Genomic DNA, 230,686 nt, shown 5'->3' with positions numbered 1-230,686 from the left:
CACATTACTATTGATATTTACTGACGAAACTGAAAGTTTAGCAAGTGACAATTTTGAGCTATACAGGTTAACAACTGGTAAAACAGCTAAATCTCTTTCAGGTCAGCAAATTGACAAAATGAAGGGAAGCTATGTTGGTAAAAAACTGACTTTAATGGCTTATGAAACCGGACACTTTATTGGTATGCCCGGAGATTATTTTAAATACAGACCAATTAAAGCAGATACCGCTTTTCACTTTGAACATTATTTAATAATTGTTTCTAACATAACAAAGTAGACAGGCACCCCGTTGGCATTTTCACCTTTTCAATTGCCGACAGATTTGACAAAACAGGCAACTTTGTAAGGCATAAGGAAGAATTTCGAAGTGTGATCTCCCGGCTAAGGAAGGAACTAAAAGAACAACAGTGAAGATCGTAAAATTGTTCGCGATGCGGAAGGAAAAGCATTGAATAAGATGGCAGATTAGAAAAATCTCTATTGCAACCATTATACAAACTACATGGATAACGTACCTGCCTATAGTAAAGTTGTCTAAAAAAAATATAGCTATAAAAAAGATTTTGAGCCGCCACCGGTAGATACATTTGGTGTTTCACCGACTTAAAATCAATCATCATGACACCGGAAAATAAGATTGCCGCTGTGCTTGGTTTTCAGGACATTGACAAAACAAAACTCAAGGTTGTTGGGGGTAAAGGTGCGAACCTGGGGGAACTTACAAGGATTGAAGGAATCAACGTACCGGATGGCTTTTGTATTTCTACAGAAGCTTTTAAAAGGAGCATTGAGGAAACGCCGTCGATTAACGAATTATTGGAGAAGTTATCGCATTTAACGGTGAATGACCGGGATAAAATTGGTGAGCTTAGCGGTGAAATTCGCAGGGGCATTGAAGGGATAGCCATTCCTCAGGACATTATCGATGCCATCACCCGCCAGCTCTCCATGCTTGATGATAAAAATGCCTGGGCTGTACGTTCCAGCGCAACTGCAGAGGATTTACCAACGGCCTCTTTTGCAGGCCAGCACGATACGTATTTGAATGTTATCGGAAAGGAGGCAATCCTAAAGCATATCCGCAAGTGCTGGGCATCGCTATTTACTGAAAGGGCAGTAATTTACCGTCTTCAAAACGGCTTCGACCACCGTAAAGTTTACCTGGCTGTGGTTATTCAGAAGATGATCTTCCCGCAGGCGACAGGAATTTTGTTTACTGCCGATCCCGTCACCTCTAACAGGAAAGTGTTATCCATTGATGCCGGCTTCGGATTGGGTGAGGCCATGGTTGCCGGCCTTGTGAATGCTGATAACTATAAAGTTTGTAACGGCAGGGTTATCGATAAGAAGATATCCGCCAAGAAACTGGCTATTTATGCTTTAAAAGATGGCGGCACGAAAGAACAGGAGATTGAGACTGATAAGCAAACCAGGCAAGCGCTGACAGATGAGCAGATCTTACAGCTTGAGCGCATAGGCAGAAAGATCGAAGAACATTTCGGCCATCCCCAGGACATCGAATGGTGTTTGGCTGATGATACATTTTATATTGTCCAGAGCCGGCCAATCACTACTTTATACCCGATCCCCGTCCGGCCGATCCCGATAGCTATCGGGACGGGCGGGCCTGAGACGAATGATCCCGAAAATCACGTCTATGTATCTGTCGGTCATAACCAAATGATGACCGATGCCATGAAACCATTAGGGTTGTCTTTTTTCCTGTTAACGACCCGAGCGCCCATGCGAACAGCCGGTGGAAGGCTGTTTGTTGATGTTACACCTATGCTGGCTTCACCTGTCAGCAGAAAAACAATAATAGAAACCACCCTGGGAAAATCCGATCCGCTTATAAAAGACGCACTCATGAACATCGTAGAGCGGGACGGTTTTATAAAGTTGGCGCCAGTGGGTGCTGATAGCAGCAATAAAGGCGGATCGCTTCCGGATTATCAAACACAGATCGAATACGATCCGGCAATCGTACCTGATTTGATTAAAAATAGTGAAACATCGTTAAGCCAGCTAAAACATACCATTCAAACAAAATCAGGATCTGCGCTATTTGATTTCATTCTGGAAGATATTCAGCAATTAAAGAAGATTACCGGTGATCCAAAAAGTTTTAGCGTGTTCATGACTGCTATGAATGCGGCGTCATGGATCAATGAAAAAATGAACGAGTGGTTAGGTGAAAAAAACGTAGCAGACACGCTTTCTCAATCTGTGCCAAACAATATCACTTCTGAAATGGGGCTGGCGTTATTGGATGTAGCAGATGTGATCCGTCCATATCCGGAAGTAATTGATTATTTACAACATATAAAAAATGATAACTTTTTGGATGAGCTGGTTCAATTTGATGGCGGGCAAAAAATCCGGGACGCTATCTATGCTTATCTTAATAAATACGGAATGCGATGTGCCGGAGAGATCGATATCACCAAAACCCGTTGGAGTGAAAAACCAACTATACTCGTTCCCCTCATTCTCAGTAACATCAAAAACTTTGAACCTGGTGCCGGCAAGCGCAAATTCGAGCAGGGGCTACAGGATGCTTTGAAAAAAGAACAGGAGGTATTAGATCGATTGGCGGCCTTACCGGATGGCGAACAAAAGATCAGGGAAACAAAACGAATGATCGACCTGATCAGGCATTACGCTGGTTATCGTGAATATCCAAAATACTGCATTGTTAATCGCTACTTCGTTTATAAGCAGGCTTTACTGAAAGAAGCCGAACGACTTGTACAAGCAGGCGTTATTCATGAAAAAGAAGATATTTATTACCTCACTTTTGAAGAAATTCGCGAAGCCGTGCCGCGCGGGCGCGGCACAAATAAACTGGATTACCAGATCATCAACAAACGAAAAGACGAGTACAAATTATATGAAAAACTAACTCCGCCACGTGTTATCACGTCTGATGGTGAAATCGTCTCGGGTAAATACAAACGGGAAAATCTCCCGGCCGAAGCTATTGTTGGCCTGGCTGTTTCTTCCGGTGTTATCGAGGGACGGGCACGTGTTATCTTAAACATGGAAGAAGCTGATCTGGAAGATGGAGATATATTGGTCACCTCCTTTACTGATCCCAGCTGGACACCATTGTTTGTATCCATAAAAGGTCTGGTCACCGAAGTTGGTGGACTGATGACCCATGGAGCCGTTATCGCACGTGAATATGGCTTACCGGCAGTTGTAGGAGTAGAAAATGCTACCAAACTGATAAAAGATGGGCAACGAATTCGCGTGCATGGAACAGAAGGCTATGTAGAAATCCTATAACGTTAGCAAACGTTGCATTTCAAACAATAAAAATATTTGAGACAGCTTTTCCTCATCTTAACAATTATTATTCCGAGAGCCTTGTGGGGACAGGACAATAATACAAAAGACACGGTTAAACACTACACCCGTTCCTGGCATGCATTATCTTTACGAACAGGTGTAGGAATACAAAAATCTTTTTATGCTGAAATAGGTCCATCATTGGTTTTTAATGAAATGGATTCCCGGGAAGGTTTCGGAAATTGCGCTTTATACGCCACTTTTGAGTGGGTGCCTTCGACAAATATCTATGGTGCAAAAATTGGCGGTGAAATCGGTCAAAACCTTTTTATGGGAGGTCTTGAATTGAAAATTCAAACCGACAATAAAAATAATGATGTCGTCATTACTCCCAAAATAGGATTAGGTTTAGGATTTGTAAATCTATATTACGGCTACAATATTTCCACAAATAAATATCCATTTTCAGGTATAGGCAGAGATCAGTTTTCTATAGTGTTTAACATTACAAAGAAATATTTTAAATAAGAAAAAAGCCTTGCAAATCTTCCGACTTACAAGACTTTCCTTACGCTGAAATAAATTATTCGCTTTGCATAATACTGATGGCCGTACCCCCGCCGGGCGCCAGGGAAAGATTTAGCCGGGTGTTGCTGTCAACCGTCATCGATTTGATGGAATAGGCTTCGGGATTGGTTTTCCAGTCGGCGTTAGGCGCATCTTCATAAATGATTGCTTTGTATTTTTTTCCTTTTTGCAGGAAGTTAAGCAGGAGGGTTGTTGTACGGGCATTTTCATCGGTAATGGCGCCGATGAACCAATTGTTCGTTCCTTTTTCCTTACGGGCAATGGTGATAAAATCGCCGGGTTCGGCTTCCAGTATTTTGGTGTCATCCCAGTCAACCGGCACATCCCTGATAAACTGAAAAGCATCGGGTTTGGCTTCATAGTTTTCAGGCAGGTCTGCTACCATTTCAACCGGACTATACAAGGTAACATACAACGCCAGTTGTTTGGCCAAAGTTGAATGTACCGATCGATCCGGCGCTCCGGGCGCATAACCCTTCAGTTTAAAAATGCCCGGCGTGTAATCCATGGGTCCGCCCATGAGCCGGGTAAAGGGTAAAATCGTTTCATGATCGGGAGCATTGCCGTTGCTGAATGCATGGTACTCATTGCCCCTTGCCGCTTCGCAGGCCATAAAATTGGGATAGGTGCGTTGCAGTCCTGTAGGTCGCGCCGGTTCGTGTGCATCAACCATAATGTGATACCGCATGCCCTGTTGCAACACCCTTTCGTAATGGCATACCATCCACTGTCCATCGTGATGTTCACCACGGGGAATGATGCGCCCCACATAACCGGTTTTTACCGCCGGGTAACCGAATTTTTGCATGAACCGGAAAGCCGTGTCGAGCTGCCGTTCGTAACTGGTAGCCGAACCCGAAGTTTCATTGTGCATGATCAGGCTCACGCCTTTTGAACGGGCGTAACCGGTAATTTCGGTTACATCAAAATCAGGGTAGGGTGTAACAAAATCAAAAACATTTTCTTTCCAGTTGCCAAACCAGTCTTCCCAGCCTCTGTTCCATCCTTCCACCAGCACACCACCGATCTTGTTTTTTTTCGCAAAATCAATATAACGTTTCACATTAGCCGTATTGGCGCCGTGTTTGCCATTGGGAATCAATTGCCCGTTTGGGCCGGTGCTGTCGGGATGATCGGAGTAGTTCCAGGTGCTTTTCCCGGTTTGCATTTCCCACCACACCCCCACGAATTTCATCGGTTTGATCCACGATAGATTTTGATCGGCCGGAGGGTCATTGAGGTTCAGGATCGTTTTCGATGCCAGTATGTCGGCTGCCTTATCACTAATGAGCACTGTACGCCATGGCGTAAGCGCCGGGGCGTGCAGGTAGGCTTTATTATTGTATGCATCGGGCACCAGGTGAGCCGAGAGGAGGAAACCGTTCCTGTCAACATGCAATTGCATCGCCGGGTAATTCAACAGCGCTGCCTCGTGAATATTGATATACAGTCCATCGGCCGTTTTCATCATCAATGGGGTTTGTACAGCCAGCGTATCGGTTACCGTACGAACGGCAATATCAGTAGCGGCGCGAACAACGGGCGCATTATTCACCTCGCTGAGCAATGATGTGGTATAAGCGTATTCATTGCTATCAAAATCGCCGGGTATCCAGAATGTTTTGTGGTTACCGGTTAAATGAAATTGCGTGCATTCATCTTTTACAATAAAATACGCAACGCCGTTTTGGTGAGGAAATTCATAACGGAAACCTACACCATCGGCAAATACACGAAAAATAATATCCAGTAATTTTCCCGAACGATGCTTCAGATGAACAGTGAGTTGTTCATAGTTGTTGCGAATGGTACTGCACTCGCCCCAAACCGGTTTCCATGTTTCATCCACTGCCTTCCGGTCTTCCCCAATCAGGGTAAAGTTTTTATAGAAAAGAGAATCGATGTCGAGCGAAAAACCCAGTGAAGATGGTTTTACCACTTCTTTGCCATTGAACAAAATGGCATATACAGGCTTTCCTTCTTCATCAATAGAGAATTGCAGCTTCACTTTTTCCCTGCTTATTTCCAGGGGAGGCGCGCCACTGGCTGTAAGAGCAAGCAATAATAACAGGACAAATGTTTTAATAATTCTCATCGTGTGATTGGGATTTGGGGATTTCGGGATTTAGAGATTTTGAGATTTGTCGAACTGCGGAAATCAAAAGAAATCGCAAAATCTCTAAATCCAAAAATCAGCAATTAATATCCGGCATTCTGTTGCCCGGCCATCTTTGGGTTTGAATTGAATTCTGCCTGCGGAATGGGCCAGCTATAGGCTTTATCGTTCCATACAAGGTTTCCATTTACATTAAGGGCTGTTTGATAATAAGCTGCTTCAGAAGCCCCGATGCGCCAGCGGCAAACATCAAACCACCACCCGCCTTCATTGAACAATTCGGCAAAACGCTCATAATACAGCGGATTATTTCCCAGCACCGGGTCGCCGATGGCAACCGTAGTGGCTGTTAAACTGGTATAGTCAACCGGCGATGGTGCATTTGCCGGATAACCATAGGCCCGGCGTTTTGTTTTGTTCAGGTATTCAATGGCGGTAGTATTATCGTTCAAACCCTTTGCTGCCTCTGCATATAACAAATACACTTCTGCCAGCCTGATCAGGTAATAATTCCATGCATCGGCAGGGCCTGTGTTGTTGATATTATTGAAAAGGGGTGCATACTTTCTAAAGCTCCATCCATACCTGCCCGCCTGACCGGCCCAGAAATTAGGCATGGATACAGGGAACCAATGTTGGCCATCAAATTTTACCGAATCGATCCAGGGTTGCAATGCATTCACGAACAAACGTGGATCGCAGGTTTGATTGGTCCTTGCCTGCAATGACTGCTGTTTGTAAACCGGGTCCATTACTTTCTGCGGGTTGGTATAGGTGGGCGGTTTACTGCCATCGAATGCAGGATTGTTCACCAGCGTATAGGCGCCCAGGTTGAACCCGAAACGCAATACGTTTTTGTCGTGAAAGATCTCATTGCCATATCCCAACGGATTTGAACCGCCTTCTGTTCCATCCATACCCAGGGCCCAGGGGCACCAGATCAAACCATTGATGGTAGTGGCATTGGGCGTATTGCCATATACACCGTAGTTACCTTTTGAATCCTGGTCAATATTCAATTCAAAAATGGATTCTTCATTGAATTCATTGGCGCTGATACCGATAAATGCATCGCGGTATTTTGCATAGGGCATTAATGACTGACCGCCGTTATCGATCACGTCTTTCAATACGGTTTTGGCATCGTTCCAGTTCTGCATAAACACATAGGCTTTGCCCAGTAACGATTTGGCGGCCCACTCGCTGATCCTTCCTTTATCATTGCCCGACCATGATTTTCCTTTCAGTAACTGCGCTGCGTTTTTCAAATCATTGACGATCAGGTCCCACACTTCTTTTACCGTACTACGTGCTTTTTGTGTTCCTTCCAAACCGGTGGGCAGTTCACTGAAAACAGGTACTCCTTTTTTGTCGCCGCCACCCGATGTAGTGATATAGCTTTCACCAAACAAACATTCCAGATTAAAATAATAGTAAGCCCGTAAAAAATACGCCTGTCCTTTTACCAGGTCAACATATGATTGATCCTGGGGTTTACCAAAATGCGCGATATAAAAATCGGCTCCCTGCAATGCCACATTGCAATTTTTAACGCCGGTATAAAAACTGGTCCAGGCTTCCTGCACGTATTGATTGGTAATACTTAAATTGGTTGCCGCCATTTCGTTCCACGAAGGGTCGCCATTATAAACGCTGTTGGCAGTATGGGTTGCATTCGACAATGCCTTTGGCCACAAATGAAAGCCAAATAAATTCGCATCCCGCAAATTTGAATAACAGGGCGCCAGCACACTGTTCAAATCGTTTAAGGTAGCGGGATAGTTGGTAGTGGAATAGCTGTCGGTAGGACCAGTCAACCCGGGATCTTTTTTGCATCCTGCTCCTATAACAAGCCCCAGTATGATGATATATTTTTTTCTGAACATGGTAATACATTTTAAATGATGGCTAAAAATTGATATCGATCCCTGCTGAATATAGTTTTACCTGCGGGTATTGCGACACCGCATTCAAACCGCGGGTGGTAACGCCTATCGCATTGCCCACAAAACCTGATTGAGCGGCTGAAGAGTAAGCACTGCCCAGTTCAGGATCGAGTCCTGAATACCTCGTAATGGTAAAAAGGTTATTGGCCATTACAAATACACGGGCGGTTTTAATACCTGCTTTTTGCAGCAGCGCTACATTGAATGTATAACCCACCTGCAGGTTTTTCAGTTTCAGGTAACTGCCATTCTCAACAAAATAGCTGTTCACCGAGGTGTAGTTTTTATTGGGATCGAGCGTGAAAGAACCATCGGCATTCTTTACGCCCAGTCTGGGTTGTCCGGTAAGCTGGTTATCGCCGAGGAAGGAGGCGCCAAATACTTTGGTAGTAGTATTGCCATCAGCAAACGGATACATTTCATAGGCTTTCACTCCGTTGAAAATATCAACGCCGGCCACGCCGTTAAATAATAACGAAGCATCGAATCCTTTATAATTAAGTCGTATGGCGGCGCCATATACAAATTTAGGGTTGGGGTTACCAATCACCTGACGGTCGTCGGGCGATAGGGTAGTGCCATTTTTTACATCATGCGCAAAGATCAGGTCGCCTGCATGTGCATTGGGTTGTGCGCTGGCAGCCGCCTCGGCATCTGTTTTAAATATACCGGTGACCTTGTATCCATAAAAAGAACCGAAGGGCAAACCGGCTTTGGTAATGGTTATGTTCTGGTTCGACATCACACTGAAACCGGCATCGCCATTGGAATAATAATTATAGCCATCGAACAACTTATCATTGGCAATACCGCTCAGGTCGATCACTTTGTTTTTATTGAACCCGCCGTTTACACTAACGTCGAAGTGTAGGTCTGAAACCTTGCCCCGGTAGCCCAGCAACAGGTCAACCCCTTTGCTGTTCACTTTGCCGATATTGGTAAAATATGGAGCCGTGTAGCCCGAGCTCAATGCAACCGGCAGGGCATACAACATATCTTTCGTATCGCGATGATAGTATTCGGCCGTGAAATAGATTTTCCCGTTCAGGGCCTCTCCATCGAGCCCGAGGTTGGTTTCATAAATGGTTTCCCAATGCAGGTTGGGGTTGGGAATGGCATTGATGGTAACGCCGATATCAAGCGGACCGCCGGGCGTAAAATTCGCGCCACTCAGCGAACCTAATCCATTGGGGCCTGCAAAGGAACTATAAGACGATACATAGGTATAGGGAGGAATATTGCTGTTACCCAGCGTACCATAACTACCGCGGAGCTTTAACCGATTCAGGGTGTTTCTTAATGAACCAAAGAAATTCTCCTCACTGATATTCCATCCGGCCGAAAAAGCGCCAAACACACCCCGTTGTTTATTGGGACCGAATACCGTGAAATTGGCATCCTGCCGTACTGAACCCGTGAGGTAATAACGGCTTTTGTAATTATAATTGATCCTGCCAAAAAATGATTTGATCAAACCATTGTCATCATTTTTACCGCTCACCGTAGCGGTGGATTGAGAAGTTTGAACAAATGAAAAACCGGGCAGTCCTACATAACTCTGATAAGCGCCGATATTGCGGTATTTTGAAGTAATCTGTTCAAAACCGGCAATCGCATTGATGGAGTGGGGGCCGAAGGCCTGATCGTATGTAAGCACATAGTTCGTCAATACCTGACTGCTTTTGATGGAAGTGCGGGTAAGCGAATTGACGTTGTTTACCACCGGGCCAAAATCAAATGCCGACTGGTAATAGTCCTGTGACTCTTCATAATAAGAGTAGCTCACATTGGTTCTGAAAGTCAGGTGCAATGGCAGCTTAACTTCTGCATATACGTTGCCCTGCAAATTATTTTTGAAATTGATAGCATCGGCCGATTCGGCTGCACCTGCGGGGTTGGGGCCACCAAACTGTAAACCGCCGTAACCGGGCGGCACTACTCCCCAACTGCCGTTGGGGTTTTTAATGGGTATGATGGGCAATGTTCTGAAAGGGGCATTATGCAACTGGGCCTCACTACCCACCGGCGGCGCTGTTTTACGTTGTGAAAAAGACAGTTGCTCCCCGATCTTTAAAAAGGGCGCCAGTTTATAATCGGTATTGATCCTTGCCCCGCCGATATTGGAATAGTTCTTTATATAAATACCGGTTTGTTTATTGTAAAATGCTGATAAAAGATAATTCACCACAGGTGAAGAACCGGCAATGGAAAGATTATAGTTCGTTTCCGACGCATTCCGGTAAAGAACATCCGACCAGTCGGTATCCGCCAGCGTATCGGTATGTTGGGCGCCGGTGAAATATTGCGGGTGAAGGGTATTCTGCAGTTTGATATATTGATCTTTATTCAGCAGTGAAATGAGCTTCGGTTTGGTAATGCCATATCGTGCATTGAAATTAATAACAGGTTTTGCAGAAGCCCCTTTTTTGGTGGTGATCACGATTACCCCGCCGGCGGCAGCAGAACCATAAATGGCGGCGGCGCTGGCGTCTTTGAGAATATCGATCGTGGCAATATCCTGCACGTTGAGATTGTCGCCGGATGTGCGAACGCCGTCAACAATATACAGGGGCGTTGGCTGGTGTAAGGAGGAAAGTCCGCGGATGATGATCGTTGAACCGGCATCGGGGCTGCCTGATGATTTGATGACCTCTACTCCGGCAACTCTTCCCTGCAGGGCTTCGGTAACATTGGTAACCGGCATGTTCTTAATGGCGTCTCCTTTTACCGAACCCACTGCACCCGTTACATCCTGTCTTTTTTGGGTGCCATATCCCACCACTACAACCGATTCAAGATTGGCGTCGGCAGGTTTCAGTACAATGTTTACCTGGTCAAGTGCAGAAATGGATACTTCCTTTGTTTCGTATCCAACATAAGAAACCACAAGGGCGTTCACCCCGGCGGGAATCACCACTTCAAATTTTCCTGAAGCATTGGTGGTCGCGTTGTTCTTTGAACCCTTTGCCATAACTGTTGCGCCCGTTAAAGGAGCGCCTTTTTCATCTGTTACGGTACCGGTAACAGGCCTGGATTGGGCATAACTGATTTGAAAAACCAGTAGTAATACAAAGCTGCACAACAGGAGGGGAAGCAATCGCCTTCTTTGCATAAACTGTTAATTTTTGATTGGTCCAAAAAAAACGCATGTTAAGAGCGACAGCAAATTATATAGGTAAAGTATAGGAAATATTAGCCGAAACGCGTTTATGCAATATTGTAAGTGATTTACGGGCAACAGGTTGTGAACATATATTTTTTGCAGGAATATATTGACAAATAAGTAGAATATAAACAATATGAGACGGCGTTGAATGATGGTTCGGGTTGCAGGTTACAAGTTTCAGGTTACAGGGCTTGAACATAAAGAAAATTAGCAACTGTTTTTCCTTGCAACCTGGAACCTGAAACCTGTAACGGACTTCAATCAATGGTTTTTATTTGCATGATCCTTTTTTCAAACTCTTCATTAGGCACGATCGATTTGTTCCTGATCCGGGTCTTGTAGGTATTGATGGTGTTGACGGAATACTGCAGAATATGCGCGATCTTTTCATTTTCATGAATGCCCATCCGGGCAAGGGCAAAGATCCGCAGGTCGGTATTGAGCAACTCATTATCTTCCGGTTCAATCCGGTCTTCTTCTCTGAACAGTTCATTGAATTCGGCTACAAAATTGGGAAACAGTTTCAGGAAGGCACGATCGAAATGTTTCAGGAGGTCTTCCTTTTCTCTTTTCAGGTTAATGTTGTTTACGAGGAACCGGATCTCGTCGAACTTGCGGTCGGTTAATTTCTGGTCTATCGACTTTTTGAGCCGCTCGATCTTGTCGAAGAATTCTGAGTTAACATTAAAGAAATAACCTATATACTCTTCTTTGATCTTATTGGCATCATTTAATTTTTCGTTGGTTTCCGAAAGCCGCCTGTTCACCTCCTGCGTATTGCGATGCGCTTCAAGGATCACTTTCTGTGCACGTTTCCCTTCTTTCAATTGTTTTAATACAATGATCGTAAGGGCTATTACCAGCAGCAGCAAAAAGGTAACGAGCCCCGCATACCAAAGCAATTTTGTTTTTTGTTGTTCTACGATGGCATATTTCTGCGCTTCGATCAGGGGCAGCACATCGCCCACCTGCACTTTTCGTTGCCGGGCGCCAAAAAACACCGCGTCTGAAAATGCCTGGTTGATGCATACCGACGCATTTTTGATATCGGCTTTTTTATATAATAAGGTCGACAGAATAAAGGCTGCAGAAGTTTCCTTGGTGCTTGATTGCACATCGGCGATCATGGCTTTGATAAGCAAAAGAATAGCGGAGTCGTTATCGCCGTTTTGAATATAAAGGTCACTTAATGTAGAAGCTGTTATAGCCACCTGGTGCGGAGTGAGCCCGGTACGTGAAAGCAACTGATCAAAATTACGTTTGGCATCGACCCGGTTGCCCGATCTTAATTCTTTCAATCCTTCATAATAAAGATAGTCGTAAGAATTTTTATCATAAAGCGCCAGGGCAGAATCGATGTACTGTGCACCCTTTTCATTGTACCGGGGTGTATGGTACTGGTCATTATCATAATCGCCCAGGTCGTAATAATATCTTCCCATCAGGGCATAATATTCAGCCCTGCCGCTATCGGGCACGGCGCTGACCTGTATAGCCGACAGGGAATCGAGTGTTTCTTTATACATACCCGACGACAACAGTGAAAAACCCATTCTGATACGGGCATAATTGATCAGGGAAGGATCGTTGAGGCGAAGCGCAACCGCCAGCAACTTTTTGGCATAGTTGTACGAAGAGTCGTATTGAAATACCTTATAAGCACTATACAGGTTTTCGTATCCTTTGAACAAGGCAGGCAAATTGTTATTATTGGCAGCGGCCATCAATTGTTTTAATGAATCGATTCTGGCTTGTTTTTGCTGGTCGAAATCGTGCGCATGCTGTAAAACTTCGTTCAATTGCTTCAGGGAACGGGTCAGGGTATCCGTTTGGGCATACTGGTTACGGCATATGAACAGGCAAGCGAACAACAGCAAGAACTTTTTCATATTATCGTTTTGAAAATGGGACGGCAATATCACCTGTTAGTTAGTACTCTTTACTGTAAACGACTCCATCATTTTGACCTGTTACACTATTAAAAAAAATGTTATAAGGTATGGCAGCAGGGTAAATTTCATAATATCTGTATTCTATTATTACGTATCGATGGATACGACCGTTATATATAAAAAAACAAATTACAACATTAAATCGCTGATTTACAAAACGCTGCTTTAAAAAAAACATTGTTTTTTCCCCAATCGTATATATTTCTGTTATACTAATTGGTTGTGGACTGTAACCTGATTTACTTTACGAAATACGCTTAATGCATAACGTGCAACGCCTAATGCCTAACGCATAACGCTTAATACGTATTCAGCGTTCGGCGTTTAGCGTTTAGCATTTTGCGTTTGGCGTTTTATAAAACCACATCCCATCAATTATGAAAAAAAATGTATTTCAGTTTGCTTTATTGTTCGCCTGTTATGCGCCTTTGTACCTGCAGGCGCAAAGCGATGGTTTGCCAAGGGGCGCGAGCAATATGCCATACACTCGTTATGAATCGGAAAACGGCAGTTATGGCGGAGGCGCTTCATTACAATCCTCGGTGCAGTTTATTCAATCAGACATTGCCTCCGAAGCCTCCAATCAAAGATATGTAAGCCTGTCCTCCGCCGGATCATACGTACAATGGAAAACCACTTCAGCAGCCAGGGGGGTAAACCTGCGGTTTACCATGCCCGATAACAGCTCGGGCACAGGGCTTAGCGGATCATTAAACCTGTACGTAAATAATATATTGGCAAAAACCATTAACCTGAGCTCATATTGGGCCTACCAGTATTTTGATGTGGGCGGAGAAGGGGACCCTTATCAAACCCCCCGTGTAAAAACATTCATGCGTTTTGATGAAGTACATTTTACCGTTGACAATACAATCAATGCAGGCGATACCATTAAGATCCAGAAAGTAAACAACGATGGTATTACCTATGGGGTCGATTTTGTTGAGCTGGAGCCCGTGCCGGTTGCCATTGCCCAACCTGCAGGCTATCTTTCTGTAACAGATTATGGCGCGGTAGCCAATGATGCAACCGACGATTATGCCGCCTTTAATGCCTGTATTGCGGCAGCAGCTTCGCAGGGAAAAAATGTTTATATACCGGCAGGCCGTTTTTTAATAAGCGATAAAATGTTGCTGAACGTGACCAATATGAAAATAACCGGCGCCGGCATCTGGTACACGCAGGTTTATTTTTCAACAGATAAACAGTTTTACGGAGGGTTCATGGCCCGCAGCAGTGGGGTAGAGATATCCAACTTCACTTTGGGAACCGCCAATAACGACCGGTTGAAGTACGATGAAGTAAACCCGCGCGACGGACAGAAATACAAAATTTATAAAGGCTTCATGGGCACTTACGGTAATGGATCGTATATCCATGATGTTTGGGTAGAACATTTTGAATGCGGTTTCTGGATTGGCGGCTACGATGCGCCTTACCCCGTTGATGTAACCAGAAACCTGACCATTGCCAATTGCCGTATACGTAATAACTATGCCGATGGCGTTAATTTTTGCGTTGGCACCTCAGGTTCTGCAGTAACCCAATGCAGTTTGCGCAACAACGGCGATGATGCGCTGGCCATGTGGCCCGCCAGTGATGTACAGGGGTCGGTGCAGGAGCGCAACAACACCTTCAGTAATAATACCATCGAAAACAACTGGCGGGCCGGCAGTATTGCCATCTTTGGCGGTACCGGTCACCAGGTGCATCATAATTATATTAAAGATGGGGTAGCAGGGTCGGGTATACGATTTACCAACGACTTTGCCGGCTTCGGTTTTGAATATCCCGGCGATGTTATTCATTTTTATGAAAACACCATCGAAAACTGCGGAACAAGTTACGACCTGTGGAACGAGCGTAGGGGAGCCATTGAATTTTTTGCAGGCACCGGCATCTTTAATATGCAGTTCGATAATACCACCATCATCAATTCACAGCGCGATGCCATTCGTTTAAACGGCAACAACCTGCACCATATTGTATTTACCAATACGGCCATCAACGGCACGGGTAAAGATACGGTTACCCGCAATGTGCCCGCAGATATCTACGGGGGCTTTGGTATTTACTGTGAGGCCAATTCACAAACCACCACATTTAATAATCTCTCGGTTACCGATGCCGAATCGGGTACCTACATCAACCGCAACGCTGCTTTTCAGCTTATTTTTCAAAATGTGAACGTACCGGTTACAGGTGTAAGCATCAGTCCGGCGGGCGATACCACCCTGGCATTGAATCAATCTGTTCAGTTAACGCCGGTAATTATACCTGCCGACGCAACCAATAAAACAGTAAGCTACAGCAGCAGCAACACATCGGTAGTTACCGTTGATGCTTCGGGCAAAGTTACTGCCGTGGGCACAGGTACAGCCACCATTACGGTAACCACCGGCGACGGCGGTAAAACAGCCACCAAAAAAATTACAGTGAATGCCGCAGTAAATGTAAAGGCTACAGATGATGCCGCAGGGGAAGGTGGTAATACCGGAGCCTTTACCATCAGCACAGCAGGCATAACACAATCTGTTACCATACCCTACACTGTTAGTGGTACGGCAACAACGGCCGATTATACTGCCAGCCCTGCGCTGAGCGGTACTGTTACGCTTACCCCATCGCAGCTTTCGCAAACCATTACCATAACCCCGGTTGACGACAACCAGTTTGAAGGCGCCGAAACAATAAAGCTTACCCTGTTGCCCGGCACCGGCTATAACCTGGGGCCCGATACTGTGGCGGTAATCACTATTGCCGATAACGACAACCCGCCCTGTGCAGCGCCGGTAATTGCGCTGGTAAACGGTACGCCGCCTGTTATTGATGCCAACATAGAAGCCGCATGGGGCTCAGCGCCGGTTAAAACCATCGACCAGGTAGTTTTAGGCACCCGCCCTGCCGACTACAGTGGAAAATGGCGTGCCCTTTATGATAACAATTACCTGTATCTGCTGGTAGAAGTAGGCGATGCCACCCGCATCAACGACTCAGGGGCCAGTTGGTGGGAAGACGATGTAGTGGAAGTATTCATTGATGGTAATAACAGCAAGGGGACCAGCTACGACGGCGTGAATGATTTTCAGTTTGGCTTCCGCTGGAACGACAATACCGTTTACACCGGCAGCAATTCAGTTGCCAATACCACCGGCATAAATTTCAAAATGGTGGCAACTGCTTCGGGGTATAATGCAGAAATTGCCATACCCTGGACAACCATCGGCACCATACCGGCTATCGGGAAAGCCATTGGCATCGACGTACAGGTAGATGATGACGATAACGGCGGCACGCGCGATGCACAGCTAACCAGTTTTGCCACCAATACTACCGCTTTTCAAAACCCTTCGGTTTTTGGTACCGTGTATATGACCACCTGTAGCGGCAGTACCAACCAGCCACCTGTTGCCAATGCGGGCGCCGATACCACTTTGAATGCAGGTGCAACAGGTATTACGCTGCATGGAACGGGCACTGACCCCGAAGGCAATACCATAACCTATAGCTGGACGCAGGTGAGCGGTACTTCCGTTACCATTACCGGCGCCGCTACTGCTACACCGGTAATATCGGGTTTGGCAGATGGCAATACGTATGTATTCCGGTTAACTATAAGCGATGGAATGTTAACCGCAGCAGACGATGTAACTGTAACTGTGCTTTCGGCATCGGGTATAGTACATGGTTACCCGGCCGGCGGTACCATAACCATTGATGGGGTTGTAAACGAAGCTAACTGGAAACTGAATAATAATGTTAGCAAAAATGTTATCGGCACGTTGAATAATACCGTCACATTTGGTGCATTATGGGATAATAATAACCTGTACATAGCCGCCAAAGTGCTCGATAATACGCTCAACAACGACTCGCCCGATCCCTGGAATAACGATGGCGTTGAAGTGTTTATAGATGCCAATAACAACAAACTGGCTACTTATGATGGGTACGATAACCAGTTTATAAAAGGCTGGAACAACAGCACCCTCTTCAGTAAAGTGGCTGTTAACGGTGTACAGCACGCATGGGCAGCCATCAATGGCGGATATACGGTGGAAATAAGCATACCCTGGTCGCAGTTGGGCATTACGCCGGCAACGGGGGTGAAATTAGGGTTCGATATAGCGAATGATGATGACGATGATGGAGGTGATCGCGATGCCCAGGGGGTATGGCAGGGTACCATTAACAATTACCAGAGCACTACTGCTTTCGGTACCCTGATACTTGAAAATACGGCAACGGCCCTGGTGAATAACCTGGTTGAGCAGAATTTACGTTTGGCTACCACGGGCGAAACGGGCATACAGGTACTGCCTAACCCCGTTAGCAATGGAAGTGCAACCGTACTGGTATGGGGTGCTTCCGAAACAGGTACCATTAAAGTATTTGATATAGCTGGTCACATGGTATATACCACCAAAGGCGGGTTGCGGATACCATTGCACCTGCAGGGATTATCTAAAGGAATGTATATGGTACAGTATGAAAGCGGTACCAGGCTGATCAATAAAAAACTTTTGATCCAATAAGCAAAACAACGCATTGATCATTGTATGGGGGCTGACCTTTTTGGTCAGCCCCTTTTGCATTAAATTGCCCTGATTTTAACTACGCTCACTGCATGCAAACACCTTCTTCGAACATACCGTTTATCAATGCCACCCTCGAAGTGCATTGTCTTTCCTTTAAAAGAATGGGCCTGGAGCTGCTGATACCTGTGCCGGATGAATTAAAAGCAAATTACGAACAACTGTTGCAGCAGGGTTACCACGTTCCTTTTCCATACTGGGCACAGATTTGGCCGGCGGCCATCGCACTCAGTATCTTCCTCGACAACCACAACGATTATGTTTTTGATAAAGAAGTGCTGGAACTGGCGGCAGGCCTCGGTTTGCCTTCGCTGGTAGCAGCGGGATTGCAGGCAAAAAAAGTTTGTGTCAGCGACCAGTCTGAAGAAGCCGTACAGGTATTGCAGAAGACAATCGACCACAATCGCTTTAACAATATGGGAAGCCGTTGGCTCAACTGGCATCAACTGCCCCACAACCTGCACCCGGATGTATTATTGCTGAGCGATATCAATTATGATCCGGCTGAATTTGATACCCTCTTCGATGTGCTTGAAGACTTCATACGAAAAGGAACCCTCATTATCCTCAGCACGCCACAGCGATTGATGGCCAAACCTTTCATCAGCCGGCTCATGCCCTGGTGCCTACAGCAGGAAAACATGCAGGTAGAAGACATCGGCGTCAGTATTTATGTGCTGAAAAAATCCTAATTCGTTTTCGGCGTAATACTCATCCTGTTCTTTTCATCCTGACCTCCGAACTGTACATTGCTTTCGTTGAACTTCTTACCACTTCTGAAATTGTAAGTGAGTGTTATGCCTGCCCGTCGCGTATCACGCACAGTTCGAAACGCAATATCCTGGTTCAGTGTAGTGGTAGTGGCACGCACTTTATCGGTGAAAAAAAGATCGTTAACACGTAGCGCCACCGTGAGGCTTTTTTTAAAGAAAGACCGCTTCAAACCCAGCGAGAACCGTCCCCTGCCTTTAAATACACTTACGCCATACACATTCGGACCATAATAGATAATGGTGGCCTGAGCAGTATACAGCTTTGCGATAGAAAAAGTATGGTTATTGGTGACGGAGATTGCCGTGCGCTTATTAGAAAAGACGCCGTAGGCTGCATTGCCTGTGATCGAAGTGTAAGTTACATTCACGTCTGTGCCGGTGCTCCACCAGGGGGCGATCTTCCATGGCATATATACTTCCAGATACAGGTCCCTGCTACTGTTGATGTTTTCGTTTTTGTAAATCACTGTTTTTGTGGTATCGTTCTGTATAGTGATCTGGTTGAGGAGGTTGTTGGTGATGGAATAACCCAGGTTAAGGTTATACTCATTCTTATAGGTATAAGTGAGCTCGTTGTTGAACGTATATTGGGGTAGCAGGTAAGGGTTGCCTGTTGAATAAGAAAAAGGGTCATAGTAAAAAGCAAAAGGGTTCAGGGCTGCAAAATCCGGTCTCTTTATCCGCCGTCCGGAAGTATAGTTCAGTTTATGGTTGTCATTGATCCTGTATTCGAGGAATAAGTTGGGGAAAAGACCTTGTAAATGACGGCGGATGACGAGGGTGTCGGTGATAAGGTTAAGCTTCAAACGGGTTTCTTCATACCGGAGCCCCAGCTGAACATCCAGCTTTTTAAAGTTCTTCCGGGCCGAGATATACGCAGCCGCGATGTTCTCGGTATATATAAAATGGTTGGTGCGGCTGGTATCTGTCTTATACACTCCGTTTTGAAGGGTATAGAAAGCTATGTCGTTGTCGGTGACAGAGGAGGTGTACTTCAGGCCTGTCTCGAGCAGGATCTTCGCCGGCAAATTTCGTTTGTAATCCAACTTATAAGCGTCTACGTGGATAGACGCCTTGTTATAGGATCCATCCATTTGCGCGGGGCGCGGATTTGCGCCATTGCTGTCGAAGAAAAGCGAATGATAGCTGTTGGTGTCATTGGCATAGAATTGCAAATGGCTATAGTTGGCTGTCAGGGCCTGTCCTAAAGTGTCGATACGTAGTGTATAGTCGGCATTCAGGTTGGTGTTGGAATAATGCGACTTCGTGAAATTGTTGATGGTAAATGAGCTATCGATGGCATGCGGGTCATGATACACCTGCAGGGTGGCCCCGTAAGGCTTGCTCATTTCCGACACAGATCCATCGAAGGAAACAGCGATATGCTGATTATGTGCCATGCTCCAGTCAACACCTGCTTTATAATATTGGTTCGTGGAGGTAGTAGGACGGTGCGTTGTCTGGTGAAAGGTAATGACCGGAGAATAAGACAGAAACTTCCGGGTTTCGTCATCATTAAAGAAAAACGTGCCATGGGTAAGATCATAGGAGCCTGTGAGCAGCAGGCGCTTATTTTTGAAATTCACCAATCCCCCGGCTGTAGCCCTATTGTTTACACCCTGGGCATAGCTGGAATAAATATTGCCTGATACACCGGGCGTTTCTTTTGTTTTGGTAATTAGGTTGATAATACCTCCCGCTCCTTCAGCCGCATACCTGGCAGGCGGGTTGGAAATGATCTCTATCTTTTGGATATTATTGGCCGGCATGCCCGCCAGCAGGTTCTTCAACTGATCATCCTTCATGTAGGTTTCTCTGCCGTCGATCATTACCCGTATATCCGACTTTCCTTTTATATAAACATTGTTAGCGCCATCGACGACGATACCCGGTAAGGTCCTGAGCAACTCCATAACAGATTCTCCACTGGCGACGATATTATTGTCGACGCGAACGACTATCCTGTCGAGCTTTCGCTCGATCACCGGCAGCTGAGTTACTTCCACCGCTTTTAGCTGAGTTGCATTTTGGCGAAGGCTGATGGAAAAATGCAGCGTGCCTTCTTTCGCCGTATCCGGATTGAAAACGGGTGACCAGGCCGTTTGGAAACCCACATGGCTAACCGCCAGCAAACAGGCATCCCCGGTATTGACTTTCAGATAGAATTTGCCCGATGAATCGGTGACCGTACGGGTCACCTCGGATGAATCCCGGGCACGCAGCAATGCCACCGTTGAAAAGGATACCGGTGCATCGCAGGTAACAGTTCCCTGAATCACCACCGGCCGGCCCGATGGGTTTTGTTGCACCATCTGTCCGGAGCAAACAGCGAATATCATCACCAGGAGAAGGCCTAACGCGTATTTCATGCAGGGGGAATTATATACAATGATTGTTAATTCGTTTTCGGCGTAATACTCATTCTGCTCTTTTCCTCCTGTGCCCCGAACTGCACCTTCCGCTCGTTGAACTTCGCACCACTTTTGAAATTGTAAGTGAGCGTTATTCCTACCCGTCGCGTATCACGCACCTGGCGTAAATAGATGTCCTGGTTCAGCACATTGGTAGTGCCACGCCATTTATCGGTGAAAAAAATATCGTTAAGGCGCAGTGCCGCCGTCAGGCTTTTTTTAAAGAAAGATCTCCTTAGGCCCAGCGACAGCCGTCCCCTGCTTTTATATATGTTTACTCCATCTGCAAAGGGACCGAAATAGAGTGCGCTGAGCTGGGCGGTATAAAGCTTCGCGAAAGTAAAGGTATTGTTATAGCTGAGGGTGACACTTGTGCGCTTATTGGAGAAAATGCCGTAGGCAGCATTGCCTGTGATCGAAGTGTAGGTTACATTCACGTCTGTGCTGGTGCTCCACCAGGAGGTAAACTTCCATGGCACGTATGCTTCTACGTAAAGATTCCTGCTACTATTGATGTTTTCGTACTGGTAAGCCACCGTTTTGGAGGTATCGTTTTGTATAGTGATCTCGTTGAGCAGGTTGTTGGTGACCGAATAACCCACACTAAGACTATTCTCATCCTTATAAGTATAGGTGAGCTCGTTGTTGAACGTATATTGCGGCAGCAGGTAAGGGTTGCCTACTGAATAAGCAAAGGGATCAAAATAAAAAGCAAAAGGATTCAGGATAGCATAATCCGGTCTTTTTATTCGCCGTCCGGATGTATAGTTCAGTTTATGGTTGTCATTGATCCTGTATTCGAGGAATAAAGTGGGGAAAAGACCTTGTAAATGACGACGGATGACAAGGGAATTGGTGATCAGGTCGATCTTCGCACGGGTGTCTTCATAACGAAGCCCCATCTGAACATCCAGTTTTTTAAAGTTCTTCCGGGCTGAGATATACGCTGCCGCGATGTTCTCGGTGTAAATAAAATGGTTGGTGCGGCCGGTATCTGTCTTGAACGCTCCGTTTTGAAAAGTATAGAAAGCGATGTCGTTGTCGGTGACAGAGGAGGTGTACTTTCCGCCTGTCTCAAGCAGGATGTTCCCCGGTAAATTTCGTTTGTAATCTAACTTATAAGCATCTACGCGGATATCCGCCTTATTATAGGAACCATCCAATTGCGCAGGGCGGGGATTTTCGCCCAGGCTGTTGAAGAAAAGCGAATGATAGCTGTTGGTGTCATTATTATAGAATTGCAAATGGCTGTAGTTGACCGCCAGTGTTTGGCCCAACGTGTCGATGCGCAGCGTATAGTCGACATTCAGGTTGGCATTGGAATAATGGGTATTCGTGAAATTGTCAATTGAAAATGAGCTGTCAACAGCATGCGGGTCCTTGTAAGCATTTAACGTTGAGTTATAGTGCTTGCCCGTTTCTGACACAGATCCATCGAAGGAAACAGCAATATCCTGGTTATGCGCAATGCTCCAGTCAACGCCTGCTTTATAATAGTGGTTCGTTGCGGTAGCGGGTTGATGCGACTCCTGATGGAAGGTAATGACCGGAGAATAAGACAGGAACTTCCGGGTTTCGTATCCATCAGTAAAACTCGAGGTACGGGTGATATCATAGGAGCCTGTGAACAGCAGGCGCTTACTTTTGAAATTCACCAATGCTCCGGAAGCGGCCCTTGCGTATATACCCTGAGCATAGGTGGAATAAATATTGCCGGATATACCGGGCGTTTCTCTCGTTTTGGTAATAATGTTGATCATACCACCTGCCCCTTCAGCCGCATATCTGGCAGGCGGGTTGGAAATAATTTCTATCTTTTGCACATTACCGGCAGGCATACCCGCCAGTAAGCTCTTCAACTGATCGCCTTTCAAATAAGTTTCGCGGCCATCGATCATTACCCGTATATCTGATTTCCCTTTTATATACACATTGTTTGAGCCATCGATGACAATCCCCGGCAAAGTCCTGAGCAGCTCCATAACAGATTCTCCACTGGCAACGATATTATTGTCGACACGAACGACTATCCTGTCGAGCTTCCGCTCTATCACCGGCGTTTTCGTTACCTTCACTTCTTTTAACTCAGTTGCATTCCGGCTCAGGCTGATGGAAAAATGAAGCAAGCCGGCTGCCGCCGTATCGGGCCTGAAAACGGGTGAGGAGGCCTTTTGGAAACCCACATGGCTAACCGTCAGGAAGCAGGCATCTTCGGTATTCACTGTCAGATCGAACCGGCCCGATGAATCGGTGACTGTACGGGTCAATTCGGAAGAATCACGGGCACGCAGTAACGCTACCGTAGAAAAAGACACCGGTGCATCAGAAACAACTTTCCCTTGTATCACAACCGACTTTTGTTGCCCCATCAGCCGGGGACAAACAGCGAATATCATCACAAGGATAAGGCCTGAAAAGTATTTCATGCAGGGGGAATTATATACAATGATAAAGAAATTGTGTGTGAATATTATCCCCCTCCCTTGCGGGAAAGGGATAATATTGACTGCTTTTAATCAATGATGCTTGCGCAACATTTGCAGCTGCAATCCGAACCCTTGCTGCCTGTGTCGCTGGCGGATGTTCCATCGCCATCGCCAGTATCACCATCTGGAACGTTGCCACCTTTAATCTTTTTCATCGACTTTGGGTCGAGCTTTGCAATGGTTTGCTTGTTCAGTTCAAGCTTTACTTCGATTTTTTTCTTCATTTTCGTAAAAGTTTAATTGATTAACATTAAAAAAACCATCTTTATATTTTCTGTCGCCTAACGCAACAGCAATATTCTTTCCCATGGAAGCTGATCTTCGTTCAGCAGTGACAGATAAAACAGACCTACTCCTCCCGATCCTTCCAGCACATAGGGGTTCTTTTTCCATATATCCTTGTTGTCAGAAGAAGGAAATATATAACCACCGATGCCCTTGCCCACACTTGTTTTAATGGAAAGGGTAGTATCCGTCCAGTAATCCCTTGCGGTTCGCAAACTGTCTATCCCTGTCTTTTTATAAAAGCTATTGAAGAGTAACGCGATGCCTGCAGTGCCGTGGCATAGTCCCCTGTCGTACATGTTATACCGGGGATGTTTGAAAACCCGCGCAGAACCTAAATCACGGCCGGCTTCTTTATCAAGCAGCATGATCGCTTTTTCCCTGAGCGCCGGCAATGACAATACTTCGGCTGCTTCGAGCAACGCTGCCGCAACCCCCATGTCGCCATAGCACCAGGCCAGCCTGCCGGCAAACTCCCGGCCTACAATATGCGGGAAATATCCCACCCCGAGGCGCTGCTCTTTCGCCAATACCCAGCGCACGGCGCCATCGATCAGTTCAAGAACAAGATCGCGCTGAATATTGGCGCTGACGGCCCTGCATAAGAAAAGGATGATCCCCGGTATGCCATGCGGTATCCCAAGATCATAATAGAGCTCGTCGCCACTCCAGCTTTTTGTCGTCCAGGCGATACCGCCGTTTTCGGGTATCGCTCCGGATTGAAGGATGGTCAGGATCTGTTCTATTCCTTCCTGCCCTGCTGCCGTCATCGGCCCCTCCAGGAAATAAAGTCCCTTCCCGGCTATTCCCTTAAAAATTTCAAACCTTTTAGTTGCTCCATCCCTCGAAAGTGACTGCAGGATATACTTTTCAATGATCTCCAGCGAGTCGAGGGACGACTCTTCCAATATTCCAATGTGTACCAGGTGCCGTACCAGCCAGCCAATGCCGGTGATGCCCCCGACAAGGCTTGAACCCATCGTGGCATCTCCCATTTCTGCGAAACACTCATCAAGCAGTGCGGAGAACCGATCAAAATGATCCTGTTTTCCCGACCAGCGGTAGAGGTAGGCATAGAATAACGCCATTCCCGCCTTACCGCTAAAAAGCCCGACACTTTTCTTTTTAGGTTTGAATGCCGCACAATCCTCCGCAATCCTTTCTAAAGATGTTCTCAGCAATTCGGCTCTCGCGAAAGTTTCCATATTCATTCATTATTTTATAATTATCGTATGATCTTGTCGAAAAGTCTGCCAAGCAGGGTTCTGTCGTTGATGACCACCTGTGCATTACCATCCCCATGGGGTATGCGCGGAAGCGCTTTGTTCAGGCTTGTGCCGTTTACAACAATGTGCAGAAGGGCTCCGCTGTCTGCTGCGGATGGAATTATTCGCTGAATGCTTCCCGCGAAAGTCCCGAATGTTTCCTGAGGATACGCTGCCAGCGAAATGATTACTGTTTCGTTCCGGGATATCCGGCCGGCCAGCACGGCCGGCACCCTGCCCTCGGCCACAAAACCTTCCCTGCCAAACGGGTGGGGGCCCATTACACGAACAGGGACATTTATAATGTCAGGAAAATGGATAAAGCCTGCGATAACCCAAAAGGCTGCAAACAGCCCGCAAAGCATAACGGTGCCCCATCGTACAATCCAGTTAGGCATCGCGGTTATGCCAGGGTCGATCCCGCCGTTGTTCAGCTGGTACACCGGGTGATCGTCGGGGAGCGGTTGTTTTATTTCGTAGTCGTTCATGTGATCTATTCTATTCTCCCAGCTCAAGCTGGTTTTTGACCAGTTCAAAATATTTTCCTTTTCGTTTCAGCAGGGATAAATGATCGCCTTCTTCCACGATCTTTCCATGCTCCAGCACAATGATCTTATCCGCATTCTTTACAGTGCTGAGCCGGTGTGCAACAATGACGACGGTGCGACTCCTGAAATACTCGTTGAGATTGCCCATGATCGTTCGCTCGTTGTTGGCGTCGAGGGCGCTGGTGGCCTCGTCGAAATAAACGAAGCGCGGGTTCCTGTACACTGACCTGGCAATGAGGAACCGTTGCTTTTGTCCGGTGCTGATGCCATTGCCCGAGTTGCCTATTTTGGTGGTATAGCCTAACGGTTGCTCATCAATGAATTCGCCGATATTCGATATCCTCACGGCCTCGCGCATCTTTTTGTCTTCGATCACATCCTGCCCGAAAGCGATATTATGTGCGATGCTGTCTGAAAAGACGACGCCCTCCTGCATCACTACGCCGAACTGATCGCGCCATTGCCCCGGTGAAAGGGCTGAAAGGTCAACAGGGCCTATTGATATCCGGCCTTCGTGAGGCTCGTAAAATTTAAGCAACATTTTCATCAATGTTGTTTTGCCGCTGCCGCTGGTGCCCACGATGGCTGTTACCTTCCCTTCTTCGATAGTAAAACTTACGTGCTTCAACACATAGGGACTATCGCTGCCGCCATACCGGAAAGAAACATTATCCAGCACAATGTCGCCCCGTTCCGGCACAGGTACATACGATGTCGCATGCCCGTTAGTTGTTCCGGGCCTCATTTTTTGCTCTTCCGTTTCCCAGGTGCTGATCTCGGCCAGCCTTTCCAGACTTACCCTCGCATCCTGCGCCGACCTGATAAATTCGAGCAATTGCTCGATGGGGCTGTTCATCTGACCTATGATATAGCTAACGCTCAGCATCATGCCCAGTGTCATATTCCCATTGAGCACCTCCCGGGCAGAGAGATAAGAGATAAGGATATTCTTCAGCTGGTTGAAAAACAGGTTGCCTGTTTGCTGGTATTGTCCCAGCGCAAGGCTCCTCGTGGTGACGTGAAAGAGTCCGGCCTGTATCTTTTCCCATTGTGATCTTTTATACCGCTCAGCGCTATTCAGTTTCACTTCCTGCATTCCTGTGATCAGCTCGTAAAGATGATTTTGGTTTTCAGACAACTTCCGGAAACGTTCATAGTCCAGTTGGATCCTCTTTTTCATGAACAGCCATATCCAGACTACGGAAAGAAGGGTGCCTGCCAGGAAAACAAGCAACAGCTTTACATTATATATATACAGCACTACGCTGAAGGCCAACAGGCTTATAAAAGAGAAAAGGGTATTCAGGGTATTGGTTGCGAGGAAACGCTCGATCCTGTCGTGGTCAGCAATACGCTGCGAAATATCCCCGATCGATTTGGAGTCGAAGAATCGTATCGGCAGCTTCATCAGCCGCATGAGGAAATCTGAGATGATCGACACACTGATCCTCGTGTTCATATGCAGCAGGATCCAGCTTCTGATAAGATTAAGCGCCATGCTGCCGGTGAAAAGCGCCAATTGCGACAAAAGAACAACGGTTATAAAATTGACGTTATGGTGCCCGATGCCGTAATCTACGAGGCTTTGAGTAAGGAAAGGCAGTGTGAGTGAAATGAGGCTGCCGAGCAGCATTCCCAGTATGAGCTGGAAAATAAACTTTTTATAAGGGCGCAGGTATTGCACCAGAAAACGAAAGCCCGGGTTTTTACTTACCTGGCCATCGGCGGCAAAGAACGAGGGAGTAGCCTCCAGTACCAGCGCAACGCCTTTATTTTCAGAAGTGCTGATCCAGCTATCGAGGAAAGTCTTTTTGCCAAGCTTACGGGTGCCATAGGCCGGGTCGATGACCGTGATCTTCTCACCCTTTTTTCCCGAATAATTTTGGGGCGGCACCACCACAAAATGTTGCTGGTCCCAGTGAAGAATGCAGGGTAGGGGTATTTCGTCGTTTAACTGATCGAAGGATGCCTTGACCCCTGTGGCCCTGAAGCCAATCTTTTCTGCCGCCTCGCTTATGCCATGCAGTGATACGCCGTCCATCCGAACGGCGCACAGCTGCCGCAGGTATTCGAGGGTATAATGCCTGCCATAATGTTGAGCGATCATTCTCAAACAGGTAGGCCCGCAGTCCATTCTATCCAATTGCCTGTATACCGGGAATCTCTTCATTAATTAAATTTTATAAACCCCAGCCGGGATTCATAGTACCTCGTCAGTAAATAATAAAGCACCATCTCCTGCTTCCGGTGATCCGAAACGAGCATTCTGTTCAAGGCCATATGCACATGACTATCCGCCAGGAAGAACAGGTTGATGTTGCTCTGTTCCCCGTTGTGCCCCGACAGCTTTTCAATGATGCTTTTATTCCTTTGGGACCTTTCGTGGAAAACCGACACCAATGGTCCAATTCCATTTGCATCGTCATTCCCGTCGTCAAGAAATCGCAGTATCCTTTTCGATTCCGCTCTATACATTTGGTCTAACTGCAAAAGGCCAGGCTTGCCGACATTGAATTCCCTGATAAAAGCATTTTTTAACAACTGCAACAGCTCGTGTTTTCGTTCTAACGGGAACCCAAAGTCGGAAAGCAGCATATCGATATTGCGCAGGGCCATCAACCATCTCAGTGTTTCGCTCTCAGCCACCTCATCCAATAATCCAATGAAATGAACAACCGCTTCGCTGTCGTGGTAAAACAGGGATTCGCTCAACGCTATTTTATCACGTTCATACCTCGCCAGTTCACGTTCGTATGTATCGTACTGCACCTTTTCTATGACGCCCGGGCCACTATAGCCGGCAATGGCCGAATTGATGTTATCGATGGTTTCTTTCCAGAAATTTTTATTTGAAGAATGGAAGAACCTGACCCTTAGATGGGGTTTGGGGTCGGTATAGCGAATAAAAAACCATTTTTCAATAAGCCCCTTTTCCTTAAGGGCTACCGCCAATGGAGCAATGCATTGCTTCAGGATATGCTCCCTCGCGCCTGTCCCTGCATAAAGCTTGCAATACAGCCATTCACTACCCAATGTAAATTCGCGCCGGGTATCCTCCGCGCCCGGTCGCGGAAAGAGGTTGTTTGTTCGCTGCGGCTTTTTTTCAACCTGTTTTTTTGTAAGAGGGATAATCACCTCATTAGCATATTTTCCTCCTTCGCCTGTAACAAAGCAATTTTCAGGCGTGAAAAGGAATTCCTGCAGTCTGAGCCGCCGGTGCTTCCTGAAATAATTATGGAATAGCCGCAAATAGCCTTCGTCTTCCATATCAATGAACAATTTCTGGTCATTGTCCGTAATGATCACTTTGGAAGGGATGTTTAATTGCTCCCGCATCTGTCCGTACATCCTCAAAAGATCCTCCTTCGTCATCTCCGTGGCCGCTGTGCCGGCACCATCTGCAAGGGCCAGCTCATCATAGTCGATGTTCCAGGTAGCGGGATGTAAGAGAATATTTTTATAAATGACCCTCGGTAAATAACTGTCTTCCCTGAAGATGTCCCAATCCCACACGATAGCCGTATTGGCATACTGAAGCTGCAGATCGCAAAGGAATTTGTACACCGGCAGGCTGGTCTTGTTAAAGTTGTGCGACGTGCTTAGCCGGGGAACTATTTCCTTGTTCAGCTTTTTTGACCGCAATACCACCTTATCGCCCCTGCAGCTCACCATCAGGTCGGTAACGGGGATCTGGTTTTCGGGATTTACGGATGGCTTTGCCAGATAAGCGATCTCGTATTGCCTGAAGGGCGGTCGGCATAATAAATTACCAGCCCTTGATTCAGGAAGATGAATGATCTCAGCGTATATTTTTTCAGGATGTTGTGCTTCTTCGCGTTCAACGCATTCTTTTAATTTGCCGGTAAGGAAAGGGTCGCCATTGCTGAAGCGCGATATGAGGTTGATGCTGCCGGGAGTAGAAAAGGTGTCGAGCGAAAAAATGTAATTGCCGCTATCTACATCCGCATTGCTGCCGGCCAGTATGCTGCCCATAACATAACGGCTTTCTGGCGCTTTTAGCTTAATGTCGAAGAAGCCATTTTTCAAAATATCTTCGTCTGTTATGACAAAGTCTTTTTTATAAAAGAGTGCTTCTTTCAGTTTTTTGTTCTTCCATTTAAGCTGTCTTGACCAGTTGATCTGCTGCGCTGATTGCTTGCCGTTAAGCGTGAGGTTTGCCAGCAGGGGCAGGTCGGTAAGAGTGTCTTCTTCATAATCATCATAACCTAAGCCCAGTTCCGGGTCCAGCACTTCGATCAGCGGTATTTCCCTGTCTTCATATTTCTCATTAAAAGACTGCTGCCACTTTTTAAGTTGTTCGTTGCCCCTGAGCAGGAATAAAGGCTGCAAAGCAGAAAAATGGGCCTGTATATCGCGAACCACCGCTTCATTGAGCATAGCGTCACCGCCTCTAAGCTCCAGGTCGGTGTGAGCGAGGTTCTTTACCGGTGTTTCGGGGTAGATGGATTTTAGCAAGCGTGCTATTTTTTCATACAGTCCGGTACCCGGCTCCCCGCTTTTCAAAAGCACCGCAACTTTCCGAAGGATCATAAGTACTTCGTTATCTTCCGGCAGGGAAGACAGTGCGGCCAGCATATTTCCAAAAACATCTCCACCTGATATGGCGGGTTCAAGCTCACTGACCAACAAATTGTTGCTGATCAAAAGATCGAGGAAGCCGCTTGCCTGGTCAACATCAATGTCTTCGCTGGTTATCGTGTTTATAAGCTGTTTCAGGCAGGCTCCCTGCTCAGCTTTGGCCAGAATGGCGTTGATGTACTCCGAACTGTCGACAGCAGAAATCCGGTAGCTCATGGCTGCCCCGACGCCTGAAGATTCAACATATCTGAGCCTGTCGCCTACCTTGTACAAGCTATTGTTTGGATAAAACCTGATATGCTCTTTTATGCCAGGCAATTCCTGAAGATGGCGGGCAAGGCCGGTAAGATAGTGCACATCCAGGTGAATATGCCGCCTGTGATTGTCCCGCTGTCCCAGGGAGATGGATGTTGTTGAGCCCAGCCGTCCGGCCTTATAGCCTGCAAACATACCATAAGGCGTACACCGGGAACACATGCGAATAAAATACCGCTCAATGCCATGGAGCAGCTTGCTGTTGACCCTGTCGGCAGCCCGGCGGCCATCGAGGTATTTCAGATATTGCGTGTACAACTCGTGAGAACCCAGGAATAACGCTTCCAGGAACAGCGGGTCGGAGAAAAGGTTATTTTCTTCCTTTCCCACTGCGGCCAGATCGGTCAGGCGCTCGAGGTAGTTTATCGGAAAACAGGGAGTTCTGAGGAGATAAAAATTATGATGGTCATATTCCTGCTCATGTGTTATGGATATGGTATTTTTTATCACTGGATAATGCAATTGAAGATGAAGCTAATGAATCAGTTGAAACTTCATCCCACCATTTAATAAGCGTGCGTTTTTGGAAATAGATGTGTCATTTTAGCCGATAAGTGTGCATGAAACATTTTAAAATGAGTATAAACGTGAAAATTGTAGGAATGCGGAGCTGTTAGCAGAATATGTTTTACACGCAACTATTCGAAAAAAGGATATTACATTCGCTTATCAATACCTGACAGCAACTAATGAAATTAAAATTAAATAATTGGGTAAAGGCGGTTTTGGTTTTTATTTGCCTGATTGCGTCTATCGTGGGATTCATGGTAAAACTTCCCTCAGGTTTCAGGCATTATGACAAGGAATTACACGCCACATTTTATTTTCTCGCAGCAGGCTTTCTGAATGTGCTCTTCACAAACGGAAAATTTACCATACACATTCTTATTTTTGTTATACTGTACCTCTTCAGTATTTCAATAGAGTATGCACAGGAATATTCAAACAAATTCTATCATGTTCGAATACACGGACGCTATGATCCTGAAGACGTAAAATATAACCTCAAAGGATTGATTGCTTATTCTGTGTTATGGATTTTTTATAGACTTGTCCTGAATGTTTATAATAGAATAACATTTAAAGCAGCAACAAACAATCGGGATTAAATTAAAAGAAAACACGATTCGATACAGCGATCGCTAAAAAGTCACTCCACTCTTTTTGTAAAATTCTTTACTGTCCCTGAAATTAAGCATATCCCGGATCGCCGCTTTCTTGTCGGAGCTTTGATCATAATAGGCCTTGCAGATTTGATAACCTACCCAATAGCCCAGGTCGGCGGGCTTGTCGGCGGTTTCCTGCCTGGCGTTGGCGATCCAGTTGCCGGCCCTGTCCAGATACATTTCTTTTTCAAAGTCTTCCCATATCTTTTTTCCCCGGCCCTTTGCCCAGGTATGCAGCCGCTCATTAGCAGTATGACCCGATATCAATTCTCCGAGAAAGTCAGCCATGCCTTCTACCAGAGCCGCGCACAGCAGCGTTGTGTCTCTTTTTATCCCGTTCTGGTTGAAGTGGATCAGTTCATGGGCAACCATGTTCGGTAGTCTGTCTAACTCCTGAAAATTATTGCGTTCCCACAAAGTCAGCTCACCCAGAGGAATATCTGATGAGCGTACAGCCTGGTCGAGGCCTATCAGCAGACCATTATCGCTGGCTGTACCCCCGGAAGTGAACGCCCCGATGACGAAGTAGATATCCGGGAAATAAGCTTCCGGATAATTTTCCTTTAGCTTCACAAAGCTGCTGATCATCACTGGTTTCAGACTTTCCACCTTAATTGTATTCTTCCTGATGGCTGCATAGAATTCCCGCTTCCTGTCATGTGATTCAACAAAGTATTTGATGCTGCCTATCTTGAGAGCAAAATAGTCCTGCAGGCCATCTGTGCCCTTATTCAGGTAGTATTGACGATAAATGTCGGCCCGGTGAGCCGTGTCTGCCTGAGCGATGTCGTAAGTTTTCCAGAAGTTAGCGACATCTTTTGTAATGAGCCTGGCCTGGGTTGGATCATGGGTGCCCAGGGATATCTTTTCCAGGCCTGCGACGATTTGCGCCCATTCAGGTAAGGCATGTAGTGAGCTAAGGTCCGTGTCCCCCTTCAGTTGCGCGCTATTCTTAAAGCCGGAAGCAATGGCTAAGCGAAGCAGTACCATGGCGCTATCGGTTTTTCCGGCCAGGGCATAGCAGCAAGCTGCGTTGTAGTAGGACCCCGATCGGAGCGCTTTGAATTCTGCATGCCGGGCCGATTCTATGTAATAATAGCCCGCCACCGGGTAATTTTTCGCCTGGTAAAGGCTGTCGGCCGTACTTTGTGCCAGGGATACTATTCCCTGTATCATCGATAAGAGGATTAAAAAAAAATATCTTCTCATGGTCAGGATTATTTGATTCCGAATAATTTTTGAGCATTTTCAGTCGTCACCCGTAGGGCTATTTGATATACCGGTAACGATCAGTTGCTTTTGCAAATGTAACTAAAAAGCTATGAGACTGCTTAAGTCAGGTGCCGGTTGATTTTAAAAGTTGATGCCTGATATAGCTTCCTGGTAAGCCTCCCAATGTGAGCGATGCTTCATATTTAATATTTCAGCAAGTCAACAGGAGAAATGCTGCCATGGCTGCTTTTACCTGGGATGATATATTAAGACATATGTTAACGAAATTTATAAAAAAGGAACCTTATCTTTATGGAAATGATACGGACAATCCTTTTTGCCGCGATTTTAATATCCGCTCTAGCTGTAAAGGCACAGTCACCTTTATCTTTTGGATCTATGAATGGCATGCAACCTGCCTTCAGACACTTTAACCAGGTGGCCGACACCAATAACCTTCGAAAGAAGTGGTTTGTCACGAAATATGCCGGCATTTCATCAGGCTTTGTTGCTTTTAATGGAGGAAGTGGCACCTTTTTATCGGCACCGGTGGGGGTACAGGTTAACCGGCAATTAACAAATAATGTATACGCCTTTGCGGGCGTTTCTGTGGCACCATCTTTTTTCCATTACAACAGTGCTTTTTATCAACCGGCGATTAACAAGAGCAATAGTTTTATGAACGCCAACAACTTTGGCGCTTATACAACTGCCCAAATGGGCCTGATGTATATCAACGACGAAAGAACATTTTCCATTTCCGGTAGCATTGGCGTAAGCAGAGGCAGCTACAATGGTTATTCACCTTTTTATGCTCCGGCTAATTCTCCTGTGTTTAGAAATAATAAGCGATACTGATAGGGAAGATGTTAAAAGATATCCCTTTTGTATGATTCTGCACCTGCTGTCTTTTATTGTTGCCCGGCTCTTTTTCGCCCCGGGTATCTTCAAGCCCTTTTTATTAAAATTCTTCCGCTCCTGAGTTTTCGGATTTTACCAAAATGAACACACCGGCAGAGGAATGTTGACCTTTGCCACGTCCCGGCGTGCCCCGCATTGGAGAATTAATTGATATTTTCCTCACAGCATATATTGAAAATTGTACGATACGATTATCTGTTTTTCGAAGGGGGAAAAGTGTGCATTACGATAGGAACCTTTCATTTTGAAAATGCACCCTACCAAAATGGAAAGGTTTTTCTTTTATCAATTTTCCGGATTTCAAATGCTAAAACTCCTGCAACGCTCTCCCGGCCTGCATTCTGCTTCATATTTCCGCAGTTCATCTCTTCCAGGCACACATTTGGTGCTTTGGGGTGGGGAACTTATGTTCAGGAAAAACCATATGCAAAAATGGAAATATAATATTAAAGACATTATAGTAATAGTCCTGGCATGGGTTCTGGCGCTTTCCCTGGCGTATATGGTATGGGTGAAATTCAAACTACTTTTTAAGTAAAATTTTATACTTTCTGCTTTGAGTAAACAAATAGATAAATTATCCGTAGCCGGCCTCTTAGTTACTTTAGGAATAATTTACGGAGATATAGGAACATCACCTCTTTATGTAGTAAAGTCTATAATAGGAACCCGACAAATTACAGAAGAATTAGTATATGGTGGAATATCCTGTGTTTTATGGACCCTTACACTGCAAACAACCTTTAAATATATACTTCTCACGCTGCAGGCAGATAACAGAGGCGAAGGTGGCATTTTTTCATTATTTGCATTGGTACGACGGTATCGTCGTTGGTTATATTTACCAGCCATTATAGGCGCCGGTACGTTATTGGCCGATGGAATAATTACACCACCTATTTCTGTTTCCTCAGCCATCGAAGGACTTAATGGGGTAAGCGGGTTAGAAAAAATTATTGTACCCGGAAATACTTTAGTAGTCAGTATTATCATTGGAATTATATCGATCCTGTTTTTCTTTCAGCAGTTTGGAACCAAAGTAATCGGTAGTTCATTTGGACCAATCATGATGATTTGGTTTACAATGATAGGCGTTTTAGGTTTGAACCAGGTAATTCATTATCCGCAGATATTAAAGGCCATTAATCCCATGTATGGGTATAATTTGCTTGTACATTATCCCAATGGGTTTTGGTTATTGGGGGCCATTTTTCTTTGTACTACCGGTGCAGAAGCGTTATACTCAGATTTAGGTCATTGCGGAAAAAAAAATATTCAGGTCAGTTGGATTTTTGTAAAAACCACATTGCTTCTCAGCTACTTTGGACAGGGAGCATGGGTTTTGCTTCGTGGAAAATCTTCCCTGGATGATTTGAATCCCTTTTATGAAATAATGCCTCATTCATTCCTTGTCATTGGCATTATTATTTCAACCGCTGCAACCATTATTGCCAGTCAGGCATTAATTAGTGGCTCGTTTACTTTAATAAATGAAGCCATGCGGTTGGTTTTCTGGCCAAAAATAAAAGTAAAATTTCCCACCGACATACGTGGCCAGATTTATATTCCAAGTATAAACTGGATTTTATGGGTAGGATGTGTTGCTGTAATGCTTTATTTCAGAGAGTCGAGTCATATGGAAGCTGCCTATGGTTTTTCCATAACCATTGCCATGCTGATGACCACTTTATTGATGTTTTATTACATGAAGTTTATAAAGAAGTGGTATATAATTATAATAAGTATTGTACTATTGATTTTTTTAACAGTCGAACTATCTTTCTTTATTGCCAATGTTGCTAAAATCAAACAAAGATGGATGTTTTTAATTTTTGAGATTGGCATTATCGGTGTAATGTATACATGGTATAGGGCAAAGAAAATCAAAAATCGTTATGTTGAACTGGTTCGTTTAGAAGACTATATCCCGATGATTCAATCGTTAAGCCGCGACAGGTCAATTCCAAAATATACCAATCATCTTGTTTACCTTACAGGCTCCGAAAATCGGAAGGAGATTGAGCATAAAATTGTGTATTCCATATTTAGCAAAAATCCAAAACGGGCGGATGTTTATTGGCTTGTACATATTCATACCACAGATGATCCTTACAGAATGGACTATAAGGTAACACATATAATACCTAATGGGATGATACGGGTTGAGTTCAGTTTAGGATTTCGAATAGATCCCGAGATAAATTTAATGTTTCGCCAGGTCGTAGCAGAATTGATAAAAAATAAAGAAATAAACATTCAAAGCAGTTATGATGCTACTGATAGAAGAAATGCAATCGGAGATTTTCATTTCATTGTAATGGAAAAATATTTGAGCAGTGACAATGAATTGCAGATTATTGAACGCCTGATTATGAAATTCTATTTCCGGCTTAAAAAAATGAGTTTATCAGAAGAAAGAGGATTTGGATTAGACCCCTCCAGCTTAACAGTTGAGCAATTTCCATTGATGGTTTCACCTATTCCGGAACTGGGGTTAAAAAGAATTTAATTCCGTTGTATTTTTACTAAATAAACTAAACGTTTATCAAAGACCGGATAAGGCTTTTATAACATATAAATGGAAAAATTAAGACAACATATTGAGCAGATAACTCCTTTAAATGATGAGGAATTTGAATATGTCAAAACTTTTTTTTCATTAAGAAAAGTGAGAAAAAACCAATACCTTATTCATGACGGAGATGAAGTAAAATATGAATACCTGGTTTTATCAGGAATATATAAGGTTTTTTTTGTTAACGAGCAAGGTAAAGAATACATTGTGCAGTTTGCCAGGGAAAACTGGTGGATGTCTGATTACTACGCATTTTTTAAGCAAACGAATGCAAGTATGTTTATTGAATGTATAGAAGATGGAGAGGTGCTATATTCAACACTTTCCGCAAGGGAAAAATTATCTGCAGACCTTCATAAAATGGAGCACTTTTTCAGTGTAAAACTCACCAATGGTTATCTGGCCCTGCAGCAAAGAATAAAATTGTTACTTTCAAGCACACCACAGCAGCGTTACGAAGAGTTTTCAAAATTGTATCCTGATTTATTACAGCGAATACCCAAAAAGTTGATTGCAGAATTCCTGGGAGTTAGCCGGGAAACGCTGAGCAGATTATATTCCAATAACAAATAAGAAAAGTTTTCTAAGGTCAAAAAAATGTGATTCAAATCACACTTTAATAGTGATTTCGTTCCTTCTCCAATCGTATCTCAGCCTGGTAATTTTGACTTATGAAAAAGAAAATTTTAATCATTGTTTCGAATGCCAATACGATTGGTCCAAACAAAAGAAGAACAGGAACATTTCTGCCTGAAGTAGCTCATCCTTATACCGAATTCAACAAAGCGGGTTACCAGATTGACTTTGCCAGTTTATCAGGCGATACCCCTTATTTAGATGGACTTAACCTGGCAGATGATCCTGACAGTCTGAAGTTTTTAACAGGAAAAGGATGGGCTGATATGCAAATCGCGGCAAAACTTTCAAACGTAGACGTAAGCGCATACGATGCCGTTTTTGTACCCGGGGGTCTTGCCCCGATGGTAGATATGCCGGAAGCCCCGCTGCTTAAAAAAGTCATTGCAGAAATCTATGAACGCAATGCCGTTGTGGGAGCCGTTTGTCATGGTCCGGTTTCATTGTTGAATGTAAAATTGAGTGACGGTTCTTATCTGGTGAACGGCAAGAACATCGCTTCTTTTACTACTGTCGAGGAGGATAATTATGCGCGAGCCGATGTGCCTTTTGATTTGCAAACAGCACTTACCAGTCAGGGTGCAATATTCCACGCTGCAGATCCATGGTCTGCTAATAGCATTGCAGATGGCAACATTGTAACCGGTCAAAACCCTGCTTCAGCAAAAGGAGTAGGCCAAAAGATAGTATCTGTTTTAGAATCTAAAGCATAATTCGCCCATTATATTGCTCCTTTCATTTTAGGAGGGCCAACGTAATCATTAATACAGACAAACATTAAAAAATGAGTCAGAAACCTGTTTACACATTTGCCAAATGGCAGGTTAAAGAAGGACAATTGGGTGCCGTGTTGAGCCTGCTTGCAGAAGTTACAAAGAAAAGCATCGAAGAGAAAGGGAATTTATTTTATACATCTTACCAAAGCAATTCGGATCCAAATACGCTGATATTGTTTGAGGGTTATACAAATGAATCTGCGGTTGAAGAACACCGCAATTCGGTTTATTTTCAAAACCTGGTTATTGGTCAAATTGTTCCCATGCTGCAGAACCGGGAAGTTAATCTGGCTTCGCAACTTAATGTTGATTAGGCTTCGCTTGCCGGCACCAGCACATCCGCCCAGCTGGCGGATGTGCTGCATTCAGGAATTTTGTTGGAAATAAACACTTTGTCAGCCGTTGATTTTGCAAGTGCTTCAATACAATTGACTGTATAGGACAAAATAGAGGGTTGTTTGTGACATCTGACTTTACCGTTATTCCGTAACCCCAACCTGTCTGAATGTATTTATTACTTTTTCCGCAATGATCGCATTTCCTTTATCTGATGGATGTAATCCATCATAAGTAATATTTATTGCTGTGGGTGGATATGGATATTCGTCGTTTTGGGGATCAAATGGTATTTTGGTGAATTGGGGGTAACGATAATTTACATATTTACCAGTTCGGGGATTTTTTAAACGCTTGAAGTTAACCATGTGCTTCAGGTCAAGCCGCGGATCGTGGTAAAGGTCGATAACTGGTATATTTTCAACTTTTCCAATAGCGATCACTGCGTTGGCAAATACTTCCAGTGATTGCCCGTTTTTAGTTTTGTACGACCCATGCGCGTTATTAGTGGCATTCAACAAATAAACAAAATCATTACGCTGCATAGGAGTAATGAGCACTATTTTCGCCTCCGGGTTTAACTGGCGTATCTTATCGATGATGATCCTGAATGAGCCGAATACAGAATTAGCACCTGTATTATTTTTATAATCATCGATGCTCCCTACAGGCCGGCCTCCCCACCAGTCGTTGGTGCCTAAGAATACGGTGTATACATCTGCTTTCACCAGCCCCAAACGCCCGATGTTATTTGCTATATCACTCGACTTCCAGCCGTTATGTCCCTGATTGATATAACGTAGGTTGGGCAATTCAGCAACTACGCGGCTTAAATACCCTTTGGAAACACGATTCCCGGTTTCATCCGCGTGATCGTTCAGGTAGGTGATAGAATCACCAATAGCTACCCAAACTATTTCCTTTTCAGTAAAGGAAGAAAGCAACCATATTCCAATTATAAATAAAAGGGAAACACGGTGTATGGTCATGAATGTTTTTATATGCATAGGGCGACTAAGATAAAAAAGAAAGGCCGCAGTTTCTGCGGCCTTTATAATATACTTACCTTAAAAAAAATACTAATTTGGGGGAAATCAAAATTAAAAGCAATCAAATGAGAAATGTAATCTACGCCATCAACATTACCATAGATGGTTGCTGTGACCACACCAAATTAAAAGGTGATGAAGAAATATATGAATATTTTACGCACCTCATGCGGGATGTTGACCTGCTCGTGTATGGACGTAAAACCTATCAATTGATGGTTCCTTTTTGGCCCGATGTCGCAAAAAACCTTTCCGGACAAACAAAAGAAATGAACGAATTTGCCCAAGCATTTGACTCCATCAATAAAATTGTTTTCTCGCAATCGTTAGATAAGGCTGAAGGAAAAAATACAAAAATTGTTCGTACGAACCTTAAAGACGAAATACTTGCATTGAAGCATGAACAAGGCAAAAATATTTTAACCGGTGGTGTAAGCCTTCCTTCACAACTTATAGAGCTTGGTTTGGTTGATGAATATCGTATTGTTGTTCAACCAATAGTTGTAGGAGAAGGGAGACGGTTGTTAGAAGGTATTAGCCTTCAGGAGGGATTGCCATTAAGACTTGTTGAGTCAAAGATTTTTAAATCAGGATGCGTTGCGCTTCGTTACCTGAAACAATGACAGAAAAATTTGCGACAGGAGCGATATTCCGCCCTCGTGCCCCGGATTGGAGAATTATCGAACCGGGAAATGGTGGATCTAAAAAACATTTTCAGGCTTAAACCAATGACTATCAACTTTTAAAACATTTAGATAACATTGAAGAATATACTCTCGTTTATTTTACCAATTTTTTGTAATCTCAAAACCGATCGGTAATTTTAGAGTGATACTTTTAAATTAGATAAATGGGGCATAAAGAAAGAAATTTCTCAAACAGAAAAATAGAAATAGCGAATCAATTTTTGTTTGAGCTTGACAAACATTTAACCGAATTGAAAACGGGACAAGTAGAAAAATCGATTGAACTCAATGAAATTGCAGAACGATTGTTTATTGCCCCTAATCATATGAGCGACACAGTAAGCGAAGTGTTAGGCAAATCGCCTTGCGAAATCTATGAGAACAAATTAGTAGCAATTGCCAAAGAAATGCTTGAAAATTCAAACAAGCCAGTCAACGAAATCGCAAGAACTTTAGATTACGACCCATCTAATTTTACCAAATTCTTTAAGAATTATACAGGATTAACGCCCTCTCAATACAGAAAATCAAAAACAGAACACCTCACCATTTAACCAGAATACCTCACCATTCATTTCCCTCAGGGCTTTCTAGTTTTGTCATCAATTAAATGATAAAATTATGACAACAAAAAAGACAGTCCTGATTACAGGCGCAAACCAGGGACTTGGATTTGAAACAGCCAAACAATTAGCCGAACTTGGTTATTACGTTTACATTGGAAGTCGTGATAAAGCCAAAGGAATTGCGGCAAAACAAAAATTAAATGAATCAGGACTTAATAATGTGGAATTTATTGAAATAGACGTAACCGACATCAATTCAATAAAATCGGCAAAGCAGGGATTAGAAGTGAAAACACAACAATTAGATGTGTTAATCAATAATGCAGGCATCTCAGGGGGACTAATACCTCAAAATATGTCCACATACGATATTGAAAATTTGCGGAAAGTGTTTGAAACTAATTTTTTCGGAGCGGTGCAAACAACACAACAGTTTATTGATTTACTAAAAAAATCTGCCGAACCACGCATTGTAAATGTTTCAAGCGGATTAGGTTCTCTCAATTTTAGTAATTCTCATGATTTTGAATTTTATGCTTACAGTTCTTCCAAAACAGCATTAAATGCCTTTACCGTAAGTTTAGCGAAGGAATTTCGGAATACAAATTTCAAAATAAACAGTGTTGAGCCGGGCTACACAGCAACAAACCTCAATCAATATCAGGGCACGCAAACCGTAGAAGAAGCTGTTGGTATAATTGTAAAATGTGCAACTGTAGGCAATGATGCCCCAACAGGGAAGTTTTTCTGGAAAGAAGGCGAATTTGCCTGGTAAAAAACTATCGCCAACAAGGGCATTTGCAATAACATGGCTGGATGTTTTTTGCTGTTAGTGCAAAATAAAAAGGCTTTAAGTTCAACGACTTAAAGCCTTTTCTTATGTGTGCCGGGACTGCCGTTTTTCTATTGTTATGGATTTTTCTCGATTATGCGTCTAGGTCATATGATTGTACAAACCTTAAAAATTATGAAAAATCTCTTTACGATACTTGCATTTTTGGGATTAATGGCCAATTCAGGCAGATGCGAAACTATTGATACCTTAATAGATGTTGGTGGATACCGGCTCTATTTTCACATCATAAAAGGAAAGGGGATGCCGATCTTGTTTGAAGGCGGAGCCGGAGCCGATGTATCTGTTTGGGATATTATTTTGAAGCCAATCGCTGACATTACGCACGCAACGCTCATTACTTATGACCGCGCCGGTTTTGGGAAAAGCGAACTGGATACCAGTAACCACGACCTGGGCAAACATGGAATTCTACAAGGTATTCAGGGGCTGGAAACAGGCCTGAAAAAATTGGGCTATGACGGAAACGTCATGCTGGTAGCACATTCCTTCGGTGGCTTTTGCGCAACGCTCTATGCTGCCAGACACCCTGAAAGGGTAAAAGCAGCCGTGTTGATCGATGCCAATCATGTTTGCTGGTTTCAGGATGCCTATGTTGATAGTGTCACCCAGGTAAGAAAAAAGGTTTATTCAAACATGAAAAATATTAACCTGGCAGAATATTACATGGGTTTGAATCTCCCCAATACAGTGGCGATGATGAGAAAAACGCCTTTCCCGGCAACCATCCCGGTCATTGATTTGGTTGCGGAAAATGTACCGCCGTTTCCTGATTCGGCCGGTGCTACCAGATGGAGAGCCTGTCACAGACAATTTGTAACTGCCCAGTCTAACCGTCAGGGCATTACTGCTTATGGATGCGCGCATTTTATTTTTAGAGATAACCCGCCCCTTGCCATTAGTGCCATCGTAAAAGCATATACCGGCACGCTGGGTAGAGAGCAAGGCGATGCAATAATGAATCGCTTTCTTTCCTACAGTATTGAAGCAATCAATGAGGAACGGAAGAAGGGAGTCCATCTTTCAGAAAATGATCTCAACAGAAGAGGATATCTTTTATTGCAGGAAGGAAAAATAAAAGAAGCCATTGAAGTATTTAAACTGAATATTACTTTTTTCCCAACCAGTGATAATTGCTACGATAGTCTTGCCGAAGCCTATGAAGCTGCAGGAGATAAAGCTAACGCCATTGTAAATTACAAACGTTCTCTTGAGCTGAATCCGAAAAGTCAACACGCTGTCGAAAGACTGAAGGTGTTGCAGGGACAATAAAGATGCCATGCAACACCTGCGCGCCCTGGGCCTTGGTATAATAAGCGCCCTGACAAAGATCGGGATGGTTGGGGTGGGGTTGTGCGAAGCTTGGGGCGGAGGACAGCAGTAGCAGCGCAGCGAGAAGAAAAACGAGGAATGGCGGTTTATTTATCTAAATATAAACCTTATATGCGGTGGTAAGTGTGTGCTACGACTCCTCCCGGGAAAGCCTTTACATCTACCAACTTCAGGTAAAGCGGTATTGCAAGACCGGTGAAAATTGGCAACCCCGAACCCAATGCGACGGGATGGATAAACAGGTGGTATTCATCGATGAGACCCGTTGCCATAAGGCTCCGCATAAATCCCGCGCCGCCATGTGCTAAGATCGGTTTCCCCGGCCCGGCTTTGAGTTCGATGATCCCTTCGGCAAGATCGCCGTCGAAGACCCGCGCCTCGGTCCAGGAAGCCGCAGCGGGCGATTGCTCCGCAGTTGTCGTATGCCCCGGATCGTTGCCCTTAAATCCTTTTTTGGTAAAGAGGGCCTTGGGGATCTCATTCATCGGCGCGGCAAAAGGCCCGGTCGCAGTTGGCCAGTAAGGGGCCATAACCTCAAACGACTTTCTGCCCATGATATGCAGTCCTGCCGTCTGGAATAACCCTACAACCGAGGCCTTTGACTCCTCGTCTCCGGTCTTGAAGATCCAATCGTTCTCGCCATTGGCGGTGCTTACGAAACCGTCGACCGAGATCGACATCTTCATCATCAACTTTCGCATAATTAAAGATTTGTTTCCCAAATGTACCGCGCCCTTTCCGAACTCACGGGGGGGTAAAACGACAATCCAGGGGGGAGATCATGCCAATCCGGGAATAGACAATTATTTCGTCAACCATTTGTTTGAAATAATTGACACAATGTAGTTTCCAGGGCTTAATATTTCAACCGTTAAAACACTTATTTAATAAAGGCAATTAAAGTAAGAAAGGCTTTAAATAAAAGGCCATGCTTGTGCGAGATAATTGAGATAACTTTGATAAACAAAAGCTCTTTACATCATCCATTTCGTTCAGGAAAAAACGGTTATGGGATATTCGTCTCCGTTTTATGGATCAAGGCAAATTTTTGAGGGATGAATAAAATCGCTTAACATGGTATTGCCAAAAGCAGGACGGACGCAATACTATGGAGCTGAAGAACAATCTGTAAACTATAAATCCATATTCAACTTCGGGTATGCCAGGTCCTTGCCTTCGGCAATACCTGAAACGTTGTGTACAATTAAAAAACTCTGCTGAATGAAAAAGACCTTAAAATTTATTTTAATATTTATAGGGATTGTATTTGGACTTTGGACAATTGGTAGATTAGCAAATGTTTTTCAATACTACAAAGCCCCAACTATCGCAAATGAACCTTCAATAAAATTAAATAGCAGTATGCTGGGCTCAAGGTTTATCACTCCAAAAAGATTAGATTTTATTTGGTTTATGGGTGAAATGCCACCATACGGTAGACAGCTTAATATTTATAGATTGTGTGGCTTGCCAGGTGACATTGTTGAAATAAAAAAAGGTATATTATTCATTAATGATAAAAACATTGATAACGATTTAAAATTGAGTCACACTTACATTGTTACACAAAATGAGCTTGAAAATATAAAATCCTTACTTAACGTGGATGGTTTTGTACTAACATTGTCTGCAGACTCTTTTTCCGTTCCCTTGCCAGATGATTTTGCAAAAGAAAATAACTTACAGGCAAAACGACAAATTCTTTTGCAATCATATAAGGATTCAACTATAAGTAAAGTATTTCATAAAGATTGGAATTCCGATAATTTTGGACCAGTTAAAGTCCCGGATAATGCATATTTTGTTTTAGGAGATAACAGACACAATGCATGGGACTCAAGGTATAAAGGATTTATAGATAAAAGGGATTTTTCCTCAACAGTTTTTTGGAGGCAGTAACAAGGGTATTTGCAATAGCATGCATGCTTATGACTTAAAGCCTGATTCATAGAAGAGGTTGCTTTGCCTTTAATAAATGATTTATTTTCCTTTAATTCGGGTGCAATCTATTTCAGTGTTTTTTATATATATCCCGTTTTGTTCATCATAATATGCTAACCTGTAGTGATCCTTACCCAGGATAATGAAGCGCTCCTGCGTTTTTATCTTCATTCCGGGGACAAGTTCTTCTTCCGAGTTAAAAGTTATCGTTTTTGTCGTTGAATCGTAATTGCCTTCCGATAAAGATATGTCGCTGCCAATGTGATTATTAATAATGGTGAGCACGAATTTCTTCTTCACATTGTCGTAGCCTTCGGTGGCAATGCTTTTGTAATTATCTTCTATCATTTTGCCATCCTGTATGGGGCTTTGTAATTTCTGTGATTTCCCGCTGGTTTGTTCTACAATAAAGAAACGACCGTTTGCAAATGATTTCCTTGCCAAAGTACCGGAAAATTTCACTACTACTTTGTTTGAATCGGGATTGGGATTTTCTGAAAACCGACTGCCTTTCCAGGTCCATGTGCCTACCAGATTGGCAAGTAACTGATGATATTTGCCCGGTCTGGAATAGTCAATCATTTGATTAAAGGTATCATCTCCGTTTGATGATGAGTCTTTTGTGTTTTGTGCAAATGTCGGGATTGTAATAAGTGTTGATAAAACAATAAATGTGATTAATTTTTTCATTTTCATTTTTACTTTTAATGGTAATTTCCCGCTTCGGTTTTCATCTTCCCCGTTTTTATTGCCTACTGATACAGCAGCTAAAGAAACATTTAAAAATTAACACTCAACTATCCATCCATCCTCTGGAAATATGATCCCGTCTTTAATCCATTCAATAATTGTTTCCGGGGACGCCTACCATTAGGCTACCAAAGTTCAACCTTGTTGCCCAACTTGAAAATATACGAAATTTTTTGGCAAAACAATTTTCCTTTTTATTCCTAAACAGACACGTATCCGTAAACGCGAAAAAGCGCTTTTGCGATTTTTCAATTGTTTAGTGTTATTGGAAGTTGAAGCGTTAATAACAGAATTAAGATAGCCGCAACTGCGATGGTGGGCTGCATCCATACAAAAAGAATAAGACCGGGAATGAAATAGTCAGGAAAGTGGCTGCCTTTCAACCATTCCACAGGAACAGTCTTTGCCCCTGCCATTCCATAAAGCCCAGCCCTGCTATCGCAAATACTCATGTGTGCATAACCTAACAAATGCCAAAATCGCCCTGGCAAATTCGGCAGGCGCCTCTTGAGGCAGATTATGTCCTATTCCTTTAGTAACTCTTCTTTCATAACCGCCTTCAAAATAACCGGCATCTTTACCCGTTCCCGAAAACGGTTCAACACCGTCGGCTTCTGCATCTAATATTATAGCGGGCACTTTTATTGTTGGCTGTTTTTGCAGCGACTGTTCTATCGTTTCAAATTTAGGGTCGCCATTTGCTAATCCATATCGATGCCTGTATGAATGCACTACTACTTCCACAAAATCGGGATTGTTGAATGAAACTGCTGTTGCTTCAAAAGTGTCGTCATCAAATTTCCAGGTTGGAGACCAGTTGCGCCATAATAGCCTGCACAGTTCTTTCCGGTATTTTGTTAATCCCAGACGTCCGCGTTCGCTATGGAAGTAGAATTGATACCAATTTAGCATTTCAATTTCCGGTGCAACTGGTTCTGAATATTTTGCTATGTTTTGAATGTTATATCCCGCCATCGATACAAGTCCAATAATACGTTCGGGAAAAAGTGCAGAAACAATGCAACAAGCCCGTCCGCCCCAATCATACCCACCCACAATTGCTTTTTGTATAGATAACGCATCCATTAATGCAATTAAGTCATTGGCTAATGCAGCTTGCTGACCAGAACGGATAGTATCAGGAGATAGGAATTTTGTCGGTCCGAACCCACGTAAGTATGGAACGATAATCCGACAGTTTTCAATCAGCAGATGTTTTGTTACTTCATCGTAAGCTCTTACGTCGTATGGAAATCCGTGCAGAAGTATAATGGTCGTTCCATCAACATTTCCACTTTGTTCATAAGCAATGCAAAGGTCTCCCGCATTAATATGTTTTAATGTCCCCATATCAACTCATTTATTTCAGAATATCGGTCTAAGATTGCACACAACGTTCAATGTTTGGCGATGGGCTGGATTTCATTGCCCGGAACAAAAGCTGAAAATTGTTACTGAAGTTGAAGGTAACGACTATAAACTAAATTTATAATGTCATGCTGGAACCATTGCTGATAATCACGCAAGAAATTTTCGTGTGTCATATCATGTTTCATTTATGTGTCATAAAAGGCGGGAAAAAGGGATCAGGTCAAATTGTTGGGGAATAGTTAGTCCTCTTTTATTACATGGCAGATCCTTTGGGATATCCAGGTTAGTGATACTTCCAACCGGATTAATGATATCGCCAACCAGTTTAATGATATTTCTAGCCGGATTAATGACACCTCCAACCAGGTTAATGACACTTCCAACCGGATTAATGATATCGCCAACCAGTTCAATGATACTTCCAACCGGATTAATGAGATCGCCAACCAGTTTAATGACATTTCCAGTCGGATTAATGACACCTCCAACCAGGTTAATGACACTTCCAACCGGATTAATGATATCGCCAACCAGTTCAATGATACTTCCAACCGGATTAATGATATCGCCAACCAGTTTAATGACATTTCCAGCCGGATTAATGACACCTCCAACCAGGTTAATGACACTTCCAACCGGATTAATGATATCGCCAGCCAGTTCAATGATACTTCCAACCGGATTAATGAGATCGCCAACCAGTTTAATGACATTTCCAGCCGAATTAATGACACATCCAACCAGGTTAATAACACTTCCAACCGGATTAATGCTACTGCCAGCCAGGTAAAGGGTATTACCAATCGGGATGAGGGTACCGCCAACCGGGTCAATGGCGCCACCTGCCGGGTAATAGCCATTGTATGGCATGTTGAAGGGTACAATTCATGTGTGGAATGAAAAAAACGACAGGCTAAGGCTATCACTCCACTGGTGGAATAAAAGCCTGGCAGGTTATTGATACAAAGCTGCCGGCAGCATGAAAAAAAACAGCAGGTGATGGGTGTAACTCAACCTGCAATGTGAAAAAACAGGCAGGAGAAGCCCCCAACTTTTCAACCTGATCCGGAAAAAGCGTGAAAAACCGACACGAAATGACGAGGGTATAAACGAAAACAGCCTCGCAGTCAATGACTACGAGGCTGTATAAGTGCCCCACTTAAGAGAATTATCGAACCAGGAGATGGAGGATTTGACTCTTATTTTTAAGCTTAAAACCTTAATAGTCAAAACGGAATGAATGTAACATTTCAGCTAAGGACTGTTAACCTTACTTCGATCTTCAAGGTATGAGCGGGGGCAACTCCACCTTTATCCGCCTTCCCTACCAACTCGCGGAGTGGCGGGACAAGAAAAAAGGGAAAATTTGGGGTTACCAATTCAGAAATGTTAATAAATATTTGAATATCAATATTATAAACGCTCCGTTATATAATTTTTCAGGCTGTTTCCAGGGATACTCAAATTCTTCAATTTCAGGTAACAACTAAAAAGGAAGAAAACATCTTCGGTTATTTCATCAAATTTTAGTAATCTCGGTGCCAGGAGATCGTTAGGGAAACATCTCTACTCTTGTAGTATTCCATAGGTTTTGATTAGCTGCCATGCTGTGACTGACGTGGCGAAGCTGTGTGCAAAACACGCATCTTCATCTCAAAAGCCCAAAACGATATTTTTAGGTTAAGGCCGGTTAACGGCATATGTTTAAATGTTGGCTGCTATATTTTGACGGACCATGCAAAAGACTGACGAATCAATAAGACGGATATGTATCGCATCAATCAAGCGACACACAATTAAACCTATCAACTATCCATTGACAAAAATATTTGAGTCACAGTCATTTTCTGATATTGACGAAAAAATATCTTCTACTTTTACTCATCAGGAAAATGAACTTCCAATTGCATTGACCCAAGTCGACCATAATAATTGGACATTACTAACAACAAAGAAAATCATTTCAAATATTAACGGTGACATAAAACAAGCTCTTGCAAACAATGTAGCTAAGTGGACGTGGAATGACTTCAAAGGCTATAAAGGAAAACCTATTACATTAGGGCTCCTTACGTTGGACGACAATTCGACTTTTGATGTATTAATTGAGACGGGGAAAGCTTCTATGATTATTATTTATGGCATCATGACATTGACAGGACAGGAAACATCAACGGAAGAGCAAATAAATAAGACACTAAGCAGATATCAAAACCGTGGTTTCTTTGACCAACCCGACTAATACAAATGACAATGGACGAGGCTCTAAAAAACAAAATATTGCAAGACATCAACCAAAACGGATACTTAACTGAACTCCGAATAGGAGAAATTTGTAAAAAATGCAAGTGGGACGTCAAATATAATCAGGCTTATCTGGACACAAAAACAAAAAAATCAAGAGAAGTTGACATAGTAGCCTCCTATCATGGCAAGTGTGACAATAATGAATTCGTTTCTGTTACAATCAATATAGTAATCGAGTCTAAAAAATCTGAAAAACCGTGGGTGGTTTTCTGTACACCAAAAGAAAAGTACAGCTTTGAAGATGTAAGCTATCGTCTTGTAAGAAGGGATAATTTTACTTTTCAGCTTTTGGATGAAGAGTTTGACGGCTATCTCCGAAAAAGAATTCCTTTCAGAGGAAGAAATTATTATGAAGCTTTTAAAAAATACAGTGAGGAATCTAAGATTTACGAAGCGATAATCAGCTGCTCAAAGGCGACATACTATTTAAAAGACTTAAAAGAAAATGATTCATACTACAACAAAAACGGTCTTGACTTTAAATTCAATGACAAAATCACATTAGAGTTTTACTTGCCAGTGATAATACTCGATGGTATTTTAGTGAAGGTTACTCTGGATAAGAATGGGGCAGCCATCCTCGAAGGAGAAAATTACATTCCATTAGTTGCATCTTATCATGATGAAGACGGCTCAGAAATTAAATTTTTGCCAGACCTGATTAGAGTAGAATACATTGAACAATATTTAGCTGCAATAGAATCTTGGATTAATAATGTGACAAAAAAGATTAGCCAAGGACGTGAAAAACTATGGAACGAATTCGTTCAAAAAGGAGATAATAACAGCCGCTAACATGGGTTTGTTACTTTGCTGGCTGACGAATAAATAAATCCCTATCTTTTTGTTCGCTATCAGCAGCAGTTCGGTCAGACCTTATTCTATTAGGCTTTAGTTCCTATCTTCATCATAAGTAATGTCTATTGGGCTTCTGTTCTGGGCTGGACGTTATAAAATAGCGGTACAGCAGCAAGCCCTGTGCGTTGGACGAATGTTTTTGGCCGCAATCAATATCATAATGCATTTTTTCTATTGCTACCTTATGTATAATATCACTTTGGTTTGCACACATCACTCTGAGTTTGGGAAATGTAATTCTGATGAATTATATATAATCATTGAATCACTTAGACCTGATGTGATATTTGAGGAATTAACGCAAGACCTATTCGATAAGTTTTACAAGGAAAATAAAATCCCACACGAACCTCCCGAAATAAAATCAGTCAAGAGGTACATAAAAGATCACACCACAAGCCACATTCCAGTTGACATTAATGTAAGTGACACTTTATCTATGAACGAAATTAATTACATGTTTGATACAGTAAGAAAGTATACTGCTTATTCAAAATTAGAAGAAGATCAAAAGAAATTGGCTTTTCAAGAAGGTTATTGTTTCCTAAATAGCAATAAAAACGAGGAATTGATCGAAAAAAAGAAGTCCTTAGAGAAAAGCCTAATAGAATTTCAAACAAATAAACATCAACTATCTCGAATACACCAATTGTTTTATGAAGAACAACATAACCGGGAGGATGAAATAATCAAGAAAATATACAATTACAGCGAAAAAATAGCATACAATCAAGCAGTGTTATTACTTGGCTCAGGGCATAGGAAAACAATCTTCGAAAAAATAAAAAAATATCAATCTGAAAACCATGTAAAATTGAATTGGGTATTATATGGCAATTAAAATAAACCTTCACCCCAACACGGGATTTGCTGCTATGCTGGCAGACCAACATATCCACATCTTTTTGTTCGCTATCAGCAGTGGTCCGGGCTGACCGAATTCTATTGGGCTTTAGTTTCGGGCTGGACGTTATAAAATACCAGGAACAGCAGCAAGCCCTGAACGTTGGCATCAAGCAAACCCTAAACGTTTACCGACAGCTAAATAATTTATGAACAAAAAAGATTTTATCAAAAAAGTACATCGGAGACTTGCACAAACTACTATCGGTTCATCAGCTTTACGAAATCAAGGAATTGGAGGATTAGTTAAAATCTCCAGAGAATATTTGGAAGACCAGATTGATCTAAAAACTTTCTTCAACACCTTCACAAATGAGACAAAGTTTCGTCAGTTTTTGAATGACCACACAGACATACTTTTGGGACGTTATCCCGAGGAAGGGAAAAGTTGGGGAGCTGCTCGAAAATCTTTGAACTTATTCTTTCGTGAACTCATTTACAATAAGTTTTTAGCAGACTATTTCAATCTTCCAACTGAATTTAATGAGCTTAATAAAGCCATTGAGTATTTAGAGGTTCCACTTGATAAAGACGTAGCAGAAGGAATTATTGAAAATTTTAAAGCCCCGTTTCTTAAGTGGAAAAGCATTAAAAGCTTAACTTTAACAATAAGCGACAACTACCAGACAAAAGCAAAAGATATTGCTGACAGAAAGCGAATTGCACGAGTTCATCTTGACCTTCTATTTTGGAGATCTAATACTACTGCTTAATAATATTTTTGGATTATACTATAACACTACAAATTTGAAATTATGAACGATGATATGAAAAAGATTTTATATATCTTAAAAAATTACGACGAAGAAAATCAAAAGAAACTATTGTTAGAAACGGCAGCAACACTTGGTTCGACAGAGTGGCAACAAGCAGTAAAAGATTTAATAGATAGAATCGACAATCTAAAAAGATAGGCGGAACTCAATTTCAACTTACCTGCTGCCAACAAAAGTATTTGCAAAATACCAGCCCTGCGGCAAGTCTCGACCGTTGTGCATCACCTTATAGGCTTTAAAACCCCGACTCAAGAATCGAACCACCTAAATTATTCGGAGCCAATGATTTGAATTTTTGATTGTCTAAACAGGAATATTTTTCTAACTAAAAAAGCCTCAAGTTCAACAACTTGAGGCTTTTTCTTTTTTCGTGCCCGGAACAGGAATCCTTAAGTCCTGGATATCAATTATTTAAACCCTGGTGTGTCAAAGGTGTGTCACAAAAATTTAAAGAGCCTATTTACGTGCCCGTTAGTGTGCCTGTTTCGCACACTTTTTAACAGTTTCTGCCTGTCTTTACAAATATATAAGATAATTGAGGTTGATACAAAAATTATGGCGCTAAGAATTCCTGGTTATGGTTGTATTGAAGTGGATTTGAGCGCTTTCTTATATTCTAACTTTTCTAACCCTATTTCGAGTTCTTCTCAGTCCTTTATTATTAAGTTAGTTTTCGCTCAATAAGAGGCTCGCATCCCTCACTGCTTGTTTCAACTCAATAAATAACTACATAAAAGAAAATTTAATTGATCAATCCAAATATGTACCACTTATGGCACTTACTTTTCCGTAAAGCGGCTTTTAATTAGGTTGAGGAAGGCGGCATTTCTGTTCTCCGCATCGCCGATTACAGCGTCCAAATCCCAAATAAAGATGCCAATAGGAATAGTGTTCTTGGGATTTAAGGACAGGGCTACAGTCGTTTCCTTGTAATACATTTTGCCAGAAGAATAGAGGGCGGTGTATTCTCCTGAAAGCGCCAGTTCCACTTCCTCTGTAAATTCAATAATCCCGTAGTACCAGATACGCTGGATGTGATTGTCGAAATACTGCATGAGCTTTCGGGCGCGCTTTTTCAGCTGCGTTTCGATGACCATATTTTCCTCCAATGAGACGCCCTTTTTCTTCAGCTCGACGATGACCACATCGAAGGGTTTCTTATCCTTAGGGTTGCTGGAAAAGACTAGGGCAATATCGGTCCGGTCGTCATCCCGGGGCGTCTCCTCGCTTGTAATGAACTGGATTAGTTCCCCCATCTCCCGGTTGCTGAGGACGGTCTCGTAAGTCATATATTTATCATCCAGCAGCCATGAGTTATTGCGATACAGGTCTTTGGCCGCATTTTTTTTCTCGAACTTCCCGTCTTTACCCATGGCAGCAAAAAGCTTGTGCAGCTCCGCTTCACTGTTGGCATCGGTAATGTTCTTCAGGCTCCGGATGGTCAGTTGCCGGAACAAGATGTATTCTGTCAGCGCCCGAGCAGAAATATCCAAAGACTTTTTAAAATCCTCCTCGGTGAGGTCTTGAGCGTCCAGCAGTTCCCGCTGCGCTTTGAAGAACTCGTCTTGGGCCTTTTTCAGGATGTCCCCCCTGGCGATATATCCGACATTGTCTGAATCGAAATACCCCGTCAGATGGGGGTAAGTTGTGAGGAGTTCGTCCCTCGTTTCTTTGTTTCGCTTTTTAATTTGGGGGATGTTCTCCTCGATGATCCGGGCCACCTCCTTCCTGAATAAGACTTGGATGTCCTTTAACTCGGCTTTAGTTAGCGTCAGATTTTGTCGGGCGATGTCAACCTTGCCAGTAAAATAATCGGAAAAGAGGAGGAAGACCATTTTGTAGCCCAAGGGAATATTTTCTTCGGCGATAAGGTCTACCTGCATGGTTCGGTTGTCTACTGAGATAGCTGCAATTAGGGCAGTCTCATTGGGTGGCACTTCTTGAATGGAGTAACGCAGGAAGAATTTCTCAAAAAGAGCAATGGAGCTGTCCACCTCTACGGTAGTAAACGGTGGAATATCTTTTTTGGTAAGGGACGCAGTTAAGGTACGTCCTTCAATTTTGGAGTTAAGATTGATCGCGAAGGGCTGATTTTCGTTTTTCAGCTGCAACAATCTGGAGTAGAATTCCTCCAGAATTCGGTTTTTCAGCTTCAAGGGCTGTAGGTATTCACTTTTCGCTATCTTTTGAGGCAGATAACCCGACATCTGGAAGGTTGTCCCGGAAGACGTTTTTGGAACGGTTGATACAGTGAATTTCTGCTCGTCAAATTGTTCAGAGAAGGCGAATTCCCGCTTTTTGGTACCATTGAAATGGCTGGAGACCCGAATATCGTCGAAATAGCAAAGATAAACTAGCCGCCCAAGGCCCTTATGGGAGCTTTCCTCGACATCGAACAAGTTAGAGAATTTTTTATAGCGATCATCTGTAAAGCCGACGCCATTATCGACAATGGTCACCAGAAGACTTTCCGGCTTGTTGAGCGCAGAAATATAGATAGAAATATCGATCTGGGTGGCTTCCGCATCAAGGGAGTTGGCAATGGCCTCAAAGAAGATCATTTCCAGGGACGAATTCCCGAAAAACATCTTAACAGCTTGTCCCAGTTTGACTTTCATTTCAGCTAAGATAGCTTTTTTAAAAAAATTATCAGGTCTAAGAGATAGCCAATAATTTTACTGCAATGGGACCCCCTTTACGACCCAAATCCTGGAAATGAGTTACTCATAGTAACTTTTCCGTTTTCGCTGCTACGTCACATTGTGTTTCGCAGTTTATTTTAATTTAAGGTATTTTTTAAAAGGTTTTGTGAACCAATCGTCAATAATACCGTGCTTAGCTTGCTCAGAAATTCTATGGTCAAGAATATTAAGAATATGTTTTGACACATCATCACCAAATAAAAAATCTGCTTCTTCTGCTAAATCAAAAAGATCTGTTGCACCTGTTAGTCTGCTTTCCTTGGCCAAAGTAAGATAAATATTACGTGCCTTATGATAGAACGCATATCGGAGATCAAACAGTTCTTGTTTTCTCCTTATTTCGTTTGTACGAGCTTGAGTTCTTGTATAATAAACTGCTATTAATGCAATACAGGGTGTTGCTATTGAGGCACATAGCTGTATGACATCTTTAAGAGCACTGTTCATATTTTCTTATCTGTTGTGTAAATAAGTCACAATCCAACGTTTATAACTTCTCTGGTATCAAATTAATACAAAAACTTGTTTTATGGAGAAGAATTTACCTTATTTATAAGGTTGGGATGTAGGAGCTAACGAATATTGGTTTATAGCTGAAATGTACTCGTTCAAGCAATTTTTTTGATAACTGGCCATGGTCCCAGTTATCAGCTAAAATCTCAAACCAGGACTAAATGCAAAAATATACCAGATATTCACAATTATCTCGCAACTAAACATCACTAGGGGGATAAACACAGAAAGGTAGCCTCGCTACCCCTGTCAGATTCCTTTGGACAAGATAACTGCCTAAATAGTCAGTTATTATAAAATAGGTGAATATGTAAAATATATCACCCATTGTCATATTTTTGACAAATTAGTCCAAAGCGTTTTGTCTATGAGTAACGAATCATTTGGTGACTACATTAGGAAAAGTAGAGAAGAAAAGAAGCTTCCACTTCGCAAGGTGGCTGCACATCTTGACATTGACCAATCGACACTCAGTAAGGTAGAGAGAGGCGAAAGGCCGGCTTCACCAGAATATTTAAAGCCACTCGCAGATATTCTGCAGCTCGACTTAAAAGAAGTCCAATCAAGGTTTATAGCAGATAAAATAGCCAAGGATTTTGGAAGTTTGGAACACTTGGACGAAGGGTTGAAAGCAGCAGGAAAACAAATTAAAAAAGGAAAGAAGTAGATGCCGAAAATATTTGACAATATAGAAAACCATTTAGTCGAAGGTTTAAATTATACATTGGATGTTTCCCATCGGGCTGACTTCTGCGTTGGCTACTTTAACCTTCGTGGTTGGAAACAGGTTGCTCATCATATAGAGAACTGGGAAGGTGGAGAAAGTAATTGCTGTCGTTTGTTGGTTGGAATGCAAAAACCACCTTATGAAACCCTAAAGGGTTATTTTTCTAAAGCAGAACAAGGAGCTATTGACATACAATCTGCCGCCGTTTTTAAAAAGAAACTGGCACAAGAATTTCAAGACCAGCTTACAATTGGAATTCCAACAGAGGATGATGAGAGAGGTTTGCAGAGGCTTTCAGCCCAAATAAAAGCAAAAAAAGTTGTCGTTAAATTGTTTCTCCGTCATCCACTTCACGCTAAGCTTTATTTGTGTTTCCGTGATGACAAAATAAACCCCATTATAGGTTACTTAGGTAGCAGTAATCTGACCCTTTCCGGTTTATCAATGCAAGGTGAATTAAATATTGATGTACTGGAACATGACCCTAATCTTAAACTATCCAAGTGGTTTAATGACAGGTGGGATGATAAATTTTGCTTTGATATTTCAGAAGAACTTGCCGAAATAATTGACAATAGCTGGGCAGCCGATAAGTTGCTTCATCCTTATCACATCTATTTGAAAATAGCTTTTCATCTAGCACGTGAAGCAAGAGCAGGATTATCTGAATTTAAAGTCTCAAAGATTTTTGAAAAGCAATTATTAGACTTTCAGCAGAAAGCTGTATTGGTAGCAGCACATCACTTAAACAAGAGGGGTGGTGTAATTATTGGTGATGTTGTTGGTTTGGGAAAAACAATTACTGCAACAGCATTAGCTAAAATGTTCGAGGATGATTTCCTTTTAGAGACTTTAATCATTTGTCCGAAGAACCTTGTGAAAATGTGGGAAGACTACAAACATAAGTACCAATTAAGGGCAAAAATCATCTCAGTAACACAGGTTCAAACTATTTTGCCTAATGAACGTCGTTATAGGGTTGTTATTATTGATGAAAGCCATAATCTTCGAAACAGAGAGGGCAAAAGATTTAAAGCAATTCAGGAGTATATTCAGCTAAATGATAGTAAAGTCATTTTGCTTTCAGCAACTCCATATAACAAAACATTTCTTGACCTGTCTAACCAGTTACGCCTGTTTATTCCCGATGAAAAAGACTTGGGGATAAGCCCTGAACATTTTATTGAAAGTATTGGCGGCAAAGTGCAGTTTATGGCAAAGTATCAAACGCCAATACGCAGCTTACCAGCTTTTGAAAAAAGCGAATTCCCTGACGATTGGAGAGAACTAATGAGATTATATTTAGTTCGCCGTACAAGGAGTTTTATAAAAGCTTACTATACGCAAACAGACGAAAGTAGTGGAAGAAAGTTTCTTACTTTTTCTGATGGAACTAAATCTTATTTCCCGGAAAGAAAGGCCCAAAAAGTTGAATATCATTTTGATACTAACGACCCTAAAGACCAATATGCAAAATTATATGCAGATGATGTAGTTCAAATTATCAATCAATTGAATCTCCCTCGATATGGGCTGGGTCAAGATCAATATATTAATAAAAAGCCTTTACTAAAACCAACAAAAGAAGAATCGGTGATCATGCAAAACCTTGGCCGTGCCGGGGCAAGATTAAAGGGTTTTGCAAGAACGAACCTTTTCAAACGTCTAGAAAGTAGTGGCTACTCTTTTCTGCATTCCATCAGTCGACATATTCTTAGAAATTTCATTTTTATTTATGCTATTGAAAACAAACTTCCGTTCCCAATCGGCAAACAAGATTCATATATGCTCGATGATTTTCTTGAAGACCAAGACATCGAAAATACAATTGATGAAATACAGAAAATAAATTTGTTGCTTAGCGAAGAAGCTTATTATGAGCAAGCTCATAAAGTATATGCATTGTTTTCATCAACCTATAAAAAACGCTTTGATTGGATTAGTAGTCAGCTTTTCTCTGATAACCTTAAAAAAATTCTTATTTATGATAGCAGAGACTTGCTTAAAATCTTGGAATTAGGTAAAGATTGGAGTGCAGAAGAAGATCGACAGTTAAACGCATTACATAAGCTCATAACAAAAAAGCATAGTAATGAGAAGGTTTTAATCTTCACTCAGTTTGCCGATACTGCGAAATATTTGAATGCCGAGTTGAAGAAGAGAGGTGTTAGGGAAATAGAATGCGTTACTGGCGATAACGAAGATCCAACTTCTTTTGCGTATCGGTTTAGTCCTGTAAGCAATGACAAAAGAAAGGAAATAAAAGAAGTAGATGAAATAAGAGTGCTGATAACAACTGATGTGTTAAGCGAAGGGCAAAATTTGCAGGATGCACACATCATTTTAAACTATGATTTACCTTGGGCTATTATTCGTTTGATTCAAAGAGCAGGTCGTGTGGACAGGATTGGACAGAAAGCAGAAAAGATATACTGTTATTCTTTTCTACCTGAAGATGGTATTGAAAGAATTATCCGCTTACGCAGCCGATTAAAATCCAGGCTAGAGCAAAGTGATGAAGTGCTTGGCTCTCCAGATGAAGTGTTTTTTGACAATCAAAGAGTACGTTCTCAATTGGAAGGTTTATACAGTGAGCAATCAGGCATATTGGATGAGGAGGAAGATGGAGAAGTGGATTTGGCCTCCTATGCTTATCAGATTTGGAAAAACGCAACTGATGCCGATCCAAAACTGATTAACTTGATTCAGGAAATGCCCAATGTAGTATATGCCACCAAACAAAACAACGATGATAAAGAACATGAAGGTGTAATTGTATATAGTCGTACTGCTGATGATAATGATGTATTGGTATGGGCAAACAGAAAAGGAGAGGTAATTACTCAATCGCAATTAACCATTCTCAGGGTTGCACAATGCAATGCTTATACAACTCCGCAATTCAAAATACCGGAACATCACAAACTTGTTGAAAAAGGACTCGAACATATTAAGGATATTGAAATTAGCACGGGCGGACAGTTAGGCAAGCAAAGTAGTGTACGCTATCGCATATATATGCACCTGATTCGCTATTATGAAGAATTCAAAAACACTCTGTTTGTTACAGATGCTTTGAAAAGAGCTATTGATGATATTTATAAATATCCATTAAAAGAAACGGCCAAAGAAATTATAAGCCGACAGCTAAAAGCGGGAGTTCCGGACGAAATATTATCGAATCTTGTATCTACTTTAAGAGAAGAAGATAAACTCTGTATAATTAGCGAAGAAGACAAGGAAGCCAGGGAGCCGCAAATAATTTGCTCGATGGGATTAATTAATTTATAAGAACAATGGCAAATCTAAATATTGAACGGACAAGAAAAGCATTACAGGCATTTGACTTCAAAACCCTTTTCATCGAAGAATTAGGTTGGAGCAATCCTGCATCTGGCAAACCTGTGACTGAAATAATAAAAGATACAACAATCACACGCAAACCCATTGCAGAATTAAGTGGCGCTATTGTTTTTGAAATAACCACACCAGGAGGCGAAGTGCCTGAACCCAAAAAGCGATTGGCAGTTGCCAAAGAAATTCAAAAGCAACATTATGAACATGTATTAATTTTTATCGATAAAGACCGCAAACAGAGCATCTGGCACTGGCTAAAGAATCAGGATAAGAAAATGGTAAGTCGGGAGCATTTCTTTTTCCGTCATCAACCCGGCGACGGATTTATAGCCAAGATTGCTTCATTAGTTGTTGACATTAGTGAATTTGACAAGGAAGGAAATATCGCCATTGCAGAAGTGGCTAGTCGTATAAAATCTGCACTGGATATTGAAAGGGTTGTAAAAAAGTTCTTCCGGGATTACCAGCAGGAATATGTTATTTTCCTAGAACTTATTGAAGGTATTGATAATGAGGCCGACCGTCGCTGGTATGCTTCTGTTATCCTGAATAGGTTAATGTTTATTTATTTTCTGCAAAAGAAAATGTTTTTAGATAATGGGGATGCTAATTATCTGAACAACAAACTGGAGTACTCCAGAACAAAAATCGGGAAGGATAAGTTCTATAGCGAGTTTCTCACCAAACTATTCTTTGAGGGGTTTGCAAAACATGAAAATCAAAGAGACAAGGAAACCAATAAGCTGATTGGAAAAATAAGATACCTGAATGGAGGCTTATTCCTACATCATAAAATTGAGATCAAGTACGAAGGGAAAATAAAAATCTCTGATACTGCATTTGATAATTTGTTTGGCTTATTTAACCGCTATAGCTGGACGCTTGACGATACACCCGGTGGTGCCGACAATGAAATGAACCCCGATGTACTCGGATATATTTTTGAAAAGTATATTAACCAGAAAGCGTTTGGTGCATACTATACCCGAACAGAAATTACAGAGTATCTCTGCGAACAAACCGTATATAAACTAATACTAGATGAAGTAAACGGAACAGCATTGCCCGACAACCTTCCTATCCCCGACAAGCTTAAGCAAAAGCTTACAACAAAACAATATGACAGCATAGCTGAACTGTTGTTGAATCTTGATCCGGAAACTTGTCGTAAATTGGTAGTAGGTGATAATGCTGTTTTATCTAACCTGAGTTTGCTTGACCCTGCATGTGGTTCCGGAGCTTTTCTGGTGGCTGCTATGAAGACCTTGATAAATGTATATGCTGCCGTATTGGGTAAGATTGAATTTTTGGGCGATAAGAAACTGAAGGAGTGGAAAAGAAAAATTGAAGAAAACCACCCCAGTATTAACTACTTTATTAAAAAGCAGATCATTACCAATAATCTCTATGGTGTGGACTTGATGGAGGAAGCAACGGAAATTGCCAAACTCCGTTTGTTTCTTGCTCTTGTTGCGAGTGCTGAAACTACAGAACAGTTAGAGCCATTACCCAATATTGATTTTAATATCATGTGCGGCAACTCATTAATTGGCCTCATGAGAGTTGATGAAAATGCATTTAATGTGCACCAAAGTGGCGACCTTTTCAAGAAAAGCTACCGTGAATTGGTGAATGAAAAAGAAGCAGCCATACGAGCCTTTAAATCCATGGAAAGCTTAGAAGGGAATATGGAGATAAAGAAAGAAAGCATTGACCGAATGGAAGAAGAAGCCAATGCTACACTAAACTTGATACTTGGTCAAGAGTTTAGCAGCCTAGGAATAAAATATGAACAGGCAACTTGGGATGAAAAGAAAAACAAAGAGGGCAAACCTATAAAACGGAATATAACAGTTAAAGACATTCAAGCACTTGAACCTTTTCATTGGGGGTATGAATTTTCTGAAATATTTAGGAAGAAAGGTGGTTTCGATGCTATAATTACTAACCCTCCATGGGAAACATTTCAACCAAACGCTAGGGAGTACCTAATGAATTTCAGCTCCACTATCACATTAAAGAAAATGGACATAAAAGATTTTGGTACGGAACTAGAAAATTTAATGAAGGATAAAGTTATTAAAGAAGAATACCTAAAGTATAATAGCTATTACAACCACACGAGACAGTACTTTAGATTTGCAAATCAATATAAAAATCAGGTTCCCATCATAAATGGAAAAAGACATGGTAAGGATATCAACCTTTACAAACTTTTCTTAGAACAATCTTATAACCTACTTAAAGAAGGTGGGTATTGTGGCATTGTAATTCCGAGCGGAATATATTCTGACTTAGGTTCAAAAAAACTTAGAGAATTACTGTTTGGAGAAACAAAAATTACTGGCTTATTCTCCTTTGAAAACAGGAAAGAAATATTTGAAAATGTACATCGGAGTTTCAAATTTTCAATATTGACTTTTGAGAAAAGCGGCAAGACACAAAGCTTCCCAGCAGCATTCATGCGGCATGATGTTGAAGAGTTAGATAATTTCCCTACTTATGGAGCTACTAGTATTAGTATAGACTTTATCAAGAAACAAAGCCCAGAAAGTTTGTCTGTTAGTGAATTGAAAAATGAAATTGATTTTGTTATCGCTGACAAGATTATTGCTTTTCCTTTCTTAAGTGATAAAGTTGAAGGAAAATGGAATGTAGAATATCAAAGAGAATTCAACATGACTGATGATGCATATTTGTTTAACAAGCAAAAAATTAAAAACTCACTGCCGTTGTATGAAGGAAAAATGATTTGGCAATTCTCACATACATATTCTGAACCAAAGTTTTGGGTTGATGCAAAAGAAGGACGAAAAGCAATTCTCGGTAAAGATACTGACATAAAGCAAAAATTAGGGTATCAAAAATACCGTTTGGCCTACAGAGATATTAGCTCTCCAACAAATGAGAGAACCATGATTAATACAATATTGCCGCCAAATGTATTTACTGGCAATACCTTATATGTTTCGAAGAATGATATTGCTTATTCAGATTTACTTAATATAGTAGCTTTTCTAAATAGTTTTATTAATGATTATGTAATGAGGCAAAAAATAACCTCACATTGTAATATGTTTTATGTCTATCAACTTTCAGTCCCAAGATTGTGCGAAAAGGACAAGTGGTATAATTCGATAGCTGAAAGAGCAGCCCGGCTGATTTGTACAACAGATGAATTCGCTGAATTATGGGAAGATGTAATTGGCAGTAAATGGAATGAAAAGAAGGCAGCCACCCAGGAATATGAACGTGGTAAACTAAGGGCAGAGCTTGATGGTATCATAGCTCATGTTTATGGTTTGACAGAAGAAGAATTTGCATATATTCTTAGCACTTTCCCAATTGTACCTCAAGCACAAAAAGTAGCTGCACAAAATGCATACAGGGATGTGGAAAGAGGATTGATAAAATCGAATTAAACTGGCAGATAATGATAAAGACGATAGAAATAAGAAATTTTAAAGCTATAGAAAAGGGCAAGGTAAAACTTACCCCCATTACAGCTTTTATTGGGTATAATGGAACTGGAAAAAGTTCGATGTTAGAAGCGTTGGAAACATTTCAATTATTCGTTACCGAAGGATTAGGCAAATCCATGAGCCGCTGGAGAAAATTTGAACATATCCATTATAAGGGCAAAAAGAAAAAAAGAACTTTTGAGCAAGACGGCATTAAGTATAAATATGCTCCGATGGAATTTATTTTCAAAACAACTATTGAAAAAAGGAAATCGGATTTTTCTTCTGCCATTGGTGAAGACTTGGCAGGTCATATATATTTCTTAGAAGAAAAAGTAAGTTATCCACAGTTTAATAGATTGAGAACCCCAGATCATAAATATATCACTCAAGACAGGGAAGCCATGTGGCTGCAACCAGAATATTCTATGCTAATAGCAGAAAGAGAAATCCGGAAATATGTAGAAGGCTGGCAGTTTCTTTCTATGAATACTTTTTTAATGGGCAATCCTTATCCCCAGAAAAAAACAGGCGGCAGTATTAAACTGAATGATGATGGCAGCAATATAGCTGAATATGTATTAGAGATAAGAAATAAAAACCCTGAAGTATTTCATGGTATTATTGAAACGATGCAGTATGTCTTGCCTTACGCTACAGACATTCAGCCTGTAATAACTCAGGAACTTGAAAATATGGTTTACATGCAACTGTCGGAACAAGATTTTAAAGTTCCCGGTTGGTTGCTATCAACAGGAACATTGAAAGTGCTTGCGTTGCTTGCTGTTTTTCGTAATCCAAATCCATCGCCCTTGATAGCCATTGAAGAGATGGAGAATGGGTTAGACCCACGGTCAATTCATTTGGCAGTAAGCGAAATGCGCCGCTATATAGAAAATAAAAAAGGCCAGGTGATAATTACCTCTCACTCGCCTTATCTGCTCGACCTATTAAACCTGAATGAAATAGTTGTCGTTGAAAAGACAGAAGGGCAACCAAAATTTTCAAGACCAGCCGACAATAATGAACTATTGGTTTGGGCAGAAAAATTCAACCCAGGCAGGCTTTATACAATGAGCCGTTTAAAAAGTAATGATTAAGCTATGAAGTATGGATTTGTATTCGAATGTTGGATAGACGGCCCTGATTATAATGTTTTAAAACATTTGGTAAACTGGATATTGCCCAATTGTGAATTTGAACCAGTAACACTGGGAGATAAAGGCGTTTTACTTGAAGAATGTGCGAACAGTACTAAACTGCTTTTAGATACAGGATGCGATAAGGTTTTTATTGTATGGGATTTAATGCCCAAGTATTCAAACTGCGATTGTATTGTGCAGGAAAGAGATTTAATCAGGCAACAGCTTATTGCTAAGGAAATCCCTCTAGATAACGTTGAATTTATAGGTATTGTACACGAATTGGAAAGCTGGCTTATTGCGGATGTTTCAGCCATTGAAAAAGTTTTATCAAGGCCGGCTCATCCAGTTAAGATTGACAACATTAAGCATCCTGATAGAGACAAAAACCCTAAAAAGAAATTGCGGAGGCTATTTACTCAAAATCGTGGCATTGACTATAACGACCTTGATTCAGCAATAAGAATCATAAAAAATGTTGAACGACCACGTGACCTTAAACAAAGTGTTTCATTCTGCCGGTTTTACTTGAAGCTTACTGGAAATCCATTATAGATTGTACCCATTAGGCCAGTATCTGCAAAACCTATCGGTTTCAAAAATCCAGGTTTTAAAAGAGTCTTTATACTCATTTAGAGGTGCACAGTTCACGATTCTGGGATTAATAATAATATAAGATAAAAAGCCATCCGGCTTACAGATGGCTAGTTCAGTATATCAATATTTTTTTGACTATTTCTTTGCGCTCAACATCTTTTCCAACAACGCAATCTTTTCACGTTCAGATTTAAGTAATGCCTCGTAAAGCTTTTCATTTTTATCTAATGTTTCGAGCCATTTTTCTATTGGGTTAAAAATTGGATTATATTGAATGGTAGCCGAATTATCATTATTAGTAAAAGTGTTACCTATAAAACTAATAGGGGCATTTTCATCAAAGCTCTTAATGGCCTCAACAGGTACCTTCAGCGTCTTAGCAATCTGCTCCAAAGTCTCCGGATCAATAATCTCTTTCGTTTCCAGTAGGGAAACACTTTGCTGACTAATGCCAAGTTCACTAGCCAGTGTTTCCTGTTTTACCTGTAATATTTCCCGTATGCGTTTTACGGCTCGTCCTTGATGTACTTTTTCAGGCATATTAGTGGTTATCATGTTTCAAATATATGGAATTTATGGTATTGGTGTTATACCGTTATATCCCTCGTAAAATACGGCAAAATACTGGTAGTCCACAGGCATAATTGGTTCGGTACGGCACAAGCAACAGGTAATTTGCTATTCATTGTAGATTAAATGCCGTCCCCCAACCAAAAGACATATGTTTTATCTTAATACCAAACCTTAAGCCTCCATGCAAACAACATTTGACACTCTATCCCCCAACCTGCTTAACCAGCTAGCCCAGCTTATTCAGAAAATTGCTACAACTATCCACCCCGAAAAAATCCTTTGCTACGGCTACCGAACTTCGATTTACCAGGATTGGAGCTGTTTTAAGGAAGATACGGGTTACCAGGAAACAATCAAAGCCACCTTTGACCTGCTGGTCATCACTGGTAATGATAACAACCAGGCCGACCATGAGATCTTACAGAAAATTGATCTATTGGCAACCTCCCTGGATTGTGAAGTTACTGCCGTTGTTCAACCCCTGGATGCAGTAAACGAATTAATAGCTAAAAACAGCCGTTTCCTTACTACACTTTATCATAAAGCCGTTCTGGTGTTTAATGCAGGCAGTAACGCTTTAATCACCCCACCGTCAGCACCCACATTTGAAGAAACAAGGCGCAAACTAGAAACTACCTGGAATAAATGCTTCTCGGTAGCGGAACGCTTTTATAAAACCGCCTGTTTTTGCCTGGACAATGGCTGGAATGAAAAAGCCTTGTTTGATTTACACCAGGCTACTCAGCACACTTGCATGGCTCTGCTACGGGTATATATTGGCTATCGGTCTACTACACACAATCTTTCCCGGTTACTAGCCCTTATTGAGAACTTCTCCTTTGTTCCTTCCACTATATTCCCCTGTAGCACGGAAGAAGAAACCTCCCTTTTTAATCTACTTAATAAAGCCTATTCGGATGCTCGTTATAAAGAAGATTATTCAGTGCCCACAGAAATAGCCAACCTGTTAAAGAAAAGAGTGCATCAATTATTGCTTGTTGCAGAAAAGCTGTATAACAAGAAAATGATGTCGATACAAAATAACCAAACCACCACATTCCCATTAACTCCAGCCGACACCCCAGCCTAAAACCTTAACTTTTATGAAATCAGCCAACGGCTATTTGCGAACTTCTCTATGGTACAAAGAGAAAATAACCGACCCTTACCAGGTAATTGCAGAATTTTTCTGCTCGGCCAGTCTTACGGCCTACCGAAAATGTATTAAAGATTCATTGAAAGCCGCTGCTGGTAAATATATCTGGCGAAAATATAACCCTGGTGATTTGTTGTATGAATTTAAAATGATAGAATCCATTATCAATGCGGCCTACTTAATAAATAAGGAAAACAAAACATCGCCGCTGACCATTCAAAAGGAAAGCTCATTTAACCCCAATCTTTTTTGCGGATGGCATGTGGATTCTACCCAATGGGATTATTTCCCACGCGTTTTATCGTTTAAGGAATATGTTAACCCTTATTTAACCTTCAAGCGTTTTTTTAAATACCTGTCTTTGCCAAAATGGAAACAAGAGTTGCAGGATCTATTGGAATTTGCTCTTGTGAAAACCAGTTTGGCAGAAGCGGGTATAGAGAAGGATATGCTTTCTATTTATTTTCATCTTACCAAATTGGTAGAAGCTGCCCACCTTATTGATGTCAGAGAAACCACCCATATAGGAGGGCATTTAAAAAACAGGGCGAAGGTAATTTAGTAATGTCCAAGACACCATGCTTTCGCAACCTGTTCCACTGATTTTAATACCGTTCCCGTAAATCACGAATAATCCTCAATAATTACAAGATCAATCGGTGCACCGCTGTTCCCAACCAGACAGGTACAATTACAAAAAACTAAAAAATTTTGATAGGCATTATGAAGTGGATTTCTGTTATACTTTGGGTTTTATGTTGCGCATCCAAGCCCTGTTTTTGCCAACCACTTTCCTGGTTTGCAGGCGCGGGCGTAGGTATTACCCAATTGCGAACGCACGGTGCAATCGGGAAACCATCTACCAATACCGGACGGATGGGAATCATAATGGCAGGAGTAGACATTCCCTTGCATGAAAATTTGCGGCCAATGGTTAGGGCAACTCTTTCCGGTTATAGAGCACTTTTTTATACAACAATGGACGGAAGGGGTTTGTCTGAATCTTACTCTATCCATCTTAACAGCATTACTCCGGAGCTTACAGAACCATTCTGGTTGCAAAAATATCACTTTAGAGCTCAAACGTCGAATAAAGGTGTATTCACGGTGCATCGATTTGTTTGATAGGATTTATCTTCGTGACAAAAGATATAATTTCCTCTTCATGAAAAAACCGACTTTAATAAATATTTCAATAGATAGCAATATTCTTAGGATCGATCGTGGATTGAATAAAAAGGATATGGCATATCTTAAAGAATTGGCCAAATTAAAGCTCGTTAAAGTACATATTCCATGGTTTGTATTCAAGGAATGCACATCCACAAATGTTGATGAAATCAGCAAAGAGATTGACTCGGCAATTAAACATCTTAAAGACCTTTCAAAAAAAGGCCTATACCGTCGTGAAGAACGTCACCTAAATAAAATTGTTGAGGAAATTGAAAAACAAAAGGAGAAAGTTGCTAATTCTGTCGAAGAAGTTTGGAAGCAATATATAGAAGAAACCGAATCGATATTGCACCCTTTCAATGAAAAGCACAGCCCGGCTGTTTTCGACTCATACTTTAAAGGTCATATTCCGTTTAGCGAATTAAAAGCTAGAAAAGATATACCTGATGCATTCATCTTTGAAACTCTAAAAGAAATAGTTTCGTTACATGAGCTCCATTTCATATGCGGGGATAATAATTTTCGCAATAGCATTCAGGATATTAAAGGGCTCAGTACATATAAGACATTTGAAGACTTCTTTAAATCGCCAGCTTTTGCATCTATTGATGATTTCTATAAGACCCATGGTGAGAATGAGTTACATAAGCTGACATTTGTTCAATTTATCCCAACAATTTCTACTAATCTTTCTAATCTAATTGAAAGATGGCCTACGTTTCAATATTATACATATTACCCTTACTGCAACGATGAATTCATTACCATTAATTCAATTTATAATATTAAGATAGAAGTCCCAGAAGATGCGATAAAACTCATCGATAGCATGTTCTATGTAGATCTTATTATCTCTGCAGATGCCTCAATTGACTATTTCATTGACCGGTCGGACGCATTGACAATGAATGTCCCAAAAGGGTTATCTCTTGAAAATTGGAACGAATATGTATTCTTAGCTGAAGAAGAAGAGGCGCCTATAACAATTCGGCATACATTAACTGTCCCTATTGAATACTTGGAAAAGGAGCTAGAGATCAGTTTGGTGCCTGATGATATTGAAGACGAAATTGAGTTTAACAATTATACCAAAAGACCTAAACGTAGGAAGACGGACATATAAAATACAGCAACTTAGATTTTAAATTTCAACTCATTTGCTTTTGAATTTCAGTTGGCTGTTTTTGCTGTACGGTAAAATCATAGATAATCCGTGCAAATTGGGTTAAAGACCAAATAACCTCTTCCGCTTGTTCATCTGATAATTTCAGGCCAGAGAGCTCCCTTAGCTTTTTTGGCGTAAGTGGTTCTCGTTTGGGCTTGATTAATCCATTTTTGTTTTTGGTAGACATCGGTTTATTTTTAAAAACGTAATGGATCGACGAGGGGATTCGAACCTTATTGATTGGAAACTACCTTATTAGCGAAGGACAAAAAAATTGATTGGAAAAGTTCGAACACAAAAACGCCTTCAAATTCAACAACTTGAAGGCGTTTTAATTTTTCAGCGGGCTGTTGGTTACAGGTTTCGAACCAGTTTGCGGCGGATATTAATAAGATTGTGGATTTTTTAAATAGGTATTTGATGTATTCTCAAACGAGAAAGTGAAAAATATTTATAATCCGGTGATGGGGATTGTGTTCGAACTAAAATCATCATGAACCTGTGTCGACTCCCCCGAAATTCGCCCATGAACAGTTAGAGAAAAATCTTTACGACAATACTAGCTCGAACAAATAATGGTAGAGAGGAATACTCGACCTTTCCATACTGGCTGTTTTCTTTAACCAGTAGCCTACCAACCTCTACCATTATGATTCTATAACGTAAAGCAACTACTTTCCCGATAACTTCATTTGAAGCAGTTGAGGAAATGAAACAAAAAGCACGGGAAATATTTTTCCAGCATTTTGAAAGAGCGGAAAATTTCTATTCCTGTGCTGAATATTTACAGCAACATAACCCAGGTAAAACAATACCCTTCTTATTTCATCAAGCTACAGAATTTGCCTATAGGGGAATTTTAATGAGCCTGAATGGATATGATAAACGCACGCATGACATACATTCCCTTAAAAAACATACCAGGCGTTGCGCTCCACAACTAACCACTATCTTTTCAAGTGATGCGGTAGAAGAAAAACGGTTAACTGAACTCCTGGAAAAAGCATATTTAGAATCTCGGTACGAATCCAACTATGAAGTAAACGAAAAAGACTTAACCATTTTCTTTGAAAAAGTTAAGTCTTTGCAGGAAACTTATAAAGAATTTGTGGAAGCAAAAACCGACCTGGATATTTCTTGATTTGTATTATTTTAACCGTTCTCTATGCTTAAAGCTCTGTACGGCCCCCTGTTTTACGCAGGGGGCTTTTTGATATACAAGAAATAAGGAAAGTTACCATTTACCTATTGCTGGAACGCAATTACCTTCAGTTTTTCATTAATTTTAGCTAAACTAATTAAATGCCGATTACTCACAGATACATAGACGAACTTACAAACATGGAGCAAAATCAGATTTTTTGTAATCAAAGAATACCAGATCATAGTAACATTCTTATAATTGGTACTTTTAATCCCAATGACGAAAGTTGCGAAAAGACAAATAGCGCAACCTGGTTCTATGGAAGAAAGCAAAGTAAATTTTGGAAGTATTTTCCTACTTGCCTTACTAATCAATCACTTCATCCTTCAGATGGTCATTTGGGGCATCCGCAAAGTTGGAAAAGTTATTGTGCAAATAATGGCGTTATAATAATAGATTTAGTTAAGAGAATTAATGTTAATGACACACTACCTGATTTTGGCGATAGGGAAATAGAATCCAAAATAAATTTCGACCTTACAAACGTTGAAATATTTAATATAAATACCGCATTTAATGGCGTTCAATTTAATAAAGTAATTTATTCATTATTGTGGACAGATTCAAAATTACATAGGTTAAAAGCGATTCGAAATATTATAAATAACGATTTGATTCAAAATGGATGCATACAAAATATTAATCAAATAAAGTACTGTTTAACCCCTTCAAGAAATGACGCAATGGATAGCTGGAATGCAGCTATTAATTTTTAAGTTAACCGCAATAAACTGACTGATTTGTCGTAAGCAATGGAAACAATAAAACAAAAACTTGAAAAGATAACTGAAGTATGGAATTATTATTTTTTGGAATACAAGTATTGTCAAAAAAAAATCAGATTCGATCATGAAGTTAAGACCAATTATTATGGTGATATATTTCATTTTTTAGACGATACATTAACGTGTTTTGACAATATCCAATACAATGATGACTTTCAGTTAAGTATTTTCCAGGCAGTAGGTATATTGCAGATAGCATATGCACATCAAGATTTAATAGATGAATTACTGTATATCTTTCAATTGCCCAAAAGTAAAACCGAAGACAAAAACCCTAATAGAAAAATCCGTAATGAATTAATAGGGCATCCAATCAGAAGGAAGCCAAAAGGTAACGAACTCATATCTTCTGTATTTTTTGGTAATGAATTTTCAAAAGGCAACATCCATTACATCCTTTATTCTGCGGATAAAAACTTTTTAGGAGAATCTGTTTTTCATCACCTTGATGATATTGTTTCAAGACATAAATTGTTTTTGAATAAATACCTTGATACAATTTGGGTTAAAGTCGAAAAGTTATTGAGGGAATTTCAAAAGGAATTAACAAGCTTAAAAGCCCTGATTAATTCTAAAATTCCGTTTGACAAATTAGTCACATTGGCTGAACAACGCTTTGAGTCAATATTCAATAGTAACTATTTGTATAAAAAGGAATATTTGATAAAATGCTTTGAAAAAAGAAACGAGCATACAAGATACCAGAATGCTGTTGACTTATTTACTCAAACGCTTGACAAATATCTAACAGAGAAAATCGAAAATACTTCCAACCTATTAATACCCCAAAAGCATGAAGTTAATAAGGCGAACATTAATGTAAAAGTGGAAATTATATATTCATCAAAGCAGAAACCCGAAATAGTAGAACAAAAATACTACAACTACGAATTTTCAAAGCTTCATGAAAAGCATCCAATTTTTGGCTTAAAATATTTTAAGAAGCATTTTCATGAAGACCCTGATATCATTGAAGAGATAACCAATATGGAGAACAACCTAACAAATGAAATGGAATACTATAGTTCTTACGAATACCTGCGTATCATACTAATCAAAAAGGGATTATTAAAATCATAGTTATTAAGAAAGTCTATAAAAACATGCCGCGCCAAAAAGCCAACTGATGTTAATTGCTTCTTTATTCAATTGAATTACAGTGTCTCAGTTTGAAATTTATGCTTTTGTACTTAACGGTTAGCGTTTATGTCAATCCAGTCAATTACAGTCCCGTCACATTCAGGAGCGTTAGGACAGCAGATATATACAAAGTCATCTCCTTTCTCTTTGAAAACTTTGTAATCGCCAACCGTAATTACTTCGCCACAATGAAGGCAACGGAACTTTTCAGTCAGTTCAGGAGCAACATCAAAGGGGTAGTTTTCATTTAGAAACTTCTGCTTATCTGTTATTAAGATTTCTTCCATAAACCGCTTTTACACTAAAATTAAAAAAGTTGATTACTCAGTATCATTCTTTTTGAAACCATTAATTCTTGCTAAGTTCATTCAATCGAGAGACACCACCTTCTACAAAATTCAAAGCTAACATCGCAATAGAACTTGCCACCTGGAAATGAACCGTTTCCCAGTCGGGATAGCTATTACTTTTAACACAATCAATATCCCCTTCAAGTAACGAGATGGCCCTTACTTTACTTTCTTGTTTATAACGACCATTAGCGAGCCTTTCATCTACATACGGCTGTACAGGTGTTGAAATTTTAATCACTTCTTGAATATAGAGCGTAATCGATTCTTTGTCCTGCGACTTAACGATTTTATTTTTCAAATCGCTAATTTTCTTAACCAGGGTTATCTGTTCATTTGTTTCCATGTAACGAATTTAATTTAATTTGTACTACTTTAAACAAAAAACTTGGCTTTTAGCCAGGTCTGTTAAACTATATCGCTTTTCTATTCAACGGTAAGACAGGTGTAGTAAATGCCGGTGCCTTTTTTCGTATCTGTGTTGCGTTCACTTCTTTAATAATCTTCGCATAATTTTCAGTCATATACTTAGAAGTATGCCCGTACATTTCACATAATGCATCCAGATCAATACCGGCTAATATTTTATCATCGCCGCCTGTATGCTTTAAAGCGTACATTTTCTTATCAATACTAGCATCGTCAATTATTAATTCTTTCCAGAGTTTTGTTACACTATCCCTTTTAACCTGGTTAAGTGACGGCATTAAATAGTCCGGGCGTTTGGCACCGCTAATGCCAGTCTTTGTAAAGCACCCGCTCATGCCAAGGGACAAGTTATCTTATCGACTACTTGTCCCTTTCTGCGGAAAGAGAGGGATTGCCTACGGCTATCCCTGAAATGGGGGCTAAAACATGGAAGAGAACAAACAAATGAAAATTTCAATATGGCTGGCTAGCTAAGCCATTAAATTATCAGCCTTATGTTTAAAGCATCCTTTTATAATATTCCGGCTTAATGCCATTTTGTTCATCTAACCACTGCGGTAACAGATAATAATAACCTCTTACGCCTTTCATTTTTTGTTGTATAATTCTGCCATATTTAACCGCATTACTCAAAAAAGCAGAAAAGTACTGCACCTTATTATAATGTTCCGCAAGCGCCGGTTCCCGTTTTTCAAGTAGGCTGATTAGTTCAGGAGATCGTAATGGCCGGTTTTCCTGTTGCAGGGTGAAAACAATCTTACTAATCCAGCTGGAGGTGCTGCCGTATCCATCGCTGTTTCGCTTATCGTTTAATTGTTCTTCTAATTGCCTCACCTTCTGTTGAAGCAATTCATTCTCCGTAAGCGTTTTTTTCAATAAGTCGTATTGCATGGCAACCGTTTTTTCTAGTTCCGCAATAGCTTGCTGCATTTTTTCCGGTGAATCTGGTTTTCTTTTTACAGTTTCATGGCATTTCAGGGCTGTATTGCTATTCATTTGTAATGGTTTTAATAAATGATATATATGTTTTCAATTGAACTCTTAGTGAACTCTAATTTTTGTCTGACCGGCATCTAATAGAAGTCTGGTAAATTCTAATTGGCATCTAATTGTATTCTGATCAAATTGAATTATTGCACACGTCTGAAAAGCATAAAGGCCAACTCGTAAAAAGCTGGCCTTATGCATTGTATTATTATTGGAATTAGCTTCATCTACCTGCTGCTTTCTGTAAATGACGATTTTAAAAAGAAGGGCATTTCTTTTGGCGTCGGCAATTTGCTTATGGCTTCCGTTTGATCTTTTGGCCGGTGGCGTTTATAGGTTCTTTCTACCTGCTTTGTGGTGGTATGCCCCAGGAGATAGGCAACTGTCGCCGAATCAACATTTGTATCCTGAAGCAGTATAGAATAACTTAATCTTGCGCATGACCAGGTGATGCTTTTTTCAATTCCAGCACGTTTTATCCATTCGCCCAAAACTTTATTAGCCCCGTTTGCCGTTGGCAGATCAAATACCAACTTTTTCCCATTAAAATCCGCAGGCAATAGAGCTTGTCTTTTTTCCAATATACTTTTGGCAATGGGGTGAAGGGTTAGGGTAACCGGTCTGCCGGTTTTCTTTTGAATAATTCGTGTTACCAAAGTATTTCCTTTTATATCATTCCAGTTAAGCAATTTAACATCCACCCATCGCAACCCGGTATAACAGCTAAAAATAAACGCCTGTGATACTTCCTCATTTGTCCAGGGCGTATTTAATAATGCCAGATATTCATCAACCTCAAGATGCTCTTTCAAGGCTACACTCGGATTAGATACCGCCGGAATGTTTGCTGTAGGATTCTTGACAAAGTAGCCATCTGAAGTAGCCGCATCAATAACCCATTTAAACCTGGCAAAATAATTCGCAGGCGTTTCGCCTGTTAGCTTATCTAATAAATATCGCCTGAATCGCTTGCAAAAGTTTTCAGTAATCTCGATAGGTGCAATGAATGATTTTTCAACGAATTCTTCGAACTTGGAAAAACAACAGGTGAGATGCCGGTTTCCCTCGCGCTTATTAAGTTTAATGTATTCTTTAAAATAATCTAAAAAATTCTCTTTGAACTTATGCGATGGAATATAGGCCGATCCTATGGCCTGTTGCTCAATAATAACCTGGCTTTTTTTAGTTTCCAGTAACTTCAGCGCTTCTTTGTTATGGTTCTTTTGGATTTGGTTGTTGGGTTTGGCATAAATAAAAATACCAGTTGATGGTCGCTGACCTGGGGCGCGACCGTAATCATAATAAAAGGTAATCTTATCTCCATTTTTGTTGGGGCGTTGAATGAAATTCATAAGAAAGGGGTTTAATTAGTAGAAGAATTAAGGCTCAAGGAGTGTGCCATGCCAATTGGCTCTGCCGTCTTATAAGCTGTCATTTGCCCGGCTTTTATCATACTGGGAGAAAGTGGCAAAAAGCGGATAGAATAATTTTTGTTAAATAACCCAGCCGTGTTTGCTATCACTGCCATTTCGGCTAACAAGCTGACGGAGGAGGAGTTATGTCCTAAATGGTGTGTCAAACCGTGTGTCATTTGGTGTGTCAAATGAAGGGAAATGAAGCCTTTTTTTGAGAGTTTTTGATGCCTGACTGGGCTGTTTATGCTCCGAAAAAGGAACATTTTTTGGTGTGTCATGCGGTGTGTCAATTTTGTGTCAATAAAAGCGGCAGAAAGGGGTAAAAAGCGTGGAAAAATGACACACCAAAAATAAAAAAACCCTGTAAATCAATGACTTACAGGGTTAATAAGTGCCCGGAACAGGAATCGAACCTGCACTCCCTTGCGAGAACCAGATTTTGAGTCTGACGCGTCTACCAGTTCCGCCATCCGGGCTTAAAGATCTCATTCAGGCCTGTCAAATATGTCAAATTAGTCATATCAGCGTTATTGATTTATTTGACTCTCTTCGACTTATGTAACTTTCCTGTTTTAAAAATTGGGAGGCAATATTACGCATTTGATTATTCCCGGCCAAAATGTATTGTAATTATTTTTTACGATTATAACAGGCCGTCACTTGCAACAACTCTTTTGGGAAACTTTTGAAAATTGACATTTTACGACAACAGATTTGACAAATAGAGACACTTCAGTTAAAAAAGAAAAAAAAATTTACTGACTAAGTTTTCAAACGATTATGGGATTAACGTCACCGTGACCGTTAATCCGGAACCATTGGGTAGCAAATAATCGCGGAACCCAAAAGTTCCTTTTCCGGAGCGCTAAACCCTGATTTTCCTCATTTTTGGCGATTCTATTAAAACCCGGTACTTTCCAAACAGTAGCTATACGAATGACTAATTTATCTGATTCGTATGGCGTAAAAGGTTGGGCTGAACCAGCCCATGCTTCTAAGGCTCCGCTAATTACGATGATAATCTCATTTATTTTCAGTACCTTTACTGACTTATTTTCCTCCCTTCACCTGTTTGGATTTTCATAACATTTAGTAAGGTAAGGCCATAAGCTGACCCTGACTAATTCATTCATCTTTAAATCATTAGCATGACCGTTGAACAAATTGATACGTTTCTTCGCAAGCATAAGTTTGACCAGCATCAGGTTAAAGTAAGTTTCAGAACAAGAGCTGCTTTCACAGGCATTTTTCTTAAAACAGAAGATTATGACGATTTGAAAGGAAAAAACTTCTGGCGCGTTATCAATGAATCGAATGTAAAACAATACCTGACTTCAAAGGATACGAAATTAGCCCGTATTTTCAATGGATCAGAGTTTGTTAGATTGTCCGTGGTTGAAACGGTTGGTTAGTAGTGTATTAAACAATAACTCCTGCCTGGCAGGAATCATCAAAATTTTATTATGGCAAGATCTCAGGACACCTTCTCAAAAAGAGAGCGCGAAAAGCAACAGAAAAAAAAGCAACAGGAAAAGCTGGAGAAAATGAAGGAAAGAAAAAGCAATAAAGAAAAAGGCAAAAGTCTGGAAGACATGATGGTCTATCTCGACGAAAATGGTAATCTTTCCGATACTCCTCCTGATCCAAGAAAAAAGAAAACCTTCCGTCAGCAGGATATGCAGGTGAGCGTTCCAAAACTTGAAGACAGGAAACCTGAAGAACCAAGGACAGGAATAGTTGCATTTTTCAATACGCAAAAAGGCTTCGGCTTTATCAATGATGCTGAAACCCGGGAAAGGGTATTCGTACACGCTAATGAATTATCCGGACCTATTCAGGAAAATGATAAAGTAACATTTATAATAGGGAATGGCCCGAAAGGACTGGTAGCCACAAACGTTATGCTCGTTAAGTAATATTCCCTCACGTTGTAACAAGCGGCATGGAAATGTCCATGCCGGCCCTCTGTTGGGCGACTCCAAATCCGTACACTTTACTGTCCGATTTCGTACACTTTATTAGCCGCCCTTTTCCGGAACACACTCCGGTAAGGGGTTTCAGGATTGGCACGGCCGTTGAACCCGCTCCGGGACGAGCCGAACATGTGTACCGGAAGTTCTTCACTGAAAATTACCTTCTTTTATGTTCCGCAACTACTTCAAAATCGCATGGCGTAATATCATGCGCACCATCGGGTACAGCACATTAAATGTGTTGGGGCTTGCCATTGGAATGGCGGTTGCATTGTTAATCGGGCTTTGGGTGTACGATCAATATTCCTTTGATAAGTTTTTGCCTGAGCACAAATCGGTTTACCGGGTGCAACGCAATTTCGACAGCAATGGCGATACGCTTACATTTCAAACAACCTCTTTAAAGTTAGCTGAGGTACTACGTACTCAAATTCCTGAAATACAATATGTGGCAGAAAGCGATTGGATGGGAAGCCATGGATTAAATGTTGGTGATAAAAAATTATATATAAAAGGGGCAATCGCCGGCACTGATTTTTTCAACATATTTCAATTTCCTTTTATCGAAGGCAATGCTAAAACCGCATTTAAAGATGCCTATTCGATTGTATTAACCCAGTCAACAGCAAAGGCGTTTTTCGGTAAAGAAAACGCTATGAACAAAAGAGTTCGTTTCGATAATGCAGGCGATCTTAATGTAACAGGTATCATAAAGGATGTTCCGGATAATTCTTCCCTTTCCTTTAAATACGTGGTGCCATCAACATACATCTATCAAACCCATCCTGAAGTAAAAACAGATGGACTGAGTACTTTCGGCTCCAATAACCAACAGATATTCGTAAAGCTAAAACCGGGTGTCGCTTATGCACAGGTTGCATCAAAGATCAGGAACATCGAGCATACTGAAAAGGGCAGCGTAAATGCAATGAGCTCATACATTACATTGCAACCAATTGAGCGTTGGCATTTGTATTCCAATTATGTGAACGGGACGGATACTGCGGGGTTTTTGCAATATGTAAAAATGTTTACGATCATCGGCGTTTTCGTACTGCTGATTGCATGTATCAATTTCATTAATCTTACAACTGCACGTTCCGAAAAAAGAGCAAGAGAAGTAGGTGTAAGAAAAGCAATCGGTTCACAAAGAAAAGACCTGATCATACAATTTCTTTCAGAAGCATTTTTATTGACCGCAATTGCTTTTGTTTTTTCGTTATTGTTTGTGCAGCTTGCATTGCCGGCGTTCAATACGCTTACGAAAACACAGATAAGCATTCCTTATTCAAATGGTTACTTCATTTTACTGATGATTGGCTGCATCGTGTTTACTGCTTTGGTAGCCGGCAGCAGACCTGCTTTTTATCTTTCATCATTCAACCCTGTAAAAGTTTTAAAAGGAACGCTCCAATCGGGCAGGCAGGCTTCACTTTCCAGAAAAATATTGGTGGTGTTGCAGTTCACCTGCTCTGTTGCCCTGATCATAAGCACCGTAATCGTGTATCAGCAAATACAATATGCGAAAGACAGACCAACAGGTTATAACATTAACCGGCTGCTGATAACCAATATGAATGATGAGCTTTATAAAAATTTCACTCCGTTAAAAAATGAATTGTTTGGAAAAGGAATAGTATCATCTGTTACAACAGCTACAAGTCCGGCAACAGATATCTCGTGGCATACGAATGTTAATCAATGGCCGGGAAAAAATGCAAACGAAACAGTAGAGATGGGATGCATTTTTGTTTCTGACGATTATTTCAAAACAGTTGGTATGCACATGGCGGCCGGGCGAAATTTTGCCGGCAGTTATGACAGTACCAGTGTAGTATTCAACGAAGCTGCGATTAAAAGATTAAGGATCAAAGATCCCATTAACCAAAAGATTTTGTGGGGTGGCAAACAATATACAATTGCCGGAGTTGTTAAAGATGCATTGATGCTTTCACCCTTTAAAGCTGCCGACCCTACAATGTTTTACTGTTTTCCGGAGCCACAGGGTGTTTTGATGTATCGCTTATCATCCGGAATAAAAACGCAGGACGCCATAGACCAGCTTACTGCTGTTTTCAATAAATACAATCCTTCTTTTCCCTACAATTACACGTTTGCAGATACTGATTATGCAGCAAAGTTTTCGCTCGAAGTGTTAATCGGCAGGCTTGCAGGTTTATTTGCGGCGCTGGCCATATTAATTTCCTGTCTTGGACTGTTTGGTCTTGCGGCTTATATGGCTGAACAACGAAGAAAAGAGATCGGCATACGCAAAGTATTGGGGGCAACGGTTCAACAGGTTTGGTTATTATTGTCAAAAGATTTTGTAGTGCTTATTATAATAAGCTGTTTGATTGCAGCACCTGTTTCATATTATTTTTTACATGACTGGTTGATGAATTACGATTACCGCATCAGCATTGGCGCCGGTGTTTTTGTAATAAGTGCACTTGTGGCTTTGATAATTACAATTGTTACCATCAGCTTTCAATCAATCAGGGCTGCGCTTGCCAATCCGGTGAAGAGCTTGAGAACGGAATAAAAGCGGTGAATAATTTTAAACACATATACCTAAAATCCTGCAATGCTTAAAAGCTATTTTAAAATTGCATGGCGCAACATGATGCGTCATAAAGCGTATTCGGCGATCAATGTTCTTGGCCTGGCAATCGGCATCGCTTCGTGTTTGCTCATTTTACAATACGTGTTTTTTGAAATGAGCTATGAAGATTTTCAGCTAAATAAAGACCGCATTTATCGTGTGCAGCAGGACCGTTATGATAACGGAAAATTGAGCACACAATGGGCCGCGGGCGCCTATGCCGTGGGTAATTCTTTTAAAGATGCAATTCCTGAAATAGAAGACTACGTAAAAGTGGTATCAAGCCGAAGAGTTACGGCAGAGGTGAATAACCAACCGGTAAAAATTGAAAAAATATATTATGCGGGCAATTCTTTCTTCAACATATTCAGTTATTCTTTAATCGCGGGTGATAAAAATACTTCGTTGAAAGCACCTTTCACGGCAGCGATTTCTGAAACTACGGCAAAAAAGATTTTTGGTACCACAAATGTTATTGGTAAACCGCTGATACTAAACCGCAACAGTAATTATTCCATCACTGCTGTTTATAAAGATGCACCGGTAAATACGCAACTTAAACCAGATCTGTTGTTGTCTTATGCCACTTTCATAAAAAAGAACACTGATTCAAGCGGGAACGGTCCTGAAACCGCATGGCAATGGGATGGATGCTTAACCTATTTATTGTTGCATAAAGGTGCAGATCCTGCCGTAGTGGAAAAGAAGTTTTTGCCTGTTGTAGAAAAGTTTACTGCAGCCGACATGAAGAGATACAATGCCGGTGTTATATATCACCTGCAGCCTTTGAAAAATATTCATTTATATTCTCACTACATGATGGAGCCGGGTCAAAACGGTGATGGAAAAACCGTTTACCTGTTATTGGGCATTGCATTTTTTATTGTGGTGATCGCCTGGGTTAATTATATCAATCTCGCAACAGCACGGGCTATAACAAGAGCAAGAGAAGTGGGCGTGCGCAAAGCAATTGGTTCGCAGCGCAGGCAACTGATCATGCAGTTTCTTTCAGAATCGGCATTGCTCAACGGCTTTGCATTGATACTTGCGATATTGATCGTATTGGCTGCTATTCCCGGATTTAATGTATTGTCGGGTCAGCATTTATCTTTTTCATTGTTTTGTCAGTCCGATTTTTGGTTGGGTTTGATTGCCCTGTTTTTAGTTGGCGTATTCTTCTCAGGCTTATATCCTGCTTTTGTATTATCCGGTTTCAAACCAATCGAGGTATTAAAGGGAAAAATGGGCGGCACAAAACAAAGTGCATTGCTGAGAAAGTCACTGGTGGTATTTCAATTTGCGGCTTCCTTGTTTTTATTGATCGGCACAGTAACTGTTTACCAGCAGATCCAATTCATGCGCAAACAATCACTCGGTATTAACATTGAGCAAACACTTGTAGTACCGCCGCCAATCGTAGGAATTGATTCCACTTTTCTTCGAAAGATGACAGCCTTCAAACAGGAATTGCAGCGTCAATCCTCCATCAATGAGATAGCCGTATCAACAAGCATTCCTGGCGAAGCCGTTGGCTGGAATGCCGGGGGCATAAAGCTCGTTGGGCAAGACGAGTCAAAATCAAAACAATACCGTGTCATCGGTGTGGATTATGACTATATAAAAACCTACAAACTAAAATTAATCGCAGGTCATCCTTTCTCAAAAGAATTTGGTTCATCCAAAAACTCGGTAATATTTAATCAAAAAGGTATTGAACAGCTTGGTTTTTCCAGGCCTGAAGATGCGATTGGTAAGAAAATTGATTTCTGGGGTGATCAGTATACCATAGAAGGGATAACGGAAAATTTTCACCAGCAATCTTTGCGCGAAGCTTTTGAGCCGCTGATCCTTCGTTTGATTCCTGATGTGAGTGGGAGTATCTCAATAAAAACAACCACGGCACAGGCCGGTCAAACGATTAACAACGTAAAAGCAGCATGGAGTAAATTTTTCCCGGGTAATACATTCGAATATTTTTTTCTTGATGATCATTTTGATGAGCAATACAAAGCCGATCAGCGTTTCGGGCAAGTGTTCAGTTTGTTTACCTCTCTTGCGATTTTGGTAGCATGCCTTGGCTTATTTGGCCTTGCATCATTTACCACGTTGCAGCGCACAAAGGAAATTGGTATAAGAAAAGTGCTGGGCGCCTCAGTATTGAACATTTTAAAATTATTGTTCAGCGAATTTGCACTGTTACTTATTATTGCTTTTGTAACAGCAGTACCCATTGCCTGGTTTACTACATCAAACTGGTTGCAGGGGTATGCATTTCGCATCAATCTGCATTGGACATATTTTGTACTGCCATTCATGGCAATTATTGCAATTGCATTTATAACAGTAAGTTTTCAATCAATAAAGGCGGCAATAGCAAATCCTGTGAAAAGTTTGAGAACGGAATGATGTAGTGAGTAGTAAACATAAACAGAAATTTATATCTATGGGTTACGACATTCACCAAAGGTTACCATGGATTATTTGATGGGTGGTGGTTAAGCTCAAAAGGCAAGGGTGGCGCCCTGTGCTTCAGCATCCTTTTTTGTATAGGACACACCATGTATTTTCAATCCATCTTTATTCAGTAAAGTAATGATGCCGCCATCGTTTGAAAGCTGAGCTCCTGTACCTGTGAGAGCCACCTTCGATATGTCGCCCGCTTTCAGAACGCCGTTATGGATTACCTCTTTCTTTTTGAGCTTGTCGGCTATTGCCCAGCCATTGATATCTACATCTTTGTTAGAGGTGTTGAGTAAATAAACAAATTCTTTTCCCTCATCGGCTGCTGTAGGGTTCACCCTCGCGGCGATGATCATAACAGGTGTCGCTACTTCGGGTAACTGAGGCGTAACAATCGGACCACCGGGTACTTCATGGCCAGGATCGGTCGTATGCACCACCTGCGATTGAAATTTCATGAACATGGCGAGCCACCTGTTTTCGCCGGGAAAATGTATAAATAGTCCGCCATCCTGGTAAATGCCATTGTCGCCTGCATGGCTGTCAACGTTTCCCTGATTCATATGTATATCATGGATGCCGTTACCGGGCAGAAAATCAAAGTACTCATCGCGTTTATTATTTTCGGGCCCCCACTTACTGCCAAATGCGTACACCAGGGCGCCCGGTGTATTGATCGCATGTTCAACATGCACATTGAAAATGTCGTTCAGGTCATTGTTGGGGCCACCCAGCAGGGTAGGCATGATCTTCATTTTTGTAAAATCAAAAAGGTTGCCGCGGATATAGTCAAGGGCAGCGGTATTGGGCTGTTTTGGCAATGAAGATAAACCAACGTTCAACTGTTTGATATGATCAATAATGGGATGTTGGTAATCATCGTCAAGATAAAACTGCAGATCTGAAGGTTGCTGGTCCGATTTCACATTTACCGCTATGCGGTATTGCACATTGTTTGCTTCAACAAGAATTTGAAAATGCGGTTTGCCGCCAGGATTTTTTTGCACGGCTGCGGGACTGTCGAGTTTGTCTTTGATGGTTCCAACCAGAACACCGTAATTTGGTAAAGGCATAATATGTTGTGTTTAATGGTTTTCAGGCGTGGGTAAAGCCTTCGGTTACACCAGAGGAGGCTTATACGCGCTTACGTTTGTATACATTCATTTTTGTGGAGAGAAGCTAATGGTAATCTGATTTTTCCGGGATGTAGGAGACAGTAATATTAGTGCAAATTTTACTCAGAACCAATAGCCAAAGTTTATTTTATCATTTCGTAATTTTAGCGTTGTAGTTAAACGCCGCAATCTCAGCAACAAATGAATCAGATGTTCAAAAAAATACGTGAAAAACACCCTGTTTTAATGTATTCGTTTAGGGTATAAGATCAGTTAAAAGTGAAGTGCTGAATAAAAGCCTGCACAAACCGATGTATTTTTATGCAATCTTTGTATTCTTACTCAGTGGACTTTTCGCTTTCGTACATATGAGTTGACAAAAGGGCGGCAAAGCACCACCTCTGTCATCGCAGTATCTCCTCTAATTTTTCATTAAGCAATTGCAACAACTGCCTGTCAATTTTCTCCAGTTTCTTTTCATCCTGTCCCGGCATTGCCACCACCCTGAAATTTCGTTCTTCATCGGGTTCAAAGCAAACTTCCTGGTCATCGATCAACACAATTAGTTTGTAGGTATAGCCTTGTTGCACCACTGTAACAGGGAATTCTTTTTCCTGATTTTTGTAAACTACGGAGAGTGAAAAATTGTCTTGCATTGTTTTGGTTGTCTAAAGGCTTGCAAATAACTGATTGCGAATCATATAAAAAAATTGTTTTGCCCCATACTTTCATATACTTTTATTTACCCGATATATCAGACGTATATGAAAAATACCTTACCGCAAGCTTCCATTGAGCCATTGCTTTCATATTTCGATCGCCTGATACCATTAAATGCTGAAGAAAAAGAACTGGTTCGAACAAAATTTCAACCACGTCTTTTTCGTAAACGGCAATACGTGTTACAGGAAGGCGACGTATGTACGCAAATATATTTTGTTGTTCGGGGTTGTTTGAGGATGTATAAAATTGATGAAAAGGGCAGCACGCACATTCTTCAGTTTGCGGCTGAGGATTACTGGATCAATGATCTGGGCAGTTTTCACGGCGTAAAACCCTCTGCATTAAATATAGATGCGCTGGAAGATACGGTGGTGTTGCAAATTAATCGTGATGATCTTATTTCATTATATCTTCAGGCGCCGAAATTTGATCGTATTTTCAGGGTGCTCATAGAAAACAGTTATATTCGCCTGCAGGAACGATTGCTGCAAAATATCAGCTCAACTGCTGAGGACCGTTATCAATCCTTTCTCAATGTGTACCCTCACCTCGTTAACCGCCTTGCGCAAGTACAAATAGCCGCTTTCCTGGGCCTCACTCCTGAGTTTCTGAGCCGCCTGCGAAATCGCCTGAGCAAGACCTCAAAATCCTCAAAATCTTAATCTACATCAATACTATTTCTTAAACCAGATCATTGGATAACTATGCCCTATGGTCGGAGATTTGCATACAAATCAAATCACTCATTAAAAATAGAAATAGTTATGACACCCGTAAAATCGAACAAAACAAAGGTGGCTGTTATCGGGCTTGGCAATATAGGTACTGCAGTAGCTGCAAACCTGGTAAAAGGTAATCGCCCCGTTATTATTGCCGACAGAAAAATTGAAAAAGCAAAAGAGCTTTCGAATCAATTCGGCAGCCTGGCTCAGCCAATGGGAATACCCGCTGCCATTAAAGAAGCTGATATTATTGTATTTGCTGTATGGTTCAATGCCATTCAGGAATTGCTGAAAAAATATGCTACGGAATTACAGGGTAAAATCATTGTCGATCCATCTAACCCCATTGCACCGGATGATAAAGGCGGTTTCAAAAAAATTATCGGTGAAAAGGAATCGGCCGGTGAAATAATTGCTGAGCTCCTTCCCAAAAATGCAAAGCTGGCAAAAGCGTTAGGCACATTAGGTGTTGCCTCATTGGCCGGCGCTGCTTTTCAAAAACCGGTACAGGCTGTTCTGTTCTATGCTACAGATGATACCGGTATCAATGCAGCCATTGAAGAACTGATACGCGACAACGGTTTTGAGCCTGTACGTGTGGGCGGTATCGATCAATCCATTCGTATTGAAGTGTTCGGTGATTTGCATGAATTTGGCGCATTGGGAAAAACTGTTACTCCTGATGAAGTAACAGAAAAAGTATAAGCGAATTACGAAGCAATAATGCTATTATTGCTGTGGTGAATAAGAAATAAGGCATAAGGTACAAGGCACAAGACGTTCTGATTTAGGCAATCTGATTAAACCGCAAGATCTTTAATGTACAAAGCATATTACGTTCAATTTCAGTGAACCTGACTGATCCGCAAGACCTTGTGCCTTGAGCCTTGTACCTTGTGTCTTTATTTACTGCTGCAGCCTTTCCTTTTCTTCCTCGGTTCCCAGCGAACGATTTCTTTTGCTCTTTACTTTGTCGCTGCCAAAGTTGTGCGAATAGGTAAGCCTGATATTGGGGCGCGTAAATATAAGCCGGGCCGAAGTGACCAGGTTTTTTTCGGGCAGGTTAATGGCGGGTTTAAAAATCATGGTGTTTAAAATATTGCTGAAATTCAATCGTAAAGACGACTTTATGGTTGTTAGCTTTTTCTGTATCCCAACATCCAGCGAACCAATGGCGTTAAATTTATAAACGCCAAACAAACTGGCAGAGCGGTAAAAACCCGAAAGGGAAAAGGTGAAATCTTTGGGCAGCATAAAATTCTGCATGGCAGAAACAACCAGGTTTTTATTTTCGATATTAATAGGTTCTTCATTATAAGCGCCATTTAATTCCTGGTAATTGCCACTTATATTTGTCTGTATGTTCCACCACTTTGTTACAGTAACCGGTAGCGACATACTGATGGTAATTGTTTTTCTGTTATGCTGGTTTTCGGCTGCCAGCGTTTCTTTATTGGTTTCGGGATCAACCTTTGGTGAAAAATTGGTAATGGGTTCGGCCTCATAACTATAAGCTACAGAAATTATTTTCTTTTTATAAGTATAGCTTAAGTTGATATTATCGGTTATTGAAGGTTGTAAGCCGGGGTTGCCCGAAAAATAGGTATTAGGGTCCATAAATATCACAAATGGCGCAAGGTTCCAGAATGTAGGACGCGTTACTCTTCGGCTATACGAAAAGTTGGCTGCATTGTTTTCATTGATAGTATATGATAAAAAGAAGCTGGGAAACAATTTTCCATAATGCCTGTCCACAATGTTTTTTTCTTTCGCTGTTCCCAGGTTTGAATTGGTGTATTCATACCGGAGACCCATCCTCGTATTTATTTTTTTACTTACTACCCAGTTTAAAGATGAATAGGCCGCTGAAATATTTTCGTTCAGGTCGTAGGTGGCGCTCAAGGCCTCATCCGAGGTCCATCCGCCTCCCTGTAGCCGGTCGATTTGAACTGTATTGGTAAAATGCGAGATGGTTGTTTTAGCGCCGGCTTCAAGGTTCAGTTTTTTACTTAATGATTTACTATAGTCAACAGCTGCAACCCAAAGATTAATAGGTGTGGTTTTATTGCTCTTTAATTGTTCATTAAACAGAAAAGTATTTTTATCGTCGTAGTAATTATTATTATAGTTGACCGGGTTTACATCGTTATAGTACATATAATCAAGATTGACAGCCAGCTTTTCGCCTTCTTTATAGGTGTGCTGAAGATTTAAATTAATATCAATGCTTGTGGTAGGATGAAATTCATGTACAAATAAGTTTATGGTTGTATCGGGTTGGCGGTTAGTAGTTATCTGCGAATTATTTTCGGCATCCATGATCCACCGTTTGGCGTAAACAGTTACAAGGCCCCCGATGATCGTTTTTTTACTGATATCATAATCGAAACCTATTTTTCCATTGTGATAAGCTTCGAGCCCGAGCCGAACCGATTCAGAATAGTTTTCCATTAATATACCATGGTTGGTTACGGCATGATAAAAAGATAATAATTGATTGAAACGATTATGGTCATAGGAATAATCACCATACAGGCTCGACCTTCCTTTTCTGTGATTAAAATTGATGCTGCCAAGAGCGTTCAATCCTCTGCTATAGCCCACGGTTGCTGAATATGAACCATTGGTGCCGTACTGTGTGTTTCGTTTTACAACCACATTGATATATCCTGCATTTCCTTCGGCATCGAGCGATGCAGGTGGTGTGGTGATCAGTTCAATTTTTTCAATATTGTCGGCAGGCATGCCCGACAGCATTTGTACCAATGCCGATATGGGCATGCGATTGATTTTGCCATTCATCATCACAACAACTCCATCTTTACCATTAATGGAAAGCGAGTTGTTCTGTCGATCGACCAATACGCCGGGCGAACGTTCCAGAATGTCGAGCGCAGTAGATCCGGCAGCGGTTATATTGTTCGCTACATTAATGATCAGCCGGTCAATTGTTTGCTCAATAAGCGGCTTGCGGGTAGTAACGGTAACTTTCGACAATTGCATTTCCTTATGCGCCAACTGAAGCGGAGGCAAGTCGATATTGTTATTGCCGGCGTTAAAAACCGATGAGTATGCCTGTTTATAACCGATAAAGGTTGAAGCCACGAGGTAACTGCCGGGAGCAACTTTTTCAAAACTGTACTTTCCCTCTCCGGCTGTCATAATTCCTTTAATAAGCGAGGAGTCTTTTGAGTTAAGCAACAGTACGCTTGCGTTGACCAATGGCTCGCCATGTATATCTATAATAATACCGCGTACTTTCGTTTGAGCAACAACGGCATAACTGAGCAGGAAACAAAAAAATGTTGCAGCGGCGCACACAAACAACCTGTGTTTCAAAGCAGTTAGCTGGTTAGCCATATAAAGGCAGTTTAAGGTGTTAAATACCGGCTGTTAACAGAGAGTATAACTGAACTTGCTTTGATAGAGGTGAGGAATATAATAGCGTTTGGAAAAGCAACTAAATATAATGAAAAATCAAAATATAGTTTTGCAGAATATTAAGGCCGGTAAATTTTGGTTATACCGAATTTATCATGAATTGTTTCTTCGAAGTATAGCCGGGTGATTTTACCGCATATGAAGCAGTTGTTTGCTGTCTGACTGCTGCTGCCGTAGGTTCAGTTGTATTTTGTATCGGCTCCAGGATGCGAAGGGTGTTACATGAATGGAGTCGTTGTCGTTGTATGTGCTTATAAAAGGCCGGCCCAGGTTGTTGAAGGCCATCCACATACCCCAGAGCGGTTTGTAAGGGGCTGCCAGCATTAGTTCAATGGGGTATTCGGGTTCGTCGGGCAGTACAACAGAAAATCCTTCTTCAAAAGCGTTGAGAAAACCATTCCAGAAGGCGAGGGTCAGCAGCCAGTGGTTATAATCTTCCCAAACAGTTTTTGTTAAGCCTTTGCTGGTTTTAACTGATTTACCGGGGATCTGGCTGTTGTAGATGCGCCGGTACCGTCGAAGTATCAGCTGGTTTGAGCTGATGAGGTTCCAGATCATAATGCCATCGGCATATTGGTACTGGTCGAGCACACGGCATACATCGCGCAGAGCGAACTCTACCGCCGATTCAAGATAATCTTTTATAACAGGATGAACGTTCTCTTTATTGTCAATACGCAGGTCGCGCAAAAAGCAGCTCAGGAAATGGATGTATTCAAGCTCAACCAAAAACGCAGGATCTTCAAATGGCGGTTTTTTCCAGGTTTGTTGTAACTGGTCAAGAGTTTGTAGCGCTTCAGCTTTGGTTAAAAAAAGTTCCATAAATCACGGAATAAACGGGTTCATGAAAAAGCGTTTTTATCAAAGTTAGTGGTTGAGTTATATTAAAGTTACCCAATTTATGGCAAACGGGGAAGGGGATTTTAAGCAGGGTGGGTGACCTTTTTAATAGTGACTCATCGTGCTTAATGGCAGGAGGCTCTAACCTGATGAAGGTTCAGCGCACAAAGCGGAGGAGATGTTAGTTGATGATTATTTTTAAAGTGTTTGGGGATAAATATATAGTGCGTTCATTTTGATTTCGTTTAAAATAGAAGTGGCAAAAATTTTTTGTGAGATGGAAGCGTTTGCGGGTTATTCTTACGTATAGGTTCAGGTGTTTTTTACCTTTTTTTACCGTGTTGTTTAGTCTAAACTTGCTGTTATTGAAGAGAAACGAGTGCTTATAGCCTTTTATAAGCGTCAAAAAAATACTTTCAATAACAGCGCTCCCTGGTTCTATCTTGTTCAGTTCGATTTGCTGGGTGCGTATGGGAGGGGTACTTCTAACCCCTGGTGGAGATGTGCGCGGTTATTTTCCCAAAGAGGCCCCGATTTTTTCTGCTTACCCGGGATCTTCATTATCTATAGTAAACCGGTGGGTAATGAAGACATGATGGGAAGGGGTAATTGCCTCATAGGATAGGGCTGGCGCGGGAATAACGTTTGAAAGTTGTTGACGGCTGGCACCGCCATTGGTCAAAAAATAATTTCTGTTAGCGTTGGTCATTATAAATTGAAAAAAACTGATTCAGGACGGGACAGTTCAGCCTGTTTAATTGTTTCTATTAAATATAGGCGTCTACTCAATTACCATTTCATACACTAATCAACGAGCCGCCAAAGCGGATAACAGGTTTAGGCAAAAAAAAATACGTTTATCGTTGGTCATTATAATTTGAAAAAAAACTGATTCAAACCGGGCCAATTAACGGGCTTAATTGTTTCTATATATTATACATGGGCATGCCTTTTATGCCTGCACTACTCAAAAACCACTAATCAGCGTACCGCTACAAAACTTGTATTAGGTTAAGCGACTTATTATCCTTCTTATCCATTCCTTTTACTTTAAATAAGCCATCCTATGGCTCAGGGTGGTTTGATTATTAATTGAGTTTCAAGACTCTGAAAAAGTAGTTTATCATGAAGTGTAATTTCCATGCGATTGCTAAGCTAATCGATGTATTCAGACGAAAACAAAAACCAGATCTGAAAAAGCTGGTATCCGATCTCTATAAACCGCTCTGTATGATCGTTCGGGATGAGGTCGGGGACTTTAACAAGGCCGAGGAAATTGTAACTACTGCCTTTCGAAGCCTGGAGGAAAATCTCCATTGCTTTACATCCGATGAATCGGCGCTTGCATTTCTGAAGCGGGAAATTGAATTACTGTGCGGGGAAATAGGTGACCAGTTGCCTTTTGAGGAGAATGTTTTGGAAGATATGTCAAGGGTAGTGGAAGAGGTTGAATTCAGTTTGGTAGAAGACCAGATTGAAGCACAATTTCGGGCGAAAGTCATTGAAAATGTAATAAACAAGCTGCCTCCCAGACAGTATCAGGTTATAATGCTTTTTCTTTCCGACTACACTACCGACATGGTAGCAAGAGAATTGGACATGAAAAAGAGGACCGCGATTAATACTAAAAACCTGGCAATCAAAAAAATTCGTAAAGCGCTGAAAGACCAGGGACTTCTGACAATTGCTTTATTAGTTAACTCAGCGCTTCTGCACTCCAGTTAAGTTAATTACTAAACTTTATTTCTCTCATTTTAAAAATTTCATTTGGAACCTCATCGTAAAATAGCCCGATTGATTGTTAAATACAATAAACAAACCTTGAACGAAGAGGAGCACCAGGAGCTTAATGCGTGGTTACAACAGTCGGGGGCCAACCGCCTTTTGTTTGAGAACCTGACAAATGAAAAATATTTCGCTGAATTGCAGTCTATCAATATGGAGGAAGTTTGGAAAAATATAACCTGGAATTCGGGTAGGATGGCCGCGCAGAAAATAAAAAGGCGAAAAATTTTTGTTGTTGCTGCCGTTCTGGTAATATTTTGTGCTGGTATATGGTGGCTTTTTATCAGGGATCATAAAGAAAAACCTGCTATTGTTGGTTCAACAGTGAGTAACCGGCTCGGTACCGTAAGCTTTCCCGTTAAAGATTCCGATGAGATTGTACCTGGTGATTATAATGCAATAATAGTGCTGACCAATGGGGTTAAGCTCAATCTCGGCAAAATGCCTGTAGGTACTGATACTACTGTTGATAATAACAATTTATTAAAGGTTGATTCGGGCCTGGTGACGGTAAGAAGTAACTCAAAAATTAATCCTGCACTGGCAAATAGCTTTAATACCATTATTATACCACGGGGTGGTCAGTTTAATATTAAGCTTCCCGACGGTTCGGTAGTAGCCCTGAATGCCGCTTCTATTTTGACGTTTCCATCCAGCTTTGCTGCAACACAACGAAGGGTAAAATTAAATGGTGAAGCCTATTTTAATGTGAAGGCAATGTCATCGCCGGAAAACCAAAATGAAAAAGTTCCTTTTATGGTAGATGCCAGCAATACGCAGGTGCGTGTTGTTGGAACTCAGTTCAATATAAATGCCTACACTGATGAAAAGGACGTTAGAATAACTTTGGTAAAGGGATTGGTGGAGGTAAATAAAAAGATGCTGTGGCCCAACCAAACAGCGTTGGTGGATGAGAAAGGTGAAACTGCCATACTGAATGAGAAGGACCTAAGTGAAGCTATTTCCTGGAAAAGTAACCGGTTTATTTTCAGGAACACTCCATTGGAGCAGGTAATGCGGCAATTAAGTCGGTGGTATAATAAGGAGGTGATTTATAAAACAAAAATGGACAAGTATATAACGTTGAATGTATCCAGAAATACTACGATTACAAAAATTCTTGAAAATCTAAATGATATAGGGGACATAGCCCTTCGCATTGAAGGTAATAAAATTATAGTAACTAATTAATCCCGTTTTCGTGAAAATTAAAAACCCTGCCATTTTAATTGTAATGGTAATCGTTTTACAGGCCTGGAATAGTCCGCCCAAAGAAAGAAAAAGGGTGACGCTATCTGTTCACAACGAATCGTTGGAGAAGGTATTGGCCAAAATCGGACAACAAACCGGCTATACAATCGGTTATTCGGGGAATATCTTTCTAAACACAAAAAATGTAAATATAAAGGTTACTAATGCCAAAATGGAAGATGTACTCGATTTGTGTCTGAACGATGAGGGTATTAGTTACTACATTGATGACGAAGTAGGGGTCATAAGACTAAAAAGAACAAATAAAATAAATCTTAATCGCCCGCTGATCAACGTAACTGGTGTAGTGAGAGACAAAAAAGGAGAACCGGTGTCTGGCGTTACAATTATGGCAAACGGTAATTGGTTGATTACTTTTTCTAATACAGATGGCCAGTTTGTTCTTCCTAACATTTTTCAAAATTGCGAGCTTACTTTTATTGCAAACGGCTTTAAAGTGCAAACATATAAGGTAACCGGTTCTAAACCTGTAAATATACAATTATTACCGGCCGTGGAGACGCTTGGTGAATTGGTGGTAATCGGTTATGGTAAAACCAGTCATCGTTTAAATACAGGTAATGTAAATACCATTTTAGAAACTCAAATTGAAAATAAACCGGTTACGAGTATACAGGACATTATGACGGGCAGAATACCAGGTTTATTGAATTTGCAGGCGAATGGCTTGCCCGGAGCTTTTGTTCAAACGAAAATTCATGGACAAAGTTCTATTGGTCCTTCACCCGGCAGTTTTCCTCCTAATGATCCGCTGTACGTTATTGATGGAGTGCCTTTTGCACCCAATAACAATTCTTTGCAGGTGATACCTTCCGGAACTGCGTTGGGTGTTCAGGGCTTAAGTCCTTTTGCTGCCTTAAATATGTTAGAGGTTGAACGGATTGATGTGTTAAAAGATGCAGATGCAACTGCTATATTTGGAAGTCGGGGGGCCAATGGCGTTGTATTGATCACAACAAAACAGCCGAAAAAAAATAACAGGAAACCGTTGGTTCGATTAAGTGTACAAACCGGTATGAGTATCCCCGAAACAGGATTTTCGATGCTGAATGCCCGGCAGTATAAACAAATGCGCCTCGAAGCTATGAAAAATGATAGTATCGCGCTTACACCTTCCAATTCAGCTGATCTGAGCGACACTTTGTCTAATATGAATGTTAAAAAAATGCTGACAGGTAATATAGCAAAGATTACCACTGCGCAGGCGGCTGTTTCAGGAGCCATAAAACATGTAAAATATTATATAGGAGCAGGTTATAGGTATGAAACCACTGTATTTCCTGGTAAACTCGGCGATGAACAGGGTTTGATGCAACTTCGTGTAGTGGATACTTCACGAAACAAACGTTTCACCGCAGATGTGTCGGGAAGTTATTCTATAGATAAAAATAAATTGTTAACAACTGATCTTACCGGCGGCATTATATTACCACCGAATACACGGATATATGATTCAGTTGGCGGGTTGAACTGGCAATCGGGCGGAATTCCATTTAGCAATCCCATTGCTTATTTATCACAACCCTATGTTGCCAAAACTCAAAACGGGCTGTTCAGTGCGCTGTTTACTTATAAAATAACAGACCATTTTACACTTAAGTCCAATTGGGGTTATAACCGTGTTACAACTGATGAAACGAGTATAATACCTATCAGTTCACTAAGTCCATTACTGTCATCACGGTACGGAGCGGCTTTTTTTGCCGGAAATACTTTTATAAGTCGGATAGCAGAACCACAGGCAGAGTATTGGTGCAGGTTGTTTAATGGAAAATTTAAAGCATTAGTCGGCGGAACCTGGCAGCAATTAGATCATAACATAACCAGCATTTCAGCTATTGGTTATACAAACGATGATAGTTTGTACAATCTCAATGCTGCCGACAGAATAATAACCGTAGAACAAAAAATCCCATACAACTATCAGGGCGTTTTTGGCAGGCTAACCTATAACTACAAAGAAAAATATGTTTTAAACTTTACTGGCCGGTATGACGGATCAAGTCGTTTTGGCCCCAAAAAACAATTTGGCAAATTTGGCGCTGTTGGAACTACATGGATATTTTCAGATGAGCCGTTCGTGAAAAACGCGCTGCCTTTTATCTGTTTCGGTAAGCTGAGGGCCAGTTATGGAGTTACGGGTAATGACCAGATCGGCGATTTTAAGTTTGTAAGCAGTTGGATGAGGTTACCAGCCAATACGGGTGTTGTTCCTGCACAGGCTGCGGATCCATCATTCAACTGGGAAGTTAACCATAAGTTGAATGTCGGTATAGAGCTTGAGTTCTTAAAGAATAAAATATCGGTAATGGTTGATTATTACCGAAACCGCACCGGCAATCAGATCATTTCATATGAATTGCCTTATACTACCGGTTTCAACAGCATTGCTGCCAAAAATTCGGGTGCTGTTGTACAGAATACGGGCTTTGAAATAATAGCAGGCAGCACAAATATTGGACAAGGAAATCTCAAATGGTCAGGTAAACTAATAGCTACCATTCCACGTAACAAACTGTTGTCTTTTCCCGGCATCGAAGGTTCCCGGTATGGAAAGTTTTTGGCAGTAGGCAAATCGCTTACTTCTTTACGTGGTTACAAGTATACCGGTGTTGACCCGCTTACAGGGGTATTTACTTTCCAGGACACTGATCATAACGGAGTTCTCAATAAGAACGATTATGTTGATATAGGTGATCTGGATCCAAAGTATTATGGCGGGTTTGAAAACAATTTCATTTATAAAAACTGGTCGCTGAATATTTTATTCGATTACAAAAAGCAAATGGGGTATAGTTATTTGTATGCAATTTACAATTCGGCTCAGCCTGGTACGCCTATGTGGAACCAGCCGGTTCAAGTACTCGATCGCTGGCAGCAACCGGGAGATCATGCTTCTTTTCAACGGTTTTCTGTTGGCAATCCTGCAGCTACTATTGCTGCCGGTAATTTGTTGCAGTCCGACGCCAGGGTTAGTGATGCTGCTTATGTAAGGTTGAAAAACCTGTCGCTTGCCTATGCGATGTCTAAAAATCTGGTTGAAAAATTACACGTCAAAAGCGCGACTGTTTTCTTACTTGGTCAAAACCTGTTTACTATAACACCTTATAAACTGTTGAATATTCAAACACAAAGTTTATATACGCTTCCGCCTATGCGAACAATTACTATGGGTATTAAATGTAGTTTTTGAAAATAAAATAAATCAAATGAAGCATTTTGCCAAACATATTATTGTTGTTTTGACCCTAATTGCCGGTTGCTGTAGCGGTTGTAAGAAATTTGTACAGCTTGCTCCTCCCGAAGACCTGCTTACTGCTGGCGCTGTGTTTGCCAACGATTCAACTGCCCGGGAGGCACTGAAAGGTCTTTACAGCAAAATAGGAAACAACACGCCTTCTGTTTTAAACGGCCTTACGATGTGTACAGGTTTATCGGCCGATGAACTAAAGCGGAATATCTTTAAAACCGATGATGATCAGTTTTTTAAAAACGCGGTTTTGCCGAATAATGCTGTCGTAACCAATTTATGGAAGAATGGGTATGCGAATATTTATATTACGAATGTATGTCTCGAAAACCTTGGCCAGGCCACAGGGGTAAGCGATGCAGGTAAAAAGCAGTTTTCGGCAGAAGTTAAACTGATCAGAGCCGTTAATTACTGGTACCTCGTTAATTTGTTTGGTGATGTACCGCTTGTTACTTCAACAGATATAGACGTAAACAGAAAATTGCCGCGATCACCACAATCGCAGGTGTATGATCTTATTATGACCGACTTGCGTGATGCGTGGCTATCGCTTGCCAATGTAGGTGCTGTTGCTACCAGTCCCAATCAATTTGCTGCGGCGGCATTACTGGCAAGAATGTATTGCTATTTACACAACTTACAGCAGGCCGAAGTATTCTGCGATGCAGTTATTAATTCAGGAAAATACCGGCTCGAAACAAATATAAACAAAGTGTTCCTGGCGTCGAGCCCTGAAACCATTTTTCAACTTCCGCCGGCCACAACGAATAACAGCACCGCCGAAGGAAATGCGTTTGTACCGGCTTCATCATCCGTTATTCCGCAATTTTCGCTTACTGATTCTTTGCTCGCTTCATTTGAACCTGGAGATATGCGCAGAGCAATGTGGCTCAAAAATAATACAGTTAATGGACAGTCCTATTGGTATCCTTATAAGTATAAAGTTGGTAGTGCCATTGGGTCACCGTCGGAGTATAACATCGTGTTACGCCTGGCCGAACTATACCTCATCCGTGCCGAAGCCCGGTTACAGCAAAACAATATTTCCGGAGCTATAGATGATCTGAATATCATTCGCCAACGCGCCGGTCTGCCTGCTCTTGCAAAAAATGTTACCGATGCTCAGGTTATGGTTGCTATCGAAAAGGAAAGGAAGACTGAGCTTTTTGCCGAATGGGGGCATCGCTGGTTCGACCTGAAAAGAATGAACAGGCTTGATTTGATTATGAGTAATCTTACACAAAAAGACTGGCAGTATACTGATCGGTTATATCCAATACCCTTACCGGAAATTGAAAAAAATCCGGCACTTACGCAAAACGAAGGTTATTAAATGAATTAAGCAGAAGCATACCAGCCGTTAGTATTCTACAATTTTACGGATGAGAGTACAAGCGCTTCGCAGGGTTATAAGGCTGGTTAGGAACAGGTGGATTTGTGCCGGATACAGTAGCGGGGGTATATCCCCGTTCCTGAATAGTATAAGGTGGATAGGCAAATTCATCATAACCCGTTTCATAAATTTCATTGTCGATATAATTCTGGTGTAAATAATTACCATAAGAATCAAACCAATAGTAATAGGTATAATCTGTTCGTACATTATTTCTATTATGGTTAAACGAAAAAGCGGTTAACCCAATGAGTGCAATGGCAACCAAAGTAATGAACGCATGGGTGGTTTTGAATTTTTTCATAATAATAAACATGCTTTTAACTCAAAAGCAATGGAAAATTCTAAGGTTTTAGAAAATAAATGAATGTTCTGAATGCCTCTGCTTAATTCGTGTATGGGCATACGAATGCTGTTCGGTGTGTCGGGAGCAGATACGAATTAGGAACCAGGTGTATTAGAGCTTACCCTGAGAGATTGGTTTCGGAGGGAGTTGGAAAAAAAGATATCTGTTTAGCTTGGTTATGCGCTGTAACTATAGCTTAAGTAAAGATATTATAAAAACCAGGTACCCTGCAATAGGCAGCATAAAAAGTTATCTAACCAAATAAGCATCAGTGTTGTACATATTAAACTAACTAATTTTACCAACCTGTACCACGCCTCAAAGCCCTGGTGCGGTTGGCCGCAGTAACCCAAACACAGTCTGCAGGCTGTCTGCCTTACAAAACCCACGGCGATCTTCCTCAACGGCACGTTCTTTCATGTAACACATTACAGTTGCTGTTAAAGGAGGCGCCGTTTTTTTTATGCATTGTTTCAAAAAAAATGCTGCCCTGCGTAATGCAGGGCAGCATTGAGTAGTAGCTTACCAGCCATGTTGTTTAAAAATGGCTGGTTAAGCCTGCCTGGTGGCCGGTTAGGTAACGGTTACCTCACCGGTATACACACTGGTGGCAATCAGCTTGCCAGTGGCCGATATAAAGCCGAGCCATGTATGCACCAACTTACCACTGAATTCACTTGCGTCGAATACAGCCGTTTCGGTGTCACGTTTCGCCCCAATGATAAACTCGGGTTCGCCGAGCTCGGGGCAATATGCGACCAGTATCGATTGATCGGTACTGTTCGCATTTGGCTTATCGGAATTATTCGTCCAGGTGAACTTAATAGTGCCAGGTGTTTCGCCAGTGAGTGCTGCGCCATTTTTGGCTTTGCGCAATTTTCCCTGACTAACAACAACCTTGCTGTAGTTAACCTCGAAATCGGGGAAGGTGCCTGTAATCGCTTCGTTTAAGATTCGCGAAACGGCATAATTCGTGGCAGTCATTTTAACTGCCTGATCCCTTAATCCGAGTGTTAGCAATTCGCTCATGCTTTGAGCAAATTTTGAGGCCACAGCAAATCTGGCCCGTTGTTCAAGCTGGTCTTTGCTTTTGGCATTTGTGCGTTTATGCGATTTACTGCGCATATAAGCTACTCCGCGCCAATTGCTGCCAACTACTTTTCCGATGGTTCCTGAAAAATCATCCAGAATACCATTTTGAATACGTCCCATGAGAAATGGTTTTAAAGGTGAACAAAATTGTTTACTAACGAAATCGTACCCTGTGTGTAACCGGTATATCCACTGGCCCGATTCCGACACAAACATACCCCTCTAAAAAAAGGGGCCGTTCGCTTTTACTCGCTTTCGCTCACTTTTACTCGTTCTTACTCGTTTTCACTCACATTTGTCCGCTTTTGGCGCATTTGTCGCCATCGTGTGCATTATTTTTATCGGTTATAGGCATAATATGGGCAATCCGCTGCAGGTAAAGCAAGAAGAAGTACAAGAAACACCCGTATTAGTAGAGGTAAAGGAAAATATAGTATGCTTATCGATTAATCCGGCAACTATAAATTGAAACGGAGTTTTGTCCGGGATTTATTCGGGATTGCATTGGGGCAACTATGGGACTTGTTCGCAAATTTGCGAACAAATCCCGGCTTTGTCCCGGCTTAGGCCTTGCTCCGACCTAACGCTGGCCCAAACAAAAGCTATATTAAAATGTGTGTGGTATAAAGGGCGAAAAGAAGTGTCATGCAGCACTTTTAAACCTTCGCTTCTTCCGCAGCGTTTTATGCCTTTTATGAGGTGATACTGCAACATTTGATTTCTTCTTTTTTGACCAGCTGAAAACAAGGGTCCTTTTTTTATAACCTCTGGTAGTGGTTCTTTTATTTTTAAATCTGCGCATGGTAAAAATGGTTTGTAGTTGATATAATTATTGTTGATTGTTTGCTTTTCTTTCAGCATTTCGTTTCATGATGGCATCTACATATTCATATTGATCTTTTACTCTGAAATATTGTTGTATCTCTTCTTCGTTTATACCTGTGTAGCGGCAAAAGTCTTTTACTTTTATAAATGGCAGTTTAGGCCTGTTATATTTTTTGCGTACCATACGCATAAACCGTTGGGCGCCTGCAGCATTTTTACATAGGAGGTCCATCAAGTCCTGTACATGCAGCACCTTTCGTAACCTAAAAGGTTCCTGGGGATAGAAATATTTAAAGATTTTCGGTTTTGGGGGGGCAAATACTCTTGATGGAACAGCGTTAATAGCAGTGCTTTTTTGGGAACGACGTTTTGGAGTTCGTTTATTTATAACACAACCGGGCATGCAATCGATTTTAAGCAGTTAAGCCAATAACGGTATTTCGCCACTAATCTGAGCTGCTACATAATGATAGGATCAAATCCGAAGGTGATGTTTATTCAAAAGGGTAGGAGTATTACGGAAATAAATACGATCTGAATATACAAATTTTATCAGAAATCAGTCAATTACATTTTCCCGCCCAATCTGTTGACGGAACAATGTTACAGCATACCAGCGGCTTACAAATTAGTTTATTGGTATATGCTGAAGTGAAGGTGTTCCATAAATATTGTTTGAAAAAACTTGAATTTAGTTTGGTTGCACCGTTGTACCAATACAATTTAATAATTTTTTTTGTCAAATCTATTATTACGTTGTTTAATATAATAAGGGGATTTTATTTTGAGTGGGGGTGAAAATATACGCTACAGTTAGAGCGACCTGCGTTCATGTATCAATTATATTGTACCAACAGGTGTGTAGCCTTGTTATGCACTTCCTTCTCTCTTTTATTTTTCCATACAGTATTGTCTTTTTGTAATTCGAATTACGGCAATGTAATCCTTCTTTGTATTGCCCTATCGTATGCTGCGCTGAAGCATACCCGTGTTTATTTTTTGTTTTTGGCAATGGCATATAATAAAATGCTGTAACAGAAGCGGTGTGCACACTGCAGATTGTTGCGGCGCGGGGATTTCTGTGTCTTTTATTTTTTTAACTCCATAAAACCATAATCAATTATGAAAAGGAATTTATTGCTTCTTGTTTGTGCATGTATAGTGGCTGTGTCAGCCGCCAACGCCAATGGTTTTACACCCGGCAGCATGCAGTTTGTTAAAGCTAATAACGCATATGCAAATATGTTTATAAATCCTTTTGTCAATGCCAAAACACTGCTGTATAATTATCTGTGGTTTACAGATATCGATCTCACGAACCCGACGGGTTCCTATTGTGATATAAATACTGAGTGCACACGCCTGCGCAATACGTTTGGTGGTTATACATTTACAGCCACCTGGTTTCCGGGATTGCACGGGTTCGAATGGGGCGTTTGTCTGCCATTGATGACGGCCGTTATTTACAGCGATATGAGTTATACATAAACCCTGCAACCCTTCAATCATCAGTAAGTGAAATCGCCCCTGATTGGGTTTCAACAGGGGCGATTCTTTCTTCAGATACTATCATTGATCAATATCCCGGATTTTGTGTGAGAAAGGGGTTGTGAGTGAGCTCAACAACGGGAATCGGCCAAAGGGCTGCTGAAGATTTCCAGGTAGCTGGCCGCAATTCATTCATTACTTCATCGAGTCTCGTTTTGTTGGTTGTATTAATAATGCGTGCCGGCCACCTTTTTAAATCGAACCATCGATGCCCCCATTCGGCAAACAATTCTATGCGCCGTTCCTGTTCAATCGCTGCCAGTACCTGCGATTGAGTTGATAATGCAGGCAGGTCAGATAGCAAGGCTCTTTGGCGAATACTGTTCAGATCAACTATTGCTTCAGGCAGTTTATTTTGCATAGCGAGTGCTTCGGCCCGAATGCAAAATTGCTCAGCCAGCCGAAGCACCATATTGTATTCAGTACGAGGTGTTCCGGTATTTAGTTTGTATTTGTAAGGCGAACAATAGGTTATGCCATTGTTGGTTACTTTGCGTATCCAGCCCGTTCGTGCATCGCCAGGTTCCATACTTGTCAGAAAAGAATCGATTAATATCATCTGGGGCTTTCCCACGGGCGACAAAGGAACAAACATGCCGCCTTCTGCTGTATTATATGCTTCACTTACAGGCATGAACTGCAGAATGGCTTCTTTGCTGGTGTTCAAAAAAACCTGTTGCAGGTTGGGCTCCAGTTCGTATAATCCTGATTGTATTACTTCTGTGGAAGCTGCTTCGGCATTAGCCCATTGCTCCCGATACAGGTACACCCTTGCCAGCAGGGCTGTGGCCGATAATTTATTAGCCCGTACCCGTTCATTGGGAAACTCAGGCGTGGTGACATATGCGTTTGATAATAAATTCTGCGCCTGTTTAAGATCGGCAATAATCTGGTCGTAAACGAGGTTAACCGAAGTTCGGGAAATAACAGCATTTTGGGTATAATCGGTTGTTAATACCAGTGGTACATCGCCATATAAATTAACCAGGTAAAAATAACACATCGCTCGTAAAAAAAAAGCTTCGCCGGTGAGCTGGTTACGCTTTGAGAGCGTTACATCAGCTGACTTTGGCAATGCATCTATTATATCATTGGTTGCAAATATGTAATTATATGCATTGCTCCACGACTGCTTTATAATTGCATTATCGGTGCCGGGGGAATTAAATATAAATTCCATATCCTGGTTCAACACTGTAGTACGGTTCAGTTCGTCGGCCGACAAACCCGGGTACCGGCTCATATAGCCGTTGCAGACACCGAAATTCAGCATCATGTTGGCATAAACGCCTTTTACTGCCGCTTCGGCCAGCGAATCGCTGCTATATACCTGCGAGCTGACTACTTTTTCGGGTGGTGTACCGGGATCAAGTAGTTTGTTGCAATAGCTGAAGGATATCATTATGAAAAGCAAACTCAACACAGTACCTGATCTGAATGCAATTTTATACTGGTTCATATGCATGTTTTAAAGTGTTAACTGAAACCCGATGGTGTAGGTTCTCAGCAATGGCAGGCTGAAAGGGTCCTGCGTTTCGGGATCTGCTCCTTTGTACGAAGTGATGGTAAAAACATTTTCGGCGGTGGCAAATACATTAGCTCCCTGTAAATGCCATTTTGTGATCAGTGATTTGGGAAAATTATATACAAACCGGGCAGTTTTCATACGTATATAAGATGCATTCACCAGCCGGGCATCGGTATTGATAAAATTATTAACAGCATTGGCAACAGGGCCAAACGAAAGCGTACTCACCTGTTGCAGCGGCACCTGTTCGCCTGCTTTTTGCCAGCGGTTGTTGATAGCATCTGGCTGGTTGGTATAAAATTCGGTATTTCTGTTGCCTGGCTGAAGATATTTGTATATGTCGGTGAGGTAGTTGGCTGCATTTTGTTTCCTGAATTCTATAAACAGGGTCAGTTCAAACTGTTTTACAGTAAACGAATTGCGAATGCCGCCAAAGAAAGCCGGGTCGGTGCTTACAACACGTTTATTTAATGTGTCGGCAGTGAATTTGCCGGTGATTTCATCAACACCAGTGAAATGCGGAACAAAGAAGCTGTTCAAAGGCTCATTGATTTTCAACTTATTGGCATAGGATGAATTTTTGAGATTATCAAATTTTACCAGTTTGTTTTTGGGTATGGCAAGCGTTAGTTTGCCCGCCCACGTAAAAACGTGTCCCGTTTTTTTCCAATCGGCTTCGGTTTCTATACCGGTGTTTTGTACTATGGCGGGAATGTTACTGGTTACGCTCGGGAAGCCCGACTGGGATGGTAAAGAATAAACAACGAGCTGATTATTGCTGCGGTTCCGGTATGCCATAACCGAAATATTCAGTCTTTTATCAAAGAAGCTTAGGTCAAGACCTGCTTCCAGTTTGCGGGTCACTTCCCACCGATAATAGGGATTGGGAAGGCCGGTGGGTGCAATAACCGGTGTGCCCTGATAATTGGCAATGGTACTCCACGCATTCAGGTATGCATAATCTCCGATCTGATCATTTCCGGTACTGCCGTAGCTGCCCCTTATTTTGGCTGTGTTCGGCAATCCTTTATTGGTACTGTCTGTCCAGAATATCCAGGCTGCGCCTACTGCCGCAAAGTTGGCATAGTGGTATTGTGAACCAAAACGCGACGATCCGTCGCGACGTGCCGTAAAGTTTAAAAAATACCGGTTGAGATAATTGAATTTGATACGTCCAAAGCAACTGAGGAACCTGTAACGGGCCAGTGCAGGTGATGAATTCCTGGAAGACGCCGCTTCTGCAATACCAAGCAGATCATCGTTGGTGTAATTCAGGTACGAGTCGATAAGCCGTTTATTGATTTGTGCCGTGTACGATATCCCAAAAGAACTTTCACTCTGCACTTTTCCCAGCCAGGTGCTATAATGAAGCTCCGGCTCAAAGTTGAATGTATTATAGCGATTATATGCTTTGTAAAAGGAACCGGTGGGATTAGTGAATGGGTTCTGACTGCTGATGGGAATACGGTTATGTTCAGTTATGTCAATAAAATGGTAACCTATCGCCGTTTCAAAGCGCAGCTTCGCGGATATTGTATGTTGCAGCCAGGTATTGAACGAGTTGTTACGGGCATGCATAAAGTTTACATTCCTGAAAAAGCTCAGTGGGTTATTGAACGAATTACTTTCATCGCCCCATGCCAGATAACCATTGTTATCGGTTAAAGGTGGTGCATCGGGTGCCGTGAATATGCTATACATCGGGTTCTCGGCTATCCATTTATTTTCGGTGTAGGTATTGATCGCCGTAAAACCGGCTGTTGTTTTTTTATTATTCGAAGTGAACGATATATCAGTTAACAAGGACCATCTTTTTGCATACAGATCACCCGGTAAAACGGTTGTTTGGTAATGATAGCCGCCGCTTAACAGGGATCGCCAGTTGTCATTTACCTCGGAATAAGAAATCTGCTGATCGAAGAATCTCGCAGTTCCGCCCAGCAACAATTTGGGGAAATCAGTATATCGGGTAGTGTCCCATAGCATAAGGTCGGGCGCATTGATGGCATTGGGTATAATGCCATCGTTCTTAAAAGCCTCTCTGCGCATGGCCAGGTACTCAGGTGTATTCATCAATTGTATGGTGTTGAGCGAACGCCCGATGCCAAACGAAGTGGCTGCGGTGAGGCGATTTTGATCGGTTGCTTTTTTGGTGGTAATAACAATAACTCCGTTGGCGCCGCGTGCCCCGTAAATAGCGGTGGCTTCGGCATCTTTTAAAACAGTAACCGATTCAATATCGAATGGGTTAATCGTAAAAAACGGATCAAAACCCGAAGCCGATATGCCTGGCGCAGCTGGATTGCCGGCTATTGAAGGCAACTGGTTTAACGGTGTTTGCGATGGTCCCCACGGTATGCCGTTTACAATAAACAGAGGCGAATTATAGTAACGGTCGTAGGTGCCGGTTTGTGTTCCAATGGAAGTAGGGCCACGAAACTGGATCCTTTGTGAAACTGCTCCAAGTCCGCTTGAAGGCAGGGCCAGAAACCCTGCCACGTTTTGCCGTATACTGGTGATTAAATCGGTTGTTTTTGGCTCGGGTGGCTTAAATTTCGAAACGCTGCCTGCCTGGTTTTTTGAAACCCGCCCTACTACCGAGGCTACACGAAGATTTGTGTCAAGTGCTTTCAACTGAACAATTGCCGGTTTTTCGTTGGGTTCCCAGGCTATGCGCTCAGATTTATATTGAACGTATGAAACTGTAATGGAGTCGCCGGGGCTGCCATATACTTCGGCATAGCCTCTGGCATTGGTAGTATAGATCCCTTTTTTTGAATCCGGCAAAAGGGATGCGCCTTCCAGCGGAATACCGCTGTCGTTATACACTTTTATATAACAAATTGAAACGAACTGTTTCCAGCTTATTTCAGCTTCCTGTGGCAGCTTTGGCTCAAGCGTAAGTGTTTTTTGTGCAAGCGTGTTTTTGATTTTGGGCTGAGCATTGAGAACTTTAATGAGCAATTCCCTTGTTGGGTTTGCCAATGAAATAGTAACCGGTACGGCCAAAGGAAGAACCAAACCTTCTTCGTAAATAGGAGCGTCGATGATTTTGCTCTTTTCAAATATTTCCAATGCCCTTAATAGTTTATAAGGAGGCGGTTCAATTTTTCGTTGCTGAGCCTGTGCCATAGTAACGCAGGCTGCCATAATTAATGGGCCTAAAAAATATTTCATTTTGGGTAAATTCTAATCAATTCAACTTACAGGGTATCGGTATCAGAGCGGTATGAATAGTTGTAAATAAATGAAATGAACCGGGGAAAGCAAGAGGTGGGATGGTAACTGTGTAATACAGGCAATAGTCGTTTGTATCCATGCGCGATGGATGTATAGCCATGCAGGCTCTGAAACAAACAGGTTTGTTATTGCTGTTCATCTAATGTCGGCTGTGAAATATCAATTACAATGAAATTGTATTCATCCGGTATTGGAGCCGGCAAGGATGCAGGTTTACGTAATGGATGCGCGGGCAACCATTACTGGTGGGAATCTCGTGTTGTGTTGGAGAGTTGCGATGCCGTTGCAGCAACCGCAGACTACAAATCTACGGAAGCTGCAGCATCTTTGTGAAGGCTTAATGGAATTAATGGCTTGATTTATTAATAGGATGCAGCCCGGGATAAGGTGTGTAGTGGTCGCGGTAAGTGGATTCCTTTATGATTTCAGTAGTATTAAACGCTTATTATTTTTCTTTTGCTGTTAATGTGTTTTTTTCTAATGTGAATTGGGTTTCTGACCCAAGGTTCAGTATCCTGAGCATTTCCTTTGTGGGGGTTTCTTTGGGGAACCTGCCTTTAAGCGATATTTTAGGGTTACCAATAATGTTGGTTTGTACATTGTACCAATGGCTTATCTGGTTTAGAATAGAAGTAACCGTTTCTCCTTCGAGGTAAATGTAACCGTCTTTCCATGCTAAAACACTTGCAAGGTTAACTTCTTTATTAAGTTTGATGTTGTCACCGTAAACCACGGCCTGCTGGTTTTTTTCTACCGATACTTTTTTATCGCCGTGTTGTAATTGCACTTCACCTTCTATCAGTGTAGTTTTGATGATATCCTGCGCATAGGCGTTGATATTAAACTTTGTTCCTTTTACCGTAATAGAGGTTTTCTTTACCGATATTTTGAATGGTTTGGTAACATCTTTTTTTACTTCAAAATAAGCCTCTCCGGTTAGTATAACCCGTCGTTCGTTACCGGTAAAGGCAGTTGGGTAATACAGTGAGGAACCGGCATTTAACCACACACTACTGCCATCGGGCAATGTAATTTTAAATTCACTGCTTGCCGGCGTGGTTAATGTGTTATACGGGTGTTCTTTAAACCTCTGATTGGTGTTTGTTACCTGATAAACGATCTGGCTGTCTGATTCTTTTCTAACAGCTGTTTCGTTTTGCCAGGCAATCAGGCCTTTGGCCTGCTTTGCAAGATTTCTTTGTGTATGGTCGGCAAGCGTAAGCATAGCCCTTGTGCTGCCGGGTTGCCCGGGCACCGGTTGTATTATTTCATTCGAAACAGATGTAGCAGCAACGATGGCGGCTGGTTTTTCTTTTGGTAACCAATAATGCACAGTAAGAACAAGCGCAAGCAAAATGCTGGCTGCGATTGCTGTTATAATATACCATTTTCGGTTGCCGTGTTTTGATGAAAACAGCGGTTGCTGTACTTCATCATTTAACCAGGCACCTTCAAACGATTTCCAGCTTGCCTGTTTGTTGTTTTCCCATTTATTATATAACCTGATAAGTTCAAATAGTTCCGGATCGTTTAAACTGATTTTCAGACTTTCCATTGTTCTGCCCGAAATCCATTCTTCCCAAAGGGCCTGCTCTTCATCATTCAACGGTTCGTCTTCGCTTTTTTCGAAAGCCAATACTTTTATATTATTGGGTATTTCTTTCATTGTATTGGTTTTAATGGGTTAACTATAAGGTTTTTTGTGAATCACTGTTTGCCCCTGACGTTTTTGTACCCCTTATACTATTACATACAATGCCAGCGGGAAGAATATTAATTTTTTTTACAACTTTTTTTTGCAGGTCAGTGAAAATATAACATGGCTAAAATGGCAAGGAGAATAAAAATTGCCGGGATGTCGAAATCAGCAGACTCCGGCAGTACGGCTCTGAGATGTTTCTTTGCCCTGCTGAGCTGTGCATTAACATGGTTTATCTCGATGTTAAGCACTTTTGCTACTTCACCTGATTCCATATTTCTGAATAAGATAAGCTCTGCTACCAAACGGCATTGCCTTGGAAGTGGTTTTAGATTTTTTCTTACGAGATTGATAAGATCCCGGTGATCTAAGCTGTTGTTAGCTGTGGGCTCCTGGGCATCTGTCTGTGCAGGAAGGGAAGCAGTTGTAAGCAGATTTTCCCTTCTTTGCTTCTTTTTCCAATAATTTTTGCAATGGTTTTTAACGGCCAGGAACAAATATCCTTTCAGCTCATCCATTGAATTGAATATCCTTGAGGTAGTAGCAAGTTTATGGAAAACCATCATGATTATATCTTCTGCTTCAGCTTCGTCTTTGGTCGACCGGTATGCCAGGCCTTTTAATGATGCGTAATATTGTTTGTAAGTTTCCCCTATCGCACCGCGTTCTTTACTATTCAGGCGTTCAAGGAGGTCTTGTTTGTGCCTCATAAAATGTTTGTGTTTATGTAATGATGTTAAAGGGCAATAAAACAATAACCTGGGAATTGTCCCTCGGTGTCGCCATGCAGATGGCTAATAAAGAAGTATATCAAAAACGTGCAGGGGAGATAAGGTTGCGGGCTACGCAATATAGAAATTTATTTTCAACATACAAACACTTGTATGTTTTATTGTGGAATTTGTGAATATTTCTCTCCTGTTATGGTTTTCGGCGTAGGTTTGGGCTCCATGTAAGTATTATGTGGTTTCAAATTATAAAAAAATCTTATTAGGTTTGTAATTGTTATTTATACACGAGTTAAGGCCAACCAATTCTGATTGTTGTATGAAAATTTTGAAGGGAAAGCATGTACCGATTGTTGTGTTATTTCAATTGCTGTGTATCAATCACTCACACGCTTTTACATTTCCTCCCATTACATATTTAGGCATTGAACAGGGGTTATCTAATAATTCGGTGCGCTGCATTTACCAGGACCATAAAGGATTTATGTGGTTTGGAACGGTCGACGGGCTAAACCGCTACGACGGTTATGGTTTTAAAGTATTTCGCAATAGCATCAACGATTCCAATTCACTGGTTCATAACCTGGTTTATAAACTCGCTGAGGATCATCGCAATAATTTGTGGATCGGGACCCGCCAGGGCGCCAGCATTTTTGACCCTTTAACCGGCCGCTTTTCCACGGCAAACTACCGCCCGTTCAAGCAACAGGGCGTTGTTAAAATTCGCGATGTGATCAAAGACCTGAAAACCGATGCGCAGGATAATATACTCATCGCCGCCGAAACATTGGGATTGCTGTTTTGTGATCATGCAAATACCGTAGCACAACAAATTCCCTTATACAACGGCACTACCGAAATCATGGTTTACGGTGCGCAGGCAATTGAAGTGGGGGCCGACAAAAAAGTTTGGGTATTTGTACAAAACCAGGGATTATGTTTGCTTGATTATTCGGCAATGCAATTGAAGCTGGTGTCCAGAACAGTATTGCTGGCCTCAACGCTCGAATCGGATGGGAATACCGTTTACATCGGCACGGGTGAAGGAGTATATGCTTTTAATGCAGCAACCGGTTTAACCGAAAAACTGCTTGATCAAACACGGGGCGGCATGTCTTCTGAAAACATCGCAGCCCTTACTGTAGATAAAAGTCACCACCTGTGGATAGGCACCAATGGCGGTGGTGTTAATATCTGGGACCCCGTCACGAAAAAAATGGATTACCTGCCGGCCGGAGATAATAAATATTCATTGACCGGCCAGTCGGTATTTGCGATTTATGAAGACAAAGAATCCCGAAAATGGATCGGCACGTTGCGTGGGGGAATAAATATAATCGATCCCCAACAGGGCCGTTTTCAAACGGTGGCGCACGAAAAAGGCAATGCGAACAGTATCGCAGGCAATGCCATTTCATCGTTTTGTGAAGCAGCCGATGGCAACCTATGGATTGCTACCGATGATGCAGGATTGAATGTATGGAACCGCAAAAACAACAGCTTTATCAATTACAGGAATAATCCGCATGATGCCGGTTCGCTGTGGGACAATACCATTTCGGCAGTTACCGAAGATGCACAACATAATATATGGGCAGTGGCTTTTTCAAAAGGCATTAACCGCTATAACAAAGCCGCCAATAGCTTTAAACGCTACCAGTGCATCAACACCGCCACCGGTATCGAAAACAAACCCGTTTACTGGATATACGCCGATAAAGACAGGGATTTATGGGTAACTACCCTGCGACAGGGAAACCGGTATGGTGCCTTATATAAGTTTAATTATAAGGCCGACCGGTTTGAAGTGTTTGATACCGTTTTAACCGACCTGTTTACGCTGAATGAAGACAGAGGCGGTACACTGTGGGGCGGCAATTTAAATCAGCTGATAAAAATCGATAAAGTAAACAAACACCATGCATTTTTTGCGGTAGGCCATGCCGTTAGAGCCGTATATGAAGATAATACAGGCCATTTGTGGGTAGGCACCGAGGGTGGGGGGCTGCTGTTATTTGACCGCAAAACAAATTCCATTGCAGCGAGGTATACTACGCAGAACGGTCTTAGTAATAACTCCATTTTAAGTATGCTCGATGATGGCCATGGCAACCTGTGGCTGAGCACTTATAATGGCCTGTGCAAATTCAATATCGCGCATAGAACCTGTAAAAATTATTATCAGAACGATGGCCTGCAAAGCAATCAGTTCAACTACAATGCTGCATTGCTGCTGCGTTCGGGCGAAATGGTGTTTGGCGGTATAAAAGGCTTTAGTTTGTTTAAAGCCGCCGATATTCGCGAAGCGAATACGATGCCCGATGTGTTTTTAACCGATATACGCATCAATAATATACCCATTGAGCAGGATTATTCTTTTATATCGAAAAAAAGCAATGATGCCATTCTTGAATTGAAGATCCCCTATAACAAGGCAGTGGTTTCGTTCGACTTTACTGCATTAGAGTATTCAGCCTCCAATAAAATTAAATATGCCTGGTATCTCGATGGATGGGACCGCAACTGGAACTACACAGGCAATATCAGAACCGCCAATTACACCCACATCAGCGAGGGCAGTTATGTGCTTCGAATAAAATGTACCAATGCCGAAGGCGTATGGAACACCAAAGAAGCTACGGTACGTGTTATCATTCTGCCTCCCTGGTACCGAAGCTGGTGGGCCTGGATATTATACATATGTGCAACAGCTGCCGCTGTATATTTTTACTGGCAATATAAAAAACGGCAAACACGCCTTGAGTATGAAATAAAGCTGGCAAACCTGAATGCCGAAAAAGAACGGGAAATGAATGAAAAAAAGCTTTCGTTCTTCACCAATGTCTCGCACGAGTTCAGGGCGCCGCTTACGCTCATCATCAATCCCGTTAAAGATATCTTACAAAAAAACAAAGAACACAAAACGCACGACGATCATGAATTGAATATTGTATACCGCAATGCAAGGCGTCTGCTGAGCCTGGTTGACCAGTTGCTGCTATTCAGAAAAGCCGACAGCGGGGCAGACACATTAAAGCCCGCCAGGCTGAATTTTTATACTTTATGTAAAGAAGTGTTTCTATGCTTTACACAACAGGCCCGGTTAAAAAATATTACCTATGAATTTGAATGTGCCAACGAAGCTATGGAACTGTATGCCGACCGGGAAAAGATGGAGATCATTTTATTCAACCTTTTATCCAATGCACTAAAATATACGCCCGACCATGGCAGGGTGTCGCTGGTCATTCGTGAAACAACCGCAAATATTGAAGTGGTTGTGAAGGACAATGGCAGCGGTATTCCCGAAGCCACCGGACAAAAGCTGTTCGAGAAATTTTATCAGGCTAACACAAAAGGCATCAATTCCAAAACAGGATTCGGCATCGGTCTTTATCTCGTAAAACAATTTGCCGATTTGCATAAAGGCGCTATTCGCTATGAAAGTGAAACCGGTAAAGGCACTGTTTTTACAGTAACCCTTCAAAAAGGTAAAGCCCATTTGACAGAATATTCTATTGCAGAAGAAAGCAATGAAACGCCCGCCCTGCTGCAGGAACTGGCGCCCGAAGAAACTGAAATGCCGGAAACAGAAACCGTTGCTGCCGCTTCAAAAAACAACCAGGAAACCATCGATGCCATTGTTACCGGAAAGCATTCGGTTTTGGTAATTGATGATGATGAGCAGATACGCAAATATGTAAAACAGGTATTTAAAGATAAATACAACCTGTATGAAGCGCAAAACGGAACACAGGGATTAAAGCTGGCGCAAAAATACCTGCCCGATATTATCATCAGCGATATCAAAATGCCCGGTATGAACGGCATTGAATTATGCAGAGCCATTAAGGAAGACAATGCCCTGAACCACATTCCGGTGATCTTACTTACAGGCAGCTATGCCAGCGAAACCCGTTTGCAGGGTGTTGAAGGCGGGGCCGACGATTATATAACCAAACCTTTTGAAAAGGAAATATTGATCGCCCGCGTAACCAACCTGTTAAAAACGCGCGACAACCTGCAGAAATATTTTTATAACGAAATCACCCTCAATCCCAATAACCTGCGCATCTCGACGGACTATAAGGAATTTCTGGAAAGATGTATATCGATTGTGGAAGCACATATCGAAGATGATGATTTCAGTGTAAAGACCTTGCTGCACGAGATCGGCATGAGTCACTCAACCTTATTCAGAAAGGTAAAAATGATCTCGGGGCAGTCGATCAGTGTTTTTATCAGGTTTATCAGACTTCGCAAAGCCGCAGCGCTTTTCATCAATACCAACTACAATGTAAATGAAACCGCCTTTCAGGTGGGAATGAAAGACATCAAACACTTCCGCGAACAATTCAATAAACTGTTCGGCATGAATCCTTCCGACTACATCAAAAAATACCGCAAACCCTTTGCCGGTCAGTACACGGTGAATAAGGAGTCGTTTAGTACTGATAAAGAGCAAGAATAAGGCCCTGTTTCATAAAAGCGATTTGTTGCGGGTTTTCAGACTGTAGTTACAAGTTACAGGTTTCAGGTTACTGGTACTCCGGCAATTGCAACTGGCGACCCGGCATTGGTGCCTTGTAACCTGAAACCTGTGACCTGTAACCTGCAAAATGACCGATTTCCCCCTCTTTTTTGAAATTCACACCCCCTAAGTGGCAGTATCCCGTCATTTAAGTTTACAATAATTAAAAAAAGACAAATACAATATCCATATTGTTCAAGTGCACATGGGGGAGGTTTCTACCTCTTCCTTATTTCTTTTAAACGATCATTGAACAAAGGGCCGGTTTTATTCATGGAAAGGCAGAAAAAAGGGTCAGCATATTAAAATCTAACAAAAGAATAAGAGATTAATCAGGTGGTATGAAAAAAACGATTGTAGTAGGGTGCATACTTTGTTGCCTGTTGAAAACGGCTGTTGCCCAAACCGAAGCAAATACCGCATTTCATCCCGGCGCCATCTGGAACGATAACCACGGCATGCCCATTAACGCACATGGCGGCGGCATGTTGTACCACAAAGGGGTATATTATTGGTTTGGTGAGCATAAGGTAGAAGGCAAGGCTGGTAATGTAGCGAATGTAGGTGTGCGTTGTTATTCATCGAGCGATCTGTATAACTGGAAAAACGAAGGGATAGTGCTTTCCGTTGTGAACGATACAGCCAGCGATATACAAAAAGGTTGTATACTCGAACGACCCAAAGTGATTTACAATGCCCGCACCCGCAAATTTGTAATGTGGTTTCATATTGAGCAAAAAGGCAAAGGTTATAGCTATGCAAGAAGCGGCGTGGCGGTTGCCTCAACACCTGCGGGCCCCTATATATACTTACACAGCATCAGAAGCAACCCCGGTCATTGGCCTGTGAATGTATTGCCGGTGCATAAAATGCCGGTAGCCGATTCGGTCATGAAAACCTATTACCCCGGCGGTGGTTTTCCGGGCAATATCGATTCGCTGAACCTGCTTGGCAAGTTTTATAAAGAAGGACAGATGGAAAGGGATATGACCCTGTTTGTTGATGATAATGGCAAAGCCTATCATATTTATGCTTCGGAATACAATGCCACCCTGCATATAGCGCAGCTGAATGATGACTTCACAGGTCATAATGGAAAATATGTACGGGCCTTTACCGGCCGTTTTATGGAAGCGCCCGCCATTTTTAAACGCAAGGGTTTGTATTACCTGATCATGAGCGGCACAACAGGGTGGGACCCTAACCCGGCGCGTGCAGCCGTGTCGCGTTCGATATGGGGCCCCTGGAAAGAAACCGGTAACCCTTGTGTAGGCGTTGATTCGGCTACTACTTTTCATTCGCAGGGAACTTATATTCTGCCTGTTAGCGGCAAAAAAGATGCATTTATATTTATGGCCGATCGCTGGAATGCCGATAATGCCATCGATGGCAGATACGTGTGGCTGCCGCTAACGTTTAAAAAAGATATGCTTATTCTGCATTATTACGATGAGTGGTCGCTGCATGTATTTGATAAATGATAAATGCCGGCACTGTGGAACAATAATTGCGGCTAATGCAGTAAAGCAAACTGTATATGAAAAACATGTATTTGATTGCTGCTGCCCTTGGAAGTTCTTTATTTTTAACTGATTGCAATAAAAATAAGGAAGATGCAGCAGCTGCAGGCACTTCCAGTATTACTTACCAGCTTACTACCTCAAATCAAACCAGCGAAACCGGCCGGGTGGCGGTTAGCGGTGGCGATAATGATGCCAGTCGCGGGGACCGCTTCTCTATACACTGGACGGGTGGTCATATTTTCGTTTCAGAAATAAAATTCTCGGGCAAATGCAAAAAGCACCATAAAGACCATGACGATGGTGACAATGATGATGATGATAAAAAAGTTGAGTGCAAATCAAAAATTACCCACAGCTTCGACCTCTCAAATTTGATCGCCACGCTTGGAACAATCAGCATTCCCACTGATACCTACAATAATATTGAGTTTACTATATCATTGGTGCCAATGGGAACTACTGCAGCTTTTACGCTCACCGGATCTTTTGAAAGAAATGGTATAACAATTCCCGTTGAAATACGCTTCGACGTGCCGGTAGAATTTACTTTTCAAATACCGGATAGCATTAATTTCAATGCAGATTTTACAGCATTGGGCACATTGAGTTTTGATCAGTTGCTATCGGGCATTACCTCGCAAATGATAAGCAGTGCAGTTATATCAAACGGTAATATTATAATTTCTTCAAACTCAAATGTTACCATGTTCAAAATCATTTTTGATGAAATACATGCCATGCTGAAAGTGCATGTGAACAGGCATTGAGTGGTTAACCTGTGTTACATGGTTAACACAACCGCCACATAATGGCAAATAGCCGCTGCCAGTACAAACAAATGCCATACTGCATGTGTATAATGGTATTTGTCCCACAAGTAAAAAAATACGCCTATGGTATATAATCCCCCGCCAAGGCAAATGAAAATTACTACCTGAACAGGTAAGTGGTCAAAGAATTTACGGCCGCCGGCTAACATAATCCATCCCATGAGCAAATAAATGATCGTGGATAGAACTTCGAGTCGTCCGGTAAAGCGCATTTTAAAAAAAATGCCCAGAACAGTAAGGCCCCATAATACCGCCAGGAGCGTAATACCAAAATTGTTATTCATATACACCAGTAAAAAGGGCGTATAGGTTCCGGCTATAAAAAAATAAATGCTGATGTGATCAAGCATTTTAAAAATCTGCCTGATCGCAGGTTCCTGAGCAAAATGAAATATGGTTGAGCTGGTAAACAGCAATAAAAAACAAAAGCTATAAATGCCGGCTCCTACAAGTCCCGGCATGTTGTCGTGGGCAGTTGCCAGTCCGGCTAAAACAGGAAGGCCACTAAGGCCGAACAATATCCCAACGGCAGCAATAAGGCCATTGACTATTTCCTGTTTACGGGTATACGTGTCCATTGAAAAATGATTTTCACACAGTACTGTAATTTAATCTGAAAAGTTCATTGATGCCCTCTTTTTTTTACAAATATCCATCTGGGTTAGTTAACTGCCTGATTTTACCCGATAAAGCCCGGCCGTTTTACCAGGCCGCGCTAAATGGTTCATTGTATCGATCCATTCTTTTTTTTATAAACCGGTTCATAATTCTGTGTAACCAGGGCGCCATCACCAGCCTGCGCGAAACGATATTTTTAGGGTTATCTTTTTTTATCCATGCTGTATGCTATATATTTGTAACATGTGTTAGCAACACCTAAAGAACCTGTTCCTGCCTAAGTATCATCGATGAATGAGCCATGAGAATGAATTTTTGCCTGCCAAAGCCTTACCTGACCAAATAAACAACAGTAACCAAAACCACGGCTCATATTATACGTGCCAGCAGAACCATTATATCACGAAAAGGCGCTCCTTGATCAGATTGCGCAGGGAGATGAAAATGCATTCCGTACCATTTTTGATCATTACCGCGATACCATTTACGCATTTGCCCTGAAAGTGCTGCGCCATGAAGCCCTGGCTGAAGAAACTGTACAGGATGTATTTTTAAAAATATGGATCAACCGCACCGGTCTTTCTGCTATTCGCAATTTTGCCGACTTTTTATTCATCGTTGCCCGTAATCATACTTTTAATTCTTTGCGCCGGCTGGCCCGCGAAAGAAAAATCAGCAGCGTTGCGCCCGAGGATCTGCAAATCGAAGGGGTGTCGGCCGAGGCAACTGTTTTACAACGCGATTACGACAGGGTATTGCAACAGGCTGTAGCCCTGCTGCCTCCCCAACAAAAACTGGTATACACGCTCAGCCGCCAACACGGATTGTCACGTGAAGAAATTGCCGAACAAATGAACATATCGGCCGGTACGGTGAAAGCACATATGGCGCAGGCCCTGCGCTCGATCAGGGCATACTTCAAAACCCACGAAAACAGCATTCTTTCCCTTATAGCAGCTGTATTGTTGATGGCTTGATTGTATTATTGTTTGATTGTTGGGAACCCTTGTTAAACGGCATCTTACCTGATTGTTAAGCTTTGAAATGCTACGGTAACAATCAAACAATTTAACAGTATAACCATTGATTGAGATTTTTTTTAGATAAACTAACCCTTTCCCGTTTCAGCTGGTGTCTTTAATTATAGCAGAATGCATTAACCATGTCAAAAACCCGCCTGGAATATTTATTTCAACGTTATCTCAACAATGTATTGACCATTGAAGAGAGTGAAGAGCTGATGCAGCTATTGCAGCAGTCGGCCAATGATACAACTATTAAAGAAATGCTCGACCAGGTATGGAATGGCCTGGTTGTTGAAAACAAACTGAGTACGTCAAAGGCGAATGCCATATTCAGTGCTATTCTTGCATCAGATGCTCCTTTTCACCAGACGCCTCTTGTTACATATGCACCGGAACCAAAAGTTCGAAAGCTGTTTACTTTTATACCGCGCGCGCGCGTTGCTGTAGCCGCCTGTTTGCTGTTGTTTGCCGGGGCTACGTATTATTTTCTTTTCTATCATAAACCTGAACAAGCCATTGTAAAAAACAAGGGTGAACAGCCATTTAAAAATGATATTCCGCCAGGAAAGATTGGTGCAGTGCTTACGTTGGCAGATGGTTCAACAATCAATCTCGATAGTTCGGTAAACGGAAATATTGCCCGGCAGGGTAATACAACCATCATTAAGCTCGATTCGCAGTTAACTTATAATGCATCGTCGCTGGTAAATGGTCAGTATTTATATAATACTATTACCACTGCCCGCGGCAATCAATACCAGCTCATATTGCCCGACGGCAGTAAGGTGTGGCTCAATGCGGGATCGTCGATTCGTTTTCCGATCGCATTTGCCGGAAACGAACGTAGGGTACAGGTTACAGGCGAATTGTATTTTGAAGTAAAGCATAACAGCAATATGCCTTTTACAGTGGTAGCCAATGGGGTAGAAGTGCATGACCTCGGAACCCAATTTAATATCAATGCGTATGACAATGAGGAAGGTGTTGTCACTACTTTAATAGAAGGAAAGGTGTCAATAGACAATAAGCAATCCGCAACAGGCAAAAAGCAATTGACATTGCTTGCTCCCGGACAACAGGGACATGTAAGTGAAAGTGGTGAAATAAAAGTGGTAAAAGATGCCGATGTGGAAGCGGCCATAGCATGGAAGAACGGACAATTTATGTTTGATGGCAATACCATTCAATCGGTAATGCGTCAGCTGGAAAGGTGGTATGATGTGCAGGTTGAATATTCGGGCAATGTTTCAAAAGAAGAGTTTGTAGGTACTATATCGCGTTTTGGTAACATCTCCGAAGTGTTGAGCATGTTGCAAAAAACAGGTACTGTAAGTTTTGAAATTAAGGGACGGAAAGTGATTGTGAAGTAAAATACCTGCTAACAATGTCATATTATCAGTTTCCTGTTACCAGTTTCCGGTAACCGGTAACTGGCAACCGGTAACTTAAATGCAACCGGTAACTTAAAATAAGTATTTCAGGAAATCATCAACTAAAAAACCGTTCCGCGTACCAGGCGAAACGGTTGGTAGTCCCGGGTGGTGCCGGGACAGGCAATGGTTTTCCTAATCAATATAAAAGTCAGGCATATTAATCAGTTTTAAACCAAAACCAAACAAATCTATGCATTTAATTGAAAAGGTTGGTTCTATTTTCTTTCTCTTTCCCGGGAGAAGGAAAGTGCTAAAATTCTTCCTGCTTATGAAATTGAGTTTCGTTTTTGTTCTTGCAGGCACTTTGTGTGTTTCGGCTAAGGGATTCACCCAGCAAAATGTAACATTACATTTGAAAAACGCTACGTTACAGCAAACGTTTCGCGAAATTCAACGGCAAACAGGTTTCACCTTTCTGTATACAAAACAGATGGTTGAAACTGCACCGAAGGTTGATATTGAAGTAACCAATGTTTCGCTGCAGGATGCGCTGAATGAATGTCTTAAAAAACAACTCCTCGATTTCAGCATTGAAAATAAAACGGTGATCATAAGAAGAAGGAGATCGCCTGCTTCAAATGAAAAAGTGCCCGAACCTGCAGATACGTTAATTGATGTAAAAGGTACCGTGCTTAGCGAAACCAGTTCGCCGTTGCAGGGTGCTACAATCAGAATTACATCGTTGGGCAAAATGGTAAATTCCAATGCGAAGGGCGAGTTTGTATTAACTAAGATGCCTAAAGGAAAATACAAATTCGAAGTATCGTATGTGGGCTTCGATGATTATGTGGGCACTATTGAAGTAAACAACAACACCGGCAATATTATCGCTGCATTGAAACAGGTGCTGAGCAACCTCGATGAAGTACAGGTAATAGCCTATGGCACCAGCACCAAACGATTCAATACCGGCGATCAGGGTTCTGTAAAAAGCCAGGATATTGAAAAGCAACCGGTAACCAATCCATTGCAGGCATTGCAGGGCCGAATGGCAGGTGTGCTGGTTACCAGCGCCAGCGGTGTTCCGGGTGCGGGTATCAGTATGCAGATACGCGGCAACTATTCGCTTTCTTCTACAGCGTATCCTTTATATATAATAGATGGGGTGCCTGTGCAGGCGGCCTCATTAACAGTTCCTACATCAGGTTCTGTTACAAATGCCACTGCCAGCGGACAACTGAGCCCTTTTAACAGTGTTAACCCAATGGATATTGAAAGTATCACTGTTTTAAAAGATGCTGATGCCACGGCTATTTATGGTTCGCGCGGTTCAAATGGCGTTGTAATAATTACAACCAAAAAAGGAAAAGCAGGCAAAACAAAATTTGATGTGAATGCCTATTCAGGATCAAGCAAGGCAACGCGCATCCCTGAATTTTTAAATACACAGCAATACCTCGATATCAGGAAAAAGGCGTTTGCGGCTGATGGTATTACACCCACCACCAGCAATGCTCAGGACCTGTTGGTTTGGGACCAGAACGCCTACACCAATTTCCCTAAAATGATATTGGGTAATACAGCGCCTTTCAGCAACGTGCAGGCTGCTGCCTCGGGCGGTAACGAAACCACCCGTTTTCTGCTCAGCTTAGGTTATCATAACGAAGGATCGATCATATATGGCAATAACTACGATAAAAGAGTATCAGGCCACATTAATATCGATCATTATTCTGCCAATAAAAAATTCAACATCAATACATCGATAACCTATACCAACGATAATATCAAAACACTGGCAAACGATCCGTTTGTGGCCATTTATGCATCACCGAATTTCCCGCATTACGATAGCACCGGCGCCTTGTACTGGATTCCAAAAGATGGTCAGGCCAATACCGCCAATCCCTGGTCGTACCCATATAGGGTGGGGCGCAACCTCACCGATAATCTTATTACCAGCACTTCATTAAGGTATACCATTTTACCCGGCTTAAACGCCAAAGTGAATATCGGGTTTACGAAAATGTTCCTCACACAGCAAACTACACAACCGGCAATTTCCTATAACCCTACCTCTACCTCATCTACCAAAAGCCTGGCCAGCTTTGGTAACAATAATGTACAATCGTATATTGTTGAGCCGCAGGTTGATTATACCCGTCAGATGGGTGAATTAACCATTAGTGCTTTGGCTGGTGGTACTGCCCAGTCAAAAACATCAAGAAGCAATATGATAACAGGTACTAACTTTTCGAGTGACGACCTGATTGAAACTATTAGTGCTGCAACAAATATTACCTATAAGAACAATACCAGCTCACAGTACAAATATATTTCGGGTTTTGGCCGGTTGAATTTCCGCTTCATGGATAAATATATTCTGAACGGTACCTTCAGAAGAGATGGTTCATCCCGTTTCGGCCCCGGTAAGAAATTCGGAAACTTCTGGTCGGTTGGCGCCGGCTGGATATTCTCGCAGGAAGAGCTGATTAGAAATGCTTTGCCTGTTTTAAGCTTCGGAAAATTCAGGGCAAGCTATGGTACAACAGGTAACGATCAGATTTTGGATTACAACTATCTGCCGTTGTATACAAGCAATTACAGTACGGCTTACAATGGAAATATCGGCATTTTTGCCAACCAGATAGGTAACCCCAATTATAGCTGGGAAGAGAATAAAAAACTGGAAGTAGCGATGGAGCTGGGCTTTTTGAAAGACAGAATTTTGTTTACTTCTGCGTGGTACCGCAACCGCTCGGCCAATCAGCTGGTACAAACGCCTCTGCCTACCCAAACGGGATTTCCTTATTATCAGGCAAACCTGCCGGCGCTGGTGCAAATGACCAGCTGGGAGTTTGAGCTGAGCAGCATAAACATCAACCATAAAGATTTTCGCTGGCAAACTGTTTTCAATATCACTTTCCCCCAAAGCAAGTTGTTAGATTTTCCCAACCTCGCTTCATCGGCCTATTATAATACCTATGAAATAGGAAAACCCGTACAACTGGCCCGTGGCTATCATTATACCGGTTTATCGGCAACCGGCGTTCCGCAAATTGAAGACGTGAACAAAGACGGCTATTTATCGAGCCTCTACGATTATGTCACCATCGGCTCGTTGGTTCCGCAGTATTACGGAGGTATGGGAAATACCTTCTCGTATAAAGGGTTCAGCCTCGACTTCTTTATACAATTCACCAAACAAAACGGATATAGTGCGCAAAGGGCATTTTACTTCCCTGCCGGTTATAAAGTGAACGTGCCCACCTTTATGGTGAAAGATAACTGGAGTACATCCAACCCCAATGGTACACAACCCGGGTTAACAACTTCTGCCTCATCGGCTATTGGTTCTATCATGTTAAACCGGTTATACATCTCGAATTATGCATATACCGATGCATCGTTTGCACGGTTGAAGAACCTTTCATTCTCTTATTCATTGCCCCGGAAGCTTGCTGATAAAATAAGTGCGCAGAACGTACGCCTTTATGTGCAGGGACAAAACCTGATCACCATAACAAAATATGAAGGGCTTGATCCGGAAACGCAAAACGCTACACCTGTATTAAAAACGATTACAGGTGGTATTCAGTTAACTTTTTAAAGAAAAATGAATATGAAAATGATCAATCAATATAATCGCTTTCTGTTTTATATAGCTGCTCTGGGCGTCATAAGCTCATTCAGCGCCTGCAAAAAGTACCTCGAAATTGATTTGCCAAAGGATAAGATGACAACACAGAGTACTTTTTCCACTGCCACTAATACACTGGCGGCCGTAAATGGCATGTATACGTTTGCGTTAAAGAACCCTAACTTTTTAAACTATCAGGGCGATTTTTTACTGGGAGCGGCGGCTGATGAATTTGTGTATGGCGGATCAACCTACTACGATGATTTCACCAATAATACCCTTCCCGGTTCCAATCAGGATCTGCAAAACACATGGACGTTGTTTTATTCGGTGATCTATCAGGCCAATAACATTATTGAAAATGTACCGGCCAGTCCCATTTCAGATAGTTTGAAGGCAGTATATACGGGCGAAGCAAAGGTTTTCAGGGCATTTTGCCATTTATATTTAACCATGTATTGGGGCAATGTGCCGCTGATACAAACAACCGATGTTACAAAAACAGCTACCATTGGCCGTACACCAAAGGCCGATGTGCTGAATGCCGTTGCAGATGATTTAAAATATGCCGAAGCTAAATTGCCGGCAGGTACGGTGCGCAACGGCCGGTTTAATAAATATATGGCCACCGCATTGCTTGCAAGGGTATACCTGTATCAGAAAAACTGGGCCAATGCCGAAGCAAAAGCAACCGAACTGATCAGTAATACTGCTAATTTTACGCTGCTTACCGATTTAACGAAAGTATTTTTAAGAGGCAGCAAGGAAGCTATCTGGCAGGTGAATACAGGCTCCGATTATAACTACACGTACTGGGCCGGCAATTGTGTTCCTCCTGCCGGTACTACTTCTTCGAATTACTTTTACATCGTACGGCCCGAATTGTACAATGCATTCGATGCAACCGATTTGCGTTTAGCGAACTGGATTGGCAATTTACCTCTTTCTTCAGGCACGTTTTATTATGATTATAAATACAGGCAAACCAGCACACCTGCCAGTTCATCAGCATATGAAGATTATATGTTACTGCGCCTGGCCGAGCAGTACCTCATCAGGGCCGAAGCAAGAGCTCAGCAAAATAACCTGAATGGCGCCATCGATGATATAAATGCCATCCGTACCCGCGCAGGACTTACTGCATTAAGTTATGGTATGACGCAGGCAAATGTGTTGCTGGCAATTGAAAGAGAACGTAAGCTCGAATTGTTTGGCGAAGGATACGGCCACCGTTGGATCGACCTGGTTCGCACAGGACGTGCTGATGCTGTGCTGGGTGCTGAAAAGTCAGCAACCTGGAAGTCGACAGCTGTAACATTCCCGATTCCTGATAAAGAAGTATTGAACAACCCGGCCCTTGGCCAGTAATAACCAATAAGCAACAGGCAATAGGCAATTAACAATTTTGCAAATTGCCTGTTGTATTAAAAGCCTATAATATGAAAAGAACAGCACTAATCGCAATTACATGGTTACCGTTAATCGCACTTGCACAGAAAAACAATTTTAGTATCCGTGGTAAAGTCGGAAAGCTGAATGCGCCGGCAACAGCTTATTTGTATTTTGATCCGGGCGAAAAGTATGTACTTGATTCAGCCGTTTTGAAAAATGGTGCATTTGAATTTAAAGGAAGTATATCCGCTCCGGTAAAGGGTATGTTTGTGCTCGACGAAAAAGGTGCGGGTATGCGTAATGCCGATAACAGGTTTAATATATATATCGAACCGGGAGTAATAAAAATTGGCAGTCCCGATTCGGCTGCGCATATTAAATTCAGTGGCACAAAACTGAACAATGAGCTGGAGCAATTAAAAGTATTGCTGAAACCGGTAAGCGATCAGCTGATGAAAGTAAAGAAAGCTGATACAGGTGTTGATGCAGGCGTTCGTCAGTCGTTGCTGCAAAAACGGCAGGAGCTTATGACGCAGTTCATTAAAGATCACCCCGGCAGTCTCGTAAGTTTTGATGCATTGAAAGACATGGGCGGTATAACACCCGATCCCGAAAAGATAGAACCTATATATGATTTATTATCCGACTCACTAAAGAATAATAAAGTAGTAAAAGATTATTACACCCGGGTACAGGACCTTAAAAAAACGGCCATTGGCAAAATAGCTCCCGATTTTACCCAGGCCGATACTGCCGGGGTCAATGTATCGCTACATGATTTTAAAGGAAAGTACGTATTGCTCGATTTTTGGGCAAGCTGGTGCAAACCCTGCCGTCATGAAAATCCTGCGGTAGTAAGCGCTTTTAATAAATACAAAGGCAAAGGGTTTACCATTCTCAGTGTTTCGCTCGATGCACCCAACGCAAAAGAAAAATGGTTAAAAGCCATTCATGATGATGGCCTCACGGGTTGGACGCACGTATCGGACCTGAATTTTTGGAGCAATGCCGTAGCACAGCTATACAGCATACAAAGCATTCCTATGAATTTTCTGTTAGACAAAGATGGAAAGATCATCGCCAAAAATTTACGCGGTGATGACCTCGCAGCCAAACTGCACGAAGTATTGGATGCGAATTAATAGTTACCAGTTACACAGTTAGTAAGCCGTGCCACGGTCCTGAGCGAAGTCGAATAACAACCCGTGGCACGGCTATTACTTCATGTACCTATGTGGTGCATTTGTCTATTGTCTATTGCCCACTGCTCGTTACACAATACCCACTTACCATTAAATTTTTACGGGTCTTATTTACAATTAAATAAAATCCCTATTCGTAAATTATTAGTTTCTCATTTACGCAAACGATATCGTAAGAATGTCTTGCCTGATTTTACTTTTTCCCTCGTTGCCAGTCTTATATTACCTCTCTGATGTGCAGAATAAAAAAATTGTGCAAACCGTTTAAAAATTGACATTTATCAATTACATTGAACACGCGAAATTTGATTATGTGATTATAAACCACAGTTTTATATTTTTATGCCGAAACCCCGCCATAAAGGGGCAAGGCCTTCGGGGAAAATCTATTTCTTTCAAAAAAATGCAATTTCCGGTTACAAAAGCAAGGCCGGCGTTTACTATTTAATAACGGAGCATGATAAAGGGCAAAAAGTATGCTGATGCAGATCTGATAACTGCTATCAGATTGGGGAATCAACTGAATGACGCCATCTTTTTCATTTACCAGGAGTATTCCAATACGATCAGTTCTTTCATACTAGCCAATAGCGGAACGCCACAGGATGCCGAAGATATTTTTCAGGAAACTGTGGTGACTTTTATTGATCTTATTAAAAAAGAGAAATTCCGGGGAGAAGCATCTGTAAAAACGTTCCTCGTAGCTATTGCGCGAAATACCTGGTTAAATGAGTTAAAGAAAAGAGAGCGTTCAGGCATTCGTGAGCAACTGTTCGAAAACAGTCGTGAAACCAATGAAATGGATGTGAGCCAGTATATTGCCGATCGCGAAATCAAACAACAGTTTCGCGAAGTGCTGAATAAACTGGGCGAGCCGTGTAAAAAAATTCTCACGCTGTTTTATTATGAAAATTGTTCGATGAAAGATATGTTGAACCACCTTCCATATGAAAATGAACAGGTGGTGCGAAATAAAAAATACAAATGCCTGCAGCATTTAACGGGTTTATTTAAAGACAATCCGGTTATAGCGCGGCTCGTTGATCAAACTTTAAGATAACGTAATTATATGGATAGCAGGAATGAACGTTTACTGGTGAATTACCTCGACAGAACCCTCGAAGAAAGTGAAATGAGGGAAATAGAGCAGGTAATTAATGCTGATACGGAAGTACGTAAGCAATGGCAGTATTTGCAACTGGCTGTTCAGGCTGTGGAATATGCCGCTTTGTTCGACCAGGTAGCGGCTGTAAAAGAACAATTTAAAGCCGTTCATCCTTCGGAAGTGATACCCATGCAAAAAACAGTACCGCGCTTGCGCGGTATGGTAACCATGCGAAGCATTTACCGCGTGGCAGCCTGTGTGCTTTTCCTGATAGTAGCAGCAGGTAGTTTTAAATATGTTACTACCAGCCCGAAAAGTTTGTATAAGGATGCATTCGTGCCTTATACATTAAATACAAGCCGCGGCAACACAGGAAGCATTGCCATTGAAGATGCTTATCGAAACAAAAACTGGAATGTAGTAATATCCTCGTTCAATAAAACAATACAAAAAGATAATAAAGCGTTTTTCCTGTGCGGTATGGCTAACATGCAGCTGCAAAAATTTTCGGCAGCGGCTGAACAATTTAAACAGGTGTTGGCAAACAATGCGCAAACCGGTGATGATTATTTTCACGACGAAGCGCAATATTATCTGGCTATGAGTTTACTGGCAAATAACCAGGCCAAAGAAGCCATTATTATAATTAATCAGATTCGGGCCGATAAAAATCATTTATATTATCAGCAGGCCGCCCGTATTTCATCGGCCAATTTGCGGATTTTGGAATTTAAATCTGGCAAGTAGTTGATAATCATATTTTTCGGTTTTTTTCAAAAAAATCTCATTTTCCGGTTACGTTCAGTTCCCCAGCTTTTACTATTTAATGTAAGCAGTTCTTTTACATAGTTCAGCAAAAAATACTGAGTGGCTTTTTTGATAAAGCGCTCACTACATAATCTTAGTTGTTTTTCCCGCTCAGGCGGGATTACAATAACTGAGCATTCGTGAGGACTTGAACCATGGCATGGAAGCCTGAGTGGCGACCAACACGACCACGGCAGAGAAACCAGAATGATCTTTCTTTACGGACGTAGCTTGACGTTCGTGAGGATCGAGTCATGACATGGAAGCCTGAGTGGCGGTTAACAGACCACGGCAGAGAAACCTGAATGGTTCTTCCTTACGAATAGTATTCGCGTACTGAACCGGGTCATGACATGGAAACCTGAGTGGCGACATATTACCGACCACGGCAGAGAAACCAGAATGATACCCTTCTCCCCGCGTATACAATTATTGTTTGTGAAGAAACGGATCATGACATGGAAGCCTGAGTGGCGGTTAACCGGCCACGACAGAGAAACCAGAATGGTTCCTTTCTTCACCGGCAAACTGAGAACGTTCATGAAGACCGATTATGACATGGAAACCTGAGTGGCGATATATTACCGACCACGGCAGAGAAACCAGAATAATTCTCATCTGAATGAACGGCCCAGGAAATGTTCATAAACCTTCAAAACCATTACATGGAAACCTGGGTGGCGATTACGACCACAGCAGAGAAACCGGAATGGTTTTTATGAACACACTCTTTACCACTGTTCGTGAAGACTTGGATCATGACATGGAAGCCTGAGTGGCGATTACGTCCACGGCAGAGAAACCAGAATGGTTCTTCTTTACGAACTACGTTTTCAACTTATTTACATATTGTTTTTGATTTTATTGTTTCGTGCGTTACAAAGGTTCTTTGAAATGTAAGCATTGAAATGTAGCCATTAAAAAAAATCCTGAAAGGGTGGACTTTCTTTTGAGAGCGAGCCATCCCTTTTCAGGAATTATTTTTCACCATTATTCATTACCGTTTTTATAAAATCCGATCCCTGAACCTTAAATCCAAACACCCTTGAAAACCGTGGTTTGATATGTTCTGATTTGGCCTGATTAGCTAAACAAATTTTTTCGTATTGAACCTCTTATTTTTGTTCCTGTGAAAGAGACCATGATCTCCCAACAAAAGTTTTAACCGGGACAACCAGCAATGGTTTCCCGGTTACTATTTACAATAAACACAACGTATCTATAATACCCAAACGAATTCATCTCTAAACGGGGATGTAAACTTAAAAGTCGACGTCAATTTAACCTCTAATGGATAACGCAGTTTACCCTGCCGTAGTCCGGAGTACACACATCAGAGCAATTTTAAAATCCGTATTACTATGAGACTACGTCGACTTTTTTCTTTTTTTACTTCTTACTTTCCAGCCAATAAATAATGCCGTTAGCAGTATGCTGATTGCAGGTATCCAAATTACATACGGAGAAGATTTCTTTACTACCGGTTCTGTATTTCCGATTAAAATTAAATGCGCCCAGTAATCGGGTGTTTTATGCAGGGCATTGCTGTGCAGGTAATCTAATTTGGCCAGCCGCAATGCTTTTGATTTGGTATAACCTTTCTGCAGGTATACATGAAATTGTTGTAAAATGGCGCTGGTAGCTTCGTCATCGGCCTTCCATAAACTATTTACCACACTGGCGCAACCGGCATATGCAAAACCGCGTGTAAGGCTCAATACGCCCTCGCTGTTTACCAGCTGGCCATTGCCCGTTTCGCAGGCGCTGATGATAATAAGCTGTGTGGCATCCATATTCAGGCTATATAATTCCCCGAGGTACAATCCATCTTCGGCCGGTATTTGTGTTTGCGGATAAAAAGCAATAAAAGAAGCCGAAGGGTTAGCCGTATCTGCAATGGCATGCGTAGCTAAGTGCACAACAGGATAATGATTGATCTCCTTCAGAAATTGTTGTTTGGTAGCCTGTGTATTGATAAAATATTTTCCCGGTAATCCGGCAATTTCGCTGCCTGATGCACTCAGCTGGTTCATGAATTTGAACTCGTGATGCGGAAAGGGCATTCCTTTCTGAACAAAGGGTGCAAATGCCAGCACTGAATAGGAGGCGGAAGTATTTTTTTGCCCGGGCGTCGCTACTAAAAAACGCGATGCGAACTGATAACTGATCTCTGTTGTTTCGAGTAATGTTTTTGTGCCATCGCCGGCCGGTAACGATTCAAACGGCAGATAATACAAAATGCCATCCGGAATAAGGATCCATTCTTCTTTATCGCCAGCCAAAGCCTGAACCGGTTTTACCAGTTGCGGATATAATGCGGCAGCCCATAGATCGCCTTTGAACCTTCTGCCGCTTCCGGTGCTTTTTAAAGCAGTAAGCCAGTTAACGATCGTTTGCTGCAGGGCAGGGAAGGAGTCGATAGCCGTAAAACCGAAAGCCGACCGGGTAATAACAAATGCATACAATTTATCGGGCGTTGTATAAAAACTGATAACCGCCTGTTGCCTGTTTATATGCTCTCTTATTTCCTGAATACGAGGATACGATTCGCTGTATTTGAGTTTGTAATAAGAACTGTTCTGTTCAATTTTATTCTGTATCTGCGACAATTGTATTTCAAATATGGCTTTTTCTTTGGCAATAGCTTCGAGTGAGATACTATCCTGCGTTTGATCGCTTTTTATGCTCAGGCGGGCAAGGTTGTATTTAATGTTTCTTTCCTGTTGTATCAATGCAGGATCAATACCGGGTATTTTTTGAAAAGCTTTTTCCCGTACCCCTGCGTACATTACCGAAGCTTTGTTTCTTTCGCCTGTTATAAATGCCTGTTCAAGATAGCCCGCATTTGGGTGCATACTATGCAGTTGCATGCATACCGAAAAAGCATGCTGGAAGGCCTGCTGGCTGTTATTCTTTAAAAACAGTTTGGCGTCGTCTGTTTCATAGCTTTTTTCGATATAACGTAACAGGCTGATGGCGCTGTTATAGGTCGATAAAGCCGCCTGCAGGTAAGATTCTTTTTTTCGAAGCTGGTACAGCTGCTCAAATGTTTGCCCCTTCGTAAATAAAGCTCTGTATAAGTGGAAGGATGTAAAAGTTCCGATAAAATTGTCAGGGTTCGTATGTGCATCGATGCTGTTAAAGTGACTGCTGAATGCAATAATTGCCTTTTGCAGGGTATTTAATGCTGCGTCCTGTTGGTGTTGTTCGATCAACAGGAGCGACCAGTATAAATCATTAATGCCGTTGTATATTCTGTTTGCTGCGAACTTATTTTGTTGGGCCCATTCGGTAAACCGGTTGAGGTAATATTGGGCAGAATCAAAGTGCTTCAGTTGCAGATGCACATAAGCGAGTTGGTTAAATACAGAGGGGAATTCTTTTGCGTTCACCCTTCTGTAACAGGCAAGGGCCTGCTGATAATTTCCCCCTGCACTCCAGGCGGTGCCCATATTGTTAAATATAAAGCTGCTATACACGCCATGCGATTGTATTTTTTGATAAAGCGATAGCGACTGGTTATACAAACCCAGTTTGTGATAATCGGCAGCAATGTTTTGTTCGATACTAATGATGAATGAAGAATCAACCTGGCGCCGGCCTGAAATTATATGCAGGGCATGCGTTAAATAATTGATGCTTTGCAGGTAATTGCCATTTTCATGATACAACACGCCCAGGTCGTTAAATAATCTTTCTTTTTCAGATACACCCGGAAATCGTTGCGACAATGCTTCTGCCTGTAACAGATAATAGTTGGCCGAATCGAAATTGTTGATGCGGTAATACACCGAACCGGCGTGAAGCGATACCTCATACAATAATGAATCACTCCATTGGGGATTGATTGTTTTCAGATGATGCGCGTGCAAATAGGCTTCTTTCGATTCGGTATAACTGTTTTTTACTTCGAGCAGAATGCCTTTTTTGAGATATGAGAAAAATAATACCGTATCGGTAGTATTTGCCTGCTTTTCCAATTGATTGATTACCTGCTGAAAAATAATCAGGGCAATGCTGTCGGTAGCGTCGGTAGGATCGGAAAGATTGAATAACCGGTTGGCTTTTGCATACAAAGCCTGTATCTCTTTTGGCGTACCTGTGTTACGGGTATTGTACGACAGGCATACAAGCCAGCACACCGGCAAAAGCAATACATTCCATAATATAAAACGGGTTGTTGTCTTCACCATGAAGTACACATCAGGATTTGGCGAAGATACCTTGTTTATAACAGAATTGATTAGTTATGCAATACAATCAGCAACAATGGCGGACGGGGTTTGCCATTTACTATCCGGTAATTAAGAAAGTTTTGCCGTTTAATGGTTACTTCGTTTTGTAATGATGTCGGAACATCTGACAAATGCTCATAATATACCAGTTGTACCTGAATATGCTGTGGGGCCCTGGCGCTGGCATCATTCAGACGATACACAATGGTAACTAATTTACTGTCGCCGTTTTGTGGATTTGAACCAAAAGCGCCGTCAGCTATTGTTTTTTTCATGTTGATAATACCACTCACAGTTCGAACCTTTACGCCTTTGCCATTAGCTGCACCTCCATCGTCAAAATAACATTTGGTATTACCCTGGCCAAATGGGGGATAATCATCGTCATTACTGTTATCGCACACCGGCGGTGTTGCCGGATTGGCATTATAAATGGGGGTGGCCAGTGTATCGTTTTTGTCGAGCACATAAACACTGTCAATATATGTTACACCGGCAAGGATCAATGGACTAACGCAGGTATCCTGTGTGCCGGTTTTTATAAAGCCGATGTTATACCTTTCGCCGGTTTCACTTTGTGTAACATTAATTACACCGGTAGCCGAATCGATCACCAGTCCCTGGGGCCAGGCAATATATCTGCCGCCGACAGTATCATTTTTAGGCTTTATAGTATAATCGTTATTGGGGCCTTTATATTTTGTGTATATGATGCTGTCGCCGTAGTCGGGAGCAGCCGTACAACCCGGAGTAGTTTTTATGCGTACATTGCCGGTGTCGTTGTTTGGATCTGAAGGGTCTGTTTGTGGTGTATTTTTTGCTTTGCTGCACGCAAAAAATACGATCAGCAATCCTAACGACAGTGATAGAAGACTAATGCACAATTTGCTTTTCATGTAAGTTGCGGTTTTGGGGCAGGTAACCTGCCTGTTTTCCCTAATTTCAACGGATACTGATAAACAAATATTCGTTTTTTGATTAATAATCCACGAATATTTATATTGTTGCTATTTAGTCATTTGGAAGTCAGATATTTAAAATCCTGCTAAAATTAATGATAATTCTCGGATTATTAAAGGAGGGAAAAATACCTGTGGATAACCGGGTAGCCCTTACTCCCGACCAGTGTAAATGGATATTGGCCCATATACCCGGGGTGCAAATAGTGGCTCAAAGCTCGGCCGACCGCTGTTTTGCCGATAGCGAGTACGAAATGGCCGGGGTTGCGGTAAAAGAAGATATCAGTAACTGTGATATTTTATTGGGCATAAAAGAAGTGCCGGCTCAATGGCTGATACCCGGAAAAGTTTATCTTTTCTTTTCACATACCCGTAAAAAACAGCCTTATAACCAGGCATTATTCCACACTATTATACATAAAAACATCACTCTCATTGACTACGAATGCCTTGAACACGAGGATGGCCAGCGTATTCTTGGTTTTGGCTTTTTTGCAGGGGTGGTAGGCGCTCACAACGGCATGATGGCCTATGGCAACCGAACCGGTTTATACCAGCTCGAAAGGGTGTATAAACAGGCCAGTTTTACCAAACTGATTCATACCTATTTCGGACTTCGGCTTCCCAACGTAAAAATTGCGGTTACCGGCAGCGGCAGGGTGGCGCATGGCATTCTGGAGATCATGAATTTGCTGGGTGTGGTTGAAGTAGAGCCTGATGAATATCTGCAAAGAAAATTTACCTATCCCGTTTATACACAGCTGAAAGGTCCCGATTTGTATAAAAACAAAACCACCGGCCTGTACAATCGCGAAGAATTTCATGCTAACCCCGAGGCTTATGCTTGTACATTTTTACCCTATGCCCTGCAAACAGATGTACTTATGAACGGCATATTCTGGACCGATGCCGTTCCGCGCCTGTTCGAAAAAAGCGATATAACCGGCGACTTTGGCATTCGAACCATTGCCGATATAACCGATGATGCCAACGGATCGGTACCCATTAACCTGGGCGATCAAACCATTGAAAACCCTGTTTATGGGGTTGACAGAATTACCTTTCAAAAAACAGCGCCTTATTTACCGGGCAGCATCGATATAATAGCTGTTGGCAATCTGCCCAACGAATTGCCACGCGACGCCAGCCGGTATTTTGGCGAACAGCTTATAAAATATGTATTGGAAGACCTTGTAAAAAACACACCCTCTGCCGTTATAGAACGGGCCACCATGGTAAAGCAGGGGCGTTTAACCGAACGGTATAGTTATATGAAGGATTACGCCTTTCTTTGAGCTAATTTCATTTGCTTTATATGAAACAATGGGAATAAGACAATATACTGGATGGCGATCACCATACCTATAAGCCACACTATAATAATATCAGGATTGGAAAAGGCCGGTACTTTATTGTACATCAGCATCAGATAACTGAGATAGCCCGCTACCGAAAGTGCCAGCGTTACATAATAGCCCGAAACAGCATTGGCATACCAAAGGAAAAGTATTGAACCGCCCACCCAAAAATACCATGATTCAGTTGAAGGAGGCCGCATACCCGGTTTAATCACCTGCGCCAGAAACCCGAACAACAAAATGACCCCAATGATCTTTTTACGACTCTGGTACATACTGTTATGATATTTGAACCAGGTATAATTTTCATCAACTTTATTATTTTCATCGGCCGCCAGCGCGAAAATCAGAAACACGACCAAACCAACTATAGGAATATTTATAATCCAGTATAACCAGGAGATCTTTTGCCGCACCAGCACAAAGTACTCAACCAAAAATTTCCGGTATAACAATATAACAAACAGCAGGCTTATGAGTCCGCAGGTTATCGTAAGAAAAATAGTAACCGGCGATTGATTGATAAAGTGCGTGATGTTATTATCATTATTAAATACGCTATACGGATATATAAACAGGCCGATAACCAGCATACTGATGATAAGTCTGTAAATATAAAACAATGAAAGGGCGTTTAGTTTTGTATACCGGAAAGATAAATCGAGCCTTAGGGTTTTTTTAGCCAGGCCCTGAATAGCCATGTTGTAACATTCGCCCAATAAAATAAATGCAAGAACAGAAATTGCTAATTTGAAACCATATAAAAAAACATTGAATTGCTGCGGAGGTATATCGGAATGGCTCACTCCGGAAAACTTTTCTGTTTGGTAATTCGACTGATACTGATTATGCGGAATATCCCCAACGTTTCCTCCGGCTATAAATATGGTGATTACATATACAAATATGAAAAAGAATAAAAAATAACGGATTTCACTAAATTTTTTAAAGCATAACGCCCCAAAACCCAAAGCCGGTAGAAAATAATAGTTTCGAAATGGCCGCAATAACTCAGTCAGCCACAGGGCTTGTTGATGAAATGGGGGGATGGATGTAAAATAGTCAAGTACAATCAATACCATTGCAAATCCAAATGCAATGGCGGCTTCTTTTCTTTTATTCAGCGCCCATCCGATGGCGAACCACAAAGTCACACACTCAAGCGTTTCCACAAGCCCGTTAAGCAGCAATGTGTTTTTAACCTCGCTGTTGTGGTTAAAGCTGTTTTCGAAAATGGTAGCATATACAAAGCCCAATACAATATTTACAGCCAGTACAATGGGAACAAATTTTACATAACGGTTCCGGATATCACTCATAGTGCAGGGTTTTCAATACAAAATAAGCATAACTCCTTAAACTTGGAACTCAGAATTTAAAACTTCTAACTCAACGGGTCTTTCATGCGCCACTTTCATTTTATATAAATGGAATACAGGAAACGAGATGGTATATTGTACTACAATAGCCATCCATAAAACGAGGTAATGCAAAAAACACAAACAATAATTTGCCAGCTCTGATGTACCCGTAAATAGAAAAATACACATATTGATGCCTGTGATAATAATGGCAGCGCTTATGACCAGCGGAATAGCCTGCAGATAGCGAGTAATAGGGTTAAAATATATTGGGAACTTATTCACCATTGACCATTGACCATTCACCATTCACCTCACAAATACAGATAATACTCCTTCATCAACTCAACAAAGTCTTCGGTATAGGAACCATCTTCTTTCTGTATCACCAGATCGAAGGAGGGGGCAAAATCTTCATGGCTCCGGCTGTAATGCAATATGGCCCTGAAATACGAATGCCGCTGACTTTGTTTGATGAATAGTTTTTCGGTAAGATAAAAATTTTGCATCGAAGCCAGCTTGTCGAAATACTCCCACCGGTGATAAGGTAGTAAAATACCAAAAGCACCATGCGGCTGCAGGTTGTTGCTGATTACAGTGATCAGTTCGTCGAGCGTTAATGATTTACTGTGTTTGGCTACCTGTTGTCGATCGTCTTCCGACAGCAGGTCATCTTCAAAAAAAGGCGGATTGGTAATTATAAAATCATACTTCAGTGGAAATACAAAGGTGCGGGCATCGCCGGGAAAAATCTTTAGTCGCTCTTTCCATTTATTCTGACTGATATTTTCTTTCCCTTGTTTGTACGAAGCAAGGTCAATTTCAATACCATGTATCTCTGCCTGCGAGCGTTGGGCCAGCATCAACATCTGTAATCCCGTTCCGCTGCCGATATCGAGCACAGTGGTATAGTCAGGTATCTTGGCCGAAAACCAGGCGCCCAATATACAGGCATCGGTACATACCTTCATGGCACACTGGTCCTGGTGAATGGTGAATTGCTTGAACTTAAAGTAAGGGTTTGGCATGCAGGAATTGTGAGATTGCAATATAACTTAAATGGTTTGAAGTTTGTGGTTTGTAGTTGCTGCCGCGATGTGGATTCCCTGAGTATATGCAACAGCCTGATTAAGCCGCGGGATGCCAAAAGAAAAAAGGAATGCCCGATTTAAAGAACCACAAACCAGAAACTTAACTGCTACCATTCTGCACGGGCCGTAGGGCTCACACTCATATCAGCAAATTCGCCCTGCTGGTATTTGTAATAACCGGTAATAGCAATCATGGCGGCATTATCGGTACAATATTGAAATGCGGGAATAAAAGTTTGCCAGTTGTATTGCTGCCCCATTTCGGTAAGGCCATTGCGCAAACCACTGTTGGCCGATACACCACCGGCAATGCAAATGTTTTTGATGCCCGTTTGAATCGAAGCTGTTTTGACCTTGTTAAGCAAAATTGAAACAATGCGGTGTTGAATAGAAGCGCAGATATCGGCGAGGTTATCTTCAATAAACCGGCTGTTACCGGCTGTATTTTCCTGCAGAAAATAAAGAATAGCAGTTTTTAAGCCGCTGAAACTAAAGTTCAATCCAGGTATTTGCGGCTCAGGGAATTTAAAGCGTTTGGGGTTTCCCTGTTTGGCATATTTATCAATGAGCGGACCGCCGGGATAGGGCAGGCCAAGCAATTTGGCCGATTTATCAAAGGCTTCACCTGCCGCATCGTCCATCGTTTCGCCGATCACTTTCAGCGAGTGAGGCGATTCGCATAAAACGATCTGCGTATGGCCGCCGCTTACCGTTAAGCATAAGAACGGAAAAGCTGGTTTGGGATCTTCGATGAGATTGGCCAGCACATGCGCCTGCATATGGTGCACAGCTATTAAAGGAACATTCAGGGCGAGTGATAATGATTTGGCAAATTGTGCGCCTACCAGCAGCGAACCGATTAATCCGGGCGCCTGGGTGAATGCAATCGCATTTACTGTTTTCAACAGGTCCTGAGCGTCCCGATCGCTATCGGGAGAAGGATTGGCTTTTTGCAGCGCGGCATGTACAACGGGTACAATATTTTGCATATGTGCCCTTGATGCCAGTTCCGGCACTACGCCGCCATATTGTTCGTGTATGGTTTGATTGGCGATATAGTTCGAAAGAATGATGCCATCGCGACAAACGGCTGCTGCAGTTTCATCGCACGAAGATTCAATTGCTAATATGGTTATGCTCACGCCGCAAATGTAATACAGTTTCCTGTTTCTAGTTACCAGTTACCGGATACAGGAAACTGGTAACCGGTAACAATTTACTTGCTTCTTATCGCTACCACCGGATCCATTTTCGCGGCAATCGATGCCGGAATGATGCCCGCCAATACACCAACGATTACGCAAATGGAAATGGCCAGCACCAATATTTTGGGTGCAACAAAAACGGTAAAACCAAAAATGGCAGATGAGGCAAAAGTTAATATGAATACAATGATCAAACCCAGTAAACCGCCCATAATGCACAGGAAGGTCGATTCGAGCAAAAATTCAGTAAGAATTACAGACCGTTTGGCGCCGATGGCTTTTTTCAATCCTATTTGCGATGTGCGTTCACGAACGGTAACAAACATAATATTGGCCACTCCAAACATACCAACAACAAGCGACAAGGAAGCAATAAACCAACCCCCTTTATTAATACCACCAAAAATTTCGCTTGCAAAACTGCTGAAGGCATCGATGTCGTTCAGTGCAAAATCATCTTCCTGGGTAGGTTTTAATTTGCGAATAGAACGCATGGCGCCGGCAAGTTCATCGCGCAGCTGCGCCATGGGCACCGATTCTTTACCCTGCACCATAATAATAGGGCTGCTGTTTTTTTCGCGCACCATCTCTTTCATAAAACCCAGCGGCATCAGTATGCTGTTGTCGTATTCCCAGCCACCTACAAAGCTTTTGCCCTGTTTTTTTATCAACCCTACTATCAGCGCCCGTTTGCCCGATTTAAGCACCACGTTTTTACCTATCGCTTTTTCGGCTTTGCCAAATAAGGTTTCGGCAATGGTATAACCCATTACTATTACGTTCGATGCATAATCGTAATCGGCCGGCTGCAGGTAACGGCCAACCTCAATATCTACCGGTTGAATATTTACAAAATCTTCCGTAATACCGTAGTAGTTTACGCTGTTTACCACATCTTCTTCAAAACCTACATAGCTGTTGGTATTAATATTGAAAGCTACATTGGCTGCTGCGGGAACTTTTTGTTTCAGCAACAACATTTCTTCGTAAGCGGGAGAAGGGCGTTTTACATATCGCCACCAGGGATAATCAGGACCACCGGCATACACCCATTTATCGATGTATACGGTATTTGTTCCAAGGGCTTTAATATCTTTTTGAACCTGGAATTCAAGACTGTCTACCGTTGCCAGTACACTGATAATGCAAAAAATACCGAATGCTACGCCCGAAAGCGAAAGCAGGGTGCGTATTTTGTGCGATTTAAATTCCTGCCAGGTTAAGTTAAGGCTGCTTCCCAGTATTTCAAGAACACGGCGCATATTTCAAAAGTAATATTATAAACAACCTGTTGAACCATTTGATGGTTAAATGGCTGAATAATTAGTTTGATGGTTGTTCCGGTTAACTATCGGAATGTTAGTCTGAAAGGCAGGTAAAATGTTACATCTTTTAGTGGCCGGATTTATTATGACCTAACATTATTTAAAATTCAAATCTTTCCACTTCCTGATCATTCAATACATGATTAATAAATGCACTATGGTTCTTTTTTGAACCCTCAGCTTCCCACATGCTGCAGATTGTGTTCTGGTTGCGGTATTGAGTGCCTCTTCTGAAAGTAAGATGATATTGTTTCAGGAGTGTTTCATAGTCTTCGAGAATATGATCGTGGTAGGGACGAACAATTTTATAGGTATGCACGCGGTTGAATTTGCCTATCCAATCTTCAATAGCCGTAAAGGCATATAAAATCCCCACCAATATGATACACCCGGCCAGCGCTAAATACTGATGACCTGCGCCCACACCCATGCCCAGGGCTGCTGTTAGCCAAATGGTAGCGGCGGTGGTAACGCCGTTGATGCCAGTTCCGCCCATGAAAATCACGCCGGCGCCAACAAAACCGATACCGGTTACAATATTCGAGGCAATACGGTCGGGCGAGGTGTGTTCGCCGATTTCCATTGAGAATATGGTAAACAATGTAGAACCGAGGCAAATGAGCATTAGAGTACGTAAGCCGGCCGATTTGTTGTGGTATTCCCTTTCGGCTCCAATAATACCGCCGATCAAAACCGAGATACACAGTTTAATGGCAATGTCCCATACCGGTGTCATAGTTTATATTTATCGTTCTGAGTTAATGTGTTTTATGTTCTAAGTTAATTATAAAGTTGGATGATAATTGAATTCATAACTAAGAACTTAAAACTCAGAACTTCTGTATCTTGGGGCCATGTTTACTATCGAGAACCAACAGATCAAAGCCGTTATCAACGCCAAAGGAGCCGAGCTTACTCAGCTATTTCACAAAGAGCACAACCTCGATTATATGTGGAATGGTGATCCGGCTTTTTGGGCAAAGCATTCACCGGTACTGTTTCCTATTGTAGGCACGCTGAAGGCGAATACCTATTTTTATAAGGGGAGTTCGTACCAGTTGCCACGACATGGTTTTGCACGCGATAAACAATTTGCGGTAGAAGAACAAACAGCCGATACCATTACTTTTTTGCTGCGCGATGATGCCGAAACAAAGCAGGTATATCCTTTTACATTTGAGTTTCGCATACGGTATACATTGTATGAAAATTCGCTGGCTGTTACCTACAAAGTTACGAACAACGGTAAAGACAATATGTTTTTTTCGGTAGGTGCTCATCCGGCCTTTGCCATACCCCTGGTAAAAGACACGGCCTATACCGATTATTACCTGCAGTTCGATCAATCTGAAACAGCACCCCGCTGGCCTATTTCGAATGATGGTTTAATTGAAACAACACCGCTTCCTTTATTGCAGCAGTCGAACAGGCTGCCTTTGTCGAAAGAGTTGTTTCAGAAAGATGCGCTGGTAATGAAGGGGCTTAGTTCATCCATAATTACTTTGAAGTCTGATAAAACCAAACATGGCTTCCGGTTCGACTTCCCCGGATTTCCTTTTCTGGGTATATGGGCGGCAAAGAATGCCGATTTTGTTTGTATCGAGCCCTGGTGTGGCATTGCCGATGGGGTAGAAGCCAGTCAGCAACTGGAAGATAAGGAAGGGATCAATAAGCTAACCTCCTGCGAGGCATTTACAAGAACGTGGACGGTTACGTTGTTTTGAGGTGTATATAATATATCCTTCGCCAGGAACAAGCAAACCCTAAAAAGTACCTGTGTATGAGCTCCTAATGAAAAATTTATTGATTAAAACAAGCGTTTTGCCTGATTTTTCAGCTATGAAATACACTAAATGACTTTATGTTCGTAGCTCAAAACACTTCCCCAATCCCTTCCTAAACCGTACCTTTGCGCGGCTAAAAGTCATAAAGAGGAGCAGCCTCCCTTTACGGAGCAGTTTATCCTTTACGACAGGCACATTGAACAATGAAGTACAATAACGAAATCAGTAAACGCCGAACGTTCGCTATCATTTCGCACCCCGATGCCGGTAAAACAACGCTTACCGAAAAATTCCTGCTGTTCGGGGGCGCCATTCAAACGGCCGGAGCGGTAAAAAGCAATAAGATCAAAAAGCACGCTACCAGCGACTTTATGGAAATTGAGCGGCAGAGAGGTATCTCGGTAGCTACGTCGGTAATGAGCTTTGAGTATAAAAATATTTTGATCAACCTGCTCGATACACCCGGTCACAAAGACTTTGCCGAAGACACCTATCGTACCCTTACGGCGGTCGACAGTGTAATTCTGGTGATCGACAGCGTAAACGGGGTAGAGGAACAAACCCGTCGCCTGATGGAAGTTTGCCGCATGCGCGATACCCCGGTGATCGTTTTCATCAATAAAATGGACCGCGACGGTAAGAACCGTTTCGATCTGCTCGAAGAAATAGAAAAAGAACTGAGTATATCCCTGCATCCCATGACCTTGCCCATCAACAGCGGTAAGGATTTTAAAGGGGTGTACAATCTGCACGATAAAAACCTGTTGCTGTTCACGGCCAATACCAAGGCAACCGATGAAGATGCGGTGCAGATATCTGACCTCGACAGTGCGCTGCTCGATGAAAAGCTGGGCGAAAAAGATGCCGCCATTCTGCGGGAAGATGTGGAACTGGTTGCCGGCGTATATGGCGATTTGCCTGTGCAGGATTATCTGAACGGAAAAGTAGCGCCGGTGTTTTTCGGCAGCGCCATCAACAACTTTGGAGTAAAGGAAATGCTCGATACATTTATCCGCATTGCCCCCATTCCGCGTCCGCGCCCAACCACCATCCGCGATATTTCGCCGCAGGATGATAAATTCTCGGGTTTTATTTTTAAGATACATGCCAACCTCGACCCCAAACACCGTGACCGGATTGCGTTTTTACGGGTTTGCTCGGGCCGTTTTGAACGAAATAAATATTTTCACCATGTGCGGCTCGATAAGGATGTGCGTTTCAGCAATCCATATACCTTTATGGCCCGCGATAAAGATGTTATTGAAGAAGCCTTTCCCGGCGATGTGGTAGGTTTATTCGATACAGGCAATTTTAAAATTGGCGATACCCTAACCGAGGGCGATAACTTTTATTTTACCGGCATTCCTTCGTTTTCACCTGAAATATTTAAAGAGGTGATCAATAAAGACCCAATGAAAACCAAGCAGTTGGAAAAAGGATTGTTGCAGCTTACCGACGAAGGTGTAGCCCAGTTGTTTACTCAGTTTGGCGGTAATAAAAAGATCATCGGCTGTGTGGGCGACCTGCAGTTTGAAGTAATTCAGTACCGTTTGCTGCAGGAATATGGCGCCAGTTGCGAATTCAGGGCAATGCCGTATTACAAGGCCTGCTGGATAACCAGTAACGATCCCAGAAAACTGGATGATTTTACGCGCTTTAAATCGAATAACATCGCTACCGATAAAGACGGCCACCTGGTTTACCTGGCGCAAAGCGAATGGTTCCTGAATACCGAGCGAACCAATAATCCTGAAATTGAGTTCCACTTTACGAGTGAGATACATAAAGAGGCAGTGTGAGATGAAGTAATAAGTAGTAAGTTGTAAGTAATAAGTAAGATATTGATAATGAGCTTTTAGTGGCTTAAGTTGTTAATAAAAAGGAAGATAGCTGTAAGGCTATCTTTTCTTTTTATATAGAAACTAACCAAAAACTCAGAACTTAGAACTGAAGAACAAAGAACTTAAGTTATGATCGTTTTTGAAACAGACCGGTTATATATTCGTCGATATACAAAGCAGGATGAAGAAAACTTTTTTCTGCTGAATGGCGACCCTGAAATCATGCGCTATATACGAGCGCCTAAAAGCCGGGCAGAGTGTGCCGTGTTCCTTGCCCGAAACCTTACTTTTTATGAACAATACCCTTTAATGGGCCGCTGGGCCACGCTGGATAAGAAAACCAACGAATTTGTCGGCTCTTTTGCCGTTATTCCGGTTGAGCCCTACGAAAACCAGCCACATCCCGAAATTCAGATAGGTTATGCCCTGTTAAAACAATACTGGGGCAAAGGATATGCCACTGAGTCAACCCTCGGAGGCCTTCGGTATGCATTTGATGTAATGAAGCTGCCCCGCGTAGTTGCCATAACCGAAATGGCAAACATGGCTTCGCAAAAGGTATTGTTGCGATGCGGGTTTAATCAACAACCTAACATCAGGCAGGCTAATGTTGAGCTGTGTTTTTTTTCGACCCAAAATCCAAATGCCATCGAAACAGAACGGCTGCTCCTGTTTCCGCTTACACACCAGCAATTGAATTTATATCTTCAAACCAATAATAAACTCGAAGATGTTTTAGGGCTTGCCCATACCGGCCGCACCATTGCCCCGCAGGTACAGGAAAGGGTGAGTAAGTTTACGGTGCCAAAAATGAAAACAGCTAACGGCAATGATTACATTTTTTATACTTTCTGGCTGGTAGTTGATAAGCAAAGCAAAACTATAGTAGCCGAAATGGGGTTTAAAGGTCCGCCGGCAAATGGGGGCAGTGTTGAAATCGGTTATGGCACCATGCCTGCCATGCAGGGCAAAGGTTATATGACCGAAGCGGTGAAAGGCTTGTTGCAATGGACAGCCCGCCGGCCCGATATAAAATTCGTACTGGCCGAAACCCATCAGTCAAATGCCGCGTCTATTCGCGTTGTGCAAAAGAACGGCTTTGATCAGTTTGATAAAAGGGGAGAGATGCTGTGGTGGAAATACCAAAAACCAATGTGATAATATGCTAATGACATAATTAGCTAATGAAAAACCTTGTATTCATTAGCTAATTAGCAAATTATCAAATTAGCTAATTGCTTAAAACTCCGGATTCACCCCCGTATAATTCTGCGGCGTGATGTTTTTCAATTCTTTCTTTATGTCGGCTGAAACTTTTAAACCATCGATGAACTGATGAATGGTTTGCTGGTTGATGCCATTTTTTCCGCGTGTTAATTCTTTCAAAGCCTCGTAAGGTTGCGGGTAATTTTCGCGGCGTAAAATGGTTTGGATGCCTTCGGTTACAACAGCCCAGTTATCTTCGAGGTCGGTGTTAATGGCAGCGGTGTTAAGCACCAGTTTACTCAGTCCTTTTTCGATTGATTTTAAGGCGAGAATAATATGTGCAAACGGAACGCCGATATTGCGCAATACGGTTGAATCGGTGAGGTCGCGTTGCAAACGGCTTACCGGTAATTTGGCGGCCAGGTGCTCGAGCAGGGCGCTGGCGATACCCAGATTACCCTCGGCATTTTCAAAATCAATGGGATTTACCTTGTGCGGCATGGCGCTGGAGCCTACTTCGTTCTTCAACGTGCGCTGCTTGAAATAATCCATCGAAATGTAGGTCCATATATCGCGACAAAGATCTATTAAGATATTATTGATGCGTTTCATGGCATCAAAATGGGCCGCCAGGTTATCGTAGTGCTCAATTTGGGTGGTGAATTGCTGGCGCGTTAAACCCAGTACCCCTTCCACAAACTCATTACCCAGTTGAACCCAGTCTTTTCCCGGAAATGCTACGGCATGGGCATTAAAGTTACCGGTAGCGCCGCCAAATTTGGCGGTCACGGATACCTGAATAATCTGTTCAACCTGATTGCCTATCCGCTCAACAAACACCATAATCTCTTTGCCCAGGCGGGTAGGACTGGCCGGTTGACCGTGTGTATGGGCCAGCATGGGAACATCTTTCCAGTCGGTAGCCAGTATTTCGAGCTGGCGGTTAAAGTTCAGTACGGCGGGCAGGTATTCAAATTCAATAGCATGCTTCCACGACAGCGGAATGGCGGTATTGTTGATGTCCTGCGAAGTGAGGCCGAAATGCACCCACTCCTGTATTTCACCGGCATTGGCAGCCGTTAATTTTTCTTTCAGAAAATATTCAACCGCTTTTACATCGTGGTTGGTGATCTTTTCGGTGTCTTTGATTTTTTGGGCGTCTTCAACCGAAAAGTTTTCTACAATATTCTGCAGGGCCGTTTTAACGTCGGCCGACAGGGTAAAAAACTTTTTGTCTGCCAGAAACCGCACATATTCCACCTCTACCAGAACGCGGTATTTAATAAGCGCAAATTCTGAAAAATAATCATCTAAATGCTGAACCTGGTGGCGGTAGCGTCCGTCAACAGGCGAAATGGCCGTAAGTGCGTTTAGTTCCATGAACAATTGTTGTTTATTAGGGCTCGTCGTGTACCTTTGTCGCCGCAAAATTAAATCAATTGGATAAGATTAAGGTTGGAATTGTTAATTATCTCAATACAAAGCCTTTAGTGTATGGTATTCAGCATTCGCCGGTAAGCGACCGCTTAATACTTATTGAAGATTATCCGTCGAATATTGCCCGTTTATTGCTCGACGGGTCGATTGATGTGGGCCTGGTACCTGTGGCGGTGATCCCTCATTTGCGCGAATATCATATTGTAACTGATTATTGCATTGGTTGTACCGGGCCGGTGGCCTCGGTAGCGCTGTTTAGCGAAGTGCCGGTGAACCAGGTTGAGCAGGTATTGCTCGATTACCAGAGTCGCACCTCGGTAGCGCTGGCAAAAATATTAATGCGTGAATACTGGCAAATTCAACCTACGGTTACAGATACAAAATCAGATTACCGTTCAAAAATAAAAGGCACCACCGCTGGTTTGGTTATCGGCGACCGGGCGCTGGAGCAACGAAAAGTGTCGCCTTATATATATGATCTTGGCGAAGCCTGGAAAGATTTCACCGGTTTGCCTTTTGTATTCGCTGCCTGGGTAAGCAATAAACCACTGCCTGCAAATTTTATAAGTGAATTTAATGCAGCCAATAAGCTGGGGCTTGAAAATATTGAAACGGTAGTGGCTGAAAATCCTTACCCCATTTTCGATTTGCACAGCTATTATACCGAACATATCAGTTATGAGCTCACTGCCGAAAAGAGGAAGGGGCTTGAGAAGTTTTTATCGTTATTAAATGCCCCGGTTAAGTTGTAAGTTTTAAGTTATAAGTCCTTGCTTCGCGCAAAGTCACGGTGATACAACGCACTATTTTATATTAAAACATAATTATGTACCCGGCTTTTGTGCTGCTATGAAACTTCTGTTACGTCGCACACTTCGGCTTTTAGTACACTAACCGGCCTGGCGCCTGTACTTATAACTTAATACTTATTACTTAAAACTCACTTTTCATCCTGTATACAATACAATCCCGCTTTACAGGCATTTTCACTGATCATCGCTGCTTTCTTTTTATCGGGATGGTAGTAGTCGTACGTTTGTGCGCGCATACTATAGCGTTCAAAACCGGCTTTTCCAAACTGGTAATTATCAGCATATGCTTTTAAAAGAATCAACGCCAGTACAATGATGGCCGGCAACTGCCATTTTTTGTTTTTGATTTTCATGTAAACAAAAAACGATATAGAAGCAATTACCAACTGGGGATACATCAGGTACCTGCTGGATTGAAACTGGGCATTGATAATATTACTTCTGAAAATGCTGATGGTGCTCATCGTGGCCAGCACAAAACCCAATATACATACTACTGCTGCAAAGGTTGGATCTACAAACACTTTTTTGTATGGAAAAGCAAGCGCTAATGCCGCCAGTACCAGTACTCCGAATATCATGGCATTGTCGAAACTGAAATAAGCGCCGGCCATTTTTATAAAATAGGGGATGGCTATATCGGCTACAAACGGCCCGGAATGATAAGGACTGGGAGCGGGTTTTATATAGTGCAAAAAATAAAGCGGCGTGCATACCAGCATGGTTGCTGCTGCAGTAATTATTTTGAGCTTGTCTTTATTCAATATCGCAAAAAGAATAATAAATACTGAGGCTACGTTTCCGTTACCGCTCGAAAAAATACACAGGAAATGAAAGAAAACAGCCGGTATTAAGAATTTTTTATTTTCAAGACTGTAAAAGAACAGCGATACAAAAAACAACATTATAACACCGTAGTTCTGCATGCCATACATGGCAATAACACCATTTTCGTAGGTGTTCAGATCAAATATGCACATGCCCCATATGAATGCCAGAATGCCCCAGTATTTTCCGCCGATGGTTTTGCGCATGAAATAAACCGATACAAGAAAAATGACCAGCAACTGCAGATCGGCAATAAAAATGATATTCTTAAAATTTACATTTCCAAACAGGGAATAATAGGTAACATATACAATGCGCGACAACAGCAACCGGTGTTCGGCATGCTGGCTGAACATCAGGCCGAGCTTTTGGCCAAAGGAGGCCGATTTAAAATCCATCAAAAACTGAAGAATGGCCTCGTAGTCGTCCATGATAGGAATATTCACCACGTGCTGGCTCATCACGCTGTAATACAGCAGCGCCGGAATAAATATCCAGGCATTGATCAGCCAGGATGAAAGGGCCGGACTTTTCGTCGCAGTCAGTGTTTCAAGGGGCTTTTTTTCTTCTGTTTTAACCGGTTTTTTCATGAAACGATTTTTGGTGTCGCTAAGATAGGCTAAGCGTATAAAAGAGTAAAAAGAGAAAACCCTTTATTGGACTATTATCTGATCAGCATCACAATCCCGCTTCTTTTTATGGTGCCGCAAATGGTTTTGGCCTTTATAACATATGCGTATCCACCGGGCTCCATTAAGTTGCCCTTGTAGCGGCCGTCCCAGCATTTGTATATATTATTGCTGGTAAATATTCTTTCGCCCCACCGGGTAAAAATTGAAAATTCTTCAATAACAGCACCGCCGAAACTTTTAACGCCGAAACAGTCGTTATGGCCGTCGCCATTGGGGGTAAATGCATTTGGTACCACAAAAGTTACTTTTCCTTCGGCCATTACATATACGGTTACACTGTCGGTGGCCGAACAGCCGAACTGGTTGGTGCCTTTTACATAATAGGTGGTGGTGGTATCAACACCTGCCACCGGGTTGGGCATGGTGGGATAATCAAGGCCGGTTACCGGGTTCCATGCATATGAAAGGGCCCCGCTGGCACTGAGCTTAGCGGTTGGCGACGTGCAATTGATATCATTGGTTTTATTGGCTGTTACCACCGGTGTTGGGTTCACCGTAACATACATATTAATAGTAGTGTCGTGCGAACAGGTGCTTTCGGCAATATAAACACTGTACAGGGTATTTACATCGGGGGTGGCAACAGGGTTTGATGCAGTGGCATCATCGAGTGATGCGGCTGGCGTCCATTGATATGTGTCGCCGCCTGTGGCATTCAATTTAACCGAGGAACCGTAGCAGATAGCCTGATCGCCCGATGCGGCAAACCGGATACTGCGTATACCCACAAATACCGAATCGCCATAGGTACAATTGTTGGCATCTTTTCCGGTAACGGTATACAGTGTACTTGCCGCAGGCGTTGCCACCGGATTAGCGATCGATGCATTGTTTAATGTGGCAGCCGGCGCCCATGTATAGGTGAGCATGCCGGTATTGGCAAATAACTGCACAGTACCATTTGGACAAATAAGAAAGCTATGATCTGTTAAAACAACCGGTGTTGGATACAAACCGATGTTAACTGTGTCTTTGGCGATGCATCCATTTGCAGTTTGTCCTGTTACAATGTATTGGGTGTTTGCATCCGGTTGCGCTACCGGATTACTGGTAGCGGTATTTGATAATCCGGTTGCGGGCGTCCACGACCAGGTATTGGCCCCGCTTGCCTGTAATTGCACAAGGGCATTTTTGCAAATGGTGGTATCGTTATTGGTTTTTACAATAGGTGTATCAACAGAAATAATCACGCTATCGCGCAGTATCGATACCGGTGCAAACGAAATATCATCAAGGGCATAATCATTACCGCTGGCAATAGTATTCTGATTTACGATGGAAATAGTAGCGGTGGTATTGCTGCCTGAATTCCAGTTGGTATAAAACCGGTCCCAATTACAAACGGTATAGCTTCCCTGAAAAATGTTACCTATCATATTTCCATTGATGGAAAATTGCAACCTGGGCGGGTTACTACCGGTATTGTTCACATTCACATTCTGTAACCATGCTGAAAAAGCATAGTTGGAATTAGGAATCACTGTAATGGTTTGTGTCCATACCGGTACATTAGCCTGAGTGGCGCCATTCACCAGCAACATATTTCCGGTACCTGAAGTATGATCGGTACAGTTTCCGAGTAAACCGTTCCAGGCCTGCGGATTGGCCGATACAAAGTATTGTCCTTCGGTGGTATTAGGATTAGCGTAAGTATACTGGGATATGAAACCGGTATTACCATTACTGAAGTCCCCATTTACAACGAGGTTATTGCCCAACACCTCAGCTGTATAGTAATAGGTCATTTTTTGGGGTGTAGCTGTTACCGGATTTTGGGTGTTCGGGTTATCGAGATAAGTGGCAGGCGACCAGCAAAAGCTTAGCCCTGGTTGTGCACGCAATTGTTTGGTGGTGTTGAAACAAATGGTTGTATCGGGTGTAAGAATAATATTGCTTTTGGTAACATTCACCGGAATGATCCTGGTAATGGTGTCTTTACAGATACTGTTTTGTACAGCGAGTTTAACGGTGTAATTGCCGAAAGAAGGGTAGGTGTTGGTTGCATTCAGATTGCCCGAAGTATTTCCGTCACCGAACGACCACCAGGGGTTTAACAGGTTATTGCCATCGGCAAAAAACTGAACCGATTGCGGATTGCATACATCCTGTTTATAATGAAAATCGGCCATTATAGCATCTACCGAAATAACAACTGTATCTTTTGCCACGCAGCCATTAATAGTTGTGCCTGCAACTATATATTGCGTGGTGGCGTTTGGTTTAGCTACCGGATTACTGATGGTGGTATTGGATAATCCTGCGGCCGGCGTCCACGACCAGGTATTGGCCCCGCTGGCCTGTAGCTGCACAAGACTGTTTTTACAAATAGTAGTATCGTTATTGGTTTTTACAACCGGTGTGTCAACCGAAATAATTACACTATCGCGTTGTATAAATACCGGTGCAAATGAAATATCGTCCAGCGCAAAATCATTACCCTGCACCTGTGTGTTTTTATTTACGATAGAAATAGTAGCCGTTGTTGTATTGCCCGAATTCCAGGTGGTATAAAACTGCGACCAGGTACAGGTTGGCAGGCTGGCCGTAATTAAATTGCCTATATCTTTTCCGTTAATGGAAAAACTCAGCTGCGCCGGATTGGCCGCATACAGGGCTTGTATCCAGGTCGAAAATGCATAATTGGTATTAGGCGTTACCGTTATTGTTGTGGTCCATACTTTTACATTTGGCACGGGTGAACCATTTACCATCATCATATAACTGCGACCAATATTTGTAGTATGGTCGTAGCAGGCACTCATTGCAGGGTTCCACGATTGCGGATTAACGCCAACGTAATATTGGCCTTCAGTAACATTGGGTGTAGCGTAATTATATTCAGAAGTAAACCCGGTATTACCGCTGCCGAAATCACCATTGGTGATCAGATTGGAACCGGCAACCTCGGCTGTATAATAATAAGTTATCTTACCTGGTGTAGATGTAACGGGAGTGGGCGATTGTGGATTATCGAGCCAGGTTGAAGGCGACCAGCAAAAGCTCAGCGCCGGTTGCGCACGCAATTGTTTGGTGGTATTGGCGCAAATGGTAGTATCCGGCGTAAGAATCAGATTGGCATACGTTACTTTAATAGGAATGGTTTTGGTAATGGTGTCTTTACAATTACCGTTTTGTATACCGAATTTAACGGTATAATCGCCAAAAGCAGGGTAGGTGTATACGGGATTTAAACTACCGGTGGTTGTGTTGCCATCGCCAAACGACCAGTAAGGATTGGTGAGGTTATTTCCGTTACTGAAAAACTGTACCGACAACGGATTGCAAATATCCTGCTTATAATAAAAATCGGCCGGCGTGGTGGTTGCCGGTGAAAGAACAATCGTATCGCTGTTTGTGCAACCTTTGGCATTGGTAACGCTTACATAATATTTTCCGTAAGTGGTGGCGGTAAATGTTTGTGTCGTTGATCCATCCTGCCAAAGGAATTTTGAACCGGCATTACCGGCATCGAGCACAAAATTATTTACTGAGCAAAGAGCGGTATCGTTACCGAGATTTACCGTTGGCGGGGCCAATACCACCACCTGTTTACAAAAAGCCGTTTGGGTAGCAAGGCCATCATCTACAGTTAGATTAATATTATAGGTGCCTGCTGTGTTGTAGGTTACAGGTGCAGGGTTTTGTGCCGTTGAATTTGGCGTGTTTGCGTTGGTGCAACCGGCAAAGCGTAACCGGCTGAGTGATTGATTGGCTACGTTTGGAACAAAAGCATAAAGGTCGGGCCCTGCTCTGAATATTTTCGACAGGCAATGCGGAAATCTTAAATTACCAATATTACCGAAATCTACCGCCGTTGGGGTACTTGTAATATTGTTGTTGAAATTAAGTTTTATGATAGTATTATACGATTGGTCGGCATTGATCACAAATCCTAACAGGTCGCCGCAAAACTTAATAATGGTAATATCCCAACTGGCATGAAAAAGCCCGCCAATATTCCCTAAATTTTGCCCTGTGGGCGTATTCAGTAAAGAGTTGCCAAAATCTAACCGTGTTAAGGTATTACCAACAGCATTTGTTACGAATGCATACCAGTTTCCATTATCATTAATGGCATGAAGGCCCGTAGGGCCATTGAGGGTCCCGATATTACCCAGATTAACTGCAGTGGGCGTATTTGAAAAACTGTTGGTAAAATTGAACTTTGTAATGGTGCTGTTATCAGAGTTAACCGTGAGTCCGTACCAGATTCCATTGTTATCACTAAAAACATACAGATCATGAGGATAACTTAAACCGCCAATATTACCCCAGGAGGTAGCTACCGGACTCGTATTGGTAATATTAGTCCCAAACTCAACCTTGATTATTTGCGGTGTGGTTCCTGCTGCAAGCGTTCCTCCTACAATTATCGCATACCATTTACCTTCATTTTTTATAATCTGTATTCCTTCCGCGCCTACAGGTATTACTCCTAAAGTGCCTAAGTTAACAAGCGAAGGCGTATTCAGCAGGCTGGCGCCAAAATCGAGCCTGAATAATTTGCCGGTATAATTATCTGTTACAAAACCATAATAATTGCCATTTTCCAATACATAATCAATGTAAACCGGCGATGACATGGCATTGTTGATATTTCCAAAATTGACGCCCTGCGGAGGTGCATTCAGGTTACCCGTACAAAAATTCCAGTAATACGTGGTAGCCCCCGATGAGGTGTTGGTGATATTTACCGGTGTGTTTACGCATACGGTATCGGGTGTGGTAAAACCGGCTGTTACAATTTTACAGGCCGAAAGGGTAATGGTATCTGTATTGGCGCATCCGTATTTATTTGTGACTTTTACATAGTACTTTCCAAAATTAGTGGCGGTAAATGTTTGCCCCGTCGATCCATCCTGCCACAGGAATGTTGAACCGGCATTGCCTGCATCGAGCACTAAATTATTTACCGCGCAAAGAGTAGTATCGTTTCCGAGATTTACCGTTGGCGGACCCAATACCACCACCTGTTTGCAATAGCTGGTTTGTGTGGGCAGCCCATCGTCGAGTGTAAGATTGATGTTATAGGTGCCGGGTGTATTATAGGTAACAGGCGCAGGATTCTGCACCACAGAGCTCGATACACTGGCATTGGTACATCCCTGAAAACGTAAGCGGGTAATGCTGTTGTTGCTTACGTTGGTAATGAACGTATATATATCGTCGTTTACCCTGAACAGTTTTGAGATGGAATGCGGAAAATTAAGGTTGCCGATATTGCCAACTGTAGTAATAGTTGGCGTTGCCGTTAGATCGTTGTTGAAATTGAGCCGAACGATATTGTTATAGGAAGGATTTCCGTTTACGGCAAAACCAATGATTTGTCCGCAGAATTTCATAATGGTAAAATCCCGCGGTTGTTGAAGTTCGTTGTTTGGATTGCCGAGGTTAACAGCTGTTGGTGTGTTCAGCAGAGATGAACCAAAGTCGAGCCTGGTTAATGAAGCGCTTGTGTTTCCGTTTGTAATAAACACTCTCCAGAAACCATTGTCGTTAATAGCATAAATTCCGGTGGGATAATTCAGATTGCCCAGGTTTCCTAAGTTTACGGCAGTGGGTGTATTGTCGAAGCTATTGGTAAAGTTAAAGCGGGTGATCGTGTTATTTTCAGCATTTACTGTAAACCCGTACCAGTTATTATTCTCCTTAAATATATGGAGGTCGATGGCCTGGCTCATGTTACCTAAATTACCCCAGTCGGTAGCGGTACCGGGATTGGTGATACTTGTTCCAAAATCTATTTTTACGATCTTTGGTTGTGTACCTGAAGGCTGGTAACCGGAAACTATAATAGCATACCATTTGCCCTCATTTTGTACGATTTGTATGCCTTCTACTGCGCTGATTGATTGTAGCACACCTCCGTAATTGCCCAGGTTCACTGCTGTGGGCGTATTTAATAAACTGTTTCCAAAATCAAGACGTATTAAATTTCCCGAATAATGATTTGTGACAAATGCATAATAATTATTGTTTGTATAAGCATAGTCCATAAATACGGGACCACTGAGGTATCCTCCGGGGTTGCCTAAATTAACGCCGGTGGGTGCCTGATTGATGTCGGCCACACAAAAGTTCCAGTAGTATGAGGTGGCGCCCGACGACAGGTTGGTAATATTTACCGGTGAGTTTACGCACACCGTATCGGGTGTAGTAAAATTGGCCACTACATTTGTTTGAGCAATTGAAAAGGTACAAATCAGTAAAAACTGACAAAGCAGCACTATTCTGGCTATCATGGGGTTTAGGGCCTTGGTGATTAGTAGGTTAAGGGGCCAATATATTCATATTTTGCTATAAAGCTGCCCGGAGTTAATAAGCGTGCATTTTTGGCAATAAGCGTGCTGTTTTGGGGTATAAGTGTGTTGCACCTCATCCCGGGCCCCTAGTAAAAGGGGATTGAAGGCCTTGCTGATAATCATATAAATAGCTGTATTTTTGCCATTTGAGGCATACCGCAAAACGGATTAAAAAAATTTAAAAAGCATGTTGAACGCATTAAAAAGAATTCTGAAATCCAGTTCAATTGAAACGAAACCGGCAGTAGCATTCGACGAAAAAGAAATGACCCCGCTGAAACAAATTAACCGCGCTTCGCTAAAAAGCGTGAGCAACTGGATCAATGAAGATGCCATGAAGGTTTCGTGCTTTAAATATGGTGTTCCTGATTTTATTAAAGATGATATTAATAAAGAGATCGGCGACGATCTAACTTATACCGACCTGATGCTTTATTTGTCAAAAAAGCATTTTTCGAAACTGAATTACCTCGAAATCGGCGTTTCGGTAGGCAAGAACTTTTATCAAATGATCAACGCCCACCAAAAAGGGCGGTTCACCGGTTACGATATTGAAGAAATTAACCCGGTACTGATGCAAAAACTGGAGCTTAAATCCAAGGCCGAATGGGACACACCGGCCAATTCCATAAAAAAAATAAAATCGTCGTTAACCGAATTTCAGTACCGCGGCATGGATGTTCGCTATTTAAGCGCCGATGTGTGGGACGAAAGCAGCTGGGCGAAACTGAAAGGCGAAAAATTCAACCTTATTTTCTCCGATGCCTTACATACTCCCCAGGCCATTTTGTTTGAATTTGAAATGCTGGTAAAATACGACCTGCTCGATGAGCAGTTTATCATCGTATGGGACGACCTAGTTGGAAAAATGAAAAAGTCGTTTTTCAGGATCATTGAAAAATACGACAAGGTGTACAAAATAGCCGACATCTATTTTATGAATATCAATGGCTGGATAGGAAAGAACGAGCAACCTCATCTGGTAGGCATGATTTCGAGCTTTAAGTTGTAATATGAAGGTTGTTCTTACAAATCTGTCGAATTCCGTTTTTCAGGAAAGCCGTTATCGTCTGAACAATTCTGCCAGGCGGTTTGGTATTGAGCAAATCAACAGTTATGATTTTGACGATATCAAACCCACGCAATTTTATGCCGGTAACAAAGAGATACTCGATATTCCTACCGGCGCCGGTTGCTGGCTGTGGAAGCCCTATATAATTCTCGAAACGCTGAACGTCCTGACCGATGGCGATATAGTGGTATATGCCGACAGCGGCCTTGAGTTTGTCGCATCCATCGACCCGCTGATCGAAATTTGTAAGCTGCAACAGCCGGTACTGCTTTTTGCCAACGGCAATCTGCCCAATTCGATGTGGACCAAACGGGATTGCTTTATTTTAATGGACTGCGATAACAAAAAGTTTTGGCGCAGTATACAGTGCGATGGCGCATTTGCCTTATTCAGAAAATGCCCCGAAACCGTGCAGTTTGTACAGGAATGGCTGCAAAATGGCACCGATAAAAGGATCATCACCGATATGCCCAATACCCTGGGCAAAAAAAATCTGCCCGATTTTATTGAGCACCGCCGCGACCAGTCGATATTGTCGTTGCTGGCCGCCCTGCACCAGGTACCGCTGTACAGAATGCCTACCCAATACGGCAATCACTATAAATTGCCCCAATACCGGGTGGCCAATGAATTTAACCAGGTGAATCAATATTATCAGAAGCAGGTTAGCTATTATGCTGCAAAACCGTTTGTTAATTCGCCATATGGCCAGTTGCTTGACCATCATCGCACCAAAAGTGCAGCCACTGTAAAAAAGGCAATCGAATCGAATCGGTTAAAAATTATGTGTGCACGCATAAAAAGAAAATTGTACCAGCTATGGTGCAGGATCGATGGGGGCTTATTTAACTGATAAAATGCATAATCAATATACATGACATCTCCTTTGTTTTCGGTAATTATTCCTACTTATAATGCTGAAAAAACACTTTCCGCAACACTCGATAGTTTACTGAAGCAACAGTTTACCGATTTTGAGGTAGTAGTGGCTGATGGTCAATCGAAAGACAATACGCTTCAAATACTACAGGAATATGCCGGCACCGATAAAAGGGTGCGTTTTTTTTCTGAAAAAGATAAAGGCATTTACGATGCTATGAATAAGGGAGTGAAGGCTGCGAAAGGAGAGTGGTTGTATTTTATGGGTTCAGACGATACGCTGCTGAGCAATGATGTTTTATTGAATGTTTCCTTATTTATACAAAAAAGCAGGTCGGTTTTTATATATGGCAATGTGCTGATGGGTAATAGCCACCATTGGTACGATGGGCCGTTTACCTATGAAAAACTGTTAATAAAGAATATTTCGCATCAGGCAATTTTTTATAACCGGAAGGTGTTTGACCTGGTTGGCAATTATGTTGTTGAATACAAAACGCATGCAGACTGGGCTTTTAATATCAGTTGTTTCAGGAATAAATCAATACAGCCCGAATACATGAATGTGCTTATTGCACGTTTTGGGGTAGAAGGAGTAAGTTCGCAGCATGATGTAATTTTTCTAAGGGAATTTTTAATACCGGAGCGGCTATTGTACCTGTCGCAAAACGGAACACATGCGCTGAAGAAAATTTCGTTTTACGATGACTGGTGGAGGCTGTTTCGCAATGCCGGTATCCGCAATAAAGACCAGTTAAAAGGATATACCAGCGATCTTCCTATACCGGTTGCCTTATTAAGTATGTTGAAAATGCAAAGCATCTTTTCGCCCCATTTGCTAAAAACAGGCGTGTTGTCAAAATGTTTTATGCTTATAAGTTATATCTTCAACCGGGTTTCAGGAACACTGGAAGATTGATAAAAAAGTAAAAAATGGCCGATCTGAGTATCATAATAGTGAATTATAAAACACCCGGGCTGCTCATCGATTGTTTACGCACAGTTTACCGTGATATGCAACCCGGTTTGGCCGAGATCATTGTGGTTGACAATGCCTCGGGCGACAACAGCGAGCAGCTGGTAACATCGGCCTTTCCGCAGATTCGCTGGATAAACATGCCGTACAATGCCGGTTTTGCCCGGGCCAATAACGAAGGCATCAAACAGGCAACTGGCCAGGTGATGTTGTTATTAAATTCAGATACCCTTATAGAAAATAATGCCATTGAACATTGTTACCGGCAGTTTATTGCATCGGATTATGTGGCCTGTGGCGTTCAGTTATTAAATGCAGATGGCACGCCGCAGATTTCGGGCAATTATTTTATGACCGGTGGGTTGAATTACCTGCTGCCCCTGCCATATGCAGGCAGCTTTATAAAATGGCTGGGTAAACAGGTGAAGGTCGAAAAACCGAATGTGCCCGATGCCAGCAGCCTTGTTGAGGTTGACTGGATCAATGGCGCTTTCCTGATGGTTAAACGATCGGCCATTGAAAAGGCAGGCCTGCTCGACGACGACTTTTTTTTGTATGCCGAAGAAGCCGAATGGTGCAGCCGGTTGCGTAAAACAGGTAAGCTATGTGTTTACGGGCAATACAAGGTTATTCATTTGCAGGGTGAAACCGCCAATGAAACCTTTGGCTCATCGGGCAAGGGATATTATAACCTGTTCGATAGAAAAGGATTGCAGATCATGCTTTCGAACATGGTACGCATACGCAAACAATTTGGCGCAGGCTGGTATTTGTTTCAGTTATTGTTTTACACGCTTACCATTCCCATTTTTTATATTTTCAGTTTTGTTGAAAATCTTGTCCGGTTCACCAATCCGTTTCGTGATTTTACAAGGGCAACGCGTTTTGCAAAGAACGTAGCGCGGTTATGGACTTTTATGCCCGTTACATTAAGGAATAAGCCCTATTTTTATAAGGTCTTATGAAACGAATTGTACCTGCCGTACTGGTATTTATGTTATTCCCGCTATACCTGTTTTGCCAGGAATATGGTTTTACGCGTTATGATGTTAAAGAAGGCTTAGCCAGCTCTACTGTTTACTGCATGATACAGGATAGAGCCGGTTTTTTATGGTTTGGCACCGAAGCCGGATTAAGCAGGTTCGATGGTACGCATTTTACCAATTTCACACTCGAAGATGGTTTACCCGATAATGAGGTATTACAATTGTTTGCCGACTCAAAAGGCCGGATATGGATATCGCCGTTTAAAAAATCGATCTGCTATTATTATAAAGGCCGCATTTATAACCAGGACAATGATTCCCTGTTAAAGAAAATTCACATCAATAATAATGTTGTCCGGTTTGCCGAAGACAGAAACGGTAATGTGCTGATGATGGAGCCGGGCCGGCTTCATTTAATTACAACAGGTAACGATGTGCAAACTATAGATGCGATAGATGGCGAACCCATAAAATACCTGAGCGGAATTGGACGAAGTAACAACGGTGGCTTTTGGGTATTGGAACAAAACAAGGTATATGAATTAAAAGATTACCGGTTTACGAAGTGGGATACGCTTGATTTTCCTATGCTGCATTATGCATATGCCGCCCTTTCAGATAAAACAATGGCATGGATTAGCGATAACGGCGTTTCGGTACAATCCTTTAGCCTGCATAAGCAAATGCATTTTCCGCATTTGTTCAGGCATATCAATTTTTCACTGATCGATGAAAACCAGGTAGGTGTAACCAGCTGGATGGGCGCCACTATTTATAATTTGAGCAATACCGATAGTGTTGTGCATTTTTTACAGGGCATACCGGTATCGGGCATTATGAAAGATACCGAAGGTAATTTGTGGTTCATAACGCTTGGTCAGGGCGTGCACCGGTTAAATTCGGCTTATGTATTGAATTTAAAGATCAATGATAATAATATTGTGCATCCCATATTTTCACTGGCCCGGTATAATAATTCGATACTGGTAGGAAGCGATATGAATTTGTTATATAAACTGAACATCATAACCGGTAAACCTGAAAAGAAAAATATTGATCTTTCCAAAAAATACGGTCAGATTGTTAAAGCACTGTATATCCATGATGGCAAAATAATTTATGCAAGCAATTTTGGGATTGTAAAGTTGGATGCCGGTTATAAAATGACCAAACAAATTGATAATATAACGGTAAAAGGCTTCTTTCCTTATAAAAATAAACTGCTGGTAACCACCGACCGGAATATTATTATAGTAGATCCGGCCACTTTAAATGTAACCGATACCATCTGGCACGAAAGGGCCACTACCGTATTTGCCAGTAATGATACTTTTTACATAGGCACTTTAAATGGCTTGTATTGCCGCCTGCCCGATAAATCGTTCATGTACATGGGTGAAAAATACGGGGCCTTTAAATACCGCATAGCCGCTATTACTAAAGATGCCAATGATGTAATATGGATTGCAACTTTTGGAACAGGTATCGTAGGCTGGAAAAACGGACAGGCAATCGCCCGCATCAATCAGCATAACGGACTGGCCAGTAATATTTGCCGCACTTTATTCCTGCACGGCAACTCATTGTGGGTAGGCACCGACAAAGGGCTGCATAAAATAACACTGCAAAAGGGATTTGCTGTAAAAAAATATACAACCGGCGACGGGTTACTCTCCGAAATCATTAATGTGTTATATGTTGAAGGGAGCAAAGTTTTTGTTGGCACGCCTGAAGGAGTTACCATTTTCGACGATCAGAAAATAACCAGTGAATCGCATTGCGATCTGCGGTTCACCAACATTACCATCAGCGGACAATCGATTTACCCCGATGATATGCCGGTGAATCTGCCGCATAGCAGTAATAACATCCGGTTTGATTTTGCAGGTATATCCTATAAATCGGCCGGGGATATACGCTACCGGTACCGGTTGCTGGGGTTAGACAGCTCCTGGAAAGAAACGCGTGAAACTTTTTTAAGCTATCCCACGCTGCCTTCGGGCGATTATCAGTTACAATTGCTGGCCATTAATAAATTCGATGTGTATAGCAGCCTGGTTACGGCCCGTTTTACTATTCAGAAATTGTTGTGGGAAGAAACCTGGATCAAACTGCTCATGGCATTTCTGTTTTTGGTGCTCACAGTAGTATTAGTGTTTTTGATCATATATCGTATACGCAAACGTGAACAGGAAAAAACTGCTATCAATAAACGCATCGGCGAACTGGAACAACTGGCCCGTAAAGCGCAAATGAATCCCCATTTTATCTTTAACAGCCTGAACTCGATTCAGCAATATGTAATGGATGCCGATATTGTGGGGGCCAATAAATTTATCTCAGGCTTTTCGCGGCTGATCAGGCAAACGCTCGATTTTTCGTCGAAACCTGAAATAAGTCTTGCCGAAGAGCTGGATTATCTGACCAATTACCTCGAACTTGAAAAAACACGGATTGAGGATGCGTTCAGCTGGTCGGTATCAGTAGCGCCCGATGTGAATACGGCAGAATACTTTATTCCGCCGATGATATTACAGCCTTTTGTTGAAAACAGCGTTCGGCACGGGTTGCGGTACCGAAAAGACAGAGAAGGAAAAGTTTCGGTAATCATAAAAAAAGAAAATGATTTTCTGATATGCATACTGGAAGATAACGGGGTGGGACGTAAGACCGCTTTGAAATACAAGAGCGCCAACCCCATAGAGTATCAGTCGAAAGGCATGTCGTTAACCGCCGAGCGTATAACCATGCTGAATAAAGATAATGCGCAAAAAATAACGATGACCATCGATGATCTTGAAGACGAAAAACAAAATCCGTTGGGAACACGGGTTACCCTAAGCTTTCCGCTTCTATGATACAAATAAACCGACTTGTTGTATTGATTGTATTTTTTTGTCTGGGACTGCTGCATGTTGCAGCCCAGGAGTTTGGTTATACCCGTTACGACAGCAAAGACGGGCTGGCCGGGTCAACCGTTTATTGCATCACGCAGGACAAAGATGGTTTTTTATGGTTTGGCACCGAAACCGGTTTAAGCCGTTTTGATGGCACGCATTTTAAAAACTTTAAAAAAGAAGATGGGCTGCCCAATAATGAAATAATACAAATATTAGCCGATTCAAAAGGGCGGGTATGGGGAGCGCCATTTAAAAAAGCTATTTGTTACTATTATAAAGGAAAGATCTATAACCAGGACAATGATCCGGTATTGAAGAAGATACATGTAAACGAAAATATCGTTCACATTGCCGAAGATGCACAGGGAAATATTTTACTGCAGGAAATCGACCGGCTGCATTTAATACAACCGGGCGGAAGCGTAGTAACTATCGATAAAATCGATAATAGTTCATTTCCTTATATAAGTACAGTTGGAAAAAGCGCCGAAGGCGGCTTTTGGATTGTGGAGCGTAACAGGTTGTATAATCTGAATAACAAGCGGCTCAGGTTGTGGGATACCCTGCGGTATGATTACCCTCATTTTATGTATTTTTCTATTACCGACAAAGCCATGATATGGCGTAGTTCAGGCAGCCAGATCACTGCCCGGTCGCTTGGTACTTCACAAACCATTCGCTTTCCTACTACCGAAGAATTTACCAATTTATGTGTTATCGATAACAATCAGGTTGGTTTATGTACTACAAAGGGAGCATGGATATATACTATCAGCAACCATGATAGTGTTCAGTATTTACCGGGCCTGCATGTATCGAATATATTCAGGGATAGTGAAGGAAATACCTGGTTCAGCACGCTTGGTAAAGGAATATACCGGTTGAACTCGCCCTTTATCAAGAACCTGCTATTTGATATCAACCGTAACAACCACCAGGTATTGTCGTTAGGCTGTTATAAAAATACTATATTGGTTGGGCAGGATATGAACTCGTTATACCTGCTGAATAAAGAAACCTCAAAACCTGAAAAGATCATTAACAGGATCAACGGGGCTCAAACAATACCTATTCATTCGCTATGGGTAAATGACCACAACAACGTTTTCTATGGCGCCAGTTCGGGCCTTTATAAAATGGCTCCCGACTTTACCCCTCAAAAAAGAATTAAATGTACCGTTAAAGGAATTTTTGCCTGGAAAAACAAACTGCTGATATCTACTAATAAAAGTGCGTTGGTCGTAGACCCTGACCGGTTTGTAGTAACCGATACCATCTGGCACGAAAGGGCTACCACGGTATTTGCTGCCGGGGACACTATTTTTATAGGAACGCTGGCAGGTTTGTATTGCAGGTATCCAAACAGAAAAGTAGAGTATTGGGGCGATAAAAACCCTGTTTTTCAAAACCGCATCACGGCCATTGCACGCGACAGTAACGATATATTGTGGATCGCCACCTACGACGAAGGTATTATCGGTTGGAAAAATGAACAGGTGGTTGCACGCATCAATCAGCAAAATGGATTAACCAGTAATACCTGTCGCACTATTTTTTTAAATAAACAATCGTTGTGGGTGGGCACCGACCAGGGTTTAAACAGGATTAACATTGGTACAGGCGATTACCGGGTAAAAAAATTTACCACAGGCGATGGAATGCCCTCGAATGTGATCAATGCCCTGTATGTTGAAGATAATAAGGTATTTGTAGCCACTACCGAAGGGGTTACTTTCTTTGACGAACAAAAAATAAACAGCGAGTCGCAGTGCAATCTGCATTTCACTAACATTACCATCAGCGGGCAATCGTATTATCCCGATGAAATGCCGGTTGAATTGCCCCATAAAAAAAATAACATCCGGTTCGATTTTGTAGGCATATCCTATAAATCGGCGGGGGATATACGCTACCGGTACCGGTTACTGGGGGTAGACAGCGCCTGGAAAGAAACGCGTGAAACTTTTTTAAGCTATCCAACATTGCCATCGGGCGAATATGAGCTGCAGTTACAGGCCACTAATAAGTTCGATGTAAATAGTAAGCTGATCGCGTCAAAATTCTCTATACAAAAATTGTTGTGGGAAGAAACCTGGTTTCAGTTGCTGGCCGGTTTTATATTTTTGGCCATAACAACTTTGCTGGTATTACTGATCATTAGCCGCATACGTAACCGCGAACGTGAAAAATCGATCATCAGCAAACGCATCTTCGATCTGGAACAACTGGCCCGCAAAGCGCAAATGAACCCTCACTTTATTTTTAACAGTCTTAATTCAATTCAGCAATATGTGATGGATACCGATATCGTGGGGGCTAATAAGTTTATTGCAGGCTTTTCGCGGCTCATCAGGCAAACGCTCGATTTTTCGTCGAAACCCGAAATAAGTCTTGCCGAAGAGCTGGACTATTTAACCAATTACCTCGAGCTGGAGAAAACGCGGCTTGAAAATGCATTTTCCTGGTCGGTAACAATAGATCCCAATGTACATCCGGCGGAATATTTTATTCCGCCAATGATATTGCAACCTTTTGTTGAAAACAGTGTGCGGCACGGATTGCGATACCGGAAAGATAAAGAAGGGAAGGTAACAGTGACCATCAAAAACGAACATGGTTTTTTGATTTGTGTGCTGGAAGATAATGGTGTAGGCCGTAAAGCCGCATTGAAATACAAAAGCGCCAATCCCATCGAATACCAGTCGAAGGGTATGTCGTTAACCGCCGAGCGTATAACCATGTTAAATAAAGATAACCCGCATAAAATAACCATGCAGATCGATGATCTGGAAGATGAGCATCAAAACCCGCTGGGAACGCGGGTTACACTAATTTTTCCGGTAGTATGAGTATGATAAAATGTATTTTGATCATTGTATTTTTTTGTGTGTGGCTGCCACCGGTGCATGCACAGGAGTATGCCTATGCCCGTTACGATAGCAAAGATGGCCTGGCGGGTAGTACCGTGCATTGCCTGACGCAGGACAAAGAGGGATTTATGTGGTTTGGTACCGAATCGGGTTTAACCCGTTTCGATGGCACCCATTTTAAAAACTTCACCCGTGAAGATGGGTTGCCCGACAATGAAGTGATAAAATTGTTTACCGATTCTAAAGGCAGGGTATGGATTGCTCCTTTCAGAAAAACGATCTGTTACTATTATAAGGGCCGCATTTATAACCAGTATAACGATTCTGCTCTAAAACGTATTCATATAGGTACGTATGTAGTGCATTTTGCTGAAGACGCGGACGGTAATCTGTTAATGCAGGAAGAAAACCGGCTTCATTTGATAAAAGCCAACGGCGAAGTGGTTACTATTCAAAAAATTAACAACGAAGCCATTAAATATGTTACATCGATTGGCCGTAATATAAACGGTGCATTTTGGGTAATGGAAAGAAACCGGATCTTTGAGTTCCGCAATAACCGTTTTTCGCTGTTTAAAACGATCTCTTTATATACCATACATTTTAATATGTCGGTGATTACGCCAAACCGCGTGGTCTATCGAAGCGATACGCTACATATAAGTGCCTTGTCGTTGGGTAACGGAAAACAGGTGCAATTTCTCTTGCCAAAGGGACCGGTAAATTATACCATGTTAGATGATACCACCTTTATGCTATGTACAAGAGTGGGGGCAACTATGTATAATTTAAACAACGTTGATAGTCCTCTTCATTTTTTAAAGGGCGTATCGGTTTCCAGTTCAATGAAAGATTCGGAAGGCAACATCTGGATAACTACGGTGGGCCGGGGTGTTTACCGGTTACATTCCGCCGCATTGATGAATATAAAGATCACTAAAAAAAATGGCGAGCAGCAACCGGTTTATTGCCTGGAAAAATATAAACAGTCGATTCTGGTAGGTTCCGATATCAACCTCATGTATCCCCTAAATGCTGTAACAGGCATGCCCGACAGGGAGCATATTGCCAACTTTAATTATGGTATTGATCCGGTTTTTGGTATCCGAACCCTTGGCAACGATATTATTGTGGGAACAAACTTTATGGTTGCGAGAATGGCTGCCGACTATAAATTGAAGAAGACAATCCCAAATCTGGGCGTTAAATCACTAGAGATCTATCATAATAAAATACTGGTGGCATGCAGCCAGGGCGTTTTTTTATATGACCCCGAAAGCCTGAACAGAACCATTATCAGGGACGATCGGGGTACAAGCGTGCATGTTGTAAACGATACCATTTATATTGGCACCTTGTACGGTTTATATAGTTATTTGCCTGATGGAACGACAAAATTCGAAGGCGACAAAGTTCCGCTGATGCGCAACCGTATTTCGACCATCGATCACGATGCCAGCAATGTGCTTTGGGTTGGTACATATGATGAAGGGCTGATAGGATATAAAAACGGACAGATAATTACACACATAACCCGGCAAAACGGATTAACGAGTAATATATGCCGCTCTGTTGTGTGCAACGGCAGCACCGTATGGGTGGGTAGCGATAAAGGGCTGAATGAAATTGAATTTACCGGCAACCGGTATACCATAAAAAGATTTACAACTACTGAAGGTTTGCCTTCTGATGTGATCAACGCATTGTGTGTTGCGGGCAACAAAGTATTTGCAGGCACCCCGGAGGGCGTTACGGTTTTTGACGAACGAAAGATGAATATGGAATCGCGCTGCGATCTGTTGTTTACCGATGTTACCGTGGCAGGCAAATTGTTTTATGGCAGTGAGTTCCCTGCTGCCATACCTCATGTAAAAAATAACCTGCGTTTTAACTATGTGGGGATATCCTATAAATCGGCCGGTGATATACGATACCGGTACCGTTTGCTGGGGTTAGACAGCAATTGGAAAGAAACCAGGGAGACTTTTTTAAGCTATCCTACCTTGCCATCGGGTGATTATGAATTACAGGTGCAGGCGATCAATAAGTTCGATGTGTATAGTAAAATAATCAGCGCCCGGTTCATGATTGAACAATTAACATGGGAAAAAACCTGGTTCCATATACTCGTTGTGTTGTTCTTTCTGGCTGGCACCGGTTCGCTGGTATGGCTTATCATTTCACGTATCCGGCGCAGAGAACAGGAAAAAACAGCCGTTAATAAACGAATTGGCGAACTGGAGCAACTTGCCCGGAAAGCGCAAATGAATCCCCACTTTATATTCAACAGCCTGAATTCGATTCAACAATATGTGATGGATGCCGATATTGCAGGGGCGAATAAATTTATAAGCGGCTTTTCGCGGCTGATCAGGCAAACACTTGATTTTTCATCAAAGGTAGAAATTACGCTGGAAGAAGAGCTGGATTACCTGAGCAATTACCTTGACCTCGAAAAAACGCGTTTGGAAAACGCCTTTTCATGGTCGGTACAAATTTCAGAAGATGTGAATCCTGAAGATTATTATATTCCGCCCATGATTTTGCAGCCATTTGTTGAAAATAGTGTGCGGCATGGTTTGCGTTACAGGAAAGATAAAGAGGGAAAAGTAATAATTTGTGTAAAAAAAACAAATAATCATCTCATTTGTGTGTTAGAGGATAATGGTATAGGAAGAAAAGCGGCCATGCGGTTTAAAAGCATTTCGCCGATCGAATATCAGTCTAAGGGTTTATCCTTAACGGCTGAACGAATTACGATGTTAAATAAGAACAATGAGCATGAAATTAGCATGCAAATTGAGGATCTTGAAGATGACCTACATAATGCATTGGGAACCAGAGTTACAATAAGTTTTCCCGTTTTTTAATATAATTATTTTTCTTTGCCGTATGATAAACGCCTTGATTGTTGACGATGAACCCAAAAATATCAGGATACTAAATGGACTACTGGAGGAAAGTTGCCCTGAGGTAAAGATTTTGGGAGAAGCTATAAGTGCAGAAACAGCCATTCCCCTGATCCATGAAAAAAATCCTGACCTGGTATTCCTTGATATTGAAATGCCATATGGGAATGCATTTGACCTGCTTGACCGGATCATGCCCGTTAATTTTGAAATTATTTTTATTACCGCTTTTGACGATTACACACTAAAAGCGTTTAAATACAGCGCGCTCGATTACCTGTTAAAACCTGTTAGTATCGACGAACTTAAAACGGCCGTACGCAAAGCGAAAGAGCGCATCAGGTTTAAAAATATTAACCAGCAGCTGCAAAACCTGTTGTTCAATATCAACAAACCAAACGCTTCTTTACAAAAAATTGCCCTGCCGTGTAACGACGGTTTAGTGTTTGTGTTATTGTCAGATATCATCCGGTTCGAAGCCAAGGGCGGTTACACACATGTTTATACAACCGAGGGACAGAAATATATTTCATCGAGGATCATCAAGGAATATGAAGAGATATTGCCTGAAGATATTTTCTTCCGTATTCATAACTCGCACATCATTAACCTGAATTATGTAAAGAAATACCACAAGGGCAGGGGAGGTGCGATCGAAATGAGCGATAACGCTATGATTGAGGTAGCTACAAGGCGTAAGGATGAATTTTTAGCACGGTTTGGATATAAATAAAATACTGTTGCAGGTTACAGGTTTCACGGATGGCAACTTTTCAACTTGTAACTTGTAACCTGCAACTTGCAACACTTTAATACCACATACGTGCCTGCACCCTTTTAAGATAAGCAAGCCCCTGCGTACCCACCGGCGTTCTTTTTTCAGTAGATGGTATATGCATAATTTCTTTCCAACCCTTCAGCCATCCCCGAAAGTGGTAACCGCTTTTGCGCAGGTATTCGATGCTCCATAAAAAAGCGGTGGTAAAAAAATAAATGATGGATAAATACTTCCACGCCACCCTGGTTTTATTCACCCACATGCCCCGGAGCTTGTCTTTATTGGGCATTCGGCCAAGGGGCGATTCTTTATGCAGAATAACAACCCGGTCGTCGTAAACGATTTTAAACCCTGCCCCGATGGCACGATAGCTAAGGTCGTATTCTTCCATGCCATAAAAAAAATTGGTGGGGTAGTAGCCGGTTTTTTCAAATACATCGCGGTGTATGGCATGAGCGCAGCCTACAAAATATCCTGTGTTGAAATGATGCAGGTGCTTACGTTGCTCAAATTGTTTATGCGGAAAAGCGGTTTGCTGCAGCTGGTGGTTATCGTAATAAAACACTTTAAACGATACAATCCCTGTAGGCCGGTTATCAGAATCCGGTGCAGGTTGATTAAATAACTGCTGTACCTGCAACAGGGCATCCTCGTTTTCAAAAAGAGCATCGTCGTCGAGAAAAACCATTACATCGGCTGTACTTTGCTGAATGGCATAATTCCGTCCGCGCGAAACGCCCAGGTTTTCGGTGGTGACATGATACCGTAACGGAATTTCGGGGTGCTGCTGAATGAACTGTTCAAGCGCCGCATAACTCTCCGACGACTTATTGTTGATAAAAATAACCTCCTGTACCAGTGCCGATATGTTTTGCAACCGGCTTATATTTTGCGCCAGCTCCAGCGCATCGTTCGGCCGGTTATAGGTGATAATAACAATGGCTATTCCTTTACTGGTGTTCGATGAAGACATATAGAGAATTGTTGCCGGTTACCGGTTACCAGGTATCCGGTAACCGGTAACCGGCAACGTGAAACTGTAACTTATTACTTACGACTTACTACTTACAACTTTTTTACTGATCAGCGGACGCAACAGCCATACAACATAGCCCAGCATCAGCAGCGTGAGTATCCATGCAGCTACAGAACTAAGCGTATAGCCGGTGTTATAAATTTTTGGTTCAAACTTAAATTCAATGGTGTGCTTGCCGGCAGGTACCATCAATGCGCGTAATACATAATTGGCTTTTGCATATACAGCCGGTTTGCCGTCGATATAGGCGTTCCAGTCTTTATAATATATTTCACTGAACACGGCAGCATGAGCACTGTTGCTGTTGCTTTCGTATTTGATGGCCTCATTATCGAATTCAACCTGCTTAATAGTGGCTGTGCTATCAGCCGGTGTAAATCCGCTAAACTGGCCTTTAAAAGTATCATCGATAATGGCATCGGTGGCAGGATTAAAGTTGTTCATCGCCTTCATTTCTTCCACCGGTCCGTGTACGAATTTTATATTGTTTACAAACCAAACATTGCCCAGTGCGCCCGGATTGCGAACGGCCTGAACATTGTTGCCTTGCTGGTTCGCCTCGATAAGATATTTTGTATTGAGCATGTTCAGTACGCCCGGATTGGGTGACGACGATAGCTGATAGGCGATTAAATCGTCGTAAATGCCCAGGCGTGCAGGGTGGTACCCACCGATCGACTTATGATAGTACGAAGTATGCGAATCGGTTGTATACGGATCGCCTACTGTTGTATTCAGCACGCGGAAGTTGGGATCGGTATCTTTTAAAATTTCCTGATCGGCGGGTGTTAACGGAAACTCGCTGGCTTCATAAGTTGATTTGCTGTCGAAGTAAAACCTGTTGAGGTAATTGCTATCGAACGAAAGCAGATCAATAGCGGTTAGCAAACCTATACCGGCCAGCATAATCCCCGCGTTTATTTTCTTTTTGATATACAAAAATCCAACGCCCATGGTTAACAGCACAAATATCAGGGAACGCAGTATGGTTGATCCAAATGCTGATTGACGGTCCTGACGCAGGGCGGTTAACATGCCGCGTGCCATAGTTGCATCACCCTTTGTCTGGTATAAAAAGTTTTCGTAAACATGGTTATCGGCAAACGGCTCATATTGGCTATTGATACTATCCATACTTGCCCTGAGGTTGGGATTGCCGGACGTGAAAGCCCGGGTAATGGCCGCAGTACGTTTTGTGTTTTCGTTGCCGTAATCTGAAGTGAAATACAATAATCCTGCTATCACAAATACCGCAGCGGTTATAATAGCGGTTAGTTTTAATTTTTTCAGATCAATAACCGGGTTCGCCAATAGTTTTTCCAATGCGAGGGCTACGCCAACAGGCACTACCAGTACGGTCATTTCGAGGGCCATGGTAGGCACCCTGAATTTGTTGTATAAGGGAAAATGATCGAACAGAAAATAGTTCAAGGCGGCAAAATGTTTACCCATGGCCAGTAAAACACCCAGAATAGCGGATGTTAAAATCCACCATTTGTGCGGGCCTTCGAGGTATGCCATGGCAAAAATGAATAGCAGGCAAATTACGGCGCCTAAATAAATAGGGCCTGAAGTGCCGGGCTGATCGCCCCAATATAAACTACCGCTTTGCCGCATGGCAAATTCGGCGGCCTGGTCTTCAGGCGCATTTAATTTTTCGGTGATATACTTCGCCAGTTTTGAGTTTTCATCGAGTTTGGGAAACTCGAACGATTCGTTATCGCGTACTGAACCGGTCAATCCATATCCCATTACACCGGGAAACATGAGGGTGAATGTTTCTGAACGGCCATAGCTCCACTGAAAGGCATATTCTTTACTCAGACCTTTTGTTTTATTATTGCTTACAACGTCGTTTGATTTTGCTCTTTCGTCCATCACCAGCATACCGCCTCTTTTCGATTGTTTCGAATAATCGTACACGGTGAGTAGCGAAACGGCATTGATCATTACACCAATAAGACCGGCCGCTACGGCAATGCCAATTCCTTTCAGTGCGGTGCCGGGTGTTTTGGTGCGAAATCCGTTGATCAGATATGCCAGGCACATGATGCCGGTAATGAGGAACAGATAAAAGCTTACCTGCTGGTGGCCCTGCTGAATTTGCAGTCCGGTAAATAAAGCGGTAAGAATAAATCCGCTGATATATTTTTTATCGAATAATAAAAGGATACCTCCCAGTACGGCAGGGGCGTAAGCGAGGGCAAACATCTGCGTATCGTGCCCCGCGGCAATAAAAATAGGGAAGGTGTTGCTGTAGGCAAAGGCAAGGCCGCCGATAACTGCCACCCAGGGGCGTATGCGCAGGCACATGCACAGAATATAAAAACATACACTTGCCAGAAAGAAAAGGTTGATGGGTTTGGGAAGACCCAGCTGCATGATGGTACCTACTATACCCAGCGGCGTCCACGGGCCATCCATGGCAAACTGGTAACCCGGCATACCGGCATACATACTTGTTGCCCATAAAGGAAACCGGCCATGCTTTTCTTTGTATTGAAACGACTGGTGGCTCATGCCCTCCCAATTGGTAATATCGCTCTGCTTCATCACCACATCACTTTCCAGAGCCGGTTTACAAAAGAATAAAGCCACTATTAAAAAAATGGCAATGGATATCAGATGGGGCATTACCTGCTGCCAGAGTGTTTTCTTCATTATTGCAAAAAATTAATAGTTGGGCAAAATAATGCAATTTTACAGCAACTTGACTATATGCAAAGTTTAATATTTTTCAGTCGGGTAGCTTTTATTTGTAATGTTTGCTTTGTATTTGTATGGATTATGCGTTATTATCCTGTTCTGAAGGAGGGGCAACAGGGACATTTCGTGTCACTGGTGCTCATTTTGGGCGTTTTAATCGCATTTCTGCTAAATATGGTGGTGAACATCGTACTTCTCATTTTTATATTGCGTGGTAAGGCGGTGTGGAAACATTTTCCGCGATGGCTGATTATTACTAATTTTCTCTTTTTAATTCCTGAGCTAATACTTTTTATAAAATGATCCATGCTATTGTAAAGGATAAACCGACCCGGCTTTTTGTTTTTTTTACAGCTTTTTTTGTTGCCAATGCCCTGATCGCCGAATGTATAGGCACCAAATTGTTTTCGCTTGAAAAGTTGCTGGGCACACATCCTGCCAATATAACTATGTTCGGTCAATCGGGACTGGCTTTTACGCTTACCTGTGGAGTATTATTGTGGCCCCTTGAGTTTGTAATGACCGACATCATTAATGAATATTACGGCCCTAAAGCTGTTCGCAGGATAAGTATTACTGCTGTATGCCTTATTTCCTATGCTTTTTTGATGTTTTATCTGGCCATTCGTGTGCCGGCGGCCGATTTCTGGATCACCAGCAAAACAAAGCAGGGCGTGCCCGATATGCAAAATGCCTTTGACAGTATATTCGGACAGGGCATGCGTATTATCATTGGTAGTCTGGTGGCGTTTCTGGTAAGTCAGATCGTGGATGTAACGGTATTTCATAAAATTAAAAAACGCACCGGCGAAAAGTATGTATGGTTGCGGGCAACGGGCTCTACCATAATATCGCAGCTGGTCGATAGCTACATTGTATTGTTCATTGCTTTTTCGGGCATATTCAGCTGGCAGCAGATACTGGCTATTGGCGTAATGAATTATACCTATAAATTCCTGATGGCGCTAATACTTACACCGGTTATTTATCTTGTAGAAGGAAGAATCGAGAAGTATCTGGGCTCTGAAGTTGCTAAGAAAATGAAGCTGGCGGCGATGGGGAAGGAGAACGAGTAGCAACCAATAAGCAATATGCAATGGGCAATTGGCAATTGCATATTGCTTGTTGTCTATTGTCTATTGGCTAAGGGGTTTATCCATAATGTAATCGTTCATAAAGTAACCATTCCCGATATCAATATCTTCTTCGGCCATTACGGTAAAGCCGAGTTTTTCGTAAAATAAACGGGCTTTGTTGTAGCGGTTTACATGCAGGCGCAGTGTTTTTACCTGTTGCGGTTTTATTTGATCAATCACAAATTCAACCAGCATTTTACCAATTCCTTTGCCCTGGGTTTTCTGATGCACATACAGCTTATGCAGCTTACAAACGTTGTCGTCAATAAACGACCACGATGCGAACCCGATTGGTTCGTTATCGATTTCGGCAATCACAAACGTTTGATGCTGATCCTGCAACTGGTTTTGTAATGGATCAGGACTGTAGATAAGGTTCAGCGTATACTCAAGCTGCTCTGCCGACAGAATATGCCCGTACGTGCCGGGAAATATTTCGCGCGCCAGCCGTTCAATGGTTGAAAGATCCTCAAGGCCTGCAAAACGGATTTTTATCATAGCCGGCGAAAATACTATACTTCGTTAACTGAATTTTCTTTTTGTTCAAAACTTTCTTTCGACAATGCTTCGTGCAAACGGATTGACCTGACAGATATACGAATGGCGATCCAGTACGCTATCAGCGCACCGGTAAGCAATAAACCATTCGACACATATTGCTTTACCTGCACACTTCCCTGCAGTAATAAAAAGAAATCGAATGCCCCATGAAAGAATATCGCCAGCAATATGCCTTTTGCCATATGTTGTATACCATGTTTGGGATCGAACTTGGCTTTACCGGCATGGTACCCCATCAAAACGCCAAAAGCGCCATGCGATGGAACCGATAAAAACATGCGTAAAATGCCCGTTTTAAAACCATAATTCAGTACATAGCCTATATTTTCAAGCGTGGCAAACCCCATGGCCACCATAACAGCATAAATAATGCCGTCGAACGGCTCGTTAAATGCCTTGATGCGATACGCATAGGTTCGCAGCATCATGAATTTGCTACCCTCTTCGCTGCAGGCCACCACAATAAATGACAGTAAAACATAATACCAAACAGTATATCCCGGAAAGTGCTTGTATAATATGGGTTTTAAACTGCCCTGAATAATTATTGCAGGCGCTGTAGCTACCATTCCCAACAGAAAGGAAATAAGCAAAGGTTTAAGTGGCTCCCGGTCATATTTATCTCTCGAATAAATGTAAACGGCAATAGCCACACCCGGCGCTACAGCAAGGGCAAGTAAGGATAACATGTTTCAAAAGTAAGAAAAAGGCAACGAGGCGACAAGGCAATAAGAAACAAGGCGACAAGAGCTACAATAGGCAATTGGCAAACTGCAAACCGGCAACCGGCAACTGGTAACTGGTAACTGGTAACCACCTTAACATCTCCCTTACCAAATGCGTTTATTAAATGCTGCTATAAACACAAAAAAAGATTTAATTTGAAAGCTGAACGTTGAAAGCTTAACGCTAAACGCCTGAACCGGTGTTAGCGTATTGCATTTTGCGTTTCGCATTAAGCGTTTTGCGTTCAGCATTTTTAATAAAACCAAGTAATGAGAAAACCGTTTCTTCTTTTTTGCCTGATACCGGTTTGTAGTTTTTTGAATGCGCAGCAGTTTGGCGGACATCCCCCTTCAACAAAATGGAACCAGATAAATACCGATACATTGCGGGTTATTTTTCCGGCCGGTATGAGCCTCGAAAGTGAAGCGGCCGATATTGCCACTACGATTCAGCAGTTAGGAGCGCAAACATCTCCTACCATTGGAAGTCGCATTCACAAGATCAGTATCGTGTTACAGCCGCAAACCACTATTTCAAATGCCTATGTGGGGCTGGGCCCCTGGCGCAGTGAATTTCACCTGATGCCGCCCCAAAACAGTTTTGATCTGGGCAGTACACCCTGGTACCATTCGCTGGCGCTGCATGAATATCGCCACGTACAGCAATACAATAATTTTCGCAAGGGCGTATCGAAAATAGCCTATTATTTATTTGGCGAAGAAGGCCTGGCCCTTGCCAACAGTGCCGCTGTGCCCAACTGGTTCTGGGAAGGCGATGCCGTTTTTCAGGAAACACTCAAAAGCCGGCAGGGCCGCGGCCGTTTGCCTTTTTTCTTTAACGATTACCGCTCATTATGGCTTGCCAATAAAAATTATTCATGGATGAAGCTGCGCAATGGTTCATTGCGCGATTTTGTGCCCGACCATTACCGGCTGGGCTATATGCAGGTGGCTTATGGCCGTGATAAATACGGGCCCGACTTCTGGAAAAATGTAACCGATGATGCCGTTCGCTATGACGGCATATTTTATCCCTTTCAGCAGGCCATAAAAAGATACAGCCATACCAGTTACAAAAATTTCAGGAACGATGGCATGCAGTATTTTAAATCGTTTGTTACTACCGGCCAATCTGATGCAGTAAATAACTGGACGCAGCAACAAACTCATTTTGCAGGTGACGAAGAGTTTCCGCAGTTCGTTGATGAAAACAGGGTAGTGCTGGTAAAAAGCAGTTATAAAAAGATACCGGTATTTTATATGCGCAATTTGAGTACCGGCGCCGATACCAGACTTAGAACAAAAGATATTTCGCTTGATAGTTATTTTTCGTATCGCAATGGTAAAATCGTATACGCAGCCTATGAGGCCGATCTGCGCTGGGCCTGGAAAGATTACAGCGTGTTAAAGGTGTTTGATATCAAAACGCATCAGCAGCAAACCATATCACACCGATCGTACTATTTTTCGCCCGATATTTCGGCCGATGGAAAAAGCATTGTAGCGGTTGATGTGCAGCCCGGTGGTAAAAGCGCCCTGCATGTGCTCGATGCTTCGGGTGCCATACTGAAAAAAGTACCCAACCCCGGTCAGTTGTTCTATTCACATCCGAAATTCTATGATCAGCATACGGTAGTAGCCGCCATTCGCAACGGCAGCGGACTTATGACGCTTGGCCTGGTTAATTTGCAAAGCGGCGCGGTTGAAGAGCTGGTGCCTTATTCAAACACGGTGCTCGATTTTCCTTCGGTACGGGGCGATACCATTACGTTTTCGGCATCGTATGGTCAGCGCGATCAATTGTTTGCCCTGATCGATAAAAAGCTGTACCATGTAAATACACCGTCAAATACAGGAACCGGTAATTACCAGTTCAGCACCCTCAATGGCAAAGCAATTTACACAGCGTTTACGGCTGCAGGTTACCATTTTGTACAGGAGCCGGTTACAGCTGCTTCATGGCAACCGGTGAGTGCTGATGACTTTACCGGCCCCCTGTTCAGCTATAAGATAGCTGCCTTACAGGCCGATCATCCCGTGCCGGTTGATACTTCGCGACCCTATACCATCAGCCGGTATCACAAATCGTTTCACCTTATTCATTTTCATAGCTGGCGGCCTTATATCAGCGATCCCGATTACACATTTTCGATTGTGGGCGAAAATGTGCTGAACACGTTGCAAACCGAAATATACTTCAACTATAATACCGATGAAAAGTTTAAAGAAGTAGGAGCAACGGCTATTTACGGGGCCTGGTTTCCCTATGTTACACTGGGTGTTGACGAAACATTCGATCGTAAGGAAACGGATAGTCCGTACAGACGATGGAACGAGCTGAACGGGCGTTTGGGAATACAATTGCCATTTACTTTTACAGGCGGCAGGTATTCGCGGCGGCTGAGCATATCGGCCGGGTTCAACCGTCATCAGGTAAATTTTACCGGCATTACCAAAAACAGGTACTCCGACTTCCAGTTTAATTTTATCGATGGGTCATTAACCTATACCATGCAGTCGCAGGCAACGCGTATGAATATTTATCCGCGTTTTGGCGCTACATTTTTATCACGTTACAGAATTATTACCGATTATAATATCAGCGGCTTTCAGTGGCTTAACAGCGGATCGCTGTATTTACCGGGCCTTGCTTTAACTCATAACCTTGTTGTAACAGGCGCTTATCAGCTACGTGATACTGTTGGCGATTACAGCTTTTCGAACAGTTTTCCCATATCAAGAGGATACCTGGCCGTTAACCAGTACAATATTCCCCAAATGTGGAAGGTGGGGGTGAACTACCATTTTCCGCTGGTATATCCCGAATTTGGGATTGGTAACATTGTTTACTTTTTGCGGGTGCGCGCCAATGCGTTTTACGACTATACCGATCTGAAATTTTACCGTAATAACCGGCATTTGCAATTGCGTTCGAATGGCGGTGAAATATACTTCGATACCAAATGGTGGAACGAATACCCGGTAAGCTTTGGCATTCGGTACAGCCATTTACATGATGGTGCGCTCGAAGGGCTTGGCCCCAATCAGTGGGAGTTTATATTGCCGGTTAATTTGTTAGGACGATAGGAAATGAGAAATGAAAAATTTTAAATGAAAAATGAAAAAGGATAAAACCTGCGGTTTCATATTTTTTCATTTCTTATTTGTCATTTCTAATTTTTAATTTCTTTTATGAAGCCACTTGTTAACCTTAAACATAAGATATGCGCTGCCTGCGCCTACTATTGCGCCGGCGATTACATCGCTGGGATAATGCACGCCCAAATACATGCGTGAATAACCTACTGTTGCAGCCCATGCATAAGCGGGGGCCGCTACATACCATTTGGGATACGATAGTGTTAATGAAGTTGCCGTGGCAAAGGCTTCGGAAGTATGTCCTGATGGAAAGGATGGTCCTCCACCCGGACTGGCCTGTACAATAAATGGATCTGCCTGAAAAGGCCGTTGCCTTTTAAAAGTATATTTCAGGCCGCATGTTATCAGCGAAGAGGCAACCAGCGTTTCGGCCATATATATTCCCTTGTTAATAGTGATCTTTTCATTACGGGCAATGCCGACGCCCATCACCGATAACGGTACCAGCATGCTTATATAGTTGGTTGAATTGGATATATGCTGATAGAATTCCATGGGTTCTTCGTGCCGGTTTTCCATCATTTCTATTTCGACCTGTAAATCGAGGCCGGGCTTTTTTTGCGCCAGTGCAGCGGGTTTTAAAAAACAGAAGCATACTGCCATAAGCAATATGCTTTTTATGATAAAAGAGCCGGATAAATTTTTATAGGCAAGCAAAGACAAACGCATGGGTTGGTTGGTTTAAGTAGTGGTGAATTTTTCTTAACCTGATAAGTTAACGATACAGGAAAGATTGTAATACACGCGTTAGCCGGGTTAACTATTTATTAACCGAATTTAGTGAACAAAGTGGTCAATGGTGAATGGTCAATTGTCAATAGTCAATCGTGAATGGTCTATAGTCAATGGGCCTCCTGGCAGGAAGGTCTGATATGTAGTACTTATTTACTTATTATTTAAAACTGCGTTCTCAGCTCGGGTTTTTTCTTAAACAACCATTTATTGGCCTTGTACATGAGCCAGGCACTGCCGGCGCCGATGACTGCACCGGCCAGTACATCGCTGGGGTAATGTACACCCAGGTACATGCGTGAATACCCCACCGAGGCTGCCCACACATAAGCGGGCACGGCCACATACCATTTGGGATAAGCCAGGGTTAACGAAGTAGCGGTAGAAAAAGCTTCTGACGTATGTCCCGAAGGAAAAGAAGGCGTACCGGCGGCGCCTGAACTGGCTGAAATAATAGACTGATTCGCTTGAAATGGCCGCTGCCGTTTAATGGAATATTTCAGAGCGAAGGTTACCAGCTCAGCTGCGGCTACACTTTCTGCTATATATATACCTTTTTTTATGGTGGCGTTGTCATTTTTTATAATACCTGTAGCCAAAACGGTAACCGGTACCAGTATGCCTACAGCCTGTGTAGTGTTGGAAATTTTCTGATATACGTTTACGGCGCCATCATGGCGGTGCTCCATCATTTCAAGCAGCACCTGCTGATCGATATTTACCTTTTGCGCTACACAGGCCGGTTTAAAAATGCAAAAGCATACCGCCAACAGCAGTATGCTTTTTATTATTGTGCAGGTAGCTTTTTGTTTAGAGGTTTGAAAGGCTTTCTTCAATAACCCTGATTTTTGCTTCAGCATCCAGTTTTTTCTTTTGCTCGTATTGAACGACATCAGGCTTCGCAGATTGTACGAAGCGTTCGTTACTTAACTTTTTGTTAACTGAATCGAGGAATTTTTTCAGGTAATCGAGCTCTTTTAACAATTCATCTTTATGCGCACCGGTATCAACAGGTTTTTCGCTTTCGATATAAAACTTGTCTTTGCCAATTACTACCGTAATGGTATTGGGAACAGTATTAGTAACAAAACTAATTTGTTCGGCATTCACCTGTTTGCTTAAAATGGCTTCGATGGCATTGTATAATTGTATGTCGGAAGCCTGGATGAACAATTTAACCGGCTCTTTCGATTTGATCTGGTTTTTAACGCGGGCATCGCGCAAACCGGTGATCACATCCTGCAGTAGCTGACCCTGTTGTAAAACCGCTGCACTTACAGGTTGTGCAGGTGTAAATTGCTTTACACAAAGGTCTTCGGTTCTTTCGGCCAGCAAATGATAAATTTCTTCGGTCACGAAGGGCATATAAGGATGCAGCAATTGCATCAGTTCGGTAAAGAACGCTACCGTTTTCTCGTATACCTCCTTATCTATCGGCTGGTCCATTTCGGGCTTTACCCACTCGAGGTACCAGCTACAGAAATCGGTCCATATCAGCGAGTAAAGGGTTTTTAATCCTTCGCTGAGTTTGAAATCTTTATATAACTTTTCTACCTCAGTTTTTACTTCATTTAATCTGTTCTCAAACCATTGAACAGCAAAACTACTCTTTGGCGATTGTGCAATGCCTGCCGATTGCTTTCCTTCAAACATCTTCACCAGCTTCAGCGCATTCCATATTTTGTTATTGAATTTGCGTCCCTGTTCGGGCGAGGTTTCATCGAACAACAGGTCGTTACCGGCGGGTGAAGAAATCATAATGCCAAAGCGAACCGCGTCGGCGCCGTATTTATCGATCAGCTCAAGCAGATCGGGTGAATTACCCAGGCTCTTGCTCATTTTGCGCCCCTGTTTATCGCGCACCATACCGGTAAAATACACATCGCTGAACGGTTTTTCGTTCATGTATTCCATGCCGGCCATGATCATACGGGCCACCCAAAAGAAAATGATATCCTGCCCGGTAACCAGTACCGAACCAGGGTAGTAGTATTTGATATCTGCATTGCCGGGATGGGTAATGCCTTTAAACACTTCAATAGGCCATAACCACGATGAGAACCAGGTGTCGAGCACGTCTTCGTCCTGCGTTAACTGGTCAATGGTGAATGGTGAATGGTCAATGGCTGTTGCGGATTTATTAATGCCTTGTGCTTTTTGCCTGTTGATTTCTTCAAGAGCCTGTTCTTTTGTTTCAGCAACTACAAACGTTCCGTCAGGTGCATAAAACGCCGGGATCTGTTGGCCCCACCACAACTGGCGGCTGATGCACCAGTCTTTCACATTCTCTAACCAGTATTTGTAGGTGGCCATGAATTTATCGCCCGGGTGAATTTTAACCTGTCCGCTGGTTACGGCTGCCAGTGCTTTATCGGCCAGCGAGCGCATAGCCACGAACCACTGGGTCGAAATGCGGGGTTCAACTACCGCCATGCTGCGTTGTGAAAAACCAAGACGTGTGGTATAATCTTCTTCTTTTACCAGCAGTCCCTGCTCTTTTAGCAGCTCAACTACTTTTTTGCGCGCATCAAAGCGGTCCATACCCACACAAACCTGTGCGGCGGCGTTCAGGGTACCATCTTCGTTGAGGGTATCAATGATTTCGAGGTTATGTTTTAACCCCAGATTATAGTCGTTGATGTCATGTGCGGGGGTAACTTTCAATGCACCGGTACCAAAAGCGGGATCAACATATTCATCAAAGATCACCGGTACTGCGCGGTTCACCAGCGGCACGATCACTTTTTTACCTTTCAGGTGAGCAAAGCGTTCATCGTTGGGGTTAACGCAAACACCCGTATCGCCCATGATGGTTTCGGGGCGTTGGGTGGCTATGATTACGAAGTCCGAAGTCTGAGGTCCGAGGTCAGAAGAATCCGCGGGTTTATCCGACTTCCGGCTTCCGGCTTCCGACTTCAGATCCGCAACTTCATACTTAACATAGTAGAGCTTACCCTGCACCTCTTTATATTCTACTTCTTCATCGCTGAGGGCGGTTTTAGCCTGCGGGTCCCAGTTGATCATACGGGCGCCGCGATATATCATTTTTTTATTATACAGGTCAACAAATACCTTGATAACGGCTTTGTAGTAATCGGGGTCCATGGTAAAGGATACCCGGTCCCAGTCAACGCTGCAACCCAGTTTTTCGATCTGGTGGTAAATGATGCCGCCGTATTTTTCTTTCCATTCAAAAGCATATTTCAGGAACTCATCGCGGGTAAGGTCGCTTTTTTTAATGCCTTTTTCTTTTTCGAGCATTTGCACCACTTTGGTTTCGGTGGCAATAGAAGCGTGGTCGCTGCCGGGTACCCAGCAGGCATTAAAGCCGCTCATGCGGGCTTTGCGGACAAGGATATCCTGAACGGTTTCATTGAGGGTATGGCCCATGTGTAAAACGCCCGTTACATTCGGCGGGGGGATCACAACGGTGAACGCTTTACGCCCATCGGGGGTGCTGTTAAAATATCTTTTTGATTTCCAATGTTTTGACCACTTTTCCTCAACCGTTTCGGGCTGGTAATTTTTGCTTAGTTCCATAAATCTTTTTATCTGCTTAAGGGATGGCAAAGGTAGGAAAACAAGGGGCAAGGAACAAGGAAGAAGGGATTCGGTTGCGCTAAAGCTTCGGTGGACGAGCAAGGCGAGATTCAGGGTTCAAGTCTAAGCAGGGGGCGGGAAAAATCAAGCAATTACAATTAGATTAGTGTAGCCGCTATTTTTTTGATGAGGTTACCGTGTTTTTCACGTTTTTTATCCAAAAACATATAATATAGGTTACTGCACAATTATCCATCAACTATATAGCTTTTATAAAACAGAATTTATAAGAATGAGTTAGAACGCAATAACTGGTAAAATCAAGGAATATCTTTTACCAATTGTATTAATATTCGGAGTTTTTTTACTTGGATCATAATATAGATGAGATTTGGAAAAGAGTTACTCGCTGCTTTTTCAAGACTGAGTTTCCAGAAGAAATTAGCGATAAAGTAAATCGCGAATTGAGCAATATATTTCTACATAATGACGGATTGAATCATTATTGCAGGAACTATATTATAAATCTTCAAATAGATTTAGATGAAGATGGCTATTTGTAATGCCACTTTAAAATATAATATTGACCTTGATTGTGAATATGAGGTTTCAGGCAGATGTGTGGTTGAAGGATTTTTTGTATATATATAAATATGATAATCTGAGAATTATATTTAACTCATTGGGGAAAGACCAATTTAAAGATATTAACGCTAAAGGTCAGAATATTGGCAAAACGTGTTCTATTTTATTATTGCCAGATAAAGGATTTCGGCTTAGGCGTTCGTTGTTTTTCGTCAGTTAGTTTTGCCCGTTATATTTTGGGTCAAAGGCCACCATCCATTGAATACCATATTTGTCTGCAAACATTCCAAAATATGAACCCAAAGGGCCGTCAGCAATTGGCATTTCAATTTTCCCTCCTTCTGAAAGTCCATTGAATAGTTTGTATGCTTCTTCACGACTTTCTGCACTAATTAATATAGTATTTCTGTTGTCGTTTTCCGTTACTTGTCCCATAATTTCTAAAACGTCACTACCCATTAACTCATTACTTTTGCCGATTGGCAAAGTCCATGTGCATAATTCTATTTGCATCATTTTCAGCTATTGGATATTCTGGGGTTGATAAGTCTTTGTAAACGCATAATTTCTTCGAACTCTTCGCCAAATATTGATTTGTAAAATGTAAATGCTTCTTCAGCATTTCCGTTGAAGTGAATGTAAGGATTGATAAGTGCCATAATTTTTATTTTTTAAGTTGTTTCTCCAATCTAAGCCACCCTCACCGAATACATAGGGGGTAAAACGACATTTGAGGGGGCGATTGCGCCTTAATCTAAATTCCCAACCATAAGATTTCCAGAATTTACTAAAAAGCACTTTCAAACCCAACGATTTAAAGGGGGGTAAAATACGTGAAAAACACCTCCTTTTATGATAACAAATCTTCGTAAACTCGAGAAGAATTGTAGTTGTCAAATTTATTGCCGGAATTGTTTCTAATACACCATATCTTAAAGAAGACCCATAAATGCTATTCAAAATAAGCCTTCCATTAATGACATAAAACTATCTCTTTATGAATTTTTTTTCCAAATTAAGACGGTACGTAGATGAAAATTCTAAATTTATCTGGCCTCCTGTTTGGGTAATATTTGGACTTGGAGTTGGCCTTTTTTGTATTTCCTATCATAATAATAGAATAATAAATATCGGTGTGACATTTACCTGGTCTCTTGCCTATTTTGTTTTAGGTGCGCTCGTTGGATTGATATTTGGAGTACCAAACGTTTCTCCGGAAGGCAAAGTGCCAAATGTTTTAACAGGATTAGCTAATTCTCAAAACACAGGTGTTAGCTCAACAGATTCAAATGCCACTGCAACTGTTTCACAAGATCCTAAAAAGGCACTTTCAAGTACAAACTTGACTCAAATATCAGACTGGTTAACAAAAGTTGTTATTGGTGCCGGACTTGTAGAATTAAAAGAATTACCTCCTTATGTATTGAAAGTCGCTAACAAAATGGCTTTTGGTGTTGCCTTGAATTCATCACTTGCCGGGCAGGTCACATCAATGTGTGCTGCAATAATTATTTATAATTCAGCCTTTGGATTTATCTCTGGTTACCTGTTAATGCGGATAATTTTTTCGCTGTTTATATGAGGTTAGCCGATAGATGCACCGTTACTTGTTTTCACACCTTTGGCCAACTTGCTCATCATCCATGCAACCGGCCCGGCATTTATGCAGACCTGCGCAGCATCTATGTTGACCTGCGAAAATGCGCTGTTACCTGTTTTAATGAAAAAACAACTTGCTTAAAGATGCTCTCCATGTGTTTTTCCCTAACTCAGGTGCAACAACTAAAAAAACAATCAGCAAATAGAGGCTGTCACGTGTTTCCCCGCCTTTTGCAATTTATGCAACATCTGGTTTAACCTGCTCAGCATCTATGCTGATCTGTGCAGATCTATACAGAACCTGCAGCGCATCTTTGCAGACGTTTGGAGCTGCTCTGCAACCTGTTTTTGGCGTATAGCCAAATGCTTTACCTGCTTCTTCAATTGTTATACTGAGTTTATCAAATGAAAGGGAGCTTTTTACATTTGTAGCGCTGCTTTTCACACGTGGCTAAACATTATTACAGCGAAAAGAGAGGTTGTAACAAGTTGCCGAGATGCTGTGCAACTCAACAAAGATGCTCCGCACTCCAACAAAGATGCTCTGCAACTGTGCAAAGATGCCATGCAACTTGTTTTGATTGTTTAGCCACGTGGCTAACGGGAATAGCCAATTACAATTCCCTGCTTCGCAGCTGCAATACTGGTTGACCTTCTGGCTAAAGCATTTAGCCAGGTTGAGAAACCGTTTAGCCACGTGATTCTCTGGTTGCAACACGCAACACAGAAGTTCCAACATACCGCAAAGCTGAAAAACAACAAACAAAGGGGTTTTGAACCCCTTTTATGGGTATAAAAGCCCGTATTGGTGGTTGTTTGTCTGCTGCCACTTGCGCCCACCGTACTCCGGCGCAGACAACCGTTCGCCGGAGACCGAAGCCTTTACTATACATGGTACCGTACATGCGCCGTTGCAGATCCGTGACACAAGTATAGGAAATCCGTAGTTGAACGCCGCCAATCCTATGGATAACCCCAGGATAAAGAGTATTTAAAGCGCATTTTCTAAATGTGGGTGTTGCACACAAAATTGGGTTCTATATTACAATCCCTCAGCTTTTCAACATCCCCCGGGAATTTGAGTAGATCCCTATTTATGGGCATAAAGCCCCGATGGGTGGCCTTCTGTCTGTTGCGTCTTCGTGGGATCAGGTAGAAAAGGGGAGCCCTGATCTGCATGGCTGCGTATTTAGGAAATACGCTTTAAAGAGGGGTAATCATAAGGATTACTTAAGGATTACCGGCGTTCAATCAGGGCGCAACCTGCCTTTACCCATACTGTATCCCTGGGGCATCTATTCTGTATTCCTGGAACTGGCGGCCTGCAAGCAGGCTTACCACACCCCTTTAGGAGATAGGGCAGGGGGCAAAAAAAAAAGCACTCCCCTGTGGAATGCTTTGCAATACAATTCTTTATCCGGTATCGTCATAGTTACCGGAAAGCTTTTTGTGTTTCTTAGTAAGGGAGGTTCCTGTTAGCTGTTATGCATACCAGTACAGGTACGACAACAACATAATAAATACCAGAAAACCAATAGCTAATAGTGCAACTTTGCCATTTTCTCCCAGGTGGAAATGCGTTGATTTTTTCATACGCTACGTTTTTTTTTAAATGATTAATCCGTAGTACGATCAATTGCAATCGGTTTTCACAGGGATGTACGAATAAAAAGGGTCTTAAACTCTTGAGCTGTAGTATTTCAGAAAGGATATAAACCAATTAGTTTAAAAAAGCCTGGCTAATTTATGAAGTCCGCTACAAAGGTAATACACGACTTTTAAAGCTGCAAATAAGTCATGTATAAAAATTTGAAAATTAGGGCTTCGGAGGTCTGAAGCCGGGATCAGAAAGTCTGAAGTCGGAGGTCAAACGCAGGCAATCAGATGTAAGAAATAAGCGTAAAATGTAGATCACAGAATATGAGCCGGAATCCTGCATTTTCAGACTTCCGACCCCTGACTTCGGACTTCAGGTTTCCGACTTCCAACACCAGATCTTCGGTATTTTCTGACCTCAAACCCCTGACTTCAGCCTTCGGTTTTGTAACTTTACTTTAAGAATCTATGTACGCTATCGTTGATATTGAAACTACCGGTGGGTATGCCGCCAATAACGATATTACCGAAATAGCCATCGTATTGCACGACGGCCGGTCGGTAGTAAACCGGTTCGAAAGCCTGGTGAAACCGGTGCGTACCATTCCCTATTATATTCAGGTATTAACGGGCATTACCAACGATATGGTGGCCGAAGCTCCGTCGTTTCAGGAACTGGCGCCCGACATATTTCCCCTGCTCCAGGGTAACATATTTGTAGCGCATAATGTAAACTTTGATTATTCTTTCCTGAAGCATCATTTCGATGCGGCCGGGTACGAGCTTACCTGCAATAAACTCTGCACGGTGCGGTTATCGAAAAAAGTTTTTCCGGGAATACCATCGTATAGTTTGGGCAACCTGTGCCGGCATTTTGGCATAGACATTTTTAACAGGCACCGGGCCGGTGGCGATGCCGATGCTACCGTGCGCCTGCTGGAGCATTTGCTGCAAAACGATGCCGAACCCCATATACAACAGTTTATAAAACGTGGCGCCAAAGAACAGTCGCTGCCACCGAACCTGCCCAAAGAACAGATCGATCAGTTACCCTATACGCCGGGCGTTTATTATTTCCATAATCAAACCGGTAAAGTTATTTATGTTGGAAAGGCCAAAAACCTGAAATACCGGGTAAGCAGCCACTTCACCCATAATGGTGCGGGTAAACAACGGCAGGATTTTTTAAGGAATATATACAGCATATCATTTCAGTCGTGCAGTACCGAGCTGATGGCTTTTATACTGGAAAGTGTTGAAATAAAAAGACTATGGCCGCAGTTTAACAGCAGTCAGAAACGGTTTACCCATGCTTATGGTTTATACCTGTTCGAAGATCAGAGCGGATATTTACGCCTGGCCATCGATAAAAAGAAAAAGCACATGCAGCCCCTGTATACCTTCAATATAATTAGCGATGGCCACCGGCTGATCAATCAGCTGATACAGCGGTTTAATCTTTGTCCGAAATTGTGTTTCATGCAAACGGCGCCCGGGCCCTGTACCGGATCGGGTGAAGAAAGTTGCAGAGGTGCATGTGAACATAAAGAACTTTCGGCAGAATATAATCGTCGTGTGTACGAAGCGATAGACTGGCTTGAGCAATGGTTGCCTTCTTTTGCGGTAGTGGATGAAGGTAATCACCGGCAGGAGCAGAGCTGCATACTGATGGAAAAAGGAAAGTTTTATGGCATGGGTTATATACCTGCCGATGTCCCGATAGGTATCGGCATTAGTGATCGTGAACAACTGAAAATGTATCTTACCCGCTATCCCGAAAATGATTATATTCGCGGACTCGTGTATCAGTATGTTGAGCGTTATCCACATAAGAAGATCGCTCTATAAATATCGAATAACGAATGTTCAATTTTGAATGTTGAATTTTTAATCCCCTTAACTTTTGCCTTGCTGTTTTTATGCCCTCTTCCCTAAGCATTAAGCGTTTTGCGTTGTGCGTTGTGCCTTACAGGTAAATCATGCAGCCATATTCGTAAAATCACGAGCTGTTTATTCGGGTTAGTATGACCGAATTGTTATTTATTCGGAATCGTTTGCGCAATCTGGTTGTGAAACTGTAAAACATTTTTTCATATCTCTTTTTTGATTAATTGATTTTTTACATTTTTGCTGTGCTAATAACCAATACAAATAACCACCACTATGAAAAGACGCAATCTGTTACTATGCTGCCTGCTGGCAGCAGGGTGCAATGAGACAGCACCCAACAATGCGAACATTAAAAAAGAGGATGCTACCCAACAGGCAAACGCATCCGCCATTAAAGCCCCGCCCCCCGCAGAAAAAGTTCCCCAGTACCGTCAAACGGTTAACACCGAACCGGTAGCAGAGTATAAGGAACGGACTGAAAATCCATTGAACGATTGGTATTTTTCGGTTAAGTTGTACGAAACGTCGAAAACTTTTCAGTATCTTATGAAACTGAAATATGAAGAGACGGAAGGCGACGATACACTGAAACTGCCCGATATGGGAATGATGCCGAAGCCCGTGATTCAGAAAGGGCCCGACAAGTACTCATGCATTATTGGCTTCATGGATAACCACGATCAGTTCAGGGAGTATAAAAAAGTATACGTTCAGAGCGATCAGCTGAAAGTTACTGCACTGAAACATTATGCAGTGGCTAAGTATGAAAAGTAAATTCAGTTTTAATTAGTAAGTAGTAAGTTCTAAGTTGTTCAAAAGTTGCAGATTGCAGGTTTCGGGGCCGCAATGAATTACAATTTGTATATTATTGCCGTTTACCTAAACTTGTTATTTGCAACTTTTCAATTGTTGATTCGAACTCAATACTTAAAACTTAGAACTTTAAAAAACATGGAAAGAAACATTACTTCGTGGTACAGTCAAGCATTGAACAAAGAAATGCCAGTGGCAACTTATGGTCATTTCGGATTTGCCTTGCTGATGGTGCCCACTGCATCGGCCGATTACCTCGAGTATGAACGGTTTCAGCTGATAGAAGCCGTACGTCCGTATGTTGATGCGGGTAAAGTAAAAATATTTTCCATCAACAGCATCAATAACGAAAGCTGGATGAATAACGATATGGACCCGCGCATGAAAGCGGTTCGCCACCAGCAATGGAACTCGTATGTGTTCAATGAAGTGGTTCCATTTATAAAAAGCAATACCAGTCCCGAAACGCCCATTATTACCTGCGGCGCATCATTCGGTGCCTTGCACAGCGCCAACCTGTTTTTTAAACGGCCCGATATATTCAACGGCTGTATTGCCATGAGCGGCGTATATGAATTAACCGAATACACGCATGGGTATTTTGATGACGATGTGTATTTCAACAGCCCCATGCATTATATGCCTAATTTAACCTATCATACTATACTGGAACAAATTCGCAGAAGCAATCACATTCATCTTTTTTCAGGCAGCGGCCCTTATGAAGATCCTGAATCGGCCCGCCGGTTTGCCGGTATTTTATACGGTAAGGGTATCCGGTACGAACTCGATATCTGGGGACCCGAATGGAAGCACGACTGGTATACCTGGCAGGTGATGCTGCCGCATTACCTCAGCACACGCTTTTGAATGGTTAACCAGATACCGGTTACCTGTTACCCGGTACCTGGTACCCGGCAACTGGCAACCGGCAACTGGTTTTTGTCCCTGTAACCTGCAACTTGTAACCTGTAACATTTTTATAGCCCTGTAACTTGCAACCTGTAACCTGTAACTGCTTACAGGGTTAACGCCTGCAACCTTTGTATAAAATCTTCCCTGGGTATCATATGCGCGCCGAGGCTTTCGAGGTGTTCGGTATATACCTGGCAATCGATCAGTTCAACGCCTTCGAGATGCAGCTGTTGCATATAGCTGATAAAGGCGTATTTGCTGGCATTACTTACTTTGCTGAACATACTTTCGCCGAAAAAAACTTTCCCAAGCCGCACGCCGTATAAGCCGCCAACGAGTTCATCGTTTAGCCATACTTCGGCGCTGTGTGCAAACCCAAGCCGGTGTAAACGGTTATAAGCTTCTTTCATCGATTCGGTGATCCATGTGCCGTTTTGACCCCGCCGGTCGATGCTTTTACAGCTTTCGATCACCCGCGAAAAGGCTTTGTTGATGGTAAATGTAAAAGCCTGTTTCTTCAGCAACTGCTTCATGCTCTTGCTCACCTTCAATGTGCCGGGCGTTAATATAAAACGCGGATCGGGGCACCACCACAAAATATGCCTGCCTTCGTACCAGGGGAATATGCCGCTTTGATACGCTAATAACAATCGTTCGGTCGAAAGATCACCGCCAACAGCCAGCAAGCCGTCGGGTTCAGCCAGGTGAACCGGGGGAAATAACAGCTCTTTGTCTAATGCAAATAAAGGCATGCGGTGATGTGGTTGGTAGCATGTAAAAATAATAAGCAAAAGGCAATAAGCAATAGGCAATAGGCAGTAGGTAGCAGATGGTAGGCAGTTGGCAATACATAGTTATATGTTTCAGGTTGCAGGTTTCAGGGATATCCGGCAACCACTGCACCCTGTAACCTGTAACCTGTAACCTGTAACTTGTGCCTTGTACCCTGTGCCTTGTAACTTATAACTTGTGCCTTTACGCCGTTACTTCAAGTGTGGCTCCGATACCTCTATCGGTAATGGCATCGCATTGGGGTTTTAGCTCATCATAGGAGCCTTGCTTTACAGCATACTTTCCCTGGAAGTGGATAATATAAGCGCATTGTTCGGCCTGTTCGGGCGAATGGCCGCATACTTCTACCAATGTTTCGATCACCCATTCAAATGTGTTCACTTCATCATTCCATACAATAAGACTATACGGTTCATCCAATGTGGTCATCACATCGGTTTCTTCTTCGTATTGTGGTCGTATTGATGCTTCGAATACCATAATGATACGGTTTATTCAGCTACAAATTTATAAAAATACCCTTCTTTGAACAAGCCTGTTTTCAACATTGGCTGTTTACCGCCGTAATAACCTAAATGATTCAGGGATAGCTGATTAACCAACCATTATTAAACTTAATTTGTATTTGTCGTTTTTGTCGTGGTGCCGGCCCTGATATTTATTGGCACGTATAATCGTAGGCTGCCAGCGTGGTGGAAGACACTTTCAGCTGCCTGAAATTTCCCCGGCTGTCTGTTTCGTAGGTGATCGGCAGGCTTTCGAGCATGCTTACATTGTTTTGGCTGTACAAAAACGGTACAAAAGCGCCAAACCTGAAACCGGTAATTCCAAAAAGATATGTATCGGCAAAAATAAATTCGGTGGGAAATTTTTGATAATAGTTGGCGGTATTATCAAATGTATAATGCAGCGTATCGGTAAAGGAAAGCATCAGGTCTTTGGTTACCACCTGTGTTATATTACCCTGCGACCAGTTATAGGTATATTCATACGTATCGACCAGGTTACCGGGTGTTGTTGACATATATTTTTCGATCACTTTGCTTATGGTGCCGTCGCTGCTAAAGAGCAGGTCGTACCCGCCAATGGGTAAATAAGGACCGAACCCTGCCGAATAAAAAATAATCGATTGAATAGCGCCGCTGCCATCATATACAACCGAATCGAATAAACCAAGAGAGGTGCCGTTGTTCTCATAATAATCAATTCGCGAAACGCGGCTGTTGGTATAGCGGAACGTATAAAAATAATCAACTGCGTTTACACGTCCTATGCGTCCGTTTGAATACAATAGCGCTGCAGAATCGGCCATGCCGCTGGTATCGTAATAGGTGATTTTCGAAAGGGTGCAGGTAACAGAAGGATCAGGATTGGTAAGTTCCTTTTGACAGGATGTTATGATGATCACCGGCAGCAACAGCACCGCAGCCTGTTTCAGGTAGGGGCAACATCTCATACTCAGTAGTTTTGGTAATATTAAAGTTATGCAATTCAAGGCACAAGAAACAATGTACAAGGTACAAGGCACAAGAAACAAGGAATAAGGCACAAGGCACAAGGTAGCGAGTGGGAACTACAAACAACAAACTACAAACTTCAAACCCCGTCCGACCGGGTCATCCGGGCGGGCACAAACAATAATCAGCGACTTGATTATTGTCAATAATTTATTGGTCGCCAAAAAGTATTAATCAAAATCATTGTTTTGCACTGTGCTTTGTATGTAACTTAGTACTGATCAGGTGCATATTTGTTTTCAAATCTTCTCCTTTATTAACCTGTCTTTGATCCATCATCTTCGTTGATTGTGATTGGCTTTCAAATTATTTCCGGGATTTTTTGAATAAGCGACATGCTTATAGTATGCCCTGTATTCAACTGCGCCCGCTGTGTTAACCACAACCATATTGCTAAGTATTTAACATGCTGATTAAAACTTCTTCTTATGCAGATGATACGTATTATGACCGCTTGTGTTATTTTCTCAACCTTCATTTTTATTTCCTGTAATGAATCTTCATCATCACTTACCTTAAAAGCAGCCGAAGATTCGGTTGTAAACGCAACTGCAAATTATGGCGGGTTCAAAAGCCGGGAGCAATGGGGCGAACATCTTGTTACCATTTGCGCCTGTCACGATTGCCACACACCCAAAAAAATGACGCCGCAGGGACCCGTATTAGACAGCTCATTGTTTTTATCGGGTCACCCCGCACAAATGCCCCCGGTTGATGTTAATCATAAAGAAATGCAAAGCAAAGGTCTTATTGTAACAAACGATTTAACCACCTGGGTGGGACCCTGGGGTGTTTCGTATACGGCCAACATCACCTCCGATGAAACAGGTATTGGCAACTGGAAGGAAGAATAATTTTTTAAAGCCATTCGCGAAGGCAAATACAAAGGGCTCGAAAATAGCCGGCCCCTGTTGCCACCCATGCCATGGCCCGTGTATAAAAACATGACCGATGATGAACTGAAAGCAATTTTTGCCTACCTGAAATCGACCAAACCCATCAAAAACGTAGTGCCCGCCCCTCAATCACCGGTTGCAGCGCCCGGAGCACCTGGTGAAAAATAGCTAATAAATTTTAGCAGATTCGTTTGTTGGTAAATGAAAGACATAGTGTAGGGGACAGGGATATTTGTGGTATATTGTACAGTGCGGCCACCGCATGATACCTGCATTAAATCTTTCTTTTATGAAACGGATTGCAATACTTGTTTTTGTTACCTGTTTGTTTTTGGGAGGTGCTGTAAAAAGCAGCAATGCACAGGGAAAATCAGCCATATCATTAACCGGTTCAAAAAGTCTTCCCTTTTTACAAACCCGCAACAACATCAATTACCAAACAGCAGGTTTATCGCTTACCAATACAGGTGATACCAACAACATAACCGTACGTGTAGCCGGCATGGCGCCCCAGCCTTTACCAATTGGCATGGGCCAACAGTATGTAGAAGTGCTTGCCCCCGAAGTAACCAAAGATTCATCGGTAGAACTGACCATTGAAAAAGACAGCAAAGTATTGTATACAACAAAGCTGCCGCTTACCCCTGTTAAAAAAATAACCATTTATATTCTCCCTCATTCGCACACCGATATTGGTTACACCGAAATTCAAACCAATGTTGAAAAAAAGCAGGTGAATAATTTATTGAAAGGAATTGAATACGCCAATAAAACAAAAGATTATCCGGCCGGCGCCCGCTTTGTGTGGAATGTAGAAGTTGCTTATGTGGCCGATTTGTTCTTACAAAGAATGACCGAAACGCAGCGGCAAAGTTTTTATGAAGCTGTTCAAAACGGCGGCGTGGCGCTGAACGGTATGTACCTGAATACATTAACCGGTTTATGCCGGCCCGAAGAACTGTTGAAATTGTTCCGGTTTGCCACCGAAGTATCGAATCAAACCAACACCACTATCGATGCAGCTATGATCAGCGATGTGCCGGGCTATACCTGGGGAACAGTAACCGCCATGGCGCAGGCAGGCATCAGGTATTTTTCGGTAGCGCCCAATTTCTTTGACCGCATTGGTGATATACTTGAAAAATGGACCGACAAACCTTTTTACTGGCTATCGCCTTCGGGTAACAAAAAAGTATTGGTGTGGATCCCGTATTCAGGATATGCATTGTCGCATACCATTTCAAAACTATCTGCCAATTTTGTTACATCCTATATTGAAAGACTGCAGAAAATAAACTATCCCTACGATATAACCTACATACGCTGGAGCGGGCATGGCGATAACGCCGAACCTGATATTGATATTTGCGATTTTGTAAAAGATTGGAATACCCGGTATGTGTGGCCGAAATTTATTATTTCATCAACCCATGAAGCATTCAGCACTTTTGAAAAAGCATATGGCAACCAGTTGCCCCAAATGAAAGGCGACTGGACGGGCTATTGGGAAGATGGCGCAGGATCATCGGCCTTTGAAACCGCACAGAACAGGGCCAGCTCCGACAAATTATCGCAGGCCGAAACCCTGTGGGCTATGTTCGATCCCGAACACTATCCGGCAGCCAAATTCAAAGAGGCCTGGAAAAATATTTTGTTGTATTCAGAACATACATGGGGAGCCGATTGCAGTGTTACCGATCCGCTAAGCCAAAAAACGATTGAACAATGGAATATAAAAAAGTCGTACGCCACGACCGCTCATGAATTGTCGAACCAATTGTTACAAGCCGCTTTACCACCCACCGGTAACAGACTCAATGCCATTGACGTTATCAATACCAGCTCATGGCAACGGACCAGCCTGGTGCTGGTAACAGCTGAGTTATCGGCAGGTAATGATGTGGTAAAAGATGAAAAAGGAAAAGTCATTCCCTCACAACGATTATCAACCGGCGAACTGGCATTTGTTGCCGGCGATGTGCCGCCTTTCGCAGCAAAAAGATTTATGTTACAGAAAGGCAAGCCATCAATAAATAATCCTGTGAAAATAACAGATAGTTCCCTCGATAACGGAATAATAAAAATAGCTATCGATAAAAAAACAGGCGCCCTTACCGGCATCAGGCACCATGCCATCCCCAATAATTTTGTTGACAGCGCATCGGGCAATGCTTTAAATGAATATCTTTTTCTGAACGGAAATAAACTGAACAACATTTTGCGAAATGAAACGGTAACCATTTCGGTTAAGGAAAAAGGGCCTGTGGTATCTTCTTTATTAATCGAAAGCAACGCGCCGGGCGCTAATAAATTCACCCGCGAAATTAACCTTGTACAGGGTTTCGATTTTGTTGAAATAAAAAATATCATAGATAAAAAAAGAGCCGAATTAAATCCCCATCCCGGCGATTATCACTGGGCCAATGTAGAAGGGAAGGAGAGCCTTAATTTTTCTTTTCCGTTTAATGTTTCAGCAGGAGAAATGACAGTTGATATTCCTATGGCTATTATGCAACCCGAAAAAGACCAGTTGCCGGGCAGTTGCAAAAACTGGCTGGAGGTTGGCCGCTGGACCGATGTATCGAACAAAAATTTTGGCATAACCTGGGCAACAAGTGATGCCCCGCTTATTGAGGTGGGCGGTATAACGGCTACCATGCTGGGCGGACAAACCAATCCGGCAGTATGGCGAAAAAAAATAGAACCTACTCAACAGTTATATTCATGGGCTTTGAACAATCACTGGGAAACCAATTACCGGGCGTACCAGGATGGAATAATTACTTTCCGGTACGCGCTCAGGCCGCACACACAATTTGTTGCGGCAGAAGCCACACAATTTGCAACCGCCTTTACACAACCGCTGATTGTTACAAAAGCCGGCAATGAAAATTATTCGAAACCTTTGTTGCAGCTATCTTCTAAAAACATCATTGTACTGGCCTGTAAACCGGCCGATGAAGGAAAGGCAAGGATAGTAACGCTTTTCAATTCGTCGAATGAAGCGGCAATGGTGAATATGGAATGGGCTTCACCGGTAAAGAAAATATATTACAGCAATACGGCCGAGCGGGCGGTTACAGAAGCAACAGGGCCCATTGCTGTTGCTGCCTGGGATGTGGTTACTATCAGGGTTGATCTGTAAGTCCGTATTCTTTATTTATTTCAGCTATTATTTTCTGTGCCTTGTTCATGCATTTATTATACCTGTTAATTGTTTCATCCGGGTTACTTAATGGAAAGCATATATTCTGAGCTTCATCCATAGTCAGGATCGTGTTGATATTGGTGGTTGAATCAGTTAGTTTTTTCCTGTTTTTAAAGAGAAAATCAAAAAACTTCATTTTGATACTTATATACGCTGTTGTATTGTTGCGTAATGCAACAATATTTTCCTGGTAAAAATCAAGAATATCATTTTGCAATTCTTTATTTTCTATGGTCGCTATTTTACCGGATGATTTAAAACCTTCAAATCTTCCATCGTTAGGATTCAACGCCGCATAGTTATAGAGCCATTTCTGGTATTTATTGATGGTGTCGATATTTAATGGCTGGTTCAGTTTATTACCGGTTATATAACTAAATATGGTCTTTTGGTTTTGATACGATTCTTTGTCGTCCTGCATTTCGCCAATATCTTTTCTTAAATCGCTTTTTAACCCCAGCAAAAATTGTTTAACATCTTCCTGCTGATGCGCATGCTCGCTTTTGTTATGAAACCATATTGAAAGACTTATGGCAAAAACTATTATAAAAACTTCTAATAAGAAATCTTTTACCTTGTGCCATACGTTGTGTTCTTTGCTGCTCCAGATATTATAAATTTTTTTTGTGTGTTTGATAACTTCCTGTTCAGCCATATGTTTTTTTAATTTAACGGGTGAGGGTAAAAATACGAATGTTGATGATAAAAACTATAGGGGGAGAGGAAGGAGGTATAACTGAAATGAAAAAAAATCCTCCGATAAATCGGAGGACTCGGTGGTTTTAAGTTATCACATCAGAGCCGGGTACTGGATTCTAAACGGGGTGACATAGGATTAATGTCAACAGTACAATAAATTCATACCTGGGTTATATATAATATTTTGAAATGGCAAACGAATTGTTTACCTTGTAAATAATTCACAAGTAATCTGCTACATTGATTTCTCACTCCTATTTGTAAGTGCAAGTAGGCAATTTTTTTCTGCAATCACAGTAGAAATAGTTGGAAAGTATAATAGTATAAAATCGATACGGATAATATTTGCTATTATTGCAATATTACAATTGATTGAAAGACATTCATTAATTAACTGCAAATCTCCCCATCGTGAAAAGGATTTTAATTGCCGATGATCACACAATTGTAAGAACAGGTATAAGTGTTCTTATAAAAGCAGAGTATTTAAATGCGCAGATAGATGAATGCAGCGAAGGCGACTGTGCCTGGAAAAGGATGCAATCAACGCAATACGATCTGTTTATAATGGACCTTAATATGCCGGGTACCGACTCGGTGAATCTGCTGAAGAATATATTCAGTTTGCAGCCGCAGCTGAAAGTACTGATACTTAGCATGAGCAGCGAAGAGATCTATGCAAAGAAATATCTTCAGCTGGGCGTTATGGGATTTATTAATAAAGAAGCCGATACAACCGAAATACGAAAGGCTATCACCACTGTATTGAACAACAGGAAATATATGAGCCCGGTATTGCAGGAAATTATTGCCCGTGATGCGATCAATGGCACGCCCGGCAACAATTTATTTGAAAACCTGTCGATCCGCGAACTGGAAGTAATGACCCACCTCGTTGAAGGCAAAAATGTTTCAGAGATTGCCGAGGTACTATCTATACATATTTCTACCGTAAGCACGCATAAAGCCAATATATTACAAAAGCTAAAAGTGAGTAATGTGATTGAACTTACACGTATAGTGAAAAGATTTGATATAGCTTAAGTAATTGTTTGATGGTTTTATTGTTTGATGGTTATCGTTGATAAATTAGCCTGTTGATTATAATGGACAGGTTCAAAATTCAACAGTCCAACAATCAAACCATAAAACCATCAAACCATTAGATTGTCAGGTTTTGAAAGTGAGGGTGATTCTATTGCCTTCTTCACCCGGCTGATCTATAGCCAGTTCTCCTTTTATCCGGGCCAATAACTCAAGAATGATCTTATACCCAAAGCCATTACTATCATTACCGGCTTTATAGGTATTGTTAAGTATTTCTGCAACCAGGTTTTTGTTCATGCTTTTACCGGTGTCGGTAATAGTGATGCGAACAGCCGAAGCATCCTGCATAGCTTCGAATCTTATTTCACCATGCACGGTATATTTATTGGCATTGTCGGCCAGATTGCGGATGATGAGCTTTAATATATTGGGATCGGTGTTCAGTATAATATCAGGAGGTATAAGATTCAGCACTCTGTTATTACGTATAGCAGCCGCCGGCTCATACAACGAAACAATGCCCCCAACGATATCGCGAAGTATAAAGCTTTCTTCCTGAATCACAAATCCTTCTTTCTGTGCATTTGTCCATATCAAAAAATCCTGGGTAAAATCGTTCAGGTCCTGCGTTGCATTTCGCACCTTCAGCAGCATGTCTTCCAGTTCGGGCCGTGAAGCTTTTTGATAATTTTCATAAGTATGATCGGCCATGATATGCAGAAAGCGAAGCGGCGACCGCAGGTCGTGCAGGATCATGGTGATCATTTTCTCTTTTACGCGATTACTTGCCGACAATGCTTCGGTTCTTTCTGCTACTTTTACTTCAAGCTGTTCGGCCTTTTTTACTTCCTGTTTATAGCGGAGCCAGAAAATAAAAGAAATAATACCGATGACTGCGAGTGCTATGAGCAAACGGAACCAGATCGTTTCGTACCAGTAAGGGAGAATGATCCAGGTCACGGTTTTAATGCTGTACTTTCCGTAACTCTCCTGGTTGCGAATGATCAATTTATACCCGCCTTTGTGCAAACCGGTAAGCTCCAGTTTGCCATCATCATTCACCGGTCGCCATTTGTTATCGATCTGGGGTATTTGATATTCGAGGTGCAGGTTCACCTTATTGCCAAAATAAGGCGAAGAGATTGCAAACACCAACGGGCCTGAGTCTTGCCGTTTTTCAAAATGATCACCGGGCAATACCTTCTTCTCATCGGCAATAAGGCGTTCGATAAATATCGGGTGATCGGGTAATTCAATGGCTATGCTGTCGGGCCTGAACTGAACCAACCCATCGAGCGAAGGCAATGAAAAATGACCGTCACGCATAACAATGCCGCAGGGTGTGCATCCTCCGTTGAATTCATTGGTGGTATATCCTGACGACTTATCAAAATAAAAATAAAAGATTTTTTCCTTATTGCCGGCTGCATAGCTGTCGAGTTCCTTCTTTGCCACCCTGTACAATCCTTTATTGGTGGGCAGCCAGAAGTAACCCTGTTTGTCTTCCATAAAACAATGAACACTGATCAGGTTATTGCCGGCATCAACCGGCATTTTAATAAAGCGTCCTTTGTCGTACTTATAAAAGCCTTGTCCGTAAGAGCCTACCCATATGCTTCCGTCTGTTGCTTTATAAATGGCCCTGATAAAAGCATGCTGCAGTCCCAACTGGCGAAGCTTACCTGTTATAAGATTATATGAAAATAAGCCGGCCGAGGTACCGATCCAGATATCGTTTGGATTTATTTCTTTGATCACATTTATATCCGCCGGCATATTCAGTAAAGTAGCGGTATCATTGCCTTTCCGGCGGTGTATTTTATGCAGCGTTGCGTATATGAGGTCTTTATTGGTGGTTTCAACAATCGCCATCAACCAGCCTCCGAGGTATTCAACGGTAACAGGATGTTGCAAACCGGTATCGATCCTTTTTAAAGAGTCGTAGTTGGAGTACCAGATATATCCGTCGGATGATCGCAACAGGGCAGGCCGGTCATATAAACCCGGCGTAGGAATATTCACTGCACTGTTACGGCTCAGCACACCCGATGAAGTGAGAATGTTGCCATCTGTTGCCTCCTGCTGCGCATACAGGCTATTGATAGCATAATGATCACTGTTAAAGAAAAGCCGGCTGAATTCATTTTTTTTGAGAATATACAAGCCACTGGTTGCGGTACCAATATATAATGTGCGGTATAATTCGTCGTATATAAGGCTGTTGATATTTTTGATCGAAGTGTTGGCTGCCAGTATATCAAAATCCAGCACACCGTTTTGCATTTTCAGCAACAGTATATTTCCCTTGTAAACAAGAAATGAGTGGTTGTTATCTCTTAATGCATTGACGGTATACTGACTTGGGTATGCTCCTGATTCGGTTTGACTGAAAATTTCTTTGAGCCGGTCGCTACAGCTGATGTTATTTTGCCAATGACCCTTTTTATAAGCGTAAAAGCGATTCTGCCTGTCGACATAGAAAAAAAAGTCACCCACCATGAACTGTATCTTAAGCGCATGGCCATCAATTTCGGTCAGCAGATGAATGTCGGCTGTATAGTCATTGAGATAATAACAGTTTGAATCTTTTCTTACATACGCCAGTCTTGTGTTCTCTGTTATCAGGTCGCCATTAAGGTCAAGCCGGTGTAACAATCCTTTGAAGGCTGTTGAATCATGCCCCCAATTTTTATAAATGTGGTCATAATAAAATATACAGTTGTTCCACCGGTTGCATTGATACGGGTTGGCAGAAAGCTGGCTGTCTTCCTGTAAAGTATAATCGTCTTTTACTGTCAGGATCCGGCGAGAGGTAAAACCTGGTTCCAGTATTATTTTCCCCTTCACTGAGCTGACCTGAAAACACCTGTTCTGATATAAGGCCGGTGTGTTGGCCATATTGTATTCACGGAAGTGCTGACCATCGAAGCGTACCATGCCCATTTCGGTAGCCATCCACAGAAAGCCGTTGCTGTCGAACGCCATGTTGTTGATGCTGTTTTGCGGAAGCGCATTATCACTGTTGTAATTGATAACGCTGTATCCGGGCACGGTTGTTTGTGCATTCGATGCCAGTGCCAGCAACAAACAGAATGATACTATTATGATATGTCGCAGGGTATAGAACATTTTACTAAAACAAAGATTAGCAATTTGATATTACCATCAAATTATATTGCTGGTGATATTATTTTTGCATCCGTTTGCGGTGCTATTGTTGTTCTTATGATCTACTTAATTGCATCTGTCTGAAATAAAAAAGGCCCACATTGCTGCGGAGCCTTGTACTGTATGAGACATCTGCGAAACTAAAATTCTTTAAAGACCCCAGCCATACCGTAATCTGAAAACGCCGGATGAATTCACCGTACTGATAGTGATACTGGTGCCGCTGCCGCCACGGGTTAACATACTGTATGAGTCGCCATCTCTTAAACCCGGCCAATAAACACTTGCGATTTTATCGGTGCGGCAAACATCACTGGTAGAAACGATGTAAGCAATTTCATTATCAGATTGTGAACCGTTTTGATAATCTTTTCCCGAATTCATAGTAGCGCCGAATTCGGTTATAACAGTACGGGTTCCATAACCGCCTATGCGATTTCTCCAATCGGTTCTCCAGTCAGCGGCATTATGCGAAGCCCAGAACGCATAATTATGAAGTCCCAGCAAACAGCTGCTGAACCGGGTATCAGCCCCAACGCCGGTAACATTATCACTATAACCCTGTCCATCGAGAACAATTCTGCTCCTTGGCACATTGGGGTAATTTGACAAAAACTGCGCATAAATAGTTGTAAGCTGACTCAGGGTATATCCATGCGGTTCATTAAATGGTTCAAAGTAAACCTTGCTGTTACTCTGGTATTTATTAACAACCGTCGTCCACATGGTCCAGAAGCTGGTGGTATTATCAATGATGCCATCTTTTGAAGAAGCAGATTCCCAGCAGGCTATAATCACTTTGTAGCCTTTGCTGGTTGCTTTATCAATAACAGCCGTGTAACTTGCCCACCAGCTTTCGGCTACTGAAGGCGGGTTAATGGGAATACGGATTGTATTTACGCCATTAACTTTAGATGTAAAACCATTCAGCACGGCATCTGTTTTAGCGGCCACGGTATTATAATCATCACTTGCTGTTAACCCTGAAGGAATCACCCAGCCATCTACAAAATTATCTCTTCCATCGGCCCAGTTTAATCCTGAAATACCGGCCGCGCCTACCGCTTCACTGGTAACAGTAGTATCGTTGGTGGGCGTTTGGGTAGCAGTATTCGAATCTTTTTTAGAGCAGCTGTTAAAAAACAGGATAGAATTAACTATCAAAATGATATTGAAAATTTTTTTCATAGCAAGCGGTTCAATCGTTAAAAAATTTTGGCAATCACGAGGTGGCGGAGCCGTTCCTCGCTGATATTATAAAATTACCGGGTATCAGGGGGGAACATGGGGGATAAATTGCGAAAATATGGGGCACAAAACAATAAAATGAGCTGAAAAGGGGGTAGAACAACCACCAACCTGAGTTAATTAGAGGCAGGGGAGGCCGATCTGATTTTTTTAACAGCGTATAACAAAAGCATAGAAAGCGTAGCGCCTACTGCTGCCAGCGCTATGTCTTTGTGGGCATCCCAAACGTCGCCCTGTGTGGCAACATAGGTTTCACCTGTTTCTTTATCGGTAAATGCAGCAACGCCCCATTCGATCATTTCAAAAATAGTCCCGAACGAAAAACAAATTTCAACGGGTCTTAGCCAGGATGCTCTTTTCGATACATTGAATTTATTGATCAGCAATTCCCTGAATGGATAAGCCATGAAAAACCCAAAACTAAAATGCACGATGCGGTCGTACGGATTGCGCCAGAGATGATACGAGTCCTGGAGCCACTTGCCAAATGCGTTTTTAGTATAGGCATAAAAGGCTCCGTACAAATGAAGCATTACAAAGCAAAAAATGCACAGGTAACTTACATCACTTAGTTTAACCCATTTACGGGTAGCCCATAAAACAGATAAGCAAATAATCACCAGTAAATTCTCAATGATCCAATCTTCGGGAATCAGACAATTGTACCAGCCATACACCCAGTATAGCAGGAATAACCCGAAAAGTACCCAGAGAAATTTATTTGAACCAACCGGAATGCGTTCGATGGATGTGGCTGTTGTGATCATCTTCGATTACTTTTATTTGCTTTTCTTTTCTGCAAAATCGGTAAGGTATCCATAAGCGGCAGAAAATAATCCTTTATCATGGTCGCTCATTTGGGCTGAAGTGCCTCCCTCGATGCAGTTTAGGCCAAAGCATAGTGATTGCGACCAGCCATCATCAACCGGGGCTATGCTCATTTCGGATTTTATTGTATTTACTTTCAGTTCCTGCATCTTTTTTAAGATTGCTGTGCGGTCGGCTTCAGTCATTGCAAACACGTTAGTTTTTGGGGCTTTCATTCCCGATTGTCTCATGTAAGTACAGGAATCGTACGTGATTGTTAATTCAGTTCTGCTGCCACTCATGCTTCCGCTATAAGAATAGGTAATTGTAAAATCTTTTGTCCAGGTTGCAGGCAATTCAAACTCATTCATGGGTACATTATTTATATTCAAGTGACTTAAAACGATCAGCAGCCAGGGTACAAGGAAACTGTTCATAAAATGTTGTTTTTATTGTGGCATCATTAGGATGCAACCGGCAGTTGAATTGCATAAACGTGTAACATCATTTTCTGGTATGCGCAATTTGCCTGAAAAGTGCTACATATTAAGATATCCGGTGGGTTTTCGAGGGGATTTACCTGTTGAACTCACCCATCGGATGCCTTATGGCATACATTTTGGCGTTTAAACTGCCAAATAATATAAACCTATGAACCGGTTGTTGTTTATCTTTTTAACTGCCTGTAGCATGCCGGCTATGGCTCAAAAGAAGTTTAGGGAAGATACCGAAAATACGTTCCGCATTGGCGGCAAAGCAGGAGTGAACATCAATAAAATACAGGGTAAAGCATTTACTGATAAATTTAGTTATAATTATGTGCTGGGTGGTTTTATTCAGTGGAACTTCAGCTACAAGTTCGGAATACAGCCCGAAATCAACTTTAGCCAGTCTTCCGCAGAAGTAACCAATGACCGAACCGATATTTATGATGATCTTTTTTTAGACGGTAATCAGAAAAAGGCGAAGCTGAACTATTTAAAGATCCCCATATTACTGAACATCGACATCGGGCCTTCACAGCGGGTGAAGCTGCAGGTTGGTCCGCAGTGGTCGCAGTTACTTAACTCCAAAGTTGATAGTCTTCGTAATCCCGGCCAGTCGATCTTTAAAAAAGGCGATTTCGCTGCAGTGGGCGGTTTATGGATACAGCTTCCGTTTGTAAATATCGGAGCGCGTTATGAGCAGGGATTGTCGAACGTAAATGAAACGGGAACCAGTGAAAAGTGGCGCAGCCAGTCTTTTCTGCTGTTTGCAGGGGTAACATTTTAAGTAAATTATGGAAAAGCCGCACCCAACAGACCTTGATCATCATCAGAAAAGCTTTGCTACTATTTAAAATAAATCTATAAATACCGCAGCCATTTTTTTTCTTTATGATTTTCTTTGTATCTGCCGTACCATTTGCAAAGCGGATACATGACTGCTACAATGGCTATCCAGACGATATAAATCGCCCACAATTCAATTCCGCTGCCAACTTTTGGACGGCCATAGTTAAAGCCAAATACCATGTCGGTACTTTTGAAACCTTGCAGGAATATCATCAAAAAAACAAGCAGGTGTATTAGGTACAAGTGCACCAGATAATAAAACAACGGCACTTTACCGTACACGCAAACGTATTCTGTGAGTTTATTCTTTATTCCCTGGATGGCAGACAGTATCAAAAACAGTATTCCTAAAAACAGCAAACAAAATTCGAGTGAGGGCGGGTATTTGGTAACATTTATAAACGAAAGAAATGTAAACAGACCGCTTTTTTGATGCGACCACGGCAATAAATCTCCATACACATTAATGAACCTGAGAACAACAAACAAGCCTATGGCTGATAGCCCTGATTTTAAAAATAATGATTGCTGTTTTTGCCAACTAATCTCAAAAAAACTACCGCATGCAAAACCAACAAGCATGATCCCCAGCCACGGAACAGGCGGATAACCGATTAACAATGCTTTGCCGGCCCCCAATGGATACATAGCGGGAGCAAAGAAAGGCATAAATATTTTTTTTGGCAATGATGTTTCTGCAAAAGGGACCAGCGGCGCCAGGTTGTGCAGGCAAATTATTAAGATGCCGGTGATGCCGATTGTTTTTGGTGTAGCATTCAGTAATAAACTGAGTATAATGAACCCAAAACCGATGGCGGCAATTACAGCGAAAAGAAATACGTTGAAGTGAACGTCAAACCATATCCCAAAATTAACCAATGTAAGCTCCAGTACAATCAGCCAAATCCCTCTTGTTAACAGGAACCTTTTTGAAGCAGCGATATTATTTTTACTTTTCATTGAAAGAAAAGCAGATGCCCCTGAAAGAAAAACGAAAGTGGGAGCGCACAAATGGGTTATCCACCGGGTGAAAAACAATGCCGGAGTGGTTGTAGTCAGATTCGTTGGCTGCTGCGTAATAGCTGTTGTGTGCATTAGATCTCGCACATGGTCTAAGGCCATAATGATCATAACAAGACCCCGCATGAAATCGATGCTGTAAATTCTCTTCATGAATGGTTTCTTTATTGGTTATGCATCACAATTTAGTGGCAGCAAATGAAACGCCTGCCTGTTTTTCGACAAACGCCTGAAACTATCGGTATGGGTAGTTGATCTGAAACAATGAACGGTTGGTCGAAAAAGGGCTAAAGCAACTGTTTATTAATGCTTAAGTTTGTTATGGAACAGAATCGTGTTCTTAATGTATAATCTTAACAAAGAGATTGTTTTCAATATTATTTTCTGGCTGCTGTATTTTGTATATGAGTGGTTTGGGCTTGCTGCGTTATCGGGTGAATATGGCAGGTATTTTATAAATGCGTGCATGGCGTTGCCGCTGGCCTTTATCATTTCATATATCACTGTTCACATCTTCATAAAAAAAATATATCAAAAAGGGCAGCGGTTAAAATTCTGGGTTTGCCAGGTTTCGGTTTCAATAATTTTTCTGATAATACGACGGTACATAAACTATTATGTAATTTATCCGGCGTTCTTTCCCGAAGCGCAGCAGGTGCCTTTGTTTTCGTTCGGTAAATTGATTGTAGAGTTGGTGAATCTTTACGCTATCGTAGGCATTTATGCTTTGTTCTATTTTGTTCGTTCGTGGTATGAAGAACAACGGCGGGTTCAAAACTTAATTCAGGAAAAAACAGTGGCAGAACTTGAGTTGTTGAAATCGCAGGTACAGCCACATTTTATTTTTAATGCCTTAAATAATATTTATTCAACTGCATTGACAAAAAGCCCCGAAACAGCAAAGCAGATATCACATTTATCCGATTTCCTGAATTATAGTTTGCACGAATCAAAACAAAATGAGGTTTCGTTAATATCTGAGATTTTATATATCAAAAATTATATTGAACTGCAAAAAAGCAGGTATGAAAATAAACTGGATGCGTCGGTAAATGTATATGACGAAATAAGTGATATTTATATTGCACCATTGCTTTTGCTGCCCCTGGTTGAAAACAGTTTTAAGCATGGTATTGAAAATTCAATTAATCAAAGCTGGGTACGGGTGGATGTTTCAAGGTGTGATGACAATTTTTCGATAAAGATCGAAAACAGTGTTGAAGAGAAAAAACAGCCAACTCCTATAAAAAACGGAGGTATTGGTTTGAAGAACGTACAAAAGAGATTACAGCTGATTTATCCGGATGCGCATGAGTTCAAAATTATTGAACAACCGCATTCATACTTAGTAGTTTTAAAAATAACAATTGCCAAATGACGAAATGTATTATTGTAGATGATGAGCGGCCTGCAAGGGATTTAATCAAACTTCACCTTTCGGACCTGCGTGATTTTGAACTTGTGGAAACATTTGACAATGCTTTGGATGCGTTTAACTTTCTGCAAAGATCTGAAGTGGACTTGATTTTTTTAGATATTCAGATGCCTAAGGTTTCAGGACTTGAACTTATAAAGTCATTAAAAGTTTGCCCGAAAATCATACTCACCACTGCTTTCAGGGAACATGCTGTTGAGGCCTTTGAGCTGGATGTACTGGATTATCTTATAAAGCCGGTTACCCGGGAGCGCTTTATGAAAGCAATTTCGAAATTCACTTACTACAATAATATAATTCCGGAAAAAACTAAAATCCCTAACAGTTTTGACAACGCGTATATTTTTTTTAAAGTAGGAAAAGAACAGATAAGGATATTTCTTAAAGACATTCTTTATATTGAAGGCTTTAAGGATTATATAAAAGTGCATACCGCTGTAAAAGTATTTGTTGCTTTTGAAAGATTGAGTTATATGGAAGAAAAGCTGCCCGAAAACAGGTTTGCAAGAATTCATAAATCATTTATTGTTGCGTTAGATAAGATAACTCAATACAACGCTGAACAAATAAAAATCGGGGATACATCGTTATCGATAGGGCGTATATTTAAGAACAGTTTTTTAAAGAAAATAGAGAAGAATCAGTGAGCTCACACGCTCATTATTTTTTTTACTTCCCTAATATTAAAGTTTATCAAACTCTTTAATGACCGGGCTGCCATTGGCCGGGATAGTCAATTTGAAAAAATATTGCCCCTTGCTTAGTTTTGAAACATCCAGTGTTTGCGCATTCACGCCCTCAAATAATTGAATGGTATTGGTGTTTATCGTTTGTGCGGCAGCATTGATCACCTGTACTGTTGCCATCGCGGGTTGTTTTACCATAACTGCATAAGTAATGGCAGTACGGGCCGGAGAAGGGTACAGGTTTACGGCAAATGCACTTGTTGCTTTTTTCAGAATAACTACCGGCGAAAAACCGGTATTACCATTTAGATCAACTTCCTTTAAACGGTAATTTAGAGGCCGCTTTTTACACAAATGCCCGCGAGGTCGCAATTATGCAATTTTCTTTTGTAAAAAGAGTAGTAATAATTGGAAAATAACCGGTGTGAAAACGGTGTAGGGGTGGATGAATAGAATTACGGCTAAATTCATAAATTTGCAAAAGCCCGCCGTCACTTTCGTATTCTACGGAATCCTCGTCATTTTCTTCGTTTTTTTCACTTTTAATTCTTCAGCTATGAATAAGATAATTTTTCGGCTGATGCTTTTAACAAGTGCTGTCATTATGATTTTCACGGCATGTAAAAAGGGAAATCAGCAAAATGAAGCTCCTATGGCCTATGCAGGTGTTAATAAAACTATCTGTTTCCCTGTGGATAGTGTAGAACTCACTGGCAAGGGAACAGATACAGATGGAAGCATAGTGAGTTATGAATGGAGAAAAACAGTCGGGCCTGCACAGTACACACTGGAAAATTCAACTGCTGCCGTTGCAAAGGCAAAAAACCTGGTTGAAGGGCAGTACGTGTTTGAATTGAAAGTCACCGATGATCAGGGACTTTCAGCAACGGATGCAGTCATCATAACCGTGTTTTCGAATTGTGGTTCAGGTGGTGATTGGGATTATTGATTCCGCTACGTACAAATGTATATTTGACTGTTCCGCAGCGTTAGTTTGATATAACCGGTAAACCTGACCTGAATTGGACATTTACCTGAAATCTTTGGATTATCTGCCTTTAGCATGGATTCGGTCACACGAAAATCATGGGAAGATTGTATCATCGCTAAAGAATAGTAATGCTACACAGCATACTGGTAGTAGTAAATACCTTTTCATAATTGATCGTTTTGATACAAGTTACATTTTCAATCAGAGCGTATTTTAATATATGAGCCATTGGTCAAAATCGTTGAGCAGTTGATTATTTTCTGCAAGTCTTCTGTTCGTGCCATTTATAAATGAAAATTCCGGCTTCTTTCTTTTAATGTTGAAACCCCAAAAACTCCGGGGAAATGTATATTGGATAGTTTTGAAAGCTTTTTTTTCGCCAAATGCTTTTTGCCTGCGGAGTTCACCGGCAGATTGTTGAACCAATTAAGAGAGTTCTTTAAGCGTATATGTGCTGTAAAACAATTGATAGATAAAACAAAGCAGTAGTGCTTTAAGAGTTGTGGGCTTAGTGTTACTGAGGTTGGTTAATTACTTGATCTAAATCAATATTAAATAAAAAAGCCTGGCTCTTTAAAATCAATGAATGGCTGTGCGGGTAATGCTATTATCTTTTATCAAACATTATAAAAATACTTTCGTTTTCACTTAAGCGTTACATGTTGTTATTACAAAAAATAAATTATTTTTGTAAAAATTTTCCGCTTCATTTAATTCCTCCCTTCTGGACACATGTTTTCTGTTCTCTTTGAATTTTATAGTCAATTGATCAGGATCAACTATAAAATTTTACTCCCATGGATAATAAATAAGCTGATAACCTTCTTTGGGTTACAGGTAATACTTCTATCTCCCATTTATTAAGTGGCATTTAATTGCTTAAATGCACCCCTTAGCGGGTGGTGGGGGACATATATATAATGAGCCATAAAAAACAAACACATGAAAACAAACATTCAAAACATAGTTATAATTCTTTCCTCATTAATAACCATATTTCTTATCCCTGCATCCTGCCAGAAAGAGCAACAGTTGTCCCAAACAACTCAAACAGCATTTGCACTTTCTGGCAATACATCGTCCGCGGAATTATTGTCTGCACTTGCACACGTGAACGGCGGGGGAGAAGGTACTTTTGGTACTGACCTGGATGGCGATGGAGATATCGACGGATCTCATTTTGGGATCGACGTTTCGATATTTGGAAATGGTTCTGCCAAAGGACACTTTGAGTGTTTGATGGCCGGCAATGCAGACATTTTAGGACTTCCGCTTATGGCAGTAGAGGGTAAGGTTAGCAATGGTTACAGTAATGCGAATGGCAGTGTAACCTTCAGTGGTACTGCTACAGTGAACCTGGGTAATGGCACGATGTTCAAAGATGTGCCATTTACTGTAAGAGTCACAGCAGGGGGACCTCAGACAGGAACTCTCACCCTAACAGTCATTGGTGCCTTTGACGGCGTAGCCGGTGATACCAACGTAGGTAATGGTAATTATGATTTGCCAACCGAAACGGTAGCCAGCGGACAGATCAGGATTCAAGGCCGTTGAGAGATCCTGGAAATCTCATTTTAATTACCAAGCAAAATTCCATAGACAGTTAAACAAAAAAGGAGGAACAAAACATGAGAACAATGAAACTCTACATGGCGATGTTCGCATCCGTTGTATCCATGCTTTCGGCTTGTCAAAAGCAGGATTCTGTTTCGCCAATATCGGCTCAGGGTAGTGCGGTTGCGATAGGTAGCATTAATAAAAATATATCAGATGGGCAGGTAGCGGCCCATGTTCAATGGGCCATCATTAGCCTCGACTTTCCCATCACTACCTTTAGCCCGGGAGGTGTGGCCTACGCGCAGGCTATCTCCGGAAGTACGCTTTCAAACCTGAAAATCAAATTCACGGGTTCCGGAAGCTTCGTTGATCCTGCATCAAACGGTGGAACTTCCGGTGCTGTCACCGGGGGCGGTTCATGGGAAACCTTTTCGGGCGACATATCAACCGGAAGTGGCACTTACAAGGTGACGAGACTTGCCAGTTGGACATTTGCGAGCTGGCAGATCGGAACCTTTATTGACTTAACCGGAAATACAAACGAAAGAGCCAACGGAACAGCGGTGCTGGTGATCGAGTATTCAGATGGAAGCGAGGGTACCCTTGGCCTTGGCTGTCATGGGCCAGGTGCGCCAGACGGAATTCAGGAAGGGGTTATTGCTACAAAAGGATTTGTGACTTATTGGACCGGCGAAGTGCCGTTGCCCAATATTGACAAGAACCGCACTGTTTTCCATGTTCGTCGATAATATGAAAGAGATGTCGTTGATGAGCGCAGGGAAAACAAGATGGCTAAGGGTTGGTTACCGGAAATGCAATTCGATGAATGCCAGCAAGTCGAATGATGCACGAAAATCCTGCCCCATGATAAACTGTGTGCGTAAGGGAATTGCGTTTCCGGTATCGACCCGTTGTGAGTTGAATTTCTTTGCCTTTATTCAGTGTTTTAAAATCGCATAACATGCAAAATGATTTGAAAAGACTAATGCTTTTGACGGCATTCTCAATTCTCTTTGGTACAGGATGCAGTAAAAAAGAGGAAATCGTTCTGCATCAGCATGCAACAGATCTTCATTCGAATGTTGAAGTAAAAAGTGATGCAAGGGAATCTTATGTGTATCTGGTTCAATCGTGGTATAACCTGTTGCTGAAGTTAGTTATAGAAACCCCGGGTTATGTGCCTCCGGTTGCGGCCCGGGCCTTCGGATACACAGGTATTACGCTTTATGAATCATTGCTGGATGAAATGCCTCATAATCATTCGCTGGTTGGACAGTTAAATGGATTCACATCGTTACCACAGCGTATGTATGGTCATTCATATGCGGCGCATATAACAGCTAATGCTGCATTGGCGGGAATCATTAAATATCTTTTTCAAAATGCTTCTGCTGAAAACAAAAACAAAATAGATTCCCTGGAATCGGCAAATGAGAAGTTACATCCCGAACAATTCAGTGAAACTATAATAAATCGTTCCCGCAATTATGGCCGTGCCGTTGCGGATGCGGTTTTCAATTGGTCGCTCCATGATGGCGGTCACCAGGCGTATCTCAATATTTTTCCTGCGGACTATATTGCTCCGGTCGGCGTAAACAAATGGATTCCTACTCCACCGCTATACCAGCATGCCATGTTACCATATTGGGGAAACAACCGACCTATGGTGCCTGCTAATAATCCCGGGCCTATTGATCCACCACCTCCGCCTGATTTCTCCTCTTCTCCCGGTTCCCCCTTTTATAATGCTGCATATGAAGTGTATAACACGGGTTTGCATTTATCTGCCGAACAAAGAAACGTTGCTTTATACTGGGCTGATGGCGGAGGCACATTCACACCAGTGGGGCATAATGTTGCAATCGCTTTGCAAATGATCCGCAATCATAATCTTAATTTGAATGAAGCAGCAGTGCTCCTGGCAAAAGTCGGTATTGCGGAAAATGATGCAGCTATTGTTTGCTGGCGGGCAAAATTCAAGGTAAATTTGCTGCGGCCGGTCACGTATATCCGGGCATATATAGATCCATCATGGATGCCACTGGTTAATACCCCGGCTTTTCCAAGTTATACATCCGGACATTCTACCTTTTCTGCTGCTGCAGCCACTATTCTTACTTTTGAAATTGGCAATCAAATTTCATTTACTGACAGCAGTAAGATTTATTATGGGTTTTCTCCCCGCTCGTTCAACAATTTCTATGGGGCCGCACAGGAGGCAGCTGTTTCAAGGTTATATGGCGGCATTCATTATGCTTTTGATAATGATAATGGTTATAAGTGCGGCCAACTAATCGCCACGAATGTGCTGAATCTCCACTGGAAGTCTTAATGTTAATTGTATGCCGTTATTTAGTATGGAGTTATAAGGTACTTCGAAACCCTTTCTTCTTCGCTATTAATAAGTCACGTTGCACATTAAATCAATCATTCAACTTCCCTGATGTTCACATTGTCAATGTCGAAGCCGTTTTCGATCATGGCTACCGGTAAGCTCTTACCCAAAAACCATTGCTAACGCGCAGACGCGTCTGGTTTTTATGCTACAAGGTGGGTATAAATGCTTATGTTGGTCAACATAAAATACCACTTTAGGGTATTGATATAAGCTCTGGAACTTTTTAATTTTACTTAACAGTTCAATCCTCTATAAGACTATCATTATAAATTGAATCAGACAGTAACTCAGGAAATGATAGTATAACTATCCAATAAAACCATGTGGAATTCAGTACAATATTCAGAATAATCCTTCAGTAACATTAGGGATAAAATAGTCCACCCTTTCTAAACGCCTGATACCAAAAGAATGGTAATTGACATTGATATGCATACGTGTATAAGCATGTATGATGGTCATTGTTTGTCACTTTCTGAATAGATAATTTTTAATTGGATTTTGTTATGCAAAAAACCAAAGCTATGTTATATGCCTTGCAGGGCACCAGATGGTTATGTATGCTGCTTCTGCTGCTTTCTTCATCTGTTATCAATTCACAGATCCCTGTGTCAAAGGACACTCTTAAACCGGTCACCGGCGGCATCATAGGCCGGGTACCCATTGTAGTTAAATATCCCGACACACTTGATATGGGCCAGTACCTGATCGTAGTAGAGGCATATGACAAAGGTGGCGAATGGGCAAGTGCCGAAAAATTGTATAAGAACCTGAACGGTATCGGTCGTGTAAAATTCAAATGTCCCACAACCTTTACCATATTCCCCGGGCTTTGGAAAGATGCTGTGCTGAAACCGGTCAAATACATGGCGGTAAGCGGTGTGGCCAAAAAAGAAAATGAGATCAGTATAACGGATGTTGCAGCACTTGGTTTGAACATCCGGCCAGGTGAAGAAGTGGAATTGGATATGCCGCATTACAATGGAAAGGCGATCGATATATCAAAATATATCACCGATATCAAAGGCGTAAGAACTCCCGAAGGTATCCGCGTACGATTCAGCAATATTACTGCCGGAGTAATCAAAGGCAGGGCCACCCTGGGCCAGGTAGTATCTGGAATAGCAAAGTATCCTACTGATCCTGCCATACCGGCTGTTCCATTTTCGCTGAATATTTCTCCCGGCTTTACACTGGAAATAAGCGATGTTGTTTTTGCACCCGGAAAAAATGCACTGGTAACAGCCAATTTGCTGCTGCCGGTTTCCATAACACAAAACGTAGCCTGCTCAAGGGCAAAATTGAATCTTGGCAGCTTTCTGCTCTCTCCGTCGTGTGAGTTTTATAAAGAGTGCCACGACTCCACTTATGGTGTATTCGGTATTGGTAATACCACCCTCGGTATAGAAGGTAAAGGCTATATTGCCGATTTCAGTTCATCACAAACCTATGCTGCATCGGGTAAGCCTGCCGTTTGGAAAGGTGTGGTGCTGAAGCAGGGCGAATCAAAAGGATCGCCAGCCGGCACTGTTATTTCGAATATTGGTTACATGCAGGCTGACTATACTTTCACCAATGGCATTGTTGAGGCCAACGGATTAACAGCACAATTCCACAATACAGCGCCTTACGTTTACGGAGCTGCACAGCCTTTCGGGTACCGCATAGAATTTAATAATGCAATGGTGAACGTGGCATCGAGCCAGGTGGCCGGTGGTATTATCAATCCCGGCAAAATCGCTTTACCCAAAACAGCCGTGCGGCAGGTAACCAATGCTGATGTAATACTCACTGATGTTAACTTAACTATTAAACCTTCCATGGATTTGATAGGTTATTCATTGGTAGACCCTAACTCAACTATTTACTGGGGCGATCTTATTGCAGCAGGAGGTGGCGATCAGAAATCATTTGGTATACAAAACATAGAACGACAGGTTTGGTTGTTCTTCTCAGCGCAGAATGTTCCGGCGTTTAATCCAACGAATGCCAGTGGTAAAAAATTCACCGGTCCGCCCGCACTTATAAATGCTTCTGTAGTGGAGGCCTATCGCATGCAGGGCGCTACCTTTACCAATTTTGGCATTTTGGTGGTGAATACACCGAATATTCCTTCTACCTGGAAGCCCAACAACCCTGCTATTCCTCCCAACAGCAGCCCGGTATGGTTCAGGCTGAATAATAAAGATACCAGCTGGCTGAATGTGGTAACTGAAGGCGTGCATTGTAACATCAAAGGAGATATTATGGAATCGCCGGGACTTAAACTGGGTGATACTTCCAAACCCCTTTATGTTGGTGTAAAACCTTTCGAAACGCTCACGGCAAACCCCAACCGGCAAGTTTCGAAACCCTTCAGCAGTATTGTGCTGCAATGTGTGGAAAGCGCTGTTATCACCTGCGATTTCAGCTCTTATCTCAAAATGCCTGATCCTATAGGTGATGTTTATAGCTTTAAAGAAATGGTATTCACATCTACCGCCAACAATGCAGGCGGTAAGTTATCGTTACAACCAGGCGATTCACTGGCCTACTGGGGATTAAAGCTGGTTCCGAAACCCGGTTTCAGTAGTGCGGGATTGGTGAGTGTAAAAACAGGACAGATAATATTAACGGCAGCAGGACTTGCAGAAACACGACATTTTGCCCAACCATTCTGGCTTACCTGGGGCGAGATGCTGGCCAATGGCAGCATGGGAAGGTTATTCTTCGACTATAATTCAGCAGGTCAGCAGTTTGATAAATTTAATTACATACATAATGCGGTTGCCTTGTCGCCATATGACCCGGCAAAGAAAGGCTTCCTGCGGGTGGGTGGTACAGCTTTTTTCCCCTTCTTTGGTGGAGACTACCTGCATATCATAGATAGTTATACGCCGGCTAAAACAGGCGATCCTTTTAATGGAAGAACAGTTGCACTGAGCAATACTGCCTTTGGCGCAGGGTTCTTACCAACTGATTTTACCATTGGCGGTAACTGGTCCGATGGCCTGGGTATCTTCAATTTCACTATACAGTATGCTTCTTCGATACAGGATGGGTTTATCGGTAATGGACTGAGCGCCCTGCGTAATCTTTTAGGGGGCGATATCGTTTCCTCGCTTACCATGAACAGCCGCGGAACCTGTATGCGCATTGGTTCAAACCTTTTGGACCAGCGCTCTATTTCCTGCGGTCCCATTGCCAACATTTCGCAGATAACGAGGATTTGGGGATGCGCCTGTATCGAAAACGACGGCATCGAAAACCTGGTGGTAGGAGGTGAAGTGACCGATGCGGCTAATATGAGTGTGGCAGCGAGGGTGGGTTCCTATTTGTCGGCCATTTTACAAATCACTCCTTCATTGGCAAGGGTAACGGTAGATGGTGAAGCATATATGTCGGTAGCCCTTTCATTAGATGCCATGGTAAGCGGGCACATGCAGCTGACGATGAACTGGGCCCAGGGTTATATGGAAGGAGAGGTATCGGGCAAGTTCAGGGTAGCTGAGGGTAGTCCGGTTTTAAGCGGCAGCTCATTGCAGGCCGAAGGTCAGCTGAACTGGCACCTGGGTATCGACTTCAATGAATTGCAGGGAATGGTTGCGCTGAAAATGATGAGTTCAACCGGTGTTGCAGGTTTGGGAGGAGGAATAGGAGCCGGTATGGGTATCGGCGCAGCATTTTATATCGGTATGAACGCGCCGAAAGAAAGGGCCTGGGTATTAATGGCCGGTGATCCAAGGTATGCATTGAATACAGCACCTATGCCAGACCGTTTATCGGGTATCTATGGCTCATTGTATGTATCACAAAGTGTAAGCCTGTTTATTATTTCAGGAGGCTATGAACTATATGTGGGCCTGGGCGCCTTCACCCTAACGCCGGCATCAGCCACGGTGCTGGGCGCTTTGGCTGCCGGACCTGGTCTTCCCTATGTGGTAGGCAACCTCGGCGGGCGAATTCATGGCGAAATATTGGGAGGGCTTGTATCCGCAGCAGCCTGGTTCAATTTACAGGTCATGGGGCCTTATCCGTTCAGCTTCCAGGGAACAGTGGGGTTAGAGGCATGCGTGCTGTGGGTGTTCTGTGGCTCTGTTGATTTAACGGTCGGCATGAATACAGCAGAAGGATTTTATATACGCTAAACTTTTTCAGTTCAAAAATACATTCAATGGCAACTGCAAAGAAAATATTGATTTTAGTTTTCATGATGCTGGCAACTTATCTGCATTCCCAGGCACAGAATGCCGTGGCGGTCAGCAGCAATCCCGGCCCCGGACTACATGTGGCGTTAAACTGGGCGCCTTTTCCCGGTGCGGTGAAGTATAATATCTTCAGGAAGAATGATGGCGCAGCCGCTTATCCCGGCACACCACTCAACGCAACGCCTGTACAGGTACTATCAAACTGTGCCACGATCAAATCGGTATTGATCACCGGAGTTGATTCGACCTGGTGGAAAGCTGTGGCTAAAGCATTGTCTGGACCGCCTCCGGCCGGGGCGGGGTTATTTGATCCCTGTTCGGTAAGTACACTAACAGCCGGTTCAGAAAAGCAAAAGCGCTTATACATGCTTGCCAGGTCGTCGATGCCCATTGCTATTGTGGCGGGACTGGGCTACAAAGACAATACAGTTACCAATGGAACCGGTTATCGTTACCAGATCGTGGCATTAAATGCTGCCAATACGGTTATCGGCACAGTAGCAACCGATCTGCTGGTAACAGCAGGTTCATTCACCCCATTGGCGCCGCCTGCTAACGTTGTTGCAGAACCGGGTGATGATGCCGTGCTGGTAAGATGGGACAGTGTTGGCGGAGCTGCCGGATATATGGTGGAAAGGGCGCCTGTTGCTGCTGGACCTTATCAGCAGGTAAACGAAAGCCATTTTTCTGCCAAAGTAACCAAACATCTGAACGGCGACACGCTTATTCCTTCAACGAATGGGTTGCTTGATTTTAAACGTTACACGGCCGTTTTTGGAAAAGATTCAACACATCTTGTTAATGGTATCGCCGTTGGCGGACCTAAAAACAATAACAGCTATTATTACCGCGTAAAAACCCTTGATCTGTTTATGAGGCCGGGGACAGCGTCTGCAGTATTCGGTCCCACTACACCGAGAGACAGTACCGATCCCAGCATTCCTTTCGATCTTTCTACCAGCACCGATGATGTTGCCGGGCAGGTAACCGTACGCTGGCAACAGGTGGTACGGGATGTGAACGGGCACTGGGAATACCCCGACAGCACTATCAAATACAGGTTATACCGTTTTACTTCTTCCGATAATCCCAATTCCATTTCTTCGACCTATCTCGGCGAGCTGCCCACTATAAAGGGATTGAAATACCGGGAATATACCGATACCGATCCGTCGTTGCGTTCAGTATTCGGCAACAGAACATGGTGGTACCGCGTACGGGCCATTGATCAATCTACCAATATCAGTCAGTGGTCTTCGGCCGTATCTGCCATCGTAAAAGATGTTACCCCGCCGGCTGTTACAAAAAACATAGAGACGAAAGGTTTTGAAGATTACATATCTGTGAAATGGCAGCCCAACAGTGAACCCGATATAGCCAGCTACATGATTTATCGAAGCCTTTGTCATTTGGGTTCATGGGTCGACTGCAACCAGAAGGATACATGCCGTACATGGCAAACTTATGATCCTGCAAAATATTTTGAACAAAAGGATGGTGACAAATCGCCCAATGAAACAGGTGCTGCGGCAGGTACTGATGTTCCCAAACCAAAACTTCCATGCCCCTGCAGCGGTTCATTCGTTTTTCTTGGCGAGATCACCAAAGATTCTGTTAGCAGAGCGATAGCAGCCGGCAATTTCTTTTTCAATGACCGCACCGTACCACCGGGGTCGCCGTTGTGTTATGCCTATTGGGTAAAAGCAAAGGATTCCTCGGATAACCTCAGCGGTTCATTTCCTATTCCTTCACCGGCTGAACAGCAGCAGATAAAATGCGAAAGACTGAGAGATAAAACACCACCCGAAAATGCCATCATTTCAGGATTGTTTGCACAGGCAGAACAGATAAGAGTGGAATGGATAGGACCACCCACACAGGATACCAGGGCTTATCACGTATACCGCGCCGATGGAACCAATCCGAATGTTGAACCTAATGATGCTGCCTACACATGGGTGGGCGGTATGACGGTTGAATTACCACCTGCGATGCCGGTTGTATTAACAAGCCCCTATGTTCCGCCGGCTATGGCCACCTGCGATAAAATTTCCGTACAGGCAACACCGTGGATGAGCCAGGGTTTTTTTGAAGACAAACACATCAAACCCAAAGCTACTTATTGGTATAAGGTAGTGGGTATTGACTATGATGGCAACGAAACCCCATTGAAAAAGGCCGCCGCGATCAGCACATTCAGTTTTACCCGTAAAGTGCCTGATGCTCCGGTAATCACTTCTGTTGATGTGCAAACCGACACCTGTGCTGCAGTAGTAAATTGGACGCCTGTGTTCGATGCAACCCGGCAAACTGGTTTCATTGTGTATAGAAGCAGTAGTGCAGCAGGGCCATTCATACCAGTGGTGGTAAGCCCGGTAAAAGGTAATTCTTTCACCGACAGGAAGGTGGTGAAAGGACAAACCTACTGGTATGCCACAGCGCTGCTGATGCAAAACGGACGATTGTCGGCTTTGTCACCGGCAAAAAGTGTAACACCATAAACGACTTATTACCATAAATAATTTTCATTTATGAAACCTTGCTTTTGTATTCGTGTACTTGCAGTGATGCTATTGTTTACAATAAATAGCCGGGCACAGGATCCTGATCCCGAATGGGCAAAAAAAAATACCTGGTTCTTTAAAAACTTCACAAAAGATACCTTGCCCTGGTCATTGTTCAGGGAAACATTCATTGGGGTGGCGCCTGCGCCTTCTGCCGACTTTGACCAGATATTTTATAATGCACTTTACCAGACAAAGCTGGCAGGTCCCGGTCTTTGCTATGGCATGGATGTAATGGAGTTACTCATGATGAAGAATGGCGGGCATCTGGGATATTGCCATCCTCCTTATATATACAGTGGGGGCGGACCTCCTGACGATCCTATTCTGGAAAGAGCTATTGAAATCACACATGGCAACCAGATCAACCACGGTTTTCTTTCTTTTTGTCTCGATGTTCTCGCTCTCGGCAAACTGCGTGATGGTAATTACGCAGCTGCCAAAGTACAGGAATACCTTGCGAAGAATGATCCTCCTGTAATTTGCATCAGTGCCAGTACCGGAGGTATTACAGGCGATTCAGGACATGTGGTGGTGCCTTATGCCGTTACACAAAGCGGCAGTACCAAAAAAATATGGGTGTACGACCCCAATCGCAGCTGGTATATACCCGGCTCCGACGGGCAGCAATGGTATACTTCCCACTCAAATTTTATTACCGTTAATACAGCCACCGGTGCCTGGTCATTTGTTTTTGCAGGCGGAAGTTTATGGTTCGGTGATCCCGGAAATGGAGGAAGGATTATGGCTTGTCCCTTATCAGTAGCGGGCAAAAAAGACAGGTTGCCTCAATCATTGCTGGCAGAAGGGGCTTATGCGCTTAATACCATTCTTATTTATGGGAAAGTAGCGATTGATCAGATAATGGATACCGTTAGCCGGCGGCAATTACTGAACGATGCAGGAACCGATATGGAGAAGAGCGATGAAAAAAGAATGAATAATCTGCTTGGCTTTATACCCCTCAACGGCGGCCGTCCTATAGTGCCTGCAGTCAATAATAAGACCTTTTTTTTCAGGGGAAGCAATCCCCTGCAAATCCGCTACAGGGCCCTTGGCAGGTATAGGATTGGCATGATATTTCACGGAAAATATTATGAAGTTGCGGGAACAGGTAACGGAGAATCTCTGTTATTCAGGCCAGAGGATAAATTTATAAAATTCAGCAAACAGCCGGGGTAAAAAATGCTCCGGATGTACAAACTGTAGATAAAAGGATCATATTGAAAAATTGGGGAAGCAGGTATTTAGTTCATAATGCGAAGCATTTGCGATATGAGCGAAGACGCATTACTCATTGGAAAAGACGCTACGCTATTGGTGTGAATCTTTTTTCTGCAGACGCACGGTCATTGTCATGGGGGATTTTATAATTTTCAGGAAGCGAAGGTTCATTAACCATGGGAAAAAGCTTTTTCCCGTGAGCGAAGGTTCTTCGCAAATGTGCGAAGGGTCATTTGTCATGAGAAAAAGTTCATTGCATGCAAGCAAAAACATTTTTTCTGTAGGTGCAGACATAATTACCTCAGGCAATTACCCGATTACCATAAGCAAAAAGCCAAATTCCATAAGCAAAGACACAGTTACTACAAGCAAAGACAAATTTCCCATGGGAAAAGCATTTTTTCCTATAAGCAATGAATCATTTCTCATGGGAAATCAGGCCTATTCTGCTGACTTCTAACCCTATTTACTTCCCGAGGATCCCCAACACCCCCCAACAATTTGAACTGATGCGGATAAACCGGATAAAACAAAAAGGCTCACATTGCTGTGAACCTTTCTATCCTGTGGAGTCCGCCGACACTATGAAACAGGCAGCGCACATAGAACCGTCAGGTCCTTCAGATTCTCCCGTAAACGAAGAAAAACCTGCAACTGAGAGAATTGCAACAACCGGCACAATGGCCCATTTTAATTTTCTTCTGATCATTTTGTTTGAGTTTAAATTAATAAAATGAATTTCTATTCTCTAACGCTATTGGGTAGTACTGTCACGAAAATATCCATGTTCGCTGTGCTATACATGCAGTGAACTTATTCATAATTACTTCTGTAATTCCGATCTATATCGGAAGCATCAAACGGGAAAAGATGTGTTTTTATGACATTTAAAACCTATTCGCGGAAATTTTTGTTCCGTGAACCCAACTACCTTACATCGGTTAAATTAATTATTAATCTCAAAACTTAATTTTCATGAAGAAGTCAGCTAGCTTATTGTTATTGGCTATTGTTGCCACTATGGGTGTTTCACTTTCTTCGTTCGTTTCATTTGATGAATCTTCTAACAATCAGCAGGCGTATGACGGCAAATGCCCGAATGGTAAGGTGATTACTGTTTGTGGTGTAAATGGCTCCGGTTGTACTCCAGCTGGTGAGTGCTAATTAATTAAACAGGAACGCTACACTCATAACCATTGCGTGTAGTGTTTCTCCCTTTTTATATGCAACGAAGCATTCTTATTGAATATGAAAATATATCTATCCATCGTATTGTTTTTCCTGTATACCTTTTTTACAGGATGTAATCTTTCTGCCATTGAAACGGTTGAAACGTCAGCTATTTCGGATGACCACTATGAAACCATCCGGGTTCCGGACGCTGATTCGGCCTATATTAATTTTGATTCAGCATTGAACTTTTCGGACTTTATCATTTTGAAACCCAATCCCCAGATCAACGTTTCCAGTTTGTCTGATATATACTCCCTGAAGCGAATATTTCTGGTAGACAGTATATTTTATATTCTTGATATAAAGTATATGACGGCTACAGTATACGATATGAGGGGGAAATACCTGTTTACCTTTAATAAGATCGGTAAAGGTTCCGGAGGAAGCACGTTCCTTCTTGATCTTTTCATCGACCAAAAAGAGAAAGCTGCTTATTTAGTCAGCAATAATCCCGGTAAACTAATAAAATATACATTGGATGGGGCCCTGGTTCATGAATATTATCCCCCGTTCTATCCTTCTTCTATGAGCAAGGTTGGGGGCAGGTATCATTTTGATTTGAATTTCAACCACACCAATTTAACGGGGAAAAATAATTTCCTGACTACCGATACTTCATTTAATGTAATGAACAGGGCATTCCCTTACAAACCGGGAGAAGATAAATCTTCCTATTTATATAATGGAGGGATCTTTACAGTGAATGATTCCCTGGTTTACTATTCACCGGGAAAATCGAATGCCATTTACCACATTGAAGACGGAATGATCGCTGCGTCTTACTATTTCAAGTTCGTTCATGATACGGTCGCTGTTGATTTGGCAAAACCCAAACTCCGGGTGCCGAACGAGTATCAGCTGGTTAACCGGCTGTACAGGTATGATAACTATATAGGATTCAATTATTCCAATGATAAGACCTACAAAACCAGCTTGTGCCTGTATAATCTTAGCGATAAGCGTTTTTTAAAAAGTAAAAACATTGACCTGTTTGAAAACGCCTTAATTCATCAATCGAACAATAAAATCATCATTGGCATAAGCGTGAAGGGTTTTTATGACAAGTTAAAAGCCAAGATGAATGCCCATGGGACTTATCCAGCCTGGTATGAAAAAGTTCTCCAAAAAATGGAGGGTGAGAAAATTGACAACTCCACTATTGGTATTATTATTTGCAGCGTAACATAAAATATATGAAACAGATACTTCTATTGGTATTAATATTTGTCCTGTTTTTTTCAGGCTCCTGGCTTGTAAGGAGGGAACTTTCCCGAAAAAAAAATGAAAAGAAGGATGCGCATGTTGAAAAAAAGGGAGTTCCGCTTACCAATTTTAAAATGAAAAGCGAGATCATCGACCTGGGTAAGATCTACAAGATGGATACGCTTATAAAATGCGACTATGTTATCTATAACCTGGGGCCTGAAAATCTATATATATATGATGTAAAGCCGGATTGTAAATGCACAGGTTATAGCAAAATAGATAAAAGCAAACCTGTAGCACCCCGGGATTCGTCGGTCATCACGCTTGAATACAGGCCTAAAATTCCCGGCACTTTCCAGGTTACTGCGAGCGTAGAGACAAATGCTGAGAATAGTGCCTTTCTAATCTTAAGAGGGGAGGTAGCAGATCCTGCCAGTAAATAATAAGCTTACCCCAACAAGAATTATATATATAAGTATGCGCAACCTTTTAGTATTCGTATCTATATTCCTGTCCACTACTTTAGCCACTTTGGCACAGTCCGGTATTAATATTCGCATCGATCCCCGCCGAACATCCGGAGGGGATGTTTCTGACTATTTTTCGGAAATCGAGTACATCCCATTGGAAACAACCAAAAATAGTTTGTTCGGAGTGCCCGAGTGGTTGATTATAACCGATAGCAGTATCGTAATTGGAGATAGAGATACCTGGCAGCTGTTATTTTTTGATGCGAAAGGCCGGTTTATTGTAAAATACCCCCTGCCAAAGGAAGCTAAGGATTTTTCGCAAAAAATGATAATTGAAAAGAACGTAAGAACAAATGACATCCTGGTAACCTGCTATCCAAACAGCACCGGGTTTGGCCAAATACTGACGTACTCCGGCAAAGGACTTTTATTAAAAAGAGATCGATATAAGTTTCAAAATGGTGAAGCGTATACCAGGATCTATTTTAACTCCGGCCAGTATGCGTTAAACATGGTAAAGTACCTTCAACCCAATGGTAAACTATCCGCAGATCAAATCTCTTTAATTAAGGAATATGATGCTAATAACAGGTTTGTAAAGGATCTTTTTTCGCTCGCTCCTGCCGACAACCCTTTTGCATTCACTTTTGCCGGTGGGATGTCGGTAAGTCAGACAGAAGATAATAGTTGCGGATATTTTGTTATTCCATTCGATTACAGGCTTTACAAGATCACAAGAGATAGCATTTCTCTGGTGGGTAGATTTATTTTCCCGTCCAGGAATGTATTACCGGCAATAGATTTTTCGGATTATAAGAAGTTCGATAGCCTGGCAAAATCTAAAAACTCTGATTTTAACCTGGTTCAAACAGTAAAAAATGTCAGTTGCTTCAATAAAAAGATTTTATTCAATGTTCAAAAACGTGTGTCATTGGTACCCTCCGGGGGAGTAATATTTGACCCTTTGAACTTTATGTTTGATACAGAAAAAAATGAATTGATGTCTTTTGAAAGGATCGTTCCGGATTCCTTGTCTTATTACTTACCGATCATGGATGGGTTTTCAAGCACCAGTGGCATGAACCTGCACAAGGGCTATTTATATAGTTCCATGTCATCTTTAAATATGTTTAGGGCATATGAGGGAAACAAATCAAAAAAAACACTCTATCCGCCAGTATTGCTGGATTATTTCAGCACTCAAACCCGGGAGAGTAATCCGGTAATCGTAAAAATGAGCCTGAAAGGTTTTAAAGAATGAAATGCCGCGTAGCAGGTTTTATCGTAACTCTGTTATTTTTCTCTTTCACCCTTTCCGCGCAGGATAATGGCGGCGTTGTAATGGGGAAGGTAAAGGACTCGTCTTATAACGTTGTTCTTGGCAACGCTACTGTAGCCGTGTATAAAAAAGCAGATAGCACGCTTTTGCAATTTTGTATCCCCAATAATTTTGGAGAGTTTTCCTTGTCGAAGCTACCCTTTAACGATACGCTTCGAATACAGATTACGCATGTTGGTTACGCCAAATATGAAGAGACCTTTATCATTCGCCCTGATAAGAGGCTGGTAGATTTTGGCTGGATATACCTTCACCAATATGCAACGGTCGGAGACGAGGTGGTTATTACAGCTGCTATTGCCCCGGTACGGATGAATGGCGATACGCTTGAATTTAATCCGCGTGCTTTTAAGATGCAAACCGATGCTACGGCGGAGGATCTTATGCGGCGCCTGCCGGGCTTTACTATATGGAGTGATGGAACTATAACTTTTAATGGCAAAGAAATCAAGGCATTGTTTGTAGATGGTAAGCCATTTTTGGGTGGTAAAGATATTACCATTGCTACCCAGAATTTACCTAAGGACGCATTGGATAAAGTACAGGTATACCAACAGTATGATGAAAAGAACCCATTGGATTCTACCCTGATGGCCAACCTGAAAATGAAGCACGCAAAAAAGATGGGGTATTTCGGGAAACTGGGAATAGGTTTTGGAACAGATAAACGGTATGCTGCAGATGCAATGCTAAGTGGCTTTAATAATAAACTGCAGGTAACCGCAGTTGTTACGGCTAATAACACCAATAAGATTGCCAAAGACATTGATGTGCTGATACACAATAATTCATTTAAAGGCGAGGGTAATAATATTGATTATCAGCCCGATTTTAATCTGGCAGGGCTTAATAAACCTGTAACAGGTGGCATACGGTTTCAATATGATTTTATATCAGATGTAGCAAATCAGCGAAACGAGCGCATCAATGCGGATTATTTTATCAATCACAATAATACGCAGATAAATAATAGTGCTACAACAAGAACAATACTTACACAGGACAGTTTTCTGGTAAAACGGACCGGCAATTCCAATTCAAGTGCCTATACGCATCAGCGTTTTAACAGCGTGTATAGCAAAAGTGACAAGACCAGGTTGTTTTCCATTGGTTTTGATGGGGGCAGTGACTATAAACAAACGGTCAATACTGGTACTGACGAACAGGAACGAACCGGTTTAGGCGTCGTAAGCAATGGAAATTTCAGCGCCGAAAGCAGGGAGCTTACCAAAAATGGATTATTAACAGCAGAGTTTACAAAGCGTAGCGACTGGTATAACTCATCCTATCAGCAACACAAGCGTATTCCTACAGACTTTACACTTCGTTACTCATTCAATATCATCAGTACTGAAGGCAGCGGACGCAACCAATCCAGGTTTACCAACTTTTCTACTGTAGGTCAACCAGCCGTTCAGGCGTTTGACCGGCTGTACGCTGAGCGTGACAGTGCATCAAAAAGTTCAGCTGTGTACGCGCAATATCCCTATCTGCGACAACTTATATTTGGAGAAAAAAATTTGGGCAATTTTGACTTGAAGTTGGGTGGGAATTTCATATTTCAACATAACGATTATGTCAATGTTGTTGCAGATGTGGATACTTTTTCAAAAAATTATTTGCTCAACAATTATCTCACCAATAAGCGCCAGCAACTTATCACGGATCTACAGCCGGAGGTGATCGTTTCAAAGCAATTTCAGAAAAACCTTACCAACCGGTATTCCCAATATATTATCCTGGAAGCGATAGCCAGAAGTCAATACTATACTAACCGCCACGATGCAACTCAGGCTATCCAGGATTTTCACTATCATTACGGGCGATTTATTCCGCAATTCTCTGCTACCTATAATAATCACCGGTTTGGGAAACGTGAAGTGAAGTTTAGTGTGAAATATGAAACCCAGGTTCGTTATCCAACCGTTCAGCAGATCGCTCCACTTGTAGACAGCACCAATTTGTGGGTGATACCAGGAGGCAATCCCCACATCAGGCCTGAGTACAACAACAACTATTCGGCCTTCTACCTTTTTGAAAGTCGCCAGTCCAAAAATCCCTATAGTATAGGATTAAATTTTGACTACACCCGGGCGAAAGATAAAATGACAGACAGCAGTCTTTATGACGATGCCGGCAGAATGCAGGTATATACTACTAATACCAATGGTTATCGTTACTGGCATGCCGGTGCGCTTGTTAAAAAAGCGTTCAGTCCCAATAAACACAATACTTTTGAGTTTTCTGCTCAATATAATCTTAACAGGTATGTTGTTCCGCAGTATATTGATCATGTAAGCAGTATTTCAAAAAGCATGGCCCATAATATTGATGGGCAACTTGGGTATACATACAGGCATATCGTCAACTTAAAGATCCAGCAAGGGGTATATTATTATGATCATGAGCAATATGGAAGCAACAGCGTAGGTTTTAATAGCAATGTGTACTATACGCGTATTGGAGGTACCGTGTTGTTTTTCAACCAGCTGCTTTGCAGCAGTAATATTACCTATCGCAATAGTTCTGCACAAAGCCAACCTGCCATTAAATATACGATCTGGAATGCCAGTGTTGCCTATCGTTTTTTAAAAAGTAATCAGGGTGAAATAAAATTTTCAGCGCTTGACTTACTAAAACAAAACATGGGTGTAATTAATGTCAGTGAGCGGAATATCCAGACATTTGGCTACAACAATGTAATGCAGCAGTATTTTCTATTGAGCTTTGCCTACTATCCCAGGAAGTTCGAAAAATGACCAGGTACCTATGTCGGGCTTCGTTCCTTCAATCAGCCATCAATAAATGAAGTTTGGTCTCCCCGTACCGGCCCTGCAATTACACAAAATCCCCGTAAATTAGCTACAGCGATCAAACAAGGCAGTTACCGGCTCTGTTAAATAATTATTTTCTGTTATGCGAATGTGCTTCATGCTATTGCTTTTTTCTACAGTCCTGGGTGTTGACGCTCAGGTTCAGGTATACGGAACGGCAAAGAACTATAAAGACACTGTATTTTATATAATCGAAACAGGCGGCTTCCATAATTTTACCAGGGTTTGGCGTGACAATAGGGTTAAAGTAACAATTGGTAAAAATGGTCATTTTAAGGCTTCTGTTCCTGAAGAGGCCATTGGTGCCTGGTACATTTCAACAGGAAAGGACGATATCCAGGTATTTGACCTGGTAAAAGGTGATAAATTGGAGTTGATGGCAGATTTTTCAAAGGAATATCCGCTACAGGCCTTTGGAAAAGGTGCAGTTGATTTTAATTATTCCATCTTTATCAATGAGCGGATCCACCAATACTGGCAAAAGGAGAATTACCGACAAAAGATCAGGCTAAAAAACATCGATTCTGTGCTGGTCTATCGGAAGGCGTTTTCGAATTTTAAAATGAAATTATTAGATGAATACAGGCGTGCTCATGCCATGTCTGATGTTTATTACAGGTGGCTTAGCTCTAAATATACGTATGAGCCTTTTGAAAGAATGGTAGTTGAAAATATAAGAAAGGACTCTTTCGATGAATCTACCGTATCGAAAATTATGGAAAAAGGCATCGATGATGAATACGCAGCGCTGCATACGACCGAGTATAATGACCTGATCGATTTCTATGTCGGATTTTATATTAACAGGAACAGCAATAGGGAGATGACACTGAGTGATCGGTTTGCGGTTGTGACAGATGGTAACATTCTTAATGGAAGTACAAGGGATGTTTATTTATCCAGATTTCTTGCGTGGATGATCAAAATGCCGGATAGCATTTATAATCCGTTGTTTAGTAAATATGACAAAATTGTTCATAATGAGAACATGAAGCAATCTGTAATCAGCCGGCGGAATGATTATGCAAGTCACGTCCAGTCTTCGGCGCTTAATGTTAACAGCGGCGCTGGTTCACTTAGTGAGATATTTAGGAAATATAAGGGCAAAGTTATCTATATTGATTTTTGGGCAAGCTGGTGTGTACCCTGCCGGGCCGAAATGCCCAATGCTTCCGTATTAAAAAAGAATCTTAAAGGGAAGGATATTGTATTTCTTTATTTCGGTTATAATGATAAAGAAAAGGCATGGTTAAAAGCCCGTGAGCAATTAAGCGTGGAAGGCGAACATTATTTATTAAATGAAACGATGACGAAAGAGGCGGATGTGTTGTTTGGAATCAATGGCATACCGCATTATGCTATCATTGACAAGAATGGTGACATTGTTAACAAGCGAGCGGACCGTCCAGGTGATGTTTACACACAGTTGCTTATTCTTTCACAGAAATGAAGGGGCGCGTTTTTGCGTCGGTTCCTTCATGACTGATCTTAAATAGATAATAAACCATATATGCACCTTCAGGTTTAAACGTTCTGATTAACATTTATCAATGTCTAATCAGGAATGATTATGAACATTTCCTTCTCCGATCAGGTAATCTCATTTTTTTTCCATCGTTCTACCCCAACAGGCTAAAAATAATTTCAATATTTTTTGAAGAAAAGCGTCACTGCACTATTTGTGCACCGGGTGTAAATATATTCGATACAATATTCCTAGTGCGCTTAAAGGAAATAGAAACCTTATTGATTAATTAAACATGGTAAAGAATATTCAAATACTCCAGAAGCTGGATTATCTGATACGTTATAAAAAAACCGGATCCCCCAAAGAATTAGCTAAAAAATTCAGAGTTTCTGAAAAATGTATTCGCACCCATATCAATACATTAAGGCAATTAGGAGCACCCATCTACTTCGATAGAAAAAGGGAAAGTTATTGCTATAGTATTGAGGGATTCTTTTCCTTTACATTTACGAATAATGAGAATAACGTAACATAAGCACGATGTTATAAAGTAGCAATATTGAATAAGCTTATCTTCAAGTACTGACTAGTTTCATGGTTTAGGTTTGCAAACATCTATATCAAAAGAAAAATAAAAATGAAAGCATGGCATTTCATTATATTTCTCTCAAAATTAATTCACTACCGAAGGGGGGTGATAGTTCCATGATATACAAACAAAAAAGCCCTTGAAAACCAAGGGCTCATAAAATGTGGGAGTTGACGGGATCGAACCGCCGACCCTCTGCTTGTAAGGCAGATGCTCTAAACCAGCTGAGCTAAACTCCCTTTTTATTTCAATTAGTCTTCTTCTAACCTGTTGAGACTAACCCGTTTGTGATTGGGAGTGCAAAGATAAGGGTTGATTAATTACACGCAAATTTTTTTCGCTTTTCCGGCCATTTTTTTTCAAATTTTTTCAAAATCGGCTTTCCCGCTCCTCCCGTTTGACCCTTTAACCCTCTTTTTTACGTGGTGATGCCAGCAGGAAGGAAAAAATTGCCCTGTATTGGCCGGCGGATTTAAAAGAACGGCAGTCATAGTCCCTTATATATATTCTTTACCGAAAGTAACCGGCGTTGTAACCGGTAAGCCAGCATTAAAAAATCTGCGATATCGAAGAATTAATTGCTCCCAATATGCCCCTGCGAAAAAAAGCGATCATGTATAGATGCAGTCTTCACGTTGATTGTAAATTCACATCTAAATAAATTTTTAGATCACAGTTTTCAGCCTTAAATTTAAAAGACGATTGTATTGCCATTGAATTGAACCAAAACTTTGCATTATGGCAATACGGGTAGCCGTACGGCACAAAACTATTTACAGTTACGACAGGCTGGTTTCTTTATCTCCCCATATATTTCGTTTGCGGCCTGCAGTACATTCCCGTACTGCCATTGAAGCCTACTCATTTAAGCTGAAGCCTTCAACGCATTTTATTAACTGGCAACAGGATCCTTTTGGTAACTACCAGGCAAGGGTGGTATTTCCTGAAAAAACGAAGGCAATGGAAATTGAGGTGGAAGTGATCGCCAGGCTGCAGGTTATTAATCCTTTTGATTTTTTTGTAGAAGAATATGCAGGGCATTATCCATTTTCTTATTCATCAGTACTTTCAAAAGAGCTGGCTCCTTATCTGGAACATAAAAATGATAGCCCGTTATTAAAACAATGGGTTGAGCAGCATATTGATAATAATAAGAAAACACCGATCGTTGATTTTCTCGTTGCGCTTAACCGGCAATTGAATAAAGACATTGCTTATACTATACGAATGGAGGCCGGTGTGCAAACGCCCGATGAAACACTTACCAGGGCATTGGGCTCCTGCAGAGACTCGGCCTGGCTGCTGGTGCATATATTACGCCATGCAGGGTTAGCCGCCCGTTTTGTATCGGGTTACCTGGTGCAATTAAAAGCAGATGAAAAATCATTAGATGGCCCTTCGGGTCCTGAAGCAGATTTCACCGATCTGCATGCATGGACAGAAGTGTATATACCCGGCGCCGGCTGGATTGGCCTGGATCCCACATCGGGGTTGTTTGCCGGTGAAGGACATATTCCGCTTGCATGCACGGCAGATTATGCAAGCGCCGCACCGGTTGTTGGTGCAATGGAAAAATGTGAGGTAAGTTTTTCATTTGAGAACACGGTTACCCGTATATATGAAGATCCGCGGGTTACCAAACCATTTTCTGAAGAACAGTGGGCGGCCGTTAATGCCGTCGGTTACCAGGTAGATAATGACCTTGAGTTGGGCGATGTGCGACTCACAATGGGGGGCGAGCCTACTTTTGTTTCTATCGACGATATGGAATCACCGCAGTGGAATACAGCGGCGGATGGTTATGAAAAAAGAATTTTGAGTCACGACCTCATATTTCGTTTACGTGAAAAATTCGGCCCTGGTGGTTTAATTCATTACGGTCAGGGAAAATGGTATCCCGGTGAACCTTTACCGCGCTGGCAATATGGTTTATTCTGGCGAAAGGATGGCTACCCGGTGTGGAGAAATATTAACCTGATTGCACATGAAAAAATAAAACAAAACCTTACTTACAAAGATGCTGAGGCATTTATAAAAGAACTATCAAAATGTCTTGCAGTTAGCCCCGAAAATGTAAGCGAGGCTTATGAAGATGTGTTTTATTATTTATGGACAGAAGGAAAAAATCCTGTGAATGTTGATCCGCTCAAGGCTAACCTGAAAGACGCGCCGGAAAGAAGAACACTGGCGCAATTGCTTAACCAGGGCATCGGCGATCCTGTTGGTTTTGTACTACCTCTTCAATGGAATTACTGGAATAATAAATGGTTTAGCTGTAAATGGGTGTTCAACCGGGAGCATCTTTTTTTAATACCCGGCAATTCGCCCATTGGTCTTCGCCTGCCATTAAACTCATTACCGGTAATGGCCAAATCGAAAATGCCCCAGCCCGTAGAACGCAGTTTGTTTGAAGAATTGCCTGCACTGGATTTTTTTCACGATACCATCACCGAACGGTACGGAACCATTACAATGCACGAAGAACCGCCACAGCGTATCATGCACCAGGTAGCTGAACCAACTGCTGAGGAACGTGAAAAGAAAACACCTGTTAAAAAAGAAGAACTGCCGGAACCTGAACAGGAAATTACGTTTGAAGTAACCACTATCAAAACAGCATTGAGTGCCGAAATACGGAATGGCGTTTTATATATTTTTATTCCGCCCATGCAATACCTCGAGCATTATCTCGATGTAATGGCCTCGATTGAAGCTACTGCCGCCAAACTGCAAATACCGGTACGTATTGAAGGGTATGAACCACCCCGCGATAATCGCCTCGAAAGACTGGTAGTGTCGCCCGATCCGGGTGTGATAGAAGTAAACATACATCCGGCCAAAAGCTGGACAGAACTTGTTTATAACACCGATGTATTATACGAACAGGCCCGCCTTTCAAGATTAGGTACTGAAAAATTTATGCTCGATGGAAGGCATACCGGAACCGGAGGCGGTAACCATATTACCATTGGCGGATCATCACCTGCCAACAGTCCTTTACTGAGAAGGCCCGATCTGCTGCGCAGTTTGATTACTTTCTGGCAACATCATCCTGCTTTGTCGTATTTATTTTCCGGAGCTTTTATTGGCCCTACCAGCCAGGCGCCACGGATAGATGAAGGGCTTGAAGATAATTTATATGAAATGGAGATCGCTTTCAGTCAGGTACCTGAGAAAGGCTTCATTCCCTTCTGGATAACCGACAGAATATTCCGTCATTTGCTCACAGATATTACAGGCAACACACACCGCTCGGAATTTTGTATCGACAAATTATATTCACCTGATTCATCTTCGGGCAGGCTGGGCATTCTTGAGTTTCGTGGTTTTGATATGCCGCCTCACAAACACATGAGCCTTGTACAATCATTGCTTATCAGGGCCCTGATCGCTGCGTTCTGGAAAAAACCATATAAACACAAACTGGTAAGGTGGGGAACTGCTTTGTATGATAAATACCTGTTGCCGCATTTTGTAAAACAGGATATGTCGGATGTGGTGGAGTATTTAAATAATGCAGGCTATTTATTTGATCTCAATTGGTTCAATTCATTTTTTGAATTCCGTTTTCCGCATTATGGTTCTGTAACTATCAGGGATATTGAAATGGAGCTGCACATGGGCATAGAACCCTGGCATGTGCTGGGCGAAGAAATGTCTAATTCCGGAACCGCCCGGTTTGTTGATTCTTCTCTTGAAAGAGTACAGGTAAAACTGAAAGGGATGGTCGATAACCGGCATATATTGTTATGTAACGGCAGTGTTGTACCATTAACGGCTACACCGGTAAAAGGAGAATTTGTATGTGGTATCCGCTATCGTGCCTGGCAACCGCCCAGCGCCCTGCATCCTACCATTGGAGTAGATACACCTTTAACTTTTGATATTGTTGATACCTGGAATGGCCGTTCTATCGGCGGGTGTACGTATTATGTGTCTCATCCCGGTGGCAGAAGTTATGATACGTTTCCTGTAAACAGTTTTGAAGCAGAATCGCGTCGCAGCAACCGGTTTGGAAATACGAGCCACACACAGGGACTGCAATTCGTGAAGCAGAATTTATCAGTTGTACAGCATTACATACGGCAAAACCGGCAGCCGTTCATATATGATGCGCCGGTACCGGATATCAATGCTGAATTTCCCTGCACACTCGATCTGCGGAAAAAGAAAAATTTTATGTGGTAATCCGTTTCATATCAACCGAAACTATCAGTTGGTGCTGATCGCTGCTCATAATAACGCCGCGTAATGGAACGATATCAAAATAGTTTCGTCCGCAGCCAATGACTACATATTGTTCATCGGGAATTTTATTATTGGTGGGATCAAAATCTACCCAACCCATTTCGGGTATATACACCGAAAACCAGGCATGGGAGGCATCCGTGCCTGTTAGTTTTTCTTTTCCGGGCGGAGGAACGGTTTCGAGGTATCCACTGATGTATTTAGCGGCCAGCCCCATTGATTGCAAACATGCAATTCCAAGATGCGCAAAATCCTGGCATACTCCTTTTCTTTCTTTCATGACCACCGACAGGGGAGTGGATACCGTAGTGAAGCCGGGTGTGTATGTAAAATCGGTATAAATACGCCGCATCAGGTCTGAAGCCGCGTCAAACAACGGGCGTTGCGGTGTAAACGATTGTGAAGCATATTGTTTTATGTCGGCCCCCGGGAAGGTCATATCTGCAGGAATGGCGTACTGTTTTTCGGAAATATATTCTCCTGCTGATGACCTGAGCAGGTCGCGAACGCTTTCCCAGCTTTGCACGCCCGGCATTTTCCATTCGGGCATTCGTTTTTCTACAATCGATGTGGCGGTTACAGATAACATTTCATGTTCCTGTTCTACCACAAAATAGAAAACCTTATTGCCAAAAAAATCATAGTATTCATCAATGACCTCGGCTACAGGCGATATATCGAGCCGGAAGGAACGGCAGGTTTGATGCGCCATATTGCCCGGCGCCAGCATGGCAAGGTTATGGCACAGCGGTACTGTTTCATGATAAATGTAAGTGGTGGTATGTTTAACGCTGTATAACATGAAAGAAATTATAAAAGCCTTGTAACGAATAACTGTTGTTGCGAAAGGGTATGTTTGAAATAG

General features: G+C 42.1%; 166 protein-coding genes and 2 tRNA genes (2 of these 168 only partly in view). 95 read left to right on the top strand and 73 right to left on the bottom strand.

Annotated features, from left to right (window positions below):
* The 3 genes from AC59IL_RS02860 to AC59IL_RS02850 all read left to right on the top strand — a co-directional run.
* Window positions 1-280: the 3' portion of a hypothetical protein gene (locus AC59IL_RS02860; protein ID WP_496550565.1), read on the top strand. Its footprint begins 245 nt before the window's first position; 280 of the gene's 525 nt are visible here — the last part of the coding sequence; its start codon lies off the left edge, out of view; its stop codon occupies window positions 278-280.
* A gap of 341 nt (window positions 281-621) precedes the next feature.
* A complete protein-coding gene (gene ppsA, locus AC59IL_RS02855) occupies window positions 622-3,291 on the top strand; it encodes a phosphoenolpyruvate synthase (protein ID WP_496550564.1) in 2,670 nt (889 codons plus the stop codon).
* 36 nt (window positions 3,292-3,327) lie between these two features.
* Complete coding sequence (locus tag AC59IL_RS02850; RefSeq protein WP_496550563.1) at window positions 3,328-3,822, top strand: hypothetical protein; 495 nt, start codon at window positions 3,328-3,330, stop codon at window positions 3,820-3,822.
* A 55-nt stretch (window positions 3,823-3,877) separates the two neighbouring features.
* On the opposite strand, the gene AC59IL_RS02845 is transcribed toward AC59IL_RS02850, so the two are convergent.
* From AC59IL_RS02845 to susR, 4 genes are all read right to left on the bottom strand, one after another.
* Complete coding sequence (locus tag AC59IL_RS02845) at window positions 3,878-5,977, bottom strand: glycoside hydrolase family 97 protein (protein ID WP_496550562.1); 2,100 nt, start codon at window positions 5,975-5,977, stop codon at window positions 3,878-3,880.
* A 104-nt stretch (window positions 5,978-6,081) separates the two neighbouring features.
* Window positions 6,082-7,884 (bottom strand): RagB/SusD family nutrient uptake outer membrane protein, encoded by a 1,803-nt coding sequence (locus AC59IL_RS02840; RefSeq protein ID WP_496550561.1) that lies wholly within the window; start codon window positions 7,882-7,884, stop codon window positions 6,082-6,084.
* A 22-nt stretch (window positions 7,885-7,906) separates the two neighbouring features.
* Window positions 7,907-11,056, bottom strand: a complete 3,150-nt coding sequence (locus AC59IL_RS02835; protein WP_496550560.1) for a SusC/RagA family TonB-linked outer membrane protein — start codon at window positions 11,054-11,056, stop codon at window positions 7,907-7,909.
* A gap of 311 nt (window positions 11,057-11,367) precedes the next feature.
* Window positions 11,368-12,999 (bottom strand): SusR family glycan utilization regulator, encoded by a 1,632-nt coding sequence (gene susR / locus AC59IL_RS02830; protein WP_496550559.1) that lies wholly within the window; start codon window positions 12,997-12,999, stop codon window positions 11,368-11,370.
* 440 nt (window positions 13,000-13,439) lie between these two features.
* Between susR and AC59IL_RS02825 the strand changes: the two genes are divergently transcribed.
* Both AC59IL_RS02825 and AC59IL_RS02820 read left to right on the top strand, forming a co-directional pair.
* Window positions 13,440-17,597 (top strand): sugar-binding protein, encoded by a 4,158-nt coding sequence (locus AC59IL_RS02825; RefSeq protein ID WP_496550558.1) that lies wholly within the window; start codon window positions 13,440-13,442, stop codon window positions 17,595-17,597.
* A 92-nt stretch (window positions 17,598-17,689) separates the two neighbouring features.
* Window positions 17,690-18,349 (top strand): class I SAM-dependent methyltransferase, encoded by a 660-nt coding sequence (locus AC59IL_RS02820; protein WP_496550557.1) that lies wholly within the window; start codon window positions 17,690-17,692, stop codon window positions 18,347-18,349.
* On the opposite strand, the gene AC59IL_RS02815 is transcribed toward AC59IL_RS02820, so the two are convergent.
* The 8 genes from AC59IL_RS02815 to AC59IL_RS02780 form a co-directional block, all read right to left on the bottom strand.
* Window positions 18,346-20,799, bottom strand: coding sequence for a TonB-dependent receptor (locus AC59IL_RS02815; protein ID WP_496550556.1), 2,454 nt, complete (start codon window positions 20,797-20,799; stop codon window positions 18,346-18,348). The genes AC59IL_RS02820 and AC59IL_RS02815 overlap by 4 nt on opposite strands.
* 26 nt (window positions 20,800-20,825) lie before the next feature.
* Window positions 20,826-23,267 carry a TonB-dependent receptor gene (locus AC59IL_RS02810; protein WP_496550555.1) on the bottom strand — a complete coding sequence of 814 codons (2,442 nt, stop codon included), beginning with the start codon at window positions 23,265-23,267 and terminating at the stop codon, window positions 20,826-20,828.
* Between the two features lie 86 nt (window positions 23,268-23,353).
* A complete protein-coding gene (locus tag AC59IL_RS02805; RefSeq protein ID WP_496550554.1) occupies window positions 23,354-23,551 on the bottom strand; it encodes a class I lanthipeptide in 198 nt (65 codons plus the stop codon).
* 57 nt (window positions 23,552-23,608) lie between these two features.
* Window positions 23,609-24,817, bottom strand: a complete 1,209-nt coding sequence (locus tag AC59IL_RS02800) for a lanthionine synthetase LanC family protein (RefSeq protein ID WP_496550553.1) — start codon at window positions 24,815-24,817, stop codon at window positions 23,609-23,611.
* A 20-nt stretch (window positions 24,818-24,837) separates the two neighbouring features.
* On the bottom strand, window positions 24,838-25,365 hold the full coding sequence (locus AC59IL_RS02795; protein ID WP_496550552.1) for a hypothetical protein: 528 nt from the start codon (window positions 25,363-25,365) through the stop codon (window positions 24,838-24,840).
* Between the two features lie 10 nt (window positions 25,366-25,375).
* Entirely contained in the window at window positions 25,376-27,595 is a 2,220-nt protein-coding gene (locus AC59IL_RS02790; protein ID WP_496550551.1) for a peptidase domain-containing ABC transporter, read from the bottom strand.
* Window positions 27,595-30,789, bottom strand: a complete 3,195-nt coding sequence (locus AC59IL_RS02785; RefSeq protein WP_496550550.1) for a lantibiotic dehydratase — start codon at window positions 30,787-30,789, stop codon at window positions 27,595-27,597. The genes AC59IL_RS02790 and AC59IL_RS02785 overlap by 1 nt, the downstream gene beginning before the upstream one ends.
* A gap of 692 nt (window positions 30,790-31,481) precedes the next feature.
* Window positions 31,482-32,714, bottom strand: coding sequence for a gliding motility protein GldB-related protein (locus tag AC59IL_RS02780; RefSeq protein WP_496550549.1), 1,233 nt, complete (start codon window positions 32,712-32,714; stop codon window positions 31,482-31,484).
* 402 nt (window positions 32,715-33,116) lie between these two features.
* Between AC59IL_RS02780 and AC59IL_RS02775 the strand changes: the two genes are divergently transcribed.
* The 6 genes from AC59IL_RS02775 (at window position 33,117) to AC59IL_RS02750 (ending at window position 37,939) form a co-directional block, all read left to right on the top strand.
* On the top strand, window positions 33,117-33,575 hold the full coding sequence (locus AC59IL_RS02775; RefSeq protein WP_496550548.1) for a hypothetical protein: 459 nt from the start codon (window positions 33,117-33,119) through the stop codon (window positions 33,573-33,575).
* Window positions 33,576-33,903: 328 nt separating this feature from the next.
* The gene (locus AC59IL_RS02770) at window positions 33,904-34,176 is read left to right on the top strand and encodes a hypothetical protein (RefSeq protein WP_496550547.1); all 273 of its coding nucleotides are present in this window, start codon (window positions 33,904-33,906) and stop codon (window positions 34,174-34,176) included.
* Between the two features lie 18 nt (window positions 34,177-34,194).
* Entirely contained in the window at window positions 34,195-36,147 is a 1,953-nt protein-coding gene (locus AC59IL_RS02765) for a KUP/HAK/KT family potassium transporter (protein WP_496550546.1), read from the top strand.
* Between the two features lie 69 nt (window positions 36,148-36,216).
* Entirely contained in the window at window positions 36,217-36,786 is a 570-nt protein-coding gene (locus AC59IL_RS02760) for a Crp/Fnr family transcriptional regulator (protein WP_496550545.1), read from the top strand.
* A gap of 98 nt (window positions 36,787-36,884) precedes the next feature.
* Window positions 36,885-37,562, top strand: a complete 678-nt coding sequence (locus AC59IL_RS02755; protein ID WP_496550544.1) for a type 1 glutamine amidotransferase domain-containing protein — start codon at window positions 36,885-36,887, stop codon at window positions 37,560-37,562.
* A gap of 71 nt (window positions 37,563-37,633) precedes the next feature.
* Window positions 37,634-37,939, top strand: coding sequence for a putative quinol monooxygenase (locus AC59IL_RS02750; RefSeq protein ID WP_496550543.1), 306 nt, complete (start codon window positions 37,634-37,636; stop codon window positions 37,937-37,939).
* 165 nt (window positions 37,940-38,104) lie between these two features.
* On the opposite strand, the gene AC59IL_RS02745 is transcribed toward AC59IL_RS02750, so the two are convergent.
* A complete protein-coding gene (locus AC59IL_RS02745) occupies window positions 38,105-38,950 on the bottom strand; it encodes an SGNH/GDSL hydrolase family protein (RefSeq protein ID WP_496550542.1) in 846 nt (281 codons plus the stop codon).
* A gap of 125 nt (window positions 38,951-39,075) precedes the next feature.
* Between AC59IL_RS02745 and AC59IL_RS02740 the strand changes: the two genes are divergently transcribed.
* The 4 genes from AC59IL_RS02740 to AC59IL_RS02725 all read left to right on the top strand — a co-directional run bounded on the left by AC59IL_RS02740 (window position 39,076) and on the right by AC59IL_RS02725 (window position 42,387).
* The gene (locus tag AC59IL_RS02740) at window positions 39,076-39,633 is read left to right on the top strand and encodes a dihydrofolate reductase family protein (protein ID WP_496550541.1); all 558 of its coding nucleotides are present in this window, start codon (window positions 39,076-39,078) and stop codon (window positions 39,631-39,633) included.
* 227 nt (window positions 39,634-39,860) lie between these two features.
* On the top strand, window positions 39,861-40,250 hold the full coding sequence (locus AC59IL_RS02735) for a helix-turn-helix domain-containing protein (protein WP_496550540.1): 390 nt from the start codon (window positions 39,861-39,863) through the stop codon (window positions 40,248-40,250).
* Between the two features lie 67 nt (window positions 40,251-40,317).
* Entirely contained in the window at window positions 40,318-41,037 is a 720-nt protein-coding gene (locus AC59IL_RS02730) for an SDR family oxidoreductase (protein ID WP_496550539.1), read from the top strand.
* A 192-nt stretch (window positions 41,038-41,229) separates the two neighbouring features.
* Window positions 41,230-42,387 (top strand): alpha/beta fold hydrolase, encoded by a 1,158-nt coding sequence (locus AC59IL_RS02725; RefSeq protein ID WP_496550538.1) that lies wholly within the window; start codon window positions 41,230-41,232, stop codon window positions 42,385-42,387.
* A gap of 167 nt (window positions 42,388-42,554) precedes the next feature.
* Here the strand turns inward: AC59IL_RS02725 and AC59IL_RS02720 are convergent, their stop codons facing one another.
* Entirely contained in the window at window positions 42,555-43,148 is a 594-nt protein-coding gene (locus tag AC59IL_RS02720) for a dihydrofolate reductase family protein (RefSeq protein WP_496550537.1), read from the bottom strand.
* A 520-nt stretch (window positions 43,149-43,668) separates the two neighbouring features.
* On the opposite strand from AC59IL_RS02720, the gene lepB reads away from it, so the two are divergent.
* Window positions 43,669-44,346: a signal peptidase I gene (gene lepB / locus AC59IL_RS02715; RefSeq protein WP_496550536.1), complete on the top strand. Its 678-nt coding sequence runs from the start codon at window positions 43,669-43,671 to the stop codon at window positions 44,344-44,346.
* Between the two features lie 81 nt (window positions 44,347-44,427).
* Here lepB and AC59IL_RS02710 read toward each other — a convergent pair whose 3' ends face one another.
* The 3 genes from AC59IL_RS02710 to AC59IL_RS02700 all read right to left on the bottom strand — a co-directional run bounded on the left by AC59IL_RS02710 (window position 44,428) and on the right by AC59IL_RS02700 (window position 47,379).
* Complete coding sequence (locus AC59IL_RS02710) at window positions 44,428-45,078, bottom strand: DUF1579 family protein (RefSeq protein ID WP_496550535.1); 651 nt, start codon at window positions 45,076-45,078, stop codon at window positions 44,428-44,430.
* Between the two features lie 495 nt (window positions 45,079-45,573).
* Window positions 45,574-46,488: an alpha/beta fold hydrolase gene (locus AC59IL_RS02705; RefSeq protein ID WP_496550534.1), complete on the bottom strand. Its 915-nt coding sequence runs from the start codon at window positions 46,486-46,488 to the stop codon at window positions 45,574-45,576.
* 213 nt (window positions 46,489-46,701) lie between these two features.
* Window positions 46,702-47,379 (bottom strand): DUF6944 family repetitive protein, encoded by a 678-nt coding sequence (locus AC59IL_RS02700; protein ID WP_496550533.1) that lies wholly within the window; start codon window positions 47,377-47,379, stop codon window positions 46,702-46,704.
* Between the two features lie 946 nt (window positions 47,380-48,325).
* On the opposite strand from AC59IL_RS02700, the gene AC59IL_RS02695 reads away from it, so the two are divergent.
* The 5 genes from AC59IL_RS02695 (at window position 48,326) to AC59IL_RS02675 (ending at window position 51,491) form a co-directional block, all read left to right on the top strand.
* Window positions 48,326-48,751 (top strand): hypothetical protein, encoded by a 426-nt coding sequence (locus tag AC59IL_RS02695; RefSeq protein ID WP_496550532.1) that lies wholly within the window; start codon window positions 48,326-48,328, stop codon window positions 48,749-48,751.
* A gap of 11 nt (window positions 48,752-48,762) precedes the next feature.
* Complete coding sequence (locus AC59IL_RS02690) at window positions 48,763-49,611, top strand: hypothetical protein (protein ID WP_496550531.1); 849 nt, start codon at window positions 48,763-48,765, stop codon at window positions 49,609-49,611.
* Between the two features lie 121 nt (window positions 49,612-49,732).
* Complete coding sequence (locus AC59IL_RS02685) at window positions 49,733-50,515, top strand: hypothetical protein (RefSeq protein ID WP_496550530.1); 783 nt, start codon at window positions 49,733-49,735, stop codon at window positions 50,513-50,515.
* A 211-nt stretch (window positions 50,516-50,726) separates the two neighbouring features.
* Window positions 50,727-51,290, top strand: a complete 564-nt coding sequence (locus AC59IL_RS02680) for a hypothetical protein (protein ID WP_496550529.1) — start codon at window positions 50,727-50,729, stop codon at window positions 51,288-51,290.
* A 42-nt stretch (window positions 51,291-51,332) separates the two neighbouring features.
* The gene (locus AC59IL_RS02675; RefSeq protein WP_496550528.1) at window positions 51,333-51,491 is read left to right on the top strand and encodes a hypothetical protein; all 159 of its coding nucleotides are present in this window, start codon (window positions 51,333-51,335) and stop codon (window positions 51,489-51,491) included.
* Window positions 51,492-52,132: 641 nt separating this feature from the next.
* On the opposite strand, the gene AC59IL_RS02670 is transcribed toward AC59IL_RS02675, so the two are convergent.
* Window positions 52,133-53,971, bottom strand: a complete 1,839-nt coding sequence (locus AC59IL_RS02670) for an ATP-binding protein (protein ID WP_496550527.1) — start codon at window positions 53,969-53,971, stop codon at window positions 52,133-52,135.
* A 156-nt stretch (window positions 53,972-54,127) separates the two neighbouring features.
* Window positions 54,128-54,502 carry a hypothetical protein gene (locus tag AC59IL_RS02665; RefSeq protein ID WP_496550526.1) on the bottom strand — a complete coding sequence of 125 codons (375 nt, stop codon included), beginning with the start codon at window positions 54,500-54,502 and terminating at the stop codon, window positions 54,128-54,130.
* A 433-nt stretch (window positions 54,503-54,935) separates the two neighbouring features.
* On the opposite strand from AC59IL_RS02665, the gene AC59IL_RS02660 reads away from it, so the two are divergent.
* From AC59IL_RS02660 to AC59IL_RS02640, 5 genes are read left to right on the top strand one after another with little or no spacing between them, the layout of a single operon-like run.
* Window positions 54,936-55,235, top strand: a complete 300-nt coding sequence (locus tag AC59IL_RS02660; RefSeq protein ID WP_496550525.1) for a helix-turn-helix domain-containing protein — start codon at window positions 54,936-54,938, stop codon at window positions 55,233-55,235.
* Window positions 55,236-58,586 carry a helicase-related protein gene (locus AC59IL_RS02655; protein ID WP_496550524.1) on the top strand — a complete coding sequence of 1,117 codons (3,351 nt, stop codon included), beginning with the start codon at window positions 55,236-55,238 and terminating at the stop codon, window positions 58,584-58,586. It abuts the gene before it with no gap.
* 5 nt (window positions 58,587-58,591) lie between these two features.
* Entirely contained in the window at window positions 58,592-62,074 is a 3,483-nt protein-coding gene (locus AC59IL_RS02650) for an Eco57I restriction-modification methylase domain-containing protein (RefSeq protein ID WP_496550523.1), read from the top strand.
* Window positions 62,075-62,085: 11 nt separating this feature from the next.
* Window positions 62,086-63,213, top strand: coding sequence for an AAA family ATPase (locus AC59IL_RS02645; RefSeq protein ID WP_496550522.1), 1,128 nt, complete (start codon window positions 62,086-62,088; stop codon window positions 63,211-63,213).
* Between the two features lie 3 nt (window positions 63,214-63,216).
* Window positions 63,217-63,810, top strand: coding sequence for a hypothetical protein (locus AC59IL_RS02640; RefSeq protein ID WP_496550521.1), 594 nt, complete (start codon window positions 63,217-63,219; stop codon window positions 63,808-63,810).
* Window positions 63,811-63,987: 177 nt separating this feature from the next.
* On the opposite strand, the gene AC59IL_RS02635 is transcribed toward AC59IL_RS02640, so the two are convergent.
* On the bottom strand, window positions 63,988-64,392 hold the full coding sequence (locus tag AC59IL_RS02635; protein WP_496550520.1) for a helix-turn-helix transcriptional regulator: 405 nt from the start codon (window positions 64,390-64,392) through the stop codon (window positions 63,988-63,990).
* Between the two features lie 214 nt (window positions 64,393-64,606).
* On the opposite strand from AC59IL_RS02635, the gene AC59IL_RS02630 reads away from it, so the two are divergent.
* From AC59IL_RS02630 to AC59IL_RS02620, 3 genes are all read left to right on the top strand, one after another.
* The gene (locus AC59IL_RS02630) at window positions 64,607-65,515 is read left to right on the top strand and encodes a HEPN domain-containing protein (protein ID WP_496550519.1); all 909 of its coding nucleotides are present in this window, start codon (window positions 64,607-64,609) and stop codon (window positions 65,513-65,515) included.
* Window positions 65,516-65,528: 13 nt separating this feature from the next.
* Window positions 65,529-66,143, top strand: a complete 615-nt coding sequence (locus AC59IL_RS02625) for a hypothetical protein (RefSeq protein WP_496550518.1) — start codon at window positions 65,529-65,531, stop codon at window positions 66,141-66,143.
* Window positions 66,144-66,746: 603 nt separating this feature from the next.
* A complete protein-coding gene (locus tag AC59IL_RS02620; protein WP_496550517.1) occupies window positions 66,747-67,877 on the top strand; it encodes a PIN domain-containing protein in 1,131 nt (376 codons plus the stop codon).
* Between the two features lie 25 nt (window positions 67,878-67,902).
* On the opposite strand, the gene AC59IL_RS02615 is transcribed toward AC59IL_RS02620, so the two are convergent.
* Window positions 67,903-68,106, bottom strand: coding sequence for a hypothetical protein (locus AC59IL_RS02615; protein WP_496550516.1), 204 nt, complete (start codon window positions 68,104-68,106; stop codon window positions 67,903-67,905).
* Between the two features lie 522 nt (window positions 68,107-68,628).
* On the opposite strand from AC59IL_RS02615, the gene AC59IL_RS02610 reads away from it, so the two are divergent.
* From AC59IL_RS02610 to AC59IL_RS02600, 3 genes are all read left to right on the top strand, one after another.
* The gene (locus AC59IL_RS02610) at window positions 68,629-69,060 is read left to right on the top strand and encodes a HEPN domain-containing protein (RefSeq protein ID WP_496550515.1); all 432 of its coding nucleotides are present in this window, start codon (window positions 68,629-68,631) and stop codon (window positions 69,058-69,060) included.
* Window positions 69,061-69,260: 200 nt separating this feature from the next.
* Window positions 69,261-69,839 (top strand): hypothetical protein, encoded by a 579-nt coding sequence (locus AC59IL_RS02605; protein ID WP_496550514.1) that lies wholly within the window; start codon window positions 69,261-69,263, stop codon window positions 69,837-69,839.
* A 36-nt stretch (window positions 69,840-69,875) separates the two neighbouring features.
* Window positions 69,876-70,988, top strand: a complete 1,113-nt coding sequence (locus tag AC59IL_RS02600; protein ID WP_496550513.1) for a hypothetical protein — start codon at window positions 69,876-69,878, stop codon at window positions 70,986-70,988.
* A 110-nt stretch (window positions 70,989-71,098) separates the two neighbouring features.
* On the opposite strand, the gene AC59IL_RS02595 is transcribed toward AC59IL_RS02600, so the two are convergent.
* The 6 genes from AC59IL_RS02595 to AC59IL_RS02570 form a co-directional block, all read right to left on the bottom strand.
* Entirely contained in the window at window positions 71,099-71,335 is a 237-nt protein-coding gene (locus AC59IL_RS02595; RefSeq protein ID WP_496550512.1) for a hypothetical protein, read from the bottom strand.
* A gap of 61 nt (window positions 71,336-71,396) precedes the next feature.
* Window positions 71,397-71,744 (bottom strand): hypothetical protein, encoded by a 348-nt coding sequence (locus AC59IL_RS02590; protein WP_496550511.1) that lies wholly within the window; start codon window positions 71,742-71,744, stop codon window positions 71,397-71,399.
* Between the two features lie 67 nt (window positions 71,745-71,811).
* Window positions 71,812-72,162, bottom strand: a complete 351-nt coding sequence (locus AC59IL_RS02585; RefSeq protein WP_496550510.1) for a hypothetical protein — start codon at window positions 72,160-72,162, stop codon at window positions 71,812-71,814.
* Window positions 72,163-72,325: 163 nt separating this feature from the next.
* A complete protein-coding gene (locus tag AC59IL_RS02580; protein ID WP_496550509.1) occupies window positions 72,326-72,823 on the bottom strand; it encodes a hypothetical protein in 498 nt (165 codons plus the stop codon).
* Window positions 72,824-73,041: 218 nt separating this feature from the next.
* Window positions 73,042-74,166 (bottom strand): site-specific integrase, encoded by a 1,125-nt coding sequence (locus AC59IL_RS02575; RefSeq protein ID WP_496550508.1) that lies wholly within the window; start codon window positions 74,164-74,166, stop codon window positions 73,042-73,044.
* Window positions 74,167-74,621: 455 nt separating this feature from the next.
* Window positions 74,622-74,705, bottom strand: a tRNA-Leu gene (locus AC59IL_RS02570).
* Window positions 74,706-75,377: 672 nt separating this feature from the next.
* Here AC59IL_RS02570 and AC59IL_RS02565 point away from each other — a divergent pair.
* The 4 genes from AC59IL_RS02565 to AC59IL_RS02550 all read left to right on the top strand — a co-directional run bounded on the left by AC59IL_RS02565 (window position 75,378) and on the right by AC59IL_RS02550 (window position 81,210).
* On the top strand, window positions 75,378-75,641 hold the full coding sequence (locus tag AC59IL_RS02565; RefSeq protein WP_496550507.1) for a short-chain dehydrogenase: 264 nt from the start codon (window positions 75,378-75,380) through the stop codon (window positions 75,639-75,641).
* Between the two features lie 51 nt (window positions 75,642-75,692).
* Window positions 75,693-76,145 carry a cold-shock protein gene (locus tag AC59IL_RS02560; protein WP_496550506.1) on the top strand — a complete coding sequence of 151 codons (453 nt, stop codon included), beginning with the start codon at window positions 75,693-75,695 and terminating at the stop codon, window positions 76,143-76,145.
* Between the two features lie 226 nt (window positions 76,146-76,371).
* Window positions 76,372-78,744, top strand: coding sequence for an ABC transporter permease (locus AC59IL_RS02555; protein ID WP_496550505.1), 2,373 nt, complete (start codon window positions 76,372-76,374; stop codon window positions 78,742-78,744).
* A 42-nt stretch (window positions 78,745-78,786) separates the two neighbouring features.
* Window positions 78,787-81,210 carry an ABC transporter permease gene (locus tag AC59IL_RS02550; protein ID WP_496550504.1) on the top strand — a complete coding sequence of 808 codons (2,424 nt, stop codon included), beginning with the start codon at window positions 78,787-78,789 and terminating at the stop codon, window positions 81,208-81,210.
* Between the two features lie 95 nt (window positions 81,211-81,305).
* On the opposite strand, the gene AC59IL_RS02545 is transcribed toward AC59IL_RS02550, so the two are convergent.
* Together AC59IL_RS02545 and AC59IL_RS02540 are read right to left on the bottom strand one after the other, a co-directional pair.
* Window positions 81,306-82,337, bottom strand: coding sequence for a DUF2278 family protein (locus tag AC59IL_RS02545; protein ID WP_496550503.1), 1,032 nt, complete (start codon window positions 82,335-82,337; stop codon window positions 81,306-81,308).
* A 446-nt stretch (window positions 82,338-82,783) separates the two neighbouring features.
* A complete protein-coding gene (locus AC59IL_RS02540; RefSeq protein WP_496550502.1) occupies window positions 82,784-83,035 on the bottom strand; it encodes a hypothetical protein in 252 nt (83 codons plus the stop codon).
* Between the two features lie 108 nt (window positions 83,036-83,143).
* Here AC59IL_RS02540 and AC59IL_RS02535 point away from each other — a divergent pair, with 108 nt between their 5' ends.
* Together AC59IL_RS02535 and AC59IL_RS02530 are read left to right on the top strand one after the other, a co-directional pair.
* A complete protein-coding gene (locus AC59IL_RS02535) occupies window positions 83,144-83,764 on the top strand; it encodes a Crp/Fnr family transcriptional regulator (RefSeq protein ID WP_496550501.1) in 621 nt (206 codons plus the stop codon).
* A 102-nt stretch (window positions 83,765-83,866) separates the two neighbouring features.
* Complete coding sequence (locus AC59IL_RS02530) at window positions 83,867-84,529, top strand: NADPH-dependent F420 reductase (protein WP_496550500.1); 663 nt, start codon at window positions 83,867-83,869, stop codon at window positions 84,527-84,529.
* A 201-nt stretch (window positions 84,530-84,730) separates the two neighbouring features.
* Here AC59IL_RS02530 and AC59IL_RS02525 read toward each other — a convergent pair whose 3' ends face one another.
* Both AC59IL_RS02525 and AC59IL_RS02520 read right to left on the bottom strand, forming a co-directional pair.
* A complete protein-coding gene (locus tag AC59IL_RS02525; protein WP_496550499.1) occupies window positions 84,731-87,184 on the bottom strand; it encodes a TonB-dependent receptor domain-containing protein in 2,454 nt (817 codons plus the stop codon).
* 210 nt (window positions 87,185-87,394) lie between these two features.
* Window positions 87,395-88,087 (bottom strand): hypothetical protein, encoded by a 693-nt coding sequence (locus AC59IL_RS02520; RefSeq protein WP_496550498.1) that lies wholly within the window; start codon window positions 88,085-88,087, stop codon window positions 87,395-87,397.
* Between the two features lie 1,143 nt (window positions 88,088-89,230).
* Between AC59IL_RS02520 and AC59IL_RS02515 the strand changes: the two genes are divergently transcribed.
* The 4 genes from AC59IL_RS02515 to AC59IL_RS02500 are packed head-to-tail and all read left to right on the top strand — an operon-like array spanning window position 89,231 to window position 95,745.
* Window positions 89,231-89,830, top strand: a complete 600-nt coding sequence (locus AC59IL_RS02515; RefSeq protein ID WP_496550497.1) for an RNA polymerase sigma factor — start codon at window positions 89,231-89,233, stop codon at window positions 89,828-89,830.
* A 42-nt stretch (window positions 89,831-89,872) separates the two neighbouring features.
* Window positions 89,873-91,081 carry a FecR family protein gene (locus AC59IL_RS02510; protein WP_496550496.1) on the top strand — a complete coding sequence of 403 codons (1,209 nt, stop codon included), beginning with the start codon at window positions 89,873-89,875 and terminating at the stop codon, window positions 91,079-91,081.
* A 10-nt stretch (window positions 91,082-91,091) separates the two neighbouring features.
* A complete protein-coding gene (locus AC59IL_RS02505) occupies window positions 91,092-94,355 on the top strand; it encodes a SusC/RagA family TonB-linked outer membrane protein (RefSeq protein WP_496550495.1) in 3,264 nt (1,087 codons plus the stop codon).
* A gap of 16 nt (window positions 94,356-94,371) precedes the next feature.
* Entirely contained in the window at window positions 94,372-95,745 is a 1,374-nt protein-coding gene (locus tag AC59IL_RS02500; RefSeq protein ID WP_496550494.1) for a RagB/SusD family nutrient uptake outer membrane protein, read from the top strand.
* A gap of 43 nt (window positions 95,746-95,788) precedes the next feature.
* Here the strand turns inward: AC59IL_RS02500 and AC59IL_RS02495 are convergent, their stop codons facing one another.
* The 4 genes from AC59IL_RS02495 to AC59IL_RS02480 all read right to left on the bottom strand — a co-directional run bounded on the left by AC59IL_RS02495 (window position 95,789) and on the right by AC59IL_RS02480 (window position 98,252).
* Window positions 95,789-96,109: a hypothetical protein gene (locus tag AC59IL_RS02495; protein WP_496550493.1), complete on the bottom strand. Its 321-nt coding sequence runs from the start codon at window positions 96,107-96,109 to the stop codon at window positions 95,789-95,791.
* A 615-nt stretch (window positions 96,110-96,724) separates the two neighbouring features.
* Complete coding sequence (locus AC59IL_RS02490; protein WP_496550492.1) at window positions 96,725-97,363, bottom strand: DUF6266 family protein; 639 nt, start codon at window positions 97,361-97,363, stop codon at window positions 96,725-96,727.
* 393 nt (window positions 97,364-97,756) lie between these two features.
* The gene (locus tag AC59IL_RS02485) at window positions 97,757-98,104 is read right to left on the bottom strand and encodes a hypothetical protein (RefSeq protein WP_496550491.1); all 348 of its coding nucleotides are present in this window, start codon (window positions 98,102-98,104) and stop codon (window positions 97,757-97,759) included.
* Entirely contained in the window at window positions 98,073-98,252 is a 180-nt protein-coding gene (locus AC59IL_RS02480) for a hypothetical protein (RefSeq protein ID WP_496550490.1), read from the bottom strand. The genes AC59IL_RS02485 and AC59IL_RS02480 overlap by 32 nt, the downstream gene beginning before the upstream one ends.
* Window positions 98,253-99,190: 938 nt before the next feature.
* Between AC59IL_RS02480 and AC59IL_RS02475 the strand changes: the two genes are divergently transcribed.
* Window positions 99,191-99,556: a hypothetical protein gene (locus AC59IL_RS02475; protein ID WP_496550489.1), complete on the top strand. Its 366-nt coding sequence runs from the start codon at window positions 99,191-99,193 to the stop codon at window positions 99,554-99,556.
* 88 nt (window positions 99,557-99,644) lie between these two features.
* Here the strand turns inward: AC59IL_RS02475 and AC59IL_RS02470 are convergent, their stop codons facing one another.
* The 4 genes from AC59IL_RS02470 to AC59IL_RS02455 all read right to left on the bottom strand — a co-directional run bounded on the left by AC59IL_RS02470 (window position 99,645) and on the right by AC59IL_RS02455 (window position 106,793).
* Complete coding sequence (locus tag AC59IL_RS02470) at window positions 99,645-101,075, bottom strand: RagB/SusD family nutrient uptake outer membrane protein (RefSeq protein ID WP_496550488.1); 1,431 nt, start codon at window positions 101,073-101,075, stop codon at window positions 99,645-99,647.
* 9 nt (window positions 101,076-101,084) lie between these two features.
* Entirely contained in the window at window positions 101,085-104,321 is a 3,237-nt protein-coding gene (locus tag AC59IL_RS02465) for a SusC/RagA family TonB-linked outer membrane protein (RefSeq protein WP_496550487.1), read from the bottom strand.
* Window positions 104,322-104,829: 508 nt separating this feature from the next.
* Entirely contained in the window at window positions 104,830-106,050 is a 1,221-nt protein-coding gene (locus tag AC59IL_RS02460) for a FecR family protein (protein ID WP_496550486.1), read from the bottom strand.
* 137 nt (window positions 106,051-106,187) lie between these two features.
* Window positions 106,188-106,793 carry an RNA polymerase sigma factor gene (locus AC59IL_RS02455; protein WP_496550485.1) on the bottom strand — a complete coding sequence of 202 codons (606 nt, stop codon included), beginning with the start codon at window positions 106,791-106,793 and terminating at the stop codon, window positions 106,188-106,190.
* A gap of 337 nt (window positions 106,794-107,130) precedes the next feature.
* On the opposite strand from AC59IL_RS02455, the gene AC59IL_RS02450 reads away from it, so the two are divergent.
* The 3 genes from AC59IL_RS02450 to AC59IL_RS02440 all read left to right on the top strand — a co-directional run bounded on the left by AC59IL_RS02450 (window position 107,131) and on the right by AC59IL_RS02440 (window position 113,632).
* Window positions 107,131-111,282 carry a hybrid sensor histidine kinase/response regulator transcription factor gene (locus AC59IL_RS02450; protein ID WP_496550484.1) on the top strand — a complete coding sequence of 1,384 codons (4,152 nt, stop codon included), beginning with the start codon at window positions 107,131-107,133 and terminating at the stop codon, window positions 111,280-111,282.
* Window positions 111,283-111,683: 401 nt separating this feature from the next.
* On the top strand, window positions 111,684-112,823 hold the full coding sequence (locus tag AC59IL_RS02445) for a glycoside hydrolase family 43 protein (RefSeq protein ID WP_496550483.1): 1,140 nt from the start codon (window positions 111,684-111,686) through the stop codon (window positions 112,821-112,823).
* A 56-nt stretch (window positions 112,824-112,879) separates the two neighbouring features.
* Window positions 112,880-113,632, top strand: a complete 753-nt coding sequence (locus AC59IL_RS02440) for a hypothetical protein (protein WP_496550482.1) — start codon at window positions 112,880-112,882, stop codon at window positions 113,630-113,632.
* Between the two features lie 14 nt (window positions 113,633-113,646).
* Here AC59IL_RS02440 and trhA read toward each other — a convergent pair whose 3' ends face one another.
* Window positions 113,647-114,273 carry a PAQR family membrane homeostasis protein TrhA gene (trhA, locus tag AC59IL_RS02435; protein ID WP_496550481.1) on the bottom strand — a complete coding sequence of 209 codons (627 nt, stop codon included), beginning with the start codon at window positions 114,271-114,273 and terminating at the stop codon, window positions 113,647-113,649.
* 420 nt (window positions 114,274-114,693) lie between these two features.
* Here trhA and AC59IL_RS02430 point away from each other — a divergent pair, with 420 nt between their 5' ends.
* The 8 genes from AC59IL_RS02430 to AC59IL_RS02395 all read left to right on the top strand — a co-directional run bounded on the left by AC59IL_RS02430 (window position 114,694) and on the right by AC59IL_RS02395 (window position 125,427).
* The gene (locus AC59IL_RS02430) at window positions 114,694-115,290 is read left to right on the top strand and encodes an RNA polymerase sigma factor (protein WP_496550480.1); all 597 of its coding nucleotides are present in this window, start codon (window positions 114,694-114,696) and stop codon (window positions 115,288-115,290) included.
* 185 nt (window positions 115,291-115,475) lie between these two features.
* The gene (locus AC59IL_RS02425; protein WP_496550479.1) at window positions 115,476-116,708 is read left to right on the top strand and encodes a FecR family protein; all 1,233 of its coding nucleotides are present in this window, start codon (window positions 115,476-115,478) and stop codon (window positions 116,706-116,708) included.
* Window positions 116,709-117,039: 331 nt separating this feature from the next.
* Window positions 117,040-120,321 carry a SusC/RagA family TonB-linked outer membrane protein gene (locus tag AC59IL_RS02420; protein WP_496550478.1) on the top strand — a complete coding sequence of 1,094 codons (3,282 nt, stop codon included), beginning with the start codon at window positions 117,040-117,042 and terminating at the stop codon, window positions 120,319-120,321.
* 12 nt (window positions 120,322-120,333) lie between these two features.
* A complete protein-coding gene (locus AC59IL_RS02415) occupies window positions 120,334-121,719 on the top strand; it encodes a RagB/SusD family nutrient uptake outer membrane protein (protein WP_496550477.1) in 1,386 nt (461 codons plus the stop codon).
* 71 nt (window positions 121,720-121,790) lie between these two features.
* Window positions 121,791-122,885: a redoxin domain-containing protein gene (locus tag AC59IL_RS02410; protein ID WP_496550476.1), complete on the top strand. Its 1,095-nt coding sequence runs from the start codon at window positions 121,791-121,793 to the stop codon at window positions 122,883-122,885.
* A 517-nt stretch (window positions 122,886-123,402) separates the two neighbouring features.
* Window positions 123,403-124,005, top strand: a complete 603-nt coding sequence (locus AC59IL_RS02405) for an RNA polymerase sigma factor (RefSeq protein WP_496550475.1) — start codon at window positions 123,403-123,405, stop codon at window positions 124,003-124,005.
* A 9-nt stretch (window positions 124,006-124,014) separates the two neighbouring features.
* On the top strand, window positions 124,015-124,797 hold the full coding sequence (locus tag AC59IL_RS02400) for a hypothetical protein (protein ID WP_496550474.1): 783 nt from the start codon (window positions 124,015-124,017) through the stop codon (window positions 124,795-124,797).
* Window positions 124,798-125,205: 408 nt separating this feature from the next.
* On the top strand, window positions 125,206-125,427 hold the full coding sequence (locus AC59IL_RS02395; RefSeq protein ID WP_496550473.1) for a hypothetical protein: 222 nt from the start codon (window positions 125,206-125,208) through the stop codon (window positions 125,425-125,427).
* 797 nt (window positions 125,428-126,224) lie between these two features.
* Here the strand turns inward: AC59IL_RS02395 and AC59IL_RS02390 are convergent.
* Both AC59IL_RS02390 and AC59IL_RS02385 read right to left on the bottom strand, forming a co-directional pair.
* Entirely contained in the window at window positions 126,225-129,050 is a 2,826-nt protein-coding gene (locus AC59IL_RS02390; RefSeq protein WP_496550472.1) for a CHAT domain-containing protein, read from the bottom strand.
* A 50-nt stretch (window positions 129,051-129,100) separates the two neighbouring features.
* Window positions 129,101-129,988: a hypothetical protein gene (locus AC59IL_RS02385; protein WP_496550471.1), complete on the bottom strand. Its 888-nt coding sequence runs from the start codon at window positions 129,986-129,988 to the stop codon at window positions 129,101-129,103.
* 158 nt (window positions 129,989-130,146) lie between these two features.
* Here AC59IL_RS02385 and AC59IL_RS02380 point away from each other — a divergent pair, with 158 nt between their 5' ends.
* Complete coding sequence (locus AC59IL_RS02380; RefSeq protein ID WP_496550470.1) at window positions 130,147-131,346, top strand: NAD(P)-dependent oxidoreductase; 1,200 nt, start codon at window positions 130,147-130,149, stop codon at window positions 131,344-131,346.
* Here AC59IL_RS02380 and AC59IL_RS02375 read toward each other — a convergent pair.
* The 5 genes from AC59IL_RS02375 to AC59IL_RS02355 form a co-directional block, all read right to left on the bottom strand.
* Complete coding sequence (locus tag AC59IL_RS02375; RefSeq protein ID WP_496550469.1) at window positions 131,331-132,728, bottom strand: hypothetical protein; 1,398 nt, start codon at window positions 132,726-132,728, stop codon at window positions 131,331-131,333. The two genes, AC59IL_RS02380 and AC59IL_RS02375, sit on opposite strands and share 16 nt — an antisense overlap.
* A gap of 356 nt (window positions 132,729-133,084) precedes the next feature.
* A complete protein-coding gene (locus AC59IL_RS02370; RefSeq protein WP_496550468.1) occupies window positions 133,085-133,798 on the bottom strand; it encodes a tRNA1(Val) (adenine(37)-N6)-methyltransferase in 714 nt (237 codons plus the stop codon).
* A 170-nt stretch (window positions 133,799-133,968) separates the two neighbouring features.
* Window positions 133,969-135,003, bottom strand: a complete 1,035-nt coding sequence (gene tsaD, locus AC59IL_RS02365; protein ID WP_496550467.1) for a tRNA (adenosine(37)-N6)-threonylcarbamoyltransferase complex transferase subunit TsaD — start codon at window positions 135,001-135,003, stop codon at window positions 133,969-133,971.
* A 74-nt stretch (window positions 135,004-135,077) separates the two neighbouring features.
* The gene (locus tag AC59IL_RS02360; RefSeq protein WP_496550466.1) at window positions 135,078-136,328 is read right to left on the bottom strand and encodes an ABC transporter permease; all 1,251 of its coding nucleotides are present in this window, start codon (window positions 136,326-136,328) and stop codon (window positions 135,078-135,080) included.
* A 163-nt stretch (window positions 136,329-136,491) separates the two neighbouring features.
* The gene (locus AC59IL_RS02355) at window positions 136,492-137,127 is read right to left on the bottom strand and encodes an MgtC/SapB family protein (protein WP_496550465.1); all 636 of its coding nucleotides are present in this window, start codon (window positions 137,125-137,127) and stop codon (window positions 136,492-136,494) included.
* Window positions 137,128-137,245: 118 nt separating this feature from the next.
* Between AC59IL_RS02355 and AC59IL_RS02350 the strand changes: the two genes are divergently transcribed.
* The 3 genes from AC59IL_RS02350 to AC59IL_RS02340 all read left to right on the top strand — a co-directional run bounded on the left by AC59IL_RS02350 (window position 137,246) and on the right by AC59IL_RS02340 (window position 141,174).
* Window positions 137,246-138,115, top strand: coding sequence for an aldose 1-epimerase family protein (locus AC59IL_RS02350; protein ID WP_496550464.1), 870 nt, complete (start codon window positions 137,246-137,248; stop codon window positions 138,113-138,115).
* 263 nt (window positions 138,116-138,378) lie between these two features.
* The gene (locus tag AC59IL_RS02345) at window positions 138,379-139,974 is read left to right on the top strand and encodes a peptide chain release factor 3 (RefSeq protein WP_496550463.1); all 1,596 of its coding nucleotides are present in this window, start codon (window positions 138,379-138,381) and stop codon (window positions 139,972-139,974) included.
* A 171-nt stretch (window positions 139,975-140,145) separates the two neighbouring features.
* Window positions 140,146-141,174, top strand: coding sequence for a GNAT family N-acetyltransferase (locus tag AC59IL_RS02340; RefSeq protein WP_496550462.1), 1,029 nt, complete (start codon window positions 140,146-140,148; stop codon window positions 141,172-141,174).
* Between the two features lie 81 nt (window positions 141,175-141,255).
* Here AC59IL_RS02340 and purB read toward each other — a convergent pair whose 3' ends face one another.
* Window positions 141,256-142,602, bottom strand: coding sequence for an adenylosuccinate lyase (purB, locus tag AC59IL_RS02335; protein WP_496550461.1), 1,347 nt, complete (start codon window positions 142,600-142,602; stop codon window positions 141,256-141,258).
* A 59-nt stretch (window positions 142,603-142,661) separates the two neighbouring features.
* Here purB and AC59IL_RS02330 point away from each other — a divergent pair, with 59 nt between their 5' ends.
* Complete coding sequence (locus AC59IL_RS02330; RefSeq protein WP_496550460.1) at window positions 142,662-143,411, top strand: menaquinone biosynthetic enzyme MqnA/MqnD family protein; 750 nt, start codon at window positions 142,662-142,664, stop codon at window positions 143,409-143,411.
* Window positions 143,412-143,599: 188 nt separating this feature from the next.
* On the opposite strand, the gene AC59IL_RS02325 is transcribed toward AC59IL_RS02330, so the two are convergent.
* Window positions 143,600-144,889 (bottom strand): hypothetical protein, encoded by a 1,290-nt coding sequence (locus AC59IL_RS02325; protein WP_496550459.1) that lies wholly within the window; start codon window positions 144,887-144,889, stop codon window positions 143,600-143,602.
* A gap of 74 nt (window positions 144,890-144,963) precedes the next feature.
* Complete coding sequence (locus tag AC59IL_RS02320; protein WP_496550458.1) at window positions 144,964-151,233, bottom strand: PKD domain-containing protein; 6,270 nt, start codon at window positions 151,231-151,233, stop codon at window positions 144,964-144,966.
* A gap of 247 nt (window positions 151,234-151,480) precedes the next feature.
* Between AC59IL_RS02320 and AC59IL_RS02315 the strand changes: the two genes are divergently transcribed.
* The 8 genes from AC59IL_RS02315 to AC59IL_RS02280 are packed head-to-tail and all read left to right on the top strand — an operon-like array spanning window position 151,481 to window position 164,618.
* Window positions 151,481-152,305 (top strand): class I SAM-dependent methyltransferase, encoded by an 825-nt coding sequence (locus tag AC59IL_RS02315; protein ID WP_496550457.1) that lies wholly within the window; start codon window positions 151,481-151,483, stop codon window positions 152,303-152,305.
* Between the two features lies 1 nt (window position 152,306).
* Window positions 152,307-153,218: a hypothetical protein gene (locus AC59IL_RS02310; protein WP_496550456.1), complete on the top strand. Its 912-nt coding sequence runs from the start codon at window positions 152,307-152,309 to the stop codon at window positions 153,216-153,218.
* A gap of 21 nt (window positions 153,219-153,239) precedes the next feature.
* Window positions 153,240-154,163 (top strand): glycosyltransferase family 2 protein, encoded by a 924-nt coding sequence (locus AC59IL_RS02305; RefSeq protein WP_496550455.1) that lies wholly within the window; start codon window positions 153,240-153,242, stop codon window positions 154,161-154,163.
* Window positions 154,164-154,177: 14 nt separating this feature from the next.
* The gene (locus AC59IL_RS02300; RefSeq protein WP_496550454.1) at window positions 154,178-155,185 is read left to right on the top strand and encodes a glycosyltransferase family 2 protein; all 1,008 of its coding nucleotides are present in this window, start codon (window positions 154,178-154,180) and stop codon (window positions 155,183-155,185) included.
* Window positions 155,182-158,064, top strand: coding sequence for a sensor histidine kinase (locus tag AC59IL_RS02295; protein ID WP_496550453.1), 2,883 nt, complete (start codon window positions 155,182-155,184; stop codon window positions 158,062-158,064). The genes AC59IL_RS02300 and AC59IL_RS02295 overlap by 4 nt, the downstream gene beginning before the upstream one ends.
* Window positions 158,061-160,955, top strand: a complete 2,895-nt coding sequence (locus AC59IL_RS02290) for a sensor histidine kinase (protein ID WP_496550452.1) — start codon at window positions 158,061-158,063, stop codon at window positions 160,953-160,955. Before AC59IL_RS02295 ends, AC59IL_RS02290 begins: the two co-directional genes overlap by 4 nt.
* A complete protein-coding gene (locus AC59IL_RS02285; protein ID WP_496550451.1) occupies window positions 160,952-163,846 on the top strand; it encodes a sensor histidine kinase in 2,895 nt (964 codons plus the stop codon). Before AC59IL_RS02290 ends, AC59IL_RS02285 begins: the two co-directional genes overlap by 4 nt.
* Window positions 163,847-163,868: 22 nt before the next feature.
* Window positions 163,869-164,618, top strand: a complete 750-nt coding sequence (locus AC59IL_RS02280; protein ID WP_496550450.1) for a LytR/AlgR family response regulator transcription factor — start codon at window positions 163,869-163,871, stop codon at window positions 164,616-164,618.
* A 76-nt stretch (window positions 164,619-164,694) separates the two neighbouring features.
* On the opposite strand, the gene AC59IL_RS02275 is transcribed toward AC59IL_RS02280, so the two are convergent.
* Together AC59IL_RS02275 and AC59IL_RS02270 are read right to left on the bottom strand one after the other, a co-directional pair.
* On the bottom strand, window positions 164,695-165,636 hold the full coding sequence (locus AC59IL_RS02275; RefSeq protein ID WP_496550449.1) for a glycosyltransferase family 2 protein: 942 nt from the start codon (window positions 165,634-165,636) through the stop codon (window positions 164,695-164,697).
* Window positions 165,637-165,714: 78 nt separating this feature from the next.
* Window positions 165,715-168,360: a YfhO family protein gene (locus AC59IL_RS02270; protein WP_496550448.1), complete on the bottom strand. Its 2,646-nt coding sequence runs from the start codon at window positions 168,358-168,360 to the stop codon at window positions 165,715-165,717.
* 344 nt (window positions 168,361-168,704) lie between these two features.
* On the opposite strand from AC59IL_RS02270, the gene AC59IL_RS02265 reads away from it, so the two are divergent.
* Complete coding sequence (locus tag AC59IL_RS02265) at window positions 168,705-169,481, top strand: queuosine precursor transporter (protein WP_496550447.1); 777 nt, start codon at window positions 168,705-168,707, stop codon at window positions 169,479-169,481.
* Between the two features lie 60 nt (window positions 169,482-169,541).
* On the opposite strand, the gene AC59IL_RS02260 is transcribed toward AC59IL_RS02265, so the two are convergent.
* Both AC59IL_RS02260 and AC59IL_RS02255 read right to left on the bottom strand, forming a co-directional pair.
* Entirely contained in the window at window positions 169,542-170,039 is a 498-nt protein-coding gene (locus tag AC59IL_RS02260; protein ID WP_496550446.1) for a GNAT family N-acetyltransferase, read from the bottom strand.
* Window positions 170,040-170,053: 14 nt separating this feature from the next.
* On the bottom strand, window positions 170,054-170,791 hold the full coding sequence (locus AC59IL_RS02255; protein ID WP_496550445.1) for a PrsW family intramembrane metalloprotease: 738 nt from the start codon (window positions 170,789-170,791) through the stop codon (window positions 170,054-170,056).
* A 306-nt stretch (window positions 170,792-171,097) separates the two neighbouring features.
* Between AC59IL_RS02255 and AC59IL_RS02250 the strand changes: the two genes are divergently transcribed.
* Complete coding sequence (locus AC59IL_RS02250) at window positions 171,098-173,914, top strand: TolB family protein (protein ID WP_496550444.1); 2,817 nt, start codon at window positions 171,098-171,100, stop codon at window positions 173,912-173,914.
* A gap of 93 nt (window positions 173,915-174,007) precedes the next feature.
* Here the strand turns inward: AC59IL_RS02250 and AC59IL_RS02245 are convergent, their stop codons facing one another.
* The 5 genes from AC59IL_RS02245 to AC59IL_RS02225 form a co-directional block, all read right to left on the bottom strand.
* Complete coding sequence (locus AC59IL_RS02245) at window positions 174,008-174,589, bottom strand: phosphatase PAP2 family protein (RefSeq protein WP_496550443.1); 582 nt, start codon at window positions 174,587-174,589, stop codon at window positions 174,008-174,010.
* 293 nt (window positions 174,590-174,882) lie between these two features.
* Window positions 174,883-175,554: a phosphatase PAP2 family protein gene (locus tag AC59IL_RS02240; protein WP_496550442.1), complete on the bottom strand. Its 672-nt coding sequence runs from the start codon at window positions 175,552-175,554 to the stop codon at window positions 174,883-174,885.
* Entirely contained in the window at window positions 175,529-178,258 is a 2,730-nt protein-coding gene (locus tag AC59IL_RS02235; protein ID WP_496550441.1) for a valine--tRNA ligase, read from the bottom strand. The genes AC59IL_RS02240 and AC59IL_RS02235 overlap by 26 nt, the downstream gene beginning before the upstream one ends.
* Window positions 178,259-179,059: 801 nt before the next feature.
* On the bottom strand, window positions 179,060-179,359 hold the full coding sequence (locus tag AC59IL_RS02230) for a VOC family protein (RefSeq protein ID WP_496550440.1): 300 nt from the start codon (window positions 179,357-179,359) through the stop codon (window positions 179,060-179,062).
* Between the two features lie 2 nt (window positions 179,360-179,361).
* Entirely contained in the window at window positions 179,362-179,502 is a 141-nt protein-coding gene (locus AC59IL_RS02225) for a hypothetical protein (RefSeq protein ID WP_496550439.1), read from the bottom strand.
* Window positions 179,503-179,840: 338 nt separating this feature from the next.
* Here AC59IL_RS02225 and AC59IL_RS02220 point away from each other — a divergent pair, with 338 nt between their 5' ends.
* Window positions 179,841-180,425: a hypothetical protein gene (locus AC59IL_RS02220; RefSeq protein WP_496550438.1), complete on the top strand. Its 585-nt coding sequence runs from the start codon at window positions 179,841-179,843 to the stop codon at window positions 180,423-180,425.
* Window positions 180,426-180,680: 255 nt separating this feature from the next.
* Here the strand turns inward: AC59IL_RS02220 and AC59IL_RS02215 are convergent, their stop codons facing one another.
* On the bottom strand, window positions 180,681-180,887 hold the full coding sequence (locus tag AC59IL_RS02215) for a hypothetical protein (protein WP_496550437.1): 207 nt from the start codon (window positions 180,885-180,887) through the stop codon (window positions 180,681-180,683).
* 1,619 nt (window positions 180,888-182,506) lie between these two features.
* Between AC59IL_RS02215 and AC59IL_RS02210 the strand changes: the two genes are divergently transcribed.
* The 3 genes from AC59IL_RS02210 (at window position 182,507) to AC59IL_RS02200 (ending at window position 185,611) form a co-directional block, all read left to right on the top strand.
* Window positions 182,507-183,886, top strand: coding sequence for an exonuclease domain-containing protein (locus AC59IL_RS02210; protein WP_496550436.1), 1,380 nt, complete (start codon window positions 182,507-182,509; stop codon window positions 183,884-183,886).
* 315 nt (window positions 183,887-184,201) lie between these two features.
* Window positions 184,202-184,702 carry a hypothetical protein gene (locus AC59IL_RS02205; protein WP_496550435.1) on the top strand — a complete coding sequence of 167 codons (501 nt, stop codon included), beginning with the start codon at window positions 184,202-184,204 and terminating at the stop codon, window positions 184,700-184,702.
* A gap of 177 nt (window positions 184,703-184,879) precedes the next feature.
* Window positions 184,880-185,611 carry an esterase family protein gene (locus AC59IL_RS02200; protein WP_496550434.1) on the top strand — a complete coding sequence of 244 codons (732 nt, stop codon included), beginning with the start codon at window positions 184,880-184,882 and terminating at the stop codon, window positions 185,609-185,611.
* A 149-nt stretch (window positions 185,612-185,760) separates the two neighbouring features.
* On the opposite strand, the gene aat is transcribed toward AC59IL_RS02200, so the two are convergent.
* The 3 genes from aat to AC59IL_RS02185 form a co-directional block, all read right to left on the bottom strand.
* A complete protein-coding gene (gene aat, locus AC59IL_RS02195; protein ID WP_496550433.1) occupies window positions 185,761-186,408 on the bottom strand; it encodes a leucyl/phenylalanyl-tRNA--protein transferase in 648 nt (215 codons plus the stop codon).
* A 223-nt stretch (window positions 186,409-186,631) separates the two neighbouring features.
* On the bottom strand, window positions 186,632-186,928 hold the full coding sequence (locus AC59IL_RS02190; protein WP_496550432.1) for an ATP-dependent Clp protease adaptor ClpS: 297 nt from the start codon (window positions 186,926-186,928) through the stop codon (window positions 186,632-186,634).
* Between the two features lie 178 nt (window positions 186,929-187,106).
* Window positions 187,107-187,904, bottom strand: coding sequence for a hypothetical protein (locus AC59IL_RS02185; RefSeq protein ID WP_496550431.1), 798 nt, complete (start codon window positions 187,902-187,904; stop codon window positions 187,107-187,109).
* Between the two features lie 489 nt (window positions 187,905-188,393).
* Between AC59IL_RS02185 and AC59IL_RS02180 the strand changes: the two genes are divergently transcribed.
* From AC59IL_RS02180 to AC59IL_RS02170, 3 genes are all read left to right on the top strand, one after another.
* Complete coding sequence (locus AC59IL_RS02180) at window positions 188,394-188,819, top strand: hypothetical protein (RefSeq protein WP_496550430.1); 426 nt, start codon at window positions 188,394-188,396, stop codon at window positions 188,817-188,819.
* 57 nt (window positions 188,820-188,876) lie between these two features.
* Entirely contained in the window at window positions 188,877-189,029 is a 153-nt protein-coding gene (locus AC59IL_RS02175) for a hypothetical protein (RefSeq protein WP_496550429.1), read from the top strand.
* A 121-nt stretch (window positions 189,030-189,150) separates the two neighbouring features.
* Complete coding sequence (locus tag AC59IL_RS02170) at window positions 189,151-192,006, top strand: glycoside hydrolase family 38 N-terminal domain-containing protein (RefSeq protein WP_496550428.1); 2,856 nt, start codon at window positions 189,151-189,153, stop codon at window positions 192,004-192,006.
* On the opposite strand, the gene AC59IL_RS02165 is transcribed toward AC59IL_RS02170, so the two are convergent.
* On the bottom strand, window positions 191,990-192,724 hold the full coding sequence (locus AC59IL_RS02165) for a hypothetical protein (RefSeq protein WP_496550427.1): 735 nt from the start codon (window positions 192,722-192,724) through the stop codon (window positions 191,990-191,992). The two genes, AC59IL_RS02170 and AC59IL_RS02165, sit on opposite strands and share 17 nt — an antisense overlap.
* 455 nt (window positions 192,725-193,179) lie before the next feature.
* Between AC59IL_RS02165 and AC59IL_RS02160 the strand changes: the two genes are divergently transcribed.
* The gene (locus tag AC59IL_RS02160; protein ID WP_496550426.1) at window positions 193,180-193,812 is read left to right on the top strand and encodes a response regulator; all 633 of its coding nucleotides are present in this window, start codon (window positions 193,180-193,182) and stop codon (window positions 193,810-193,812) included.
* Window positions 193,813-193,938: 126 nt separating this feature from the next.
* Here the strand turns inward: AC59IL_RS02160 and AC59IL_RS02155 are convergent, their stop codons facing one another.
* The 4 genes from AC59IL_RS02155 to AC59IL_RS02140 form a co-directional block, all read right to left on the bottom strand.
* On the bottom strand, window positions 193,939-196,944 hold the full coding sequence (locus tag AC59IL_RS02155; RefSeq protein WP_496550425.1) for a ligand-binding sensor domain-containing protein: 3,006 nt from the start codon (window positions 196,942-196,944) through the stop codon (window positions 193,939-193,941).
* Between the two features lie 189 nt (window positions 196,945-197,133).
* Window positions 197,134-198,171, bottom strand: coding sequence for a cellulase family glycosylhydrolase (locus AC59IL_RS02150; RefSeq protein WP_496550424.1), 1,038 nt, complete (start codon window positions 198,169-198,171; stop codon window positions 197,134-197,136).
* A 176-nt stretch (window positions 198,172-198,347) separates the two neighbouring features.
* Window positions 198,348-198,998 carry a DUF2238 domain-containing protein gene (locus AC59IL_RS02145; RefSeq protein ID WP_496550423.1) on the bottom strand — a complete coding sequence of 217 codons (651 nt, stop codon included), beginning with the start codon at window positions 198,996-198,998 and terminating at the stop codon, window positions 198,348-198,350.
* Window positions 198,999-199,010: 12 nt separating this feature from the next.
* Window positions 199,011-199,475, bottom strand: a complete 465-nt coding sequence (locus tag AC59IL_RS02140; RefSeq protein WP_496550422.1) for a hypothetical protein — start codon at window positions 199,473-199,475, stop codon at window positions 199,011-199,013.
* 214 nt (window positions 199,476-199,689) lie between these two features.
* Between AC59IL_RS02140 and AC59IL_RS02135 the strand changes: the two genes are divergently transcribed.
* Window positions 199,690-200,310 carry a porin family protein gene (locus AC59IL_RS02135; protein WP_496550421.1) on the top strand — a complete coding sequence of 207 codons (621 nt, stop codon included), beginning with the start codon at window positions 199,690-199,692 and terminating at the stop codon, window positions 200,308-200,310.
* A gap of 74 nt (window positions 200,311-200,384) precedes the next feature.
* On the opposite strand, the gene AC59IL_RS02130 is transcribed toward AC59IL_RS02135, so the two are convergent.
* Window positions 200,385-201,545, bottom strand: coding sequence for an acetyltransferase domain-containing protein (locus tag AC59IL_RS02130; RefSeq protein WP_496550420.1), 1,161 nt, complete (start codon window positions 201,543-201,545; stop codon window positions 200,385-200,387).
* A 190-nt stretch (window positions 201,546-201,735) separates the two neighbouring features.
* On the opposite strand from AC59IL_RS02130, the gene AC59IL_RS02125 reads away from it, so the two are divergent.
* Both AC59IL_RS02125 and AC59IL_RS02120 read left to right on the top strand, forming a co-directional pair.
* The gene (locus tag AC59IL_RS02125) at window positions 201,736-202,770 is read left to right on the top strand and encodes a sensor histidine kinase (protein WP_496550419.1); all 1,035 of its coding nucleotides are present in this window, start codon (window positions 201,736-201,738) and stop codon (window positions 202,768-202,770) included.
* The gene (locus tag AC59IL_RS02120; protein ID WP_496550418.1) at window positions 202,767-203,474 is read left to right on the top strand and encodes a LytR/AlgR family response regulator transcription factor; all 708 of its coding nucleotides are present in this window, start codon (window positions 202,767-202,769) and stop codon (window positions 203,472-203,474) included. Before AC59IL_RS02125 ends, AC59IL_RS02120 begins: the two co-directional genes overlap by 4 nt.
* A gap of 36 nt (window positions 203,475-203,510) precedes the next feature.
* Here the strand turns inward: AC59IL_RS02120 and AC59IL_RS02115 are convergent, their stop codons facing one another.
* The gene (locus AC59IL_RS02115; protein ID WP_496550417.1) at window positions 203,511-203,885 is read right to left on the bottom strand and encodes a T9SS type A sorting domain-containing protein; all 375 of its coding nucleotides are present in this window, start codon (window positions 203,883-203,885) and stop codon (window positions 203,511-203,513) included.
* 184 nt (window positions 203,886-204,069) lie between these two features.
* Between AC59IL_RS02115 and AC59IL_RS02110 the strand changes: the two genes are divergently transcribed.
* The 14 genes from AC59IL_RS02110 to AC59IL_RS02045 all read left to right on the top strand — a co-directional run bounded on the left by AC59IL_RS02110 (window position 204,070) and on the right by AC59IL_RS02045 (window position 225,519).
* Window positions 204,070-204,462 (top strand): PKD domain-containing protein, encoded by a 393-nt coding sequence (locus AC59IL_RS02110; RefSeq protein ID WP_496550416.1) that lies wholly within the window; start codon window positions 204,070-204,072, stop codon window positions 204,460-204,462.
* 984 nt (window positions 204,463-205,446) lie between these two features.
* Window positions 205,447-206,058, top strand: a complete 612-nt coding sequence (locus AC59IL_RS02105) for a hypothetical protein (protein WP_496550415.1) — start codon at window positions 205,447-205,449, stop codon at window positions 206,056-206,058.
* Window positions 206,059-206,141: 83 nt separating this feature from the next.
* Window positions 206,142-206,810: a hypothetical protein gene (locus AC59IL_RS02100; RefSeq protein WP_496550414.1), complete on the top strand. Its 669-nt coding sequence runs from the start codon at window positions 206,142-206,144 to the stop codon at window positions 206,808-206,810.
* 212 nt (window positions 206,811-207,022) lie between these two features.
* Window positions 207,023-208,393 carry a vanadium-dependent haloperoxidase gene (locus AC59IL_RS02095; RefSeq protein WP_496550413.1) on the top strand — a complete coding sequence of 457 codons (1,371 nt, stop codon included), beginning with the start codon at window positions 207,023-207,025 and terminating at the stop codon, window positions 208,391-208,393.
* Between the two features lie 572 nt (window positions 208,394-208,965).
* Window positions 208,966-212,586, top strand: a complete 3,621-nt coding sequence (locus AC59IL_RS02090) for a hypothetical protein (protein ID WP_496550412.1) — start codon at window positions 208,966-208,968, stop codon at window positions 212,584-212,586.
* 26 nt (window positions 212,587-212,612) lie between these two features.
* Window positions 212,613-215,147: a fibronectin type III domain-containing protein gene (locus AC59IL_RS02085; protein WP_496550411.1), complete on the top strand. Its 2,535-nt coding sequence runs from the start codon at window positions 212,613-212,615 to the stop codon at window positions 215,145-215,147.
* 30 nt (window positions 215,148-215,177) lie between these two features.
* On the top strand, window positions 215,178-216,392 hold the full coding sequence (locus AC59IL_RS02080; protein WP_496550410.1) for a hypothetical protein: 1,215 nt from the start codon (window positions 215,178-215,180) through the stop codon (window positions 216,390-216,392).
* Window positions 216,393-217,409: 1,017 nt separating this feature from the next.
* Window positions 217,410-217,598 (top strand): hypothetical protein, encoded by a 189-nt coding sequence (locus AC59IL_RS02075; protein WP_496550409.1) that lies wholly within the window; start codon window positions 217,410-217,412, stop codon window positions 217,596-217,598.
* Between the two features lie 84 nt (window positions 217,599-217,682).
* The gene (locus tag AC59IL_RS02070) at window positions 217,683-218,855 is read left to right on the top strand and encodes a DUF4934 domain-containing protein (RefSeq protein ID WP_496550408.1); all 1,173 of its coding nucleotides are present in this window, start codon (window positions 217,683-217,685) and stop codon (window positions 218,853-218,855) included.
* A gap of 5 nt (window positions 218,856-218,860) precedes the next feature.
* Window positions 218,861-219,316, top strand: a complete 456-nt coding sequence (locus AC59IL_RS02065) for a DUF1573 domain-containing protein (RefSeq protein ID WP_496550407.1) — start codon at window positions 218,861-218,863, stop codon at window positions 219,314-219,316.
* 34 nt (window positions 219,317-219,350) lie between these two features.
* On the top strand, window positions 219,351-220,604 hold the full coding sequence (locus AC59IL_RS02060; RefSeq protein ID WP_496550406.1) for a 6-bladed beta-propeller: 1,254 nt from the start codon (window positions 219,351-219,353) through the stop codon (window positions 220,602-220,604).
* Complete coding sequence (locus tag AC59IL_RS02055; protein WP_496550405.1) at window positions 220,601-223,441, top strand: outer membrane beta-barrel protein; 2,841 nt, start codon at window positions 220,601-220,603, stop codon at window positions 223,439-223,441. Before AC59IL_RS02060 ends, AC59IL_RS02055 begins: the two co-directional genes overlap by 4 nt.
* A gap of 172 nt (window positions 223,442-223,613) precedes the next feature.
* Complete coding sequence (locus AC59IL_RS02050) at window positions 223,614-224,966, top strand: TlpA family protein disulfide reductase (protein ID WP_496550404.1); 1,353 nt, start codon at window positions 223,614-223,616, stop codon at window positions 224,964-224,966.
* 310 nt (window positions 224,967-225,276) lie between these two features.
* A complete protein-coding gene (locus tag AC59IL_RS02045) occupies window positions 225,277-225,519 on the top strand; it encodes an HTH domain-containing protein (protein WP_496550403.1) in 243 nt (80 codons plus the stop codon).
* A gap of 218 nt (window positions 225,520-225,737) precedes the next feature.
* Here AC59IL_RS02045 and AC59IL_RS02040 read toward each other — a convergent pair.
* Window positions 225,738-225,812: transfer RNA gene (locus AC59IL_RS02040), tRNA-Val, on the bottom strand.
* Between the two features lie 499 nt (window positions 225,813-226,311).
* Here AC59IL_RS02040 and AC59IL_RS02035 point away from each other — a divergent pair.
* Window positions 226,312-229,761, top strand: a complete 3,450-nt coding sequence (locus tag AC59IL_RS02035) for a transglutaminase family protein (protein ID WP_496550402.1) — start codon at window positions 226,312-226,314, stop codon at window positions 229,759-229,761.
* Here the strand turns inward: AC59IL_RS02035 and AC59IL_RS02030 are convergent.
* Both AC59IL_RS02030 and AC59IL_RS02025 read right to left on the bottom strand, forming a co-directional pair.
* Window positions 229,751-230,623, bottom strand: coding sequence for a transglutaminase family protein (locus tag AC59IL_RS02030; protein WP_496550401.1), 873 nt, complete (start codon window positions 230,621-230,623; stop codon window positions 229,751-229,753). The genes AC59IL_RS02035 and AC59IL_RS02030 overlap by 11 nt on opposite strands.
* An 8-nt stretch (window positions 230,624-230,631) precedes the next feature.
* Window positions 230,632-230,686, bottom strand: the end of a protein-coding gene (locus AC59IL_RS02025) for a circularly permuted type 2 ATP-grasp protein (RefSeq protein ID WP_496550400.1). Its footprint extends 2,525 nt past the window's final position; the window shows 55 of its 2,580 coding nt (coding positions 2,526-2,580); the start codon falls outside the window, past its right edge; its stop codon occupies window positions 230,632-230,634.

The organism is Niastella sp. sgz303648 (assembly GCF_059587045.1).
This window is presented reverse-complemented; position numbering and strand designations above follow the sequence as displayed.

Excerpts from the sequence above, each read along its gene's own strand:
- ppsA (WP_496550564.1), top strand. The coding sequence starts at position 622 with ATGACACCGGAAAATAAGATTGCCGCTGTGCTTGGTTTTCAGGACATT.
- AC59IL_RS02845 (WP_496550562.1), bottom strand. The coding sequence starts at position 5,977 with ATGAGAATTATTAAAACATTTGTCCTGTTATTATTGCTTGCTCTTACA.
- AC59IL_RS02840 (WP_496550561.1), bottom strand. The coding sequence starts at position 7,884 with ATGTTCAGAAAAAAATATATCATCATACTGGGGCTTGTTATAGGAGCA.
- AC59IL_RS02835 (WP_496550560.1), bottom strand. The coding sequence starts at position 11,056 with ATGCAAAGAAGGCGATTGCTTCCCCTCCTGTTGTGCAGCTTTGTATTA.
- susR (WP_496550559.1), bottom strand. The coding sequence starts at position 12,999 with ATGAAAAAGTTCTTGCTGTTGTTCGCTTGCCTGTTCATATGCCGTAAC.
- AC59IL_RS02825 (WP_496550558.1), top strand. The coding sequence starts at position 13,440 with ATGAAAAAAAATGTATTTCAGTTTGCTTTATTGTTCGCCTGTTATGCG.
- AC59IL_RS02820 (WP_496550557.1), top strand. The coding sequence starts at position 17,690 with ATGCAAACACCTTCTTCGAACATACCGTTTATCAATGCCACCCTCGAA.
- AC59IL_RS02815 (WP_496550556.1), bottom strand. The coding sequence starts at position 20,799 with ATGAAATACGCGTTAGGCCTTCTCCTGGTGATGATATTCGCTGTTTGC.
- AC59IL_RS02810 (WP_496550555.1), bottom strand. The coding sequence starts at position 23,267 with ATGAAATACTTTTCAGGCCTTATCCTTGTGATGATATTCGCTGTTTGT.
- AC59IL_RS02805 (WP_496550554.1), bottom strand. The coding sequence starts at position 23,551 with ATGAAGAAAAAAATCGAAGTAAAGCTTGAACTGAACAAGCAAACCATT.
- AC59IL_RS02800 (WP_496550553.1), bottom strand. The coding sequence starts at position 24,817 with ATGGAAACTTTCGCGAGAGCCGAATTGCTGAGAACATCTTTAGAAAGG.
- AC59IL_RS02795 (WP_496550552.1), bottom strand. The coding sequence starts at position 25,365 with ATGAACGACTACGAAATAAAACAACCGCTCCCCGACGATCACCCGGTG.
- AC59IL_RS02790 (WP_496550551.1), bottom strand. The coding sequence starts at position 27,595 with ATGAAGAGATTCCCGGTATACAGGCAATTGGATAGAATGGACTGCGGG.
- AC59IL_RS02780 (WP_496550549.1), bottom strand. The coding sequence starts at position 32,714 with ATGAGAAGATATTTTTTTTTAATCCTCTTATCGATGATACAGGGAATA.
- AC59IL_RS02775 (WP_496550548.1), top strand. The coding sequence starts at position 33,117 with ATGAATGGCATGCAACCTGCCTTCAGACACTTTAACCAGGTGGCCGAC.
- AC59IL_RS02770 (WP_496550547.1), top strand. The coding sequence starts at position 33,904 with ATGGAAAGGTTTTTCTTTTATCAATTTTCCGGATTTCAAATGCTAAAA.
- AC59IL_RS02760 (WP_496550545.1), top strand. The coding sequence starts at position 36,217 with ATGGAAAAATTAAGACAACATATTGAGCAGATAACTCCTTTAAATGAT.
- AC59IL_RS02755 (WP_496550544.1), top strand. The coding sequence starts at position 36,885 with ATGAAAAAGAAAATTTTAATCATTGTTTCGAATGCCAATACGATTGGT.
- AC59IL_RS02750 (WP_496550543.1), top strand. The coding sequence starts at position 37,634 with ATGAGTCAGAAACCTGTTTACACATTTGCCAAATGGCAGGTTAAAGAA.
- AC59IL_RS02745 (WP_496550542.1), bottom strand. The coding sequence starts at position 38,950 with ATGACCATACACCGTGTTTCCCTTTTATTTATAATTGGAATATGGTTG.
- AC59IL_RS02740 (WP_496550541.1), top strand. The coding sequence starts at position 39,076 with ATGAGAAATGTAATCTACGCCATCAACATTACCATAGATGGTTGCTGT.
- AC59IL_RS02735 (WP_496550540.1), top strand. The coding sequence starts at position 39,861 with ATGGGGCATAAAGAAAGAAATTTCTCAAACAGAAAAATAGAAATAGCG.
- AC59IL_RS02730 (WP_496550539.1), top strand. The coding sequence starts at position 40,318 with ATGACAACAAAAAAGACAGTCCTGATTACAGGCGCAAACCAGGGACTT.
- AC59IL_RS02725 (WP_496550538.1), top strand. The coding sequence starts at position 41,230 with ATGAAAAATCTCTTTACGATACTTGCATTTTTGGGATTAATGGCCAAT.
- AC59IL_RS02720 (WP_496550537.1), bottom strand. The coding sequence starts at position 43,148 with ATGCGAAAGTTGATGATGAAGATGTCGATCTCGGTCGACGGTTTCGTA.
- lepB (WP_496550536.1), top strand. The coding sequence starts at position 43,669 with ATGAAAAAGACCTTAAAATTTATTTTAATATTTATAGGGATTGTATTT.
- AC59IL_RS02710 (WP_496550535.1), bottom strand. The coding sequence starts at position 45,078 with ATGAAAAAATTAATCACATTTATTGTTTTATCAACACTTATTACAATC.
- AC59IL_RS02705 (WP_496550534.1), bottom strand. The coding sequence starts at position 46,488 with ATGGGGACATTAAAACATATTAATGCGGGAGACCTTTGCATTGCTTAT.
- AC59IL_RS02700 (WP_496550533.1), bottom strand. The coding sequence starts at position 47,379 with ATGCCATACAATGGCTATTACCCGGCAGGTGGCGCCATTGACCCGGTT.
- AC59IL_RS02690 (WP_496550531.1), top strand. The coding sequence starts at position 48,763 with ATGGACGAGGCTCTAAAAAACAAAATATTGCAAGACATCAACCAAAAC.
- AC59IL_RS02685 (WP_496550530.1), top strand. The coding sequence starts at position 49,733 with ATGTCTATTGGGCTTCTGTTCTGGGCTGGACGTTATAAAATAGCGGTA.
- AC59IL_RS02680 (WP_496550529.1), top strand. The coding sequence starts at position 50,727 with ATGAACAAAAAAGATTTTATCAAAAAAGTACATCGGAGACTTGCACAA.
- AC59IL_RS02675 (WP_496550528.1), top strand. The coding sequence starts at position 51,333 with ATGAACGATGATATGAAAAAGATTTTATATATCTTAAAAAATTACGAC.
- AC59IL_RS02670 (WP_496550527.1), bottom strand. The coding sequence starts at position 53,971 with ATGAAAGTCAAACTGGGACAAGCTGTTAAGATGTTTTTCGGGAATTCG.
- AC59IL_RS02665 (WP_496550526.1), bottom strand. The coding sequence starts at position 54,502 with ATGAACAGTGCTCTTAAAGATGTCATACAGCTATGTGCCTCAATAGCA.
- AC59IL_RS02660 (WP_496550525.1), top strand. The coding sequence starts at position 54,936 with ATGAGTAACGAATCATTTGGTGACTACATTAGGAAAAGTAGAGAAGAA.
- AC59IL_RS02655 (WP_496550524.1), top strand. The coding sequence starts at position 55,236 with ATGCCGAAAATATTTGACAATATAGAAAACCATTTAGTCGAAGGTTTA.
- AC59IL_RS02650 (WP_496550523.1), top strand. The coding sequence starts at position 58,592 with ATGGCAAATCTAAATATTGAACGGACAAGAAAAGCATTACAGGCATTT.
- AC59IL_RS02645 (WP_496550522.1), top strand. The coding sequence starts at position 62,086 with ATGATAAAGACGATAGAAATAAGAAATTTTAAAGCTATAGAAAAGGGC.
- AC59IL_RS02640 (WP_496550521.1), top strand. The coding sequence starts at position 63,217 with ATGAAGTATGGATTTGTATTCGAATGTTGGATAGACGGCCCTGATTAT.
- AC59IL_RS02635 (WP_496550520.1), bottom strand. The coding sequence starts at position 64,392 with ATGCCTGAAAAAGTACATCAAGGACGAGCCGTAAAACGCATACGGGAA.
- AC59IL_RS02630 (WP_496550519.1), top strand. The coding sequence starts at position 64,607 with ATGCAAACAACATTTGACACTCTATCCCCCAACCTGCTTAACCAGCTA.
- AC59IL_RS02625 (WP_496550518.1), top strand. The coding sequence starts at position 65,529 with ATGAAATCAGCCAACGGCTATTTGCGAACTTCTCTATGGTACAAAGAG.
- AC59IL_RS02620 (WP_496550517.1), top strand. The coding sequence starts at position 66,747 with ATGAAAAAACCGACTTTAATAAATATTTCAATAGATAGCAATATTCTT.
- AC59IL_RS02615 (WP_496550516.1), bottom strand. The coding sequence starts at position 68,106 with ATGTCTACCAAAAACAAAAATGGATTAATCAAGCCCAAACGAGAACCA.
- AC59IL_RS02610 (WP_496550515.1), top strand. The coding sequence starts at position 68,629 with ATGAAACAAAAAGCACGGGAAATATTTTTCCAGCATTTTGAAAGAGCG.
- AC59IL_RS02605 (WP_496550514.1), top strand. The coding sequence starts at position 69,261 with ATGGAGCAAAATCAGATTTTTTGTAATCAAAGAATACCAGATCATAGT.
- AC59IL_RS02600 (WP_496550513.1), top strand. The coding sequence starts at position 69,876 with ATGGAAACAATAAAACAAAAACTTGAAAAGATAACTGAAGTATGGAAT.
- AC59IL_RS02595 (WP_496550512.1), bottom strand. The coding sequence starts at position 71,335 with ATGGAAGAAATCTTAATAACAGATAAGCAGAAGTTTCTAAATGAAAAC.
- AC59IL_RS02590 (WP_496550511.1), bottom strand. The coding sequence starts at position 71,744 with ATGGAAACAAATGAACAGATAACCCTGGTTAAGAAAATTAGCGATTTG.
- AC59IL_RS02585 (WP_496550510.1), bottom strand. The coding sequence starts at position 72,162 with ATGAGCGGGTGCTTTACAAAGACTGGCATTAGCGGTGCCAAACGCCCG.
- AC59IL_RS02580 (WP_496550509.1), bottom strand. The coding sequence starts at position 72,823 with ATGAATAGCAATACAGCCCTGAAATGCCATGAAACTGTAAAAAGAAAA.
- AC59IL_RS02575 (WP_496550508.1), bottom strand. The coding sequence starts at position 74,166 with ATGAATTTCATTCAACGCCCCAACAAAAATGGAGATAAGATTACCTTT.
- AC59IL_RS02565 (WP_496550507.1), top strand. The coding sequence starts at position 75,378 with ATGACCGTTGAACAAATTGATACGTTTCTTCGCAAGCATAAGTTTGAC.
- AC59IL_RS02560 (WP_496550506.1), top strand. The coding sequence starts at position 75,693 with ATGGCAAGATCTCAGGACACCTTCTCAAAAAGAGAGCGCGAAAAGCAA.
- AC59IL_RS02555 (WP_496550505.1), top strand. The coding sequence starts at position 76,372 with ATGTTCCGCAACTACTTCAAAATCGCATGGCGTAATATCATGCGCACC.
- AC59IL_RS02550 (WP_496550504.1), top strand. The coding sequence starts at position 78,787 with ATGCTTAAAAGCTATTTTAAAATTGCATGGCGCAACATGATGCGTCAT.
- AC59IL_RS02545 (WP_496550503.1), bottom strand. The coding sequence starts at position 82,337 with ATGCCTTTACCAAATTACGGTGTTCTGGTTGGAACCATCAAAGACAAA.
- AC59IL_RS02540 (WP_496550502.1), bottom strand. The coding sequence starts at position 83,035 with ATGCAAGACAATTTTTCACTCTCCGTAGTTTACAAAAATCAGGAAAAA.
- AC59IL_RS02535 (WP_496550501.1), top strand. The coding sequence starts at position 83,144 with ATGAAAAATACCTTACCGCAAGCTTCCATTGAGCCATTGCTTTCATAT.
- AC59IL_RS02530 (WP_496550500.1), top strand. The coding sequence starts at position 83,867 with ATGACACCCGTAAAATCGAACAAAACAAAGGTGGCTGTTATCGGGCTT.
- AC59IL_RS02525 (WP_496550499.1), bottom strand. The coding sequence starts at position 87,184 with ATGGCTAACCAGCTAACTGCTTTGAAACACAGGTTGTTTGTGTGCGCC.
- AC59IL_RS02520 (WP_496550498.1), bottom strand. The coding sequence starts at position 88,087 with ATGGAACTTTTTTTAACCAAAGCTGAAGCGCTACAAACTCTTGACCAG.
- AC59IL_RS02515 (WP_496550497.1), top strand. The coding sequence starts at position 89,231 with ATGAAGTGTAATTTCCATGCGATTGCTAAGCTAATCGATGTATTCAGA.
- AC59IL_RS02500 (WP_496550494.1), top strand. The coding sequence starts at position 94,372 with ATGAAGCATTTTGCCAAACATATTATTGTTGTTTTGACCCTAATTGCC.
- AC59IL_RS02495 (WP_496550493.1), bottom strand. The coding sequence starts at position 96,109 with ATGAAAAAATTCAAAACCACCCATGCGTTCATTACTTTGGTTGCCATT.
- AC59IL_RS02490 (WP_496550492.1), bottom strand. The coding sequence starts at position 97,363 with ATGGGACGTATTCAAAATGGTATTCTGGATGATTTTTCAGGAACCATC.
- AC59IL_RS02485 (WP_496550491.1), bottom strand. The coding sequence starts at position 98,104 with ATGCTGAAAGAAAAGCAAACAATCAACAATAATTATATCAACTACAAA.
- AC59IL_RS02480 (WP_496550490.1), bottom strand. The coding sequence starts at position 98,252 with ATGGTACGCAAAAAATATAACAGGCCTAAACTGCCATTTATAAAAGTA.
- AC59IL_RS02475 (WP_496550489.1), top strand. The coding sequence starts at position 99,191 with ATGAAAAGGAATTTATTGCTTCTTGTTTGTGCATGTATAGTGGCTGTG.
- AC59IL_RS02470 (WP_496550488.1), bottom strand. The coding sequence starts at position 101,075 with ATGAACCAGTATAAAATTGCATTCAGATCAGGTACTGTGTTGAGTTTG.
- AC59IL_RS02465 (WP_496550487.1), bottom strand. The coding sequence starts at position 104,321 with ATGAAATATTTTTTAGGCCCATTAATTATGGCAGCCTGCGTTACTATG.
- AC59IL_RS02460 (WP_496550486.1), bottom strand. The coding sequence starts at position 106,050 with ATGAAAGAAATACCCAATAATATAAAAGTATTGGCTTTCGAAAAAAGC.
- AC59IL_RS02455 (WP_496550485.1), bottom strand. The coding sequence starts at position 106,793 with ATGAGGCACAAACAAGACCTCCTTGAACGCCTGAATAGTAAAGAACGC.
- AC59IL_RS02450 (WP_496550484.1), top strand. The coding sequence starts at position 107,131 with ATGAAAATTTTGAAGGGAAAGCATGTACCGATTGTTGTGTTATTTCAA.
- AC59IL_RS02445 (WP_496550483.1), top strand. The coding sequence starts at position 111,684 with ATGAAAAAAACGATTGTAGTAGGGTGCATACTTTGTTGCCTGTTGAAA.
- AC59IL_RS02440 (WP_496550482.1), top strand. The coding sequence starts at position 112,880 with ATGAAAAACATGTATTTGATTGCTGCTGCCCTTGGAAGTTCTTTATTT.
- trhA (WP_496550481.1), bottom strand. The coding sequence starts at position 114,273 with ATGGACACGTATACCCGTAAACAGGAAATAGTCAATGGCCTTATTGCT.
- AC59IL_RS02425 (WP_496550479.1), top strand. The coding sequence starts at position 115,476 with ATGTCAAAAACCCGCCTGGAATATTTATTTCAACGTTATCTCAACAAT.
- AC59IL_RS02420 (WP_496550478.1), top strand. The coding sequence starts at position 117,040 with ATGAAATTGAGTTTCGTTTTTGTTCTTGCAGGCACTTTGTGTGTTTCG.
- AC59IL_RS02415 (WP_496550477.1), top strand. The coding sequence starts at position 120,334 with ATGAAAATGATCAATCAATATAATCGCTTTCTGTTTTATATAGCTGCT.
- AC59IL_RS02410 (WP_496550476.1), top strand. The coding sequence starts at position 121,791 with ATGAAAAGAACAGCACTAATCGCAATTACATGGTTACCGTTAATCGCA.
- AC59IL_RS02405 (WP_496550475.1), top strand. The coding sequence starts at position 123,403 with ATGATAAAGGGCAAAAAGTATGCTGATGCAGATCTGATAACTGCTATC.
- AC59IL_RS02400 (WP_496550474.1), top strand. The coding sequence starts at position 124,015 with ATGGATAGCAGGAATGAACGTTTACTGGTGAATTACCTCGACAGAACC.
- AC59IL_RS02395 (WP_496550473.1), top strand. The coding sequence starts at position 125,206 with ATGACATGGAAACCTGAGTGGCGACATATTACCGACCACGGCAGAGAA.
- AC59IL_RS02390 (WP_496550472.1), bottom strand. The coding sequence starts at position 129,050 with ATGGTGAAGACAACAACCCGTTTTATATTATGGAATGTATTGCTTTTG.
- AC59IL_RS02385 (WP_496550471.1), bottom strand. The coding sequence starts at position 129,988 with ATGAAAAGCAAATTGTGCATTAGTCTTCTATCACTGTCGTTAGGATTG.
- AC59IL_RS02380 (WP_496550470.1), top strand. The coding sequence starts at position 130,147 with ATGATAATTCTCGGATTATTAAAGGAGGGAAAAATACCTGTGGATAAC.
- AC59IL_RS02375 (WP_496550469.1), bottom strand. The coding sequence starts at position 132,728 with ATGAGTGATATCCGGAACCGTTATGTAAAATTTGTTCCCATTGTACTG.
- AC59IL_RS02370 (WP_496550468.1), bottom strand. The coding sequence starts at position 133,798 with ATGCCAAACCCTTACTTTAAGTTCAAGCAATTCACCATTCACCAGGAC.
- AC59IL_RS02360 (WP_496550466.1), bottom strand. The coding sequence starts at position 136,328 with ATGCGCCGTGTTCTTGAAATACTGGGAAGCAGCCTTAACTTAACCTGG.
- AC59IL_RS02355 (WP_496550465.1), bottom strand. The coding sequence starts at position 137,127 with ATGACACCGGTATGGGACATTGCCATTAAACTGTGTATCTCGGTTTTG.
- AC59IL_RS02350 (WP_496550464.1), top strand. The coding sequence starts at position 137,246 with ATGTTTACTATCGAGAACCAACAGATCAAAGCCGTTATCAACGCCAAA.
- AC59IL_RS02345 (WP_496550463.1), top strand. The coding sequence starts at position 138,379 with ATGAAGTACAATAACGAAATCAGTAAACGCCGAACGTTCGCTATCATT.
- AC59IL_RS02340 (WP_496550462.1), top strand. The coding sequence starts at position 140,146 with ATGATCGTTTTTGAAACAGACCGGTTATATATTCGTCGATATACAAAG.
- purB (WP_496550461.1), bottom strand. The coding sequence starts at position 142,602 with ATGGAACTAAACGCACTTACGGCCATTTCGCCTGTTGACGGACGCTAC.
- AC59IL_RS02325 (WP_496550459.1), bottom strand. The coding sequence starts at position 144,889 with ATGAAAAAACCGGTTAAAACAGAAGAAAAAAAGCCCCTTGAAACACTG.
- AC59IL_RS02320 (WP_496550458.1), bottom strand. The coding sequence starts at position 151,233 with ATGATAGCCAGAATAGTGCTGCTTTGTCAGTTTTTACTGATTTGTACC.
- AC59IL_RS02315 (WP_496550457.1), top strand. The coding sequence starts at position 151,481 with ATGTTGAACGCATTAAAAAGAATTCTGAAATCCAGTTCAATTGAAACG.
- AC59IL_RS02310 (WP_496550456.1), top strand. The coding sequence starts at position 152,307 with ATGAAGGTTGTTCTTACAAATCTGTCGAATTCCGTTTTTCAGGAAAGC.
- AC59IL_RS02305 (WP_496550455.1), top strand. The coding sequence starts at position 153,240 with ATGACATCTCCTTTGTTTTCGGTAATTATTCCTACTTATAATGCTGAA.
- AC59IL_RS02300 (WP_496550454.1), top strand. The coding sequence starts at position 154,178 with ATGGCCGATCTGAGTATCATAATAGTGAATTATAAAACACCCGGGCTG.
- AC59IL_RS02295 (WP_496550453.1), top strand. The coding sequence starts at position 155,182 with ATGAAACGAATTGTACCTGCCGTACTGGTATTTATGTTATTCCCGCTA.
- AC59IL_RS02290 (WP_496550452.1), top strand. The coding sequence starts at position 158,061 with ATGATACAAATAAACCGACTTGTTGTATTGATTGTATTTTTTTGTCTG.
- AC59IL_RS02285 (WP_496550451.1), top strand. The coding sequence starts at position 160,952 with ATGAGTATGATAAAATGTATTTTGATCATTGTATTTTTTTGTGTGTGG.
- AC59IL_RS02280 (WP_496550450.1), top strand. The coding sequence starts at position 163,869 with ATGATAAACGCCTTGATTGTTGACGATGAACCCAAAAATATCAGGATA.
- AC59IL_RS02275 (WP_496550449.1), bottom strand. The coding sequence starts at position 165,636 with ATGTCTTCATCGAACACCAGTAAAGGAATAGCCATTGTTATTATCACC.
- AC59IL_RS02270 (WP_496550448.1), bottom strand. The coding sequence starts at position 168,360 with ATGAAGAAAACACTCTGGCAGCAGGTAATGCCCCATCTGATATCCATT.
- AC59IL_RS02265 (WP_496550447.1), top strand. The coding sequence starts at position 168,705 with ATGATCCATGCTATTGTAAAGGATAAACCGACCCGGCTTTTTGTTTTT.
- AC59IL_RS02260 (WP_496550446.1), bottom strand. The coding sequence starts at position 170,039 with ATGATAAAAATCCGTTTTGCAGGCCTTGAGGATCTTTCAACCATTGAA.
- AC59IL_RS02255 (WP_496550445.1), bottom strand. The coding sequence starts at position 170,791 with ATGTTATCCTTACTTGCCCTTGCTGTAGCGCCGGGTGTGGCTATTGCC.
- AC59IL_RS02250 (WP_496550444.1), top strand. The coding sequence starts at position 171,098 with ATGAGAAAACCGTTTCTTCTTTTTTGCCTGATACCGGTTTGTAGTTTT.
- AC59IL_RS02245 (WP_496550443.1), bottom strand. The coding sequence starts at position 174,589 with ATGGCAGTATGCTTCTGTTTTTTAAAACCCGCTGCACTGGCGCAAAAA.
- AC59IL_RS02235 (WP_496550441.1), bottom strand. The coding sequence starts at position 178,258 with ATGGAACTAAGCAAAAATTACCAGCCCGAAACGGTTGAGGAAAAGTGG.
- AC59IL_RS02230 (WP_496550440.1), bottom strand. The coding sequence starts at position 179,359 with ATGATGCAAATAGAATTATGCACATGGACTTTGCCAATCGGCAAAAGT.
- AC59IL_RS02225 (WP_496550439.1), bottom strand. The coding sequence starts at position 179,502 with ATGGCACTTATCAATCCTTACATTCACTTCAACGGAAATGCTGAAGAA.
- AC59IL_RS02220 (WP_496550438.1), top strand. The coding sequence starts at position 179,841 with ATGAATTTTTTTTCCAAATTAAGACGGTACGTAGATGAAAATTCTAAA.
- AC59IL_RS02210 (WP_496550436.1), top strand. The coding sequence starts at position 182,507 with ATGTACGCTATCGTTGATATTGAAACTACCGGTGGGTATGCCGCCAAT.
- AC59IL_RS02205 (WP_496550435.1), top strand. The coding sequence starts at position 184,202 with ATGAAAAGACGCAATCTGTTACTATGCTGCCTGCTGGCAGCAGGGTGC.
- AC59IL_RS02200 (WP_496550434.1), top strand. The coding sequence starts at position 184,880 with ATGGAAAGAAACATTACTTCGTGGTACAGTCAAGCATTGAACAAAGAA.
- aat (WP_496550433.1), bottom strand. The coding sequence starts at position 186,408 with ATGCCTTTATTTGCATTAGACAAAGAGCTGTTATTTCCCCCGGTTCAC.
- AC59IL_RS02190 (WP_496550432.1), bottom strand. The coding sequence starts at position 186,928 with ATGGTATTCGAAGCATCAATACGACCACAATACGAAGAAGAAACCGAT.
- AC59IL_RS02185 (WP_496550431.1), bottom strand. The coding sequence starts at position 187,904 with ATGAGATGTTGCCCCTACCTGAAACAGGCTGCGGTGCTGTTGCTGCCG.
- AC59IL_RS02180 (WP_496550430.1), top strand. The coding sequence starts at position 188,394 with ATGCAGATGATACGTATTATGACCGCTTGTGTTATTTTCTCAACCTTC.
- AC59IL_RS02170 (WP_496550428.1), top strand. The coding sequence starts at position 189,151 with ATGAAACGGATTGCAATACTTGTTTTTGTTACCTGTTTGTTTTTGGGA.
- AC59IL_RS02165 (WP_496550427.1), bottom strand. The coding sequence starts at position 192,724 with ATGGCTGAACAGGAAGTTATCAAACACACAAAAAAAATTTATAATATC.
- AC59IL_RS02155 (WP_496550425.1), bottom strand. The coding sequence starts at position 196,944 with ATGTTCTATACCCTGCGACATATCATAATAGTATCATTCTGTTTGTTG.
- AC59IL_RS02150 (WP_496550424.1), bottom strand. The coding sequence starts at position 198,171 with ATGAAAAAAATTTTCAATATCATTTTGATAGTTAATTCTATCCTGTTT.
- AC59IL_RS02145 (WP_496550423.1), bottom strand. The coding sequence starts at position 198,998 with ATGATCACAACAGCCACATCCATCGAACGCATTCCGGTTGGTTCAAAT.
- AC59IL_RS02140 (WP_496550422.1), bottom strand. The coding sequence starts at position 199,475 with ATGAACAGTTTCCTTGTACCCTGGCTGCTGATCGTTTTAAGTCACTTG.
- AC59IL_RS02135 (WP_496550421.1), top strand. The coding sequence starts at position 199,690 with ATGAACCGGTTGTTGTTTATCTTTTTAACTGCCTGTAGCATGCCGGCT.
- AC59IL_RS02130 (WP_496550420.1), bottom strand. The coding sequence starts at position 201,545 with ATGAAGAGAATTTACAGCATCGATTTCATGCGGGGTCTTGTTATGATC.
- AC59IL_RS02125 (WP_496550419.1), top strand. The coding sequence starts at position 201,736 with ATGTATAATCTTAACAAAGAGATTGTTTTCAATATTATTTTCTGGCTG.
- AC59IL_RS02120 (WP_496550418.1), top strand. The coding sequence starts at position 202,767 with ATGACGAAATGTATTATTGTAGATGATGAGCGGCCTGCAAGGGATTTA.
- AC59IL_RS02110 (WP_496550416.1), top strand. The coding sequence starts at position 204,070 with ATGAATAAGATAATTTTTCGGCTGATGCTTTTAACAAGTGCTGTCATT.
- AC59IL_RS02105 (WP_496550415.1), top strand. The coding sequence starts at position 205,447 with ATGAAAACAAACATTCAAAACATAGTTATAATTCTTTCCTCATTAATA.
- AC59IL_RS02100 (WP_496550414.1), top strand. The coding sequence starts at position 206,142 with ATGAAACTCTACATGGCGATGTTCGCATCCGTTGTATCCATGCTTTCG.
- AC59IL_RS02095 (WP_496550413.1), top strand. The coding sequence starts at position 207,023 with ATGCAAAATGATTTGAAAAGACTAATGCTTTTGACGGCATTCTCAATT.
- AC59IL_RS02090 (WP_496550412.1), top strand. The coding sequence starts at position 208,966 with ATGCAAAAAACCAAAGCTATGTTATATGCCTTGCAGGGCACCAGATGG.
- AC59IL_RS02085 (WP_496550411.1), top strand. The coding sequence starts at position 212,613 with ATGGCAACTGCAAAGAAAATATTGATTTTAGTTTTCATGATGCTGGCA.
- AC59IL_RS02080 (WP_496550410.1), top strand. The coding sequence starts at position 215,178 with ATGAAACCTTGCTTTTGTATTCGTGTACTTGCAGTGATGCTATTGTTT.
- AC59IL_RS02075 (WP_496550409.1), top strand. The coding sequence starts at position 217,410 with ATGAAGAAGTCAGCTAGCTTATTGTTATTGGCTATTGTTGCCACTATG.
- AC59IL_RS02070 (WP_496550408.1), top strand. The coding sequence starts at position 217,683 with ATGAAAATATATCTATCCATCGTATTGTTTTTCCTGTATACCTTTTTT.
- AC59IL_RS02065 (WP_496550407.1), top strand. The coding sequence starts at position 218,861 with ATGAAACAGATACTTCTATTGGTATTAATATTTGTCCTGTTTTTTTCA.
- AC59IL_RS02060 (WP_496550406.1), top strand. The coding sequence starts at position 219,351 with ATGCGCAACCTTTTAGTATTCGTATCTATATTCCTGTCCACTACTTTA.
- AC59IL_RS02055 (WP_496550405.1), top strand. The coding sequence starts at position 220,601 with ATGAAATGCCGCGTAGCAGGTTTTATCGTAACTCTGTTATTTTTCTCT.
- AC59IL_RS02050 (WP_496550404.1), top strand. The coding sequence starts at position 223,614 with ATGCTATTGCTTTTTTCTACAGTCCTGGGTGTTGACGCTCAGGTTCAG.
- AC59IL_RS02045 (WP_496550403.1), top strand. The coding sequence starts at position 225,277 with ATGGTAAAGAATATTCAAATACTCCAGAAGCTGGATTATCTGATACGT.
- AC59IL_RS02035 (WP_496550402.1), top strand. The coding sequence starts at position 226,312 with ATGGCAATACGGGTAGCCGTACGGCACAAAACTATTTACAGTTACGAC.
- AC59IL_RS02030 (WP_496550401.1), bottom strand. The coding sequence starts at position 230,623 with ATGTTATACAGCGTTAAACATACCACCACTTACATTTATCATGAAACA.